Annotated in this window: 210 protein-coding genes and 4 tRNA genes (2 of these 214 running past the window's edge); 121 read left to right on the plus strand and 93 right to left on the minus strand. The window is 66.5% G+C overall.

From position 1 onward, the window contains the following. The 4 genes in view from OMW55_RS03595 to OMW55_RS03610 are tightly spaced (at most 40 nt apart) and all read right to left on the minus strand, a layout consistent with a single transcriptional unit that may run on beyond the window. Nucleotides 1–140 carry the 5' end (the start) of a TrbC/VirB2 family protein gene (locus OMW55_RS03595; protein ID WP_264880881.1) on the minus strand. 160 nt of this gene lie to the left of the window's left edge, so the window shows 140 of its 300 coding nt (coding positions 1–140); the start codon lies at nt 138–140; its stop codon lies off the left edge, out of view. Then, nucleotides 137–796, minus strand: a complete 660-nt coding sequence (locus OMW55_RS03600; protein ID WP_264880882.1) for a lytic transglycosylase domain-containing protein — start codon at nt 794–796, stop codon at nt 137–139. The genes OMW55_RS03595 and OMW55_RS03600 overlap by 4 nt, the downstream gene beginning before the upstream one ends. A 40-nt stretch (nt 797–836) precedes the next feature. Further along, on the minus strand, nt 837–1829 hold the full coding sequence (locus OMW55_RS03605) for a ferritin-like domain-containing protein (protein ID WP_264880884.1): 993 nt from the start codon (nt 1827–1829) through the stop codon (nt 837–839). Between the two features lie 24 nt (nt 1830–1853). Next, the gene (locus OMW55_RS03610; RefSeq protein WP_264880885.1) at nt 1854–2801 is read right to left on the minus strand and encodes a ferritin-like domain-containing protein; all 948 of its coding nucleotides are present in this window, start codon (nt 2799–2801) and stop codon (nt 1854–1856) included. A gap of 207 nt (nt 2802–3008) precedes the next feature. Here OMW55_RS03610 and OMW55_RS03615 point away from each other — a divergent pair, with 207 nt between their 5' ends. Further along, complete coding sequence (locus tag OMW55_RS03615; RefSeq protein WP_264880887.1) at nt 3009–3860, plus strand: Crp/Fnr family transcriptional regulator; 852 nt, start codon at nt 3009–3011, stop codon at nt 3858–3860. A 2-nt stretch (nt 3861–3862) separates the two neighbouring features. Here the strand turns inward: OMW55_RS03615 and OMW55_RS13835 are convergent, their stop codons facing one another. The 3 genes from OMW55_RS13835 to OMW55_RS03630 form a co-directional block, all read right to left on the minus strand. Then, on the minus strand, nt 3863–4879 hold the full coding sequence (locus OMW55_RS13835; protein WP_319950650.1) for an outer membrane protein: 1017 nt from the start codon (nt 4877–4879) through the stop codon (nt 3863–3865). Between the two features lie 374 nt (nt 4880–5253). Continuing rightward, nucleotides 5254–7608: a PAS domain S-box protein gene (locus OMW55_RS03625; RefSeq protein ID WP_407822095.1), complete on the minus strand. Its 2355-nt coding sequence runs from the start codon at nt 7606–7608 to the stop codon at nt 5254–5256. A gap of 77 nt (nt 7609–7685) precedes the next feature. Further along, a complete protein-coding gene (locus OMW55_RS03630; protein WP_264880890.1) occupies nt 7686–8291 on the minus strand; it encodes a response regulator transcription factor in 606 nt (201 codons plus the stop codon). Nucleotides 8292–9617: 1326 nt separating this feature from the next. Between OMW55_RS03630 and OMW55_RS03635 the strand changes: the two genes are divergently transcribed. Beyond that, on the plus strand, nt 9618–10334 hold the full coding sequence (locus tag OMW55_RS03635) for a Coq4 family protein (RefSeq protein WP_264880892.1): 717 nt from the start codon (nt 9618–9620) through the stop codon (nt 10332–10334). Nucleotides 10335–10349: 15 nt separating this feature from the next. Here the strand turns inward: OMW55_RS03635 and OMW55_RS03640 are convergent, their stop codons facing one another. Both OMW55_RS03640 and OMW55_RS03645 read right to left on the minus strand, forming a co-directional pair. Beyond that, nucleotides 10350–11717 carry an MFS transporter gene (locus tag OMW55_RS03640; protein ID WP_264880894.1) on the minus strand — a complete coding sequence of 456 codons (1368 nt, stop codon included), beginning with the start codon at nt 11715–11717 and terminating at the stop codon, nt 10350–10352. Then, nucleotides 11707–12600 (minus strand): VOC family protein, encoded by an 894-nt coding sequence (locus tag OMW55_RS03645; protein WP_264880896.1) that lies wholly within the window; start codon nt 12598–12600, stop codon nt 11707–11709. The genes OMW55_RS03640 and OMW55_RS03645 overlap by 11 nt, the downstream gene beginning before the upstream one ends. Nucleotides 12601–12709: 109 nt before the next feature. Here OMW55_RS03645 and OMW55_RS03650 point away from each other — a divergent pair, with 109 nt between their 5' ends. After that, on the plus strand, nt 12710–15136 hold the full coding sequence (locus OMW55_RS03650) for a TonB-dependent receptor (protein WP_264880897.1): 2427 nt from the start codon (nt 12710–12712) through the stop codon (nt 15134–15136). A 16-nt stretch (nt 15137–15152) separates the two neighbouring features. Next, nucleotides 15153–16595: a serine hydrolase domain-containing protein gene (locus OMW55_RS03655; RefSeq protein WP_264880898.1), complete on the plus strand. Its 1443-nt coding sequence runs from the start codon at nt 15153–15155 to the stop codon at nt 16593–16595. Here the strand turns inward: OMW55_RS03655 and OMW55_RS03660 are convergent. The 5 genes from OMW55_RS03660 to OMW55_RS03680 form a co-directional block, all read right to left on the minus strand. Further along, nucleotides 16523–17293: an SDR family NAD(P)-dependent oxidoreductase gene (locus OMW55_RS03660; RefSeq protein WP_264880900.1), complete on the minus strand. Its 771-nt coding sequence runs from the start codon at nt 17291–17293 to the stop codon at nt 16523–16525. The genes OMW55_RS03655 and OMW55_RS03660 overlap by 73 nt on opposite strands. Nucleotides 17294–17366: 73 nt before the next feature. Further along, nucleotides 17367–17987, minus strand: coding sequence for a TetR/AcrR family transcriptional regulator (locus tag OMW55_RS03665; protein WP_264880902.1), 621 nt, complete (start codon nt 17985–17987; stop codon nt 17367–17369). A 41-nt stretch (nt 17988–18028) separates the two neighbouring features. Then, nucleotides 18029–19981 carry a beta-galactosidase gene (locus tag OMW55_RS03670; RefSeq protein ID WP_264880903.1) on the minus strand — a complete coding sequence of 651 codons (1953 nt, stop codon included), beginning with the start codon at nt 19979–19981 and terminating at the stop codon, nt 18029–18031. A 109-nt stretch (nt 19982–20090) separates the two neighbouring features. Further along, nucleotides 20091–22091, minus strand: coding sequence for an alpha-galactosidase (locus OMW55_RS03675; RefSeq protein WP_407822096.1), 2001 nt, complete (start codon nt 22089–22091; stop codon nt 20091–20093). A 132-nt stretch (nt 22092–22223) separates the two neighbouring features. Then, nucleotides 22224–22991: an SDR family NAD(P)-dependent oxidoreductase gene (locus tag OMW55_RS03680; protein ID WP_264880904.1), complete on the minus strand. Its 768-nt coding sequence runs from the start codon at nt 22989–22991 to the stop codon at nt 22224–22226. A 388-nt stretch (nt 22992–23379) separates the two neighbouring features. Here OMW55_RS03680 and OMW55_RS03685 point away from each other — a divergent pair, with 388 nt between their 5' ends. From OMW55_RS03685 to OMW55_RS03700, 4 genes are all read left to right on the plus strand, one after another. Continuing rightward, complete coding sequence (locus OMW55_RS03685) at nt 23380–24447, plus strand: fatty acid desaturase (protein ID WP_264880907.1); 1068 nt, start codon at nt 23380–23382, stop codon at nt 24445–24447. 549 nt (nt 24448–24996) lie between these two features. Further along, entirely contained in the window at nt 24997–25794 is a 798-nt protein-coding gene (locus tag OMW55_RS03690) for a phenylalanine 4-monooxygenase (RefSeq protein ID WP_264880909.1), read from the plus strand. A 121-nt stretch (nt 25795–25915) separates the two neighbouring features. Then, a complete protein-coding gene (locus tag OMW55_RS03695; RefSeq protein ID WP_264880911.1) occupies nt 25916–26512 on the plus strand; it encodes an SOS response-associated peptidase in 597 nt (198 codons plus the stop codon). Nucleotides 26513–27945: 1433 nt separating this feature from the next. Further along, nucleotides 27946–28128, plus strand: a complete 183-nt coding sequence (locus OMW55_RS03700) for a hypothetical protein (protein ID WP_264880913.1) — start codon at nt 27946–27948, stop codon at nt 28126–28128. Nucleotides 28129–28251: 123 nt separating this feature from the next. Here the strand turns inward: OMW55_RS03700 and OMW55_RS03705 are convergent, their stop codons facing one another. Together OMW55_RS03705 and OMW55_RS03710 are read right to left on the minus strand one after the other, a co-directional pair. After that, a complete protein-coding gene (locus tag OMW55_RS03705) occupies nt 28252–28425 on the minus strand; it encodes a DUF4177 domain-containing protein (protein WP_264880914.1) in 174 nt (57 codons plus the stop codon). A gap of 432 nt (nt 28426–28857) precedes the next feature. Then, nucleotides 28858–29178 (minus strand): hypothetical protein, encoded by a 321-nt coding sequence (locus OMW55_RS03710; protein ID WP_264880916.1) that lies wholly within the window; start codon nt 29176–29178, stop codon nt 28858–28860. Between the two features lie 1119 nt (nt 29179–30297). On the opposite strand from OMW55_RS03710, the gene OMW55_RS03715 reads away from it, so the two are divergent. Genes OMW55_RS03715 through OMW55_RS03725 form a run of 3 tightly spaced genes read left to right on the plus strand, consistent with a single transcriptional unit; the run spans nt 30298 to nt 32362 of the window. After that, complete coding sequence (locus OMW55_RS03715) at nt 30298–31086, plus strand: MerR family transcriptional regulator (protein WP_264880918.1); 789 nt, start codon at nt 30298–30300, stop codon at nt 31084–31086. After that, the gene (locus OMW55_RS03720; RefSeq protein ID WP_264880920.1) at nt 31083–31262 is read left to right on the plus strand and encodes a hypothetical protein; all 180 of its coding nucleotides are present in this window, start codon (nt 31083–31085) and stop codon (nt 31260–31262) included. Before OMW55_RS03715 ends, OMW55_RS03720 begins: the two co-directional genes overlap by 4 nt. Further along, nucleotides 31259–32362, plus strand: coding sequence for a tyrosine-type recombinase/integrase (locus tag OMW55_RS03725; protein WP_264880921.1), 1104 nt, complete (start codon nt 31259–31261; stop codon nt 32360–32362). The genes OMW55_RS03720 and OMW55_RS03725 overlap by 4 nt, the downstream gene beginning before the upstream one ends. 10 nt (nt 32363–32372) lie before the next feature. Here the strand turns inward: OMW55_RS03725 and OMW55_RS03730 are convergent. Both OMW55_RS03730 and OMW55_RS03735 read right to left on the minus strand, forming a co-directional pair. Continuing rightward, nucleotides 32373–32449 (minus strand) — tRNA-Arg (locus OMW55_RS03730). Nucleotides 32450–32499: 50 nt separating this feature from the next. Next, the gene (locus OMW55_RS03735) at nt 32500–33522 is read right to left on the minus strand and encodes an alpha/beta hydrolase (protein WP_264880923.1); all 1023 of its coding nucleotides are present in this window, start codon (nt 33520–33522) and stop codon (nt 32500–32502) included. Between the two features lie 22 nt (nt 33523–33544). On the opposite strand from OMW55_RS03735, the gene phaR reads away from it, so the two are divergent. The 6 genes from phaR to OMW55_RS13890 all read left to right on the plus strand — a co-directional run bounded on the left by phaR (nt 33545) and on the right by OMW55_RS13890 (nt 39535). Next, nucleotides 33545–34069 (plus strand): polyhydroxyalkanoate synthesis repressor PhaR, encoded by a 525-nt coding sequence (phaR, locus tag OMW55_RS03740; RefSeq protein WP_264880924.1) that lies wholly within the window; start codon nt 33545–33547, stop codon nt 34067–34069. Continuing rightward, the gene (locus tag OMW55_RS03745; RefSeq protein ID WP_264880926.1) at nt 34069–34491 is read left to right on the plus strand and encodes a hypothetical protein; all 423 of its coding nucleotides are present in this window, start codon (nt 34069–34071) and stop codon (nt 34489–34491) included. Before phaR ends, OMW55_RS03745 begins: the two co-directional genes overlap by 1 nt. Before the next feature lie 182 nt (nt 34492–34673). Then, entirely contained in the window at nt 34674–35648 is a 975-nt protein-coding gene (locus OMW55_RS03750) for a hypothetical protein (RefSeq protein WP_264880927.1), read from the plus strand. Between the two features lie 92 nt (nt 35649–35740). Further along, complete coding sequence (gene glmU / locus OMW55_RS03755) at nt 35741–37090, plus strand: bifunctional UDP-N-acetylglucosamine diphosphorylase/glucosamine-1-phosphate N-acetyltransferase GlmU (protein ID WP_264880928.1); 1350 nt, start codon at nt 35741–35743, stop codon at nt 37088–37090. 2 nt (nt 37091–37092) lie between these two features. Further along, complete coding sequence (glmS, locus tag OMW55_RS03760) at nt 37093–38916, plus strand: glutamine--fructose-6-phosphate transaminase (isomerizing) (protein ID WP_264880929.1); 1824 nt, start codon at nt 37093–37095, stop codon at nt 38914–38916. Nucleotides 38917–39022: 106 nt separating this feature from the next. Then, nucleotides 39023–39535, plus strand: a complete 513-nt coding sequence (locus OMW55_RS13890; protein WP_407822118.1) for an FAD-dependent oxidoreductase — start codon at nt 39023–39025, stop codon at nt 39533–39535. Here OMW55_RS13890 and OMW55_RS03765 read toward each other — a convergent pair. Both OMW55_RS03765 and OMW55_RS03770 read right to left on the minus strand, forming a co-directional pair. After that, nucleotides 39420–40337, minus strand: coding sequence for a LysR family transcriptional regulator (locus OMW55_RS03765; RefSeq protein WP_264880930.1), 918 nt, complete (start codon nt 40335–40337; stop codon nt 39420–39422). The genes OMW55_RS13890 and OMW55_RS03765 overlap by 116 nt on opposite strands. Before the next feature lie 32 nt (nt 40338–40369). Further along, complete coding sequence (locus tag OMW55_RS03770) at nt 40370–40771, minus strand: hypothetical protein (RefSeq protein ID WP_264880931.1); 402 nt, start codon at nt 40769–40771, stop codon at nt 40370–40372. Nucleotides 40772–40887: 116 nt separating this feature from the next. Here OMW55_RS03770 and OMW55_RS03775 point away from each other — a divergent pair, with 116 nt between their 5' ends. Both OMW55_RS03775 and OMW55_RS03780 read left to right on the plus strand, forming a co-directional pair. Further along, entirely contained in the window at nt 40888–41508 is a 621-nt protein-coding gene (locus OMW55_RS03775) for a superoxide dismutase family protein (protein WP_264880932.1), read from the plus strand. A gap of 115 nt (nt 41509–41623) precedes the next feature. Beyond that, nucleotides 41624–41953, plus strand: coding sequence for a hypothetical protein (locus tag OMW55_RS03780; RefSeq protein ID WP_264880933.1), 330 nt, complete (start codon nt 41624–41626; stop codon nt 41951–41953). A 4-nt stretch (nt 41954–41957) separates the two neighbouring features. On the opposite strand, the gene OMW55_RS03785 is transcribed toward OMW55_RS03780, so the two are convergent. The 3 genes from OMW55_RS03785 to OMW55_RS03795 form a co-directional block, all read right to left on the minus strand. Next, nucleotides 41958–42539 (minus strand): SOS response-associated peptidase, encoded by a 582-nt coding sequence (locus OMW55_RS03785; RefSeq protein WP_264880934.1) that lies wholly within the window; start codon nt 42537–42539, stop codon nt 41958–41960. 17 nt (nt 42540–42556) lie between these two features. After that, entirely contained in the window at nt 42557–43126 is a 570-nt protein-coding gene (locus OMW55_RS03790) for a hypothetical protein (RefSeq protein WP_264880936.1), read from the minus strand. Between the two features lie 228 nt (nt 43127–43354). Then, on the minus strand, nt 43355–43618 hold the full coding sequence (locus OMW55_RS03795; RefSeq protein ID WP_264880939.1) for a hypothetical protein: 264 nt from the start codon (nt 43616–43618) through the stop codon (nt 43355–43357). Between the two features lie 349 nt (nt 43619–43967). On the opposite strand from OMW55_RS03795, the gene OMW55_RS03800 reads away from it, so the two are divergent. Next, nucleotides 43968–45800 carry an ATP-dependent nuclease gene (locus OMW55_RS03800; RefSeq protein ID WP_264880941.1) on the plus strand — a complete coding sequence of 611 codons (1833 nt, stop codon included), beginning with the start codon at nt 43968–43970 and terminating at the stop codon, nt 45798–45800. Nucleotides 45801–45842: 42 nt separating this feature from the next. On the opposite strand, the gene uvrA is transcribed toward OMW55_RS03800, so the two are convergent. Beyond that, a complete protein-coding gene (gene uvrA, locus OMW55_RS03805) occupies nt 45843–48884 on the minus strand; it encodes an excinuclease ABC subunit UvrA (RefSeq protein ID WP_264880943.1) in 3042 nt (1013 codons plus the stop codon). A gap of 148 nt (nt 48885–49032) precedes the next feature. Between uvrA and OMW55_RS03810 the strand changes: the two genes are divergently transcribed. The 4 genes from OMW55_RS03810 (at nt 49033) to OMW55_RS03825 (ending at nt 52115) form a co-directional block, all read left to right on the plus strand. Next, the gene (locus OMW55_RS03810; RefSeq protein ID WP_264880945.1) at nt 49033–50586 is read left to right on the plus strand and encodes a winged helix-turn-helix domain-containing protein; all 1554 of its coding nucleotides are present in this window, start codon (nt 49033–49035) and stop codon (nt 50584–50586) included. A 123-nt stretch (nt 50587–50709) separates the two neighbouring features. Then, complete coding sequence (locus OMW55_RS13895; RefSeq protein WP_407822097.1) at nt 50710–51309, plus strand: hypothetical protein; 600 nt, start codon at nt 50710–50712, stop codon at nt 51307–51309. Further along, nucleotides 51234–51650, plus strand: a complete 417-nt coding sequence (locus OMW55_RS03820) for a YadA-like family protein (RefSeq protein ID WP_264880947.1) — start codon at nt 51234–51236, stop codon at nt 51648–51650. The genes OMW55_RS13895 and OMW55_RS03820 overlap by 76 nt, the downstream gene beginning before the upstream one ends. A 111-nt stretch (nt 51651–51761) precedes the next feature. After that, entirely contained in the window at nt 51762–52115 is a 354-nt protein-coding gene (locus OMW55_RS03825) for a hypothetical protein (RefSeq protein ID WP_264880948.1), read from the plus strand. Here OMW55_RS03825 and thpR read toward each other — a convergent pair. Beyond that, nucleotides 52105–52641 carry an RNA 2',3'-cyclic phosphodiesterase gene (thpR, locus tag OMW55_RS03830; protein WP_264880950.1) on the minus strand — a complete coding sequence of 179 codons (537 nt, stop codon included), beginning with the start codon at nt 52639–52641 and terminating at the stop codon, nt 52105–52107. The genes OMW55_RS03825 and thpR overlap by 11 nt on opposite strands. Before the next feature lie 260 nt (nt 52642–52901). Here thpR and OMW55_RS03835 point away from each other — a divergent pair, with 260 nt between their 5' ends. From OMW55_RS03835 to OMW55_RS03850, 4 genes are all read left to right on the plus strand, one after another. Further along, a complete protein-coding gene (locus OMW55_RS03835) occupies nt 52902–53639 on the plus strand; it encodes a Bax inhibitor-1/YccA family protein (protein WP_264880952.1) in 738 nt (245 codons plus the stop codon). 81 nt (nt 53640–53720) lie between these two features. After that, nucleotides 53721–53900: a hypothetical protein gene (locus OMW55_RS03840; protein ID WP_264880953.1), complete on the plus strand. Its 180-nt coding sequence runs from the start codon at nt 53721–53723 to the stop codon at nt 53898–53900. Between the two features lie 103 nt (nt 53901–54003). After that, on the plus strand, nt 54004–55152 hold the full coding sequence (locus OMW55_RS03845) for a zinc-dependent alcohol dehydrogenase (RefSeq protein WP_264880955.1): 1149 nt from the start codon (nt 54004–54006) through the stop codon (nt 55150–55152). Nucleotides 55153–55163: 11 nt separating this feature from the next. Next, complete coding sequence (locus OMW55_RS03850; protein ID WP_264880956.1) at nt 55164–55694, plus strand: hypothetical protein; 531 nt, start codon at nt 55164–55166, stop codon at nt 55692–55694. On the opposite strand, the gene OMW55_RS03855 is transcribed toward OMW55_RS03850, so the two are convergent. From OMW55_RS03855 to OMW55_RS03875, 5 genes are all read right to left on the minus strand, one after another. Then, nucleotides 55687–56550 carry a dienelactone hydrolase family protein gene (locus OMW55_RS03855; protein WP_264880958.1) on the minus strand — a complete coding sequence of 288 codons (864 nt, stop codon included), beginning with the start codon at nt 56548–56550 and terminating at the stop codon, nt 55687–55689. The two genes, OMW55_RS03850 and OMW55_RS03855, sit on opposite strands and share 8 nt — an antisense overlap. A gap of 11 nt (nt 56551–56561) precedes the next feature. Beyond that, complete coding sequence (locus OMW55_RS03860; protein WP_319950652.1) at nt 56562–57185, minus strand: glutathione S-transferase family protein; 624 nt, start codon at nt 57183–57185, stop codon at nt 56562–56564. 34 nt (nt 57186–57219) lie between these two features. After that, the gene (locus tag OMW55_RS03865; RefSeq protein ID WP_264880959.1) at nt 57220–57732 is read right to left on the minus strand and encodes a CinA family protein; all 513 of its coding nucleotides are present in this window, start codon (nt 57730–57732) and stop codon (nt 57220–57222) included. Continuing rightward, nucleotides 57729–59444 (minus strand): M28 family metallopeptidase, encoded by a 1716-nt coding sequence (locus OMW55_RS03870; RefSeq protein ID WP_264880960.1) that lies wholly within the window; start codon nt 59442–59444, stop codon nt 57729–57731. The genes OMW55_RS03865 and OMW55_RS03870 overlap by 4 nt, the downstream gene beginning before the upstream one ends. A gap of 129 nt (nt 59445–59573) precedes the next feature. Next, nucleotides 59574–60131, minus strand: a complete 558-nt coding sequence (locus OMW55_RS03875) for a hypothetical protein (protein WP_264880962.1) — start codon at nt 60129–60131, stop codon at nt 59574–59576. A gap of 283 nt (nt 60132–60414) precedes the next feature. Between OMW55_RS03875 and OMW55_RS03880 the strand changes: the two genes are divergently transcribed. Continuing rightward, nucleotides 60415–62805, plus strand: coding sequence for a hypothetical protein (locus tag OMW55_RS03880; RefSeq protein WP_264880964.1), 2391 nt, complete (start codon nt 60415–60417; stop codon nt 62803–62805). 218 nt (nt 62806–63023) lie between these two features. Here the strand turns inward: OMW55_RS03880 and rpoD are convergent, their stop codons facing one another. The 4 genes from rpoD to OMW55_RS03900 all read right to left on the minus strand — a co-directional run bounded on the left by rpoD (nt 63024) and on the right by OMW55_RS03900 (nt 67889). Beyond that, nucleotides 63024–65066 carry an RNA polymerase sigma factor RpoD gene (rpoD, locus tag OMW55_RS03885; RefSeq protein WP_264880966.1) on the minus strand — a complete coding sequence of 681 codons (2043 nt, stop codon included), beginning with the start codon at nt 65064–65066 and terminating at the stop codon, nt 63024–63026. An 11-nt stretch (nt 65067–65077) separates the two neighbouring features. Next, entirely contained in the window at nt 65078–66934 is a 1857-nt protein-coding gene (gene dnaG, locus OMW55_RS03890) for a DNA primase (protein WP_264880967.1), read from the minus strand. Then, a complete protein-coding gene (locus OMW55_RS03895) occupies nt 66931–67344 on the minus strand; it encodes a GIY-YIG nuclease family protein (protein ID WP_264880968.1) in 414 nt (137 codons plus the stop codon). The genes dnaG and OMW55_RS03895 overlap by 4 nt, the downstream gene beginning before the upstream one ends. A 92-nt stretch (nt 67345–67436) precedes the next feature. Beyond that, nucleotides 67437–67889 (minus strand): GatB/YqeY domain-containing protein, encoded by a 453-nt coding sequence (locus tag OMW55_RS03900; RefSeq protein ID WP_264880970.1) that lies wholly within the window; start codon nt 67887–67889, stop codon nt 67437–67439. A gap of 137 nt (nt 67890–68026) precedes the next feature. Here OMW55_RS03900 and carA point away from each other — a divergent pair, with 137 nt between their 5' ends. The 5 genes from carA to OMW55_RS03925 all read left to right on the plus strand — a co-directional run bounded on the left by carA (nt 68027) and on the right by OMW55_RS03925 (nt 74174). After that, nucleotides 68027–69208, plus strand: a complete 1182-nt coding sequence (gene carA, locus OMW55_RS03905; protein WP_264880972.1) for a glutamine-hydrolyzing carbamoyl-phosphate synthase small subunit — start codon at nt 68027–68029, stop codon at nt 69206–69208. Further along, entirely contained in the window at nt 69205–69579 is a 375-nt protein-coding gene (locus OMW55_RS03910; protein WP_264880974.1) for a GIY-YIG nuclease family protein, read from the plus strand. Before carA ends, OMW55_RS03910 begins: the two co-directional genes overlap by 4 nt. Next, entirely contained in the window at nt 69572–72910 is a 3339-nt protein-coding gene (gene carB, locus OMW55_RS03915) for a carbamoyl-phosphate synthase large subunit (protein ID WP_264880976.1), read from the plus strand. Before OMW55_RS03910 ends, carB begins: the two co-directional genes overlap by 8 nt. Nucleotides 72911–73000: 90 nt before the next feature. Then, nucleotides 73001–73474 (plus strand): transcription elongation factor GreA, encoded by a 474-nt coding sequence (greA, locus tag OMW55_RS03920; protein ID WP_264880978.1) that lies wholly within the window; start codon nt 73001–73003, stop codon nt 73472–73474. 82 nt (nt 73475–73556) lie between these two features. Then, on the plus strand, nt 73557–74174 hold the full coding sequence (locus OMW55_RS03925) for a rhomboid family intramembrane serine protease (protein ID WP_264880979.1): 618 nt from the start codon (nt 73557–73559) through the stop codon (nt 74172–74174). A 12-nt stretch (nt 74175–74186) separates the two neighbouring features. Here OMW55_RS03925 and OMW55_RS03930 read toward each other — a convergent pair whose 3' ends face one another. From OMW55_RS03930 to OMW55_RS03950, 5 genes are all read right to left on the minus strand, one after another. Then, nucleotides 74187–74408 (minus strand): DUF4170 domain-containing protein, encoded by a 222-nt coding sequence (locus OMW55_RS03930; protein ID WP_264880981.1) that lies wholly within the window; start codon nt 74406–74408, stop codon nt 74187–74189. A 127-nt stretch (nt 74409–74535) separates the two neighbouring features. Next, nucleotides 74536–74925: a hypothetical protein gene (locus OMW55_RS03935; RefSeq protein ID WP_264880983.1), complete on the minus strand. Its 390-nt coding sequence runs from the start codon at nt 74923–74925 to the stop codon at nt 74536–74538. Continuing rightward, a complete protein-coding gene (locus OMW55_RS03940; RefSeq protein ID WP_264880985.1) occupies nt 74926–75273 on the minus strand; it encodes a hypothetical protein in 348 nt (115 codons plus the stop codon). After that, nucleotides 75270–75623 carry a phage holin family protein gene (locus OMW55_RS03945; RefSeq protein WP_264880986.1) on the minus strand — a complete coding sequence of 118 codons (354 nt, stop codon included), beginning with the start codon at nt 75621–75623 and terminating at the stop codon, nt 75270–75272. The genes OMW55_RS03940 and OMW55_RS03945 overlap by 4 nt, the downstream gene beginning before the upstream one ends. Before the next feature lie 5 nt (nt 75624–75628). Then, entirely contained in the window at nt 75629–76504 is an 876-nt protein-coding gene (locus tag OMW55_RS03950; RefSeq protein ID WP_264880987.1) for a hypothetical protein, read from the minus strand. Between the two features lie 153 nt (nt 76505–76657). On the opposite strand from OMW55_RS03950, the gene eno reads away from it, so the two are divergent. Beyond that, nucleotides 76658–77965: a phosphopyruvate hydratase gene (eno, locus tag OMW55_RS03955; protein ID WP_264880988.1), complete on the plus strand. Its 1308-nt coding sequence runs from the start codon at nt 76658–76660 to the stop codon at nt 77963–77965. Nucleotides 77966–77991: 26 nt separating this feature from the next. Next, on the plus strand, nt 77992–79038 hold the full coding sequence (locus OMW55_RS03960; protein WP_264880989.1) for a winged helix-turn-helix domain-containing protein: 1047 nt from the start codon (nt 77992–77994) through the stop codon (nt 79036–79038). Here OMW55_RS03960 and OMW55_RS03965 read toward each other — a convergent pair. Together OMW55_RS03965 and OMW55_RS03970 are read right to left on the minus strand one after the other, a co-directional pair. Beyond that, entirely contained in the window at nt 79019–79597 is a 579-nt protein-coding gene (locus tag OMW55_RS03965; RefSeq protein WP_264880991.1) for a DUF922 domain-containing Zn-dependent protease, read from the minus strand. The two genes, OMW55_RS03960 and OMW55_RS03965, sit on opposite strands and share 20 nt — an antisense overlap. 40 nt (nt 79598–79637) lie before the next feature. After that, complete coding sequence (locus OMW55_RS03970) at nt 79638–80942, minus strand: L,D-transpeptidase family protein (protein ID WP_264880993.1); 1305 nt, start codon at nt 80940–80942, stop codon at nt 79638–79640. 347 nt (nt 80943–81289) lie between these two features. Between OMW55_RS03970 and OMW55_RS03975 the strand changes: the two genes are divergently transcribed. Then, a complete protein-coding gene (locus OMW55_RS03975; protein ID WP_264880995.1) occupies nt 81290–81781 on the plus strand; it encodes a hypothetical protein in 492 nt (163 codons plus the stop codon). A gap of 27 nt (nt 81782–81808) precedes the next feature. On the opposite strand, the gene OMW55_RS03980 is transcribed toward OMW55_RS03975, so the two are convergent. After that, a complete protein-coding gene (locus OMW55_RS03980; RefSeq protein WP_264880997.1) occupies nt 81809–82261 on the minus strand; it encodes an Lrp/AsnC family transcriptional regulator in 453 nt (150 codons plus the stop codon). Between the two features lie 326 nt (nt 82262–82587). Between OMW55_RS03980 and OMW55_RS03985 the strand changes: the two genes are divergently transcribed. The 6 genes from OMW55_RS03985 to OMW55_RS04010 all read left to right on the plus strand — a co-directional run bounded on the left by OMW55_RS03985 (nt 82588) and on the right by OMW55_RS04010 (nt 87031). Next, on the plus strand, nt 82588–82875 hold the full coding sequence (locus tag OMW55_RS03985; protein WP_264880999.1) for an FtsB family cell division protein: 288 nt from the start codon (nt 82588–82590) through the stop codon (nt 82873–82875). A gap of 84 nt (nt 82876–82959) precedes the next feature. After that, nucleotides 82960–84012: a pyruvate dehydrogenase (acetyl-transferring) E1 component subunit alpha gene (gene pdhA, locus OMW55_RS03990; protein WP_264881000.1), complete on the plus strand. Its 1053-nt coding sequence runs from the start codon at nt 82960–82962 to the stop codon at nt 84010–84012. Next, nucleotides 84012–85457 (plus strand): pyruvate dehydrogenase complex E1 component subunit beta, encoded by a 1446-nt coding sequence (locus OMW55_RS03995; protein ID WP_264881002.1) that lies wholly within the window; start codon nt 84012–84014, stop codon nt 85455–85457. The genes pdhA and OMW55_RS03995 overlap by 1 nt, the downstream gene beginning before the upstream one ends. Nucleotides 85458–85539: 82 nt before the next feature. Then, on the plus strand, nt 85540–86052 hold the full coding sequence (locus OMW55_RS04000) for a hypothetical protein (protein WP_264881004.1): 513 nt from the start codon (nt 85540–85542) through the stop codon (nt 86050–86052). Nucleotides 86053–86111: 59 nt separating this feature from the next. Further along, nucleotides 86112–86564: an EF-hand domain-containing protein gene (locus OMW55_RS04005; RefSeq protein ID WP_264881006.1), complete on the plus strand. Its 453-nt coding sequence runs from the start codon at nt 86112–86114 to the stop codon at nt 86562–86564. Between the two features lie 47 nt (nt 86565–86611). After that, nucleotides 86612–87031, plus strand: a complete 420-nt coding sequence (locus OMW55_RS04010; RefSeq protein ID WP_264881008.1) for a BLUF domain-containing protein — start codon at nt 86612–86614, stop codon at nt 87029–87031. Here OMW55_RS04010 and trmFO read toward each other — a convergent pair. Genes trmFO through OMW55_RS04025 form a run of 3 tightly spaced genes read right to left on the minus strand, consistent with a single transcriptional unit; the run spans nt 87028 to nt 90947 of the window. Next, nucleotides 87028–88356 (minus strand): methylenetetrahydrofolate--tRNA-(uracil(54)-C(5))-methyltransferase (FADH(2)-oxidizing) TrmFO, encoded by a 1329-nt coding sequence (gene trmFO / locus OMW55_RS04015; RefSeq protein ID WP_264881009.1) that lies wholly within the window; start codon nt 88354–88356, stop codon nt 87028–87030. The two genes, OMW55_RS04010 and trmFO, sit on opposite strands and share 4 nt — an antisense overlap. Nucleotides 88357–88378: 22 nt before the next feature. Continuing rightward, a complete protein-coding gene (locus tag OMW55_RS04020) occupies nt 88379–89668 on the minus strand; it encodes a sugar transferase (protein WP_264881011.1) in 1290 nt (429 codons plus the stop codon). 13 nt (nt 89669–89681) lie between these two features. After that, on the minus strand, nt 89682–90947 hold the full coding sequence (locus tag OMW55_RS04025) for a nucleotide sugar dehydrogenase (protein ID WP_264881012.1): 1266 nt from the start codon (nt 90945–90947) through the stop codon (nt 89682–89684). A 162-nt stretch (nt 90948–91109) separates the two neighbouring features. On the opposite strand from OMW55_RS04025, the gene OMW55_RS04030 reads away from it, so the two are divergent. Continuing rightward, on the plus strand, nt 91110–91496 hold the full coding sequence (locus OMW55_RS04030; protein WP_264881013.1) for a hypothetical protein: 387 nt from the start codon (nt 91110–91112) through the stop codon (nt 91494–91496). Nucleotides 91497–91538: 42 nt separating this feature from the next. On the opposite strand, the gene OMW55_RS04035 is transcribed toward OMW55_RS04030, so the two are convergent. Continuing rightward, nucleotides 91539–91724, minus strand: coding sequence for a hypothetical protein (locus OMW55_RS04035; protein WP_264881014.1), 186 nt, complete (start codon nt 91722–91724; stop codon nt 91539–91541). Between the two features lie 120 nt (nt 91725–91844). Between OMW55_RS04035 and lon the strand changes: the two genes are divergently transcribed. The 3 genes from lon to OMW55_RS04050 all read left to right on the plus strand — a co-directional run bounded on the left by lon (nt 91845) and on the right by OMW55_RS04050 (nt 94695). After that, entirely contained in the window at nt 91845–94235 is a 2391-nt protein-coding gene (gene lon, locus OMW55_RS04040) for an endopeptidase La (protein ID WP_264881015.1), read from the plus strand. Between the two features lie 52 nt (nt 94236–94287). After that, nucleotides 94288–94560, plus strand: coding sequence for an HU family DNA-binding protein (locus tag OMW55_RS04045; protein ID WP_264881016.1), 273 nt, complete (start codon nt 94288–94290; stop codon nt 94558–94560). A 60-nt stretch (nt 94561–94620) separates the two neighbouring features. After that, nucleotides 94621–94695 (plus strand) — tRNA-Val (locus OMW55_RS04050). Here OMW55_RS04050 and OMW55_RS13900 read toward each other — a convergent pair. The 5 genes from OMW55_RS13900 to OMW55_RS04070 form a co-directional block, all read right to left on the minus strand. Then, the gene (locus OMW55_RS13900; protein WP_407822119.1) at nt 94652–95425 is read right to left on the minus strand and encodes a class I SAM-dependent methyltransferase; all 774 of its coding nucleotides are present in this window, start codon (nt 95423–95425) and stop codon (nt 94652–94654) included. The genes OMW55_RS04050 and OMW55_RS13900 overlap by 44 nt on opposite strands. 37 nt (nt 95426–95462) lie before the next feature. Then, on the minus strand, nt 95463–98516 hold the full coding sequence (locus OMW55_RS04055; protein ID WP_264881018.1) for an Ig-like domain-containing protein: 3054 nt from the start codon (nt 98514–98516) through the stop codon (nt 95463–95465). Between the two features lie 156 nt (nt 98517–98672). Beyond that, entirely contained in the window at nt 98673–99674 is a 1002-nt protein-coding gene (locus OMW55_RS04060; protein WP_264881020.1) for an NAD-dependent epimerase/dehydratase family protein, read from the minus strand. A 12-nt stretch (nt 99675–99686) separates the two neighbouring features. Next, nucleotides 99687–101054: a UDP-glucose dehydrogenase family protein gene (locus OMW55_RS04065; RefSeq protein WP_264881021.1), complete on the minus strand. Its 1368-nt coding sequence runs from the start codon at nt 101052–101054 to the stop codon at nt 99687–99689. 31 nt (nt 101055–101085) lie between these two features. Then, a complete protein-coding gene (locus OMW55_RS04070) occupies nt 101086–101838 on the minus strand; it encodes a sugar transferase (protein ID WP_264881999.1) in 753 nt (250 codons plus the stop codon). A 419-nt stretch (nt 101839–102257) separates the two neighbouring features. Between OMW55_RS04070 and OMW55_RS04075 the strand changes: the two genes are divergently transcribed. From OMW55_RS04075 to OMW55_RS04090, 4 genes are all read left to right on the plus strand, one after another. Further along, nucleotides 102258–102953 (plus strand): polysaccharide biosynthesis/export family protein, encoded by a 696-nt coding sequence (locus OMW55_RS04075; RefSeq protein ID WP_264881022.1) that lies wholly within the window; start codon nt 102258–102260, stop codon nt 102951–102953. A 414-nt stretch (nt 102954–103367) separates the two neighbouring features. After that, complete coding sequence (locus tag OMW55_RS04080; RefSeq protein WP_264881023.1) at nt 103368–104762, plus strand: calcium-binding protein; 1395 nt, start codon at nt 103368–103370, stop codon at nt 104760–104762. Between the two features lie 233 nt (nt 104763–104995). Beyond that, on the plus strand, nt 104996–106591 hold the full coding sequence (locus OMW55_RS04085; protein ID WP_264881025.1) for a nucleoside/nucleotide kinase family protein: 1596 nt from the start codon (nt 104996–104998) through the stop codon (nt 106589–106591). Between the two features lie 29 nt (nt 106592–106620). Next, nucleotides 106621–107964, plus strand: coding sequence for a lipopolysaccharide biosynthesis protein (locus OMW55_RS04090; protein ID WP_264881026.1), 1344 nt, complete (start codon nt 106621–106623; stop codon nt 107962–107964). Here the strand turns inward: OMW55_RS04090 and OMW55_RS04095 are convergent. Beyond that, complete coding sequence (locus OMW55_RS04095) at nt 107957–108889, minus strand: sulfotransferase family protein (protein ID WP_264881028.1); 933 nt, start codon at nt 108887–108889, stop codon at nt 107957–107959. The two genes, OMW55_RS04090 and OMW55_RS04095, sit on opposite strands and share 8 nt — an antisense overlap. A 216-nt stretch (nt 108890–109105) precedes the next feature. On the opposite strand from OMW55_RS04095, the gene OMW55_RS04100 reads away from it, so the two are divergent. Both OMW55_RS04100 and OMW55_RS04105 read left to right on the plus strand, forming a co-directional pair. Further along, nucleotides 109106–110233, plus strand: coding sequence for a glycosyltransferase (locus tag OMW55_RS04100; RefSeq protein ID WP_264881030.1), 1128 nt, complete (start codon nt 109106–109108; stop codon nt 110231–110233). Between the two features lie 68 nt (nt 110234–110301). Next, a complete protein-coding gene (locus OMW55_RS04105) occupies nt 110302–111525 on the plus strand; it encodes a glycosyltransferase family 4 protein (RefSeq protein WP_264881032.1) in 1224 nt (407 codons plus the stop codon). Here OMW55_RS04105 and OMW55_RS04110 read toward each other — a convergent pair. Next, nucleotides 111497–112342 carry a polysaccharide lyase gene (locus OMW55_RS04110; RefSeq protein WP_264881033.1) on the minus strand — a complete coding sequence of 282 codons (846 nt, stop codon included), beginning with the start codon at nt 112340–112342 and terminating at the stop codon, nt 111497–111499. The two genes, OMW55_RS04105 and OMW55_RS04110, sit on opposite strands and share 29 nt — an antisense overlap. A gap of 176 nt (nt 112343–112518) precedes the next feature. Here OMW55_RS04110 and OMW55_RS04115 point away from each other — a divergent pair, with 176 nt between their 5' ends. Further along, complete coding sequence (locus OMW55_RS04115) at nt 112519–113778, plus strand: shikimate kinase (protein WP_264881034.1); 1260 nt, start codon at nt 112519–112521, stop codon at nt 113776–113778. On the opposite strand, the gene OMW55_RS04120 is transcribed toward OMW55_RS04115, so the two are convergent. From OMW55_RS04120 to OMW55_RS04130, 3 genes are all read right to left on the minus strand, one after another. Next, nucleotides 113775–115145 carry an O-antigen ligase family protein gene (locus tag OMW55_RS04120; RefSeq protein ID WP_264881036.1) on the minus strand — a complete coding sequence of 457 codons (1371 nt, stop codon included), beginning with the start codon at nt 115143–115145 and terminating at the stop codon, nt 113775–113777. The two genes, OMW55_RS04115 and OMW55_RS04120, sit on opposite strands and share 4 nt — an antisense overlap. 5 nt (nt 115146–115150) lie before the next feature. Further along, nucleotides 115151–117319, minus strand: a complete 2169-nt coding sequence (locus OMW55_RS04125) for a GumC family protein (RefSeq protein ID WP_264881038.1) — start codon at nt 117317–117319, stop codon at nt 115151–115153. 312 nt (nt 117320–117631) lie between these two features. Beyond that, complete coding sequence (locus OMW55_RS04130) at nt 117632–118294, minus strand: LuxR C-terminal-related transcriptional regulator (RefSeq protein ID WP_264881039.1); 663 nt, start codon at nt 118292–118294, stop codon at nt 117632–117634. Between the two features lie 280 nt (nt 118295–118574). Between OMW55_RS04130 and OMW55_RS04135 the strand changes: the two genes are divergently transcribed. Beyond that, nucleotides 118575–119216 carry a response regulator transcription factor gene (locus OMW55_RS04135; protein WP_264881041.1) on the plus strand — a complete coding sequence of 214 codons (642 nt, stop codon included), beginning with the start codon at nt 118575–118577 and terminating at the stop codon, nt 119214–119216. Between the two features lie 35 nt (nt 119217–119251). On the opposite strand, the gene OMW55_RS04140 is transcribed toward OMW55_RS04135, so the two are convergent. Further along, a complete protein-coding gene (locus OMW55_RS04140; RefSeq protein ID WP_264881043.1) occupies nt 119252–119683 on the minus strand; it encodes an HIT family protein in 432 nt (143 codons plus the stop codon). 80 nt (nt 119684–119763) lie between these two features. On the opposite strand from OMW55_RS04140, the gene OMW55_RS04145 reads away from it, so the two are divergent. From OMW55_RS04145 to OMW55_RS04185, 9 genes are all read left to right on the plus strand, one after another. Further along, nucleotides 119764–119840 (plus strand) — tRNA-His (locus tag OMW55_RS04145). Between the two features lie 35 nt (nt 119841–119875). Continuing rightward, entirely contained in the window at nt 119876–120925 is a 1050-nt protein-coding gene (locus OMW55_RS04150; RefSeq protein WP_264881045.1) for a Glu/Leu/Phe/Val family dehydrogenase, read from the plus strand. Nucleotides 120926–120982: 57 nt separating this feature from the next. Beyond that, the gene (locus OMW55_RS04155) at nt 120983–121702 is read left to right on the plus strand and encodes a heme ABC transporter permease (RefSeq protein WP_264881047.1); all 720 of its coding nucleotides are present in this window, start codon (nt 120983–120985) and stop codon (nt 121700–121702) included. Then, complete coding sequence (locus tag OMW55_RS04160; RefSeq protein ID WP_264881048.1) at nt 121699–121830, plus strand: hypothetical protein; 132 nt, start codon at nt 121699–121701, stop codon at nt 121828–121830. Before OMW55_RS04155 ends, OMW55_RS04160 begins: the two co-directional genes overlap by 4 nt. Continuing rightward, nucleotides 121827–122276 (plus strand): cytochrome c maturation protein CcmE, encoded by a 450-nt coding sequence (gene ccmE / locus OMW55_RS04165; RefSeq protein WP_264881050.1) that lies wholly within the window; start codon nt 121827–121829, stop codon nt 122274–122276. The genes OMW55_RS04160 and ccmE overlap by 4 nt, the downstream gene beginning before the upstream one ends. Beyond that, the gene (locus tag OMW55_RS04170; RefSeq protein WP_264881052.1) at nt 122273–124180 is read left to right on the plus strand and encodes a heme lyase CcmF/NrfE family subunit; all 1908 of its coding nucleotides are present in this window, start codon (nt 122273–122275) and stop codon (nt 124178–124180) included. The genes ccmE and OMW55_RS04170 overlap by 4 nt, the downstream gene beginning before the upstream one ends. Next, nucleotides 124177–124707, plus strand: a complete 531-nt coding sequence (locus OMW55_RS04175) for a DsbE family thiol:disulfide interchange protein (protein WP_264881054.1) — start codon at nt 124177–124179, stop codon at nt 124705–124707. The genes OMW55_RS04170 and OMW55_RS04175 overlap by 4 nt, the downstream gene beginning before the upstream one ends. Continuing rightward, entirely contained in the window at nt 124689–125111 is a 423-nt protein-coding gene (locus OMW55_RS04180; protein WP_407822098.1) for a cytochrome c-type biogenesis protein, read from the plus strand. The genes OMW55_RS04175 and OMW55_RS04180 overlap by 19 nt, the downstream gene beginning before the upstream one ends. After that, nucleotides 125111–125749: a tetratricopeptide repeat protein gene (locus tag OMW55_RS04185; RefSeq protein ID WP_264881055.1), complete on the plus strand. Its 639-nt coding sequence runs from the start codon at nt 125111–125113 to the stop codon at nt 125747–125749. The genes OMW55_RS04180 and OMW55_RS04185 overlap by 1 nt, the downstream gene beginning before the upstream one ends. 36 nt (nt 125750–125785) lie before the next feature. Here the strand turns inward: OMW55_RS04185 and OMW55_RS04190 are convergent, their stop codons facing one another. Beyond that, nucleotides 125786–126010, minus strand: a complete 225-nt coding sequence (locus OMW55_RS04190) for a DUF3072 domain-containing protein (RefSeq protein ID WP_264881057.1) — start codon at nt 126008–126010, stop codon at nt 125786–125788. A gap of 64 nt (nt 126011–126074) precedes the next feature. Further along, the gene (gene ald, locus OMW55_RS04195; RefSeq protein WP_264881059.1) at nt 126075–127178 is read right to left on the minus strand and encodes an alanine dehydrogenase; all 1104 of its coding nucleotides are present in this window, start codon (nt 127176–127178) and stop codon (nt 126075–126077) included. A 126-nt stretch (nt 127179–127304) separates the two neighbouring features. Here ald and OMW55_RS04200 point away from each other — a divergent pair, with 126 nt between their 5' ends. From OMW55_RS04200 to OMW55_RS04210, 3 genes are all read left to right on the plus strand, one after another. Then, the gene (locus OMW55_RS04200; protein WP_264881061.1) at nt 127305–129260 is read left to right on the plus strand and encodes a potassium transporter Kup; all 1956 of its coding nucleotides are present in this window, start codon (nt 127305–127307) and stop codon (nt 129258–129260) included. A 113-nt stretch (nt 129261–129373) separates the two neighbouring features. Further along, complete coding sequence (locus OMW55_RS04205) at nt 129374–129940, plus strand: PRC-barrel domain containing protein (protein ID WP_264881063.1); 567 nt, start codon at nt 129374–129376, stop codon at nt 129938–129940. Further along, entirely contained in the window at nt 129937–130437 is a 501-nt protein-coding gene (locus OMW55_RS04210) for a 2'-5' RNA ligase family protein (RefSeq protein WP_264881064.1), read from the plus strand. The genes OMW55_RS04205 and OMW55_RS04210 overlap by 4 nt, the downstream gene beginning before the upstream one ends. A gap of 7 nt (nt 130438–130444) precedes the next feature. Here OMW55_RS04210 and OMW55_RS04215 read toward each other — a convergent pair whose 3' ends face one another. Next, complete coding sequence (locus OMW55_RS04215) at nt 130445–130864, minus strand: DUF3775 domain-containing protein (protein WP_264881065.1); 420 nt, start codon at nt 130862–130864, stop codon at nt 130445–130447. A gap of 131 nt (nt 130865–130995) precedes the next feature. Here OMW55_RS04215 and OMW55_RS04220 point away from each other — a divergent pair, with 131 nt between their 5' ends. The 6 genes from OMW55_RS04220 (at nt 130996) to OMW55_RS04245 (ending at nt 140071) form a co-directional block, all read left to right on the plus strand. After that, complete coding sequence (locus OMW55_RS04220; RefSeq protein WP_264881067.1) at nt 130996–131628, plus strand: methyltransferase family protein; 633 nt, start codon at nt 130996–130998, stop codon at nt 131626–131628. 89 nt (nt 131629–131717) lie between these two features. After that, nucleotides 131718–131794: transfer RNA gene (locus OMW55_RS04225), tRNA-Met, on the plus strand. A 473-nt stretch (nt 131795–132267) separates the two neighbouring features. After that, entirely contained in the window at nt 132268–134394 is a 2127-nt protein-coding gene (locus tag OMW55_RS04230) for an autotransporter assembly complex protein TamA (RefSeq protein WP_264881068.1), read from the plus strand. Further along, nucleotides 134394–138635, plus strand: a complete 4242-nt coding sequence (locus OMW55_RS04235; protein ID WP_264881070.1) for a translocation/assembly module TamB domain-containing protein — start codon at nt 134394–134396, stop codon at nt 138633–138635. The genes OMW55_RS04230 and OMW55_RS04235 overlap by 1 nt, the downstream gene beginning before the upstream one ends. After that, nucleotides 138635–138838, plus strand: coding sequence for a hypothetical protein (locus tag OMW55_RS04240; protein ID WP_264881072.1), 204 nt, complete (start codon nt 138635–138637; stop codon nt 138836–138838). Before OMW55_RS04235 ends, OMW55_RS04240 begins: the two co-directional genes overlap by 1 nt. Before the next feature lie 102 nt (nt 138839–138940). Further along, complete coding sequence (locus OMW55_RS04245) at nt 138941–140071, plus strand: hypothetical protein (RefSeq protein ID WP_264881074.1); 1131 nt, start codon at nt 138941–138943, stop codon at nt 140069–140071. A gap of 8 nt (nt 140072–140079) precedes the next feature. On the opposite strand, the gene OMW55_RS04250 is transcribed toward OMW55_RS04245, so the two are convergent. Genes OMW55_RS04250 through pspA form a run of 7 tightly spaced genes read right to left on the minus strand, consistent with a single transcriptional unit; the run spans nt 140080 to nt 142707 of the window. Continuing rightward, nucleotides 140080–140337, minus strand: coding sequence for a phage shock protein B (locus tag OMW55_RS04250; RefSeq protein ID WP_264881075.1), 258 nt, complete (start codon nt 140335–140337; stop codon nt 140080–140082). Then, entirely contained in the window at nt 140334–140615 is a 282-nt protein-coding gene (locus tag OMW55_RS04255) for a hypothetical protein (protein ID WP_264881076.1), read from the minus strand. The genes OMW55_RS04250 and OMW55_RS04255 overlap by 4 nt, the downstream gene beginning before the upstream one ends. Beyond that, on the minus strand, nt 140612–140944 hold the full coding sequence (locus tag OMW55_RS04260; RefSeq protein ID WP_264881078.1) for a hypothetical protein: 333 nt from the start codon (nt 140942–140944) through the stop codon (nt 140612–140614). The genes OMW55_RS04255 and OMW55_RS04260 overlap by 4 nt, the downstream gene beginning before the upstream one ends. A 31-nt stretch (nt 140945–140975) precedes the next feature. After that, nucleotides 140976–141299: a hypothetical protein gene (locus OMW55_RS04265; protein WP_264881081.1), complete on the minus strand. Its 324-nt coding sequence runs from the start codon at nt 141297–141299 to the stop codon at nt 140976–140978. 25 nt (nt 141300–141324) lie between these two features. Continuing rightward, complete coding sequence (pspC, locus tag OMW55_RS04270) at nt 141325–141714, minus strand: envelope stress response membrane protein PspC (protein WP_264881083.1); 390 nt, start codon at nt 141712–141714, stop codon at nt 141325–141327. Continuing rightward, nucleotides 141715–142035 carry an envelope stress response membrane protein PspB gene (gene pspB, locus OMW55_RS04275; protein WP_264881085.1) on the minus strand — a complete coding sequence of 107 codons (321 nt, stop codon included), beginning with the start codon at nt 142033–142035 and terminating at the stop codon, nt 141715–141717. Between the two features lie 3 nt (nt 142036–142038). Continuing rightward, nucleotides 142039–142707 carry a phage shock protein PspA gene (gene pspA, locus OMW55_RS04280; RefSeq protein ID WP_264881087.1) on the minus strand — a complete coding sequence of 223 codons (669 nt, stop codon included), beginning with the start codon at nt 142705–142707 and terminating at the stop codon, nt 142039–142041. Between the two features lie 163 nt (nt 142708–142870). Here pspA and pspF point away from each other — a divergent pair, with 163 nt between their 5' ends. Together pspF and OMW55_RS04290 are read left to right on the plus strand one after the other, a co-directional pair. Then, complete coding sequence (gene pspF / locus OMW55_RS04285; protein ID WP_264881088.1) at nt 142871–143917, plus strand: phage shock protein operon transcriptional activator; 1047 nt, start codon at nt 142871–142873, stop codon at nt 143915–143917. Between the two features lie 63 nt (nt 143918–143980). Then, on the plus strand, nt 143981–144589 hold the full coding sequence (locus OMW55_RS04290; RefSeq protein WP_264881089.1) for a superoxide dismutase: 609 nt from the start codon (nt 143981–143983) through the stop codon (nt 144587–144589). 36 nt (nt 144590–144625) lie between these two features. On the opposite strand, the gene OMW55_RS04295 is transcribed toward OMW55_RS04290, so the two are convergent. From OMW55_RS04295 to dapF, 6 genes are read right to left on the minus strand one after another with little or no spacing between them, the layout of a single operon-like run. Further along, entirely contained in the window at nt 144626–145387 is a 762-nt protein-coding gene (locus OMW55_RS04295; protein ID WP_264881091.1) for an ABC transporter permease, read from the minus strand. Then, complete coding sequence (locus tag OMW55_RS04300) at nt 145384–146325, minus strand: ABC transporter ATP-binding protein (RefSeq protein ID WP_264881093.1); 942 nt, start codon at nt 146323–146325, stop codon at nt 145384–145386. Before OMW55_RS04300 ends, OMW55_RS04295 begins: the two co-directional genes overlap by 4 nt. Then, nucleotides 146322–146948 (minus strand): septation protein A, encoded by a 627-nt coding sequence (locus tag OMW55_RS04305; protein WP_264881094.1) that lies wholly within the window; start codon nt 146946–146948, stop codon nt 146322–146324. The genes OMW55_RS04300 and OMW55_RS04305 overlap by 4 nt, the downstream gene beginning before the upstream one ends. Further along, a complete protein-coding gene (gene ftsY / locus OMW55_RS04310) occupies nt 146945–147859 on the minus strand; it encodes a signal recognition particle-docking protein FtsY (protein ID WP_264881096.1) in 915 nt (304 codons plus the stop codon). Before ftsY ends, OMW55_RS04305 begins: the two co-directional genes overlap by 4 nt. Further along, complete coding sequence (locus tag OMW55_RS04315) at nt 147856–148992, minus strand: MiaB/RimO family radical SAM methylthiotransferase (protein ID WP_264881098.1); 1137 nt, start codon at nt 148990–148992, stop codon at nt 147856–147858. The genes ftsY and OMW55_RS04315 overlap by 4 nt, the downstream gene beginning before the upstream one ends. Beyond that, entirely contained in the window at nt 148989–149792 is an 804-nt protein-coding gene (dapF, locus tag OMW55_RS04320; RefSeq protein ID WP_264881100.1) for a diaminopimelate epimerase, read from the minus strand. The genes OMW55_RS04315 and dapF overlap by 4 nt, the downstream gene beginning before the upstream one ends. Nucleotides 149793–149853: 61 nt before the next feature. On the opposite strand from dapF, the gene OMW55_RS04325 reads away from it, so the two are divergent. After that, nucleotides 149854–150285, plus strand: coding sequence for a hypothetical protein (locus tag OMW55_RS04325; protein WP_264881102.1), 432 nt, complete (start codon nt 149854–149856; stop codon nt 150283–150285). On the opposite strand, the gene OMW55_RS04330 is transcribed toward OMW55_RS04325, so the two are convergent. Next, nucleotides 150282–151100, minus strand: a complete 819-nt coding sequence (locus OMW55_RS04330) for a universal stress protein (RefSeq protein WP_264881103.1) — start codon at nt 151098–151100, stop codon at nt 150282–150284. The genes OMW55_RS04325 and OMW55_RS04330 overlap by 4 nt on opposite strands. Before the next feature lie 213 nt (nt 151101–151313). On the opposite strand from OMW55_RS04330, the gene ffh reads away from it, so the two are divergent. From ffh to rimM, 3 genes are read left to right on the plus strand one after another with little or no spacing between them, the layout of a single operon-like run. Beyond that, the gene (ffh, locus tag OMW55_RS04335; protein WP_264881104.1) at nt 151314–152774 is read left to right on the plus strand and encodes a signal recognition particle protein; all 1461 of its coding nucleotides are present in this window, start codon (nt 151314–151316) and stop codon (nt 152772–152774) included. A gap of 27 nt (nt 152775–152801) precedes the next feature. Beyond that, nucleotides 152802–153344: a 30S ribosomal protein S16 gene (gene rpsP / locus OMW55_RS04340; protein WP_264881105.1), complete on the plus strand. Its 543-nt coding sequence runs from the start codon at nt 152802–152804 to the stop codon at nt 153342–153344. After that, a complete protein-coding gene (gene rimM, locus OMW55_RS04345; RefSeq protein WP_264881107.1) occupies nt 153344–153823 on the plus strand; it encodes a ribosome maturation factor RimM in 480 nt (159 codons plus the stop codon). Before rpsP ends, rimM begins: the two co-directional genes overlap by 1 nt. Here rimM and OMW55_RS04350 read toward each other — a convergent pair. Continuing rightward, nucleotides 153820–154806, minus strand: coding sequence for an NAD(P)/FAD-dependent oxidoreductase (locus OMW55_RS04350; RefSeq protein WP_264881109.1), 987 nt, complete (start codon nt 154804–154806; stop codon nt 153820–153822). The two genes, rimM and OMW55_RS04350, sit on opposite strands and share 4 nt — an antisense overlap. A gap of 51 nt (nt 154807–154857) precedes the next feature. On the opposite strand from OMW55_RS04350, the gene OMW55_RS04355 reads away from it, so the two are divergent. Genes OMW55_RS04355 through rplS form a run of 3 tightly spaced genes read left to right on the plus strand, consistent with a single transcriptional unit; the run spans nt 154858 to nt 156366 of the window. Beyond that, nucleotides 154858–155208 (plus strand): hypothetical protein, encoded by a 351-nt coding sequence (locus OMW55_RS04355; RefSeq protein ID WP_264881111.1) that lies wholly within the window; start codon nt 154858–154860, stop codon nt 155206–155208. Next, complete coding sequence (trmD, locus tag OMW55_RS04360; RefSeq protein ID WP_264881112.1) at nt 155205–155927, plus strand: tRNA (guanosine(37)-N1)-methyltransferase TrmD; 723 nt, start codon at nt 155205–155207, stop codon at nt 155925–155927. Before OMW55_RS04355 ends, trmD begins: the two co-directional genes overlap by 4 nt. 13 nt (nt 155928–155940) lie before the next feature. Then, on the plus strand, nt 155941–156366 hold the full coding sequence (gene rplS, locus OMW55_RS04365; RefSeq protein ID WP_264881113.1) for a 50S ribosomal protein L19: 426 nt from the start codon (nt 155941–155943) through the stop codon (nt 156364–156366). A gap of 62 nt (nt 156367–156428) precedes the next feature. Here the strand turns inward: rplS and OMW55_RS04370 are convergent, their stop codons facing one another. Next, nucleotides 156429–158654, minus strand: coding sequence for a M20/M25/M40 family metallo-hydrolase (locus OMW55_RS04370; protein WP_264881114.1), 2226 nt, complete (start codon nt 158652–158654; stop codon nt 156429–156431). Nucleotides 158655–158733: 79 nt separating this feature from the next. Between OMW55_RS04370 and OMW55_RS04375 the strand changes: the two genes are divergently transcribed. From OMW55_RS04375 to OMW55_RS04400, 6 genes are all read left to right on the plus strand, one after another. Beyond that, a complete protein-coding gene (locus OMW55_RS04375) occupies nt 158734–159762 on the plus strand; it encodes an aspartate-semialdehyde dehydrogenase (RefSeq protein WP_264881116.1) in 1029 nt (342 codons plus the stop codon). Nucleotides 159763–159764: 2 nt separating this feature from the next. Continuing rightward, nucleotides 159765–160220, plus strand: a complete 456-nt coding sequence (locus OMW55_RS04380; protein ID WP_264881119.1) for a GFA family protein — start codon at nt 159765–159767, stop codon at nt 160218–160220. A gap of 199 nt (nt 160221–160419) precedes the next feature. Then, the gene (locus OMW55_RS04385; protein ID WP_264881121.1) at nt 160420–161574 is read left to right on the plus strand and encodes an acyltransferase family protein; all 1155 of its coding nucleotides are present in this window, start codon (nt 160420–160422) and stop codon (nt 161572–161574) included. Between the two features lie 119 nt (nt 161575–161693). Then, nucleotides 161694–162449: an alpha/beta fold hydrolase gene (locus tag OMW55_RS04390; RefSeq protein ID WP_264881123.1), complete on the plus strand. Its 756-nt coding sequence runs from the start codon at nt 161694–161696 to the stop codon at nt 162447–162449. Nucleotides 162450–162501: 52 nt separating this feature from the next. Beyond that, on the plus strand, nt 162502–164379 hold the full coding sequence (locus OMW55_RS04395; protein WP_264881125.1) for a M2 family metallopeptidase: 1878 nt from the start codon (nt 162502–162504) through the stop codon (nt 164377–164379). After that, nucleotides 164367–165197: a hypothetical protein gene (locus OMW55_RS04400; RefSeq protein ID WP_264881127.1), complete on the plus strand. Its 831-nt coding sequence runs from the start codon at nt 164367–164369 to the stop codon at nt 165195–165197. Before OMW55_RS04395 ends, OMW55_RS04400 begins: the two co-directional genes overlap by 13 nt. Before the next feature lie 5 nt (nt 165198–165202). Here the strand turns inward: OMW55_RS04400 and OMW55_RS04405 are convergent, their stop codons facing one another. The 3 genes from OMW55_RS04405 to OMW55_RS04415 all read right to left on the minus strand — a co-directional run bounded on the left by OMW55_RS04405 (nt 165203) and on the right by OMW55_RS04415 (nt 167724). Next, complete coding sequence (locus tag OMW55_RS04405; protein ID WP_264881129.1) at nt 165203–166261, minus strand: SDR family oxidoreductase; 1059 nt, start codon at nt 166259–166261, stop codon at nt 165203–165205. Between the two features lie 65 nt (nt 166262–166326). Continuing rightward, nucleotides 166327–167148: a hypothetical protein gene (locus tag OMW55_RS04410; protein WP_264881130.1), complete on the minus strand. Its 822-nt coding sequence runs from the start codon at nt 167146–167148 to the stop codon at nt 166327–166329. A gap of 96 nt (nt 167149–167244) precedes the next feature. Continuing rightward, nucleotides 167245–167724: a peroxiredoxin gene (locus OMW55_RS04415; protein ID WP_264881132.1), complete on the minus strand. Its 480-nt coding sequence runs from the start codon at nt 167722–167724 to the stop codon at nt 167245–167247. Nucleotides 167725–167838: 114 nt separating this feature from the next. Between OMW55_RS04415 and OMW55_RS04420 the strand changes: the two genes are divergently transcribed. Both OMW55_RS04420 and ahcY read left to right on the plus strand, forming a co-directional pair. Next, nucleotides 167839–168411, plus strand: a complete 573-nt coding sequence (locus tag OMW55_RS04420; RefSeq protein WP_264881134.1) for a YqgE/AlgH family protein — start codon at nt 167839–167841, stop codon at nt 168409–168411. A gap of 88 nt (nt 168412–168499) precedes the next feature. Then, nucleotides 168500–169939, plus strand: coding sequence for an adenosylhomocysteinase (ahcY, locus tag OMW55_RS04425; protein ID WP_264881135.1), 1440 nt, complete (start codon nt 168500–168502; stop codon nt 169937–169939). 22 nt (nt 169940–169961) lie between these two features. Here ahcY and OMW55_RS04430 read toward each other — a convergent pair whose 3' ends face one another. Then, nucleotides 169962–171794 (minus strand): tetratricopeptide repeat-containing sulfotransferase family protein, encoded by a 1833-nt coding sequence (locus OMW55_RS04430; protein ID WP_264881137.1) that lies wholly within the window; start codon nt 171792–171794, stop codon nt 169962–169964. A gap of 94 nt (nt 171795–171888) precedes the next feature. Then, complete coding sequence (locus OMW55_RS04435) at nt 171889–175146, minus strand: TonB-dependent receptor domain-containing protein (RefSeq protein ID WP_264881139.1); 3258 nt, start codon at nt 175144–175146, stop codon at nt 171889–171891. 335 nt (nt 175147–175481) lie between these two features. On the opposite strand from OMW55_RS04435, the gene OMW55_RS04440 reads away from it, so the two are divergent. The 5 genes from OMW55_RS04440 to addB all read left to right on the plus strand — a co-directional run bounded on the left by OMW55_RS04440 (nt 175482) and on the right by addB (nt 182925). Next, entirely contained in the window at nt 175482–177836 is a 2355-nt protein-coding gene (locus tag OMW55_RS04440) for a sensor histidine kinase (RefSeq protein WP_264881142.1), read from the plus strand. Further along, complete coding sequence (gene tsaE, locus OMW55_RS04445; RefSeq protein ID WP_264881143.1) at nt 177833–178267, plus strand: tRNA (adenosine(37)-N6)-threonylcarbamoyltransferase complex ATPase subunit type 1 TsaE; 435 nt, start codon at nt 177833–177835, stop codon at nt 178265–178267. The genes OMW55_RS04440 and tsaE overlap by 4 nt, the downstream gene beginning before the upstream one ends. Next, the gene (locus OMW55_RS04450) at nt 178252–179253 is read left to right on the plus strand and encodes an aminoglycoside phosphotransferase family protein (RefSeq protein ID WP_264881144.1); all 1002 of its coding nucleotides are present in this window, start codon (nt 178252–178254) and stop codon (nt 179251–179253) included. The genes tsaE and OMW55_RS04450 overlap by 16 nt, the downstream gene beginning before the upstream one ends. Before the next feature lie 68 nt (nt 179254–179321). Further along, nucleotides 179322–180017, plus strand: a complete 696-nt coding sequence (locus OMW55_RS04455; protein WP_264882002.1) for a nucleotidyltransferase family protein — start codon at nt 179322–179324, stop codon at nt 180015–180017. After that, nucleotides 180010–182925: a double-strand break repair protein AddB gene (addB, locus tag OMW55_RS04460; RefSeq protein WP_264881145.1), complete on the plus strand. Its 2916-nt coding sequence runs from the start codon at nt 180010–180012 to the stop codon at nt 182923–182925. The genes OMW55_RS04455 and addB overlap by 8 nt, the downstream gene beginning before the upstream one ends. A gap of 6 nt (nt 182926–182931) precedes the next feature. Here the strand turns inward: addB and OMW55_RS04465 are convergent, their stop codons facing one another. Then, a complete protein-coding gene (locus tag OMW55_RS04465) occupies nt 182932–183072 on the minus strand; it encodes a hypothetical protein (protein WP_264881147.1) in 141 nt (46 codons plus the stop codon). A gap of 73 nt (nt 183073–183145) precedes the next feature. Between OMW55_RS04465 and addA the strand changes: the two genes are divergently transcribed. The 11 genes from addA (at nt 183146) to asnB (ending at nt 200610) form a co-directional block, all read left to right on the plus strand. Further along, nucleotides 183146–186547: a double-strand break repair helicase AddA gene (gene addA, locus OMW55_RS04470; RefSeq protein ID WP_264881149.1), complete on the plus strand. Its 3402-nt coding sequence runs from the start codon at nt 183146–183148 to the stop codon at nt 186545–186547. A gap of 59 nt (nt 186548–186606) precedes the next feature. Beyond that, nucleotides 186607–186927 (plus strand): thioredoxin, encoded by a 321-nt coding sequence (trxA, locus tag OMW55_RS04475; RefSeq protein ID WP_264881150.1) that lies wholly within the window; start codon nt 186607–186609, stop codon nt 186925–186927. Nucleotides 186928–187049: 122 nt separating this feature from the next. Beyond that, complete coding sequence (gene secA / locus OMW55_RS04480; protein ID WP_264881152.1) at nt 187050–189785, plus strand: preprotein translocase subunit SecA; 2736 nt, start codon at nt 187050–187052, stop codon at nt 189783–189785. A gap of 119 nt (nt 189786–189904) precedes the next feature. Then, nucleotides 189905–193036: a bifunctional proline dehydrogenase/L-glutamate gamma-semialdehyde dehydrogenase PutA gene (putA, locus tag OMW55_RS04485; protein WP_264881154.1), complete on the plus strand. Its 3132-nt coding sequence runs from the start codon at nt 189905–189907 to the stop codon at nt 193034–193036. A gap of 10 nt (nt 193037–193046) precedes the next feature. Then, nucleotides 193047–193247: a hypothetical protein gene (locus OMW55_RS04490; protein WP_319950653.1), complete on the plus strand. Its 201-nt coding sequence runs from the start codon at nt 193047–193049 to the stop codon at nt 193245–193247. Nucleotides 193248–193547: 300 nt separating this feature from the next. Further along, nucleotides 193548–194870 carry a proline--tRNA ligase gene (proS, locus tag OMW55_RS04495; protein ID WP_264881155.1) on the plus strand — a complete coding sequence of 441 codons (1323 nt, stop codon included), beginning with the start codon at nt 193548–193550 and terminating at the stop codon, nt 194868–194870. After that, entirely contained in the window at nt 194867–196117 is a 1251-nt protein-coding gene (locus OMW55_RS04500; RefSeq protein WP_264881156.1) for a lipoprotein-releasing ABC transporter permease subunit, read from the plus strand. Before proS ends, OMW55_RS04500 begins: the two co-directional genes overlap by 4 nt. Beyond that, nucleotides 196110–196784: an ABC transporter ATP-binding protein gene (locus OMW55_RS04505; protein ID WP_264881158.1), complete on the plus strand. Its 675-nt coding sequence runs from the start codon at nt 196110–196112 to the stop codon at nt 196782–196784. Before OMW55_RS04500 ends, OMW55_RS04505 begins: the two co-directional genes overlap by 8 nt. Further along, on the plus strand, nt 196781–197260 hold the full coding sequence (locus OMW55_RS04510; protein WP_407822120.1) for a glutathione peroxidase: 480 nt from the start codon (nt 196781–196783) through the stop codon (nt 197258–197260). Before OMW55_RS04505 ends, OMW55_RS04510 begins: the two co-directional genes overlap by 4 nt. Before the next feature lie 39 nt (nt 197261–197299). Continuing rightward, nucleotides 197300–198601 (plus strand): lysozyme inhibitor LprI family protein, encoded by a 1302-nt coding sequence (locus OMW55_RS04515; RefSeq protein ID WP_264881159.1) that lies wholly within the window; start codon nt 197300–197302, stop codon nt 198599–198601. 41 nt (nt 198602–198642) lie between these two features. Then, the gene (gene asnB, locus OMW55_RS04520; protein WP_264881160.1) at nt 198643–200610 is read left to right on the plus strand and encodes an asparagine synthase (glutamine-hydrolyzing); all 1968 of its coding nucleotides are present in this window, start codon (nt 198643–198645) and stop codon (nt 200608–200610) included. On the opposite strand, the gene OMW55_RS04525 is transcribed toward asnB, so the two are convergent. From OMW55_RS04525 to OMW55_RS04535, 3 genes are all read right to left on the minus strand, one after another. After that, nucleotides 200607–202307, minus strand: coding sequence for an ABC transporter ATP-binding protein (locus OMW55_RS04525; RefSeq protein ID WP_264881161.1), 1701 nt, complete (start codon nt 202305–202307; stop codon nt 200607–200609). The two genes, asnB and OMW55_RS04525, sit on opposite strands and share 4 nt — an antisense overlap. Before the next feature lie 10 nt (nt 202308–202317). Continuing rightward, nucleotides 202318–202590, minus strand: a complete 273-nt coding sequence (locus OMW55_RS04530; RefSeq protein WP_264881162.1) for a hypothetical protein — start codon at nt 202588–202590, stop codon at nt 202318–202320. 63 nt (nt 202591–202653) lie between these two features. Then, the gene (locus tag OMW55_RS04535; RefSeq protein WP_264881163.1) at nt 202654–203076 is read right to left on the minus strand and encodes a hypothetical protein; all 423 of its coding nucleotides are present in this window, start codon (nt 203074–203076) and stop codon (nt 202654–202656) included. 152 nt (nt 203077–203228) lie between these two features. On the opposite strand from OMW55_RS04535, the gene OMW55_RS04540 reads away from it, so the two are divergent. The 7 genes from OMW55_RS04540 to OMW55_RS04570 all read left to right on the plus strand — a co-directional run bounded on the left by OMW55_RS04540 (nt 203229) and on the right by OMW55_RS04570 (nt 211705). Then, on the plus strand, nt 203229–204362 hold the full coding sequence (locus tag OMW55_RS04540) for a glycosyltransferase family 4 protein (RefSeq protein ID WP_264881164.1): 1134 nt from the start codon (nt 203229–203231) through the stop codon (nt 204360–204362). Then, nucleotides 204359–205153: a metallophosphoesterase family protein gene (locus OMW55_RS04545; RefSeq protein ID WP_264881165.1), complete on the plus strand. Its 795-nt coding sequence runs from the start codon at nt 204359–204361 to the stop codon at nt 205151–205153. Before OMW55_RS04540 ends, OMW55_RS04545 begins: the two co-directional genes overlap by 4 nt. After that, on the plus strand, nt 205150–206172 hold the full coding sequence (locus OMW55_RS04550; RefSeq protein WP_264881166.1) for an SDR family oxidoreductase: 1023 nt from the start codon (nt 205150–205152) through the stop codon (nt 206170–206172). The genes OMW55_RS04545 and OMW55_RS04550 overlap by 4 nt, the downstream gene beginning before the upstream one ends. A gap of 132 nt (nt 206173–206304) precedes the next feature. Further along, complete coding sequence (locus OMW55_RS04555) at nt 206305–206973, plus strand: polysaccharide biosynthesis/export family protein (RefSeq protein WP_264881167.1); 669 nt, start codon at nt 206305–206307, stop codon at nt 206971–206973. Nucleotides 206974–207003: 30 nt separating this feature from the next. Beyond that, nucleotides 207004–209232 carry a GumC family protein gene (locus tag OMW55_RS04560; protein ID WP_264881168.1) on the plus strand — a complete coding sequence of 743 codons (2229 nt, stop codon included), beginning with the start codon at nt 207004–207006 and terminating at the stop codon, nt 209230–209232. Continuing rightward, entirely contained in the window at nt 209229–210377 is a 1149-nt protein-coding gene (locus tag OMW55_RS04565) for a tetratricopeptide repeat protein (RefSeq protein ID WP_264881169.1), read from the plus strand. The genes OMW55_RS04560 and OMW55_RS04565 overlap by 4 nt, the downstream gene beginning before the upstream one ends. After that, nucleotides 210374–211705 carry an O-antigen ligase family protein gene (locus OMW55_RS04570; RefSeq protein ID WP_264881170.1) on the plus strand — a complete coding sequence of 444 codons (1332 nt, stop codon included), beginning with the start codon at nt 210374–210376 and terminating at the stop codon, nt 211703–211705. Before OMW55_RS04565 ends, OMW55_RS04570 begins: the two co-directional genes overlap by 4 nt. On the opposite strand, the gene OMW55_RS04575 is transcribed toward OMW55_RS04570, so the two are convergent. Beyond that, nucleotides 211692–212750, minus strand: a complete 1059-nt coding sequence (locus OMW55_RS04575; RefSeq protein WP_264881172.1) for a nucleotidyltransferase family protein — start codon at nt 212748–212750, stop codon at nt 211692–211694. The genes OMW55_RS04570 and OMW55_RS04575 overlap by 14 nt on opposite strands. 86 nt (nt 212751–212836) lie before the next feature. On the opposite strand from OMW55_RS04575, the gene OMW55_RS04580 reads away from it, so the two are divergent. Continuing rightward, the gene (locus OMW55_RS04580; protein ID WP_264881173.1) at nt 212837–213733 is read left to right on the plus strand and encodes a hypothetical protein; all 897 of its coding nucleotides are present in this window, start codon (nt 212837–212839) and stop codon (nt 213731–213733) included. On the opposite strand, the gene OMW55_RS04585 is transcribed toward OMW55_RS04580, so the two are convergent. From OMW55_RS04585 to OMW55_RS04600, 4 genes are all read right to left on the minus strand, one after another. After that, the gene (locus OMW55_RS04585) at nt 213649–215535 is read right to left on the minus strand and encodes an asparagine synthase-related protein (protein ID WP_264881175.1); all 1887 of its coding nucleotides are present in this window, start codon (nt 215533–215535) and stop codon (nt 213649–213651) included. The genes OMW55_RS04580 and OMW55_RS04585 overlap by 85 nt on opposite strands. A gap of 328 nt (nt 215536–215863) precedes the next feature. Next, a complete protein-coding gene (locus tag OMW55_RS04590) occupies nt 215864–216715 on the minus strand; it encodes a flagellin (protein ID WP_264881176.1) in 852 nt (283 codons plus the stop codon). Between the two features lie 229 nt (nt 216716–216944). Beyond that, nucleotides 216945–219332: an ATP-dependent Clp protease ATP-binding subunit ClpA gene (gene clpA / locus OMW55_RS04595; protein ID WP_264881178.1), complete on the minus strand. Its 2388-nt coding sequence runs from the start codon at nt 219330–219332 to the stop codon at nt 216945–216947. 103 nt (nt 219333–219435) lie between these two features. Beyond that, nucleotides 219436–219630 carry a DUF1192 domain-containing protein gene (locus tag OMW55_RS04600; protein WP_264881180.1) on the minus strand — a complete coding sequence of 65 codons (195 nt, stop codon included), beginning with the start codon at nt 219628–219630 and terminating at the stop codon, nt 219436–219438. A 45-nt stretch (nt 219631–219675) separates the two neighbouring features. Between OMW55_RS04600 and OMW55_RS04605 the strand changes: the two genes are divergently transcribed. The 7 genes from OMW55_RS04605 (at nt 219676) to queA (ending at nt 224993) form a co-directional block, all read left to right on the plus strand. Further along, nucleotides 219676–220674, plus strand: a complete 999-nt coding sequence (locus tag OMW55_RS04605) for an NAD(P)H-quinone oxidoreductase (protein WP_264881182.1) — start codon at nt 219676–219678, stop codon at nt 220672–220674. 103 nt (nt 220675–220777) lie between these two features. Continuing rightward, nucleotides 220778–221482, plus strand: a complete 705-nt coding sequence (locus OMW55_RS04610) for a DUF1013 domain-containing protein (protein WP_264881183.1) — start codon at nt 220778–220780, stop codon at nt 221480–221482. A 32-nt stretch (nt 221483–221514) separates the two neighbouring features. Further along, nucleotides 221515–221754 carry an exodeoxyribonuclease VII small subunit gene (locus OMW55_RS04615; protein ID WP_264881184.1) on the plus strand — a complete coding sequence of 80 codons (240 nt, stop codon included), beginning with the start codon at nt 221515–221517 and terminating at the stop codon, nt 221752–221754. Between the two features lies 1 nt (nt 221755). Beyond that, on the plus strand, nt 221756–222658 hold the full coding sequence (locus OMW55_RS04620; protein WP_264881185.1) for a polyprenyl synthetase family protein: 903 nt from the start codon (nt 221756–221758) through the stop codon (nt 222656–222658). A 2-nt stretch (nt 222659–222660) separates the two neighbouring features. After that, entirely contained in the window at nt 222661–223152 is a 492-nt protein-coding gene (coaD, locus tag OMW55_RS04625) for a pantetheine-phosphate adenylyltransferase (RefSeq protein WP_264881186.1), read from the plus strand. A 9-nt stretch (nt 223153–223161) separates the two neighbouring features. Next, nucleotides 223162–223935, plus strand: a complete 774-nt coding sequence (locus OMW55_RS04630; RefSeq protein ID WP_264881187.1) for a peptidylprolyl isomerase — start codon at nt 223162–223164, stop codon at nt 223933–223935. A 23-nt stretch (nt 223936–223958) separates the two neighbouring features. Continuing rightward, entirely contained in the window at nt 223959–224993 is a 1035-nt protein-coding gene (gene queA, locus OMW55_RS04635; RefSeq protein ID WP_264881188.1) for a tRNA preQ1(34) S-adenosylmethionine ribosyltransferase-isomerase QueA, read from the plus strand. A 2-nt stretch (nt 224994–224995) separates the two neighbouring features. Here the strand turns inward: queA and OMW55_RS04640 are convergent, their stop codons facing one another. The 3 genes in view from OMW55_RS04640 to OMW55_RS04650 are tightly spaced (at most 10 nt apart) and all read right to left on the minus strand, a layout consistent with a single transcriptional unit that may run on beyond the window. Next, entirely contained in the window at nt 224996–225583 is a 588-nt protein-coding gene (locus tag OMW55_RS04640) for a hypothetical protein (RefSeq protein WP_264881190.1), read from the minus strand. A gap of 10 nt (nt 225584–225593) precedes the next feature. Then, nucleotides 225594–226760 carry a M48 family metallopeptidase gene (locus OMW55_RS04645; RefSeq protein WP_264881191.1) on the minus strand — a complete coding sequence of 389 codons (1167 nt, stop codon included), beginning with the start codon at nt 226758–226760 and terminating at the stop codon, nt 225594–225596. Then, nucleotides 226757–227123 carry the 3' portion of a hypothetical protein gene (locus OMW55_RS04650; RefSeq protein ID WP_264881193.1) on the minus strand. It continues 371 nt past the right edge of the window, so the window shows 367 of its 738 coding nt (coding positions 372–738); its start codon lies beyond the right edge, outside the window; the stop codon is at nt 226757–226759. Before OMW55_RS04650 ends, OMW55_RS04645 begins: the two co-directional genes overlap by 4 nt.

Raw genomic sequence — 227123 nt, forward strand, 5'->3', positions numbered from 1 at the left:
GTTGCGACATTGCCGAGCAGGGTGCCCTGCAGCCAGCTGAGCGCCGCCACGATCGGTCCGGAGCCCTGCGGATCGGTCCCCTGCGCCGCCGCCGGCGAGGCGCCAGCGGCAGCGATGATGGCGAGCGGCGAGTACTTCATGGTCGCTTTCCTTGATTAACTGTGGAGCCGGAAAGGCGATCGACGACGGTCCGGACATAGTTGCGGGTCTCGGCGATCATCGGAATGCCGCCGGCGCGCTGCACTCGGCCGGGCCCGGCGTTGTAGGCGGCCAGCGCACGTTCGATGTCGCCATCGAACCGGTCGAGCTGCTGGCGAAGGTAACGTGCGCCGCCGGCGAGGTTGGAGCCGGGATCCTGCGGGTCGACGCCCAGTTCGCGCGCGGTGGCGGGCATCAGCTGCGCCAGGCCGATCGCGCCGGCGGTGGAACGCGCACCGGGACGCCAGCGGCTTTCCTGCCAGACCAGCGCTTCAAGCAGGGCGGGGCTGATTTGGTGCGCGTCCGCCACCTGTTCGACCACTTGCGCAAAGGCGGTGGGCACGAGCGACGCCGTTAGCGGCGTGATCGCCTCGGGTGGCAATTGCACGGCATCGATCAGTTCCGGGCCAGCGGCCGACACGGCGTCGAGCGGTCGATCGCTGGCGCGGATGACGATTGTTCCTTTTGCCGTCAGTTCCAGTACGTCGGCCGACGCCCGTGACGGGCAGGCAAACGCCGCCACGGCGAGCCAGGCGGCCGCGCTGAACTCGACCGACCACGCGCCGGATCGTTCCTGCTGCCTGCCTGCCTTGCTCATGGCAGTGTCCGTTCGGGATGCACCATCTGCCTGCGCCCGGTCAGCCTGCCGTGCTCTGGTTCACCGATCCGTTTACGCCGTTCGGGAAGAAGCCACCTTTCGCGACGGCGCCGGGGTTGAGATAGACGATGTTGAGGACGTCGCCCGGCGTCCGGCTGAACGCGATCCCATTGGCATCGGCCGGAACGATGTTGGATGCGCCGCCCGAACCCCGGACGCCCTGGTCGTCGTCGATCGGGTTGTCTAGGCTGTCGCGGGCGTTGGAGATTGCCTCCGTGGCATCGACCAGCGCCGGCGTGGCGATGCCTTTCGCGTAGAGCACGGTTCGGATCAGGCCGGCGTGATAGGCCTCGGCACCGAGGATGCCGGCGGCCGCCGACAGGAAGGTCGCGCTCTGCAACAGCGGCGATGCGCCCTTGTAGGCGGTCACTCCGACGTCTTCGAAGATGTACGCGCCAAGGAGGAAGTTCTCGTCGCTGGCGTAGGGATCGAACGACTGACCCTGCGCGATCAGTCCAGCCGCGACCGCCGCCTGGGAGAACGGACCGGTCGGCGTCGCGCTGATGTCGATGGCCGGCTGCGCCACCGCGGCCGAACCGAGGGCGGTGCGCAGGAAGGCGACGTGAGCCCGCTCGTCCGCGGCGATCTCGTTGGCATATTGCCGCACCACGACATCGGTGAAGTTCACGGCTCGCCCGCCCGTCACGGCGCCCTGCGTGCCGGTGCCCGTCAGGAGCGTGGACGCCAGTCCGGCGCCGGTCGCGGCGAAGCTGTAGAATTGCGCTTCGAGATATTCGAGGTTGAGCGCGAAGTTCAGGATGTCGCCATCCGACAGACCGGTCTGCGGGGGCGGGGTGTTGACGTTGTCTCCAACGCCCAGGCCGTCGCCGCTTCCGCCGCCGCCGCACGCGCTGACGGCCACGGCGCCGGCCGCCGCCGCAGACATGCCGGCAAACTTGAGAAAGGCCCTGCGGTCCGAGCGGCGCTGGGCCTGGCGCTCGAACACTTCGGTGATGAGTTCATGCTGGTTCATGGCGACCGCTTTCTTCTCTGGAGCCTAGCCGGCAGTGCTGACGGTGATGTTGCCGTTCACCCCGTTGGGGAAGAAGCCGCCCTTCGGCACCGCGCCACCGTTGAGGTAGACGATGTTGAGGACGTCACCCGTGGTTCGGCCGAAGACGAGGCCGTTGGCATCGACCGGGACGATGTTGCTGGAGTCGCCGATTGGCGCGATGCCCTGATCGTCGTCGACCGGGTTGTCGAGCGTGTCGCGGGCAGTCGAGATCTTCTCGGTCGCGTCGATCAGCGCGGGCGTTTGAAGACCCTTGCGATACAGCGTCGTGCGGACGATCGCCGCATGGTAGGCCTCGACCGCCAGGATGCCTGCAGCCGCTTCCGTGAACGTCTTGTTCGCGAGCAGCGGCGCGGCGCCCTTGTAGGCGGTCACACCGACGTCTTCGAAGATAAAGGCGCCGAGCAGGAAGTTCTCGTCGGTGGCATAGGGATCAAACGACTGTCCGGCGCTGACCAGTCCCGCCGCTCGCGCCGCGGTGGAGAAGGCGCCCGCGGGATCGGTGCCGATGTCGATGGCCGGCTGCGACACCGCCGCCGTGCCAAGTGCAGTACGCAGGAAGTTGACGTGGGCGATCTCGTCCTGGGCGATCTCCCGCGCATATTGCGCAACCACCGGATCGGTAAAGTTGACTTGCCGGCCGCCGGTAACGGCGCCCTGAGTCCCCGTTCCTGTCAGGCTTCCGTTCGGCAGGCCGACGCCGTTGACGGCGAAGCTGTAGAATTGCGCTTCGAGATATTCGAGGTTGAGCGCAAAGTTGAGGATGTCGGCATCTGACACCGTCTGGGCTGCGGCGCGCGACGCGAACGTCGAGGCGGCAAGACCGACACCGGCCACCGCGTAGGCGCCGAGGGATTGCATCATAGCGCGCCGTTCCTCCCGGCGCTTCGCTCCGGTCTCAAGTACGTCGAGCATCAACTCCTGGTCGGTCATCGCTGTCTCCGCATTTGAGGTGCCGGGTGGGTCGTCATCCGGAAAGAAGCGGACGATGCCAAGGGCCGCACCGCTCCCGGTACGGCGGCGTACGCACGGGTAAGCTGCGTGAAGTTAAGCGGAATTTTGTTCCCAACTCATAGAAATATAGCTTAAGAAGCCGCCACGAGGTGACTCACCGATGGCCTGCAGAGTGGGAGTTCGCTGTTGCTGACGCATGCCCATGCGGCGTGGCCTCGGCCGTGCTTCACCAGCGCAACGACGAATCTCCTTTATCTTGTTGCACCCGGGGTTCGGGCCGAGATCGAGACCTCGCTAGAAACCCAGACCGTCACCCGCGATACCATCCTGTTCGAGGCGTCGGATGCCGGCGAGTACATCTACTTCCCGCAAGGTCCGCTGATCTCGATCGAGCAGAACCGGGTCGAAGTGGCGCTGGTCGGAAGCGAGGGCATGGTCGGCTGGCCGGCCCTGGCGGGGTGCAGGAGTTCGCCCTATCGCGCGATCGTCCGTGGTCGGGACGGGACCGTTCTACGGATCCGAACGGAAGCATTGCTGGCGATCGCCGGCGTCGTTCCGGCGCTTGGCACTTGCCTCAACCGGTTCGTCAACGTCATCGGCGTGCAGATGGCGGAGACAATCTGCGCCTACGCCTCGCACCGGGTCGACGTCCGGCTGGTCCGGTGGCTGCTGTTGCGGCATGATCGGGTGGGCGGGGACGAGCTGCTGGTGCACCATGAGGAAATTGCCGCCAACCTCGGCACCCGCCGCGCGAGCATTACCGATTGCCTGCACATCATCGAAGGCGCCGGCCTGGTGCGCTGCCGCCGCGGGAAGATCGTCGTTCGCGATCGTGCGGGGATGCAGGCGCTGGTGGTCGATTGCTATGGCGCAGCCGAAGCCCTCTACCGCGACGAGATCGGGTCTTTCGGGAAAGGGGCCGGCACCATCGCAGGGGCCGCGGCACCGTCAGGTGACAAGAGGCAAGACGAACAAAGAGAGAGGGCCGCTCCCACTGAGCGGCCCTCTTTCTTGTTGCGGACCGAGCCGCCCGCCTAGCCTTACCCTCGCTCTGGCGCCGGAGCCGGCGGCGGCGGCGGCGGCGGCGGCGGCGGCGGGCAGGTGTCGGTCGCCAGCACCACCGAACCGTCGGGGCAGGTCTGAGTCGCGGGCGGCGCCGCTGAAACCGGCGCGGGCGGCGGCGGAGGCGGCGGAGGCAGGGGCGCGGGCGGGGCGCCGAAGTTGAAGATCACGCTGGCCAGCACAGAGTGGCTGCGGAACTTCTGCTCGTAATTGGCGAACAGGTTGGCGTTGGTGGTCTGATCCACGATCACCGGTGCGGACGGGCCGATCACCGAGCGGTTCGGATTGCCCAACAGTGCAATGCCGCTGTCGCTCGCCAGGTCGAGGTTGCCGGTCCGGAAGTAGCGATACTTGAGCCCGAAATCGATGTTGCTGCTTAGCGCGTAGCGTGCACCGGCGATCAGCTGGTAGGCCCAAGCATTGTCCTTGGTTCCGGCGAACTTGACACGTGCCCGGCCAACACCGCCGCCAGCGTAGAACGACAGGCCGTCGTCATTGCCGAAGTCGACCATGCCGTTGACCATGCCTGTAAGAATGCGTGCGCGACCATCGAGCGTGAAATCGCTTGCAACCAGCGGGGCGATTCCCGGTGCTCCGGGGTCGGGCGCGGCGGATGGACGGTTGAGCGCAAGGTTCAAGGCGCTCACAAACGCGGCGTCGATTCCAAAGTCGTCGAGCTTCGCGCGCTTCTGGCCAATCTCACCTTCCAGCCGGAAAAGGCCAAAGTCGTAGCCGACCACCGCATCCAGATCGATGCCACGGCGGTAGTCGAGCTCCAGCGCATTGCCGAAGCTCGCGTCCGCGGGGCCAGCAGCCGCCAATGGTGCGGCGGGCGTCTGCGTGGTCGTATAGTCCACCAAAATGTCCGCGTTCTGGTCCTTGGCGAAGAGCAGGCCGCCTTCAATGCCGAGATAGGGCTGTCCGTCCCGAGCGAGTGCCGGAGAAGCAACCGCTATTGCCGCGGTAGTCGCAGCGGTAAGGTAGAGCTTGCGCATGAAGTCTCCTGTTGAGATGCAACGCCCCCGCCGCCGCCATACCGCACTCCAATCAGCAGGGATATGCGAGAAAAAATAAACTGTTTCGCGGCGTTCGGCGGTTTGAAGCATATGCTTGCCGGAGCAATGTTTTAATCAGGCTTGGTACGCACGCTGAACACTTCGGGCCAGCAAAGCCTTGTCGCTTGTAGTCGACATCCCGGTTGCGGCCATTTGCGGCATACTTAAGCAGAGGGCGAGAGCGCGGCCAATAAATCTGAAGCTTCTGTTGCGTCCGCAACTGGTTCAAAGCTGCCGTAAGCGGACCGTCCGCTCACGGCCAAGTCCAGCCATTCAGTAGCAGCAGGCGCAGGTCGTTCGATGCAATCAGCTGATTACATGCAACATCCAGACGACTGCCGGGCTGATCCTTCTTTCAGCTGATGGATCGCGGCGGCGAGCGTCTCCAGCTTGTACGGCTTACGCAGGATTGGGAACTGCCGCTGATCGAGCGGGATGAACTGTTTGCTGCTGTATCCGCTGGCGAGCAGCACAGGCAGGTCGGGGTGCTGGGCACGAACCCGCTCGGCCAATTCGAGGCCGCTGATACCCGGCATGACGATATCCGAGAAGACAAGATCGAATGTCTTAGCTTCGGAGTGCGCGAGTCCATCCTCACCATTTGCAGCCTCGGTGACCTCGCATCCAAGATCCGTAAGTAGCTGGCGCGCGAAGTACCTGACGTGGTCGCTGTCCTCGACAAGGAGCACCTTCAAGCCGGAGGGTACATAGGTGTCGGTTCCGTCGGCCGTCTTCCTTTCGGGCTGCTTGTCCGTCCGGGGCAGCCAGATTTCCAAGGTGGTGCCGCGCGCGACCTCGGATCGGATTTCGGCCTCGCCGCCTGACTGAAGCGCGAAGCCGTGAATCTGCGGCAGACCGAGGCCCGTGCCTTTGCCTGTGGGCTTGGTAGTGAAGAAAGGCTCGAACACCCTCTGGAGCTTCTCGGGCGGAATGCCCTCACCGGCATCGCTCACCGTCAGGCCGACGCCTTCCTTGCCGGCTCGCTCGGCGTTCCTGGTGGAGATGCTGATCCGGCCGCCGTCCGGCATGGCGTCACGGGCATTAAGGACGGCGTTCAACAGGGCCGCTTCAAGGCCGGTCGGATCGATTTCGACCAGCCACAAGGCGGGGGCGAGGTCCAGGTGGAGTTCGTACCGGCTGCCGAGCGTCCGCTGCAGCATTTCGCTAATCGCATCCAACCGGACGCTCAGATCGAAAATCTCCGGCTCAAGCGGTTGCCTCCGCGCAAAAGCGAGGAGCTGTGACGTCAGGCTCGTTGCCCGATCGGCAGTCTCCAGCATCACGTGCAGGTACCGCTTCTGCTTTTCCGCCGGCAGATCAGGCTGGCGGAGCAGGAAGTCGGCCGAGCCCCGCATCACCGTTAGCAAGTTGTTAAAGTCGTGCGCGATGCCCCCGGCGAGCTCTCCGAGGGCCTGCAGCTTCTGCGATTGCAGCAGTTCCTCCTGGGTTTGGCGAAGTTGCTGCTCCGTCTGCTTTCTCTCGCTGATGTCGCGCGTGATCTTCGCGAAGCCGACGTGCTCGCCCGTCTCGTTGTAGATGGGGTCGATCAGGACATGGGCCCAGAAGAGAGACCCATCCTTGCGTACGCGCTGCGCCTCCGCCTCAAACTTGCCCTCCTCAAGGGCTGTCTTCAGCGCGGCCTCCGCGCGGCCACTCGCACGGTCCTCGGCAGTATAGAATAGGGAGAAGTGCTGCCCCAGCACCTCTTCCTCAGCATATCCCTTGATTGCCTCTGCCCCGGAGTTCCAGCTCGTGATCATGCCCCGCTGGTCGAGCATGTAGATGGCATAGTCGCGCACGCCCTGGACCAGGAGCTTGAGTTGCAGTGCGCTTTCGTGAGTTTCCCGCTCGAGGCGACGCCTCTCGGTGATGTCCCGGGTGATTTTGGCGAAGCCGATCAGGCTGCCGTCGTCATCGTGCACAGCGTCGACAATGACATGCGCGAGGAATTTGGCTCCGTCCTTACGCAGTCGCCATCCTTCCATCTCAAACCGCCTCTGCTCGGCGGCGGTCTTCAGGATGTGGGCGGGGAGACCAGCCCGCTGGTCCTCGGGTAGGAAGAACTTCGAGAAGTGCTGACCGATGATCTCGTCAGCCTCATAGCCCTTAAAGCGACGAGCGCCCGCATTCCAGGTGGTGATGCGCCCCTGAAGGTCGAGCATGTAGATGGCGTAGTCCTCGACCGAGTTGACGAGCAGCTGGAAGCGTCGCTCGCTTTCTCGCAATGCACGCTCGCGTTCCTTCTTGTCCGTGATGTCGCGCGTGATTTTCGCGAAACCGAGGAGCGACCCGTCGTCAGCTCTAATGGCATCGAGGATTGCGTGCGCCCAAAAGCGGCTGCCGTCCTTCCTGAGGCGCCAGCCCTCGGCTTCGAAGCGGCCTTCCCGCGCCGCCGTTGCGAGAGCGAGAGTCGGGAGGTCCGCCTTGCGATCCTCTTGCGTGAAGAAGCGGGAGAAATGCTCGCCTACGATCTCTCGCGACGAATAGCCTTTGAAGCGCTCTGCGCCGGTGTTCCACGTGACGATCCGGCCGTTCGGATCGAGCATGTAGAGCGCGTAATCCGTAACTGAGTCCACCAGCAGCTGGAACACCTCTGCAGGAGGCTGCGTCCTGACGTCGGATACTTGCAAAAGCCTGGTCCTGTGCTGAGCCCCCCGGCTCGCTACCATGGACCAAAGTCCATACTCGACAGGAACAGATCCGCAATCGGAAACCGACTCCCGAAGCGGGACGCCAAGTTCGGGTGTTAGAAGCCGGCCTCGATGGCGAGCCGCATGGCTTCGACGGCGGTGGAAACGCCCAAGCGCCTGACCAAGGCGCTGCGGTGCATCTTGATCGTTTTCTCCGTCAGGCCGAGTTCCTCTCCAATCTGCCGATTTCGAAGACCCCGGGCCATCAGGCGAAGCACCGCCTGCTGCTGTGCCGTGAGGCTCATGACCCGCTCGACCGCGTTTGTGCGAAGGCCATCAGCAGTCTGGGCTTGCACCTCCATCTGACTACCCAAGAAATAGGCAAGCTCTCCGGCATCATCGAAGACCGGCGCGATCATGACTGCGTTTAGAAACTTGCTTCCGTCCTTTCGATAGTTGGTCAGTTGCAACGCCTGCGGCGTGGCCGACGCTACGGCGCGGCCCAGGCTGGCCGACAGCGCCTGTTCCGTTTCAGGGCCAGCAAGGACGCGGCAGTTGCGACCGACAAGTTCCTCTTCTGCATAGCCGGTGAGTTGCTCGAAGGGGTCGTTGACCGCGATGATCGGATTATCGTCAAGCCTCGCATCAGTGACGATCGACGCGATCGGCGACAGGCGGACCGACCGAATGAGTTCCTCTCGTCCGTTGTCCCGCTTACTCAAGGCCGCCCTCGAAGATCACACCTGCATCCATCATAGGAACGCAAGCAACATCAGAAAACATCTATGCTGGCGGTGCAATCGTTTCCGGTGAATAGGACCGGCCGCAGCGGGCGCGAACGGTGATCCGTGTTCGTTTGGCGGGAACGGCAGCTATTCGGGCGCTTATCTGAAAAGCGGACTGGCCGCTCACGGCCAACTTGAGACGCTCAGGCCAGCTCTCCGCTCAACGCCTGTTCCTGGTGGAAAGCGGAACGGCCGCTTTGGGTTCGCAGTCGCGGATAGCAGACGTCTGCGTTTGCAGAATGAAAGCTGCTAGCGATCAGGACGGACGTGGTGGCATCTCGAGCGACCTTGCGAGCGCTAATGAGCTAAGTGGCTGCTGCCGGTCTCGACCGCCGGGAACAGGAGCAGACGGGCATGTTAATTGCGCTCAAGTCGCATGACTGGCGCTTTGCGAGAGATTGCGGGGCGCTGGCGCAACAACTGCGGCTCAGAGCGCTCAAGGCGGATTATCTGTGCCCGCCAAGGAATCGCCGTCTCAGGTTCCCAGCTGCACTGATAGGTGCCTGTGATCTCCCACCAGTCTCCGCTGATCTTCCCTATGTAGCGGCAGGAATAACCATTTGTATGGGTCCGCAGAACCGACACGTCATGACCTTTGGCCTCAATCCTCAACGTTGCGCGTACTCGTTCACCGCGCGGGTGGATCCAGTAGCCATCCCAGACATCGCTCCGACCGCGTCGGGTCCAAATGCCTCGCCAGCAAGCGGCTTCCTCCATCTCCCAAGCGTCGCCTAGCTGATCACCGTATGGGACCGCAGGACCGAACGTGCGAGTGGGCGGCGGGACCGGCGGTTCGGCGGACAGCGCGGGTGCACAGCCGGCCAAGATTGGTGCTGGGAACAGGTCTGCGACGAGAGGCGGTGTAAGCAGCACAACAGCAAGGATCATGCGATCATGCCCTTTCAGTATACAGGAATTGCCTTCTACCTGCTTCGGCTTACCGCGGGTTTATGACGCAAGCTAATGCGGGTTGCGGAACTTCAACCCCTGCTACTGGCGGGAAGCGGAACAGCGGCTTTCAGGTCCGCACCAGCAGTAAGCAGACGTTCGCCCGTGCGAAGCCGTGACAAGGGCTTAGTGCCCTCCAGGGCCACAGAGGCACAACCGGCGCTTACCCGTTAGCGAACCTCCGTTTGCACCGTCTTAGTTAGCCATTTTTTGGGGAGAGGGGAGCCGGAGCGATTAGGGGAGAGATCAATCGACTTGGCGCTTCACCTTTATTGGACTAACCGTCAGGAAGGCCTTTGAAACGGAACAGGCACCATGTCCGGAAAGATTGATGCTCGCTTCGGTGAACTCTTCTTGCGCTCTGCCGAGGACTTCTACGCATACGGGGTGCACCTGTTGTTCAACGACTGGTGGGAAGCCGCGCCATGCGACGCAATCCAAGTGTATGTCGATGCGATCGAGCAGCACCCGGAGCAGGGGCCGCTTGCTGCCGCGGGCTGGTTCGCTCCGGAGATCGGCGTTGCCGATTTGGCCCGCTATCCCGAAGGCAGTCTTGGTGCGGCCTACCGTCGGTTTATGACTGAGAACGATCTCATGGAGCACCTCGCCGAAGGTTACAGAGAGCTGCATGAAGCCTTCGAAAAGGATGGCAAACTCAACCGTCTGCCTGCCGTTTTGCGCTACAAAGTGCTGCGGGGGTATCAGACACACGATCTGCACCATGTTCTGACCGGCTATCCCGCGACGCCTTACGGGGAGCTTGCCATCCAGGCATTTGGGCTCGCCCAGACCAACTTTCCCTACGCAGCAATGTGGATTGCTGTGGTGACGGCGCACATGACCTTAGTGGATCCGGCTCTGACGGTTCCTGCCATGGATGCGATTACCAGCGGCTGGGCTCTCGGCCGCCGCGCTCGCAGCATTCAGTTCGTCAAATTCGAGCAGATGCTCGACCGACCGCTCCGCGAGCTTCGCCATGACTATGGTTTCATGGCTGATCCCTGCGCGCTCTTCCCCGCCGAGCTTGCTTAGACGGCCAGCAACAGCTCAGGCCGCAGTCGCCGTCCCAAGCTCAGTCGTCAGCACGGCCGTCCGACGACGATCAAGGTAGGCGCGGATGGCGTCGTGACGGCGCGCATTGAGCGGATACCGCAGGCACAGCAGAATGCAGCCGACGAGCAGGATACCAGGCATGAGCGCATAGAAGGCGCGCAGCCACAGCAGCTCCGTTGTGCCTGTCTCGCCCGCGGCATTGTAGCCGACTAGCGAAAGCATGTTGAGGGACAGGAACTGGCCCGCAGCCTGACCGATATTCACCGCGATGCCCATGGCGGCGAAGAACATGCCCTGCCGTTCTTCCTTGCTGATGACAGTATCCACGTCGGCCGTGTCGGCCACCATGGCGGCAGGCAGCAGCTCTAACGCGCCGAAACTAAGGCCCTTTATAATGAAGATGGCGGTGAACAGCATGGTTTGGCCATGCGACAGGAAGAACAGCGCGGCGTTGGTGAGCAGCACGATGGTGAAGGCAATGGCGAGCGCTCGGTGCTTGCCGACCCGGCGCCCGAACCAGCGCCAGAAGGGCACGGCGATCAATCCGGCGATAAAGTAGATGACGTACACCGAACCGATATTAGGTACGCCAATTACGTCACGCGCGAAGAACACGGTGATCGTCTGGCGAAAGGTTTCCGCAATGTAGCCCAGTAGCAAGATTAGGAGGATGCGTTTGAACGGGCCGTTGCGCCACATTGCCTTGATCCCGGCTCGCAACGCTACCCTGCGCTCGTCGGGCATGGGCGCGGGCTCTGGTACCAGGAAGAAGAGCAGTCCGGCCGCCAGTGGCAGGAGGATCAGCAGCGTCCAGCTGAGTGCGCTCAACACATCGCCGCCTTTCGCTCCGGGGCGTGAAAGGATCACGGCCGGGACCAGCGTCGAGACTACCAGGCCTGCAATCGAGAAGGTCTGGCGAGTGGCCGCGATGCGGGTTCGCTGGTGATACTCGCTGCTGAGTTCGCCGCCCCAGGCGAAATAGGGCAGACGAGTCATGGTGAAGCCCACGTACATGACCGCGAGCCACAGCAGGAAGAAGCCGAGTCCCACCCCCTTGGGCGGGTTGAACAATTGCATCATGCCCATCAGCAGGACCGGAACGCCGATCAGCAGCCATACTCGGCGGCGTCCCATCCGTGGCCGCCAACGATCCGACAGCGTGCCGATGATCGGGTCGGTGATGATATCGGCGAGCCGCGCCAGCAGCATGGCGGTCCCGAGCGCTGCAAGGGGCAGGCCGATCTCCCCGGCATAGAAAGGCGCCAAATAGATTGTGAGCGGAAGTCCGATGGTGGCGAGCGGAAGGGCCAGCCCACCGTAGGCCAAGACGCTGAGGCGGCTGGTGGCAGTGTTATGCGGCACGGACGGCATCCGCTTCGGCAAGGATGGTGGGGTAAGGCAGACTCGACACTCGGTGGTGATCGCCGTGCAGCTGTAGAAGCTGGATGCGATTCCCGTCAGGATCACGCGCCCACGCAGCTGATCCGTCCTTTCCCTGCATGATCCCACCCTCCTGACATCCGCCAAGTTCCCGGATAATAGTGATGGCCGCAGCGATCTCCGCCACCTCCAGCCCGAGGTGCGCGTAGCTCGCATTGCCGAGGCCGCGATCGCCTGAAGCGGGCGCATGGTAGCGAAAGAATTCGAGACCGATCGGCGCGGATTTGACCCACCAAATTTCTACATCGATGCCCTCCAGCCCTGCCATCCTATCCATATTGGCATTCTGGCTGAAGCGGCCGCCGCTGATCAGCTTGACGCCGAGTAGGCTGGCATAGAACGCTGCAAGTTCGTCCGCTCGCTGGGACACGTAGGCGAGATGTGCGACCCAGGCGGGCGGTCGCGGCGGCATGCCCGGCGCCGACTCAAGCTCGAGCAACCGTCCGTCGGCTGCCCGCGCATAGGCATATTCGTAACCAGTTCCGAGCCGGATGGGCGGCGAGAAGAAGTTGGTTCCTGCTTGCTCCATTGTCCTGCGAAGCAAGGCTCCATCTCGTCCCTGGAGGCACAAGTGAGCAAGACCGGGCGCGTTGATGTCGCGGCGGCGGCGCCCTGCAAATGATACGCGGTCCTCCGCAGGTTCCCAAGCGACATAGAGGTTGGGCATGCGCAAAACCTCGATGACGTGGTCGCCGACGTCCCACTTGTCGCCGATCCGGGTCGCGCCAGTGGCCGCTAGGTCGGACAGCAGGTCGTAGGCGGCGGGAGGGGCGCTGACGCCGACGTGATGGATCCGAGGGTACATGACCCGAAGATGCACTTATTGACGAACCTTGCAATAGCCCTTGACGCGCGTGCTTTTTGGTCCTCACTTGTTGACGCTTCGCCTAGTAGGCTCTTGCGGGGAGGAATCGATGGCAGGTTTTGGTCGCTACGGGATGCTTGCAGCGCTGATGGCGACTGCGGCCACAGGTGCTTACGCGCAAACGGCAGCGCCGATGCCGCCGGAAGGAAGCGCGGACACGGCAGATGCCGACCGCGCAGAAGCGACCGTGCCATCCGCCGCCGGCTCGGAGCAGGAGATCGTCGTTACTGCGCAGAAGCGCAGCGAGCGAATCCAGGACGTGCCAATCGCAGTTAGCGCCTTCACCTCCGAAACGCTGGAGCGGCGCAATCTCGATAGTGCCCTCGACCTGCAGCTGCAGGTGCCCAACCTGCTGGTGGTTGGCAATGATCGCCCGACCATCCGCGGCGTCGGCAACAATGCGATCTCGCCCACGGCCGACAATGGTACGGGTGTGTTATATAACTTCGCCCCTATTGGTGTCCGCCCGCAGGATGAATTCTACGACGTTGAGCGGATCGAAGTGCTCCGGGGACCGCAGGGAACGCTGTACGGCCGCAACACCACGGGCGGCACAATCAACCTCATCACCCGCAAGGCCGGGAACAAGTTCGAAGGCTATGGTACGGCCGAAGCGGGCAATTATGGCACCGTCAGGCTCCAGGGTGCAGTCAACGTGCCGTTCGGTAACCTCGGCGGACTTCGCCTTGCAGGGTTCGCACTCAAGCGCGATGGCTACACCAAGAACATCGGACTTGGCGGTGACGTCGACGGCCGAGATCAATACTCGCTGCGAGGCTCGCTGCGGGTGAACGTCGGGCCGGACACGCGCGCCGACGTGGTGTTCCAGCACAGCAAGGAAGACAGCACCCGCTCGCGCGAGAACAAGCGCTTGTGCAAGGCGACGCCCGTACTCGGCTGCTCGCCTGTCGAGCTCGGCTTCGATTCGCCGGATGTTAGCGGCGTGCTGTTCCAGACTCTGCTTCGGGTCGGTGCTGGCCCTGCCTTCCCGACCGGCGGCAACATCTACGCTGGGGCGCTCAACCCCACCGACCTCCGCACCGTTGCCAACGATATCAGTCCGTCGTTCAAGGGCTATCAAGACACGCTCAGCGTCGAGCTGTCGCACAGCGTAGGGCCGGTCAGCCTGATTGCGCTGTCGGGGTATACCAAGGGCAAGTCGACAGCGAACACAGACTACGACAACGCGGTTCTTGCGTTCCGTTTCAGCCAGCCGGTCACCTACAATTATGCGGCCGGCAAGACGATTACTACCACCGAGCTGATCACCAGCGACAGCTTCATTGCGACGGGCCGGACATATTATCAGGAGTTCCGCGCGGTCTCCGACTTCAAGGGCAATCTCGATTTCACGGTAGGTGCCAACTACTTCGATACCAAGGGCAGCGCCAATTTCATCATCTACCATCCGGGCATCGAGCTGTTCGCTCGCAACGTCCTTGGACTGCCCGCCGAAGCTCGAATATTCAACAGCGACACGCCCGAAGCGCGGACCAAGTCCGTTGCGGCGTTCGGTGAGCTTTATTACCGCTTCGCAGACACGACGAAGCTGACAGTGGGCCTGCGTTACACCAAGGACAAAAAATCGATCCGCACGCGCACGATCTTCCTTTCTGCGCCGCCGCCGTACACGACGGCGGACGGCAGTTACGACGCCGTGACTGGCCGGGTCGTGCTCGACCATAAGCTGACTCCGCGCAACCTCGTCTACGCATCCTACGCGCGTGGCTTCAAAGGCGGCGGCTTGAACGTCGGGAACACCGGTACGCCGACGTTCGATCCCGAGTTCATCAACGCTTATGAGCTGGGCTCGAAGAACAGCGTTGCAGGGCTCAACCTACAAGCCAACTTCTCGGCCTTCTACTATGACTATAAGGGGCTGCAGTTGGGGCAGCGGCTCGGCACGTCGGTGCTGACCGTGAACTCCGACGCCAAGGTCTACGGCCTGGAAAGCGAGTTCGTGTGGGAGCCGGTCAAGGCGCTGATCTTCAACGCCAATGCCTCTTACCTCCACACCAAGATCGGCGACTTGTCGACGATCGATCCGGCCAACCCGGCGCAATATCAGGGCACCGGAACGCCGACCAGGACGCCTGCCGTTCCGGTCAGCCTCCGCGGCAACCGGCTGCCTTACTCGCCCAAGTACAAGCTTACTTTTGGTGGTGAATATTCGCTTCCGCTCGGCAGCAGCGGCTGGAAGACAACCCTCCGCGGCGACTACAGCTGGCAGAGCACGTACTTCGCCCGTGAGTTCAACACGTCCAATGACCGGATTAAAGCGTGGGGCGTTGCGAACGCGCTGCTGCGACTGACGGACTCAACAGACCGCTTGAGCTTCGAAGCCTATGTCAAAAACATCGGCAACAAGGACAATATCAGCAACTCGATCATCGAGAGTGATCTCGTCGGCAGCTACCGCAATGCGCGCATCCTCGATCCGCGTACCTACGGCATCGTCGGCACCGTCCGTTTCTAGGCGCAGGAGCATGTCGATGAACTCGCTTCGCCTCTCGCTGGTGTTGCTCCTGTCCGCGTCGCCACAGCTCGCTGCTGCCAAGGCGCCGGTCTGCGAGACGGCAGCGTCGCGCCCGATCAGTTCGCAGCGAATTGCCAAGGCGGAAGCAATGCTGGCTGATGCGATCAGGCGGGGGTTCGCGCCTGGTGCCATCCTTGTGGTCAATCAGCGCGGCCGCCCTCTTATCGACCAGGTCATCGGCCTAGCGGATCGGGAACGAAATGTCGCGATGCGGCGCGATGCCCTGTTCCGGCTCTACTCGATGACCAAGCCGGTCACGTCTGTCGCGGCGATGCAGCTTGTGGAGCAGGGCAAGGTTGGCCTCGACGATCCGGTGTCGAAGTTCATTCCCGCCTTCGCCGCCACCCAAGTCTATCAGAGCGGCGCCAGTGTGACGGACATAAAGACCGAGAAACCGGTTCGACCGCTCACGGTCCGCGACCTGCTGCGCCACACGGCTGGCATGCCGTACAAGGCCGACGGTCCGACCTCCGTCGAGCGCCTTTATGCCTTGCGCGGCATCGACATGGGTAGCGGCGCCGACATTCCGCCGATGGACGGCAGCCCGCGGGTAGGATCGACGGCAGAACTGGCGGAGCGCATCGCGGGCATCCCGCTGCGCGACCAGCCGGGTGCCCGCTTCCGCTACGGCAACGCGGTCGACGTGCTGGGCCGCGTGGTCGAGGTCGCCTCCGGCGAGCGGCTGCGGGACTATGTCGCGAAGCACGTGGCAGGACCGCTGGGGATGACGGACTCGTCCTTCCTGATCCCGGTTGAGGCTCGCCCGCGTCTGACCGCCGCGTACACCGCCAAGTCTAAGGTGCCGGCCGAGACGTCGGTGCTGGCGCGCATCGATCCGGCCACAACCACGCCGGAGCCGCTCGCGCTGATCGATGATCCGACGAAGAGCCCCTATCTGCTGGACCGGCCGATCGACTACGGTGGCGCGGGGATGGTCGGCACGGCTGGCGACTATTTGCGCTTGGCGGAGGCACTCCGGCAGGGCGGCCGGCTTGGGCAGTCCCGCATCCTCAACAAAGCGACGGTTGACCAGATGCGCGTCAACCAGCTTCCAAAAGGTGCACGCTCGCCGGAGCTTGCGAAGGTGGGGCTGGGTTTTGGCTACGGTTTTGCGGTGCACGATGCTGCGCCGACGAAGGATCTGTCCTTCCCTCGATGTGGCTTCTTCTGGTCGGGTGCGGCCTCTACCTATTTTTGGATTGATCCGGCCAACCAGGTCTCAGGCGTGCTGATGACGCAGGTCTTCGGCGGCGATGTGCGATCCGTGTGGCTGTCTGTCCTTGACGCGCTCTATAAGGAAGAGCCGGCCAAGCCGCGTCGCGGAGCTCAGGCGGTCAGGCCGCCGTCGATTGGAATGGCGGTGCCGGTCACGAACTCAGCCGCGTCTGAGGCGAGATAAGCCACGAGTCCGGCGACCTCTTCCGGCCGCGCATAGCGGCCCAGCGGAATGCTGCTGGCGAAAGCGCGCTTGCCTGCTGCAGGGTCGCCCGGCGCGACATGCTCCTCGGCCAGCCGCATCATCTCGGTCTCGGTTGGGCAAGGGCAGACGGCGTTGACGCGGATCTTGTCAGGAGCGAGCTCATGCGCCGCGACGCGAGTCAGGCCGACGACTCCATGCTTGCTGGCGCTGTAGGCAATGAGATTGCGCCCGCCACCAAGTCCCGACACCGACGAGGTGTTGACGATCGATCCGCCGCGCCCAGCAGCACGCATGGCGCGGCCAGCATATTTGATGCCAAGGAACACACCGCGAAGATTAACGGCGATCACCTGATCAAACGCGTCCTCGTCATATTCGAGTAGCGGCGCGATGGGGCCCGAGACTCCCGCATTGTTGAACAACAGGTCCAGTCCGCCGAACTCTTGAACCGCCATTTCGACTGCACGCTGCCAGTCGTGGGCTGACGTGGCATCGCCTCGACTGGCGCGAACCCTTTTACCGATCGAGAGCACCTCCTCGAAAGGTGCGTCAGGCAGATCGAAGGCGATGATGGACATGCCGCGATCGGCAAGCAGCCGAGCAGCCGCCAAGCCTATTCCGCGCGCCGCGCCCGAAATCAGGCCTACCTTGCCGCGCAATGATGCCGGATCGCTCAAGACCTTCACCTCCCACCCGCTCGCTCGAGCAGAGTCGGACTTCAGGGCTTATTCAACCATGTGTCAATAGCGACTAGACTTCGGCGAGCGTGCCTGCCTTCTCGGCATTGAGCTCCTTCATTCCGCCCATGATCAAGGTGACGACTAGATTCTCCATGAACGCCGGGTTCCGAACGCCTCGTGTCAGCATCTCGCCCGCCGCGCCGGTCAGGCCCATCATCACCTCCGTCACTGTCGCGGCGAGCTCCGGCGCGAGGCCGAACTCGTTGACCATGGCGCCGATGAAAATGTGCACCGTGCGCTGCCGTCCCTCTGCGTCGGCCGAGCGCATGACATGAGCAAGCTCCGGCTCGCTCATCAGCCGCTGGATGAGCACCCCGCACTCGTCGACATATTCGAAGTAAGCGCGGGTGGTAGCGCGGACGAGCTCCTCAAAATCAGTGGCTTGCTGTGCCGCCTCTCGTCCGTGCGCTGCGAAGCGGTTGTATTCGCGCAAGAGTAGCTCAGTCAGAAGAGACTGCTTGCTGGGGAAATAGTTGTAAACGAGCGCCTTGGAGATGCCAGCCTGGCGGCCGATCCGCTCCATGTTAACAGCCGAAATGCCTTCCTCCGCGACCAGTCGTGCCGCCTCGTCGAGTATCAGCTCGCGCCGCACTGCTGGGTCAAGGCGCCGGCGCACGGGCTTGTCGGTCATCTCAGCTCCGTTCCGCTGGGCGGCGTTAGTCTCCACGCGGCTCATCCCTGCTGATTACCTGCCTCCCGCCAGATCGCAACGTCTCCGGGCGGCAACAGCCAGTCACCAAGCAACAACTCGGCGCCGGCGCTCACATCCTCTGGCAGTCGGAGCGGCTCAGGCGCGTAATTAACGGCTACGCCGATCACCCCGCGGCGCGAGATCCGCAGGCCGTCGGGAAGGTTTTTGGTAGAAAGACCGCTTTCCTCTGCAATCGATAGCAATACGTTGCGCATGAGCGTCTGATCGGGCCATCCAGCGAGGTAGTGGAAGCGCTGATGGCTGAACCAGATACCGCGGCCTCCCTCAAGCGAGAGCCGTACCGGGCAATCGGCGTGAACATGCTCCAGCCAGTTGACGATGCCGCCGCCACCCTCGGCTTTCTCGACGTGACCGGCTGGCAAACTCTCGACCGCGCTGACCCGCAGCGGAATGAGCTTTTGCAGCGGCCCCGGCGGAAGGTCAGCTGGGATCTGGTAGTTGATTGTCTTCGAGCCTGAGCGACAGCCGATAAGGACTTGCGCTTCGCTGGCTGCCAGGCGCGCTATGAGATCATCACTGGCATGCGCCACCGCGGGGACAACGACCAGCGCGTAGCCTGTGACGGCTGCGTTGGGCCCCAGGATGTCGACATCTAAACCCAGTCCACGAAGCACCGAATAATAGGCGAACACATGGCGGAGCGGTTCAAAGGCAGCGCCCTGCGGCTGGATACGCAAGAACCATTGTGCTTCGTAGGAGAAGAGCAGGGCTACTCGCGCGTTCTCCTTGCCCAAGGCCGGCAGCCTTCCGATCTCCTCGGCCACTTGCCGCACTTCTGGCATCGCCGGTGCCTCTACATCGTCGGGCCGGAGCAGCCCGGCGTGCATCTGTTCCTGCGCGAAGGGCGCCTGTCGCCAGCGGAAATAGGATACCAGTTCGGCGCCGTGCGCAAAGGCCTCCCAAGTCCAGAGCCGCACCATTCCAGGCAGCGGCGCAGGATTGTTCGGCGCCCAGTTCACTGGCCCCGGCTGTTGCTCAAGCACCCACATTCGCCCACCGCCGCACCCGCGGTAAAGGTCGTGATGAAAGCCCGCGAAGTCCGGGTGGCCTTGGCGCATGTACCGCCGCTTGATCTCCGGCCGATCGTCTCCCTGATCTAGGAAGCCGAGCGGGTAGGAGTCCCACGCAGCCGCATCAAGGTCGGCTCCTACCGCGTGGTGGTCGAATTCGGCGAAGAACCCCATGAAGTTGTGAACGATGTCGCGTCCTGGAGAAGCGCGCCGAAGGATCGCCGCCTGCTCCCTGTTGAATGCGACCACTTCTTCAGACGCAAAGCGCATGTGGTCGAGCCGGTGCGCCGGATTCGCCTCCGTGACGGTTTGGTTGGGAAGATCAATCTCGTTAAACGAGCGATATTCCTGGCTCCAGAAGACCGTGCCCCAGGCGCTATTCAATGCCGAGATGTCGCCGTATTGTTTTTGCAGCCAGCGCCGGAAGCCGACTGTTGCCGCGGGCGAATAGCTGAGGATGGTGTGGTGACAGCCATATTCGTTGTCAGTCTGCCAAGCGGTAACCGCTGAATGCTGTCCGTAGCGCTCGCCGACCAAGGTCGTGATACGCTGGGATTCAGCACGGTAGATCGGGCTTGAGAAGCAATAATGCCGTCTGGATCCGAAGGTCCGAGGCCGGCTTCCGGCATCCCAGGCGAGGATCTCAGGATGTTCGTCGATCAGCCACTTGGGCGGAGTAGCCGTCGGGGTGCCGAGGATCAGTTCCAAGCCGGCGTCAGCCAGTGTGTCGATCGCGCGGTCGTACCAATCCCACGCAAATCTGTCGCGCTGAGGCTCTATTCGGCTCCACGCGAACTCGCCGATCCGAACGCGACTAAGGCCAAGGTCCCGCATGCGCCGCGCATCGTTGGCCCACATGCGCTCGGGCCATTGTTCGGGATAATAGCAGACACCAAGCTTCATCTGCTGACTCTAGCGCTGTCGCGGAAAATTATATACACCGTCAATAAGCAGGAAGGATCCGGGCACGGTCTGGGCATCGTTCGCCAGCGACCGCACGTCGTCGCTACGCTCATTCGGCGGTTTGTGGAACGGCAGCCAAGTGGATGAGCCAGGCGGTCTCCGGCCGAACCACGTGCAACTGGACGCCAATGTCCCCAAGTGTTGCGCCGTCGATGACCGGCTGTCTTTCCCAGAAAGCTGGATCCGTGAAACGCTTGCGGGCAGCCTCCGGCCAGGGTTCGAGCAAGCTCACGCGATATCGCCAGGTAGGATTGAGGCCCGGAATGTGGATGGCGGGAGCGATTGCAGCTCCTGATTGGGTCGCACGGGCTACCAGGGTCAGGGCTTGCGACCGATCGGGAGCTGACACGGTCATGATCGTGATGTCAGGGTCTGCGCAGCTCCCGTAGAACGTGTCGCCGCTGTGAAGCAGGCCCCGCCATTTCTTGTACAGGGCCGCATGGGCCTTCAGCGTTGCTCGATCGTGGTCGCTCAGTTCCTCAGGGTCCGCTTCGACGCCAAAGTGCGCGAACATGGCGACCCGCGCGCGAAAGGCCATGTCGAGCGAGCGTCCGGTGGTCGGATTCGGCGCTGCGCCGACATGCGAACCAATCATCTGAAGCGGGTAGAACAAGCTCATCGCGCGCTGGATGCGGAGCCGCTCGACCGCATCGGTGTTGTCGCTCGCCCAAAAGCGTGCCGCGCGCGTCATCATGCCGAAATCCACCCGGCCCCCGCCGCTGGCACAGCTCTCGATTTCCACCCTCGGGTGGAGTGCACGCAAGCGGTCGACCACTTCGTAAAAACCGAGCGTCTGACGATGTGCCGCTGATTCGCCACCGCTGATCGCCGGAAAGAGGTCGCGGTTGTGATCCCACTTTAAGTAGGCGATCCCATGATTGCGCAGGAGGGTGTCGAGTAGCTGCCAGAGGTGCTCTCGAACGTCGGCGCGGGTAAGGTCGAGCACCAGCTGATGGCGCTGTGTCGGCCGGTACGCACCCGCGTGCAGGCACCAGTCGGGGTGCGAGCGGTAAAGGTCGCTGTCGGCGCTGACCATCTCGGGCTCTACCCACAGACCGAAGTCCATGCCCAGGGAAGCAACGTGCTCGATGAGCGGGGTGAGGCCGCGCGGAAAGCGCTCAAGGTCCACAAACCAGTCGCCGAGCGAGCTGTGGTCGTCGCGACGGCCTTTGAACCAGCCATCGTCTAGGACGAAGCGCTCGGCACCGATCGCTGCTGAAGCCTGGGCAAGCGCGAAGAGCCGCTTCTCATCGAGATCGAAGTAGACCGCTTCCCACGAGTTGAAGTGGACCTTGCGCGGCCCTGTCCCGATCTCGGAGGCACGCTGCCGCGTTCTAGCTTCGGCGTGGAAGGCACTGCGTACGCCGTTGAAGCCTGCTTCCGAGCACACCAGCAGTGCCTCAGGTGAGCTGTACCGCTCACCAGGCCGCAGGATGATCTCGCCTGGAGCAAGCCACTCACCCATTTGAAGCTGGCGCTCGCCCGTCGGCAGAGTCTCGATGAAGGACCGGCAGTTCCCGCTCCAAGCCAGGTGAGCGGCGACGACCTTGCCGACCGTCTCGTTAGCCCAGCCCTCGTGCGCGATGGCGTAGTGAGCACCGTCGAAGCCGCTGCGGCCGGTCCGGTTGACCTTTTCGACCTTGCGGGTCTGCAGCCTCGTCCCAGCAAGCTGAAATTCGGCTCCCCAGTGGCCGTGCACCTGAAGGGCTTCGCCAGCCCAGTCGGGTAGGGGAAGGCTGAGCGCCGCCAGCCATTCCAGCGGTATAGCAATTCTCCCTGCGTTCTCGATCTCGGCCGCGCTCGACAGCAGGCCGGACGGCAGCATCTCCCACCTGGTGCGAAGAAGGAGATGGCGGCCCTCGTCGCGGTACGTCACGACGAGCCGATCCGGGCGGGTCTCCACATCCACTGGTTCGAAGTTCGAGAAACCGGGTAGGGCGATCGCGGGTTCACCGCTAAAGCCGTGGCCCGCCTGCGGGAGAAGGGTCAGACCGGGATCGAAGTCCGGCTGCGACTCCCGAAGTCCCTGCATTGTCGCCCCGGCGATCACGGACAGGTCGGTGTCCCGCGCCAGCCGCCTACCGAAGCTGACCAGCGTGACATGTCGCTCCAAGTGGAAAACCGCTGTCGTGGAGGGCCCATCGATGCGGAACACACGGGGGGCGAGCGCCACCACGGCGGATCAGAAGTTGGCAGTCCGAAGCAGGCCGCCATCGATCCGCAGGTTGGCGCCGGTGATATAACTCGCCGCGGGGCTTGCAAGGAACACGGCCGCGTTTGCTACCTCGTGCGGGCGTCCCATGCGGCCAAGCGCCGACAGAGACGCGGCGCGGTCGAAAATGGCCGGCTGCGCCTGCTTGACATCGTCCCAGAAGCCGCCTTCGAAATCGATTGGGCCAGGTGCCACGAGGTTGACCCTGATTCCGTGCTTGCCATGCACCACGGCCATTTGTCCGGCGAAGCTGGTCAGCGCCGCCTTCATCGCTCCATACGCCACTTCGTAAGGCGGCAGTTGCGTCAGCGTGGAAGCGATCGAGGACACGAACACCACGGCTGGGCTCGCACTCTGCTTCAATTGAGGCACGGCAAGTTCAAATGCGCGGACATGCTGCTGCAGGTCGGCCTCGAACGTATCGCGCCACCACTGATCGCCGCTCCCCTCGACTCTGGTCGAAACATTGCTGATCAGCACGTCGAGGCCGCCTAGCTGCTCCACAGCCCGGCCGAACCATCCAGCGAATTTTTTACTATCACGAACGTCAGTTGCTTCGCCATAGGCCTTGGCTCCAGCAGCTTGGAAGGCACTCACGGCCTCATCGATGCCGGCCTGACCCCTAGCGCATATCGCGATCGAGGCGCCTTCTCTCGCCAGAGCGTCTCCGATCGCGCGCCCGATGCCTCGACTAGCGCCGGTAACAATCGCGCGTTTGCCCTTTAGTTGGAGATCCATGTTGCGGTCCTGCCTTCACGTGCTCGAACCCTTAAAGCGTACTATTGGACAATCCGTCAACAAACCTAATGAGGCGGTCCGAGCTTAGGACGTGTAGTACGCTTACGATTTTGGTGGGTGGGTCTTCATAGAGCTGCTTCCGACCCGTCCCAAGCTGTCGCCCACTGTGATGAATGGTGCTGCAGGGGTTCGACCGGCTGGTGCGTGCTTTGGGCGTGATGCCGCAGTCCATTCTCGGCCCTCTAGTTAATCGCGCTCTGCCGGCACTTCTTCTCACCAGTGTCTCGTCGCTGCGTGGCGATCTGACTCAGCAGCGATCGGGCGGTCCAGCACGGAACAGGCGCCCACAGTCGGCGATTGTCATACAAGGCCATGAGGTAACGGGACTTTGCTTGACAAGGTGCGGGCGCAGGAACGCGCCGCTTTTAGGGAGCCCACGATTGAAGGGACGCTGGGCCAAGTGCTCGCGCGTCGCTTCAAGGCATTCAAGACAGACAAGAAGGTGGCCACTCGTCAGCTCGTCACGACTGCTGTCCCCTTAGCTGCGCTAATCGTCACGATGGCGATCGTATCCTACGGCTATTATTGGCTGACGCTGCTCCTAGCTGTCCCTGCGGCGGGACTTCTCATCCGCCTGTTCATCATTCAGCACGACTGTGGGCACGGGTCCTTCTTTCCGTCACGAATGGCCAACGACGTGCTGGGGCGGGTTCTTTCTGTGCTGACCCTCACTCCCTATGCAAGTTGGGCACGCGGCCACGCGGCGCATCATGCCTCTGCAGGCAACCTCGACCGCCGCGGGAGGGGAGACGTGGATACCTGGACCGTGTCGGAATATCTTGAAGCGGGGCCTGCGAAGAAGCTGCTTTATCGCCTCCTGCGCAATCCGTTCTTCTTAGTCGGCGTCGGTGCGCCGCTCAACTTCATCGTGCTGCAACGAGTGCCGCGAGGTGGTACCTTCCGGGACGGGGTATCGCGCCGCAGCGTGCTTACCCTCAACGTCGCCCTACTCGTAGTCTACGGCTCAGCGATCATTGCCTTTGGCGCTTTCGCGGTCCTCGGAACCTATCTCCCCGTCATCATCGTGGCTTCTTGGATCGGTAACTGGCTGTTCTTCGTACAACACCAATTTGAAGGAACTCACTGGGAGAGAGACGGTGCCTGGAACTTCCATGAGGCCGCGCTGAAAGGAAGCTCATACTTCAAGCTTCCGCCGATCCTGCAGTGGTTCTCCGGAAGCATCGGGCTTCACCACGTGCATCACTTGAGTAGCCGAGTGCCCAACTATCATCTCCAGTCGTGCCTCGAAGCCGCTCCTGAGTTAGACGGAGTCTCCAAGGTAATCACGTTGCGTGAGAGTCTCGGCTGCTGGCGACTGGCGCTCTGGGACGAACAGCGGGGCACCTTGGTCAGCTTTCGTGACCTTAAGCCTTTCGCTGCTGAGGTCATCACCTGATCGATTTGTGAGCACTCACCTGATGTCTGGTTCTGCTCCGCCTTTCCGGCTTGAGGCGCAGGCTCTGAACGTCCGCTTGTGAACCATTCGAGCCGTAAGCGCGATCTCGAACGGTGCCCGCTTGCCCGCACCACTAACCCGCTAGCTGCCGTTCCTTCTCGGTGGGTAACGGATCGTTTGCTTCCGGGTGAGCACCGGCGAATAGCTGACGCTCGTTCATGTGGAGCGTATGTCAGCCTCGCGGCTCTTTCGTTGCTTCAGGGCGGCCTCGTACATGGCTGCAAGCGCCATTATGCCGCTATCGAGACCTCACCATCACCGGCAATGAAGGCTTGTGGACCGGCGGGTCGCAACAACAGCCATCATGACCGGCGATCATCTGGCATTCAGATGTGCATCGCGATAAGCCCATCCCATGAGCCGTTCTATTGCAGCCGCGAGCTACTACTATCCCTACCAGGTGGGGATCGGCTGACGCGCGTCTGACAGACAAGCAAACACCTGCCCCGCTCGACACCGTCAGGCGGGGTTTTTTGTGCCTGGAGATCCATGATGTTCGTTGAACCGGAGAGCATGACCGCCTCGACCAGAGGAGGAAAGCCCTGGCAGGCTCACCTGATTGATCAGGGCTGGTGCAACTTCACGCCGGAGGATCATGCCGTCTGGGACATTCTGTTCAAGCGGCAGGTGCAGCTATTGAGGGGCCGGGTCGTCAGCAGTTTTCTGGATGGGCTCGACCTCTTAGAGCTAAATGCCCCCGGCGTGCCGGAGCTTACGCGTTTGAACCAGCGGTTGCTTGCACGCACCGGTTGGCGCTGCGTTTCGGTGGCCGGACTTGTGCCGGACGAGGCATTCTTTGCAATGCTTGCTGACCGCCTCTTTCCGATCGGAAATTTCGTCCGGACCCGTGTGCAATTGGACTATCTGGAAGAGCCTGACTGTTTCCACGACATCTTCGGCCACGTGCCCATGCTTGCGCACACCGGGATGGCGAACGCCATGCAATCGATTGGGGATCTCGGACTAAGGGCGATTGCGGCCGGCTTGGGACACCATGTAGCCCGGCTCTATTGGCACACCATCGAGTTTGGCTTGTGCAGGGAAGCGGATCATGTCCGCATCCTGGGCGCAGGGCTGGCGTCCAGCTTCGGTGAAGCTCGCGCTAGCCTTGAAGATGAGAGTATCGAGCGACGACGCTTCACCGTGGAAGAAGCGATTGCAGCATCTTACCGCCACGATGCTATGCAGCCGTTGTATTTCGTATCTGATAGCCTGGAGGCCGTGGTCAGTGCTCTTGAAGGCGCCACTGTGTCTCACCTGACCGTTCCTGAGCCGACGTCCGCTTGAGTGCCAGTAGATCCGACAAGCGGCATTTCTGATGGAGGCCATAAGGGGCCGTAAGGGACACCTGCTGGTGTCTGGAAAACAGCCATGGCCGATATCCGTGGGGCCAGAATAAGTGTCTGCCATGTGCAATCTTTACACCATGAACGCGTCCGTCGATGAACTGCGTCGTGCCTTCGGGCCATTCCGTGGTGACACTGCCAATCTGCCGAGCTTCGGTGACATCTACCCGAACCGCGCAGCGCCGGTACTCCGTGCGGAGGGCGACGAGCTGGTGCTTGACGTCATGCAGTGGGGCTTTCCTGGGCCAACAGCTGCCGGCAGGCGGCCGGTAACTAATGTTCGCAACCTGGCAAGCCCATTCTGGCGATCGGCCCTCAAGAGCCCGGAGCGGCGGTGCATTGTTCCGGTGACCAGATTCTGTGAGTGGACGGCTGAGCCGGACCCGGAGACCAAGCGTAAGCGCAAGATGTGGTTTGGCCTGCATGAGGCCGAGCACCCTGTGTTCGCATTCGCGGGGATCTGGCGGCCGGTAGAGGAGGGTCGCGCCATGGCGTTCCTGACCTGCGAACCCAACGAGCTGGTTGGTGCGATCCACCCCAAAGCTATGCCGGTGATCCTAAACCCGGCCGACGTGCGCCGCTGGCTGTCAGACGAGATGGCGAGCGCCTGCGCCTTGGCAGTCCCATACGCATCCGAGCGGATGCGGCAGTTCGCCTGATAGGGCCGAGTCGGTCACTGGCGTTCTTATTATGTTCCGGTGCATGCGTGGCTCATGGTAGGCCATCCCAAGCATCTCTCCGATCTCAACACGATAGAAGCTGACGTACGCTTCACGTGTCGCCGCTGCGGGTTCGAGGACGACTGGGCTCCGGACGACCTGGCTAAGCATCTCCTGTAGATTGGCGGCAGTCAGGTCTGGTCCGAGATCACGCGCTACTTGCACTGCCGGCGCGTGGGCTGTGGCTCACCGGACTTGCGCATCCTCCCTGTTCCTTATGCTCGCCGCCCGGCTAATCTGCCGAGGCGAGTGGGTAAGCTCGACAGTCAGCTTCTCGGAACTGCCCTCCAGATACTGGAGGCTGCTGTCGCCCGTTCTCCGGGCCGATCAGTCGCCGGGGTGGAGGTGAGGCTCGCGCTGCTAGTGGTGCATCGGTACGCCCGTGATCGTCAGCTGGTGCGAGCTTATTGGGAGTGCGCAGGCGATGCCGCTCGGAACGTCAGCGAAGGGCTGTCTGAACCGTACAGCAGGCTGCGGAAGCGACTTGAGCAGCTCGGGTGGGTGGCACCTCCGGTGAACTTGGATCGTGTGCCGACTTGGCCTTGGAACTCGCCTGCACCGCCTGGCTGGCTCGCGCAGCCCAGTTACCAGCGGCGAGGTAACGAATAAGCGATCTGTCTTGGTTCGCTTCCCATCCCCTTTGCGGGCTCACACGAGCAGCGCAGAACGTCACCTGCGGCAACCCTCCGCTGCAGGTGCTCTTGAGTATGCGTTAAGCACTAAGCGCTAGTGCAGAGCACGACTAACTTCGTGTCATGGAGCTCTGCCGTGCCAACCGTCCCGATCGCTCTGCGGCGGCTCGCTTCCGACCTCCGGCTTTGTGTGCAAAGCCTAGCCCTCGACGCTCAAGCCACGCTCTTGAAAACGGCCGCTAAGTTGGAAGCAGAGGCCGAGCAGATAGAGCGTCAATGGCAAGCCTCTCAGCTCGGCCCACCCCATCAGCATAGCTACCCAGCCTCTCGCTGAGCCTATCCACCACCGTATCAGGCGGCCTTAGTTCTCGGCAGAAGCCGGCGACGCAAGGGCGTGAGGCGAGGCCGGCCAGCGCTGTAAAACTGTATACCCGCGCCAGAGTTCCGCCTGACGGCCCTGTCGCCGCCTCTCCGCGATGCTCGCGGCCACCGTCTCGTTAGTGGCTTCGAAATGCTCAACTGGGTCGTTCACGCGCGTTCCGGGGTTTACGCAGATTAGGCGATACTTCGGGATAACAGGCCTCATACGCAGCTCAGCCCGGCTTCATACCTACTCTGGGTCATGTAGCAAAAGAGACCCGCCGGTTCGCTCACGTGAACACGGGCACGGGATTTGACACCGGGCAAGGCTCGCTTCACGGGGCGTCGGCAACACGACGTTCCTACTCGGAGCCTGCGTTGGTGAACGACGATCCACTAGATCATATGCGTCAACGGATTGAGCGCTGCCGCTGGCTCGCCACGTATGTGAACGATGAACGCACCACCCGCGCGCTATTGCAGATGGCAGAGGAGGGAGAAGCGGATCTGTTGCGTCTGGTGGCCGAGCGTGAGCGAACTCAGGGCAAGCTCTCCACCCGATAGCGCAAGGGCAGCCGGTTAGGATTCACCGAACAGTCGCCAGCAGTAGAGCTAGCGCGACGTTAAGAGCTAGGAAGATCACGCCCTCCCACAGAACTCGCCGCTCAGTCATATGGGCCGTTTTCATCAGACTTGCTCGCGTTCAAGGATCAGCACGACTAAGGCAGGGATTGCTGCCGGCATCTGCACATGCACCTGCACTAGGCGCCATCCGTTAGCCGCGTGGCTAGCAATCGCCGCTTGGTAAGCTTGCGGATCGGTGCGCACATCCACGTTATCGAAGTGATACTCGTAGGCCATCGGGCATTCCGCTTGATCTCGAAGCAGGGCATGCCGTCAATTTGCTGCTCTTTGATGACGCAAGCGCCCGTTTCGGCGGAGCAAGGACGTAGAGGCAATCCTGCATTCTGTAGAAATTTAATCGCGCAGAAATATTGGCCGGCTAGCAGTGCAACTGTGTTCTGGCTCCTTATCGCTCTCGCTGCATGGATCGCTCCAGCCGTCGTGCTTGGAGTCGTACTAGCGTGGGTAGTCTGGCGAGAGCCCGGTGGTCCTGAAGAAACTGGCACCCAACAGAGGGAAACGATTGATCTCGTGCCAGGGGAGTAGCTTGCGACAGCCGGTAAGAGGCCCGGCCGAGTTTCCTCGACCGGGCTCACGCAACGCTTACTGATACTCTGGGAGGTGACATCCATAGCCAGTCTCCCGCTACGCTCTCGCATCGGGCGAGAGCTATTGAACGCTTGTGATGACAGACGTCTTCTTCGCTCGCGTCGGCTGTCCCACTTTGGAACGGCCCGCAACCGGAAATTGACCAGCCCAGAAGTCGTGCACCGTCTCGGGCGTCGTGCAAGGCCGGTGATCACCTGGTTCGATGGACCAGAAACCGTCTCGCCGTTCGGCTACAATATGGCTGGTTGTCGACAGCTCGAGGTCGTGCCTGAGGGTGTAGCCGATTGCCCGTTCGATCGCTTTACAATCGTTCGCAGCACTGAAGATTTCGGACCCGATCACCTCATCATCGAGCAGCATTCGCAGCGTGTAGCTTGGCATACCGACTCACCTCATGCGATCGTTATAACACCGTTACGATCAGGCGAATAACTCCCATCACTAAGACTGCTGTAGGTATTGTTCGGCAACTCTTCCCGCCCCGAAACGCTTGGAGCCTCAATAGCTTAGGCGCGTTAGCCTCCTCGCTCCCAAACATACATTGAGGTGACCAGGTGACTTCCACCGGCATTGTCGCTGTTGGACTGCTGACGGCTGACGACCTTACCCGATTGGGGCCGACTTTCGCACGTGCTTGGCGCGTTGAGGAGACGCCGTGTTTTTCGGGGCTGCTCCAGGCCATCGACGAAGCCGACAGACACTTCAGACGCGATAGGGAGCAAGAGGGACCTCGCAGCTAGCTTTTAAGCAGTCGCTTTGGCCGGGTTTGGATGGGCAGCGCCAGCCAGGTGTTCATTGGAAGGCCTCGCCAGGAGGGCTGGCGCCGCGAGCCCTTTTCTCGCACCTCAAGAACATTCCTGAGAGAAATGAAAGCCGAGCGAATAAGGAGCGAACTGAGGGCTCCTCGTTATGTCCTTTCCGAATCAAACGAACCTTCCAGGCGGCCGAACGACGCCGACAAAACATCAATCGTCGTTGGCTGGTCCGTCCACCACTGACTTGATGTTCGCGCGCAGATCATATTCGTAAGCCAGCTTCAGGTGCGCCTCGCGCGCCGCTGGACCGGTCGCAGCCTCTGCGCGCCTCCGTTCTTCCTCAGCACGGCATGCAAAGTAACAAGGATCAGCGTCGCTCATCATAGCCTCCGTTGCAGGAGAAAGCACACTTAGCGGGACAGCTCTGAGTCGCGCTTCTGGCAGCTTGCCAGCCGATTGGATGCCTAAACTACGTATCTTCGTCCGTATGGTTCTGATCCCAGATGTCCGGCGCCCGCTTGGCGAGCAGGCCCACACGCAGCCGGCGCGCCTCTTTGATAATCAGCGAGATAAGTGCCCTAATAGGTGCTTGATCGATGAGCCCGCCGAGGACGAGGAGCAGGGTCGACAGGAGATCTGCTGGGTAAGCAATGATCTCGCGAGTTCAACGGTTCATTGGTCTCCGTAAAGGACCAATGGTCCCTTATTGTTGACTGAAGACCGTTGGTCCTTTACCTTGTAGAACATGAAGCCTTGGATCGATCCCGCCAGCCGCTTTACGCGGCAAGAATTTGTTGAACGCACGAGGCTGAGCGATGATGTGCTGAGCTTTTGGAGCCGGCGCGGCCTCATCGTTCCGGAGCAGGGTGAAACAGGGCGGGGCGTCCATAAACGTTATCACTTCTCGCAGCTAAACATCGCGGCGGTGCTCAAGGTCTACAGGGACCATTTCGGCGCGAGCATCGCTGTGCTGAGTTCCCTCGCGGACCTCCTGCAGCGCTCTGTCGCTTCCTTCGCGAACACGTCCCAGCCCGTCGAAAACTGGGACTCTGCGGCAGCACTTGCAGACGCCCTTGAGAAATTTCGCGCAGGTCGAGATGTTCCGGTGCGCGCCTACCACGGTGACGAGCCCGACTTCCTCAGCCTCAGCATCGATGAGCGGTATCGGGATCGGCCCGCCGTAAGCGAAAGCGAGATCATTGCGGATCGCGTGGACATCAATGTTGAGGGAAGTTCGCGCGAGTTTCTGAGGTTCACCGAGAAACTGGGAGCCGGGCGTTATCAGGAAGCTCGTATAGCGCAGATCCTTCTCGGCAAGGTGCTCAAGCCCAGCACCTTTGGAAAGGTCACTTGGCTGATGGGGCAGACGGATGATGGATGGGATATCCGTGAAGGTCATGACGATGGCTTCGGTGACCTAGATGGGCTCGGACCCGCCGTCTTCATGCCGGTCGGGTCACTCATTGATCAGGTATGGGGCATCCCGAGTGACGGTGAGCTGCGAGCCATGAAAGAAAGGGGCGAGCTGGAATGAGCCGGCGTGCTTCGTTCAAGCAGGCAGATGCTGCTCGTGCCTTGCGCGCGGCAGTTGCTGCGGGCCTCAAGCCGCACGGCTATTCGATTGCTCCTGATGGCTCGATCCGAGTTGAATTCGGTGAGACGGCCCAAACTGGCAACAGCTTTGATGCGATCATCGGTGGCCGCAGGTGAAGCGCTCTGGCCGGCCTAAATGGGCTACCAGGTTTTACGATCGCTTTGGACAGGAGAGGTGGCGTTTCCGGCGCAAAGGTTATGCGCAGTACCTGTTCAAACATAAGCTTGGAGAGCCCGGCTTCTGGCAGGAGTACGAAGCTTGCGTAGCAGGCCTTGCGGCAGAGCCGATCGCACCGGGCGCCGAGAAGGCAAAGGCCGGCAGCTTCGACGACCTCATCAGTCGCTACTACCGATCCCCAGACTTCCTTGATCCGGGTGAGCGTACCCAAGTCGTTTATCGCGGCGTTCTGGAGCGCTGGCGGGCCACTGTAGGCGGCAACGGGCGCCGTTACGGCGAAGGCATGGTGCGGGACCTGGCGGCGCATCATGTCGAAGCAATGATGGCCAAGATGCTGCCGCACAGGACGGCCGCGAACATGCTTCGCAAGCGGCTGGGCGCCCTATTGAAGTTCGCTATTCGGCAGGGCCTCGTGCGCGACAACCCGGTCACTCCCACCCGACCTTTTAAGGTTGAGGGCGGCGGGTTTCACACTTGGACAGAGGCCGAGATTGCTGCCTACGAGGCCCGCCATCCGGTCGGGTCTAAGGCTCGGTTGGCGCTGGACCTCATGCTCTGGACAGGCCAGCGCGGCGGCGATGCTCGTCTCATGGGTCCGCAGCACGTCCGCGGGAAGCGTCTAGTCGTCACGCAAGAGAAGACGGGCGCTACCGTGTCGCTGCCCGTCCTGGCACCGTTAGCGGCGTCAATCCTTGCCGCGCCATCCGGGAGCCTAGTCTTCCTTGTCAGCGAGCACGGCAAGCCCTTCAGCCGTAAGGGCTTCGGCAACATTGTCCGTCAATGGTGCGACGAAGCGGGGCTGCCGAACTGCTCGGCTCACGGACTCAGGAAGGCGGCGGCTCGCCGGTTTGCGGAAGCCGGGTGTTCGAACCAAGAGATCAAGGCCTGGACGGGCCACGTTACTGACAGCGAGGTCGCACGGTACACGGCTGCGGCTGATCAGACCCTGCTCTCCGACGCGGCTGCCGAACGCCTAATTGCTAACCTTCGCAACCGGTTAGCCAACGGCGAAGCTAAGCCTTTGCAAGGAAAAAACTAAATGGACGGGATGGCGCACCCAAGAGGATTCGAACCTCTGGCCTTTGCCTTCGGAGGGCAACGCTCTATCCAGCTGAGCTATGGGTGCGTGCGGAGCCGATTAGCCGGGTGGCGCCGCGGGAGCAAGGCTCCCGTGACCTAGAGCTGGCCTAGCCAGTGCTTCAGCGGATCGTGGAGGTGAGCAGGCGCCGCGCGGCCAACGACCATGCCCACGTGGCCGGCGGGAACCGCGACGCATGGCCCCGGTGCGGCGGTGCCAGCCGGCACAATGCGGTCGTTGGCGGCGGTGAAGTGCAAGGTGGGCACATCCGTCAGGCTGGACGAATCGCTGCGACCCGTGCGGTTGCTGCTGAAAAGTTCGTCAATCAGCTCGGCGGCTGCCAGGAGCGGGAGCGGGTCGCCGGTGTTGGCCCAGTCCTCCAGCGCGACAAACCGGCGCGCTCCGGCGCTGAACGGGTCGAGGCTGGCGAAATGGGCGAATTTGGCGACGACGCGGTCTGGGTCAAGCGACCAGAAGGCGGCCTGCAGGACCTCGGGGGGAAGGGCGCCGAAGACCGCCGCGGTGGGTGCGGCACCCCTCCACAGGCGTTCCAGCGCGGCTCGGGCGGAGGGAGGATACGCACCGAAATCCCATGGCGAGGCGAGGGTGGCGACGGCCCGGACTGCGATCTCCCGTGCGGCGAGGAGGGCCATCGTGCCACCGAGGCAATAGCCCACTAGAGTGGCAGGCTGATCCAAGCCTGCAAGTAGCGGGAGCAACCGCTCCCTGACGTGGCCAACCAGCGACAGCGGCCGATGCGCGGATGGCCCCCAATCGACGAGCAGGACGTGGCCGTGCGAGGCCAGGGCGTTCGCAAGGGAGCAGGCAGGATCGAGATCGAGGATCGTGGGCGGGTTGATCAGCGATGGGATGAGCACGATGGGCCGGCCGCTGCCGCCGCAATCGCGCAGGCTGCTGTCCGCGACCTGATGCATGATCGGACGGGCCGGCCTTGGCTGATCGCGCGGCGCGAGTTGGTACAGGCGGAGACCTTCGAGCGCTTGCGCGGCCAACGCGGGGTCGCGCTCGCCGGTCCGGCGCACCAAATCCAGAAACAGCGGCAGCGGCCGGGGGCCGGGCTCATGTTGCGGTGCGTCAACGGGCGGTGCTAGGTCTGTCATCGGAGAGTTTCAGGAGCGTAGCATGGACCAGTCGGGATCGCCCAAGGTGACGATCAAGAAATATGCCAACCGGCGGCTCTACGATACGGAGAGCTCGGCCTATGTGACACTGGACCGGCTGGCGCAGATGATCCGCGAAGGCCGCGACTTCGAGGTGCTCGACGCCAAATCGGGGGAGGACATCACTCGGCAGGTGCTGACCCAGATCATCGTGGAGGAAGAGGCGCGCGGAAGCACCATGCTGCCGGTGAACTTTCTGCGCCAGCTGATCGGCATGTACGGCAATTCGATGCAGGGGCTAGTGCCCGACTATCTGGAACAGGCGATGGCGAGTTTCGAGAAGAACAACGCCGCCTTTCGGGATGCGTTCGGGACCAATATTTTCGCCGACCTGACGAAGCGCAACATGGAGCTGTTCCAGCAGTTCACCCGTGGAACGGGCGCCGCCACCAGGGAAGAGCCGCCGGTCAAGCCGGGCACCGACGTGGATGCGCTGCGAGCCGAGCTGGATGCGTTGAAGGCCAAGGTGGACAAGCTGGGGCACTGATGGTTTCGATAGGATTGATCGCCGCGGCGCTGCAGTTGGCGCAACCGCAGCTGGCTGCGGCGCAGCATTGGCGGGTCGCGCCCGTCGAGGCGGGCAACTGGAGCTGGCGTGCCGTGCCGGGCGGAAGCGAAGCCGCCTTCGCCAACGCGGCCGGGGTGCAATTCATGCTGCGCTGCAATCTGGCGAGCCGGACGGTGACGCTGCTCCGCAGCGGTGCGCCCGTGGGAACGCCGGTTGTCGTACGTACGACAAGCCTGGAGCGAACCCTGCCGGCGACCGGCATGCTTGGCGCGCAGGACCGCTTGCTGGACGCGATCGCGTTCAGTCGGGGCCGCTTCTCGGTCGAGGTTGCGGGAGTGCCGCGCCTGATCGTGCCAAGCTGGCCCGAACCGGCGCGAGCCATCGAGGATTGCCGAAAGTAGAGATCATTACAAGACTTGAACGAATTCTGCGGACGGGCATTCTGATGTTGGCTTCAACGCAGCGAAAGGAGGTGATCCGATGTCTCATGGTTCAGCAGGAGGCACGGTGAAGTTCGTCTGGGAGACGCGGTTCTAAACAGACCGCCCATGGTCTCCCGGGCCGATACTTCCGGCCGCTGACCATGTTCGAGGCGACCGTCACAGCAAAGTGGCGGTCGCCTTTGACTTGTCTGGCAGGGGGCGAACGGAACCGTTTCGCGCCTGCATCGTCTCTGTTCCCGACGAACAACAGGAGGTCAACCGTGGCCAAAGGCAGCAGCAGGGGCAGGTCGAACAACAACGGCGGCAGCGCCAGCTTCACCAACCAGGATAGCAGTCTGGGCACCGGCGGGACAGCCGGCAGCAATCCCCAGGGTGACTCGCAGTCGCAGCAGCAGCAGCAGCAGCAGCAACAGTCGGGCAGCAGCGAAGGCTTCGCCGGGATCGACGCGGGCGAAGCGATGGACAAGCTCGCCAAGGCCGCGATGAGCAAGGAAATGCTCGCCGCCGGTCTGGCCGCGGCGGCGGCGGCGATCAGTGCCTCCCCCAGCGTGCGCAAGAAGATACGCGACGCCGGTTCGGACGCGGCGGACACCGCCAGCAAGGCTGGTAGCTCGGTTGCGCGCCTGGGCTCGCTCATCGCGGACGCGGTCGCCGATGCGGCGCAGCGCGTGCTGTCGGGCGACATCTTCGGCGGCGGTAACAAGAGCAGCGGCAACAGCGGCTCGTCGTCGCGCTCCGGCGGCAACGGCTCGTCGGGCAAGGCCTCAACTCGCAGCAGCGGCGCCAGAAGCGGCGGCACCTCCTCACGCAGCACCGCGGGCAAGAGCGGCGGTGAAGCCAAGCCGACCCGCAGCGCGGCGTCTCGCTCGTCGTCGGGAAGCACCCGGGCCAAGAAGAGCGACACGGGCGAGAGGAGTGGCGGCAAGTCCGGCTCGACCGGCACCCGCGGCCGCGCCGCGAGCTCCGGGACGCGCTCGCGCTCCTCGTCCGGCACCGGCCGCTCCTCGACGGCTGCCACACGGCGCGGCAGCAGTGGTGGGACACGCGGGCGCCCCAAGAAAGACGGTGGTGATAACAGCGGTGGCGGCGGCGGCGAAGGCGGCCGCAATTCCTAAGCTTCGCCCATTGAGATAACCCGAAGAGGCAAGCCGGCCACCGTGCCGACTTGCCTCTTCTCACATCTGCACGCCCATGCCATGGCGCGGGTATGACTCCATTTTCCGTCGTCATCCTCGCGGCCGGCCAGGGCACGCGCATGCGGTCCGATACGCATAAGGTGCTGCACCCGGTCGCTGGCCGGCCGATGCTGGAACATCTGCTCGACACGGTCGACCGGCTCGGCGCGGAGCGGCGGGTGGTGGTGGTCGGGAAGGGCCGCGAGCAGGTCGAGGCGGCAGTGGCCGGGCACGATGTGCTGCTGGCCGTGCAGGCCGAGCAGAAGGGCACTGGCCATGCCGTGCAACAGGCTGCCGCGGCGCTGGAAGGATTCGAGGGCACGGTGATCGTGCTCTACGGCGACACCCCGTTCGTAGCGGCCGACACGCTGGACGCGATGCGGGAGCGGCTGGACGGACCCGACCGGCCGGGCGTGGTCGTGCTGGCCTCGTCGCCCGCCAACCCCGGCGCCTATGGCCGCGTGATCCTGGGCGACAAGGACGTCATCGCCCGGATGGTCGAGTACAAGGACGCCAACCCGGCCGAGCGCGCGGTGCGCTTGTGCAACTCGGGCATGATGGCGGTGCGCAAGGGCGACCTGTTCCGCTGGCTCGGCCAGGTCGGCAACCAGAATGCCGCGGGCGAGTACTACCTGCCCGACGTGGTGATGGTCGCCGCGCTCGAAAGGCGCCACTCGGTCGCGATCGAATGCGATCCGTGGCAGACCGCGGGCGTCAATAGCCGGGCCGAACTGGCAGCGCTGGAGCGCGACTGGCAGTCGCGCCGGCGGCACCAAGCGCTCGACGAAGGCGCCACCCTGATCGATCCGGACAGCGTCTGGTTCAGCTACGATACCCAGCTCGGCCGCGACGTGACGGTCGAACCGCACGTGGTGTTCGGGCCGGGCGTCAGCGTCGCCGACGACGCCGTGATCCGCGCGTTCAGCCACATCGAGGGCGCCAGCATCGGCGAGGCCTGCGAAATCGGCCCGTTCGCACGGCTGCGCCCCGGCGCGGTGCTGGAGCGCAATGCCAAGGTCGGCAACTTCGTCGAGATGAAGAAGGCGCGGCTGGGCGAAGGCGCCAAGGCCAGCCACCTGACCTACCTGGGCGACGCGGACGTCGGCGCGAAGGCCAACATTGGCGCGGGCACGATCACCTGCAACTACGATGGCTTCTTTAAATACCGGACGCTGATCGGCGAGGGCGCGTTCATCGGCTCCAACTCCTCGCTGGTGGCGCCGGTCAGGGTCGGGGCTGGTGCCATCGTCGGCGCGGGATCTGTCGTCACCCACGACGTGGACGCCGATGCGCTCGGCGTGACCCGCGCGGAGCAGAAGGGACTGTCGGGCTGGGCCGCTCGCTTCCGGGAACGTCAACTGGCCAAGAAGGGTAAGGCGTAAGCATGTGTGGCATCGTCGCCATCGCCGGCAAGGAAGCGGTTGCGCAGCGGCTGTTCGGTGGGCTGAAGCGGCTTGAATATCGGGGCTATGACTCAGCCGGCATTTGCACGGTTGTGGACGGCCGGTTCGAGCGCCAGCGGGCCGAGGGCAAGCTCGACAATTTGGCCGCCAAGCTGGCCGAAGATCGCCCCGAGGGCACAATCGGCATCGCCCACACGCGCTGGGCGACGCACGGCGCGCCAACGGAAGGCAACGCCCACCCGCACATCGTTGGGCCGGTCGCGCTGGTCCACAACGGCATCATCGAGAACTTCAAGCCGCTGCGCGACGAGCTGATCGCGGACGGGCGCACCTTCCAGTCGGAGACCGACAGCGAGGTTGTTGCCCACCTCGTCGCGCGCGAGCTCGAGCGCGGCGCGGAGCCGCAGGCGGCGGTGGCGACGGTGCTCCCGCGGCTGCACGGCGCCTTTGCCATGGCCTTCCTCTTTCGCGACGATCCCGACCTGATCGTTGGCGCGCGCATGGGAGCGCCGCTCACAGTCGGCTTCGGCGAGGGTGAGAACTACCTTGGGTCAGACGCAATCGCGCTGGCGCCATGGACTAGGCGCATTGCCTACCTGGACGAGGGCGACTGGATTGCGGTTCGGCGCGGGTCCGTGCAGATCTTCGATCGCTTCAACCAGCCCGTCGAACGCCCGCAGGTGGACAGCGGTGCGTCGGCCGAAGCGATCAGCAAGGGTAACCATGCGCATTTCATGCGCAAGGAGATCTTCGAGCAGCCGATCGTGGTTGCGCAGACCATGCAGAGCTACGTCCGCGCGTTCGAGGGCGAAGTCGCAATCCCGTCGTTCGAGTTCGACTTGTCGGCGGTCGAGCGGGTCACGGTGGTCGCGTGCGGCACCAGCTTCTACGCCGGCATGGTCGGCAAATACTGGATTGAGCGGTTCGCCCGCGTGCCGGTCGACATCGATGTGGCAAGCGAGTTTCGCTACCGCGATCCGGTGCTGGAACCCGGCGGGCTGGCGCTGTTTATCTCGCAGAGTGGCGAAACGGCGGACACGCTGGCGGCGCTCCGCCACGCGCGCGAGAAGGAGCAGCGAATCGCAGTCGTGGTCAACGTGCCGACCAGCTCAATGGCGCGCGAGGCTGACCTGCTGCTGCCGACTCGGGCCGGACCGGAGATCGGGGTCGCATCGACCAAGGCATTCACCTGCCAGCTGGCTGTACTGGCGGCGCTGGCCACCAACCTAGCCCGTGCCAAGGGGCGGCTGACCGGGGAGGAAGAGCGCGAGATCGTCGCGCATCTTCAGGAAGCGCCGGAGGCGATGAGCCATGCGCTGAACCACGACGCGGACATAGCCGCCATTGCGCCGCTGATCGCGCCGGCCCGCGACGTGCTCTACCTAGGGCGGGGGCCGGATTATCCGATGGCGCTGGAAGGCGCGCTCAAGCTCAAGGAGATCAGCTACATCCACGCCGAAGGCTATGCCGCGGGCGAGATGAAGCATGGGCCGATCGCGCTGATCGACGATCAAGTGCCGGTGATCGTGTTGGCGCCGTCCGGACCGCTGTTCGAGAAGACGGTGAGCAACATGGCGGAGGTCAGGGCGCGGGGCGGCCGGATCGTGCTGATCAGCGATGCGGCCGGCATCGCGGCGGCCGGCGAAGGCTGCATGGCGACGATCGAGATGCCGGAGGTCCACCCATTGATCGCGCCGCTGGTCTATGCCGTGCCGGTGCAACTGCTGGCCTATCATGTCGCCGTGCTGAAGGGCACGGACGTAGACCAGCCGCGCAACCTGGCGAAGAGCGTGACGGTAGAGTGATCGACCTGCTGGTCGTCGGCGGTGGCGCGGCCGGGATCGGGCCGGCGACCGCGGCGATACGGCGCGCCTGGACGCGGCCGAGGAGCTTACGGTCGACACGCACCTGCTGGCCGATCCGCATCGGGCGGACAGCGGCAGTTATATGCTGCGGCCGATGGGAATGCTGGTGGTCGGAGGATTTCTCGGCGGGTGCGGTGCGGAAGCGATTGAGAAGGCGTTTTTGGAGGAGGCAGCCGAGCTAGCTCGCGACGAGCTGCCAGGCTTGCTCGGTAGCGCCATCTGGCGGCGGCTGCAGCCGATCGCCTTGTCACGCTGGGCGTCCGAACCGCTGATCGGTGGCAGCTACAGCCACGCCCGGCCGACCCGGAGCGGTGCCGACCGAGAGCTGCGGAAAGCGGGCGACGAGCGGATCGCCTTCCCCGGCGAGGCCGCGTCAGGAGACGACTTCTCCATGGCTCATGGCGCCCATGCCAGCCGGTGGCAACGGTGGAGCGGCTGTTCGCCTAAGCGGCTTCCTGGCGCTGCGCTTGAAGCATACGAACGTGCGTCATCAGTTTGTCGTAGAAGAAATCGATCACCGCCCGTACCGCAGGATTGTGGCGAACGCGTTCATGGGTGAGCAGCCACAATCGCCGCTTCTCGCGCGGTGGCGGAGCGCATTGGATGAAGTCCGGTTCGGCATCCGCGAGGATGGCGGGGAGGGCTGCGATACCAAGGCCGCTGCGCACGGCGGCGAGCAACCCCGTTGCCGAACCCTGTTCCATGGTCACCCGGTCGGTAAGACCCGCCGCCGCGATCCAGTCCCCATATTCCTCCGCCAAATTGCCGCCACCTCCACCGATGATGGCATGCTGGTGAAGGTCCTCGATCGAGTGAGGCACGCCGTGCCGGGCGGCGTAGTCGCGGCTGCAGTACAGGGTCCAGTCGTCGCGGCAGATGGGCCGGCCAACGACTCCAGCCGGCTGCTCCTTGGAACTGCTGCGCAGCGCGACGTCTGCCTCGCCGGCGCCAAGGTCGCGAACTCCGGGTGACGAGTCGAAGCCGAGACGGACGGCGGGGAAGCGCTCATGGAACTCGGCCAGGTGCGGTGCCAGCAAGCCGATGACGAAGATGTCTTCCGAGGTGAACCGGACGCTGCCAATGGCTTCGCGACCTTGCGCGAAGGCGCGCTGTTCGGCCGCGTTCGCAGCCTGCTCGATTGCCTCGGCATGCGGCACCAGGGCCTGGGCGGCAGCTGTCAGCGCGTAACCAGCGGGCCGACGCTCAAATAAAGGCAGGCCGAGCCCTTCCTCCAGCGCGGCGATGCGCCGGGCGACGGTGGTCTGGCTGACCCGCAATTCGCGCGCGGCCGTAAGCGTGCTGCCGGCGCGGGCCACCGCCAGAAAGTGCCGCCAGTCGTTCCAGTCCGCCTCGCGTCGCATGGATGCATTATGCGCCTCGCGGAAGCGGAGGGCTAGAGTTGCTCGTTGGGCTTGGTGACCGGGAAGGTCCGGCCGGTCTGCCGGTCGAGGCTGCGGGCCGTGTACCAGTCGAGCGCGGCGGCGCCACCAACAAAGGCGAGCGCGCCGGCCATCGCGCCCTTTTTACGCGAGGGCCCGAACGCCAGCAGCAGCGCGCCGGTGTCCATCGCGTCGCCGATCACGCGATTCCAGACGTTGGTGGAGACAGCCGGCCCGCGCAGCAACATGCCGCCAGCAAGGATTTCACGCAGGCCGAAGGCGAAGATGGTCCTGCGCGCCGTGCCCTCCTCATCAAGCCCGAGGAAGCGGGCGAGCCGCCGGGGCGCGCCGACCTCAACCGCTCCGAGCGCGATGCTGAACACTCCCAGGCCGAGGCCAAGCTTCTTGTAATCCATGCCGGATCTCCTCGTTCGGCAGATGAACGGAGCGAGCGGGAGCGCGTTCCTCCCGCGCGCTTACCTGAACCAAGCGGCGTGCCGGACCGTTGACCGGGCTGGGATAGGAGGACGTCATGCGATCGATCACCATCACCGCGCTGCTTGGGGGCGCCGCCATGCTCGGAGCGTGCCAGGGGCAGAACCGCTCCGACGCGCAGGACGTGCTCAACATGCAGAATGATGCACAGGCAGTTCCGAACGACGGCGGGTTGAATGCCGTTGGTACATCCACGACGGGCGCAGGTGCGGTGCTCGATTCAACGCTGCGAACCGCAGACGGCAAGGACGTCGGCGTTGTTGCGGTGCGGGAGGAAGACGGCGGCGTGGTGCTGCAGGTTTCGGCCCGCAACATGCCGCCGGGCACTTATGGCATGCACATCCACTCGGTCGGGAAGTGCGAAGGGCCGAAGTTCGAGAGCGCCGGCGCGCACTGGAACCCAGACAATAAACAGCATGGGACGAAGAACCCGAAGGGGCCGCACGCCGGCGACCTGCCGAACCTCCAAATCGGGCCGGGGGGCAATGGCGGCGCCAACTTCACGCTGCAAGCGGCGCTGCGCACCGGGCTTGCGCCAATGCTGGACACGGACGGCGCGGCGCTGATGATCCACGCCAAGGCCGACGACATGAAGACGGATCCCAGCGGCAACAGCGGTGACCGGATCGCTTGCGCGGTGATCGGGGGCGGCAGCTGAGTTCGTTGCGGCGGCAGGCTGGCCAAATGGGTTGGCAAAGCGGCGAAGCGAAGCGGACTGAAGCCGTGCTCAGGCGTTGATGCGACGAGCAGGCTTTTCAGTGAGGAGTAGGGTTATGCCGCAGCGGTTTACGGCGACGGAGAACGCGTTCGAGAAGGGAATCGAGAAGACCAGTCCGAAGCAGGGTGCGAAGCTGGCGGGCGAGTGGGTCGAGGAGCTGCGCAAGGCGGAGTTCTCCGGCGCCAAGGGCCTGGCAAGCGAGCTGGAGCGGCTGGAGAAGCTGCTGAACGAGGACGAGCCGGACGGCGACAAGCTGCGGACGCTGCTCGACAAGATCGGACAGGACACGGCCAAGGCGGCCGACCGGGCCGAGGACGAGCGGATCGCGGAGAAGGTCCGCAAGCTGGCCGAGGCGATGGGCGCCAAGTCCCCCGCGAAGGCGTAACCGATTACCGCTCGGCGGCCTGCACGGTCAGGCTGCCGGGCGGCAACGGACCAATGAGGTTCTGGGCCGACGCGGAGCCGTCGAGCCAGGGCCGCCAGCTCGCCGCCGGCAGCACCGCCACCTGGCGGCTGTGATAGGGCGCGACGTCCTCGCCAGGCGGGCAGGTGAGCATGGTGAACGCCTCGCCGTGCCCCGGAGCATCGCGGACCAGGCCGGCAATGCCGAGCAGGCCGCCGTCCGGCGCGCTGAACCGCCAGCGATCCTTGCGCTTCGCCTTGGGGTCCGAGGGCGCCGTGAACTCGTAGAAACCGTCAGCGAGGATCAGGCAGCGGCCGGATCCGAACTCACGATTGTCGGAGCGGAAGTTGTAGACCGGCTTGCCGCCCGGGCCGGGCCAGCTCCAGCGGCGGACCACCAGTTCGACGCCGCGCGCTCCGGCCCGGACGATCGGGGCGGAGTCGGTGATGGCGATGTTGCGCGGCGCCAGGTTGGGGATGCCGTCCGGCATGACCAGCGGCATCCCCTCGTCGCGGAACAGCCGCGCGATCTCATCGGCGGAGCGGGTCTGGGAGTACAGGTTGCACATCAGACCCGCATTGCCGGTTAGTAGCGGCCCGGCGCAAGCTGGCGCAGGCGGACGTCGCGGACCTGGCCGTTGTAATCGACGTCGCAGCGGAAGCTGATGTCGCCCTGCGCCGCCGCATACGGCTGGTTGTAGCCGTTGTTGTATGGCTGGTTGTAGCCGTTGGTGCGCACGCCGCTGTCGATCAGGCCGTTGACGCGCAGGCCGCGGTTACGCTGCTGGACGTCGGTGATGGCGGTCACGCGGGTGTTGGTGCCGTAACCCGGCTGATACTGGCCGTAGCGCCGATTGCCGTAGCCCTGGCTGTACTGGCGGGCGACCTGGGCCTGGGCGGCGTTGGCGCACTGCTGGATCGCCGCGCGATTGTTGGCCGGGTAGCGGCCGAGCAGCTGGTCGAGAAGGCTGCGCTGCTGACCGTAGCCGTAGCCGGGCTGCGGATAGCCGGGCTGCGGATAGGCCTGGCCGGGGTAGGGGGCGGGCTGCGGGTAGGTCTGCTGGGGATAAGGCTGCTGCGGATAATATTGCGCGGCGGCGGGCGCGGCGAGCGCGCCCAGCGTCGCGGCGGCGGCGAGCAGGGTGATGGTTCGCATCGGTTCTTCCTCATTCTCCGCCGGAAAACGCCGGGGGAGTTCACGGGAGGGGAACGGCTGGACCCGAAACGGGATGCATGAACAGGAGATAACGCCCGAAGCGCCGAGACCAAGGGAGCGGTTGCGCAGCAACCGCGAGCTTGGCCGAGAGCCGCGAAAGGCCGGCCGACAGGTGCGCGAAGCGCAGCCTGATCGACGTCACGGATTTACTCCGTGCCGGCCTACCCCTCACTCGGCCCGCACGCCCTCGTCATACTTGCGCTTCATGCAGCGCAGGGTTTCCAGCTTGCCCGCGTCCGAGGCGAAGGAGCCGACCGTGGCGCATTCGCGGACGAGCAGGCGGGCGGTGTCGGGATCGTCGGCCTTGATCTGGCGGACCGCCTGCTGGAGCTGCTCCAGCTCAGGCGACGCGGGGCCGGACTGTTCGGCGCTGCTGGCCTGGCAGGAGGCGAGCGCGACGATGGCGAAGATGACGGGGTTGAACCTGACCATGGCCCGGCGTGTAGGCCCCGACTGCGAAGAGTAAGTTAATGCCGCCTGCAGCGCCGAGGCCAAGTGAGCGATTGCGCAGCAACCGGGAGCTTGGCCGAGAGACGCGGAAGGCCGGCCAGCCTGCGGGCGAGCCGCGCAAGCGGCGAGGGCGGCAGGACTGACGTCAATACTGGTTCCTGTGACGGCCTCACGACAGAGGCCGTAGGTCAGGCCGAACGCCGCAAATCCATTCCCAGCACGGTAAACAGATGCTGCAGCCAACCTACAGTTCTGCGGAAAGAACCATTGTCGACAATGTATAATTAAGCGTTAGTAAGTAGCATAGAACGCTGGTCGGAGTGCTGGGATCATGTTGATCGAAAGTGTTAGGATTAAGAGCTTTCAGTCTTTCGACGACAGCGGCATGATCCACTTCCAGCCGGGCATGAATTTGATCGTAGGGCAGAATAATGTGGGCAAAAGCGCACTACTTAGATCGATGCTTCCCGCGCTGGCAGACGATCGACACAGGACTGCCGACCGGTGGCAAGAACACCACCTACGTCGACCGGAGATAGCGCTTGATCTCGTTTTGAGTGGTAGAGAATTATACGAAGAGATTCTTGTCAAGGGAGAAAGCCAAACTACCTACATCCCCATATCGCCGGAGAAACTTCCCCAATCCTCAGACTTCGTCTTTGAGTTGCTGAATAGTCCGGGCATAAAGTTTCAATTGACTAGGCGCCCAGGAGCCGGATTTGAAAGTCCCTATCCATCTCATCAGCTTTTCACATATGACCAGCGGATCGGCCAGCAAGTTAGTGCGGCGCTTTCCGTAAGAGATCTAGAATTAACAATAAATAACCAATACACCACATCTGACTCTCTTCCAGAACTAGCTAATTCGATCTGGGGGAAAGGCATGTTCTACTTCGCCGCGGAACGGATGAATGTCGGCGAGGCAAACCCTGGATATGATGCTAGGCTTGCATCGAACGCAAGTAATCTGCCAAACGTTCTTAATACGCTTAACAGTGAGCGGGGAACGGTATTCCAGAAACTAGTCTATCATTTGCGTGAAATTTTTCCTACGGTGGGAAATATCAGTGTTCGAACGAGGCCTAGTGACAACCGGCTAGAAATTCGAGTGTGGCCAACTGAGCAGATGGACCACATCAATCTCAGTTTTCCGCTAAGCTCCTCTGGGACAGGAGTTTCGCAAGTTCTCTCGCTTCTTACGGCGATAATGACTGTCGAGGGTCAGGCCGTGGTGATGATCGACGAGATAAACAGTTTTCTTCATCCGGCAGCAGTCAAGGCCCTACTGCGCATCATCAACAGTGATTACTCGAGACACCAGTACATCATTTCTTCCCATGCACCCGAGGTGATAAGCCACGGCAAGTCAAGTAGCGTCCACCTTGTACGACGCCATGCTTATGAGACAAAAGTCGAGAGGATAGACATCGAAAAAGTGGAGGAAGCTCGCTCGGTGGCCGAGCACTTAGGCGTGTCAATGTCGGACGTGTTTGCAGCCGAGCGAGTAATTTGGGTAGAGGGCCAGACAGAAGAGATTTGCTTTCCCACTCTGTACAAAGCTCTAGTCGCGGAGATCCCGCGCGGAGTGGTGTTTATCAGCGTTCTCGCGACTGGTGACTTCAACCGAACCAAGGATGCAGATAGAGTATTCGAAGTCTATAAGAGACTTACATCCGCCACCTCCACAATTCTGGTTGGGGTTGTGTTTAGTTTCGATGCAGAAGGTTTGTCGGAAACTCAGAAGAATGACTTGCAGCGAAAAGCGCAAGGATCCGTGATGTTTTTGCCGCGCCGAAACCTAGAAAGCTTTTGCATCGACGCGGAGGCTCTTGGTGACTTCATAAACTCAAAAGCCGAGAAAGTGATCGTCAATAGTGCCCTTGTAGAAGCGAAGCTGAAGGAACTTGCCGGAAGTGAGGGCAACCGGACTCAGGCTTGGGATGGTGACTTGAATGACCGAGAATGGTTGGGGGAAGTCGACGGAGCTAAGATAGTTCAGCAGGCCTGTCGGGCGCTATCGGACGAGACGGTCACGTTTTCTAAGAAGGACGACTCCCTCTCCGTTCTTATGTCGATTGCGAAGCGGAAGCCGCAACAATTGGCGGAGTTGACGGCCTATCTCAGAAGCCTCGTTGGCAAAGCTGTCCAAAGCGACGAGGGCTAGGGCGCTCGTCTAGCCAAGGCATAAGTTGCCGCGGCACCACCCTCACTCGGCCGCAGCAGCCACCGCCTCGCTCTTCCGCCGCCGCACACGCTTCGTCACCGCCGCACCCTCGTCCCCCTCTGAACGCCCTTCGACGGCGCTCGGGACGAGCGGGGCGGAAGCGGCCCGCTCCAACAACGGCGCCAGGTACCGCCCGGTGAAGCTCCGCGGCTCCTGCACCACCTGCTCGGGCGTGCCCTGGGCCACGATCTCGCCGCCGTTGACGCCGCCATCGGGCCCCAGGTCCAGGACCCAGTCCGCGGTCTTGATGACGTCGAGGTTGTGTTCGATCACGACCACGGTGTTGCCCTGCTCGACTAGGGCGTGGAGGACTTCGAGGAGCTTGCGGACGTCTTCGAAGTGCAAGCCCGTGGTGGGCTCGTCGAGGATGTAGAGGGTGTTGCCGGTGGCGCGGCGGCTGAGCTCCTTGGCGAGCTTGACCCGCTGGGCCTCGCCGCCGGACAGGGTGGTCGCCTGCTGCCCGACCTTGACGTAGCCCAGGCCGACCTCGGCCAGCATCGCCATCTTTTCCCGGATGCCGGGAACGGCGCGGAAGAACTCCACCGCGTCCTCCACCGTCATGTCGAGCACGTCGGCGATGCTCTTGCCCTTGTGCAGGACCTCCAGCGTTTCGCGGTTGTAGCGCTTGCCCTGACAAACGTCGCAGGTGACGTAGACGTCGGGGAGGAAGTGCATCTCGATCTTCAGCACGCCGTCGCCGCAGCAGGCCTCGCAGCGGCCGCCCTTGACGTTGAAGGAAAAGCGGCCGGGCTTGTAGCCGCGTTCCTGGCTTTCGGGGAGGCCGGCGAACCAGTCGCGGATCTGGGTGAAGGCGCCGGTGTAGGTGGCCGGGTTGGAGCGCGGGGTGCGGCCGATCGGCGACTGGTCGATGTCGATGACCTTGTCGAGCTGATCGAGGCCGGTGACCTTGTCATGCTTGCCGGCGAGGATGCGGGCGCCGTTCAGGTGGCGGGCGGCGGCGGCGTAGAGGGTGTCGATCGTGAAGCTCGACTTGCCCGAGCCGGAGACGCCGGTGACGCAGGTGAAGGTGCCGAGGGGGATGGAGGCGGTGACTCCGCGCAGGTTGTTCTCGCGCGCGTTGTGGACGGTGATCTTCTTGCCCGAGCCGCGGCGGCGCTTGGCGGGCAGCGGGATGGCGCGGCGGCCGGAGAGATAGTCGGCGGTGAGGCTGCCGTCCGTGGCGAGGAGGCCGTCGAGGGTGCCGGAGAAGATCACGTCGCCGCCGTGGACGCCGGCGCCGGGGCCCATGTCGATGACGTGGTCGGCGGTGCGGATGGCGTCCTCGTCATGTTCGACCACCAGCACGGTGTTGCCGAGGGACTTCAGGCGGCGGAGGGTCTCCAGCAGGCGGTCGTTGTCCTTCTGGTGAAGGCCGATGGAGGGCTCGTCGAGGACGTAGAGGACGCCGGACAGGCCCGAGCCGATCTGGGAAGCGAGACGAATGCGCTGGCTTTCGCCGCCGGACAGGGTGCCGGAAGTGCGGTCGAGGTGGAGGTAGTCGAGGCCGACGTTGTGGAGGAAGCCCAGGCGCTCGTTGATCTCCTTGAGGATGGCGCGGGCAATCTCCTGCTGCTGCGCGGTGAGGCGCGGTTCGAGGCTGCCGAACCAGGCGTGGGCGTCGGCGACGGAGCGACGGACGGCGACCGAGATGTCCTCGCCGGCAATCTTGACGCTGAGCGCCTCGGGCTTGAGGCGGGCGCCGCGGCAAACCTCGCACGGGTGGGCGGCCTGGTAGCGGGACAGTTCCTCCTTCATCCAGGCGGATTCGGTCTGGAGGAGACGGCGGTTGAGGTTGCCGATCACGCCTTCGAACGGCTTCTTAACCTCGTAGCTCTTCTTGCCGTCGATGAAGCGGAGGACGACCGGCTGGCCGCCGGTGCCGTGGAGGATGGCGCGCTGGTGCTCGGGCGCGAGGCCGGCCCAAGGGGTCTGCAGGTCAAAACCGTAGTGGCGCGCGAGGCTGCTCAGCACCTGCATGTAGTATGGTGAGGGCGGCTGGCTCTTCGCCCAGGGGACGACGGCGCCCTTGGCGAGGCTGAGGTCGTGGTTGGGGACGACCAGGTCCTCGTCAAACTCCATCTTCTCGCCAAGCCCGTCGCAACCGGGGCAGGCGCCCTGGGGCGCGTTGAAGGAGAACAGGCGGGGCTCGATCTCGGGGATGGTGAAGCCGCTGACCGGGCAGGCGAACTTCTCGGAGAAGCAGATGCGGCCGAGCGGCGCGTTGGTGGCGAGAACGGCGCGGTCCTTGGCCTTTTCCAGCGCCTCGGCGACGCCGGTGCGCTCGGTGCCAGCCGGCTCGGCCGGCGGGTCGGCGGGGTCAAGGTAGGCGAGGCCCTCGGCGAGCTTCAGCGCGGTCTCGAAGCTGTCGGCCAGGCGGGTCTGGATGCCGTCGCGCACGACGATGCGGTCGACCACTACCTCGATGTCATGCTTGTACTTCTTGTCGAGCGCAGGGGCTTCGTCGATCTCGTAGAATTGGCCGTCGATGCGGACGCGGGTGAAGCCGGCCTTCTGCCACTCCAGCAGCTCTTTCCGATATTCGCCCTTGCGGCCGCGGACCACGGGGGCGAGCAGGTAGTGACGGGTGCCTTCGGGTAGCGCCATGACGCGGTCGACCATCTGGCTGACCTGCTGCGCCTCTATCGGCAGGCCGGTGGCGGGCGAGTAGGGGACGCCGACGCGCGCCCAGAGCAGGCGCATGTAGTCGTAGATCTCGGTCACGGTGGCGACCGTCGAGCGCGGGTTGCGCGAGGTCGTCTTCTGCTCGATCGAGATAGCGGGGGAGAGGCCATCGATATGCTCGACGTCCGGCTTCTGCATCATCTCGAGGAACTGGCGGGCGTAGGCCGAAAGGGACTCGACGTAGCGGCGCTGCCCTTCGGCGTAGATGGTGTCGAACGCGAGGGACGACTTGCCCGAGCCGGACAGACCGGTGATCACCGTCAGCGCATCGCGCGGGATGTCGACGGAGACGTTCTTGAGGTTGTGCTCCTTGGCGCCCCGAACCGAGATATGAGTCAGCATGAGGTGAGTTTGTTCCCAATTCGTTCCGGAGGCAAGCGCGCGTGCGCGAGCGAACGGGCGAGATGGGTCCGGGAGGGGTGAAAGGCAAGCAGGACAGCGGTTTGCCTGCCCGCTTCTCCGGAGCCGGGGAACGGTTTATGCTGCCCGCATGGGGGAGCAGGTCGCCACTGGCGCGGTGCGGAACGGGCGGGTGGTGCTGGCTCGGGAGGAGCCGTTCCAGCTGGGCCGGCTGACGGTCGAGCCGGGAACCCGCCAAGTCCATGCCAGCCAGCGGAGCGAGACGGTCGAGCCCCGGGTGATGCAGGTGCTGGTGGCGCTGGCGCGGGCCGAGGGCGCGGTGGTCAGCCGCGACGACCTGATCGAGCGCTGCTGGGACGGGCGGATCGTCACGGACGATGCGATCAACCGCGTGCTGTCGCGCATCCGCCAGCTGGCGGGCGGCATCGGCGAAGGCAGTTTCTCAATCGAGACGATCGCGCGGGTCGGCTACCGGCTGCGGGAGGATGGGGCGGACGAGCGGCGCGTGGTGCCCTTCCCGGGCGCCCCGGCCGGAGCGGCTTCCACGGGCGGCATCGATCGACGCACGTTCATCGGCGCGGCGGCGGGAATGGCGGCGCTGGGAGCGGCCGGCGGATTGTGGTGGGCGAAGCCGTGGGCGCATCGGCCGGCGCCCGAAGCCAGTGCGCTGTTCGACCGTGGCACCCTGCTGCTGCGGGAGGGCCTGCCGGGACAGGTCAGGCAGGCGGTGTCCTATTTCGAGCAGGCGGTCAGGGTCGACCCCGACTATGCCGAGGCGTGGGGCGCGCTGGCGCTGACCTACTCGCACCAGCTGGAGGGCTTCGACGCGGGTGAGGCGGGCGGCTTGGCGGTGCGGATCCGCGCGGCGGCGCGGCGGGCGCTGGAGCTCGACGCGGGCAATGCGGACGCGCGGCTCGCGCTGGTGTTCATCACGCCCTATTTCCGCCACTGGGCTGCCAAGGAAGCCGAGCTGCGCGCGGTGCTGCGCGACCATCCGCGGCACTGGCTGGCGCACGGCCGGCTTGGCGTGCTGCTGTACCAAGTGGGGCGCACCGAGGACGGGTTGGCGCAGCACCGCAAGGCGGTCGCGATCGAGCCGATGCTGCCGGTCGCTTATGGCTACATGATCGGCGCGCTTGATACGCTCGGGCGGGTCCAGGAGGCTGACGAGCTGGTGGCCACCGCGCGGAGCCGCTGGCCGGCGCACCCGCTGATCGGGTTCGCCACCTTCGAGCATCTGCTGTCCAGCGGCCGGCCGGAAGCGGCGGCCGCCTACCTGCTCGATCCCGACGCCCGGCCCGCGGGGATGCCGGCGGAAGCGTTCGCGCCGCAATTGCGGCTGGCGCAGGCGCTGGCCGGCGGACGGGAGCCGGCGCGGGCGGCGAGTGTCGCCGAGCTGGCGACGATCGGGGCGGACGACATCACGTCGGTGGACTTCATCACGCCGGCCTTCGCGCTGCTCGGCCGCGGCGACCTCGCGCTGGCCAGCCTGGAGCGGTACCTGCTGAATCGCGGCAGCTTCGGCCGGCCGACGCCGATCGGGCCCTACACCCGGCGGTACACGGCGACGCTGTTCACCCCGCCAGTCCGCAGCCTGCGCGAGGAGCCAACCTATGCGGCGTTGCTGCGGCTTAGCGGGCTCGACAGCTACTGGCGCCAGACCGGCACGCGGCCGGACGTGTAAGGGTCGCAAAGTCGGTCAACGGTCGGCATTTCATCAGGCCGACGTCGGCGCGACCGCCGGCCGGCAACGCCACTCTCCTCCACCGCCGCCAAGCGACGCGGCGTTCAAGCGAGGAGACCATCCATGAACCGAGTTTTCATCCGTGCGGCTCTGGCCTGCGCCCTGTCCTTCCCCTTGGCCAATCCGGCCTCCGCCCAAGTCTGCACCAGCGGAACGGGGACCGACAGCGTGGCATGCGGCACGGGCGCGACCGCCGACGGCGCCAATGCGATCGCGGCTGGAACGAACGCGGCGGCGGCGGGCGACAGCGCGATCGCGCTCGGCCGGGCTGCCAGGGGCAGCGGAGAAACGTCAGTGTCGGTCGGGCCGGAGTCGGTGGCGAGCGCCTTGTCCGCCACCGCGCTGGGCTTCCAGACGGTGGCGAGCGGGATCGCCTCCACGGCGCTGGGGCATAACAGCGATGCGACGGCGCTGGGTGCAACGGCGGTCGGGGTCAGCGCGCAGGCGACCAGCAACTTCACCACGGCGGTTGGGCGGATCGCCAATGCATCGGGAATCGGGGCGACTGCGCTGGGCAACAATGCGCAGGCGAGCGCGGCAAACAGCGTGGCGTTGGGCCAGAATCGGTCGCCAACCAGGCCAACACGGTGTCAGTCGGTGCGGTCGGTGCGGAGCGGCGGATCGTCAACGTGGCGGCGGGCACGGCGGCGAACGACGCCGTGAACCTGTCGCAGCTGAACGCCGTCAGCGCCGGCTTCAGCAGCAGCATCGCGTCCTTGCAGGGCGATACGGCGCTGCTGTTCGACCTCGCCGACCGCAACCGGCGCGACATCCGCGAGGCCAATGAAGGCGTGGCCATGGCGCTGGCGCTGGACACGCCATCGGTGCCGGACGGCGCCAAGATCGCGATGTCGGGCGGGATCGGCTATTTCAAGAACCGGACGGCGCTGGCCACCGCCATCTCCCTGGCGGTCAGCGACAAGGGGCTCGTGTCGGCCGGCCTTGGCTACGGCTTCCGCAGCAAGGAAGTGGGCGCCCGGGCCGGGTTCCAGTTCGCCTGGTGACGGGCGAGGGCGGCGGCCGCCTCCTCGCGCGGCCGCCGCTTCCATCTGGCGGGGAGCTTTGCACGCCGGCGGTCGATGCGGCAGGATGCCGGCCAATCGTGGCGAGGTGTCATGCGTGCAGGATTGTTGGCGGTGGCGGGAGTGGTCGCGAGTGCCGGGGCATGCGCGGTGACCGCTCCCGCCGCACCGCGGTGCGTGGTGATTGGCGGCGCGGCGCTGCCGGCCGCGGTCGGCGGCTCGACCGGCGTGTGCGCGGCGATCGAGGCGGCGGTGGCGCGGGCGGCTCCCGGGGCGGACTGGCGGGTCGAGGTGCGATTGCCGCGGCCGTACATCCTGAGCGCCGCCGTGGTGCTTGGCGACGGGCGGCGGCTGCCGGAGCAGCGGCTGACGGTCAGCGACGCGCCACTGTCGCAAGCCATGGTGGAGCGGTTCGCGGAGCGGATCGCGGCGGCGGTCAGGGGCTGACGGCCGGATAGTCGGCGATCGCGTCATAGTGGGCGCCGGCGCGGCCGAGCGTGCTTTCGAACAGGGTGAAGCAGGTGACCGGCCAAGGGTCGCTGGCAAGGGCGGCGTGCTGCTGGAGCCAGGGCTGCAGGCTGGGTTCGCGGCCGGACCAGCGGGCGAGCGTCAGGTGCGGGTGGTAGGCGCGGCGCTCCGGCGCGAGCCCGACCGACTGGCAGACGCGGTCGATCTTGCCGGCGAGGACGGCGAGGGGATCCTTCGGGGCAAGCCCGGCCCACAGGGCGCCGCCGCTCCGGCGGGCGAAACGACCGACACCGCACAGGCGGAGCTCGAACGGGTCGAAGCGGAGGTGCTGGAGTGCCTGGGCGAGGTCTTCGGCGCAGGGACGCTCGACCTCGCCGACAAAGCGGAGGGTGCAGTGGAGCTGCTCGTCGGATTGCCAGCGCAGAGGGTCGGGACCCTCGGTGAGATCCAGGAGAGCGTCGCGGACGGGCTCGGGTGGACGGAGGGCGAGGAAGAGGCGGGGCATGGGGGCTGCTTACTGCGGGAGCGGTCGAGGCGGGAGCCGTCACGGGAGTTAACCCCGTGACGTCGATCGGGTTCGGCGGTGCCGACCCGTCGGCCGGCTGTTGGTGGCTCTTCGCGCTGCTTCGCTGCGCTCGGCACCTTCAGCTTCTACTCACATGTAAGTAGGTCGTTTCGCTGGCGAAAATTCTTGAAACCGGAAGGCCGCCGAACGATATATGTCCGGTGGACGGGCCCCCTGGTCCGCCGACAATGGAGTTAGAGATGCAGAACTGGTCTGACCCGCGCACGACGACCGCCGCGCCACCCGCCGCCTCGGTGGGCGTGCCGCGTGCCGCCCGCGATGCGGGCCTGCGGTCCTACATGCTGAGTGTTTACAACTATATGGCGTCGGGCGTGCTGCTCACCGGCATCGTCGCCTACGCGCTGGCCGCGACGGGAGTCGCCCAGGCGATCTTCTTCAATGGCGGCATCCTCAAGTGGGTGTTCCTGTTTGCGCCACTGATCATGGTCATGGTGATGGGCTTCAAGGCCCAGCGCATGAGCACGGGCGCGATGCAGGCGTTCTTCTGGGCGTTCGCCGCCGTGATGGGCGTGTCGATGTCGGTCATTCCGCTGATCTACAGCGGCACCAGCATCGCGCAGACCTTCTTCGCGACGGCCGCCGCCTTCCTGTCGCTGAGCCTGTGGGGCTACACGACCAAGAAGGACCTGTCGGGCTTCGGCACGTTCCTGATCATGGGCGTTGTTGGCCTGCTGGTGGTGATGCTCGCCAACATCTTCATCCGCTCGGACGCGCTCAGCATGATGATCAGCGTGGTCGGCGTGTTCCTGTTCGCAGGGCTCACCGCCTTCGACACGCAGAAGATCAAGAGCATGTACGCCCACGTTGCGGGCAGCGACATGATCGGCAAGACGGCGATCATGGGTGCGCTGACCCTCTACCTGGACTTCATCAACATGTTCCAGTTCCTGCTGAGCATCATGGGCGACCGCCGCTAAGCTTGGCTGGAGAAGCAATGGAGGGCCCGGTGGAGCGATCCGCCGGGCCTTTCCTTTTTCCGCGCAACAGGGAGTGACGAAATGGCGGAGCGGTTCGAGCGGCACAAGCAGCCGTGGACCCCGGACGAGCTGGCGAAGCTGCGGACGCTGGCGGCGAAGGGCATGGCGCTGAAGGCCCTAGCCAAGGCGCTGACCCGCAGCGAGGAGTCGATCAAGCAGCGGGCCAAGGAAGACGGGCTGAAGATCGCCAAGCTGCGGTAGGGCGCTCCGGAAGGCTGCCCGCACAAGCGAGCAGGAGAAACCTTGGCGGGTGTGGAGGCGTTCGCAAGTGATTGGACCAACCAGTCACAGGCAGGATCGCCCGATGCGTGCCATGAATTACCGCGGACCCTACCGGGTGCGCGTCGACCAGAAGCCAGACCCCCGGATCGAGCATCCGCGCGACGCCATCGTCAAGGTGACGCGCAGCTGCATCTGCGGGTCCGACCTGCACCTTTACCATGGCATGGTGCCGGACACCCGCGTCGGCCAGACGTTCGGACACGAGTTCTGCGGGATCGTCGAGGAGGTTGGGCCGGAGGTCCAGAACCTCAAGGCCGGCGACCATGTGCTGGTGCCGTTCAACATCGCCTGCGGCCAGTGCCACTTCTGCAAGCAGGGCCTCTTCGGAAACTGCCATGAGTCCAACCCATCGGCGACGGCGGTGGGCGGCATCTTCGGCTATTCGCACACGGCCGGCGGGTTCGACGGCGGGCAGGCGGAATATGCTCGCGTGCCCTATGCCGACTTCGGTCCAACGATCATCCCCGACTGGATGGACCCGGACGATGCCGTGCTGCTGACGGACGTGGTGCCGACAGGCTACCAGGCGGCCGAGATGGCGGGCATCCAGAAGGGCGACACGGTGGTCGTGTTCGGCGCCGGCCCGGTCGGCATGCTGGCGGCCCGTTCGGCCTGGCTGTTCGGGGCGGGCCGGGTGATCGTCCTCGATCACATCGACTACCGGTTGGAGTTCGTGAAGAAGTTCGCACCCGCCGAGGTGTACAACTTCAAGGAGCTGGATGACGTGGTCGTCTTCATGAAGAAGACCACGGACGGCCTCGGCGCCGACGTGTGCATCGACGCGGTCGGCGCGGAAGCGACCGGCAGCATGCTGCAGACCATCCTGGGCAAGCGGCTGAAGCTAGAAGCGGGCTCGGCCATCGCGCTCCACTGGGCGATCAACTCGGTGAAGAAAGGCGGGGTCGTGTCGATCGTCGGGGTCTATGGCCCGACCGGCAACATGGTCCCGATCGGCAACGTGGTGAACAAGGGCCTGACGATCAGGGCCAACCAGGCGAGCGTCAAACGGCTACTGCCGCGGCTGATCGAGCATGTCCGGGCCGGCAACATCGATCCCAAGGCGATCATCACCCACCGGGTGCCGCTGGACGACATCGCCGACGCCTATCACATCTTCTCCGACAAGCTGGACAACTGCATCAAGCCGCTCCTCCTGCCGGCGGGCGCATGAGGAGCCAAGTCATGAACGAGCAAGCCCTCGCTCGGCCGAGCAACCCCGCCATGGCCGTCGACACCAGCAGCATCGTCGGCTGGGGCGTCGACGCCAATCCGCAGAACGACCCGACCTATCCCTATCGCGACCGGTCGGGCGACAACCACAGCGGCGAGTGGGAACGGCCGACCCAGCAGGAGCCCAGCGTCGAGTTGCTGAAGTCGGTCGAGCACAAGTGGCTGCCGGCCGTGTTCGGCACGTCCAGCCCGCCGAGCGGGATCAGCGGCTCGATGCGCCGGCTGGCCTTCCGCTGGAGCGAGTCCAACTGGGCGCACTGGCTGCTGCTGATCGGTGCCGACCGGGTGAACATGGTCGAGGGACTGGTGTCAGACCTGGCGCACGGCCGGATCCCGAACGTGCCCAAGGAGATGGGCGTGCCGGCCGAGTGGCGGCACAACAAGACTGGGCTGGTGAAAAAGCTGACGGTCGCGAGTGCGATCGTGGGTGGCGGCGTCGCACTGGTCGCAGCCCGCCGTCGCAAGCGCGACCGGACTAGCTGAGGTAGCGCTTGAAGAACGCCAGGGTGCGCTGCCAGGCAAGGTCGGCGGCGGCCTTGTTGTAGCGCTCGGCCGAGGTGTCGTTGTTGAAGGCATGGTCGGCGCCTTCGTACGTGAAGCTGTCGACCGGCTTGCCAGCAGCCTTGAGGGCGGCGACCCACGGCTTGCCGGTGGCGTTCACCCGGTCGTCGCGGCCGGCGTAGTGGAGCAGCAATGGCGCCTGGACCTTGGGCGCTTCGGCCGGGTTCGGGGCGGGGCCGTAGTAAGCGACTCCGGCATCGAGCTTCGTGCCGGCGGCGACTGCCAGCCGGTTCACGAACCCGCCGCCCCAGCAGAAGCCGACAACGCCGACCTTGCCGTTGCCGCCGCTGTTGCGGTGCAGCCGGTCGAGCATGGCCGTGGCGTCACGGACCGACCTGGCGAGGTCGAGCTTGTTGATCAGCTCGCGGGCCCGGTCCTCGTTGGTCGGCGTACCGCCCGCGGGCGCCAGCAGGTCGGGAGCGACGGCGAAGTAGCCGGCCAGCGCCAGCCGGCGAGTAACGTCGCGGATGTGGGCGTTCAGCCCGCGGTTCTCGTGGATGACCAGCACGGCGGGAAGCTTGCCCGAGCGCTTGCGCGGCATGGCGCCGTAGACCGGATAGTTGGCGAGGCTGAGCCCGCCGGTGCGCAGGCGGGTGTCGCCTTCGGGAACGATGGCGGCCGCGGCCGGACTGGCCGCGATTGCGCCAATCAGTGCCTCGGCGGCGGCGACGCTGCCGGCCAGCGCAACCATGCGTGACATGAACTCGCGCCTGGGCAGGCCCTCGTGGGTGAAGCGGTCGTAGAGGGCGATCGCCTGCCGTTTGATGCCGTCGTCCACGGTTGGTCTCCTCAAGCCTGCGCCTTCAACTCCTCGGCCGCCTGTTCGTCCAACTGCTTCGCGCGGCGGTAAGCGTCGCGGTCGGTGCAGCGGGCGACATAGGCGCTGAACGAAGGGCGCGGCTCCAACATGCCGAACATCAGCATGAAGCCGAGCTGCGAGCTGACGTAGAGATCGGCGGCGCTGAACCGGCCGGTGATGAATTCGCGGTCGCCGAGCATCCGTTCGATACCGCCAATTGCGTCTTCCCAGCAACCATGGCCGAACATGGCCCGGCGCTCCGGCGGTGGGGTGAAGTCGACCGCCTTCAGGGAGAAGGCCTGCTCCAGCGGCCCGGCGGCGAAGAACAGGAACCGGTAATAGTCGGCCCGGTCCGCGGGCGGGGGAGCGAGCCCGGCCTCCGGGAAGGCGTCGGCAAGATAGGTGCAGATAGCCGCGACCTCCGTCACCACCTTGCCGCTGTGGCGGATCGCGGGAACCTTGCCCATCGGATTGATCGACAGGTAGGGCTCGGCCTTCATGGTCCCGCCGTATCCGAGATATTCGGTGTCGTACGGCGCGCCGACTTCCTCCAGCATCCAGCGGACGATCTGCCCGCGCGACTGCGGGTTGGTGTAGAAGGTAAGGTCGGCCACGATCGTTCTCCCTGTCAGAACAAACAGTGAACTTCTACGCCTCGTCGAGCGCCTGTTCAAGCATCTCCAGCAGCACGCCGAGCGCCTTGATGCGGATGGGGCCGCGCCCGAGCGGGCCGAAATGCTCCTCACGGAGCAGCGTGGCCCGGCCGTGGCGCGCGCAGCCGAAGTGAACCAGCCCTTCCTCCTTGCCGGGCGCAGCGGGTCCCGCGAAGCCGGTCACGGACAGGGCGATGTCGGACTGGCTGTTCTGCAACGCGCCCTCGGCCATGGCGCGGGCCACGGCCGAGGTGACCGCATCGTTGCGGCCGGTCAGGTCCGCAGGAAGACCGAGCATCTGCTGCTTGGCCGTCTCCTCATAGGTGACGAAGCCGCGGTCGAAGCCGTGGCCGGCGCCTTCGACGTCCGTCAGCAGGGAGGCGAGCAGGCCGCCCGTGCAGCTTTCGGCCGTGGCGACCTTGAGCTCCGCCGCGCAGACCCGCTTCATCAGCCGCTCCGCCCTGTCGTCGAGTTCGTCCGGCAGGGCGGGCTGCAGCGTTTCGCTCATCCGCGCTCGCCGGGTGTGGCGGCAGGTGCAGGAGCTGGAACGGGAGCGGCGGTCGGAGCCGCTCCACCGCGTTCGGCCGCGCTGGCGTCGCGGGCCGCGCGGAACTCGCTGTCCGCGCTCCAGTTCGGCCATTGGTTGCCGTTGGCGAGCTGAAGCCCGACCGCGTGGAGCAAGGTGGCATCGGCCGCCATGCCCGAGAAGTCCCAGCTGGGCGAATATTCGTCGTCGGGCTGGTGGTAGCGCTTGTCGACATATTCGCGGCTGATCTGCTCGCCGCGCGCCACGCCGCCATTCTCGAGGTCGAGGCCGGCTTCGAAGCTGACGGCGGGAACGCCCACCTTGGCGAAGGAGAAGTGGTCGGAGCGGTAGAAGCCGCCGGTTTCCGGATGCGGGTCAGGCTTGAAGGTGCGGCCCTCGCGCTGGCCTTCCGCCACGAGCAGGTCGAGCAGGTCGAGGCGGGCGGTGCCGGAGATGGAGAAGTCGCGGGCGCGGCCGAACACGCCCATGGAGTCGGTGTTGAGCACGCCGACCGTCTTCGCCACCGGATAAAGCGGGTTGCGGGCATAATATTCGGAGCCGAGCAGGCCCTTTTCCTCGGCGGTGACGGCGAGGAAGACGATCGAGCGCTCCGGGCGCGGACCGCGGCCGAAGGCGCGCGCCTGCTCGAGGATGTGGCTGATGCCGGTCGCGTTATCGAGGGCGCCGTTATAGATCCGGTCGCCGTTGGCGTCGGGCAGGCCGATGCCAAGGTGATCCCAATGGGCCGAGTAGATCACCGTCTCGTCCGGGCGGGTGCGGCCGGGCAGCACGCCGACCACGTTCTGGGAGGTGATCACCTGCGTCTTCGCGGTGCCGGTGGCGCTGACCGTCGCGCCGAGATCGACCGGGCGGAAGTCGGCGCGGCGGGCGGCGGCCTTGAGCGTGTCGAAGTTCTGGCCGGAGGCGGCGAACAGCTTGCGGGCCGTGTCGAGCGTGATCCAGGTCTCGAACGGCGTATGAGCCGCGGCCGGGTTCTGACGGACGATGTCGAACATTGTGTTGGTGTTCGAATTCTTAACCGTGTTCCAGCCGTAGGAGGCAGGCGCGGTTTCGTGAACGATCATGACGCCGGCGGCGCCGCGCTTGGCGGCTTCCTCGTACTTGTAGGTCCAGCGGCCGTAGTAGGTCATGGCCTTGCCGCCGAACTGGCCGTCGCCGCCCTCGAAGTCGGGGTCGTTGACGAGCACCACGATGACCTTGCCGCGGACGTCCTGGCCCTTGAAGTCGTCCCAGTTGCGCTCCGGGGCGGCGACGCCGTAGCCGGCGAAGACGATGGGGGTGTTGGCGAGGTTGAGGGTGGTCGAGCCGTTTTCGGGCGAGCGGACGGCAATGTCGGTGCCTTGCACCAGGCGGGTCGAGCCGGCGCGGGTGGTGAGGGTGACGGCAGGCTGCGAGACCCAGTCGGACTTGAGCAACGGGACGGGTTGGGTCCAGGTCCGCTTGCCGTTGACGACGGCGCCGCCGGGCTGGACGCCGGCCGCCTTGAACTGGCTGATGAGGTAGTTGACCGTCCTGGTCTCGGCCGGAGTGGCGACGCCGCGGCCTTCGTAGGCGTCGGAGCCGAGCGTCTGGACGTGCTGGCGCAGGCGCTGCGGGCTGAACTGCGTGGTCTGGGCGGCTGCCGGGGCAGCGAGGGCGGTGGCGGCGAGCAGCAGGAAAGCGGGACGAATCACGGGCCGAGCTCCATCACTTATGTGGCGATGGAAGCTCCATGCGACGGGCAGGGCGGCGTGGGAAGGGGGTGGAGGATCTCGGCTAGTGGTGGACCGGCGCGGAAGGCGACAAAGGCGACACCTAGAAGCCTACAGGTCGGGGCCCGGCAGGCGGCGCACCTCGTCGGCCCGGCCGCCTTCCTCGGCCATGACCGACGCACCGAACTCGGCCAGGCGCTGGGACAAGGCCTCGACGATCTCGGCATCGGTGGCGATCGGCTGCAGCTGGGCCAACTGCCGGGCCTGGTGGTCGCCGTAGCGGCCGGGCAGGCCGTGTTCGAGCAGGAACATGGTCAGCCGCTCGCTGAAGTGGCGGCGCTCGCCGACCTGTTCGCCCTGGTAGTAGACGGGCTTGGCGACGCCTTCCACCGCGCGGAGGATGGCGCTGTCCTCGACCTGCTCCAGCCCGGAAACGCGGGCGCGGTCCCAGGCGCGCAGGAAAGCAGCGCCATCCCCTCCCGCCGCCTCCGCCCGCCGCCGCAACCGATAAACCGATTGCCGCCCCATCCCGACCGCCTTGGCCGCGTAGGAGACCACGCCGCACTCCTCCAGCGCCTGGAGAAAAGTGACCTGCTTGTCAGGGGTCCACCCGTCATCGCGCAAGCGGCAGGTGAAGGTGGGATATGGTTCGTCGTCCGAATAGTTCATGAACCGGAGCGGTACAGGATGAAGAAGGTGTAGGAAAGCTTTTTCGCCCAAGCGCAGTGAGGACGCCGCAATGCGGCGCCCGCAACAGCGCGAAGAGAGCGAAAAAGCCGGCCAGCCTGCGCGCGAGCCGTGCAAGCGGCGAGGGCGACAGGACTGACGTCACGGGATTTACTCCCGTGTCGGCTTTTGAACGACAGCAGACTGTCCGCTTTAGCATCGCCAACCACCTAAATAGCCCTATACCAATTAGTCCTGATTTGATTGGATGGGACCGACACAGTTCATGACTCTGGCACAGGCGCTCGCCAAGGCCCGCACCGAGGAAGACGTCAAGGACGCCTATATTTCTGCCCTAGGGCTCAAGGGCGTTTCCAAGAACCTCGTCGACATCCAAACGCAGGAGGTCTGGTTCGAGGCAAAGGCGGTCTCGACGCCGCCGATCGTCATGTTCGCCCAGCTGATGTTCTACATCCGCGCGGCCAAGAAGCGGGGCGAGGCGATCCCGGCTTTCCTTGCCGTCATCGACCGCGACAAGGCGGCGATCATGCCGACCGAAAAGGCGCTTCCGATGCTCGACGACAAGAGCATCGTCTGGCCCAAATCGGGGTCTGGCGCGGGCAAGGAATTGGCGTCGCAGATCGCACCCTACGTCCAGACGCACATCGTCGAATATGAGATTGCGCACGACGAGGCCGCCTTCATCAAGGCGGTGAAGGACGCGATCAAGCAACGCCGCATCATCCGCACGCCGATCACACCCGATAATCTGCGGCAGGTGTTCGACCGCTGGGTGGCGATGGTCGGGGAAGAACTGGGTGTGAAGGCGCAGGCGGATTATGCCGTGCTGTTCTTTGCCGACATCATGCACGACGGCAAGGCGGAGGCAATGAACAACCTGCCGGCGCGGCTGCTGATGACCGCGGCGGGCCCGACCTTCCTCCTCAACGGCGAGACCTATGACCTTGCCAACGACCATGGCTATCGCAATTTCTGGGCGATCTACCACCGCCCGCCCGAACAAAGGCACCGCCATTACCTGCTGGAACGGCGCGACAGCCTGCTCCCCGTCGACGAGCAGAAGTTCAAGGGCGCCTATTACACGCCGCTGCACATCGTCGACAAAGCCTACGACCAGCTGCGCGCCACCTTGGGCGACAACTGGCAGGACCGCTATCTGGTTTGGGACATGTGCGCGGGCGTCGGCAATCTCGAAGCCAAGCACAGCAACCTGCGCAACGTGTTCATGTCGACGCTCGACCAGGCCGACGTGACGATCATGAAGTCGAACCCGGCCTTCGCTGGCGCGGAGATTTTTCAGTACGATTATCTGAACGATGACGTCACGGACTTCGGCGAGATCGACTACAGCTTGTCGGGGAAGGTGCCGATGGCGCTACGTCAGGCCATTGTTGATGCACGCGAAGGCGCGAAGGGCGCGAAGCCACTCCTGGTGCTGATCAATCCTCCGTATGCGGAGAGCGGTTCGGGTATTGGTAAAGGCGACGAGAACAAGATCGGTGTTGAGAAAACGCGCATCAATGGTTGGATGCGCGAGATGAATGTCGGTTATGCGAGTAAGGAATTATTTACCCAATTTCTGGTCCGCATTCGTCATGAGCTACCGACCGCCAAGTTGGCGATGTTCAGCACGCTCAAATACGTGAATGCGCCGAACTTCGAACCGTTTCGACGTGTATGGCAAGCAACCTACCTCGACGGCTTCGTTGTCCACAGTCGCGCTTTCGACGGACTCAAGGGGAACTTCCCCATCGGCTTTCTCGTATGGGACCAAGGGAAACGAGCGCAGCTCGCCGATGTAGCGACCATTGCCTTAAACCGCTCGGGAACGCTTGTTGGTGAGAAGGTCTATGCCGTTCGGCCAGCGTCCTCGTTTTTGAATGTTTGGCTTGCAAAGACTGTTGCTAAAGGCGCTCCAGCCCTGCCGCTTTCCAATGCTCTCACCGTGGCCCGCAATCCTAGAAAGAAGAAGTGGTATGACGGAGCTTTAGGCTATCTCTACGCCAGCAATAATGACATGCAACATGCCGGTCAGGAGACGGTCATCACGTCGTCTATATTCACGGGCGGCAACGGTGGCGGTGCCTATCTTACTAGCGTCAATTTATGGCAGTCTGCCATTGTTTTTAGCGTGCGCCTCCTCGCAAATCACACTTGGCAAAACCACAACGATCAGTTCTTGCAACCTTCTGAGCCTCTGACTGATGAGTTCAAGTCGGACTGCCTTGTTTGGATGTTGTTCGCGGGCAAGAACCTGACCGCTGGGGCCGACGGGCTGCGCTGGAACGATCGCGACTGGTCCCTGGTGAATCACTTCATTCCCTTCACCGAAAACGAGGTCGGCGCGAAGGGCCGGTTCGAGAGCGACTTCATGGTCCGCTACATGGCGGGCATGACCTTCTCGCCGGAAGCGCAGGCGGTACTAGACGAGGGCCGCAAGCTGTGGACGCGCTTCCATGCCACCAGCTTCCCGCGCAAGATCCGTGACGAATACAAGCTTGGGAGACCCGACGCGGGCTGGTACCAAATCCGCCGCGCACTCGAAGCCTATGGCGACACCGAACTGACCGACTTCGACCCATTCAAGACGGCCTATTCTGCACTGACCGCGAAGCTGCGCCCGCAAGTTTACGAGTTTGGCTTCTTGCCCAAGTAGCCCGCCACCGGAATGAACCGCGGGATGCCAGCCCGAACGCCCTTCGACTACGCGCTGCGCGCTCCGCTCAGGACGAGCGCCCCTCGACTGCGCTCGGGACGAACGGGAAGAAGGAACAGCCCACCCCTCGGTCCCCTCCCGCAAGCGGAAGGGGAGGGCCCCTCCACCACTCAGCTGCGCTGAGCGGTCCCCCTCCCCGAGCGAGCTCGGGGAGGAGCTTACTGATCCAAGAACGACCGCATCTTCCGGCTCCGCGACGGATGCTTGAGCTTCCGCAGCGCCTTAGCCTCGATCTGCCGGATACGCTCGCGAGTCACCGAGAACTGCTGCCCGACTTCCTCAAGCGTGTGGTCGGTGTTCATGCCGATGCCGAAGCGCATGCGCAGCACGCGCTCTTCGCGCGGGGTCAGTGACGCCAGGACGCGGGTGACGGTTTCCTTGAGGTTCGCCTGGATCGCGGCGTCGACCGGGATCACCGCGTTCTTGTCCTCGATGAAGTCGCCCAGGTGGCTGTCTTCCTCGTCGCCGATGGGGGTTTCGAGGCTGATCGGCTCCTTGGCGATCTTGAGGACCTTGCGGACCTTTTCGAGCGGCATGGAGACGCGCTCGGCGAGTTCTTCCGGCGTCGCCTCGCGGCCGGTTTCGTGGAGGAACTGGCGGCTGGTGCGGACGAGCTTGTTGATCGTCTCGATCATGTGGACCGGGATGCGGATGGTCCGCGCCTGGTCGGCGATCGAGCGGGTGATCGCCTGCCGGATCCACCAGGTGGCGTAGGTCGAGAACTTGTAGCCGCGGCGGTACTCGAACTTGTCCACCGCCTTCATCAGGCCGATGTTGCCTTCCTGGATGAGGTCCAGGAACTGCAGGCCGCGATTGGTGTATTTCTTGGCGATGGAAATGACGAGGCGCAGGTTGGCCTCGACCATTTCCTTTTTCGCGATGCGGGCTTCGCGCTCGGCCTTCTGGACCTGGTTCACGATCTTGCGGAACTCGGCCAGGTTCATGCCGGTGGCCTGGGCGATCTCGCCGATCTCCACGCGGATGCGGTCGACGCTGTCGCTCTCGGCGGCGACAAAGGCGGCCCATTTCTTGTCGAGCTTGGCGACGCGCGGCAGCCAGCTGTCGTCGAGCTCGTTGCCCATATATTCCTCGAGGAAGCTCTTGCGCGGCACGCGGTGGCGCTCGGCCAGGCGCAGCATCTGCCCGCCGAGCGCGGTCAGGCGCCGGTTGTAGGCGTAGAGCTGCTCCACGAGATACTCGATCTTGGAGCCGTGGAACTGGACGCTCTCGACCTCGGCGGTGAGCTGTTCGGAGAGCTTCTGGTACTTCTTCTCCTCGGCCGGCGGGAAGGCCTGGCCGGACGCCATCGCGTTAAGGCGCTGGTCCTGGAGCTTGGCAAACTTCTTGTAGTGGGCGGTGATGGTGGCGAACTTCTCCAGCGCCTGCGGCTTGAGCTGTTCCTCCATCTGGGCGAGGCTGAGGGTGTTGTCGTCCTCTTCTTCTTCGCCGGACGCGCCTTCGGGCCGGGCGCGGCGCTCGGTGAACTCGTCCTCCTCGTCGGCGGACTGCTCCTCGGCCGGCTCTTCCTCTTCCTTGATGGTCGGGCCGGCGGCGGCGGCGCTGATTTCGCCGTCGCCGTCGCCTTCGGTCTCGGCGGCGTTGATCTGCTCGGCGGTCGGGCCCTTGGACAGCATGGCCTCGAGATCGAGGATCTCGCGCAGCTGCATGCGGCCCTCGTCGAGGGCGGTCGACCATTCGATGATGGCGTTGAAGGTGATCGGGCTTTCGCACAGGCCCCAGATCATCGTGTCGCGACCGGCCTCGATGCGCTTGGCGATGGCGATCTCGCCCTCGCGGCTGAGAAGCTCCACCGCGCCCATCTCGCGCAGGTACATGCGCACGGGGTCGTCCGTGCGGTCGGTCGGCTCCTTCTTGACGGCCGCGGCCGGGCGGGCGCCGCCGTCGTCGAGCGGGTCGACTTCCTCGGTTTCGGGCTCGTCCTCGCGCTCTTCCTCGTCCTCGCCGCCCTCGGCCTGCTCGACGATCTGGACGCCCATGTCGTTGAGCGCGGCCATGACGTCCTCGATCTGCTCGGAGGACATCTGGTCCTGGGGCAGGGCCTCATTGAGCTCGTCATAGGTGATGACACCGCGCTTCTTGGCGCGAGCGATCAGCTTCTTGATCGAGGATTCGTTGAGGTCGAGCAGGGGCGCATCGCCGCCGTCCGGAGTCTCGGTTTCTTGAACTTCTGCCTTAGCCATTATGCCGCCACTTAGTCGCCCGCGGCCAATTCCGCTAGCCGCTTGGTAGTCTCGCCTTGCGCGGCGTGCAGCCGGAGCTGCTCGTCCCACGCTGTTTCGTCGCCGCCCTTCAGCCGTTCGGTCGCATCCGCCAGCGCCTGGGCGATGTCCGCCTGGGCGCCGAGCGTCTCGATGGCCACGCCGAGATCACGCAAGGCGCGCTCGGGATCGCTGTCCGGACGGGTGAAAGTGAAGCTCATGCCGGAACCGCGCCGCCCGTCTCCGAGATAGGTGTAAGCTCCTGCAGCGCGTAATATGGTGGCGATGCCTTCCCGATCAAGCGCTTGGCCGGACAGGGCGGCGTCGAGCAGGCGGTGGCGCACTTGGTCGGCGCTGCGGTCCGCAAACGCGAGGTGCGCGAGCGCCTCGGCATGATCGGCGATGGCGGCGGGGTAGAGGGCGAGCCCGGTAAGGACGGCGCGGGCGGTGGGCTGGTCGATGCCGGCTTCGCCGATCGCGCGGGCAACCGGGCCGGTCGGGGACTCGGGCGGCACGAAGCCGCGGCCCGGCTGCCAGCGACCGCGGCGGTCGGGGCGAGTGGCGGCAGGCGCATGGCGCGGGCGCGGACGAACGGTGAGCTCGGCGAAACGGCCGAGCCATTCCTCGCGGTAGAGCTGGGCAAGCGAGCGGTCGCCGATGGCGCTGGCGTGCTCGACCAGGCGCTGGCGGAGGCCGGCGCGCTCCTCGGGAGTGGATAGGGGCGTGGCGTCGCGCTCGTGGCGCCACAGGCGGTCGACCAGCGGCTCAGGGCTGTCGAGGAGGGCGTCGATTGCGCCGCGGCCGCCGGCCCGGACCAAGTCGTCGGGGTCCTGGCCGGCGGGCAGGGCGACGAAGCGCAGGGTGCGCTCGGGCGCGAGGTGGGGGAGGGCGCGGATCGCGGCGCGGATCGCGGCCTTCTGCCCGGCCGCGTCGCCGTCGAAGCAGAGGATCGGGGCGGGATCGAGCCGCCACAGGAGACCGAGCTGGGCTTCGGTGAGGGCGGTGCCGTTCGGGGCGACCGTCTCGGCGATGCCGGCGCCGTCGAGGCCGATCACGTCCATATAGCCTTCGACCACGATCACGCGGTTGGCCTTGCGGCTGGCCGGGCCGGCGCGGTCGATGTTGTAGAGAGTGCGGCCCTTGTCGAACAGGACGGTCTCGGGGGAGTTCAGGTACTTGGGTTCGCCCGGGCCGAGGATGCGGCCGCCGAAGCCGATCACCCGCCCGCGCTGGTCCCGGATCGGGATCATGACCCGGCCGCGGAAACGGTCGTAGGTTTCCTTCTTCGGTTCGTCGGGGCGGATCAGGAGGCCGCAGTCGACGAGCTTGTCTTGGCCCTGGTCGTTGAGGGCGGCCTTGAGCCGGGCGCGGCCCTCGGGCGCGAAGCCGATACCGAAGCGCTGGATGGTGAGCGGCGAGATGCCGCGGTTCTTCAGGTAGTCGCGGGCGGCAGCGCCTTCGGCGGTCTCAAGCTGCTGCGCGAACCACTGCTGCGCCGCGGCCATGACGTCGTGGAGGGTCGAAGCGCGGTCGGCACGCTCGCGGGCGCGAGGGTCGGGAGCAGGGACCTCCATCCCAGCCTTGGCCGCAAGCTCTTTCACCGCGTCCATGAACGGCAGGCCGCGGCTGTCGGTCAGGAAGCGGATCGCGTCGCCATGCGCCTGGCAGCCGAAGCAATGGTAGAAGCCCTTCTCATCGTTGATGTAGAAGGACGGGGTCTTCTCGTCATGGAACGGGCAGCACGCCTTGTACTCGCGGCCGGCCTTGGTGAGCTTCACGTGCGGGGCGATGACGGACGAGAGCAGCGTGCGGGCGCGCAGTTCATCGAGGAAAGCAGGGGAGAGGCTCACGGAGTGCCGCCTCCTTGCTCGTCCTGAGCGGAGCGTAGCGTAGTCGAAGGGCGTTCTTCGTACGTCAGCGTGGAGCGCCCTTCGACTGCGCGCTTCGCGCTCCGCTCAGGACGAGCGAGCGTGGCGAGCTTCTCGGTGCTGCGGGCGAGTTCGTGTACCCTATCCCAGTCTCTTTCGATCAGCGCTTCCTTCTTGGCTCGAGTCCAACCCTTCAGGCGGCGCTCGAAGGCGAAAGCTTCGTCGCGGCTCGGCAAATACTCGCACCACGCGAGTGTGACCGGTCGGCGCCGCATGGTCCAGTCTGCACCTAAGCCGGCCTGGTGCTCGGCCAGTCGCCTGCCGAGATCGTCGGTATGCCCCGCATAGTAGGACTGGTCAGCGCAGCGGAGGAGATAAACCCAGAAATGCATCTGCCGCGTGGACGCCCTTCGACTGCGCGCTTCGCGCTCCGCTCAGGGCGAGCGAAGCTGCGGCGCAGTTTTCCCGGTCTGTTTGCCCGAGTCTAGCTCAACGCGGCTTTCACCAGCGCGCTGGCGCGGGCGGGTTCGATGTCACTGGGGTGGCGTTCCTTCACGAGGGCCATGACCCGGCCCATGTCCTTCATGCTGGACGCGCCGGTTTCCGCCACGATCGCCGCCACGGCCGCGCGGGCCTCGTCGTCGCTGAGCTGCCTGGGCAGGAAGCGCTCGATGACGGCGATCTCGGCTTCCTCGGTCGCCGCCAGCTCCTCCCGGTTGCCCTTGCGGTAGAGCTCGACCGATTCGCGGCGCTGCTTGATCATCTTCTGGAGCACTTCGGTGACCAGCTGGTCGTCGTCGGCCGGGGCCTTGCCGGTACGCGCCTCGATGTCGCGGTTCTTGAGCGCGCTCTGGATCAGGCGGATGGTGCCGGTGGCGGCCTTGTCGCCGCCCTTCATGGCGGTCACCAGCGCGGCCTTGATGTCGTCTCGGATCATCGCTTCGTCTCGTGAGGGAAAGCGGCCAGCCGTAGCGGCGGTTTTCCGGCCTGACCAGCCGTTGACCGGGTCGCCCGCACTCTCTAGCGGTGGCGACTTAGCGACATCGCCGAACCCCTGTCAGGAGCCTCCACCCGATGGCCAGTCCTTCCCCCTTGTCCGCGCCCCAGCCAAAGGGTGCGACGGGAGTCCTGGTGTTCGCGGACGGGCGGGTGGCCTGGGGACAGGGCTTCGGCGCCGAGGGCGAGGCGGTCGGCGAGCTGTGCTTCAACACCGCCATGACCGGCTATCAGGAGGTGATGACCGATCCTTCCTATGCGCGGCAGGTGGTGGCGTTCACCTTTCCGCACATCGGCAATGTCGGCGCCAATGACCAGGACGTGGAGGCGGACGACCCGCATGCGCTCGGCTGCATCGTGCGGGAGGCGGTGACGTCACCGTCGAACTTCCGGTCCCAGGTGGACTTTCCCGAGTGGATGAAGCGGCACGGCCGGATCGGCCTGGCCGGGCTGGACACGCGGGCGCTGACGCGGCTGGTGCGGCGCGAGGGGCCGCCGACGGTAGTGATGGCACACCGGGCGGACGGGAAGTTCGATGTTGCGGCGTTGCGCCGACAAGCGGCGGAATGGCCGGGGCTGGAGGGCATGGACCTGGCCAAGGAGGTCAGCCGCGAGCAGCTGGAGCATTGGTCGGGGGGCGCGTGGGACATCGAGCTTGGCTATGGCGACTCGCCCCTGCCGCACGCCGGCGGTGAGCCGGCGCGGCCGCACGTGGTGGCGATCGACTATGGCTCCAAGCGCAACATCTTCCGCTCGCTGGTCGAGGCCGGGGCACGGGTGACGATCCTGCCGGCGACCGCCACCTTCGAGGAGGTGATGGCGCACCAGCCGGACGGCTTCTTCCTGAGCAACGGCCCAGGCGATCCGGCCGCGACAGGGGAATATGCCATTCCAGTCATCAAGCAGATGCTGAAGACGGGCAAGCCGCTGTTCGGCATCTGCCTGGGGCATCAGCTGTTGGCGCTGGCGGTCGGCGGCCAGACAGCTAAGATGTTCCAAGGGCATCGCGGGGCCAATCATCCGGTGAAAAGGCTTGCGGACGGCGCGGTCGAGATCACGAGCATGAACCACGGCTTCGCGGTGTCGCGCGAGCTGCCCGCGGGGGTGCGCGAGACGCACGTGTCGCTGTTCGACGGCAGCAATTGCGGCATTGAGCTGGAGGGTCGGCCGGCGTTCAGCGTGCAGTATCATCCGGAGGCGAGCCCGGGGCCGCAGGATAGCTTCTACCTGTTCGAGCGGTTCGTGGGGATGATGCGGTGATTTCAGACAATCTGGTGATGGAAGGCACGGGAGTTCGGCCGGCAGGCTTCATCTACGTTGCATGGCACCCGCTTCAGACGGAGCTTTATACTAAGATTGGATACACGCTGTGGCATCCAAGACGAGCTTGCTGGAAGTACAAGAACGGCAAGAAGCGCTTGCACGACGTTGAGAAGTATCTGGAGGCTTTCGGCTTCGGACCGCTGCAGGATTGGTGCTCAGACTTCCATTCTGATGCCGAGAGGGTTGAGCAGAAGGTCCGGGCACGCATTGCAAATCTGCAACGACGAAACGTCGGCCGAAACCAGGAGGTCTACGAGATTGATCCTAACCAGCTCCGTAACCTGATTGAGAAAGAGATGAATGCCTAAACGCACAGACATTTCGTCCATCCTCATCATCGGCGCTGGGCCGATCGTCATCGGGCAGGCCGCGGAGTTCGATTATTCGGGCTCCCAGGCAGTCAAGGCGCTGAAGGCCGAGGGGTACCGCGTGATCGTGGTCAACTCGAACCCGGCGACGATCATGACCGATCCGGAAGGCGCGGACGCGACCTATATCGAACCGGTCACGCCGGAGATCGTCGCCAGGATCATCGAGGCGGAGCGACCGGATGCGCTGCTGCCGACGATGGGCGGGCAGACGGCGCTGAACACGGCGCTGGCGCTCTACAAGGACGGGACGCTGGACCGGCTCGGCGTCGAGCTGATCGGGGCCAACGCGGCGGCGATCGAGAAGGCGGAGGACCGGCAGAAGTTCCGGGACGCGATGGACCGGATCGGGCTGGAGTCGCCTAAGTCCGCCATCGTCCACTCGGTCGAGGAGGCCGTGGCGGCGCTCGACGAGGTCGGGCTGCCGGCGGTGATCCGGCCGAGCTTCACGCTGGGCGGGACCGGCGGCGGCATCGCCTACAATCGCGAGGAATATCTCGCCATCGTGAAGTCGGGGCTGGAGGCCTCGCCGACGACCGAGGTGCTGATCGACGAGAGCGTGGTCGGGTGGAAGGAATATGAGATGGAGGTGGTCCGCGACCGTGCGGACAACGCCATCATCATCTGCTCGATCGAGAACGTCGACCCGATGGGCGTGCACACGGGGGATTCGATCACCGTCGCGCCGGCTCTGACGCTGACCGACAAGGAATATCAGCGGATGCGGTCGGCGAGCATCGCCGTGCTGCGCGAGATCGGGGTGGAGACGGGCGGGTCCAACGTCCAGTTCGCGGTCGATCCGAAGACTGGCCGCATGCTGGTGATCGAGATGAACCCGCGCGTGTCGCGGAGCTCGGCGCTGGCGAGCAAGGCGACCGGCTTTCCGATCGCGAAGGTCGCGGCGCGGTTGGCGGTCGGCTATACGCTGGACGAGATCGCCAACGACATCACGGGCGGAGCGACGCCGGCGAGCTTCGAGCCGACGATCGACTATGTCGTGACGAAGATCCCGCGCTTCACGTTCGAGAAGTTCAAGGGCGCGTCGAACAACCTGTCCACCGCGATGAAGTCGGTCGGCGAGGTGATGGCGATCGGGCGGAGCTTCGCGGAGAGCCTGCAGAAGGCGCTGCGTGGACTGGAGATCGGGCTGACCGGGCTCGATCGGGTGCGCAATCTAGAGAATGCGTCGCCGGACGAGATTGCGGCGGCGCTGGCCAATCCGACGCCGGATCGCTTGCTTGTCGCCGCCGAGGCGCTGCGCCACGGCTTTACGATCGAGAAGATCAACGAGATCGCGGGCTTCGATCCGTGGTTCCTGGAGCGGCTTGCGGAGATCGTGCGGGCCGAGGGGCAGGTGCGGGCGTTCGGGCTGCCCAACGATGCGGCCGGCGTACGGCGGCTGAAGGGCATGGGCTTCAGCGACGCACGGCTGGCGCAACTGTCGCTGCGCTCGACCGGCATGGACCGGGAGATGGGCGAGCTGCAGGCGCGCGGGCGCGGGATCGTCCATGCGGCGATGCGGGCGATGACCGGCGGCGTAACCGAGTGGGAGGTGCGGCAGCACCGGTTGAAGCTGGGCGTCAGGCCGGTGTTCAAGCGCATCGACAGCTGCGCGGCCGAGTTCGATGCGTCGACGCCGTATCTTTATTCGACCTACGAGGCGCCGCTGTTCGGCGAGCCCGAGGACGAGACGGAGGTGACCGACGCGCGCAAGGTGGTGATCCTGGGCGGAGGACCGAACCGGATCGGGCAGGGCATCGAGTTCGATTATTGCTGCTGCCACGCGGCCTTCGCGCTGCGCGACGCGGGGCTGCAAACGGTGATGATCAACTGCAATCCGGAGACGGTCTCGACCGACCCCGACACGTCCGACCGGCTCTATTTCGAGCCGCTTACGGGCGAGGACGTGCTGGAGATCGTCACTCGGGAGCAGGAGAAGGGGCAACTGCTGGGCGTGATCGTGCAGCTGGGCGGGCAGACGCCGCTGAAGCTCGCGGCGGGGCTGCAGGATGCGGGCGTGCCGATCCTGGGCACTAGCCCGGACAGCATCGACCTGGCCGAGGATCGCGAGCGGTTCGCGGCCCTGGTTTCGCGGCTGCGGCTGATGCAGCCGGAGAACGGCATCGCGCGCAGCCGGGACGAGGCGATCACGGTCGCGGAGCGGATCGGCTATCCGGTGCTGCTGCGGCCGAGCTACGTGCTTGGCGGCCGGGCGATGGAGGTGGTCGACGGGCCGGCGCAGCTGGACAATTACATCGCCACGGCGGTGGAGGTGTCGGGATCGTCGCCGGTGCTGATCGACCGGTACCTGCGCGACGCGGTTGAAGTCGATGTCGACGCCATTTGTGACGGGACCGACGTGGTGGTCGCGGGCGTGCTCGAGCATATCGAAGAGGCCGGCGTCCATTCGGGCGACAGCGCCTGCTCCATACCGCCGCACAGCTTGCCAGCCGAGATCGTGGCCGAGATCGAGCGGCAGACGCGCGCACTAGCGTTGGAGCTGAAGGTCCGCGGGCTGATGAACGTGCAGTTCGCGGTCAAGGGCGGCCAGGTGTACCTGATCGAGGTTAACCCGCGCGCCAGCCGCACGGTGCCGTTCACCGCCAAGGCGATCGGCGTGCCCGTTGCAAAGATCGCGGCTCGGGTGATGGCAGGCGAGAAGCTGGCCGACCTGCCCAAGCTCAGGCGGCCGCAGGGCTATGTCGCGGTCAAGGAAAGCGTGTTCCCGTTCGCCCGCTTTCCCGGCACCGACCCGGTGCTTGGGCCGGAGATGAAGTCCACCGGCGAAGTGATGGGCATCGACCGCGAGTTCGACATTGCGTTTGCCAAGAGCCAGATCGGAGCGGGCGTGAAGCTGCCGGACGGTGGCACCCTGTTCGTGTCCGTCAAGAACAGCGACAAGGAACTGGTGGTGCCGGCGGTCGAGCAGATGGTGGCGCTCGGCTTCGAGGTGATCGCCACGTCGCGCACGGCCGACTACCTGCGCGGGCGCGGGCTGCCGGTCACAACGGTGAACAAGGTGGCGCAGGGGCGGCCGCATATCGTCGACCGGATCGTCGACGGCGATGTGACCCTGGTGTTCAATACGACAGAGGGCTGGCAGAGCCTGAAGGACAGCGAGTCCATCCGCGCGACAGCGCTCAATCGCAAGGTGCCCTATTTCACCACCGTGTCCGCCAGCGTCGCGGTCGCGCGGGCGATCGGGGCCGTGCGGGGGCGTTCGCTTGAAGTCCGGTCGTTGCAGTCCTATTATTCCGGCCTCGAAAGTTAAACCTCCCATGAACCCGCTCGCATGGGCGCTACCGGTGACGGTCGGCGCGGCGGGCGGATTTGATTGAGAACAGAAGGACGGAAAAGCGCGATGGCGAGCGACAAGGTGCCGATGCTGGCCGAAGGCTACCGGCAGCTCGAAGAGGAGCTGAAGCGCCTCAAGACCGAGCGGCCGGAGGTGGTCGACGCCATCGAGGAGGCGCGGGCGCACGGCGACCTCAGCGAGAACGCCGAATATCACGCGGCCAAGGAACGGCAGGGCCAGATCGAGGCGCATATCGCCGACATCGAGGACCGGCTGGCGCGTGCGCTGGTGATCGACCCGACCACGCTATCCGGCGACAAGGTCGTGTTCGGCGCCACCGTCAGCCTGAAGGACGAGGATGACAAGCCGGTCCGCTATCAGCTGGTCGGCCAGCAGGAGGCGGACGCCAAGGTCGGGCGGATCAGCTACAACTCGCCGCTGGGCCGCGCGCTGATCGGGCGGCAGGTCGGCGAGGAGGTGGAGGTGACCACCCCGTCGGGCGATCGCTATTACGAGATCGAGCGGATCGAGTTCGTTTGAGGGTGAGCCTCCTCAAGGGCGTACCGTGCGGTCCGCCCCTCGACTTCGCTGCGTTTAGTGCGGGACGAGCGGTGGTCGGGCGATGACCTCGTACCTGCGTTCGCCGACCGTCGCCATTGCGGCGATAACGGTGCTGGTCTCGCTGATCATTACGGTTGGTGGGCTGGAAGGCCTCGCGGCGGGGCAGATGGGGTTCATTCCCGCGCGGCTGTCGGCCGACTGGAGCCCCGCGGCGCTGCTGACGATGTTCAGCTGTACTTTGGTGCACGGCGGCATGCTGCACCTGTTCCTCAACATAGTCATGCTGCTGCTGACCGGCGTTGCCGTGGAGCGGGTGCTGGGACCGGCGGGGCTGGTCGTCATCTACTTGGTGAGTGCGGTCACGTCGGCGTTGGCGCAGTGGAGCGTGGATCCGGCCAGCATCGTGCCGGTGATCGGGGCCAGCGGAGCGATCAGCGGCGTGGTCGGCGCCTATGCCCTGAGTTTCGGCAGGGTGAAACGGATCAGCTCAAGCCCACGGCTCAACCGGTTCGTGCACATCCTGTGGCTGGCGGCGGCGTGGACCGTGCTGCAGATCGCGGTCGGGTTCACGGCCGGAACCAATGGCATGCTGCTGGCGACGCCGGCGCATGTCGGGGGCTTCGTCACCGGGCTGCTGTTGCAACGGCCGTTGCTGTTGTGGCGGTACCGGCGGGCATGACGCCCTGACGGGCTAGGCCTGCTGGACGTCCGGTTCGAGCAGGCGGTGCAGGTGCACCACGACATACTTCATCTCGGCATCGTCGACCGTACGCTGGGCGCTGGCGCGCCAGGCGTCCTCAGCATCGGCATAGTTTTCATAGATGCCGACGATGTCGATTGCCTTGAGATCGGTAAAGTCGAGGCCCTGCGGATCCTTCACGCGGCCGCCGAATACGAGGTGGAGCTTGCTCATGATGGCGGCGCCGATAGCAGGAGGGCCGGGGAAAGGGAACGCTCGTTCCGAGCCGGCTGAAGTCGAAGGGCCTGGAAACATGCCCTTCGACTTCGCTTTGGTCCGCTCAGAACAAGCGGGCGTTCAGTCAGCTGTTGGAGCTGCCCGACGACGAGCTGCTGCTGCCGCTGGCGCCGAAGAACTCGCGAACCTTGTCGCCGGCCATTTCGTCGAAGCGCTGCTTGGCCATCTCACGGCCGCGCTCGATCGCGCCGCTGCTGGCGGTGTTGAGCTTGCTGCCGAGCGGCTGGAGCAATTCGCGCTCCTTGCTGCTGGTTGGGAGCACGGCGCCGAGCACCGCACCAAGCGCCGCGCCGGCGCCAAGGGCGATCAGCGGCGAGTTGTCGATCTGGCCCGAAGCGGACGAGCCGAGGTTGGCGAAGCGGCCGCTGCTGCTGCTGCTGCTGCTGCTGCTGTAGTCGGTGGCCTTGTAGTCGGTCTTCGAGTCGAAGTTCTCGGTCTGGTTACGCTTGGCCATTTACCTGTCCTCCTCGGCGTAGGCGCGGGTGCGCCGGCCATTGGTTTCGTATGTGTCCTCGTTACCCCGCCACCACCGCGCCAGGCCGCGGAACAGCGGCTTGCGGGCGATCAGCAGGGCGGTGGCGCCGGCAATTCCGGCGACCATCGCGGGCTTTTCCTTGACGGCGGTGACGGTGTCGTCCGCCACCACGATGCTCTTGTCCTTGGCGGCCTGGACGGCGTGGCCGGCGAGGGTCTTGGGCGCGAGCCGCGCCTTGGCTTCCTCGACGGTGCCCATCAGCCGGGCCTTGGCCGCATCGGCCTCGCCCCGGGCCTGGGCGATCCGAACCTGGTGTGCGTCGGTCACTTGCCGCTCTCCTTCATCTTGGCGATGCCGGAGTAGGCGAGGTAGCCGAGCACGCCGGCGACGGCGCCCAGGATCACCACGGTCAAGAGGCCCGCAAGCGCGTCGTTCATCACCTGCGCCAAAGCGACCCAGATGAGCGCACAGACGGCGAGAAAAGCCGCATGGGCGAAGAGCAGGGCCGCGACGCCGTAGATGACCGGCATCTTCAGCTGCGCGGCCTTTTCCGTGCCGAGCGTCTTCACATAGGCGACCTCGGCCTGGGCGTAGGCCTTGCCGTCGTTCACCAGCCGGTGAACCAGGTCGCCGATGCTTTCCTCACCGCCGTTCGGCGGCGTTGCGGGCTTGAGCATGGCCGCTACGCCTTCGGCTGGGTTCTGCCGGCAAGCGAGCCGCCAGTACCGCCCGTGGTGCCGGTCGACGCGCCGCCGCTGGTGGCGCCGGTCAACGAGCTGGCGCCCGTGCTAACGCTGGTCGAGCTGCCACCGGTGCTGCCTGCCGACGAGCTGCCGCCGGTGCTGCGCATGGACGAGCTGTCGCTCGACGTGCCGGTGCTGCCCGAGGCGCTTTCCGAGATGCCGGCGCGCAGCAGGCGGGCGAGGCCGAAGCCGATGATCGCCGCCGCACCAAGAGCCACGCTCGGGCTCTTGCGGACGATGCCGCGGACGTCGTCGACCAGCTCGTCCGGATCCTTGTTCTCGAGCGTGGTGGCATAACGCTGGATGGTCTGGCTCGCGGTGCGGGCGTAGTCGGCGTACTGCGGCCCGAGCCGCTCGCCGATCTGCTCCACCGTGTCCTCGATGATTCCGGCGACATTGCCGAGGGTCGCCGAGCTGCTGGTCAGGCCCTGGCCGACGAAGCCGCGCGCGCGGCTGGTCGCCTCGTCCTTGGCCTTGGTGCCAGCAGTCGAGATAATGCCGCGGATGCCGGACTTGTTGCTGCCGTCGCTGCCGCCGCCGCTGCCGGTCGTGTCTCCGCCACCGGAGCCCGAGCCGCCGGAGCCGCCGCCCAGGCTGCGGCCCTGATCTGTGGTCTGGCCGGTGATCAGGCTGTCGGTGCCCGTGTCGCCTGCGGTCATGCTGGTCCGGCCGCCGGTTGAGTTGGTAGCGGTGGACGGGCTGCCGCCCTGGTTGACGGTGCCGCTGCGGCCGGCGGTGCCGCCGCTGCCGCCCGTTCCGCCGCCTTCGATCACGGCGTCGGTGCCTTCCGGCAACCCATTGTTCGTGCTGGCCATGTGGCTCTCCCTGCTACGAGTTGTTGGTTTCAGCCCAAAGAACCCGGGAGCGAGACGCCCGTTCCGATACGGGCGGCGAATGTTGCCGCCGCCGCGACGCACCGATACAGGCGCGCACATCTACTCCATTCCTCCAGCGGAGAAAATCGTTCCATGACCGCAATCATCGACGTCCATGCTCGCCAGATCCTCGACAGCCGCGGCAACCCGACGGTGGAGGTCGACGTCACGCTGGAGGACGGCAGCCTGGGCCGGGCAGCGGTGCCGTCGGGCGCGTCGACTGGCGCGCATGAAGCGGTGGAGCTGCGTGACGGCGACAAGAGCCGCTGGGGCGGCAAGGGCGTGAGCAAGGCGGTGGAAGCGGTGAATGGCGACATCGCGGAGGCGATCGTCGGCATGGAAGCGGAAGACCAGGAGGAGGTCGACGCCGAACTGCTCCACCTCGATGGGACGGACAACAAGAGCCAGTTGGGCGCCAACGCGATCCTGGGCGTCAGCCTGGCGGTGGCCAAGGCGGCGGCGGATGCGCGCGGCCTGCCGCTGTACCGCTACGTCGGCGGGGTGTCGGCCAGCCTGCTGCCGGTGCCGATGATGAATATCCTCAATGGCGGCGCCCATGCCGACAACCCGATCGACTTTCAGGAATTCATGATCATGCCGGTCGGCGCGGACAGCTTTGCCGAAGGGCTGCGTTGCGGGGCGGAGATCTTCCACGCGTTGAAGAGCAAGCTGCACGGCGCCGGTCTGTCGACCGCGGTCGGTGACGAGGGCGGGTTTGCCCCGGCGATCGAGTCGCCTCGCCAGGCGCTGGACTTCATCGGCGAGGCGACCGCTGCGGCCGGCTATTCCCTTGGCAGCGACGTGCTGATCGCGCTCGACTGCGCGGCGACCGAGTTCTTCAGCGACGGCCAGTATCGGCTCGGGCAGAAGGAAGGCCGCTCGGGCGGCGATGCGCGCAACCTGTCGTCGGACGAGATGGCGGCGTTCCTGGCCGAGCTGTGCCGCGATTACCCGATCGCCTCCATCGAGGACGGCATGGGCGAGGACGACATGGCCGGGTGGAAGGCGCTGACCGATCAGGTCGGCGACCGCGTCCAGCTGGTCGGCGACGACCTGTTCGTGACCAACGTCAAGCGGCTGGGCCAGGGGATCGCTGACGGCATCGCCAATTCGATCCTGATCAAGGTCAACCAGATCGGCTCGCTGACCGAGACCATCGCGGCCGTGCGCATGGCGCAGCAGAGCGGCTATACGGCGGTGATGAGCCACCGGTCGGGCGAGACGGAAGACTCGACCATCGCCGACCTCGCCGTTGCGCTCGACTGCGGGCAGATCAAGACGGGCAGCCTGGCCCGCTCGGACCGGACGGCCAAGTACAACCAGCTGCTGCGGATCGAGGAAGAGCTGGGCATGACCGCGCGCTACGCCGGCTGCGCGGCACTCAAGGCCTATCGCGGCTGAGCCAATTGGGCGCTAGCTTCGCGCCCATGTACCGCTTCGACTGTTTCCAGCTGAGTCCCGCTGAGCGCCAGTTGCGCCGCGACGGGGCGCCGGTCGAACTGAGCGGGCGCTACCTCGATGCGCTTAGCCTGCTGGTGAGCGAGCCGGGCAAGCTGGTCACCAAGGATCGGTTCATGGCCGAGGTGTGGCGCGGCGTGCCGGTGACGGACGAAGCGCTGACCCAGTGCGTCCGGACGCTTCGGCGGGTGCTGGGCGACGAGGCGGCGCGGCCGCGGTTCATCGAGACGGTGCCCAAGCACGGCTATCGGTTCATCGCGGCGGTCGAGCAGGGCGGCGAAGCCGGTGCGCCCGCGTCGGAGCGGTGGTCGGCATTCGGCCGGACGGCGCTGGCGGGAACGCTGGGCGGGACGGCGGCGGGCGCGATCGGCGGGCTGGTTTACGGGTTGGCCGCGGCAGGCGAGCCGCGCGAGGCGGGCATGGGCACCTTGTCGGTGCTGCTGGTCATCTCGGTGGTGACCGCCGTTGTGGCGCTGGTCGGCGCGGCGGGCGTCAGTCTGGGCTTGGCGCTTGGCGAGCGCCGGCTGGGCGGGCGCGGCGCGGGTACGGTGGTCGGCGCCGCGCTCGGCGGCCTGGTGGTTGGGGCGGTGGTGAAACTGCTGGGCCTGGACGCCTTCACCCTGCTGGTTGGCCGCTCGCCCGGCGCGATCACCGGGGCGTTCGAAGGCGCGCTGCTGGGGTGCGGCGTGGGTCTGGGTGTCTATCTGGCGAGAGCCGCAAGCATCCGCCGCTCGGCGGCACTGGGCGCGTTGACGGGCGGCGGGGCCGGGCTGGCGGTCGGCCTCCTTGGTGGGCGGCTGATGGGGGGCAGCCTGGCATTGCTCGGCACGCAGATGCCCGGTTCACGCCTGTCGCTCGACGGGTTCGGCCGGATGATGGGCGAGCAGGGCTTCGGATCGACGGCGACAACCGTCACCGGCACCTTGGAAGGCATGCTGTTCGGCGCGTGTATCGCCGGCGCCCTTGCCTTGGCGGAGCGCCGGCTGGACCGAGCGCCTACTTCTTGGGTGGCGTGACCACGACGTCGCGCAGCTGGGGCTGCGCCGCGGGATCGGTGCTGCGGGCGGCGCTGGCCTGCTGGCGCAGCCGGTCGATCGCGGCGTTCGCAGCAGGCTGCCAGTTGTCGCAGCTGCTGGCGCGCACGGCCTGCTCGACCTCGGCGCGATGGTCGTAGGCGTAGCGCAGCTGCTCGGCATGGCGAGCGTCGAGCTGCGCCAGGTAGCTGTTCCAGTTGGCCAGCACCGCCGGCGGCGTGGCCGGGTCGGGGACCAAGTGCGGCAGCGTCGCTTCACCCGTGAAATTGGTGGTGACAGCGGTGATGGCGCACTTGGATCCGGTGCGAGTGACCTGCGTGCCGACCTTGATCGACCAGCCGGAGGTCGCCGGGACCGGGCGGCCGGTTGACTGATTCATCGGCGCAGCGGCGGTCAGCGACTGAAGAATCTCGCGGATGGTCTTGCCGCGCACGTCGTAGGTGCGGATGGTCACGCCCGGAATGGACGCGAGGCCGGACCCGGCGACGGAGGGCGCGGGCTGGGCCTGGGCGAAAGCGGCGAGCGCAAGCAGGGTCATCATGGGGACGGCAATCCTTGTCGTGTGCGCAGGGCTAATGACCTCAGCCGCGGCGAGGTTCCCCGGCATCGTTAGCAGCGATGCTGGCCGGGCCGAACATCTGCGGCATGGCCAGCGCGTCGAAGCCGTACGGATCGGGCCGGAACACGACTCCGTTCGCGTCCGCCTGAACGGTCAGGTAGGTCATGTAGATCGGCACCGCGCGCGGCAGCGGCAGGACCTGTTCGGGCTGGCCGGTGACCGGCGGCGGCGCGCCGAACACCCACGAGGCGAAGCGCTGATAGTCTTCCAACCGGACGCAGCCGTTCGATAGGTGACGCTCGTCAGCCGCGAACAGCTCCTTGTGCGGGCTGTCGTGGAGGTAGATGCCGAAGTCGTTCGGCATCTCGAACTTCATGGCACCCATCGAATTCCACGGTCCGGGCTTCTGCCGGACCATGACGTTCGTGCCCTTGGTCGCGACCGCGCGCCAGTTGATCGTCTTGGGATCCACCGGCTGCGGGTTAGGACCCCAATCGGACAGCACCTCGTAGTGGAAGTCGCGGAAATAGGTCAGGCCCTGTTCCTTGACCTTCTTGGCGGTCAGGCTGCGGATCAGCTCGGGCGGCACGTGCCAATAGGGATTGGCCTTGGCGTTGCGCATCAGCACGGCCATCATCGGCGTCTTGGTCTTGGTCGAACCAACCACCGCGCGCATGCCGTCGACCGGGCGGTCGCGGTCGAACAGGGTCAGCTGCGCGGCGCCGCTGTCGACTACCACGTAACGGTTGAAGGTGCCGGTGGTCGGCAGGCGGTACGCCCGCTCCATGTTGATGGCGATGCGGCGCGCATAATAGCTGGAGCCGCGGTTGAGCGCCGCGATCGTCGCCTTGCCGGCAACGCCGTCAGGGTTGCCGAGGCCGTGCACCCGCTGGAAGGTCGCGACCGCCTGGCTGACGCCCGCGTCATAGCTGCCGATCGGGGTTAGGCCGAGGCGGGTGCGGAGCAGGCGCACGCGGTTGCCGGTGGCGCCGGGCTTCAGTGCTGCGCCCGACGGGATGGAGACCTGCGGCAGGCGGCCCCAGGTCGCCTGATACTGCTGCAAGCCGCGGGCCAGGTCGAAGAAGACCGGGTTGGGCGCGTTGCGGCGGGCGCTCGCGGGATTGAAGATGCGCGACAGCCAGTTCTGCGGCCGCTGCTTGCGGCGCGCCACCGTGCTCATCTGCGGATCGACATAGACGAAGTCGATGCCCTGCTTGATCGCGCGGGGCACCGCGACCGGCTCGTCGCCCCGCGGTTCGGCCGCTACGAGCGGAGTGGTGGCCAGCAGCGCCGCGACGCCGAACGCATAAGTGATCTTAGCCTGCACGCATCATCGCGCCGCCCGAGCCGCGCGCTCCCGTTGTGAACAGATATGGTGAACCTATTGGCAAATCGGCCATGTCGCGAGCCTGAACGCGCGGATCGCGGTTCGGTTCGCTGCCGCATCGATCTTCAAGAAGCTAAGTGGCTTGTGTCCGCTTACGACCCATTGCGGACATTAGGGACTTCAGCGACCTTCGGTGCCATGAAACAGAAGAGCGAAGCGGAAGCAGTAGCTGAGGCTGCTCGCCACTCTACCGGCAACCGGCAGGAAGTTGAGGGAAGCAAATACGCAGGCTGCCTGTCCTGCTGCGCGAAGTTCGACACTAAGGAGATCGCCAACTGGCGAGACGAATGGAACTCGCCGGAGAAGCAAAACAGGGTGAAGCGGTGGACGGCTATCTGCCCGCGATGCGGCAAGCCGACGGTGATTGGCAGTTCCACGGGGCTGCTCGACGATCAAGCTTACCTACTCATCCTGAATCACTTTCTTACAAAGCAACCCACGAAGCGCCGCTGAAATCCGCTTTCCACCCATTGCGGACATCAGGAGGCGCAGCCAAACTCCCCTCCATGTCTGTCATCGATGGAAATCTGCTCGCCCAGCTTCCGCTTAGCGAAATCGCCAAGGTGACCTTCTACAAGCGGGACGAACTCACTACGGACCTAATCTGCGTTGACGTGCTGGTCGGTGAGCAGGTGTGGACGTTCCATGAGGAACTCGGCGGATGGGATGCCCTCATCGGCCACCTAGAGAGGCTCCCGACCTTTGATGACGGTTGGTTTGCAGCCGTGTCCCAACCGGCTTTCGTGGCCAACGTGACGGTCGCTTTCAGCCGTCGCTGAATGTCCGGAACCCACCCAGTGCGGTCGTTAGCCGCTTGGATAGGCCGTGGTGAACTTCACCCGCTCCATGGCGAAGTTGCTGGTGACGTTCTTCAACGGCACGGCGGCGATCAGGCGGCGGTAGAAGTCGTCGAAGTGCGCCATGTCGCGGACCGCGACGCGGAGAAGGTAGTCCATCTCGCCAGCCATGCGGAAAATCTCCATGACTTCGGGCATGGGCGAAACCGTGTCGGTGAACTGCGCCAGCCAGTCCGGGCTGTGGTCCCGCGCCTCGATCCCGACGAACACGTGGAGGCCGAAGCCGACCGACTGCGGGTCGACCAGCGCAACCGTGCGCTCGATCACGCCGGCGGCCTTGAGCTTCTGGATGCGGCGCCAGCACGGAGTTGGCGAAAGGCCGACCTCCGACGCGATCTCTGCCACCGGCCGGTCGGCGTCCGCCTGGAGCAGGGCCAGGATGCGCGAGTCGGTCCGGTCCATGCTTCGCTTGTTCCTCGAATTGGAAGAAAGTTGCACATTGGCGTGCGGTGCGGGCTGGATCAATGCTATTTGCGTCACCCCTCTTTGCTGCATCGCAAAGGCTGAGTAGATGAGCCGCGTTCACCGGCGACGCGAGATCCTGGCGGAGCACGCAAGAATTTTCCAATTCTCGTCGATGAACACCCTTTGGAACTGACCCCGGCAGGGCAACTTGCCGGGGTCTTTTTTTGCATCCGTTGTTGCGCAGCCGGAGCGAAGGCCTTGCCAAGACTCCAAGCATCTGATTCTGTATCAATATGGGTGGGGCGGCACAAAAAGCTGGGACGATGGTGCGGCGCGCGGCGTTGCCGGCCTTGGCGCTCGTCATCATTGGCACCTTCGCCGGACACGCGGTGGCGGGTCCGAACGGCCTGCTGGCGCTCGGCGGCTATGCCCGTGACCTGAAGACCCGGCAGGGCGAGCTCGGCCAGCTCGAAGCGCAGCGTGAAGAGCTGCGGCACCGCTCGGCGCTGCTCGACCCGCGGAAGGCCGATCCGGACATGGCCGACGAGCTGGTCCGCTCGCAGCTGGGGCTGGTGCGGCCGGACGAGGTAATCGTTCCACTCGAGGACTAGGCCGCTCCCGCGATTAGAGATTTGCGGGGCAGCGGCGGCGCTCCTATAGGTCGCGCCCGATCCTGACCAACCCGAGGTTTTCAAGTGGCGCGTTCCGCGAAGCAGGCCGCTCAGCCGGCCGTCCCCCTGACGCCCAATCGCGAGCGTCCGCAAGAACCCAAGCGCTATGAGGCGAGCAAGGAGGAGTTGCTCGACTTCTACAAGCAGATGCTGCTGATCCGCCGCTTCGAGGAGCGGGCCGGCCAGCTGTACGGACTGGGGCTGATCGGCGGCTTCTGCCACCTGTACATCGGCCAGGAAGCAGTGGCCGTGGGGCTGCAGAGCGCGATGACGGTCGGCAAGGACAGCGTCATCACCGGCTATCGCGACCATGGCCACATGCTGGCCTACGGCATCGACCCCGAGGTGATCATGGCCGAGCTGACGGGCCGGGCGGCCGGCATCAGCAAGGGCAAGGGCGGGTCCATGCACATGTTCAGCGTGGAGCATGGCTTCTACGGCGGACACGGCATCGTCGGCGCGCAGGTCAGCCTGGGCACGGGCTTGGCGTTCAAGCACCAATACAGCGAGGACGGGGGCGTGTGCCTGACCTACTTCGGCGATGGCGCGGCCAACCAGGGCCAGGTGTACGAGAGCTTCAACATGGCCGAGCTGTGGAAGCTGCCGATCGTCTACGCGATCGAGAACAACCATTATGCGATGGGCACTAGCGTGGATCGGTCGGCGTCGGAGCCGGACTTCTACAAGCGCGGCGAGAGCTTCCGTATCCCAGGCATCCAGGTCGACGGGATGGACGTGCTGGCCGTGCGCGGCGCGGCGCAGGAGGCGCTGGAATGGACCAGGAGCGGCAAGGGCCCGATCATCCTTGAGCTCAAGACCTATCGCTATCGCGGCCACTCGATGAGCGATCCGGCCAAGTACCGGACGCGCGAGGAAGTGCAGAGCTACCGCGAGAACCAGGACCCGATCGACCGCGCCGGCAAGGAGCTGCAGGCGATGGGGGTTGCGGAGGACGAGCTGAAAGCCATCGACAAGGAGATCAAGGACATCGTGGTGCAGGCAGCCAAGTTCGCCGAGGACGCGCCGGAGCCCGAAGCGGCCGAGCTGGCGACCGACGTGCTGGTGGAGCGCTACTGATGGCTGTCGAACTGAAGATGCCGGCGCTGTCCCCGACCATGGAGGAAGGGACGCTGGCCAAGTGGCTGGTCAAGGAAGGCGACGCCGTGAAATCGGGCGACATCCTGGCCGAGATCGAGACCGACAAGGCCACCATGGAATATGAGGCGGTGGACGAGGGGACGATTTCCAAGATCCTGGTCGCCGAGGGCACGGACGGAGTGAAGGTCGGCACCGCCATCGCGCTGATGAACGGTGAGGGCGAGAGCGCTGCTCCCGGTGCGGCGCCGGCGGATACGACGGAAGCCGCGAGCCCGGCCGGTGCGCCGGGCGAGGCCGCTCCGCCGACCCCGTCCGACCAGCAGACGCAGGTCACGGGCGTGGAACTGCCGAAGCAGCAGCAACAGCCGGAGAGCGGGGCGCAGCAGCTGACCGCGGCCGCCGCGCAGACGCGGACCGATCCGCAGGTGCCGGCCGGGACGGCAACGCAGAACGTCACCGTGCGCGAGGCGCTGCGCGACGCCATGGCCGAGGAAATGCGCCGCGACGAGCGCGTGTTCGTGATGGGCGAGGAGGTCGCGCAGTACCAGGGCGCCTACAAGGTGACGCAGGGCCTGCTCGACGAGTTCGGACCCAAGCGGGTCGTCGACACGCCGATCACCGAATACGGTTTCGCGGGCCTGGGCTCGGGCGCGGCGATGGGCGGCCTGCGTCCGATCATCGAGTTCATGACGTTCAACTTCGCCATGCAGGCGATCGACCACATCATCAACTCGGCGGCCAAGACCAACTACATGTCGGGCGGCCAGATGCGCTGCCCGATCGTGTTTCGCGGCCCCAACGGCGCGGCCAGCCGCGTGGCCGCACAGCACAGCCAGAACTACGGGCCGTGGTATGCCAGCGTGCCGGGGCTGGTGGTGATCGCGCCTTATGACGCTGCCGACGCCAAGGGGCTCCTCAAGGCCGCGATCCGGTCGGAGGACCCGGTCGTTTTCCTGGAGAACGAGCTGCTCTACGGCCATCACTTCGACGTGCCGCAGGTGGACGACTGGGTGCTGCCGATCGGCAAGGCCCGGGTCATGCGCGAAGGCAAGGACGTGACGATCGTCAGCTACTCGATCGGGGTCGGCGTGGCGCTGGAAGCGGCCGAGACACTGGCCGGGCAGGGCATCGACGCCGAGGTGATCGACCTGCGCACGCTGCGCCCGCTCGACCGGCAGGCCGTGCTGACTTCGCTGGCCAAGACCAACCGGATGGTGGTGGTCGAAGAAGGCTGGCCGACCTGCTCCATCTCGTCCGAGATCATGGCGATCTGCATGGAGGAAGGGTTCGACGACCTCGATGCGCCAGTGATGCGGGTAACGGACGCGGACGTGCCGCTGCCTTATGCCGCCAACCTGGAGAAGCTGGCACTGATCAAGGCCGACGACGTGGTGCAGGCGACTAAGGCGGTCTGCTATCGCTGACACTGATCGCGAGCTCGTTCGGCTGCACTGGCCGCCCGAGCTGCGGCCGGCGTTCGACGCCCTGTTCGCGATCGACGATGCGATGGCCGAGGTGGTCGGCACCGCGCGCGAGCCGATGCTGGCGGCGATCAAGCTCGCCTGGTGGCGCGACAGCCTGGAGAAGCTCGACCATGAAGCCGCACCGGCCGAACCGCGCTTGCGGGCCGCAGCGAGGGAGCTGTTGCCGCGCGGGGTGAGCGGGTCCGCGTTGGCCGCGTTGGAAGATTGTTGGGCGGCGTTGCTGGAAGAGGCTCCGGACGAGGGCCGCCTACAGGCCCGCGGCGTGCTCCTGTTCAGTCTGGCGGCGCGGCTGCTGGGCGACAAAGGGGCGGGGCTTGGCCCGGCCGGACGGCTGTGGGCGGCCGCCGATCTCGCGCGCAAGTTCGGGCGGCCAATGCCGGCTGCGGCGGAGCTTTCGATCTCCGCAAGGCGGCTGCGCCCGCTCACCGCGCTGGCAGTACTGGCGAACCGCGATGCACGAGCCGGTGAGCCGGAGCCGGAGGCGACGCCGGCACGCGCGTGGGTGTTGCTGAAACACCGCATGACTGGGCGTTGACAACACACCAGCGCCAAGCCATTCGTTTCGCCGCCGAATCCGTAGCTTGAAAGAAGTCCATGGGACGTTTTTTCGCCGGAGTAGCGGCTTGTTTCCTGATGATGACCGGTGCCTTCCTGCTGTGGCAGGGGAGGGCCGCCGAACCAAAGGCCGCGGTCGATGCGCCATCCCCCGACACTGCGGTGCCCGTATCGCCGTTGCTAGCCAGCGCGCCGCTGCTGCGAGCACCGGAGGCCAGCCCGAAGTCGCGTGAGCAGCGCCGGTTCAGCCGCGCGGACAAGAACAGGGATGGGCGGATCGAGGCCGAGGAGATCTTCGCACCGCGCCGCAAGGCCTTCGCCAAGCTCGACAAGAACGGCAACGGCACGCTGAGCTTCGACGAATGGGCGGTGAAGACGCTGGACAAGTTCAACGGCGCCGATGGCGATCATTCGGGCTGGCTGACGGCGGCCGAGTACGCCACCACCGCGCCGCCGCCGCCCAAGCGCCGGAACACTTGCGCCTGCGGATGATTATTCGTCGGGGGCCCGCCCACGGGTGCGTTCCCGAAGGATAAGAATTGAGCCTTAGAAGCCTGACCTATACCAGCCTAGCCGGGCTGGACCTTGACAGCGACGACCTGCTTGCCATTCATACCGCCGCGCGGCAGCTGAATGCGCTTGATGGGATCACTGGGCTGCTGATTCATAATGGCACGCACTTCCTGCAAATCATCGAGGGACCGGACGACGCGATCGGGGATCTGGTCGAGCGGCTGCGCCGTGACCCGCGTCACACCGGGTTCGAGGTGCGCGACGATCGTGAGGTGGAGGAGCGCTCCTTCGCGGGCTGGACCATGGAGCTGGCGCGGGTTCGCTCCCGCTACTTCGAAGCGCGCGAGGACCTGATGGAGGTGCTTCCGCCCGACTTGCCGGCGCCCGTACATGACCGGGTGCTGCGGATGACCGAGTTGATCTCCGGAACGGTCGACCTGGGCTAGGCCGCCGCCGCTGCCACCGGTGCGAGCCAGCGATCGAAGGCGGCGCGGGCACGGTCGGTGTAGGCCTTCTTGCGGTCGGCCTTGCGGAAGCGTTCGCCCAATGGCGGCATCAGGCCGAAGTTGACGTTCATCGGCTGGAAGGTCTCGGCCACCGCCCCGCCGGTGATGTGCCCGAGCAGAGCGCCGAGCGCGGTCTCGGGTGGGGGCGGCGCCAGCGCCTCGCCGCGCAGTTCGGCGGCTGCGAAGCGGGCGGCGACAAGTCCGATGGCTGCGCTTTCGACATAGCCTTCGCAGCCGGTAATCTGGCCGGCGAAGCGGATGTTGGGCCGGCTCTTGAGGCGCAGCTCGCCGTCGAGCAGTTCCGGCGAGCGGATGAAGCTGTTGCGGTGGATGCCGCCCAGCCGCGCGAACTCCGCTTTTTCCAGGCCCGGGATGGTGCGGAAGATGCGGACCTGTTCGGCGTGCTTAAGCTTGGTCTGGAAGCCGACGATGTTCCACAAGGTGCCGTGGGCATTGTCCTGGCGCAGCTGGACGCAGGCATAGGGCCAGCGGCCCGTGCGTGGGTTGTCGAGGCCGACGCCTTTCATCGGACCGTAGCGGAGCGTTTCAAGTCCCCGGTCCGCCATGACCTCGATCGGCATGCAGCCTTCAAAATAGGGCGTGTCGCGCTCCCAGTCCTTGAACGCGGTCTTCTCGCCTGAGCGGAGCGCCTCGACAAAGGCGTTGTACTGGTCCTTGTCGAGTGGGCAGTTGATGTAGTCTGCGCCGCCCTTGTCCCACCGTGCTGCTTTCCAGCAGACGTCCATGTCGATGCTGTCGCCGTGGACGATCGGCGCGATGGCGTCGAAAAAGGCGAGGGCGTCCCGGCCGGTTTCGACGGCGATTGCCTCGGCGAGGGCGGAGCCGGTCAGCGGGCCGGTGGCGATGATGGCCGGACCGTCGGGCAGGGCGTCGACGGACTCGCGAACCACCGTGACGTTCGGATGCGCCGCGATCGCCTCGGTCACCGCTCCCGCGAACAGGTCGCGATCGACCGCCAGGGCCGAGCCGGCAGGGACGCGGTGCGCATCGGCGGTGCGCATGATCAACGAGCCAAGTCGGCGCATCTCCTGGTGAAGCAGGCCGACCGCGTTGTTGTCCGCGTCGTCGGAGCGGAAGCTATTCGAGCAGACCATTTCGGCCAGCCGGTCGGTCTCGTGCGCCGGCGTGCCGCCGCCACCGCCGCGCATCTCGCTGAGGCGCACCGTTAGACCGGCCTCGGCCAGCTGCCACGCGGCTTCGGAGCCGGCGAGGCCGCCGCCGACAATGTGGATGTCGTGGGTCATGGTGCAGGCCACTAGCCCAAGTTCAGCGTGCGCCGAAACCCGAGAAGATGGTCTTCACCGTCTTGAACAGGATCAGCACGTCCAGCCAAGGCGAGAAATACTTAATGTAGTAGAAGTCGTAATGGAGCTTGCGGTGGACCTCCGCCACCTGAGCGACATGGCCCTGGCTGACCTGCGCCCAGCCGGTGATGCCGGGCTTCACCACATGGCGGTAACGGTAGAAGGGCAGCTCGCCGACGTACCAGAGCGACAGGACCTCCGCCTCTGGGCGCGGCCCGATCCAGCTCATCTGCCCGGCGAGGATGTTGAACACCTGTGGCAGTTCGTCGAGGCGGGTCTGGCGCAGGAAGGCACCGACGCGGGTGATGCGCGGGTCAAGGTCGCCGGTCATCGCCGCACGGCGCGCATCGAGCGCATGATTGGCCCCGACCCGCATGGTGCGGAACTTGTTGACCATGAAACGCTGGCCGCGATGGCCGATCCGGTGCTGGCGAAACAGGACGGGCCCGCCGTCGTCAGCCAGGATGGCGAGGGCCGCCAGCGCCATCAATGGCAGCAGCAGCGGCAATGAAAGCAGGGCCGCCAGCCAGTCGAGCACGGTCTTCAGGTGAAAGTAGCCGCGCGCCGGGACCAGGCTGCCGAAGCTGTTCTCCGACAGATGATCGATCCGGACCCGGCCGGTGAGCGATTCCTCCAGCGGCTTGACCTGGTAGACGATGGTCCCGGCCAGCGCAGCGTCGGCCAGGAACGACTCCCATTCGGCCGGCAGGTCGGCGCTGAAATCAGCGACCAGGGCATCGCATCCGGGCAGCAGCTCGGTCCGTGGTCGGGCGAGCGGCAACCAGTCGACGCTGTCGATTGCGGTCAAGGTCTCCGTTGATCCGATCGGGACTACCCCGATGCGCAGTCGGGTACGACGCTGGGCCAGGAAGTAGACGACATAGAACCACAAGACGTGGAGCAGGAAGCCTGCAAGGAAGCCGAACCGGTCGTAAGGCAGGCGGGAAAAGAAGAAGAAGGCCAGGACGACGCCATGGGCGGCGGCGGCAGTGGGGAGGATGACGTAGCTGGAGCGGATGCCGGGATAGGGCTCAAACGAAAGGCGGAGCCAGAAGGCCACGAGCACCGCCACCGTGTTGGCGACGGCGGCGTTGTAGGTGGCGGCGTCAATCGCGTGCGGCGTGAAGGTGATCCGCCAGAGAAAGGGCAGCAGGGCGGCGACGACCAGCGCGCCGGCAAGCTGCACGCGGCGCCGAACCAGCCAGCTGCCGCGGCCACGACCCTCGCTCCGGCGTTGGCTGAGCTGAAGCACGGGGGCGCGGCGCTCAGAGCGTCCAGACCGCGAACGGTCCGCCGTCACGCGGCAGGTTCCAGACGCGCTTGATATCGGCGACGCAGCCGCCGGGCTCGAGCAGGCCCGCCAGCCGGCCGGCGTCCCACTCGCGGTAGGCGGCGTGGGGCACGGCGCCGACCACCATGGCATAGCGCGCACCGTCCGGTTCGACGAGGTCGAGCGCATATTCGCGGCGGGCTTCGGCCGGGTCGGCGAGCGGGTCGGCGACCTCGACCAGGTGCCCATGGGCCTGCAAACGGCGGATGATGTCGATCACCCGGCTGTTGCGCAGGTCAGGGACGTTCTCCTTGAAGGTGAGGCCGAGGACCAGCACGCGCGAGGTCGAGCCGAGGCGCTCGTGCAGCCGGTCGGCGATCCATGCGCCCATGCCATCGTTGGTCTCGCGGCCGGCGAGGACGATTTGCGGGTGGTGACCGAGCTGCTGCGCCCGGTGAGACAGATAGTAAGGGTCGACCCCGATGCAGTGGCCGCCGACCAGGCCGGGTTCGAAGGGGAGGAAGTTCCACTTGGTTCGGGCGGCGTCAAGCACGTCCCAGATGCTGAGGTCCATTCGCCCGAAGATCTGCGCAAGTTCGTTCATGAAGGCGATGTTGATGTCGCGCTGGGCGTTCTCGATCACCTTGGCCGCCTCGGCGGCGCGGATGGAGGCGGCCCGAAAGATGTCACCGCCGTTCACGGCGCCGTAGACATGCGCGAGGAGGTCTAGCGTGGCGGCGTCCTCGGCGGCGACCACCTTGGTGATCTTGTCCACCGTATGGACCGTGTCGCCCGGGTTGATCCGCTCCGGGCTATAGCCGAGGCGGAAGTGGGTGCCCCGGGTGAGACCCGAGAGGCGCTCCAGCTCCGGTCCGCAGATTTCTTCCGTGACGCCGGGATAGACGGTGCTTTCGTAGACGATCGTCGCCGGCACGGCCGGATCAAGCAGCCCGGCGACCGTCCCGGTAGCGCCGAGCAGCGGGCCTAGGTCAGGCTGGTTGGCCAAGTCCACGGGGGTCGGCACGGTGACGATGTAGAGGTCGAGCCCGCGGACGTCCGCCGGCGTGCTGGTGAGAGCCAGTGAGGTGGGGGCGAGCCGGTCGGCCGCGACTTCGCGGGTTCGGTCGTGCCCCTGCTTCAGTTCCGCGATGCGCCGGGGATCGCTGTCGAGACCGATGACCTCGAACCGCCCGGCCAACGCCACCGCGAGCGGCAGGCCGACATAGCCCAGCCCGATCACGGCTATCCGAGGGTCTTGCACTAACGCGAACTCCGGCCTTGTCAGCAGGCGCCGGCTATGGTGGGTTGCAGGCGGACCGGCAAGTCCGCCGTGGGCCGCGGCTACAACTGCGCGGTCGCCGGCGGCGTTGGACAGGTCTTGAGTGGGTGCGACGATCGCGCCGGAACAGGGGAGTGACTGGTGATGAGGTGTGCAAGGATCGCGTTCGGCCTGGCCGCCCTGGCATCGGGCGGCGTGGCCGCGGCCCAGACCTGGACCCCCGGATCCGAGATCGTCGGCCAGTCGGTCCAGGTTGAGACCAACGGCGTCGTGAACACCATTACCTTCAACGGCGACGGCACCGCCGCGATCCAGACCCCGTCCGGCCGCTCGGTCCCGGCGACCTGGACGGCCAATGGCGGCCGCCTGTGCCTAACCGCCGGCGGCGGATCCGAATGCTTCCCGTATGCTCGCGCGTTCCAGGCCGGGCAGCCGGTGCAGGCGACCAGCAGCTGCGGCGCGACGTCGCGCTGGTTGGCGAATGGGGTGAACCAGCCCGCGCAGTCGCGGGTCGCCGGCGAGCGCGGCTGAGGGCAAGGCGACCCCTCCCGCGAGCGGGAGGGGACGAAGGTATCAGTCCTGCGGAATGGGCGCGCCGAGCTTCTCGGCGATGCGCTTCACTTCTTCGTCCGTGGGCGGATCGGGCAGGTTCTCGCCCGGGGCCACGGCATCGTCCGGAATGCCCGGACCGGTGCCTGCGATGTTTTCGTTGATTGCCCGCTCGTTCGGGCCGGTGCTGATCTTCTCGCGATCGTCCACTGCTCTTCTCCCTAATAGCGTGAGAGTAGGAAAGCCTCGGCGCACACGCCCGTTCCCGTGGAGGCTTCGGCTCGTCCCCTCTTTGTTGCGCGCCGCCGTGCCCGCGCCCATATGGCCCTCATGACTGAACGTCTTCCCATCCTCCCGCTGCGCGACATCGTCGTATTCCCCCAGCGGATCGTGCCCCTGTTCGTCGGGCGCGAGAAGTCGGTTGCCGCGCTGGAAGCGGCGATGGCGGCCGACAAGCACATCTTCCTGGTGGCGCAGCTGGACCCGGCCGAGGACGAGCCGGACCGGGATGCGCTCTATGACCTGGGCGTAGTGGCCACCGCCATGCAGCTGCTCAAGCTGCCGGACGGCACCGTGCGCGTGCTGGTCGAGGGCGTGCGCCGCGCCCGGCTGCTCTCGCTGGAGCAGGCCGATGGCCACATGGTCGCCGAGGTCGAGGACGTGGCCGATGAAGAGGCCGAGGGCGCCGAGGTTCAGGCCTTGATGCGCTCGGTCGTCGACCAGTTCGACAATTATGCCAAACTGAACAAGCGGCTGCCGGCCGAGACCAGCATCCAGCTGGGTGAGATCGAGAGCGCGTCGGTGCTGGCCGATGCGGTCGCGTCCAACCTGTCGATCAAGGTCGCCGACAAGCAGGCGGTGCTGTCCGAGCTCAGCCCGCGGCGCCGGCTGGAGTTGGTGTTCGCCTTCATGGAGGGCGAACTTGGCGTACTGCAGGTCGAGAAGAAGATCCGCTCGCGCGTGAAGCGTCAAATGGAGAAGACGCAGCGCGAATATTACCTCAACGAGCAGCTCAAGGCGATCCAGCGCGAGCTGGGGAACGACGACGGCGAGGGCGGCGACGAACTGGCCGAGCTGGCTACCAAGATCCGCAAGACCCGCCTCAGCAAGGAAGCGGCGCAGCGGGCCACGGCCGAGCTCAAGAAGCTGAAGGCCATGGCGCCGATGAGCGCGGAGGCGACCGTCGCGCGCAACTACCTCGACGTTCTGCTCGGCCTGCCGTGGGGCAAGAAGAGCAAGCTCAAGAAGGACATCGGCGAGGCACAACGGATCCTCGACGAGGACCATTACGGGCTGGAAAAGGTCAAGGACCGGATCGTTGAGTATCTGGCTGTGCAGGCCCGGACCAACAAGTTGAAGGGTCCGATCCTGTGCCTGTTGGGACCGCCGGGCGTCGGCAAGACCTCGCTCGGCCGCTCGATCGCGAAGGCGACGGGGCGCGAGTTCGTCCGCCAGAGCCTTGGCGGCGTGCGCGACGAGGCCGAGATCCGCGGGCATCGGCGGACCTACATCGGCTCGCTGCCGGGCAAGATCGTATCGAACCTCAAGAAGGCCGGGACCAGCAATCCGCTGTTCCTGCTCGATGAGATCGACAAGCTCGGGCAGGATTTTCGCGGCGATCCGGCGTCGGCCCTGCTGGAGGTGCTCGACCCCGAGCAGAATGCCAAGTTCCAGGACCACTACCTGGAGCTCGACTACGACCTCAGCGACATCATGTTCGTGACGACGGCCAACAGTCTCGACATGCCGCAGCCGCTGCTCGACCGGATGGAGATCATCCGGCTGGAAGGCTATACCGAGGACGAGAAGGTGGAGATCGCCAAGCGCCACCTGATCCCCAAGCAGCTGGAAGCGCATGGGCTGAAAGGCGCTGAGCTCCAGTTTGCCGATGACGGCCTGCGTGCCGTGATGCGCTACTACACGCGTGAGGCCGGAGTCCGCACGCTGGAGCGCGAGCTGGCCAAGGTCGCCCGCAAGGCGCTGCGCAAGATCCTGGAAGGCGCCTACACGTCCGTGACCGTCACGGAAGCGAACCTCGGTGACTTCCTGGGCGTGCGCCGGTTCCGCTTCGGCATGGGCGAGGAGGAGGACCAGATCGGTGCGGTCACGGGCCTGGCCTGGACCGAGGTCGGTGGCGAACTGCTGACGATTGAGGCCGTGACGGTGCCCGGCAAGGGCCAGATCAAGACCACCGGGAAGCTCGGCGACGTGATGCAGGAAAGCGTGCAGGCGGCGTGGAGCTTCGTCCGCGCCCGCGCGCCGGCCTATGGCGTCAAGCCGTCCGTGTTCGGCAAGAAGGACGTCCACGTCCACTTGCCCGAAGGCGCGGTGCCAAAGGACGGGCCGAGCGCCGGCATCGGCATGGTCACCACCATCATCTCCACCCTGACCGGAACGCCGGTGCGGCGCGACGTAGCGATGACGGGCGAAGTGACCCTGCGCGGCCGGGTGCTGCCAATCGGCGGCCTCAAGGAAAAGCTCCTCGCGGCCCTGCGCGGCGGCATTTCTACGGTGATCATCCCGCAGGAGAATGAGAAGGACCTTGCGGAACTGCCCGCGAATGTGAAGGAGGGCCTCCGGATTGTCCCGGTCTCCCATGTCGACGAGGTGCTGAGCGAGGCGCTGGCCGCCAAGCTGGAAGCTATCGAGTGGACGGAGACGGACGAGCATGCCGCCGAACCGCCGTTGGCGGCCGGAGGTCATGCCGTGGTCCGGCACTAGTAAGCGTAACCGGCCGCGTCCTTGGCGTGGCCGCCAAGGAGCAGAGTAGGGGATGAACAAGCAGGAACTCATCACCCAGGTCGCCGACCGGGCTGGCCTGAACCGGAACGACGCGTCCCGCGCCGTTGAGACCATGCTGGAAGTCGTGACCTCGGCGCTGAAGCGCGGCGACGAGGTGCGGCTGGTCGGTTTCGGGGCCTTCTCGGTGACCCGCCGCAAGGCCTCCACCGGGCGCAATCCGCGCACCGGTGAACCGCTCGATATTCCGTCGAGCGCGACGCCCAAGTTCAGAGCGGGCAAGGTCCTGAAGGACGCGGTGCAGTAAGCCAAGGGAGAGGCTGGACAGCCCTGTCCAGCTTCTCTATCGGCTCCCCACCGCCGGCATGGGCGCGTAGCTCAGTGGTAGAGCACACCCTTCACACGGGTGGGGTCGTAGGTTCAATCCCTACCGCGCCCACCATGCTGGAGCCCCGGAACGCCGACCGCATTGGCGGGGGTTCCTGCGGCACGGTGCCCACCGGCTCCTTTAGCAGCAGGAAAAAGGCGTAGTCGGTGCCGTCCCAGCGTCGCTCCACCGTCAGCTGCACATAGATCTTGAGCCCGAGCTCGGCGAAAGCCTCTTCCACCTGCTGGTGCGGATGATTGACCAGGCCCTTGCGGCTGGCCCGCCAGCGGGCGATGCCCGCCAACAGCATTAGGCGCCGGAACACGCCCGTCACGCCGGCCCCGGCATTTGCGGCGGGCGGCAGGTAGCGGATCCCGACCAGCAGCTTGTCGCGGCTCACCCGGGCCAGTTCTGCCAGCACCTGGCGCAGGCCGCCCTGGTCGATCCAGTTCAGGAACCGGACGCAGATCGCCACGTCGAAATGGTTGTCGGGAAAAGGCAGGGCGCGAATGTCCGCCTGGGTCAACGAGATGGAGGCGCCGAGCTGGCGCGCCGTTGCCGCAGCTTCTGCCAGCATGTCGGGTGAGATGTCCACGCCATGCGCGTCGAAGTCACGCTCGCAGCAGAAGGAGATTGAGCGGCCGGTCCCGACCGGAGCGTCGAGCGAGCGCGAGCCGCGCGGCACATAGGTCAGCAAGCGGCCGAGCGCCGCATTTTCCGCGTTCCACTTGCCGCCCGTGCGCCGCCGGACGTAGGTGCCGGCGACGGGGCCGAGATACGCATTTGAGAGATCGTCGAAGTCCATGTGCGCGACCGCCTATCCTGTTTGTGGTCAGCGGTGCTCAGACGAACCAGTCGCTTCCCAGGTGGAGCTCAAACAGCCGGCCATCGTTCCTTTGGTCGGAGCCGTAATCGGCGACGTACAGGCTTAGGGTGTCGCCATCGTTCGGATTGCTACTGGGGGCCAGTTCGAAGCCCTTGAGCTTGGGCCGGGTGCTGAGCCCGCCGAACGGGGTCAGCGTCTGCAGGATGGCACCCTGGTGATCGAGCACCCAGATGTTCGCCGACATGCCCGACCCGACGAAGAAGACGTCATGACGCGAGTCGTAGGCCAGCGCCTCGGCGTCCGTCATCACGGACGGCAGCTTGATCGAGTCCACGAACCTGCCGTCGACCGTCAGCTCAATAATCTGCTTCATCGATCCGTCGAGAATGTAGATGTGCCCGGTCAGCGGGTCGAACTTAAGGTCCTCCGTGTCGAGGAACCCCAGAGTTTCCGTGTCGAATGAACCGAGTGGCACAGACGGCTTGGTCGGCGAGGTCCAGAATACTTCCGACTTGTCGTCGTCGGCGATGTACAGCAGGCCGTTCGCCGAATTGTAGGCAAGGCCGGTCGGCTCCTTGGTGTAGCTGCCGAGCCCGAAGTTGCCGACGTAGTCGCCATTCGGCTTGATGGTGAACAGGTTGTTGGGGCTGTTGTACGGCGATTCGTCATGCTCGGAGTCGCCGATGAACAAGAGGCCGAGGTTGGGCACGTAGGCGACCGCCGAGGGATCGCCAATGCCGTAGGTGCCGTTGCTCCCATCCTGATACTTGGTCCCGTCAGACAGGTTATGGGTGGCGACGATGCTGGCGGTGATGGGCGTGAACGGCGCCACGGTCGTGTCGTTGTCGGCAATTGTACCGAACGCCACCGGCGCGGCGATGGTCGCGTTGGTTGCCGACAGGATCTGCACCACGAAGCTCTCCGGGCGCTCCGACTGGGCATCGTTGGACAGCGTCACGGTGAACGTCTTGGTTGTTTCGCCCGGCGCGAAGGTGATGGCCTGGTTGGCGGCGAGGTAATCGCTACCGGCCAGGGCGGTATGATCAACGGTAGCCAAGGTCACGTTCACCGCCTGCGTCGATGCCTGGCTGAGCGTCACCTTAAAGCTGATGGTGCCCGCATCCTCCCGCGCCGTCGCCGCGGCGATCGACACGGCCGGTAGCGACGAGGCGGTTGTTCCCGCGGTCGTGTAGGTCACCGTCAGGACCGGTTTGACCTTGCCCTCGGCCGAGGTGAAGTCCCACCAGTCCAGCCCGCCGCCCTTGAACAGCCAGCCGTCGTTGGCGGCGTTCTGGCCGCTTGCCGTCGAGGCCGCCGCATTCCACGCCGCCAGGCTGGTGGTGACGTCGAAGGCGCGGCTGCCGAGGCCCACCGCGCCAACGCTGATCGCGCCGTTCGCCGTCGCTTCCACCCCATCGATTTGGACGCCGTTGCCCATGCCCGTCCAAGTGGAGTTGTTGCTCCAGTTGGCCAGCATGCGGTTGATCGTACCGCCGTTCGCAGAGGCCTCCGTCACCTCGAGCGTCAGGGTGGCGGAAACGATCGTGGCGCCGAGCGGGATCTGCCCCTGGCCCGTCCCGAAGAGATTGTCGAAGCGCAGCAGCGGCTGGAACTCCTTGCCCGTTTCCACAACGGAGTGGAGCTTGATCGCGTCGGGATAAGCGGTGCCGGCTTTGCTCTGCCGAAGCACGGTGTCGACCGTTCCCGTGTAGCCGTTGGTGCCTTGGCGGAAGCTAAGGCTGACGGCCGTGGGCCCTGTGCTTGCACCGCCGACCGTGACGCCGACGCTTGCCTGCGCCGTTCCGCCGTTGCCGTCGGACACCGTGTAGATGAAGGAATCCTGTCCGCCGAATCCAGCCTCGGGGGTGTAGAGCACCTGCCCGTTCTGGACCGATACGGTGCCGTGGGCCGCGCTGCCGAGGGCGGAGATGGTCAGCGCATCGTTGTTCGGGTCCGAGTCATTGGCCAGCACGTCGATCAAAACGGATTTGCCCTGCGTCGTGCTGGCGGTATCGGCCTGCGCGATCGGCAGGTCGTTTGCGCCGGCAACCGTGATCGTAACGGTGGTCGGGTTAGAGCTGAGGCTGCCATCGCTGGCCCGGAACTGGAAGGAACCGGTTCCGCTGAAGCCGACCGTCGGAGTATAGCTGTAGGTTCCGTTCGAGTTGATCGTCACCGATCCGCCGACTGCGCTGTTCTGAACTAGGGAATAGGTCAGCGTGGTGCTGTCCACGTCAGTTGCTTGAAGCTGGCCGGTGACCGGCGGGCCATTCTTGGTGCCCGAAGCACTGGACGCGATCGCGACCGGCGCATCGTTGATAGAGGCGACGTTGATGGTGGCGGTCGCCGAAGTGTTCGAGAAGGCGCTCTCTTCGCCCGTCGTGCCCGCGTCGACCTTCAGCCCGGTCGTGCCGCTCGTCTGGTCCCACGCGCGATAGGTAAAGGTCGCCGTAGTGCCCGTGATTCCGTTTGGTACGAACCTCACGAGATCGCTTCCGCGCAGCAGGAGCGCGCTGGCGTTCGACACCGCTCCGACGGCGGTCCAGTTCGCCCCGGCGTTGGTCGAGAACTGCCATTCGCCATTACCTGATGCGAGACCCGTGACGGCGATGCCGCGCAATGCGCCATTGTCGGGGTCGCTCGAGGCGAGGAACGTCGACACTGCCTGGCCGCCGTTCTGGAGGTCATCCTCGGTGATCCCCTTGAGCGTTGCGCTGGCCGAAGTGAGGGCGGGCGCGTCGTTGACCCCGGTGATGGTGAACCGCAGGTCGTTGGACGCCGTTCCGCCGCTGCCCGATGCGGAATAGGTGAAGGTGTCGACGTTGATGGCGCCTGCCGCGAGGCGGTCCGCGAGCGTGGCCGTGTAGGTGTAGCTGCCATCCGGGCTGATCGTCAGGTATCCATAGCTTCCCTGCACCGTGCTTCCGCCGGTGACGACGTTCTCCACCGGCCCGGTCCCGAACCGGATTGTCGCGACCTGTGAAACCCCCAGGTCGTTGGTGAGGGCGTTGCCCGCGGTGCTGCCGTCTTCCAGCAGCGCGGCGGTGTCGCGGCGGACCTTGAGCGGCATAACGTGGCCTTTCTCAACCATGGTCCGCGCCGGCAGGAAACGTGCCCGAGCGGTCCGGAAAGCATTGGGAGCGAACGAAAATCCGCCGCTAGGGTCAGCGGATCAAGTAAGCCGGGTGTCTAGACCATCTTGGTTAGGCAGCCGCCCGGCGCTCCTTCAGGCGACATGGTGGTAGGTCTTGAACCAGTCCACGAAGCGCGGGACTCCTTCGGCGATCCCGATCCGCGGCTCGAACCCGAGGTCGCGCCGGCTGGCCGTGAGGTCGGCGCAAGTCTCGGGGACGTCGCCGGGCTGCATTGGACGCAAGCTGATCTTCGCTTCGCGGCCGACCGTCTTCTCGATCAGGTGGACCACGTCCAGCAGGTTCTCAGACCCATAATTGCCCAGATTGTAGATGGCGTGGGGCGAGTTGCTGCCGCCCGATTTCTCCCGGCCATTGTCGGCCGGCGGGTGGTCGAGGCTGGTCAGGACGCCGCGCACGATGTCATCGACGTAGGTGAAGTCGCGCCGCATGGCGCCGGCATTGAACAACTGCATCGGCCGCCCGCGCATGATCGCGTCGGTGAACAGCCACATGGCCATGTCCGGCCGGCCCCATGGTCCATAAACGGTGAAGAAGCGCAGGCCGGTCATCGGAATCCGGAACAGGCTGGCGTAACTTTCGCTCATTAACTCGTCGGCTCGCTTGGTCGCGGCGTAGAGCGACTTGGGCCGGTCGGTGCGGTCGTCGACCCGCGACGGCGTGGTCTCGGTTGCGCCATAGACCGACGAGGACGAGGCATAGACCAGGTGGCGCACTTCGCGCGCGCGGGCGAGTTCCAGGATGTTGATGTGCCCGACGACGTTCGCCCGGACGTAGGCCGAAGGGTTCTTGATGCTGTAGCGCACGCCGGCCTGCGCGCCCAGGTGGACGATGCGGTCGATGTTCGTTCCGCACAGCGTGCGCGAGAGCGCGCCGGCGTTGGAAAAGTCGAGCCGGCGGAACTGGAAGGCGTCGCGGTGGCTGGCAGTGAGGGTCTCGATCCGCGCCTGTTTGAGCCGAACGTCATAATAGGGGTTGAGGTTGTCGATCCCGATCACTTCCTCGCCGCGCGCCAGCAGCGCGTCCGCCGTATGGAAGCCGATGAACCCCGCCGCTCCGGTTACCAGGATGGCCATTCTACTATCTCCTCAGGCAAGCCGGCGGGTCATGGCGGGTCCGGCTTTTCGATGCTGGCGGGGCAGGGCGATGATCGGCTTTCGGCCGACCGCGAAGTAGGACAGGCCGGCGGCCAGCGCGTCTTCCGCATTGGTGATGTTGCGGAAGTCGACCAGCACGTTGCCGTTCATCGTCTCGGCGACGCGCCGGAGGTCCAGCGCGCGGAATTCGTCCCATTCGGTGACCAGCACCAGCGCATCGGCGCCGTCGACGACCGAGTAGCTGTCGTCGGCGAACTCGACTCCCGGAAGCAGCGATCGGGCGTGGTCGATGCCGACCGGATCGAATGCCGCAACCCTGGCGCCCTGCTGCTGCAGGCCGGCGATCAGCGCCAGGCTGGGCGCATCGCGCATGTCGTCGGTGTTGGGCTTGAACGTCAGGCCGAGCACGGCGACCTTCTTGCCCTGGAGACTGCCGCCGAGCGCCTCGCGGACCCGCTCCGCCATGCGCACCTTGCGCTCGTCGTTGACCGCCACCACGCTGCCGACGATCCGCATCGGCACGTCGGCCGCTTCCGCCGTCTGCAGCAGGGCCAGCGTGTCCTTGGGAAAGCAGCTGCCGCCATAGCCCGGGCCGGCGTGGAGGAACTTGGGCCCGATCCGGTTGTCGAGCCCGATCCCGCGGGCAACCTCCTGCACATCGGCGCCGACCGCTTCGCACAGGTCGGCGACCTCGTTGATGAAGCTGATCTTGGTCGCGAGGAACGCGTTGGCGGCGTACTTGATGAGCTCGGCCGTGCGCCGGCCGGTGAACAGGATCGGCGCCTTGTTGAGGAACAGCGGCCGGTAGACCTCGTGCAGCACCTCGCGGGCGCGGTCGTCTTCCGCGCCGACCACGATCCGGTCCGGGATCTTGAAGTCGCGGATGGCGGCGCCCTCGCGCAGGAACTCGGGGTTGGAGGCGACGCTGGTCCCGTCGGGCGCATTGTTGGCGCGGAGGATGCGCGCGATCTCGTCGCCGGTGCCGACCGGAACGGTGGACTTGGTGACGATCACCGCCGGCCGGGTCAGCGCCCGCGCGATCTCCTCCGCGGCCGCGTAGACATAGCTCAGGTCCGCATGGCCATCGCCGCGCCGGGCCGGGGTGCCGACCGCGATGAACACTGCGTCGGCATTCTCGATGGCTGCCGCGAGATCGGTCGTGAAGGCCAGCCGTTCCGCCGCGACGTTGGCGGCCACCAGGCTGTCCAGCCCGGGTTCCCAGATCGGCATCTGTCCGGCGTTCAGCGCCGCGATCTTGTTCCACTCCTTGTCGACGCAGATCACGTTGTGACCGAAGTCGGCCAGGCAGGCCCCCGAAACCAGGCCGACATAGCCGGTGCCGATCATCGCGATGCGCATGAAGTGGACTCCCTGTTGAATGCTGCGGCGCTCAATATCCGGTCCCGCCCATGATCGCGGGGATGGTCCGCAGCAGGATCAGCAGATCGATACGGAGGCAGTGAGTCCGCACGTACTGGCAATCGAGCTCGACGCGTTGGCGGTAGCTGACGTCATTGCGGCCGCTGACCTGCCACAGGCCGGTGATGCCCGGCTTCACCATGCAATAGAGCGGGAAGGAGTTCGCGTAATATCCGGCCTCGTCGGTGGCCAGGGGCCGGGGGCCGATGAGGCTCATGTCGCCGCGCAGCACGTTGAAGAGCTGCGGCAGTTCATCGAGGCTGTAGCGGCGCAGCACGCCGCCGACCGGCAGGATGCGCGGGTCGTTGCGCAGTTTGCGCCGGGCCTTCCATTCTTCCATCAGTTCCGGCGAGGAGCTCAGGACTTCTTGGAGCACCCGATCGGCGTCTTGCCGCATGGTGCGGAACTTCAGGCAGGGAAACACCTTGCCACCGTGGCCAAGCCGCTGGTGACTGAAGACGATCGGTCCCGGGCCGCTCAACCGGATGATCAGGGCCGTCGCCACCATCACCGGCCACAGCAGCAACAGGGCAACGGACGCGATCACGATGTCGAGCGCCCGTTTGACCAGCAGCGGGTAGAGGCCGTTCGCTGCGACGGGCAGGAGCTGTGCAGGCAGTTCGACGAGCGGTTCCTCGCGCACCAGCCTGAACAGGCCCGCGCTGCCGATGTCGGAACGACGAGCCTCCGGTTCGCGCGCGACCGGAGGGGAGGGCGGCAGCATCAACCGGTCGGTTCGAGTAGCCATGGGCAAACCTCCGCGACATGCACGCGGTCGACCGATCGCCGACGGCGGCATGGGGGTGCCGCCGCCGCCTGTTGTTTCAGGTTGCGGAAGGTGACCGGAAACGAACGCACGCGGTTTGGACCCAGCAACAAGCCGCAGCGACAAGCTCGCCAGGGTTGTTTGCTGCTAAGCGGATCAAACCAGAAAGGAGGATGCGCACCGCCTCGAGGGGTTTGGAACTCGGACGTCGGGGCTAGTCCGTTGGTCCTACAACTCCGCTTCGATTGTCGGGCGCATCAGGCGCGCGCACAGTGAAACCTCGACCAGGAGCGCGTCCGTGCGCTTCCGGCCCGCATGGCTTTTCGCGGACGTGACCTGTCCGGCACGCCGCGGGCCGCGACCCGAGGAGTATCGGAATGAGGAAGCCTCTCCTTGTAGCCCTGCCGCTGATGATCAGCGCGGTCACCGGCTGCGCCAGCAACCACGTTGGAGCCAACCTGCCGAGCGGCAGCATGGCGTATGCCGTGGTGCCTCCGGCGGCAGCGACGATCACCGTCGAGGATTACCGGATCGGGCCGCTCGATGCACTCGACATTACGGTGCTGCAGGAGCCCGACCTGTCGATCAAGGCCGCACCGGTGGATGCCGCGGGCAACGTCAACCTGGCGATGATCGGGGACGTGAAGGCCGGCGGGAAGACCGCCAACGAGTTCGCGCGGGAAGTCGCGCAGAGATACTCCCAGCGCTACCTCAGAAACCCGCAGGTATCAGTGGTGGTCGCCAAGCCCGTCGCCCAGAAGGTCGCCGTACAAGGGGAAGTGGTACAGCCGGGCGTCTACCCGATCGAGGGTCCCACCACCCTGCTCGGCGCGCTGTCACTGGCCAAGGGAGAAACGCAATACGCCGCCTTGAACGACGTCGCGGTGTTCCGCACCGTCGGTGGCAGGCGGGCGGGAGCGGTCTTCAACGTGGCCCAGATCCGCAGCGGCCAGCTGCCCGATCCGCAGATCCAGTCCAACGACATGATCATCGTGGGCTACTCCGGAAGCCGGCGGGCCTGGCGGGACATCGTGAACTCGATGCCGCTACTGAACATCCTCCGGCCGTTCTGAGCTGCGCGCCGGCGCGCCCGGCAGGCGTGCCGTGCCGTGGCGGGCAAGCGAGCATTTACGAAGCGAATCGGCCATTCCTGCCGGCCTGGTAGGGGTGGCCGACGCACCTTTTTACCTCATTTCCTGGGCCCCCAACGGGCTATTAACCCGTGCTTCGCGGGCTGTTATCGCCCAGTCGATGAGCCGTGCGCGCCCGGAAGCGGCGGTCAGCCTAGTTCTCCCCGGCGATCACGGTAGACCAATCATCGTCTTTCTTTGACCGATCTCTAGGGGGGGATCTCAAAAGAATAGGCTCACCAGTGCAGCGGCAGTACGCCGCCTGCGCCGGGGAAGCGCGTCCTTGTTGCCTATCGGACGAGGGTGAGACCGAAATCTTGGCTCGCCCAGGGGAAACAGCATTCGGAGCAGCTTTAGATGCCCACTTATACGCTCGATGGCGATTACGGTTATAACGAATATTGGATCAGGTCAGTATCAGGAAACACCTACAAGGCAGGGACGGCGGACTTCCACGTTGCTGCGAGGGAAAATGTACCGGCCATCAACATCTTCGACTCCAAGTACGTAACCATCGATGGTGGTGAAATCTGGGGAGAAGTTTCGCAGACCGGCGATTGGACGTCGATCTACAGTCACATGTCGACCGGTTTTCGGATCAGCAACAGCCCGAATACGACGATCCGCAACGTGCACATCGACGGCACGTGGGACGGCATCCGCTTCATTCCGGATGACTCGCTGAGTGTTGCCAATGGCAATTCCAATGGCTGGCTGGTCGAGGATGTGCACCTTAGCAACATCCGCGACGATGCGATCGAGAATGACTTCGCAGCGACGGGAACGTTGCGCGACAGCTTCCTCGACGGCGTGTTCAGCGCCTTCGGGACCGTGAACGACCAGTCGGCTCACGGCACCCTGACGGTGGACGACAGCATCATCGTCATGAAGAACTACAACAAGGACGGCGAGATGACCCACGGGTCGCCGTTCAAGTTCAACACGGCAAATCCGGGGAACAATCCGGACCTGCATATCGTCAACACCGTGATCGCGATCGAGGACCCGACCCACAACGGGTTCGCGCGGCTGAAGGAGGCTTGGAGCCACCTCAGCGAGTCGTCCGGCAACTACTATCTGAACTTGTCGGACACGCCGTTTCCGTCGAACTATCCGTTGCCGCCGAAGGGCTTCACCGTTCTTCAGGGGCAGGCTGCCCGCGACTTCCTGAAGACGCAGGAAGCGACCTGGCTCGCAGAGCACGCGCAGCCGCAAAGCGGGTCCACAACGCCCTTGCCGACGACGCCAACGACCACGCCAACCACGCCAACCACGCCGACGACGACAGACGGCAACCCGATCGAGGGCACTTCCGGCAGCGACGTTCTCAAGGGCACGACCGGCAATGACGTCATCTACGGTCACGGGGGTGCCGACTTCATCTACGGCAAGGGCGGAAGCGACACGCTGATCGGCGGTCCGGGAGCCGACAAGTTCGTGTTCGACACGGCGCTCGGCAGCGTGGACCAGGTCGTGGACTTCAATCCGGCGGAAGATGTCTTCTACCTGGACAATGCGATCTTCACGAAGTTGCGCGCTGGTTCTCTGAGCAGCCCGACGAAGATCTACGGCACCAATCTTGAAGCCCATGCCGGCGCCCATGCGGACGATGCCAACGACTTCCTGATCTACGACCGGAGCACGGGCCACCTGTCGTACGACGCGGACGGCAGCGGACCGGGCGGTGAGGTGGACTTTGCCCACCTCCAGCCAGGCCTCGACCTCGCGCCGGCCAATTTCTTCGTGATCTAGGCTTTGGCCCTTGTTGCCGCCGCGCCTCCGGGTGAGGCTCGGCAGCGGGCTAGGGAAGGGGGCTCAGCGAACAGCTGGGCCCCCTTTTTTCGAGACCTGCGCAGCAGTGTTCGGGGGCGCGGTCGGCCGTGCGCCTCAGCCGAATTGCCTAGACCAGAAGTTTCATTGTCGCGGGCCGTCGCTTGAGGGAGGATCGGGCGAAAGCGGGGTCTGCGTCGATGCTAAAATTGCCGGTGGATTTACCTGCGTCAGAGGAGCGGGAGCTGCGGCGAGAGGCTCGGTCTTCGTCCGACCTGGCGATGCGCGCGAGCGGCGATAGCGTATGCACCACGACCGAGTTCCGGTGCCCGCTGAACCCTGCCGAGAAGTTCGTCCCCAGTCCCGTCGCCCTCGCGCTGTTCGCGGCGCTCGAGAGGAACGGCATTCGTTATTGCCACTGGAAGAGCAATGTCCGGCTGGACGAGACACTGACCGGTCGCGGGGACATCGACCTGCTGGTCCATCCCGCGGACGCCGGACACTTCCAATGCGTCATCGCCGAATGTGGCTTCAAGCTGACCGTGTCACGCGCCGGCCTTGGCCATCCCGGGGTGTTCCATGCCGTTGCGCTCGACCCGGACAGCGGCCGCGTGCTCGACCTCCACGCCTACCACCAGATGGTCAGCGGCGACAGCTACGTGAAATCCTATCGGTTCGGCATCGACGAGGAGTTCCTCGCCGAGACGTCGACCCTGATGGGCGTGCGCGTGCCCGATCCCTCGGCGGAGCTGGTGCTGTTCCTGCTCCGAATCCTGCTGAAGCACACCAGCCTGCTCGAGATCCGCAAGGTCAACGCGCACTACGGCGAGTGCACTAGTGAGCTCGCATGGTTGCTGGAGCGGAGCGATCTCGACCGGGCCGCCATCCTTCTCGCCGACTGGTTCCCGACGGTGCCCATGCGCCTTGAGGAGCTGATCAATCGCGTTGGCGGCCGGTCGGTCGCGCCGCGGGTGGCGGCGGGGATGCGCCTTGCCTGGGCCCTCAGGCGCACGCGCCGTATCGGCCATCTCGCCGCGGCCTGTTCGAGAGTTTGGCGGCTGGCGGGCAAATACATCGGCCGCAAGCGCGCACGGCGCCCGCTGTCCTTGCTGGCCGGCGGCGGCTTCATTGCGCTGGTAGGGCCCAAAGGCACCGGCAAATCGACGTTGACGAAGCTGCTCGCCAAACAACTCGGTTCCAAGCTTGCCGTGGAGCAGATCCACTTCGGCAAGCCGCCGGCGAACTGGGCGACCTTCGTTCTGCGGCTGCTGACCATTGGTGCTCGCAGGCTGCTGCTTAGGAAAACGGCCGACGCGTCCCTCCCAGTCGGTCAACCATCAAGCCGCGATCATTCGACCTGGTTCGTGATCAACAAGGTTCTTCTCGCCCTCGATCGCCGCCGGCTCCTGACCCGCAGCATGCGCCAGGTTGCCTCAGGGACGATCGTGATCTCGGACCGCTGCCATGTGACGAACGGGACCGGGATGGATGGCAGCGCCTTCGATGATCGAGCGATTGCGGGCGCACGATCGTCCCTGCAACGCCGGCTCATGGAATGGGAGCGGGCGATCTACCACAGCCTTCCGCGGCCCAGGCTCGTCCTGCAGCTGCATGTTCCGCTGGCGACAGCGTTGGAGCGCGACCGGGCGCGCAACAAGGCGGGCGGTCCCGACCCCGAGGCGATCAAGCGTCGGTGGGCACTCGAGAGCCGGTCCGAATTCGCGAACTCGACCATCTGCTCGATCAACACCGAGGGCGACCTGGACAGCACGTTGCGGGAAGTCACGACCTGCGTGTGGCAAGCGGTTTGAAAGCGCCCGGCCGAAAGCTGAAGCAGACAATGCAGCGCGACTCGGCGCTTGCCCGGATGTCCCGGAACATCGCCTGGGGCCTTGGTTCACGCGGGTTCAATTCGGTTGCCGGGATCGCCTATCTGGCGCTTGCCGCGCGCACTCTTGGCCCCAAGTCGTTCGGCGAGTTCGTGCTGATCCTGACCTATGGACAGCTGATCGCCAACTTCGTCCAGTTCCAGTCCTGGAAGGGGGTGATCCGCTACGGCTCCCTCCACCTTGCCGACAAGCAACCCGACCGGCTCCACCGCTTGTTCGGTTACACCGCGACACTTGATGTCGGCAGCGCGCTGTTCGGAGCGCTGATCGCGGCGGTCGGTGCACCCATCGTTGCGCCATTGTTTCACTGGACGCCGCATCAGCAGATGTCCGCAGCGCTGTTCGGAACGGTCCTGCTCCTGACGACGGGCGCGACCGCGACGGGCATGCTGCGGTTGTTCAATCGTTTCGACCTGGTCGCCTATGCCGAAGCGGTAGGCCCCCTGGTGCGGCTCGGCGGGTGCGTGATCGCCTGGTTAGCCGGCGGGCACATCGACGCCTTCCTGGTCATCTGGGGGGCGGCCGGAGTTGCGCAGGCGGCAGTCCAGTGGGTTGCCGCCCTGCTTGCCGGCAAGGCCCGTCTGGCAGTCGGTCCGACGCACTTCAGGCGCGGCGCGGAAGAGAATGAAGGCATCTGGCGCTTCATGGTCCAGACCAACATCTCGAATTCGATCAGCACCTTCTGGCTGCAGCTCGGGACCATGGCGGTCGGTGCCGTCGCCGGAGCGGCGGACGCGGGCGCATTCCGGCTGGCGCAGCGGTTGGCCAAGGGCATTGTCCGACCGGTTCGGCCCATCACCATCGCGCTCTATCCAGAGCTCGCCCGCATGGTCGCCAACAAGAATCATTCGGAACTGCGCAAGATGGTCCTTCACGCAACGGTCGCGGCCTCTGGCATCGCGGTGCTGGTGGTGCTCGTCACCAGCGTCGCCGGGCGCGAGATCCTCAGCCTTCTCGCGGGCAAGAACTTCGAGTTCGCCTACGTCTATCTGCTCCTGTTGTCGGTCGCGACGGCGCTTGATCTTGCCGGCATAGCATTTGAACCGTTGCAGGACGCCAATGGCCGGGCCGGAACGGTGCTGCGCGCAAGGTCGGTTGCAGCCGTCGCCTATGCGATCCTGCTGGCGACCCTGCTGCCGTGGTTGGGAGGTCAGGGCGCGGCGATCGCGGCGATCGTCTGTTCCGCCTTGATCTTCGTCCAGCTTGCGCGGGCCTCGGCCACCATCCTCAAGGACGTGCCAGGTCCGGCAGCCGTCCCGGCACGTGGTCAGGCGGAGCGGACTTCGGTCACCTGAGCACCGGTTCCGCGGAACGCGGGAACGCCGCACTGCGCGCGCTGTCCGCAAGCGCGGCGACGTCGGGCACCTCATATCCGTTACGGAGCATCTCCGTGCGCAGTTCGGGCAGGATGCTGGCGAGCTGGCCCGGATCGAACCGCTGCCACTTGGCCTGCCGATCGGTCTTCACGGTCGTCCGGACATAGTCGGCCAACTCGGGCGTCATCTCCAGCTGGCAATGGCGGCAGATGCGCCCGAGGTACTCGACGGGATTTGCGACGAAGTCTTCGTACCGCAGCCTGAAGACCTGGCCATCGTCGAACTGTGCCAGATCACGCTCGGCCTTGCTGGTCGCCTTCGCCCATTGCCGCGCGATAACGGTCAGCATGTCCTCATGCTCGACGTCATGCTGGATCCCTTTGTAGCGAGGACCCCAGACCGAGAGGTACTTCTGTTTCCGGATGCGTTTGGTCCACAGCTGGTCGAGGAAAGTGCCGATATAATACGGGATCTGGGTGACCGGAGTCGTCTTGAGCCGGGTCAAGATCCGCTTGGCTCCCGCAGGCTTCTGCCACTTCAATTCGACCGAGCTTACGAAAGATAGCGGGTTGCGGACGATGTACAGGAAATGCGCATCGGGGAAGATCCGGCGGACATAGCCGATCCGGAGGATGTTGTGCGGCGTCTTCTCGATAATCGTCCGGTTGCCGTGCTCGACCTGGTATTTCAGGAACTGACCGCGGACATAGTCCCGCACTCGCGCGGTTGCGTCGCTTTCGTCGAACTCGTCATGTTCGCGCGTCGGGTCCGCGTAGCGCCACATTCCGACCGGTTCGTACATCTCCACGACATCGGGGTGAGTGGCCAGGATGCGCTGCAGCATGGTCGTGCCGGAGCGGAAGTTACCAAGGAGGATGATGGGACGCTTGAGCTCGCTCGACATGATCGGCTTGTCTCCCTTGTCGCCACGACAAAGTACTGTTTGGCAGCACCGCGGCCATCGTCTGAGCGGAAGACTATACCCTCGCCGGCAAGCGCGCAAATCGGTGCTTTTCACCGTGCAGCTCATTGGTTCGAACGCGCGTACCAAGCCCCCGAGCACGTTGACCGCCGCCGGGGCTTGTGAGACCTTTCAGGCTGCTCATTCGCGAGGGTGGCAATGATGGTGACCGCTGTTCTGGCCGGGCTTTCCGCGACCTTTCTGGCGCTCTTCATCTACCCTTACGTAATCTACCCGATGATCCTCCAAGTGCTCGGCCGGCAAGCCGTCCATTTGCGGCCCGTGCAGGCCAGAGTCTCGATCCTGTTCTGCGTTCATAACGAGATCGAATGCCTGCCCGGCAAGCTCGACAATTTGCGGCAGCTGAAGCGGGCACATCCCGATCTCGAGATCCTTGTTTACGACGATGCGTCGACAGACGGCAGCTACGAATTACTGGCCGGATCAGGAGACCTGTTGCGGCTGGTTCGCGGCGGCGGCCGGACCGGCAAGGCTGTCGGGATGAGGCAGCTGGCGGCCATCGCCACCGGGAATATCCTGGTCTTCACGGATGCGAACGTCCTGCTCGCCACGGACCTGGTCGACCGGCTGCTGCCTTACTATGGCGATCCTGACGTCGGCGGTGTGTCCGGCACGATCAAGGGACTGGCGCAGCAAGGCACGGTCACCAGCGGCGTCGGCGCCGCATACCTCTCGCTGGATGAGCGGCTGCAGGTACTGGAGTCCCGCACCGGCAACGTGATGGGTGCGTCGGGCGGTTTGTTCAGCGTGCGGCGGGAACTCTACCCTGATTTCCCGGACACCGTCCAAGACGACTTCACCGTGTCCATGAGTGTCATCTTCCAGGGAAAGAGATTGGTGAAGGCGCTCGACGTGATCGCTTATGAAAAGAGCGTCGCTCGGCGGCAGGAGGAATTGGCGCGCAAGGTCAGGATCGGCGCGCGCGCGTTCCACACGCACCTGTTCCTCCGCCCGCAGGTCATGCGCATGTCGCCGCGCGACCGCATGAAGTATGTCTCGCGAAAGATGCTTCGCTGGTTCGGCGGCGTGTTCCTGGCGCTCGGCGCCTTGTTCGGACTTGCCGCCGTCGCGATGCTGTCACTACCGACGGCCGTAGCGCTGGTCGCGGTGGCAACACTCGCAATCGCGGTGTCGCTGTGGTCGAGTGGGGGATATCTCGCGAGCTTGGGTGAAATGGGTCTCGCCATTTTCGCGACCCTGTTCGGCGTGCTGCAAGGGATGCGCGGTAGAACGGTGACCACCTGGTCGCCGGCCAAGTCGCGGTGAACGCCGAGGGTCCGCGCCCGGAGGGTTCGCGTCCCCTGCACATCAGCTACCTGTTTCAGCAATTCCCAGTGCGCACCGAGACCTTCGCCGTCTCGGACATCGCCGCCCTGATCGCGCAGGGCCAAGAAGTGACGGTTTATACGCTCAAGCCTCCGCCACGAGCCGACGCCGTCCTGCTTGGGACCTGTCGGGTCCCGCCGCAACTCGCCATCCGCCGGCCCAGCCGCGCGGCGCTCTGGTCCTGGCCGGCGCTAGTCTGGGAGCGCCGCAGCCAGGCGATGTGGCTCATCCGCCAGACCATCCGTCACGGGTGGAGGGCGCCGCTACTCTGCCTGCAGGTCCTGCTGTGCGTTCCCCGGCTGCTCGAGATCGCAGAACAGGTGCGCAAGGACGGAAGCGACGTCGTGCATGCCTTCTGGTCGCGGCACGTGGCCCTGGTGCTGCCACTGTTGCAGCGCGACGGAGCGCCGTGCCTGCGCACCGCCTTTGTCGGCGCGTATGATCTGGTCGCCGACGACTTCATCCTGAACATCACGGCGCCGGCGAGCGAGATCCTGTTTTCGCACGCGGAAGTGAACCGGCCCGAGCTGGAGCGGCTGGCCGGTCCGGGCACCTCCGTCGAGATCGTCCACCGGGGCATTCCGCTAATGGAGGCGGTTGCGGACGGGGCGCGCGATCCGTTTCAGCTGATCACGGCGTCGGCCCTCGTGCCGGCGAAGAATGTCGAGGCCGTGATTTGCAGCTTTGCGCAGGTGCGGTCCAGTGACCCACGTCTGAGCCTGGCGATCTACGGCGAAGGTCCGGATCGATCGCGGCTGGAGGAGCTGGCGCGCGAACTCGGGTGCCGAGATGCCGTGACGTTCGCGGGGCACGTGGCGCGCGACGATCTGTTCCTGGCGATGCAGCGCGCAGGGCTGTTCATCCTGCTGTCGAAGAAACCGTCCGAGCGGTTGCCCAACGTCCTCAAGGAAGCGCTATGGGCGGGCTGCGCAGTGATCTCGTCCAACTCGGAAGGGATCGAGGAGCTGCTGCCCCAACCGGAACTCGGGCTAGTCGTGGACCCCGACCATGCGGACGATGTCGCAGGTGCGATCGATGCCCTGCTGCGGCTCGGCCCGGACGAACGTCAACGACGAAGTGAACTTGCGCGGCGCTTCATAGCCGAGCGCTTCTCGTGCGCCGCTAGCATGCGAGAATATGAGCGCGCATGGCGGGCCAGCATCCGGTTACACGGGCGGCCCGATGTGCCGCCGCTCCCAGACGTCACGCTGCCGGGCGCCAGGCGGGCTTGAACCGGACACGGCTGCTCAGGTCCACCGGGCTGGGATAGAAATGGTCGCCGATCTCGGCGACGATCGGGCAGGTGACGCCGCCCGCATAGTAGCAGCCGATACTCCAGTAACAGCCCGCGTCGCTACTGCCGATCGAGACCCTCCTGAGATCGAGCAGGTTGTCGCCGTTCAGCCAGACCTGGAGGGCCCCGTCGGTCGGGCTCAGCACCACCCGGTACACCAGGCTGTGCACGACGCCGAACGACAGCGGACCTTCAAAGCGGCGGGTGCCGTCGGCGTCCTGCTCGCCGCGCGTGGTGATCGCGAAGCTGCCCCGTCCGGTGCGGCGAAAGGCGAGGGCCGGCGAGCCGCCGAACTCGGAGCCGATGTGCACCTGGCCATGCACGCCGCCCCATTGCCGGGCCATGCCGGCGGGGTCGTCCCAAGGGTGGTGAACGAAGGACATGGCGCCCCACAACGGCGTATCGTTCGGCAGCCTGGGTCGTTGCGGGCAGCGGATCTCGCTCCGGCGCTTGGTCGGGGGATCGCCCGGGCCGCGGTCGCCCTCATCCGGTCTGATCTCGAAGCGGGCACGATGGGCGGCGAGGCGCAGCGAATGGTCCATGCCGGGATGCCAGACCGATCCCATCGCACAACGCCACTGGCGCCCGTTCCAGATGATCTCGCGTGGCGTCAGGCCGTTGACCAGCGTCGAGTGGTAGGGGGTCGCACCTTGCCCCATGCGGGTCGGCTGCAAGGCGGTGGACCGTGCGGCCCAGTAGCCTACCGACCCGGTGGCAGCCGCGCCGACCGCAAGACAGCAGGAACGCCTGGTCAATAACACCCAACCTCTCCTTCCGCTTTTGAATCTGCAGCGCGTCGGGCCCGCTCTACCCATAGCATGGCTGCGCTTGCTGGACGACAAGCCTAGCGCAACCGCCGTTTCCTAGGAGGTTGCGTCAGGGCGCTGGAAGGTCCCTAATGGCGCCACCATCAACGTTGCCGGAGGCTTGCTTGGGCGCTCCACCACCGCAAGTGCATGGCGAGCCACTCACGTTGGTGGAGCTGTTCGCTTTGCCGGGAGCGGGCAAGTCGACGGTGTCCGACGCCGTGGCCGCAAAGGTTCAGGTCAAGACTCGCCACGAACTGTCGGCCGAGTGGGCCGCAACCCCGCGCTCCGCACGAGCGGCGCAGATCGGCCGTTCCCTGGCCAGCCGCAAGCGCCTGGCCGCCGCGGTCCGCTTCGCGATCCGGGCGCGGCTCAATACGCGGGAAAGCCTGTTCCGATTGGGACGGCTCGTCGCCAAGACCGAATGGCTCAAGTCGCGCTCCGGCCTGGTCCTGCTTGATCAGGGATTGCTGCAGGACATCTGGTCGATCGTGGTTTCGCGACGCGCCCCCGCGATTGCGGACCAGGCGCTCCTGCGCGACCTGATCCGGGCGATGTACGACGGCATCAACGCGACCATCGTGCAAGTGGAGGTGGACTCGCAGACGGCTTCCGCGAGGATCGCCGCCCGGACCTACGGCAGCAGCCGGTTCGACCGGTTGCCCCAGTCGCAGCTGCGCGGCTCCATCGAGAAGACCAGCGCAATCGAGCGGGATGTAGTGGAAGCAGCCCGGCTCGCGGGCATGCCTGTCCATGTGGTCGACGGCTCCGCTCCGGTCCCGGTGGTGGCGGACAGGCTGCTGTCTTTCCTGCCGGTGGGCTTGGGCGAAGGCTCCTCCGCGACGCCGCTGGCTCAGCGACGCATCTCCATCGTCGGGGCGAGCGGCAGCGGCAAGACGACGTTGGGCAGGCAAGTGGCAGAGCGGCTGGGCCTGCCATTCTGGGAACTCGACGAGGAGCGCCGAGCCGTCGAATACCATGCTGCCAGGGAGTGCTTCCGCGACCGGATTGCAGATCTCGCGCGCGGCAATTCATGGGTGATCGACGGGCATTACCGGGATGTGCGCGACCTGATTTGGAGCCGCGCCGACGTTGTCGTGTGGCTGAACTTGCCCCTGCATGTCGTCGCAAAGCGGCTGATCGGGCGATACCGTCGCAAGCGCATGGCCCTTTCATCCCAGCCGCGGCCGGGGGAACCGCCATTGTCGGCGGCCACCCAGTTGAGCTCTGCCTCGTGGCGCCGGCGGCTCGCCCGTCTCATCAAGACCCTGCGCGAGCGCAATCTCTACAGACGTCTCCTGCGCTCCGATCACCCCGAGCTGCGGGTTGTCGAGCTGCGATCACCAGAAGCCGCCCGCTGGTGGCTGGAGAAGCTTGGAGCTTAGCGGATCGGGCGCATCGGACGGGCGAAGGCTGCCGTGCGGCTGGCCCGTTGTGCGATCCCGCCCTCGTCGTGTGGACTCGCCGCCGCTGCGATGGCCGCGATAACGAACCAGATGACGTTGTCGTTGTAGAACGGACCGTAATTATGGAAGAAGATGTGCACCAGGTAGGGGATGAAGAAGATCAGCGTGGCCCTCGACCGCCAGAGCAGCCGGGCCATCACGGGCGCGAACAGCAGCAGCCCGATCCCATAGATATTGACCATGTTCACAAGGTAGTTGTGCAGGTCGTTCTCGCGCGTGCCTTGCGGCGCCTGCATCATGTACAGGTCCGCCCAATAAGGCTGCCACATGGTCATCGGTGCGAAGGTCAGGCCGTAGCCGAGCGGATTATCAGCGAACAACCGCAGTCCGTAATAGACCAGGGTTGAGCGGGCTTCCGCGGAATTGTCGTCCGTGCGCAGCACTCGCGGGGCCGCGGTCTCGATAAACCCCACCAGCAGCGGCCAGGCGAGGTACACCACCGCCGCCCCGACGATCAGGAACAATATGAGCCAGGAGGCGCGCCGCTGGATCGTATACGCCGCAAGGAAGATGAACCCGCCCAGGATTGGCGAACGGGTGGCACAGGCGATGCAGGCCGCGCAAAAGGCCAGGAACGCGGGAACGACCAGCGGATCGGCACTGCTCGACAGGCCGCGCAGCTTGCTTCGCACGGCAAGAAAGGTCGCCAGCGCAAGGCACAGGTGAGTCGCAAGCGAGATCGGCGAGAAGGACAGGCCGACCGGGCGGCGATCGAGGAAGTTCAAGCCTTCGATCGCTTCGGTCGGCAGCGGCCCAAGTGCCCGCCGGAACCTCCAGGCGGCCGCGATATCCATCGCCTGAGCCACGGCCACCAAAGCGCTGACCCCGATCACTCCGACGATGATCATTGCGCTTGCTCGGGCGCCTGCCACCCGGGCCAGGATCGCCGCAACCATGATGGTCGCCGCAGCCTGGATGTGCACTTCGACCACTGCGCGGAGGACATCTAACAGCGGAGCGCCATTGACCAGGCTAACGAAGATGCCGAGCGTGGCGAGACCGGCAGCCAAACCGAGCAGCAGGAGGTTCTCCTCGAGCACGCGCTTTGCGACATCGAGGTAGGCGAGGGTGGCGATGCCCAGCACGGCGATGACGGCGAGGCCGCGGATCGGGACACCGCCGACCCTGTAGGCATTCAGTGCGATGGTCGCGGTCAGCAAGGCGGCGAAGGCGGCCGCAGCAAAGCCTCGGCCGGCCGCCCCTGCCGAGCTTCCGCCGCCTCGGGGGGCGAGAGTCAGGTGACGTGGCTGGCCGTACGGGAAAGCCGGGCTCGCCAGGTCCGCCATGCCGATCAGCTCGCCTGGCCGTAGGTGTAGTAATTGTACCCGCCGTAACGGACACCGGCTGACTTCGCGTCGAACTTGGTGATCACCGCACCGATGATGTTGCTCTGCGGCAGGCGGGAGATCGCAACGTCGATCTCGGTGGTCAGCGTCCGGTTGGCCTCCACCACCACCAGCACCGCTTCGACGTTGCGGGCCAGGAGGACGGCGTCGGCAAGGCCCATGATTGGCGGCCCATCGACGATGACGATGTCACAGTCCTGCAGCAGTTCTTCGAACGCCTGCTGCATGTGGTCGGCCGACAGCAGGTGAACCGGACTGGTCGTGACCTCTCCGGCCGGAACGATGCTGACCCCGGCCTGATCGGCCGCCTGCACCGCGTCGCGGGCCGTCGTCCATCCCGCCAGCAAGTCGGAGAACCCGGGAGGGGCGTCTTCGTCGTTGGCGCTGCGCATACCGCGGGCGCGGCGCAGGTCCGCGTCGACAACGATCACGCGCTTGCCCATGGCGGCGAGGCTTCTCGCGATCCCCAGGGCCGACGTGGACTTGCCCTCCGACGACGTGCTGCTGGTGATCAACAGAGTTTTCGGAAGTCCGGCCGGTGTTGCCTGCTGCAGAGACACGGCGATCGAGTGGTAAGCTTCCGCCGGCGCGCTGTCCGGGTTCTGGAGAGCCGCCGCTGTTGGTCCATTACGCGGAATGCGCGGCACGCAGCCAAGCGAAGCGAGGTGGACACTCTGCTCCAGGTCGTCGGTCGTGCGCACGACATTGTGCATCCGCTCGCGAGCACCGCCGACAACCAGTGCGATCAGCAGCCCGCTGACGCCGGCCAGCGCCAGATCCCGACCCAGCGTCGAATCGGCGGCGATCGGCGGCCAGGCGGGATCGACCAGGGAGATGTTGGCCGCCGCCGCTCCGGCCGCAGCGGCCACTTCCTTGTAGCGCTGCAGGAGCCCGTCGTAGAATGCCTTGTTGGTCTCCACCTCGCGCGCCAGCGAGTTGAACCCGACTCCGCGCTCGCGTTCGGACATGGTGGCGCCGCGTAGCCCGGCGACCGTTCCGGCAATCTGCCGTTCCTGCTGCGCCGCGGCGATATATTCGCCCCGGAACGACGCCTTGATCCGAGAAGCGAAGCCGCCGATCTGGCCATTGAGTTCGGCGATCTTGGCGACGGCGCCCTGGACGCCTGGATGTTCGTCGGTATGCCGCTGCCGCTCCTCCTGCAGCGCCGCCTGCAGCTGGGCACGCTGCGCAACCAGGTCCTGGACGGCCTTGTTGCCCTGCACTTCGGGAAGGGTCAGCGGGTCAGTGCGGCTTACCTGGGCCCACTGCTGCTGGGCGTCGATGCGCCGCGCCGTGGCCTGCGCGAGCGATGCCGTCATGAGGCCAAGCTGCTGCGCCCGCATTGAGCCCGGCGTGGCGCTGCCGCCCGCGCCGTCCACAAGTCCGGTGGTGAGATCGGCCGACCGCGCGTAGGCGAGCATCTTGCGCTCGGAGCCTTCCAGCCGCTTCTTCGCCTCTCCAAGCTGTTGCTGGAGGTACTGCTTGGCGCGGGCCGACGTCTGGTTCTTGCGCTGCAGGTTCGCGGCGATCAGCGAATTCGCGAAGGCGTTGGCGATCCGCGCCGAAACGTCGCGGTCGCTGCTCGTGAATGAAATGCGGGCTACCCGGGTGTTGAGACCAATGGCGACCTGGATCCCGTCCTGAAGCTTGGCGATTACCTGGCGTTCGACGGTGTCCGGGTCCGCGGCGGGGTCCACGCCAAGCGCCTTCAGCGAGTCCGGCGATCTGGCGAGCTGGGTGTTGGCGGCGACCGCCTCGGCGATCGTGCGGCTCTGCGCAAGATCGATTTGGGTCTGCAGGAATCGCTCCGCGTTTTTCGGATCGGCGGCTGGCTCAAGACTGTTCTGGGCGAAGACTTGCGGGGTCTGCTCGTCGACCTGGACCGACGCCACCGCGGTATAGCGCGGCGTGGCGGTGAGGGCCAGGAACGCTCCGACCGCAAGTGCAAAGGCCAGGGCGGCAAGAATGACGAACCGCTGCCGGTAGGCGGCGGCGAGCATTTCCTCCAGGCCGGTGCGCAAGGGTGCTCCCCGCCCCGTGGAGAGGAGCTCCAGGTCCGCAAAGGGCCTGCTCGGAACGATCGCCTGGTTGGAAGTCGTGATCAGCCGGTTCATGTTTCTGGCCTTTGTTGAGTTCGCCGAGTGCTCTCCAGATCGCGGGCAATCACGTGGGCGCCGGCAGGCCGAGCAGGAGCCTCGCTTGGTGCTGGACGGAAGCGGCGCTGCCGTCGCCTGATGGTGCACGCCAGTGGATCATGACAAATACCCCATCAGGTCAGAATGACCGGAGGGCGGGCGATTCCAAATCCGCCAGACGGGCTAGTACCTGAGTTGTAGGAGCCGGCTCGAACGGCATGCCGCAGTGCGAGCGCCGGCCGAACGGCCGGCGGCTGCTAGAAGGCGGCGTGCCGACAACAGATGAGCGGATCAGGCCTCGGTGACGGCCCGGGCGGAAGCCCGCAGCGCTGCCATCGCGGCCAGCCGGCTGTGCACGCCCAGCGCGCGAAAGGCCGCATGGACGTGGACCTTGACCGTGCTCGGCGAGATGCCGAGTTCGCGGGCGATGACCTTGTTCGGGTGACCCTCATAAAGGAGGCTGATCACCTGTTGCTGCCGGCTGGTCAGCCCGGCAAACGCCTCTGGGTTGAAGTCGTCTTCCGGTTGGTTCCACTTGGCCGGTTCGATCAGACTGGCCGGGATGAAGATGCTGGACTGGTCCACGGTGCGCAACGCCTGCTGCAACTCCGCGCAACTGGTGATCTGCTTGGGAATGACGCCATGCGCGCCGGCGGCCAGGATTGCGAGGCCGTCGCGGCTGTTCATCTGCTCGCAAAGCACCGCGATCCGCATACCGGGCTGCGCTTCATGCAGTTCCTGGAGGGTGGTCAGCCCAGAGGCTCCCGGCAGCTCGAAGTCGATCACGAGCAAATCAACTTTCAGGTTGTCCGCCAATAGGGCCATTAGCCCTTTGTAGTTCGACGTTCTCAGTACTTTAGAAAAACCGATCTCGTTTTGCAGCATCGCCGCCAACCCAGCATTGAAGAACCCCTGCTCCTCTGCGACGATTGCAACCGATCGGCGTGCGCTCATAAAGTGCCAGGCGGGCGGCCCCCTTTTCGTTGGTTTGGTGTCCTGCTTTTTCCCGGAAATTAACAGAATATTACACTTTGTCTACAACGCTGGGGGTAGGGCACCCTCCGCCAAAATGGTCTAGGTAAAAAGTAATACGTGCACGAGCGCGCCGGAAACGGTAGAGTGCGCGGCCCGATTTGACGGTGTTGTGGCCGATGCCGGTCGCATCCGCGCTTGTGGGGCGTGTTCGCGTGTGGGTCCCCAGGAGAGGGCCGTCGACGTGGACGCCGGACAGTTATTGATCGCACACAAGGATCCGCTGGCCAGGAGTTATCTCCGGCTGATCCTGAAGCGCGACCTTGAACTGGCCGACTGCGCCGAAGCCGACAACCTCGACGCGCTGCTTGCACGGCTCCGCCAGGGCGGCTCAACTAAGCTGGCGGTGGTCGATCTCGAGCTTCCCGGATTGTCGTGCGAAGTCGGTCTTCGCTATTTGACCTCGCACTATCCCACGACCAGGGTCGCGGTGCTGTTCGGCAAGCTGACGCGCGACTTGCTGCAGCGCCTGTCCGTGACGGGCGTCGCCGCGCTCATTCCCAAGGGAGCATCGGCAGCGACGCTCGCGGACATGTTGCGGCGGGTGATGGACGCCCAAGGGTTCGTGTCGTTTGCTGCAGTGGATGGAGGTGTCGAGGAGCAAGTCGTCCAGTCCTCCTTGCTCCACCAGGAACTCACCGCCCGGCAGCGCGAGGTGCTGCGGCTGTTGAGCCGGGGCTATTCGAACCGGGAGATCGGCCACATGCTCGGCGTCGCGGAGGGAACCGTGAAGGTTCACGTCAACGCAGCCTTCAAGGCGCTCGGCGTGCATAACCGGGTCAGCGCGGCCGTCGCGCTGCGGTCCCTGTTTGAAAGCGGTCCTACGGAGGGACCCGACCTCTGAGCTTGGGCGCATGGCTGCGCCCGGCGGCATGATCGTCACGACGGCAGCTGTGCGATCCGCCGGCGCAGCTCATCCCCCAGTCCGGCGGGGGCCGGACGCGACTCGGCCAACGCTGGCGGGCCCGGCCAGCCGGCATCGGGGAAGTCCTCGCCGGCGAAGCTTCGCAGCCCTTCGTAGCGCGGGATCACGTGAAAGTGCACGTGGGGATCGACCATCATCAGCATGAGGTAGTTGATCCGCTCGTAGCCAACGAAGTCGCTCAGCAGGCGCTCAGCGAGGGTGACGAACTCGCCCTGCTCGGTAAAGGCCTCCGCCGGCAGTTCGCCATAGGCGCGGGCGTCGGAAGTGGCGCACAGCACCAGGCTGCCGATCGTCGGTTGCGCGGGTCGCAGCAGCAGCGCCCAGTGGCGGCCTTCCCTGAGCAACGTGCCGGGATAGCCAAACTTCAGCAGCGTCTCGTGCGCCATGCCATTCTCCTGTTCTCGCCCTTCTTGCCATCGCGGCTCCCCGACCGTAAGGGACCGGCGCGCCCAAACTCGGGCCTATGGCGATCGTAGCTCAGTTGGTTAGAGCACCGGTTTGTGGTACCGGGGGTCGCGGGTTCAAGTCCCGTCGATCGCCCCATCTTCCCTCCCTCATCGATGGATGAACAAGCGATCATGACGGCCATCTGGGCGCTGCCCGACTTTGACGCTCACGAGGACGTGCACTTCGTCACCGATCCCGCCAGCGGCCTCAAGGCCGTCATCGCCATCCATTCCACTCATCTGGGCCCGGCCGGCGGCGGCTGCCGCTTCTGGCATTATGCCGAGGACGAGGCGGCGGTGACCGACGCGCTGCGCCTGTCGCGCGGCATGAGCTACAAGAACGCGATGGCCGGTTTGCCGATGGGCGGCGGCAAGGCCGTCATCCTGGCGCCGGCCGACCGCTCCAAGACGCCGCAGATGATGGCCGCCTTCGGCCGCGCGGTGAACGGCCTCGGAGGCCGCTACGTGACTGCCGAGGACGTCGGCATTGGCGTTGCCGACATGCTTGAGGTCAGCCGCCAGACCAAGTTCGTCGCCGGCCTGCCAGTCGAGCAGGGCGCGGTCGGCGGCGACCCGGGGCCGCACACCTCGCTTGGCGTATTCCTGGGCATCAAGGCCGCGGTCCGCCGCGCGCTCGGCAAGGACAGCCTTAAGGGCCTGCACATCGCCATGCAGGGCGCCGGCAGCGTCGCCAGCGGCGTCGCCAACCACGCCGCTGCGGAAGGCGCGAAGCTGTCGATCGCCGACGTCGACACCGGCCGCGTGCAGAAGCTGGCCGACGCGACGGGCGCGACCATCGTCGACCCGGCCGAGATCATGACGCTGGAGGCCGACGTGCTCAGCCCCAATGCGCTGGGAGCCATTCTGACCGAGGAGTCGATCGCGGCGCTGCGCGTGCCGATCGTCGCCGGCGGCGCCAACAACCAGCTTGCCACCCGCCAGGACGGCGAGCGGCTGATGGGGCGCGGCATCCTTTACGCGCCCGACTACGTGATCAACGCCGGCGGCATCATCAACGTGTCGACCGAGTATGTGAAGGACGGCGACGCCAGCCTGGTGCGGCAGCGGATCGAGGCCATTCCGGAGCGGCTGGAGCGGATCTGGGCCGAAAGCGCGGAGACCGGCCGCGATCCGGCCGCGGTGGCGGACGCCATGGCGCAGCAGCTGATCGGGCGTCGCTAAGGCATTGTCCCTAGTGGCTTCGCGCGGTTGCAGCCGCTAGAACGCCGCGGACCGACCATGCACCGCTTCGCCAATCCCGCCCGCTTCCTGAAGATCGCGCGTCCGGCCACCGGCTGGCTGCTGGCGCTCGGGCTGGTGTTGAGCCTGACCGGCATGGCGGGCGCGCTCTTCCTGATACCGCCCGACTATCTGCAGGGTGAGACGGCCCGCATCCTCCACATTCACGTGCCCGCCGCCTGGCTGGGCATGGGCGGGTGGACCGGTATCGCCGTGTCGAGCATCGCGACGATCGTCTGGCGCCATCCGCTGGCCGGAGTTGCCGCGCGCGCGATCGCGCCGGTCGGCGCCACCTTTGCGTTTCTGTGCCTGGTTACCGGCTCCATCTGGGGTCGCCCGACCTGGGGTACCTGGTGGGAATGGGACGGGCGGCTGACCAGCATGCTGGTGCTCCTCTTCCTCTATCTCGGCTACATGGCCCTGGCCGCGGCCGAGAAGGAGCGCGGACCGGACGGCCGGGCGGCGGCGATCTTCGGCATCGTCGGCATCGTCAACCTGCCAATCATCCACTTCTCAGTGCAATGGTGGCGCACGCTCCACCAGGGCGAGAGCATCGGGGTCGCCGGGTCGTCGATCGCGCCGTCCATGCTGTGGCCGCTGCCGCTGACGACATTGGGCTTCTCCGCTCTGTTCGGGGCGATTGTGCTGATGCGTATGCGGACCGAGCTGGCGGAGACCAAGGTCGAAATGCGGCTGCGGCGGATGGCGACAGCGGCATGAACCAATGGGCATTCGTCCTCGCCGCGTTCGGGGTGATGGCTGGCGGCACCGGCGGGCTGCTGGCCTGGAGCTGGCCGGCGATGCGCTCGGCGGAGGCCAAGGCGGAGGCTTTGGGCAAGCGCCGATGAAGCCCGCGCCCAAGCACCAGCGATTGGTGCTCGTCATTCTAGCGGTCGCCGCACTGATCGGCGCGGCCCTGCTCGCCATGTGGGGCCTGAGCGACCGCGCGGCGTATTTCCGCACGCCGCAGGATATCGCCGCGGGCCGCGCACAGGTCGGGGAGCCGATCCGCCTCGGCGGCATGGTCAAGCAGGGCTCGATCGTCCGCCAGCCCGACGGCGTGAGCATTGCTTTTGTCGTGACCGACGGTCCCGCCGACGTGCCGGTCCGCTACCGGGGCATAGTGCCCGACCTGTTTAAGGAAGGCGGGGGCGTGGTCGCGGAAGGGCGGCTGGAGCGCGGCAACACCTTTGTCGCCGACACCATCCTGGCGAAGCACGACGAACGCTACATGCCGCCGCAGATGGGCAATATACAGGCCGAGCGGCAGACCCGGAAGACGGTCGCCCAATGATCGCCGAGGCCGGTTTGGCTGCGCTGTGGCTGGCGGCGGCGTTGGCGCTGCTGCAGCTGGGCGCTGCGATCGCCGGACCGCGCGTCGGTGACGTGCGCGCAGTCGCCGTGCCGACGGCAGTGGCGCAAGGCGTGCTGACCCTCTTCGCCTTCGCCATGCTGATCTGGCTGTTCGTGCGCACCGACCTCAGCGTCGAGCTGGTCGCCGCCAACAGCCATTCGATGAAGCCGTTCATCTATCGCTTCTCGGGTGCGTGGGGGAACCATGAAGGCTCCATGCTGCTGTGGGTGACCGTGCTCGCGGTGGCCGGCGCGGGGCTGGCTCTCGTCGAGCGGCGGCTGCCCCCGGAGACCATGCGGGCGACATTGGGCGCGCAGGCGGCGCTGGCGCTGGGCTTCTTCGGCTTTCTGCTGATCGCGTCCAACCCGTTTGCGCGGCTCTATCCGGCGCCGGCGGAGGGGCAGGGGCTCAACCCGCTGCTCCAAGACCCCGGCCTCGCCTTCCATCCGCCGACGCTCTACCTCGGCTACGTCGGCCTTTCTGTCGCGTTCAGCCTGGCCGTGGGCGCCCTGATTACCCGGGAGGTCGGACCAGCGCTGGCCCGCGCCATGCGGCCGTGGGTGCTGGGCGCCTGGGTGCTGCTGACGCTGGGCATCACGGCGGGCAGCTATTGGGCCTACTACGAACTCGGCTGGGGCGGCTGGTGGTTCTGGGATCCGGTCGAAAATGCGTCGCTGATGCCGTGGCTGGCGGCAACCGCCCTGCTGCATAGCGTCAACGTGCTGGCGGCCCGCGGGGGTCTTCGTTCCTGGACGATCATGCTGGCGGTGGTCGCCTTTTCCATGTCGATGGTCGGCACCTTCCTGGTCCGCTCGGGTATCCTGACCAGCGTCCACAGCTTCGCCGTCGATCCCGAGCGCGGCAGCTTCATCCTCGGCCTGCTGGTGCTGTACGTCGGCGGCGCGCTCGCGCTGTTCGCGGCGCGAGTCGGCACGGTTCGGGAGGGAGCGCGGTTCGAGCTGGTCAGCCGCGAAGGCGCGCTGGTCGCGAACAACCTGCTGCTAACCGTGCTGCTCGGCGTGGTGTTCGTCGGCACGCTTTACCCGATCTTCGTAGAGGCGGCGACCGGTGACAAGATCTCGGTCGGGCCGCCCTATTTCAACGCGGTGAGCGGCCCCATAACGCTGGTACTGGCGCTGCTGCTGTTCATCGGGCCACTGTTGAACTGGCGTCGGGACCGGCGGCCCAACCTGCGCCGCATCGCGTTGCCGCTGGTTGTGACTGTGCTCGCGTTGGCCGCCACTTTCCTGGCGGACATGAGCCTGCTTGCGCGGCTCGGATTGGCGTTCGCGGCGGGACTGGCGGTCGCATCGCTGCTGCCGCTGGCTGGCCGCAACCTTCGTCGCACGCCGCTGGCCACCTGGGGCATGGTGATCAGCCATCTGGGCGTAGCCGTGGCGCTGGCCGGCGCGGCGTCAGACACGGCGTTTACCAGGGAAACGCTTGCCGCTGCACGCCCCGGCGAAGTGCTGAGCGTCGGACCCTGGTCGGTCCGCCTGGCGGGAGTCGATCCGGTGGCTGGCCCGAACTGGACCGCGGTCGAGGGGCATCTGGTCGCTACCCGCGGCGGCACGACCATTCGGCTCGACCCGCAAAGCCGGACCTTCTCCGACCCGCCGACGGAAACCAGCGAGGCGGCGATCCGAACGTTGTTCGACGGGCAGCTCTACACCGTGCTCGGCCACCGCGAGGGCGAGCGCTGGCAGCTGCGCCTATGGTGGAAGCCATTTGTGACGCTGATCTGGCTAGGTGGCGCCCTGATTGCCCTCGGCGGCGCGTTGGCGCTGGTCGGCCGGTGGTGGCGTGGGCGGCGGCAGCGACGTTCCGAGGAAGCGTTCGCATGACGCGCAAGCTGTTGCTCGCTCTGCCTTTGCTCGTCTTCGTCCTGTTCGTGGGCGCGGCGCTGTGGCGGCTCGCCGATCCCCCCAGCTCTACGGTGGCGTCCAAGCTGGTCGGCAAGCCGGTGCCGCCCTTCGCGCTCAAGCCCGCGCTGCCCACCAAACCAGGTTTCGGCGCGGCCGACCTCGCCGGCGGCCAACCGCGGCTGGTGAACCTGTTCGCCAGCTGGTGCGTGCCATGCATCGCCGAGGCGCCAGTGCTGGCCGAGCTGAAGGCGCGAGGGGTGGCGATCGACGGCATCGCGATCCGCGACACGGCGCCGGACATCACGCGTTTTCTCAGCGAACAGGGTGACGGCTACGCCCGGATCGGCGCCGATCCGAACGGTCAGGCGCAGATCGCGCTTGGCGCCTCGGGTGTGCCGGAAAGCTTCATCGTCGATGGCCGTGGCATCATCCGCTACCACCATATCGGCGCAGTCATGCCGCAAGACGTGCCGGAGGTGATGGCCGAATGGGAGAAGGTGCGGTGAGGCGCGCAATGGTCCTCGCCTGCGCGCTGCTGACCGCCGGCCCCTTGGCGGCGGACAGCAACCAGCCGCCGTCGCCTTACGCGTACAAGCAGCTGGAGGACCCGCGCCAGGAGGCCCGCGCCAAGGCGCTGATGGGTGAGCTGCGCTGCCTGGTTTGCCAGGGGCAGTCGATCGCGGACAGCGACGCCGAACTGGCCGGCGACATGCGCAGCCTGGTGCGGGAACGGATCAAGGCGGGGGAGAGTCCGGACCAGATCCGCGCCTGGCTGATCGAGCGCTATGGCAGCTGGGTCAGCTACGCGCCCGTGTTCGGGCCGGAGACGCTGTTCCTCTATGCCGCCCCGCTGCTGCTGCTGCTGGTCGGCGGGCTGCTCGCCGCCCGGCGGCTGAAGCGGAGCCGCTGATGGGCTACGCCTGGCTACTGCTGCTGGTGGTGCTGACAGCCGGCGGGCTGTGGTGGCTGGGCAAGCTGCGCGGCGCCGCGCTGCAGCTGGTGCTGGCGGCATTGATGCTTGGTAGTGCGGGCTATGCGTTGCAGGGCCGTCCATCGCTGCCTGGCGTCGCCAAGGGAGCCGGCCGGCGGGCACCGCCGCTGCCGTTAACCGAACCGCGCCAGGCGATGCTGGGGCGCTTCACGGCCGCTGAGCCGTGGCTGATCATGGCCGATGCGTTCGAGCGCCGGGGCAACACGGAAGGTGCGGTAAAGATCATCCGTTCCGCCTTGCGAAAGCACCCGCGCGACGCCGCGCTCTATATCGGCCTTGGGAACGCGCTGGTCGATCACGCGGGCATGATCACGCCCGCTTCGACCATCGCATTTGAGCGGGCACGCCAGCTGGCGCCGAAACACCCGGCTCCGCTGTTCTTCCAGGGCTTGGCGCTGGCGCGGTCGGGTGAGCCGGCGCAGGCGCTGGCGTTGTGGCGGCAGGCGCTGGCGTTGACCCCACCCGGGGCTGACTACCGGCCGATCATCATCGGAGGCGTCCAGGCGCTGAGCGTCTCCGCCAGCGCCGGAAGTCCGCAAGCAGCGGGTCAGCGGTAGGGTCGTGAATGGACCCCGGCGGGCGCCGGGGTGCGCTTACTCGCCGCGGCCGGTTTCGTGCTGCAGCTCGTCGATCTTCTTGGACGCGTCGGCCTTGTTGAGTTCCGGATCGAACTCCTCGCCGGCCTCCTCGGACAAGGTCTGCAAGTAGCTTGCCTGCGCCCCCGTCATCGGCTGGTCGCCGGTGGTCCAGGTGTCCGGGTCCTTGACCGCGTTGCCGGTCGGGTGAGCCTTGGGGTTGGTGTCGGGCTTGTCGGTCATTGTCCTGCCTTCTCAGATAGTTGAGTTTGGCAGGACAACGCCGGCGTTCCTGTCTTGTTCCCGCCTAGGCGACCGGTTCGAACGGGAGATCGAGCGCCTCGGCCACGGCCTCGTGCCGGATCTTGCCGCCCGACACGTTGAGCCCCATGGCCAGGTGCGGATCCTGGCGCATCGCTTCCTCAGCGCCGAGACCGGCAAGCTTCAGCGCGAAGGGCAGGGTGACGTTGTTGAGCGCGAAGGCGCTGGTGCGCGACACGGCGCCGGGCATGTTGGCGACACAGTAATGGATCACGCCGTCCACCTCGAAAACAGGGTCGTCGTGGGTAGTCGCATGGCTGGTCTCGAAGCAGCCGCCCTGGTCGATCGCGATGTCCACCAGCACGCTGCCGCGCTTCATGGTCCCCAGCATGTCGCGGGTGACCAGCTTGGGCGCCGCCGCGCCCGGCACCAGCACCGCGCCGATGACCAGCTCCGCCTCCTCGACGGCGCGGGCGATCGCGTCACGCGACGCGTAGGCCGTCTTGATCTGTGAGGAGAAGAACATGTCCAGCTCGGCCAGCCGCTCCATGTTGATGTCGTAGATGGTGACGTCGGCGCGCATGCCGACGGCCATCTGCGCCGCGTTGACGCCGCTGACGCCGCCGCCGAGGATCGCGACCTTGGCCGGGGCAACGCCCGGTACGCCGCCCAACAGCACGCCCCGACCGCCCTGTTCCTTCTCGAGGTAATGGGCGCCGACCTGGACCGACATCCGGCCAGCGACCTCGCTCATCGGCTTCAGAAGGGGCAGCTGGCCGGAGCGGCTGGTGACCGTCTCATAGGCGATGCAGGTCGCGCCCGACTTCATCAGGCCTTCGGCCTGCGCCTTGTCGGCCGCGAGGTGGAGGTAGGTGAACAGGAGGTGCCGCGGCTGCAGCAGCGCGATTTCGCTTGGCTGCGGCTCCTTCACCTTGACGATCATGTCGGCGGCTTCGAACACCGCCTCCGGCGTCGGCAGGATCGTTGCGCCGGCTTTCTGGTAGCCGCTGTCGGGGCAATCGATGCCGCTGCCAGCCTTGGTTTCGACGAACAGCTCATGCCCGGCCGAGACGAGCTCCTTGACGGACGCCGGGGTCAGGCCGACGCGGTATTCGTGGTTCTTGATTTCCTTGGGCACGCCGATGCGCATGGAACGCTCGCTTTCCGGTAGCTGTTGATTGGGTGTGATCGCGCGCGCCTATAGACCGGCTTGTCCGCCAAAGGCCAGCCGATTGCCGTCTGGGTGCGCTCCTGCTAGGGCGCGCCACCGCTTCCCATGAACATCACCGCCACAGGAGCCGCCGTACCTTCTTCCAACCAGGAGGTGACGGATACCCAGCACGCCCACGGCCATGCGCCGCAGGGCTCGCTGGCCAAGCTGGCGGTCGGCGCGGTCGGCATCGTGTTCGGCGACATCGGCACCTCGCCGATCTACGCCTTTCGGGAAACGTTCGCCGGGCACCACCGGCTGGTCCCCGACCAGCTGCACATCTTTGGCGTGCTGAGCCTGATCTTCTGGTCGATGATGATCATCGTGACGCTGAAATACGTCACCATCATCATGCGGGCCGACAACAAGGGCGAGGGCGGCAGCCTGGCGCTTCTCGCTCTGATCAACCGCTCCACCAGCGACAAGCGGCGCTGGACCGCGGGGATTGTCATGCTGGGCGTGTTCGCCACCGCTCTGTTCTACGGCGACAGCATGATCACGCCGGCCATGTCCGTGCTGTCGGCGGTGGAGGGTCTGGAAACGGTCAGCCCGGCGTTCGAACCGCTGGTGCTGCCGCTGGCGGTTGGCATCCTGGTCGGCCTATTCGCCATCCAGTCGCGCGGGACGGGCCTCGTCGGCAACCTGTTCGGCCCGATCATGGTGCTCTATTTCCTGGTGCTGGCGGGCCTCGGCATCTTCCACATCGTCGACTATCCCCGGATCATCCTGGGCATGGTCAACCCGCTCAACGCGGCGTTGTTCTTTGTCGCGGAGCCGCTGCCGGCGTTCATCGCGATGGGCTCCGTGGTGCTGGCGGTGACCGGCGCCGAGGCGCTCTACGCCGACATGGGCCATTTCGGCCGCCGTCCGATCCGCAGCGCCTGGTTGTACTTCGTCCTGCCGTGCCTGCTGATCAATTATCTGGGGCAGGGCGCGATGCTGCTGAACGTGCCCGAGCAGGCAACGGAGCTGGTGAAGAATCCGTTCTTCTTCCTGGCTGGTGAGACCTTCCGGCTGCCGCTGGTGCTGCTCGCCACCGCCGCCACCATTATTGCCAGCCAGGCGGTGATCAGCGGCGCTTTTTCAGTCACCCAGCAGGCGATACAGCTGGGCTTCATCCCACGCCTCCGGATCGAGCACACCAGCGAAACTGCCGCCGGGCAAATCTACATCCCGGCGATCAACTGGGCGCTGATGGTCATGGTGCTGCTGCTGGTGGTCACCTTCCAGAGCTCGTCGAACCTGGCCGCCGCCTACGGCATCGCGGTCACCGGCGCGGTGTTCATCGATACGCTGCTGCTGTCCGTGGTGTTCTTCTCGCTGTGGCAATGGCCGGCGTGGAAGTCGGTGCCGCTGCTCGCGCTGTTCCTGATTGTCGACATCGCCTACTTCAGCGCGAACCTGTTGAAGGTGCCCGACGGCGGCTGGTTCCCGCTGCTGATCGGCGCCATCGCCTTCACCCTGCTGACCACCTGGGCCAAGGGCCGCCAGCTGATGCTGAACCGAATGGCCGAGGCCAGCCTGCCGATGGAGGTGTTCATCAAGTCGGCCGCGTCTAGCGCCACGCGGGTGCCGGGCACGGCCGTGTTCATGACCAGCTCGGCCAAGGGCGTGCCGCACGCGCTGCTCCACAACCTCAAGCACAACAAGGTGCTGCACGAGCGGGTGATCCTGCTCACCGTCCGGATCGAGGACGTGCCGTACGTCATTACCGAAAAGCGCCTGGCGACCGAGGATTATGGCTGCGGCTTCTTCCGCGTGCTGCTGCGCTACGGCTTCATGGAGGAGATGGACGTTCCGGCCGAGCTCCAGAAGCTGGAGAATTGCGGACCGCGCGCCAAGATGATGGACACCAGCTTCTTCCTGGCGCGGCAGACCCTGATTGCGTCGTCGCGCCCCGGCATGGCGATCTGGCGCGAAAAGCTGTTCAGCTGGATGCTGCGCAACGCGGAAAGCGCGATGGAATTCTTCAAGCTGCCGACCAACCGGGTCGTGGAGTTGGGCAGCCAGGTCGAGATCTGACGCGAAGTGCTCCTGCGCTCGCAGGAGCCCATTACCCTTGCGACGCCGCCAAAGATAACCGTTCTCCTGCCTTCGCAGGGATACGGCCGGGCAGATCGGGCATTCTCTTGGCCATGGATCAACTCGCCTCGTGGGTCGCCACCGCCACCACCATCCTCGCCGCCTGCCTCACCGCCTCCAACCTCGGTAGCCGGATCACCGGCTACGGCTTCGTCGTCTTCACGGTCGGCTCGATCGCCTGGTTCGCCACCGGCCTGCTGACCGGCCAGCCGGCGCTGGTGTGGACCAATGCCGTCATGACGCTGCTCAACCTGTTCGGCGTCTACCGCTGGCTCGGCCGCCAGGCGAAGGTCGAGGACGGCGCGCAGAAGGCGGCGGAAAAGAGCCGCGATCTGCCGGGCGAGACGCTGTTTCCGGCGTCCACCCTGGCGTCGGCCAAGCTCAAGGGGCAGGGCGGGGTGGACCTCGGCACCTGCGTCGACGCGATGGTCGGTTGCGGTTCAGGACGGCTGAGCTACCTGGTGGTCGCGCAGGGCGGCGTCGCCGGGGTTGGGGAGACCTTCCGTCGGGTCGAGTGGCAGAATGCGCACGTCCATGAAGGCGCGGTGACGACCGAACTCCAGCCCGAAGCCTTTGCCGGCTTGCCGGAGCTCGCCAAGGACGACTGGCCCGGCCGATGAGCGCACTCATTGTCACTGCCGAGCTGGCGTCCGAGGACTTCGCCTGGCTCGACGGCCAGCGCCGTCGCTACTTCCCGCCCGAGCGCAACCAGCTTTCCGCGCACCTCACCATGTTCCATGCCCTTCCGCCCTCGGCCGAGGAGGAAGCCCGCTGCGAACTGAAGCGGCAGGCTGCCCGGCCCGCGCCGCGCGCCCAGGTCGCGGGCCTGATGAACCTCGGCCGCGGCGTCGCCTATCGGATCGTGTCGGACGAGCTCGAGGAGGTGCGTCGCGCGATCGCCGATCACTTCCACGGCAGCCTCACGGCGCAGGACGGGCAGGGGTGGAGGCCACACGTGACAATCATGAACAAGGCCGAGCCGCGCGCCGCGCGCGAGCTGCTGGGCGAACTCCAGGCCAGCTTCCACCCGCGCCCGCTCAAGATCAGCGGCCTGGCGCTGCACCGCTACCTAGGGGGACCCTGGGAGAAGCTCGGCGCCTGGACGTTCCGCTGCTGACGAGACCTCAGCTGAGGTCTCCGACCCCTTCGCAGGTGAGGTCAAACGCGGCCATGCCTGCTTCCAGCACGCTGGCTAGCATGGGCATGTCCATCAGCGTTTCGATGGCACTGCGGGCGCGAACCTCGGTCATGGCCTCGTCCATGGCCTCGTCCCAGTCGCTCACGTCATAGGTGCCCTGGCCGACCCAGCAGAAGGCCAGCACCTCGGCCAGCTGGTCCTCGCCCAGGTCGTCGAACGAGGCTTGCAGCTCCTCCTCGACGCCGTCGTTGAGGTCGTCCTCCAGGACGGACAGCGCGCCCTCGTCCTCGTCATCGACGTTGTCGGCGCCTTCGCCCTCGTCATATTCGCCGGGCGTCTGCGCCTCATACTCGCGCGCCCGCAGGATGATGCGGCACAGCGTGTCGACGGGCGTAAGCGGGTCCATGATCGGTATTCTCCTGTTTCGCCGTCTAACGAGAGCCGGACTGCGCGGTTCCGGGCGAAGGGCCGCGCTCCGCAACGCGCTGGTAACCATTTCCGTGTGACAGCGGCACTTGAAGCAGGAGGGCTCGCAAGGTGGCGGAAATCGGCGTGGCAAGACGGAACGGCGAGCAGGCCGTGCGGGTGGCGCTGGACCTTACCGAGCGCTTCCTGCTGATCATTGTTGCGCTGCCCTTCGTGCTGCGCTTCACCCACGCCCTCGACCGCGACCCCTACCTCCTCGGCCTGATCCTGGCTGAGATGCTGACGGTGGTCCTGCTGCTGATTCGGCGACCGGGCCCCATCGCTGGCACCCCATGGGCCTTCTTCGTCGCGCTGGTCGGCACCTTCGCGCCCCTGTTCGTGACGGCGCCTGACGGGCCACCAGTGATTCCCGCTGGAGCCGCGCTGATGTGGGTGGGCCTGGCGATCAGTGTGGCGGCCAAGCTCAGCCTGGCGCGCAGCTTCGGCATGATCGCCGCCAACCGCGGGGTAAAGAGCCGCGGCATCTACGCTTTCATCCGGCACCCGATGTATCTCGGCTATGCCGTCACCCACCTAGGATTCCTGCTGGTGTTCCCCAACCTGTTCAACTTGGCGGTCTACCTGACAACCTGGACCTTTCAGCTGCTTCGCATCCGGGAGGAAGAGCGCTGGCTGTGCCAGGACGAGGCCTACCGCGAATATGCGGACCGGGTGCGCTACCGCCTGATCTATGGCGTATATTGAAGGCCACGCGAAGGCGCGTTGACCGGCTCACGGCGCCCGCTTATATGCCCGCCCGCGCCGCCATTCGTGCGGCTGCCTCAATGCATCGGGGCGGAGTAGCTCAGCTGGTTAGAGCAGCGGAATCATAATCCGCGTGTCGGGGGTTCAAGTCCCTCCTCCGCTACCACTCAGAAGTCCAAGCCTGAGAAGCAATTAGCTGCTATCCTTGCCTTGCTGTCGCAGCCCTTCCTTTGGCGCACGCTGTCGCGCGTACTTACGACCAGCGCGAAAGTCGGACGTGAATTCCCGTAAGCAGGCGCTCGTTCAGGTCAGCCCGTTGTCAGCCTAGGGTGGTAAGCGGAACGGCTGCTTCCGTGTCCGCACTGGCAAAAAGCAGACGTTTGCCTTCGTGCGGCGGCTTGGCGCCTTTTGTTGTCGATCAGGCAGTGCCGCGATGGGTGGCAAAGCGGACCTTCGTTCAATCACCCAGCCTGACAAGACGAGGCGAAAGTTCGCCGGGTCTCGCGACATGCCCGAGCAGCGTTGGGAGTGACTTCCAGGCAGAGGTGGGGCAAGGCGCGCCCATGCGATGCGAAGAGCCAGCCGTTGCGAATAGCCCTGTCGCCTGAACGACTTGGCGTTCTTGCCAGCTGCAGCATCGTGGTTTCCGCGACGGTCGCAGAAGCCGCCGTCGCTCAGGTCACGCCACCACCGGCCGAGCGGCCGGTATGTCCGCCCGAAGCGCCCAACGCTGCCCCGCCGCCGCCGCCCGGCGCGAACTTGCCCGTGGTGGAGCCCATTGTCTGCCAAGAGGAAGTGGCCCGCGAAGTGCCGCCGCTTGGCGCGGACGATCCCGCCCTGGCGACGCCACTGGAAAGCGTGGCCGAGTTCGAGGCCCGGCTGCGCGCGGGCGAGGGGGCCGCTGGCATTGCGGCGCCCACTGCCGAAACCGAGCTCGCCCAACCGTTGCCGTCGTTGGGCCAGTTCGATGTGCGCGAGGTGGAGCTGGCGCAATCCGAACCGTCCGCAGCCGGGGCGGAGCTCCGCTATGCGGTCCGGATAGAAGGGCTGGACGGTGCCGACGCGGAGACGGAAACGGCGCTGCGCGGACAGTTCGACGCCCTGTCCGCGCTGGCGGATGGCAAGGGCAAGGTCGCCAACGAAGCCATGCTGTCCGCCCGGCTCGGCGAGGACAGCAAGCTCGTTCAGCGCATCCTGCAGGCAGAAGGCTGGTACGACGCGGCCGTGCAGACCCGGATCGAGCGCTCGCCCGCCGCCGACGGGCAGCCGGTCACGGCCGTCCTGCTGGTCGCGCCGGGCAACCGCTACCGGATCGGCAGCATTACGGTCCGGGCCGACCCGACCACGCCGCCCGACCTGATCGGCCGGAACCTCGCCCTGCAGGCCGGCGAACCGATCGTCGCGCAGCGTATCCAGGGCGCGGAGGCCAATGTGGCGGTGGTGCTGCCGCAGCAAGGCTATCCGTTCGCCACCGTCGGGCAGCGCGACGTGCTGCTCGATCCCGACACGCACCTGGGCGACTATACGCTGCCGGTGATCGTTGGTCCGCGCGCGCGCTTCGGCGGGTTCCGGACGACTGGCGACCTGGCGTTTGACGCCCGCCATGTCCAGGTGCTGGCGCGATTCAAGCGGGGTGAGCTGTACGACAGCCGCGATGTGGACGACCTGCGGCAGGCGCTGGTCGCCACTGGCCTGCTTACCACCGTCGCGGTCGCGCCGGATCGTACCGGACAGGTCAATGTGGACGGGACCGAGAACGTCACAGTGCTGGTGACCCAGAACGCCGGACCGCCTCGCACGCTGGCGGCGAGCGCCGGCTACGGCACCGGGCAGGGCTTCCGGCTGGAAGGCAGCTGGACCCACCGCAACCTGTTTCCTCCGGAAGGCGCGCTGGTCGCCAGCGCGGTTGCGGGCACACAGGAGCAAGGCGCCAGTGTGATCTTCCGTCGCTCCAATGCCAGCAAGCGCGACCGGACGTTGCAATTCGGGCTTGAAGCATTGCGCAGCCGCTTCGAAGCGTTCGACGCGCTGACCGGCCGGCTGTTCGCGCGGCTGAGCTATGACAGTACGCCAATCTGGCGCAAGACGCTGACCTGGGGCCTAGGGGCCGAATTGCTCGGCACCGTCGAGGAGGACTATAGTTTCGCCCTGGGCAAGCGCGACAAGCGCCGATTTCTGATCGGCGGGGTCAGCGGCCAGTTAGGGTTCGACCGGACCGACAGCCTGCTCGATCCGACCCGCGGGTTGCGGGCGCAGATCCTCGTCCAGCCCGAAGGCGCACTGAGCGACGGCTTCCGCCCCTACCTGCGCAGCCAGCTGGACGGCAGCGCCTACTATCCGGTCGGCAACAGCCTGGTGGTGGCCGGACGCGCCCGTATCGGCACCACGCTGGGGATCGACCGCTTCAATCTGGCGCCGTCGCGTCGCTTCTATGGCGGCGGCGGCGGGTCGGTGCGCGGCTTCGCTTACCAGCAGCTCGGCCCCAAGGACCCCGCCGACCGGCCGCTGGGCGGCTTGAGCTTGACCGAAGCGGCGGCGGAAGTGCGGTATCGCTTCGGCGACTTCGGCGTGGTCGGCTTCATCGACATGGGCCAAGTCTATGAGGATCGCGTGCCCAGCTTTCGCGGCCTGCGCACCGGCGTCGGGATCGGCGGACGTTATTACACCAGCTTTGGCCCATTGCGCTTCGACGTGGCGACGCCGCTCGGCCGCAAGCCAGGCGAGAGCCGGTTCAACATCTATATCTCGATCGGGCAGGCCTTCTGATGAGCGACGTCGCCGCTCAGCCCGGTGCCGTGCCCACGTACGGAAACGAGACGGTCGTCGTCCGTCACCGGGTGAGCTGGCCGGCCCGGATCGCCAAGTGGCTGCTCGGCCTGGTGGTCGGGCTGGTGCTGCTGGCGGGACTGCTAGTGGTCGGGATCGACACCGACCCGGGCCGCCGCTTTGTCGCCGAGCGGCTGGAGCGGCTCGAGTTCGCCAATGGCATGAAGATCGGCGTCGGCCGGATCGACGGCTCGCTGTACGGCGCAATGACGATCCAGCGCTTGACCCTGTCCGATCCCACCGGCGTATTCTTCTCGGCGCCGGTGGTCCGCGTCGACTGGCGGCCGTTCGACTATCTCGACAACCACCTGAACCTCCGCAGTTTGCTTGCGCCTACCGCCACTCTGGCCCGCCTGCCCGAGTTCCGCGCGACCCCGCCGAGCGACGGCCCGCTGCTGCCCGACCTCGATATCGACATCGGGCGACTACGGATCGACCGGCTGGTGATTGAGCGGCCGGTCACCGGTGAACGGCGGGTCGGCTTCATCGAAGGGCGCGCGCGTATCGCCGACCGCCGTGCGCAGGTGGCGCTGGAAGCGGCGGCGATCGGTGGCGCGGGCCGGGCCGGCGGCGACCGGCTGGTGCTTCGGCTCGACGCCGTGCCGGACGACAATCGGCTATCGTTGGACGGTTTTCTCAGCGCCCCGGCGAACGGGGTGGTAGCCCGGCTCACCGGCCTCGCCGCTCCCGTGCGGGCTCGGCTTGCGGGCAGCGGCGATTGGCAGAGCTGGGACGGGCGGCTGCTGGCTGACCTCGATAATGCGCCGTTCGCGCGGCTTGCGCTCAGGGCCCGCAACGGCACGTTTGGCGTGCGCGGGCCGACCCGCGTCGCCCGGCTCGTCGAAGGCCCGTCCGCGGCGCTGCTGGGGCCGATCACCAATCTCGCGCTGCAGTCCACCTGGGAGAACCGCCGGGCCGACCTGAACGGCCGGATCTGGAGCGACGCCTTCACCCTGGTCGGAAACGGCGCCGCTGACCTTGGCCGCAACAGCTTCGACGATCTCCGACTGAACTTCGCTTTGTTGAAGCCGCAGACGCTGGCGCCCAACCTCGCCGGGCGGGACCTGCGTGCGCTGGTCACGCTCAATGGCGCGCTTCGCCGCCCAACGGTGGACTATCGCCTCACCGCCACCACCCTGGCGTTCAACGACCTGGGCCTGCAAGGGCTCGAAGCCAGCGGCGTGGCGCGATTCGACCGCGATCACCTGACGGTGCCGGTCGCCGCGCGAGCACGGGCGATCACCGGGCTGGACACAGCCGCGGGCGGGACGATCACCAACGTCCGGCTGAACGGCGACCTGGCGGTCAGCTGGCCGCGGATCGTGTCGGACAATATCCGCATCCGTTCCGATCGGATCGACGCCAAGGCGATCATCCTCGCCGACGTCGGCTCCGGCCTCTACACCGGCGCGCTGGAAGGCCGGGTGAACGATTACCGGATCGACAGCCTCGGCATCTTCAACATCGACACGAACGCCGATGTGAAGACGCTGCCCAACGGCGGCTATAGCCTGATCGGGCGCGTCCGGGCGCAATCGACTCGATTGTTCAACGACGGGGTTCGCAGCTTCCTTGGCGGCAACCTGGTCGCCTCCAGCGATGTCGCTTATGGTACCGACGGCGTGATCCGCTTTTCCAGGCTGCGCCTCAACGCACCGCAGCTGCGGGTCACGGACGGCCGGGGCAGCTACTCGCCCGATGGGCGCATCGACCTTCGCGCCGCCGGCGTATCGCGGCAATATGGCCGGATCGGGGTGCAGGTCGCCGGCACCGTCAGCAGCCCGCGCGCGATCGTCACGGCGGCCCGGCCGGGGTTTGGCCTGGGCATTGCCGGACTCAGGGCCGAGATCCGCAGCGTTGGCGATGCTTACGCGGTCCTCGCCCGCGGGCGGAGCGGCTATGGAGACTTCACCGCTGAGGTGGCGGTGCAGACGGCGACTGGTCCGCTGACGTTGGACATCCGCCGCGCGACCCTGGCCGGGATCACCGTCGACGGCCGGGTCCGGCAGACCGCCGCCGGGCCGTTCGCGGGGCAGCTAAACGCGCGCGGGCAGGGGCTTGGCGGGGTGGTCCGGCTGGCCGCCGCCGGGCGCTTCCAGCAGGCGCTGATCAACCTGCGCGCGCACGACGCCACCTTGCCGCCACCCGCCAGCATCGCCGTCGGCGCCGCCATCGCCGACGCGCGCGTGACCCTGTACGACCAGCCCGAGATCATCGCCGATGCGCAGCTCGCCCGCGCCCGCTTCGGCAGCACGGAGATTGCGGCGCTGCGCACCGTCATCAACTATCGCGGCGGCCGCGGCTTCGCCCGCGGGCTTGCCGAGGGTACGTCGGGCGTGCCGTTCCGGGTGGCGTTCAACAGCGAGCTCCAGCCGGACCTGTGGCGGGCGGCGCTGCGCGGACGCATCAACGGCGTGGACGTGCGAACGGAGAGCCCGGCCAGGATCGTTCCCCGGAACGACACTTACGAATTGTTGCCGACGCGGCTCGTGTTCGATCGCGGCAGCATGCGGCTGGCCGGCAGCTATGGCCGCGAGTTGCGGTTGCAGAGCCGTATCGACGGCGTCGACATGACGCTCCTCAACCTGTTCGCGCCCGGGCTCGGCATCGGCGGCCGGGCGACGGGCAGCATCGACTTCGTCCAGGCCGGCGGCGCCTTTCCGCGCCTCGACGCGAGCCTTGCCGTGCGGAACTTTAGCCGCACCACCGCCGCGTCGGTGAGCCGACCGCTGGACGTCAACCTGGTGGCCAGCCTTGCGCCCGGCACGGGGACCCTAAACGCCGTGATGCGCACGCGCGGAACGGTGGTCGGCCGCGTGCAGGCGGCGGTTCAGCCGCTTGGCTCGGGCAGCTGGACGGCCCGGATCGCCGGCGCACCCCTACGCGGCGGCATCCGCTACATCGGGCCGGCGGACGCGCTGTTCTCGCTTGCCGGGCTGGCGGATCAGAGCCTCGCTGGCCCGCTGGGGGTGGCGGCCGACTTTGGTGGCCGGGTTGAGCGGCCGACGTTGCAGGGCGTCGTGCGCGGCCGCAGCCTGACTTACGCCAACGCCACCTACGGCACGCGTCTCACAAACCTGGCGGTGCAGGGCCGCTTCACCGGCGAACGGCTCCAAATCGACCGGCTCACCGCCCAGGCCGGCAGCGGCACGGTGAACGGCAGCGGCCACGTCAGCCTGGCGGCCGCCAATGGCTACCCCGCCAACTTCGACCTGGTGCTGAACAATGCCCGGCTCGCCGACAGCGATGCCCTGCGTGTCACCGCCACCGGAAACGTGCGGCTGATCAAGGCGGCCAACCAGTCGCCGGTCCTGACCGGCACCGTGCGCCTACCGGTCACCCGCTACCGCGTAATCCGCCAAGGATCCGCGGAAGTGCCGGAACTGACCGGCGTGCGGTTCAAGCCGCCACGCGGTCGGCCGACGGTCAGCGGCGATGCCCCGGCACAGTCGGCTGCCGGGTTCGGCAATGTGCGGCTCGACCTCACCATTCTGGCGCCGGGGCAGCTGTTCGTGTCCGGCATGGGTCTGGAATCCGAGTGGCGCGCGGACCTGCGCGTCACCGGCACCAGCCAGGCCCCGCGGATCGCCGGCAACATCGACCTCGTCCGCGGCACCCTGGGGTTCGCCGGCCGTTCGTTCGAGCTGCAAGAAGGGCGGATTCGCTTCGCCGGGGGCGGCACGGGCGACGCCACGATCGCCCTGGCCGCCGCCGAGACGATCGAGGATGTCGAGGTCACGGTGAACGTGGCGGGCGCCGCGCTTGATCCGCGGGTCACCTTCTCCAGCTCGCCCGGCCTGCCGCAGGACGAGATCGTGTCGCGTATCCTGTTCGGCAATTCGGTCGGCCAGCTGTCCGCGCTCCAGGCGGTCCAGCTCGCCGCGTCGCTCAACACACTGCGCGGCTCAGGCGGCGGGCTCAATCCGCTCGGCAAGCTGCGGCAGGTGGCCGGCTTCGACCGGCTCCGCATCCTTGGCCCTGACGAAACCAGCGGCCGAGGCACGGCGCTGGCCGCCGGCAAGTACATCGGCGACGACATCTACCTGGAGGTAGTCACCGACGCACGGGGCTTCACCGCCACCCAGCTGGAAGTGACCCTTAGCCGCAGCCTGTCGATCCTCAGCCAGGCGGGCGGGTCGAACAGCACCAACGTCAACGTGCGCTATCGCAAGACCTACTGATGGGACGTCCCACGATCGCCTTCATGCTTTTGGCGCTGGCCGGCTGCGGCGAGGACCGGCGCAGCTTCAACGACAAGTATCAGAACACCGAAGAACAGCTTGAAGTGAAGGCTCGCACGTTGGAGGCGAACCTGACGTCTGACTTGCCCAGATCAGATCGAGCCGGAGACGTCGGCGGAACGCAGCGGCCTGCGCCAAGGTGATCGGGGGGCTCAAGTCCCTCCTCTGCTACCACCCACCGACCGCTTGCTGCCGGTTTGTTAACCAACTTGGCCTAGCGCTCACTCCTTGGATGGGGAGAGGGCATGGCTAGCCACGCGGACGGGCAGGAATGGGCAACGGCGCGCGCCGGCAACAACGGTCAGGTAAGGCCGACCGCGCCTTCTGCCGAGCGCCACCTCTACGGCCCCGTGGCGGATTGGCTGCTGCTCGGCGGTAGCTCGCTTTTCATCCTGCCGCTGCTCACGCTGCTGCCCAGCCAGCGCTGGCAGGCGACGGTCGCACTGACGATGATGGTGCTCGCCAACTTCATCAACCACCCGCATTTCGCCCACAGCTACCAGATCTTCTATCGGGATTTCCGGGCCAAGCTGACCGGCGGCGAGCGGATGATGCGGTGGCGCTATGCCGGCGCGGGTATCCTGGCGCCGCTGCTGCTGCTTGTTTATTTCACCATCGGCCTGTGGCGGGCGGATCTGCGCATGGTGGGCCTCGGCTTCAACATCATGGGGCTGTTCGTCGGCTGGCACTACGTCAAGCAGGGCTATGGCATGCTGATGGTCGACGCGGCCCTGAAGCGTCGCTTCTTCAGCGAGGAGGACAAGAGGCTGCTGCTGATCAACGCCTATGCGGTATGGGTGTTCGCCTGGATCAAGCTCAACGGGGCAGCGCAGGGCAGCGAATATTGGGGCGTGCGCACGATCAGTCTGGCGGTGCCGCATTGGCTGACGCTCACGTCAGCCCTCGTCGCGGGAGCGAGCGGCCTGACGGTGCTGACCATGCTGGCGAAGCGGCTGCGCAGCGGCGCCAAGCTGCCCGTCGCGGGCCTCACCGCTTACGGCGTCACGCTGTACGTGTGGACGGCGTTCGGTACGGCCAACCCGCTCGTGTTTCTCGTCATTCCGGCACTGCACAGCATCCAGTACCTGGCGGTGGTCTACCGCTTCCAGTCCAGCGTCGCCCATGCCGCCGAGCCAGTCAGGCCTGGCCGTGCCCTGGCTCGTTTCGGGCTGACCGGCGTGTTGCTGGGGGCGATGCTGTTCTGGGTGCTTCCGATCGCGCTTAGTGCGCGCTTCGCCTACCGGCCCGAGCTGTTCGGCGCCACGCTGTTCGTGTTCGTCGGCTGGATCAGCATCAACGTCCACCATTATTTCATGGACAGCGTCATGTGGCGGCGGGGCAACCCGGAGACGTCGCGCCACCTGTTCGGTCGCTAGCGGCGGGCTCAGGGCCGGTCGCGCAGCTCCTCGATCTGCCGCGCCAGGCTGTTCTCCTTGTCCACCGTGATCCGCTCCAGCACTTGAATGCGCTCCTTGAGCTGCCGCACCTCGTCTAAAAGCTGCTTCTTCTCGGCGTCCTCGACCTGGCTCTCATGCTCGGCGTTCAGCCCGCGCGACCGACGCCTGCCGTCGGCCCGGTTCTTGAGGAGCGAGAACAGGAAGATCATGGCCATCAGGACCAGTACGAATTCAAACGGATTCATCGCACCTTCTCGGGGGTAGGACTGGAGGCGGGCAGGTCGCGCAGCGCCTCGATCTGCGCGGCGGTGTGGATGCCGCCATCGGTCATGATCCGCTCCAGCACACGGACCCGCTGCTCCAGCTCCGCCACGCGGGTGACGTGCTGGGCAGCTTTCTCGGCCGTGAGCTCACTGGTGCGGTCGAGCTGCTTTTCCTTGACCCGCAGCCACATCTTGAACGGCGCGATGCCGATGGCCGCGAGCGGGATGAGCACCCAGATCCAGCTGGCGACGTCGTTCATCGCACCTGCTCGTACGCCAGGCGCTCGCCTGGAGAGCGCAGCGCGTCGATCTGAGCCGCAGTCTGCAATCCGCCGTCAGTGATGATCCGCTCCAGCACGGCAACGCGCTGCTGCACCCGCGCGAACTCAGCGACGTCCGTCTGCGGAACGGGCGCGGTCTGCTGTGCCTGTGACGGTTCCGCGGTACGGCTCAGCCGCTCATCAACCAAGCGGTCCACCCGCTTGCGCAGCCGGCGCACGGTGAACAGGCGAAGCCAGGCGGCGTAGATCGTGACGACGCACATGAAGGTCATGAGCATCACGAACGCTTCTTCGTCGATAACGGTCATCGGTAGAGCCTTTCGGTAAGCGGCGGTGCGCTTAGTTGCGGGTGATCTGGAGGTTGTCGATCTCGCGGGCGAGCCGGCTGCTGTCATCGGTGACGATGCGCTCGACATTGGCCAGCCGGTCCTTGATCGAGCCGATCTCGGCCCGCAGCTGGGCATTCTCCTGGGTGAGCAGCTTGACGCGCTCCACCGCTTCCTTCGACCCACTCGGGTGCAGTGCCTGCCCCCAGGCGCCGTCCAGCGGATAGCCATGCTTGATCCGCAGCCACGTTGTGATCACCCACCCGCCGATGGCGATGGCGACGATGGTGGCGATGAACGGAAACAGCACGCTGATGATCTGGATCTTGTCTTCCATGGCGAACCCCTGATTGGCAGGTTGATCAGCGCAGCTCGTCGATCTCTCGGGCCAGGCTGCGGTTGCTATTGAGGACGTAGCTTTCCACGTCGATCAGCCGGCGGTCGATCTCCCGAAAGCGGGCGCGGATGTCGCGGGTGGTACGGGCCGGCGACTGGCGGACGCCCTGCCAGAAGCGGCGGTCCTCCGGGTCCTGCGCGCTGAATTCGCGCGGCTTGTCCTGCGCGATCCAGCCGGTCAGCAGGTAGACGGGGATGAGCGCACCGCCACCCATCACGATCGCCAGGATCAGGAGGATGCGGACCAGCGTAACGTCGAAGCCTGTATAGTCGGCGATGCCGGCGCACACGCCCATGAACTTGCCGTTCCGCTTGTCCTTGTAGAACTTGGTCCGGCTTGGCGGTTGCGTGCTCATCTAGCGGGCCTCCCGGGCGCGGGTGCGGGCAGTCATGCGGGCCAGCTCGTCGTCCAGGTCCTGCTCGGACGTGCTAAGACGCGGCTGCTCGGGCAAGCACTGCTGCCGCCAGTTGGGGTCCTCGGCCGTCATGATCCGCTCGATCGAGCACATCCGGTCGTCCAACCGGCGAGCCATCTCGTGCAGCTCGTCGAGCAGCTTCTCGTCCGAGCCCGACAGTGTCGGCGCAGTCTTCCAGCGGGTAATATAATGAAGGATCAGCCACGGCAGGCCGATAAACAGGATGGCGACCACGATCGCCGGCACGAGAACCTCTTCCACCGCTTAATTCCCCTTAGCTGCGAGCCGCGCCTTGAGCGCCTCGAGCTCGGCGTCGACCGCCTCCTCGGACTTCAGCTCGGCAATCTCTTCTTCCAGGCTCTTCGGCCCGGTCATCCCCAGCGCGTCGGCGCGGCCTTCCGCGAAGTCGGCGCGGCGCTCCAGTAGCTCGAAGCGGCTGAACGCGTCCTCGGTCCGGCTGCCGTTCAGCAGCTCGCGGGCCCGGGCACGAGTATCGGCGCTCTCGATCCGCATGGAGATGGCGTTCTGCCGCGAGCGTGCCTCGCGCAGCTTGCCCTGCAGCTTGGCGATGTCGCCCTCGTAGGTCTTGAGCGTGCCGTCGATGACCGCGATTTCGTCCTCGAGGCCCTTGGCCATGTCCGCCGCCTTCTGACGCTCCACCAGTGCCGCCTTGGCCAGATCCTCACGACCCTTGCTCAGCGCCAGCTCCGCCTTCTCGGTCCAGCTGTCCCTAAGGCCGTCGAGCCGGACCATCGCCCGGCGCATCTCCTTGGCATCGGCGATGCAGCGCGCGGCCGACGCGCGGACCTCGACCAGCGTTTCCTCCATCTCCAGGATGATCATGCGGATCATCCGGCTGGGGTCTTCCGCCCGGTCGAGCAACTCGGTGAAATTCGCCGCCATGATGTCCCGCGTGCGGGAAAAGATGCTCATTGCTTGCCCTCGTGAACCATTGATAGGCCCTGTCTGCATTCATCTATGCACAGGCCGTGCCAGAAAGGTAGAAAGGCCGCAAAGCCGGTTTTTCCTTGCAGCGGCGACCTTGCCGAAGTTGAAATAGCTTGCCAAGCTTGCGTGGAATCCACCAACTGATGGGGTGGAGCGGACGCAGAATTTCATCGGCTCGAGCCTCGCTTTCCTCGATGCGGTCGAGCGGGCCAGCCGCGCCGCGCCGCTCAACCGTCCAGTCCTTGTGATCGGCGAACGCGGCACGGGCAAGGAGTTGATTGCCGAGCGCCTCCACCACCTGTCGTCGCGCTGGTCCGGGCCGCTGGTGACCATGAACTGCGCGGCGCTGCCGGAAAACCTGATCGAGGCCGAACTGTTCGGCCACGAGGCGGGCAGCTTTACCGGCGCGGCGAAAACCCGGCATGGCCGGTTCGAGGAGGCGGACGGCGGCACCCTGTTCCTGGACGAGCTGGCCACCTTGAGCTCGCCGGCGCAAGACCGGCTGCTGCGGGCGGTCGAGTATGGCGAGGTGACCCGCATCGGCGCCTCCAAGCCGACCAAGGTCGACGTCCGTATCGTCGCGGCCACCAACGAGAACCTGCCCAAGATGGTGGAGGAGGGCCGTTTCCGTGCCGACCTGTTGGACCGCCTGTGCTTCGAAGTGGTGAACCTGCCACCGCTGCGGCTGCGAACCGGCGACGTCCCACTCTTGGCCGAGCATTTCGGTCGACGCATGGCCGTGGAGCTCGACTGGCCGGGTTGGCCTAGCTTCTCGCGCGAAGCGATGGCCGAGCTAGAGGCCTATCCATGGCCGGGGAACGTGCGGGAGCTGCGCAACGTGGTGGAGCGAGCCGTATACCGCTGGGAGGACCCGGAACGGCCGATCGGCGCCATCCAGTTCGATCCTTTCGCCTCGCCTTGGGCTCCGGGCAAAACCATCGCCCCCGCCGCCGGGCCGCAGCCGGTCGCGGCCGAGGCGCCTGCGCCGGCCAACCCGGGCGTCCCCGCCATGCCATCCACCGCGACCTCAGACTTCCGCGCCGCGGTGCACGGTTACGAACGCGCACTGCTCGAGGAGGCGCTCAGGGCCAACCGCTTCAACCAGCGTGCCACCGCCGCCGCCCTGTCGCTGAGCTACGACCAGCTGCGCCATGCGCTGAAGCGCCACAAGTTGCTCGAAGGCGAGGCGGCCTGACCGCGCGTTGACACTCCGGGGGTGCCGGACCACATGGCCCGCACACCAACAGGAGTTGACGCCATGGCCTTCGAAGTCGCCCCGCTGCCTTACGCCTATGAAGCGCTGGAGCCGTACATCGACGCGCAGACCATGCGCCTTCACCACGATAAGCATCACCAAGCCTACGTCGATAACCTGAACAAGGCGGTCGATGCTGACGCGAACCTGCAGGGCAAGAGCCTGGAGGACTTGGTCCGCAGCGCCGGCTCCGCCCCAGCCGCGGTTCGCAACAATGGTGGCGGCCACTGGAACCATAGCTTCTTCTGGGAGATCATGGGCCCCGGCAACGGCTCGGGTCCGCAGGGCGAACTGGCCGACGCCATCAACTCCAAGTATGGGTCGATGGACGCGCTGCGGGAGCAGTTCAACACTGCCGGCCTCGGTCGGTTCGGCTCGGGCTGGGTATGGCTGATCGCGGTGCCCGGCGAGGGTGTCGACATCGTCTCCACGCCAAACCAGGACAACCCGTTGATGGACGTGGCCGAGCGCAAGGGCACCCCGATCCTCGGCAACGACGTGTGGGAGCACGCCTACTATCTCACCTACCAGAACCGCCGCGCGGACTACCTCAAGGCATGGTGGAACGTGGTGAACTGGGACAAGGTGCAGCAGCGCTTCGCCGCTATCTAGTCTTCTACGAAGGGACGTGGCCTCCGTACTTGGAGGTCACGCCTTCAGCCGGTAACCCGTCCGGAAGATCCACCAGATGCCGAGCAGGCACACGCCTGCGAACCCCACGGTCGCGGCCAGCGCTGTCCCGAACGCCACGTCGGCCGTTCCGAAGAAGGTCCAGCGAAAGCCGTTAATCAGGTAGACGACGGGATTGAACAGCGTGATCTGGCGCCAGGCGGGCGGCAGCATGTCGATCGAGTAGAAGGCGCCGCCCAGGAACGTCAGCGGCGTGACTACCAGCAGCGGGATCACCTGCAGCTGCTCGAAACCCTTGGCCCAGATGCCAATAATGAATCCGAACATGCAGAAGGTCAGCGCGACCAACGCCAGATAAGCGAAAGCCAGGAAGGGGTGCAGGACCGTCAGCGGCACGAACAGGTGGGCCGTGATGAAGATCACCAGTGCCACCGTCATCGCCTTGGTCGCCGCAGCGCCAACGTAGCCGAGCACCGTCTCGAACGCCGACAGCGGCGCCGACAATATCTCGTAGATGGTCCCGGTGAAGCGCGGCATGTGAATGCCGAAGCTGGCGTTGAAGATGCTCTCGGTGAACAGGCTGAGCATCATCAGGCCGGGCACGATGAACGCGCCGTAGGGCACGCCACCTATCTCAGTCATGCGGCTGCCGATCGCGGAGCCGAATACGATGAAGTACAGGCTGGTGGTGATCACCGGCACCGCCAGCCCTGTCCACAGCGTGCGGCGGAAGCGATGCATCTCGAACTTGTAGATTGCCCAGGCGCCACGCAGGTTCATTTGCTTGCTCCGTTACCGGCGTGGATCAGCCCGACGAAGATGTCCTCCAGACTGGAGCTCTTGGTATCGAGGTCCTTGAAAGAGATACCTTGATCGCGCAGGGCGGAGAGCAGGGTGGGAATGCCGGTCCGCTCGGCCGTGCCGTCGAAGACGTAGGTCAGCTGACTGCCGTCGCCGTCTAGCTTCAAGCCCCAGTCGGCCAGCCCCGGGGGCACTTGCGCCATCGGCTCCGTGAGCTGCAGGTGAAGCTCCTTTCGGCCGAGCTTCTTCATCAGCGTGGTCTTGTTTTCAACGAGGATCAGCTCGCCACGGTTGATCACTCCCACCCGGTCGGCCATCTCCTCGGCCTCCTCGATGTAGTGGGTGGTGAGGATGATGGTGACGCCGCGCTCGCGCAAAGTTCGGACCAGCGCCCACATCTCCTTGCGCAGTTCGACGTCTACACCGGCGGTCGGTTCGTCGAGAAACAGGATGTCGGGCTCGTGGGCGAGCGCCTTGGCGATCATGACCCGCCGCTTCATGCCCCCGGACAGGTCCTTGATGATGTTCTTGCGCTTGTCCCACAGGGTCAGCGAGCGAAGGATCTCCTCGACCCGCGCATCGTCCTTCGGCTTGCCGAACAGCTCGCGGCTGAAGGCGACCGTATTCCACACCGGCTCGAACTGATCGGTGTTGAGCTCCTGCGGAACCAGGCCGATGCGGGTGCGGGCATGGCGGTAGTCGTCGCGCCAGTGCTTGCCGTCGACCAGCACGGTGCCCTCGGTGGCGGTGACCAACCCGCACACGATGGAGATGAGCGTCGTCTTGCCGGCGCCGTTGGGTCCGAGCAGGGCGAAGATCTCGCCGTGCCGAATGTCGAGGTCGACCGCTTTCAGCGCCTCGGTCCCGCTAGCGTAGGCCTTGCGGAGGCCACGGATGGAGAGGGCAAGGTCGCTCATTCGACCGGGCCCGGTTCGGCCGGCTCGGCATCCGCCCGTCTGAGGCCATGCTTGAGCAGCATCGGGATGTTCAGCGCCGCGAACAGGAAGGTGAGGGGGATGGCGCCCCACAATTTGAACCCAACCCAGAAATCGGTTGAGCTATTGCGCCAAACCGCCTCGTTCAATCCGGCCATGAACAGGAAGAACAGCGCCCAGTTGCGGGTCAGCTTGCGCCAGCCATCCTCGTCGAGGCCAGGGTAAGCGGAGCCGAGCACTGTCTTCAGCAACGGCCGTCCTGACCACAGGCCGAAGCCGAGGAGCCCCGATACCAGCAGGTAATAGATCGTCGGCTTCAGCTTGATGAAGGTCTCGTTGTGCAGCCACAAGGTCAGGCCGCCCAGCACCACGACCATCACGCCAGAAAACCACAGCAGTGGCGAGATGTGGCGGAAGCGGATCGCCGAGTAGATCATCGCCGCCACCATCGCGACCATGAAGGCGCCCGTGGCGACGAAGATCTTGAGCAGCGGATCGACCGGCGCGAGATAGTTGGCGACGAAGAAGACCAGCAGCGGTCCAAGGTCGATCAGCAGCTTGGACGCGCCGGCCGGCTCCTGCCGGGGAGTAGGAGCGGTGCTCATTCGTACAATCCCGCGATGGCGCGTGCGACCGCGCGCGGGTCGAAGGGCCTGAGGTCGTCCACGCCCTCGCCGACGCCAATGGCATGGATCGGCAAGCCGAACTTCTCCGCCGCCGCGACCAGCACGCCGCCGCGCGCGGTGCCATCCAGCTTGGTCATCACCAATCCCGTCACTCCCGCCAGGTCCCGGAATACCTCGATCTGGTTGAGGGCATTCTGGCCGGTCGTGGCGTCCAGCACCAGCACCACGTCGTGCGGCGCCTCCGGGTTCAAGCGTCCGAGCACCCGGCGGACCTTCGACAATTCCTCCATCAGGTGCGTCTTGTTCTGCAGTCGCCCGGCCGTGTCGACGATCAGGCAGTCGATGCCGGTTGCGGTGGCCTGCTTGACCCCGTCATAGACGATCCCGGCCGCATCACCGCCTTCCTTGCCGCTGATGACGGGCGCGCCGATCCGCTCGCCCCAGATCCGCAGCTGCTCGATCGCGGCCGCGCGGAAGGTGTCGCCGGCCGCCAGCATCACGCCATAATCCTGCTCCTGCAGCAGGTGGCCCAGTTTGCCGATGGTGGTGGTCTTGCCCGACCCGTTGACGCCGATCACCAGGATGACGTGCGGCCGGGGAAAACCCCACACGTCCAGCGGCTTGGCCACCGGCGTCAGGATCTTTTCAATCTCCTCGGCCAGGATCGTCCGCAGCCCGCGTTCGTCGAGCTGCTCGTAGCGGCGCGCGGCGATGGCGTCGCGGATGCGCTTGGACGCCTCGGGCCCAAGGTCGGAGGCGATCAGCGCCTCCTCAATGTCGTCCAGCGTGGACGTATCCAGCGCCGCGCGGCTGGTCAGGCCGGACAGGTTGTCGCCGAGCCGGTCGGCGGTCTTCTTGAATCCGCCGGTCAGGCGGTCGAGCCAACTCATTCCTTGAAACTTCCAGTCAGATGGTCGGCCGTCCGGCCGGTGATACGCGCATGACCCGCCTGTCCGCGGACGGAGCCCGCAACGAACACGGGCGCGAAATTGTCCGTATGGCCCTTCTCGCGATTCTCGATCAGCACCGGCTGGATGGTCCCGACCAGTCCGTTCAGCCAGGCCGAGCGCCGCTCGGCCGCGGCCTGGCGGAGGCGGCCGGCGCGGGCCTTGACCAGCTCCGGCGCCAGCTGCGGCATGCGCGCCGCGGGCGTGTTGGGCCGAGGCGAGAAGGGGAAGACGTGCGCGGCGACGATCCGGCAGTCGTCGAGCAATCGGATGGTGTTGGTGGCCGCTTCCTCGCTCTCGGTAGGAAAGCCGGCGATCAGGTCGGCCCCGACCGTCAGCTCGGGCCTAGCCGCCTTCAGCCGCTCCACGAGCCGGATCGCGTCGCCGCGCAGGTGCCGCCGTTTCATCCGCTTCAGGATCAGATCGTCGCCATGCTGCAGCGACAGATGCACGTGCGGCAGCAGCCGCGGCTCGCCGGCGAACAGCGCCAGCAGCGCGTCGTCGACCTCCATGCTGTCGAGGCTGGACAGGCGCAGGCGCGCGAGGTTCGGCAAGTCGCGGAGCAGCCGCTCGCACAGTTGCCCGAGCCCGCCACCGACCGCGGTGATATCAACGCCCGTCAGCACGATCTCCGCCGCACCCGCGTCGAGCTCCCGCGCAATCGCGTCGCGCACGGCCGGGTAGGGGAGGGTCACGCTCGGCCCACGCGCCTGCCAGATCGTGCAAAAGGTGCAGCGATGGTCGCACCCGGTCTGCACCGCGACGAAACTCCGCACCCGCTGGCGGAACCCGGCCGCAACCGCGGGCCGGGAGAAGTCGCGGGTGAGGACTTCATCCACCTCAGGCATCGCGCGGAACGCTTGCGGGTCGAGCTGCACGGCGCAACCAGTCGCCACGATGCGTGCGTCCGGCCGCTCGCGTCGCGCCCGTCGGATCGTCTGCCGCGTCTGCCGCACGGCCTCGTTGGTCACCGCACAAGAGTTGACGATCAGCGTGCCGTCCGGAGCCCGCGCCTTCAGCGCCTCGCTCTCCGCGAAGTTCAGGCGGCAACCGAGCGTGATCGTCTCCACGCTCACGCGCCCAAGCGCTCCAGCTCGATCTCGCCCCGGAATACGTAGGTCGCGCTTCCGATCATCCGCACCGGCTCGCCCGGCACCCAGGCGATCTCCAGGGATCCGCCCTGCATGGTCACCTTGACGGGAGAGGTCACCCGCTTCGACTTGATCGCCGCCACCGCCGTCGCGCAGGCACCGGTACCGCAGGCCAGCGTAAGCCCGGCGCCGCGCTCCCACGTGCGCAGACGGATGGCGCCGTCTTTAACCTGCGCCACATTCACGTTGATCCGCTCAGGAAATGCCGGGTCGTGCTCGATGCTCGGCCCCAGCCGCACCAGGTCGATCGCGTCCACATCATCCACGAAGAACACCAGATGCGGATTGCCGACGTTCACCGCCATCGGCTTCTCGAGCGGTCCCCAGCCCATCGGCACCGCGTCCGTGTCCATCGGGTAGGTGATCGGCACCTGATCCCAAGCAAAACGGGGCTCAATCAGGCTGACCTCGATACGCCCGCCGTCTTCGCTTCCCGCGATCACCCCGCCGCCGGTTTCGATCGTGCGGGCGCCGGTCAGCGCCACCACGCAGCGGCTGGCGTTGCCGCAGCTCTGCACCTCCCCGCCGTCATGGTTGTAGATTCGCATGCGGACGTTGGCCCGGCTGCTCGGCTCCAGCACGATCAGCTGGTCGCAGCCAATGCCGGTGCGGCGATCGGCCACCGCGCGCGCCAGCGGCTCCGTCATGGCCAGCGGCTCCTCGCGCCCGTCGAAGATGACGAAGTCGTTGCCGAGGCCGTGCATCTTGTGGAAGGGGCGTGCCATTGCTCAGCGCGATCTAGGGTCGCGCGGAACCATAGTCCACCTGCCAGGAGTTGAAGGGCGCATGCCGAGAGCCGCGACCGACGTGATGCAGTCCATCCTCTTCTCCGCGGTGCTGGACGCCATCGCCGCGCTGAAGACCGCCAGCGGCAACCTGCCCAACAACCTGCTGCGGCAGGTGCAGGCGATCCATAACAATGTCACTTTCGCCGACCTGCCCGAGGAGCTGCAGGCCGCGATCTCGGCCAGCACCCGCACGGCGTTCACCCAGCTGCTCAAGGAAGGCTATTCCGTCGCCCCGCGCGATGCGGTGGCCGCGCCCACCCGCACCCAACCGCGCCACGGCGAGGTGGTCGATCGCGGCGCTCGCGGACCGCGGGGTCCGCGCCCGACGGGCGGCGCTCGTCCAGGCGGTTCCGGTGGTCCGCCGCGCGGACCTCGGCCGGCCGGCGGCGGCCCTGGCGGCGGCAAACCGCGTGGACCCCGCAAGCCCTAACGGGCGAGCAGCAACGACGTAGGGCAGTCTGCCAACAGGCTGCGCGTCACCCCGCCCAACCAGTATTCGCCGATCCGGCTGTGGTGGTAGGCGCCGCCGACGATCAGTGGCGCGCCGACCTCCGTGGCCACGCGCAGGAGATTGTCGGCCGCTTGCCTGCGGCTCCCCTGCACCTCATGCAGCTCGGCGTGGACGTCGTGGCGCGACAGAAACTCCAGCACGGCTGTGCCCGGAAAGGCGCCGTCCTCCTCGGCCGCGTCGCTGATCGTCGCGACATGCACGGCCGAAGCCATGCGTAGCAGCGGAAGGGCGCCCTTGATCGCGGCTGCCGCTTCGAAGCTGCGATCCCAGGCCACTAGCGCCGGCGCCGTCGGATTGACGATGCTGTTGTCGCACGGCGGGACCAGCACCGGCGTCCGGCTGCGCTGGACCACGTCGGGCAGGGTGCCTTCGCTGACCGCTTCGGGGGAGCCCTTGGAGGCGCGGCCGCTCACCACCAGGTCGGCCAGCGCGGCATAGCTCGCCACCGTATGGGCGATGGCGCCGGTCTCTCGCCGCAGGTCCCAGCTGACGTCCTCGCGGGCGAGCTGGCGCTCGACCTTGTCGCGGACGCTGTTCTCCTGCTCTTCCACCGCTTTGATGAGGTCGCTCATAACGAAGATGCCGCCTAGTCCGTCCATGGCGACGAAGGCATCGTAGGGCGTCACCTGCAGGCAGCGGAGGTGCGCGCCGAAGCAGCGGGCCACCGCCAACGCGCTTTCCAGCCGCTGCTCGAGCGAATGTTCGTCCGCGACGTGGCATATGATGGTCTTCATGGTCGGCGCCCTTCTATCAAGTCGCACCCTCCGCCAGTCGCGGCAATGTAGCATTGAGCGGGATCAAACCGCAGCTTTCTTGACCGCAGATGCGCCTTCGACTAAGTCGCGCCGGTCTTCGTGACACATAGTTTTGAGCGCCTCTCGGGGCACGCTGGCCGGCGAGGTTTCGCCCGCCGGCGTTTTCCGCTTGGCGTTCCGGGAGTTTGCCTGATGTTCGACACGCTCAGCGACCGCCTGTCCGGCGTCTTCGACCGCCTCCGCGGCCGCGGCGCGTTGACTGAGGACGACGTGCGCGCGGCGATGCGCGAGGTCCGGGTCGCGCTGCTCGAAGCCGACGTCGCTCTCCCGGTCGCGCGCGAGTTCGTCGACGCGGCCACCGAGAAGGCGGTCGGGCAGGAAGTGCTGCGCTCGGTTACGCCGGGCCAGCAGGTCGTCAAGATCGTCCACGACGCTTTGGTCGAGATGCTTGGGCCGGACACGGCCGAGCTCAACACCAACGTCGCGCCCCCGGCCGTGATCATGATGGTCGGCCTTCAGGGCTCGGGCAAGACGACCACCACTGCCAAGCTGGCCAAGCGCCTGTCGGAAAAGGACCGCAAGAAGGTCCTGATGGCGTCGCTGGACGTCGCCCGCCCCGCGGCGCAGGAGCAGCTGGCCGTGCTCGGCCGCCAGGTGAACGTCGACACGCTGCCGATCGTCGCTGGCCAGAACCCGGTCGAGATCGCCGGGCGGGCGATGAACTCGGCCCGTCTGCAGGGTTATGACGTCCTGCTGCTCGACACCGCTGGCCGCCTTCACGTGGACGACGCGCTGATGGCCGAGATGAAGGCCGTTGCCGCCGCCTCGCGTCCGACCGAGACGCTGCTGGTGGTCGACAGCCTGACCGGTCAGGACGCGGTCAACGTCGCCAAGGGCTTTGCTGGCGAAGTCGAGCTGTCGGGCGTGGTCCTGACCCGCATGGATGGTGATGCCCGTGGCGGCGCGGCGCTGTCGATGCGCTCCGTCACCGGCAAGCCGATCAAGTTCGCCGGCACCGGCGAGGCGATGGACGCGCTTGAGGCGTTCCACCCCCAGCGCGTCGCCGGCCGGATTCTCGGCATGGGCGACGTGGTCAGCCTGGTCGAGCGCGCGGCCGAAACCATTCAGGTCGAGGATGCCGAGAAGCTCGCGGCCAAGATGGCCAAGGGCAAGTTCGACCTCGACGACCTCCGGATGCAGCTGCAGCAGATGCAGCGCATGGGCGGCCTCGGTGCGCTGGCCGGTATGCTGCCGGGCCTCAAGGGCATGAAGGGCGCGATGGACAAGGCGGCGGACGGCAAGGCGCTGGTCCACCTGGAGGCCATGCTGTCGTCCATGACCGCCAAGGAGCGCGCGGCGCCCAACGTCATCAACGCCAAGCGCAAGATCCGCATCGCCAAGGGCAGCGGTCGCACCGTTCAGGAAGTGAACAAGCTCCTGAAGATGCACCAGGAAATGGAAGGCGCGATGAAGCGCCTCAAGAAGATGGGCGGCCTCGGCAAGCTCGCCGCGATGTTCGGCAAAGGCGGCCTGGAAGGCGCGATGGGCGGCCTGCTGCCCGGTGCCATGCCCGGCGCGGGCGGCGGCATGGGCGGGCTTCCCGGGCTGCCGGGCGGCCTCCCGCCCGGCGCTCACAAGTTCGGCAAGAAATAACAACCAATCACAAGAAGGACTTAGAACATGGCTCTCAGCATTCGTCTCGCCCGTGGCGGCGCCAAGAAGCGCCCCTACTACCGCATCGTCGTTGCCGACGCCCGCGCCCCGCGCGACGGCCGCTTCATTGAGAAGATCGGCACCTACAACCCGCTGCTCGCCAAGGACTCGCCCGAGCGCGTCAAGCTCGACGCCGAGCGCGCGTCGCACTGGCTGAAGGCCGGCGCCCAGCCGTCCGACCGAGTTGCCCGCTTCCTCGACGTCCTCGGCGTCAAGGAGCGTTCGGCCCGCAACAACCCGAACAAGGGCAAGCCGGGCGAGAAGGCAACCGAGCGCGCCGAGGCCCGTGCGACCCGTGAGGCCGAGCTGGCCGAAGCCGCCGCGGCTGCTGCCGCTGCGCCGGAGCCGGAAGCGCCCGCCGCCGCCGAAGAGTCCGCTCCGACCCAGCCCGAGCCGGCCGAAGGCCCGTCGGCGGGTGAGGCCGAAGGTTCGGGCGCCCCGACCCAGCCCGAGCCGGCCGAGGGCGGCGACGACGCTGCTCCCGCCGAAGGCGCCGAAAAGGCAGAATAATGAGCAAGGTGGCCCTCGCCGCGATCGCCGGTGCCCACGGCATCCGCGGCGAGGTCCGCCTTAAGCTGTTCACCGACTCCGCCGACAACCTCGCGCATCACTCGGCGGTGACCGTCGGTGGGCGTGAGTTGCGGCTGGAGAAGGTGGGTGGGGCCGGCAAGGCGGTGGTCGCGCGTTTCGCTGGCGTCACCAGCCGCGAAGCCGCCGAGGCCATGCGCGGCCAGTTGATTGAAGTTGACCGCGCCGCCCTCCCGGCGCTGGACGAGGGCGAATACTACCACGCCGACCTGATCGGCTTGCCTTGCTTCGACCAGGACGGAGCGCCGCTCGGCACCGTCGTCGCTGTCGAGAATTTCGGCGCCGGCGACCTGCTGGAGATCGAAGGCGAGGGCGGCAAGCGAGCCCTTGTCCCGTTCACGCCCGGTGTGGCCGACCTGACCGACGGCCGCGTGGTTCTCGACCCCGACTTCCTCGCCTAGCCGTCGCCGACCTCAACCGTCTCACGCCGGGTCTCGCCTGCTTCCTCCAGCACCACCGGCTGCCGCATCAGCGGACTCTTGGCCGCCAGGTCGTTGCGGATAGTGGTGGCCGCCTGGCCTCCTTCGCCCATCGCGTGGCTGATCTGGTCCAGCCCGTGCACCACGTCTCCGGCGGCGTAGAAGCCTTCCACCGTGCTGCGCATCTTCTCGTCGCACAGCACGCATCCGTCCTCCGCCAGCTCCGCGCCCAGCATCTCGGCCAGCTGCGTGTGCGTGTCGGACCCGAGCGCGGGATAGATGCTGTCGAACGTCAGCAGACCGTCGGCCGAGTCGACCGTGATGCACGCGCCGGTCACTCCGATCGCTTCGGCCGGCCCGTCAACCAGCGTCACGCCAGCCTGCTCCAGCTTCGTCCGGTCCTCAGGCGCCAGCTCCAGCGCCTTGTCTGGCGCGATCAGCGTCACGTCGGCGGTGTAGCTGCGCAGGAACACCGCCTCACCGACGCCATTCTTGCCGGACCCGATCACCCCGACTTTCTTGTCGGTGACCTCGAACCCGTCGCAGATCGGGCAATAGCGGATCAGCCCGCGCGCCATGGCGTCGTCGTGGAGCTCCGGGTCCATCGGCGGCCGGCGGTTGGTCAGCCCGGTCGCCAGCAGGACGGAGCGCGTCCGTTGGGAGCCCTGACCCCATTCGGCGGTGAACAGCCCGTCCTCGTCCTTGTCGAGGCGCTGCACTCGCCCGGTCTCGATCTTGGTCCCGTACTTCTGCGCCTGCTCGCGCATGAGCCGCAGCAGCTCCTTGCCGTTGATGCCGTCAGGATAGCCGGCGTGGTTGTGGGAGCAGGGGATCCACCCGGCCCGGCTCTTGCCCTCGTCCACCACCAGGATGTCGAGGTGAAAGCGGGACAGGTAGATGGCGGCGGTCAGCCCAGCCGGGCCACCACCGATGATCAGACAATCATAAGGTGCATCGGAAGCCATGCGCGGCCAATGGCTTGGCGTCACCGTTGTTCCGGACTAGCGACCAGGATCATGCTGTGGTTGCTCCTTGCGGTGGTCGCTCACCTCGTTTTCTCGATGATGCTGGTCGGAAAGCTGCACCGCGCCTTCCCTGCGTGGGGCAAGGGCCGACTGGTGTCAGTTGCGGCGCTGCCGATGCCGCTGCTGATCTGGGGAGCGTGCTCGCTCCTGCTTTTGAAGGTGCTCACCAGCACCGCCGAAGAGTGCCGCGCCGACGCGTGCGGCACGTCACTGCTCGCCGTGGCTTATGCGTCGGCGTGCGGGCTGGTTCTCTTCCTGCTTGGCGCGGCTTGCGCGGCGTTTGTGTCACGCCGGTTTGCCGCCTCGCCAGCGGCCAGCGAACCGAGAGCCGAGGCGAAATGAGCTTTCGCGCGTCCGTCCTCACCCTCTACCCGGACATGTTTCCCGGTCCGCTGGGGCTTAGCCTCGCCGGGCGCGCGCTGGGGGAAGGCACCTGGACCCTCGACGCCACCAACATTCGCGACTTCGCGACCGACAAGCACCGCAGCGTCGATGACACGCCGGCCGGGGGCGGCGCCGGCATGGTGCTCAAACCCGACGTGCTCGCCGCCGCGCTGGACAGCGTCGCGGACGGCCGCCCCATGCTGGCGATGACCCCGCGCGGCGCTCCGCTGACCCAGGGGCGCGTGCGGGAGCTGGCGGCTGGGGAGGGCGCCATCATCCTATGCGGCCGGTTCGAGGGCTTCGACGAGCGCATCTTCGAGGCCCGCGCGCTCGAACCGGTGTCGGTCGGCGACTACATCCTGTCGGGCGGCGAGCTTCCCGCCATGATCCTGCTTGATGCTTGCGTTCGCCTGCTGCCCGGAGTAATGGGCGCGGCCTCCAGCGGAGAGGACGAGAGCTTCGAAACGGGGCTGCTCGAATATCCGCATTATACCCGACCAGTCGACTGGGAAGGGCGCACGATCCCCGAAGTGCTGCGATCGGGGGATCATGCGAAGATCGCTGCCTGGCGTCATGCCCGGGCGATGGAGGATACACGGCTACGGCGGCCGGACCTGATCGAGCGCCATGGGGGCGCATCGCAGGCACCGCCCTCTGGCGCGCGGCGGAAGAGATAGGGACGAGACCGAAGTGAACCTGATCCAGACTATCGAGCGCGAGCAGATCGCTGAACTGACCCAGGCCCGCGCCATTCCGGAATTCCGCGCCGGCGACACGCTGCGCGTCGGCGTGCGCGTGGTCGAAGGCGACCGCACCCGCGTCCAGAACTACGAGGGCGTGTGCATCGCCCGCTCGAACAAGGGCATCGGGTCTAATTTCACCGTCCGCAAGATCAGCTTCGGCGAGGGCGTCGAGCGCGTCTTCCCGCTTTATTCGCCGACCATCGAGACCATCGAAGTCGTCCGCCGCGGCGCCGTCCGCCGTGCCAAGCTCTATTACCTGCGCGGCCGCACCGGTAAGTCGGCCCGCATCGCCGAGCGCCGTGATCCGCGCCGCGAGGCCGGCAAGCAGGCGGCGGCCACCGCCACCCCGCAGACCGACACCGCCGAGGGCTGAGCAGCTCACTAATAACGCGATTCTGGAAGAGGGCTCGGCCGCTGGCCGGGCCCTTTTTCGTGTCAGAGCCGCAGCCGGCTGATCAGCACCGTCGCATCCGGCAGATATTGTGCCCGCGCGAACCGCGGTTGCGCAGCCTTGAGCGGCGCCGCGGCCGCCGGCAGCGCCCAGCGGGTGCCGACCACTGTCAACTGGACCGGCTCCGGCCCGATCAGCAGTTCAACGATCTGGCCGTCGCAACTGCGCCCGGTGCAGGTTAACGAATAAACGCCGCTACCTTCCTTTGCGGCCACTGCCCGCACTTGGCCGGGGACTCCCAGCGCTCGCACGTTCGCGTTGGCCGGCGCAGTGATGGAAACACTGTCAGCGCCGTTCGCCTGTATGCGCAGCTGCACCCGGCGGCCACCGGGCGCTGACGTCGCCTCCACGGCAAGCGCGCGAGCCGGCATTAGGCCGCCAACGGGCGGCGCAGGCGCGATCCAGCGCTGCCGCCGGCCGAGCGCCTCAACCGTCCCGAGCCGCCAGTCCCCGAAACGCCGCCACGCTGCCGGTAAAGCCTTGCGATCGTTGACTACCGACCAGACCGGCTGCCGCTGCGCCGGGTCGACGACATACTGCAGCGTCCATTGCTGCTGCCGGTCCGCCGAGTAGGCGGGGGCCAGCGCCGCGGGCACCCAGGCCAGCGCCGCGAAGCCGGCCAGCGCCGCGAGCAGTCGCCCGCGCCGGGCGCCCTCCAGCAACGGCTTGGCCTCGATCAGCCACGGCAGCAGCACCAGCGCGCCGAAGATCGCGAACAGCCATAGCGGCCCACTGTTCAGCAGGTCCTCCAACAGCCCCAGCATGCCGCCGAGCGTCAGGTACAGGACGATCGCCGCCAGCACTGCCGCGACGGTCTCCGCCGGCTTCCACCAGCGCGCGGCCAGCAGCCCCAGGGCGAACACGGCAGGCGGCAGGATGAAGTAGATCAGCGCCCCGCTGGCCAGCGCCGTCAGCCCCGCGCCGAGTGCCACGAACAGCAGCCAGAACCCGGCCCGCAGCCGCCCGATGTCCGTCCGCCGCATGAGTCCGACCAGCGCCAGCCCGACTGCGATCACCCCGGCATAGACCGCCAGCTCGCTTGCAGCCGGCTGCGCGCGCCAGAACTGACCTTCGCGCAAGGCGCCGACGATGCTCAGCCCCAGCCACGCCACCGCCGCGCCACCGACCACCGCTACCAGCAGCGCCGGAACGGCCAGCCACGCCCGCCGCCGCACGACTGCTATCAGCAGCACGATCCCGAGCCCCGCCGCCGCGACCACGCCGACCCACATCGGCATCGTCACCAACCCGAACGGCGCCATCGTCATGAACAGGATCTCCGATCCGCTGCCACTCGCCACTGGCGCCGGCCGGCTCGCTAGCCGGCTCGCCACGCTCAGCACCTGATCACCCATGTGCTGCAGCGTCGCCGGGTCCATGCCGGCCAGGTCGTCGCCGGGCGAGTGGTAGCGCGTCTCGTTACCGATCGGCGCGAAGTTCAGCGTCAGCCAGCGTCGGTCCTCGAACGTGTTGACGTCCGTGTAGTTGGGGATCTGCTTGTAAGCGCTGACCGCCAGGCTGCTCGCCACTGGCGCGCGCACCGTCTCCGCGAACACTCGGACAGCGGCGGCGTTCGGGACCGACGTTTCGAACATGTTGACCGGCCCGGTCGTGCCCCGCGCCTCCAGGTTGATCAGGCTGTCCACCTGGCGGTTGAGCGGATCGCCCTCCAGGAACGCTCGCGCGCCGACCAGGCCCAGCTCTTCACCCTCGTTGAACAGGAAGGTGACTGGTCGCCCCAACGGCCGATCTCTGAGCAGGCTCGCCACCTCCAGCATGGTCGCCACGCCCATGCCCGCGTCCGACGCACCCGGCCCGACCGGCACACTGTCGTAATGCGAGTTGATGAGGAGGTGCCGCCCGTTCGCAGGCCCGACCGTCACCAGCACGTTGCGTACCCGCGCGCAGCTGACGCCCCGCTGCTTGAACAGCCGGTTGCAGGCGAAGCGGTCGTCCACCCGCGGCTGCAGCCCCATGCTGCGCAGTTCCGCCACCAGCCGGTCGCGGACTTCATCGCTGGCAACGGTGTCCGCCGGATGCGGCCGCTGCTCGCCGAGCACACGCGCCAGTCGGTCCTTTGCCCGCAGTGCGTCGAACTCTCCCGCCGCGCTCAATGTCCGCACCGCAGGCGGTGCGCTCAGCCAAGGCGTCGCCGCCATCAGCGCCAGCAGCCCCGCCACCACCAGCACCAGCCACAGGCTCTTGCGCATCCCTTGTCTCCCCCGTTGCCTAAGCCATATCGCCACCGCCGCCCGGTTGCGATAGGGCGCGCGCACAAGGAGAATCTGGATGGGTTACCGGGTCGCCGTCGTCGGAGCGACGGGCAATGTCGGACGCGAGATGCTGCAGATCCTGGCCGAGCGGCAGTTCCCGCTCGACGAGGTGGCGGCGGTCGCTTCGTCCCGCTCGACCGGCGACGTCATCGATTTCGGCGACTCAGGCGAAACGCTCAAGGTGAAGAACCTCGAGCATTTCGATTTCGCGGGCTACGACATGGCCCTGTTCGCCATCGGTTCCGAAGGCAGCAAGCTGCACGCGCCCCGCGCCGCGGCGGCGGGCTGCACCGTGATCGACAACTCTTCGCTGTTCCGCATGGACCCCGACGTGCCGCTGATCGTGCCGGAGGTGAATGCAGAGGCGATCGCCGGCTATCGCGCCCGCAACATCATCGCCAACCCGAACTGCTCCACCGCGCAGCTGGTGGTGGCGCTGAAGCCCCTCCACGACGTCGCTCGCATCAAGCGGGTGGTGGTCGCGACCTACCAGTCCGTCTCCGGCGCCGGTAAGTCCGGCATGGACGAGCTGTTCAACCAGTCGCGCAACATCTTCGTCGGCGATGCTACCGAGCCGCACCACTTCACCAAGCAGATCGCCTTCAACGTCATTCCGCACATCGACAGCTTCCTCGACGACGGCTCGACCAAGGAGGAGTGGAAGATGGTGGTCGAGACCAAGAAGATCCTCGATCCGAAGATCAAGGTCACCGCCACCTGCGTCCGGGTGCCCGTGTTCGTCGGCCACTCCGAAGCCGTGAACGTCGAGTTCGAAGACGAGATCAGCGCGGCTCAGGCGCAAGAAATCCTGCGCGAGGCGCCCGGCATCATGCTGGTCGATAAGCGCGAGAACGGCGGCTACGTCACGCCCGTTGAATGCGTCGGCGACTATGCCACCTTCGTTTCCCGCGTCCGCGAGGACCCGACGGTCGACAACGGGCTCAGCTTGTGGGTGGTCAGCGACAACCTCCGCAAGGGCGCAGCGCTGAACGCCGTGCAGATCGCCGAACTGCTCGGCCGCAGGCATCTGCAGAAGGCGGCCTGAGCATGGCGGCGGCGCGAACCCTCACCGGCGGCTGCGCTTGCGGCCGCATCCGCTTCACCGCAGACGTGCCCGACGACGCGCACGCCTACCTCTGCCACTGCCGGATGTGCCAGCGAGCGAGCGGGAACGTCAGCCTGGCCATGGTCGGCCTGCGGCAGGCCGACGTTCGCTGGAGCCAGGAGCCCGACTGGTACGACAGCTCGCCAATCGCCCAGCGCCCGTTCTGCGCTACCTGCGGCACCTCGCTCGGCTTCCGCTACCGCGAGGGCACGGACAAGATGGACCTGACCGTCGCCGCGTTCGACGACCCGTCCGGCTTCAAGCCCAGCAGCCACTTTGGCGCCGAAAGCATCCATCGCGCCTGGCTCAACACCGAAGGCCTGCCGGAGACCCGCAGCGACGAGTACCAAGCGCTGAACGAGCGGTGGTCCGCGGCCGGGGCCAAGCCGCCGGCCTAGTTACCGGCACGCCACTGCGCTCACAAGGTTGTGCTTTGCAACCCTTTGCCAAGCGAACGGTTGGGCTACGTAACGTTCTCGACTAGGTAGCGTGGGGTGCACCGTTTCGCCTTGCTCGTTTCCGTCTGGGGACCAGTAGAGTTAGCCGGGCAGGCCTGTGGCGAGAGTAGTCGAGTACCAAGCGGTTTACCGCTCTACCGTGGAGCGGCGCGAGATCAGCCGCATTTCCAGCTTCGATGCGCTGCGTGGCATCATGTGCATCGGGATTGCGCTGCTGCACCTAATACCTTGCTTTTTCGACGCCGGCGCCCCTGAGTATCGTGCGTCGCTCTACCTTGCTTATTTCACCGACATCTTCTTCGTCATGGGTGGCTTCTTTCTTGGGCGGCGCTGGATTGGCGGCCGCCTCGAAGGAACGACAGCACGTGACTTCCTGGTTCACCGGTTAAGCCGCCTTTACCCACTCCACCTGGCCACCCTCGCATTCTACCTCTTGATGGGTTCTCTCGTATGGCTCGGCGTCGTGCAATCGGACGATCCGGAGCGCTACGATACTACCAGCATTCTACCGAACCTCACGCTGACGCACAGCTTTGGCCTGGGGCACCGGTTTGCGTTCAATGGGGCCAGTTGGGCCGTCAGTGCGGTGTTCTTCTGCGATCTGCTGGCAGCTGCGCTGCTTTCCGCCCAGCTGATCGGGCGAAGATCGCTGGTTATCATTTTCGTGTTAAGCACCATCGTAGCGATGGCGGGCGCGATGCTGTTGGGAGAAGATATTACCCGCCTTCAGTATGCCGAATTTGGGGTGCTGCGGGCCATGCCATCGTTCCTGTTCGGCCTGCTGCTCGCCATATCGGGTTTGTACGTTCGTTCGCGAGCGCTCGCTGGCGGGCTTTTGATGACCGCACTGTTTCTGGCGTTTGCCATCGGTGGGCCGTTGACGGGTTTAGCCCGTCTGGCGCTTGTCTACTTCTTCGTGACTGCAGTGCTTGCGGCCGAGACAGCGCAACTTTGGACACCCTTGAGCTGGCGTCCACTGCAACGCTTGGGGAGCTTCTCCTACGGTGTATACCTGATGCACGGGGTGGTGATCACGCTGGTTGTCAGCTTGCTGCTCAAGCGCATTCTCGGCGTTGACCCGCTTGCGCTCGGCGCAGATCGCCCACTGCTTGCTCACCTGCTGGTCGCGGCTTGCGTGCTGTGCTCGTTCCTGGCGGCTTGGATCAGCCTCCGCACCGTCGAACGGTTCGGCGGACAATGGATCCGTGCGGCGCTGCTGTCCCGGCCCTCCGCGCCCCGATTGCAGAACAACCGAGCGCCTGAGCCCGCCATTGCACAATCGGATTTCGCCTGACATGTCTGGTCTCGTGCCCGCCCAGCTCGCCCGCTTCAGCCTTCATTTGCTCTCGTCGGCTGCGGGGGGATGGGTCAACATCGCGCGGCGTCGAGTCCAAGTTGTCTAATTGAGCGAACGTGAGCGCCACTGAACATCGCTGGACCGCGTCGGACGGCGTCGACCTCGCCTACTACGAGGTCGGGCAGGGCCGGCCCGTGATCCTGCTCCACGGCCTGTTCTCCGACGCGCACATGAACTGGATCAAGTTCGGCCACGCCGAGCGGATCGCTCGTGAGGGCTTCCGCGTGATCACCCCCGACCACCGCGCCCATGGCCGCTCGGGCAAGCCGCACGACCCTGGCGCCTATGGCCCCGGTGTGCTCGCCCGCGACGTCCGCGAGCTTGTGGGCCACCTCGGCCTCACCGACTTCGATCTTGGCGGGTTTTCGCTCGGCGCACGGACAACCGTGCAAGCAATCGGCGAGGGGCTGCGGCCGCGCCGCGCCATCCTCGGCGGCATGGGCCTCCAGGGCCTGGCCAACTGGAGGCGGCGGAAGACCTTCTTCCTGGAGGTGATCGACCGCTTCGACACCCTCCAGCGTGGCGACCCGCACTGGCTCGCTGCGCAGTTCATGAAGAGCCAGAAGGTCGACCGCCAGGCCGCGCGACTGCTGCTCGACAGCTTCGAGGACGTGTTCATGGACTGGCTCGGTGCGCTGACCATGGCGGTGCTGGTGGTGTGCGGCTTGCAGGACGAGGATAATGGCTCGGCCCGCGAGCTTGCCGACAAGCTGCCCGACGCCACCCTGGCGATCGTCCCCGGCACCCACATGAGCTCGGTGACGGAACCGGAGCTCGGCGACGCCATCGCAAACTTCTTGACGGCTCCCTGAGGACCCCGCACCCAAGCTACATCCATTCACAACTGCTCAGAGGCGTCGTCCGATGAAATTGGCCGTTTCCACCTCCATCATCGCTTTGACCTTGGCCGGCTGCATGACGGGCCCGAGCGCCGGATCGCGGATGGTGCGTCCTCAGAATGACGTCATCATTGAGAACGGGCCGGCATCGGCCGAAGGGCAGGCGCAACCGCGTACCCCGGAAGGTGCGCGCGCCTTCATCGCCGCGGTTGAGAAGGACCTCTACGACCTCAGCGTGATCGGCGGTCGCGCGGCGTGGGTGAACGCCACCTACATCAACGACGACACCGACGCGCTCGCCGCCTACTTCGGCACCATCGGCACGGAGAAGGGCGTTCAGTACGCCAAGGAAGCGGCCGAATGGTCGCGCGTGCCAGGCCTCGATCCGGATACGGCGCGCAAGCTCAACATTCTCCGCGGCGCGCTGGTGCTGGCTGCGCCGAACGGCCAGGCCGCCGAGCTCAACACCATCTCGACGCGCCTCCAGTCGACCTACGGCAAGGGCCGCGCGACGCTCGGCGGCAAGGAGATCACCGGCGACGACGCCGAGGAGAAGATGGGCACGCTGCGCAATCCGGCGCAGCTCAAGGAAATCTGGACCAGCTGGCACACCAACGTCGGCCGGCCGATGCGGGAAGATTACACCCGCATGGTCTCCATCGCCAACCAGGGGGCCAAGGAACTCGGCTACGACGACACGGGCGCCATGTGGCGCAGCCAGTATGACATGAGCCCACAGGAATTCTCGGCCATGTACGACCGGCTGTGGGCGGAGGTACAGCCGCTCTACAACCAGCTTCATTGCTACACGCGCACCAAGCTGAACCAGAAGTACGGCAATGCGGTGCAGCCTGCGTCCGGCCCGATCCGCGCCGACCTGCTCGGCAACATGTGGGCGCAGGAATGGGGCAATATCTACGACGTGGTCGCGCCCAAGGGTGCCGGCGACATCGGCTATGATCTGACGGATCTGCTCGCCGAAAAGAAGTATACGCCCGAGCAGATGGTCCGCACGGGCGAGCGCTTCTACACTTCGCTCGGCTTCCCAGCGCTACCCGCAAGCTTCTGGCAACGCAGCCAGATCACCCGTCCGCGCGACCGCGAGGTGATCTGCCACGCCTCGGCCTGGGACGTGAACAACGTTGACGACCTGCGCATCAAGATGTGCACCAAGGTCAATGCCGACGACTTCGTGACCATTCACCACGAACTCGGCCACAACTTCTACCAGCGGGCGTACAACCAGCAGCCCTACCTGTACCTCAATGGCGCTAACGACGGCTTCCATGAGGCGATCGGCGACTTCATCGCCCTGTCGGTGACGCCGGAGTATCTCGTCCAGATTGGCCTGCTCGACCGTAACAAGGTGCCGAGCGCCGACAAGGACACTGGCCTGCTGCTCCGCCAGGCCATGGACAAGGTCGCATTCCTGCCGTTCGGCCTGATGGTCGACAAATGGCGCTGGGGCGTGTTCGACGGCTCGATCCCGGCCAGCGGCTATGAGGCCGGCTGGAACCAGCTGCGCCAGCAGTACCAGGGCATCACCCCGCCGGTGCAGCGGACCGAAGCGGACTTCGACCCCGGCGCCAAGTATCACATCCCGGCCAACACGCCCTACGCCCGTTATTTCCTCGCCCGCATCCTGCAGTTCCAGTTCTATAAGGCGGCCTGCGACATGAGCGGCTGGAAGGGCCCGCTTCACCGCTGCTCCTTCTACGGCAACAAGGAGGTCGGCCAGCGCCTCAATCAGATGCTGACCATGGGCGCGTCCAAACCGTGGCCCGACGCGCTGCAGGCTTTCACCGGAAGCCGCGAAATGTCGGGCAAGCCAATGCTCGAGTATTTCGCGCCCCTGCAGCGCTGGTTGGAACAGCAGAACGCCGGGAAGCAGTGCGGCTGGTAATCGCCGCCGTTCTATCGCTGACTTGGGGCGGAGCAGCCATTGCCGCTCCGCCGCCTCCGGCCATCTACCCGGCCGACCGCCCGCAGACGCTCGATGGCTATGACGTCGCCGCACTATACCGGTCTTACTGGTCGTGGGCCTTGCGCGGCCGCGGCGATGCACTGAAGCGTTCGCTGCGGATCGACGATCAATGGCTCGGCAAGCGTTGGTGGGGCGCTCCCGCCCGCAGCACACTAGCTCATTATGATTTCGGTGCGATCCGCGAGGATCGCCTTGACCTTTATTGCAACGGCGATCCCGTCAAGGATGAGGCGGCGGGCTCCTGCGCCTACCGCTACCAGTATGCGTTCGTTCCCGACCTACTAGCCACCAGCAAGCCGCTCCACGACGCCATCGACGCAAGCTTTCGACCCCAGGAGCTGGTCGCGCTGCTGAAACAACAAGGCTACCGGCGTGACGAACCGGACCGGTCGAATGAGAAGCTGTTCGCCCTGTTCGCAAGGCACACCAGCCAGACCAAGCTCTACCTGCCGTTCGTCGAGCGGCACGACACCGGCAGCTCGACCTGCCCGCAGCTGGCCAAGGCCGTCGCCGGGCTGGGCAAGATCAATCTCGACCTCGCGCCGGCGCCCGCGAACTTCGCGGCCGGCTCCAGCCCGCATGGCGCCCTGACGGAAGTCGAAATGGACGCTCGCACAGAGGCAGGCAGGCCCATTACCATCCGAGGTAACACAGCCCTGCATGCCCAGATGCAGCCGCTGTGGGACGCGGCGGAGGCCTGCTCACCGCCAAGCTACGCAGCCAAGGTGCCTCGGTAGGCCGGTCAGCTCATCCCTGCCGCGCGGATGCGGCGCTGCGCTTCCTTGGTGCCAAGGTCCTCGTCCCGCTTGCGGCTGAGCAGGAACGCGCCCGCAGCGGCGACCCCGCCGACCACTGCCGCTGCCGCGAGCGGATGCATCTGCGCCTCCAGGAACAGCGACGTCTGGCGGGTGAACGGGTTCTGGTTGCTCTCAGTCCGGCCATCGGCCCGTGCTTCGAACAGGTTGTCACTCGTGCCAGGGGCAGGGGGCACGTCGGTGGTCTGCGCCAGCTCGCCGCCGACCAGCTCCATCGCCTTGTCGGCCAGCTTGGGCAACGCCGGAGCGAAGGTGTTGATGGCTAGCCCACCGCCGCCGACGATCAGCACCCGGCGCCGGTTCTGGGCGGCAAAGCAGATCGCCTTGCCGACCAGCTCGACGTCGTAGATCGGCTGTGGCAGCCGCGCCGGCGCGTCCAGCTTGTTGCGGGCATGCTCCGGATAGGGCGTGTCGATGGCGGCCGGCTTGATCAGCGTGACCGACACTGGTGCGCCCTCCTGCTCCAACTCCATCCGCAGCGTGTCGGTAAACTGCATCACTGCCGCCTTCATGGCGCAATATGGCCCTTGCAGCGGGATGGCTCGGCTACTCAGCACGGACCCGACGTTGATGAGTGCGCCGCCACGTTCCTTGAGATGGCGGACGGCTTCCATGCTGCCCTGTACCAGCCCGAAGTATCCAACGTCGAACACTCGCCGGTGCTCGTCCAGACTGACCTGGTCCAGCCGGGCATAAATCGCCGCGGCCGCATCATTCACCCAGGTGTCGATGCGCCCAAACGCCTCAACTGCCGTGGCGGCCAGCTCGCCCGCGGCACCCGGATCGGCGACGTCGAGGTCGATCGCGGTCGCCTCACCGCCCTTGTTACGGATGGTCACAACTGCCTCGTCCAGCGCCTCCGCGTTACGCGCCGCCAGCACGACCTTGGCGCCCGCCGCCGCCGCGCGCCGGGCCGTCGCCAGTCCGATCCCGCTCGACGCACCCGTGATCACCACCACCTGTTCCTTGAGCGGCCTCAGCCCCATTCTTCCTGCTCCCATGCGAAGAGGGGCGCCGAAGCGCCCCTCCCGTTCAACCGTTCAAGCGAGCCTTAGGCTCCGTATGCTACCGAACCGACCTTGGTCTGGTCGTCGTCGGTGTCGTCCAGGCCGGTGTTGCCGGTGCTCGAAGCGGTCTGGCTGCCCGTGTTCGACGACTTCGACTTGCCGCTCTTGCCCGATCCACTCGCACCACTGCTCGATGCGGAGGTGCTGGGGGAGCCGCTCGACTTGGTCGAACCGGTGCTGCTCGAGTCCGTGGTGCTGGTCGACGTGCCGCTTGCGCCGCCGCCCGACACGGTGCTGCCCGTCGAGCCGCCGCCCATGCCGCTGGGCGTGCCGCCAGTCGACGCCGAGCTGGTCCCGAAGGCCGGCTGAGTCGAGCCACTGCTCGAGCCCGAGCCACTGCTGCTGCTGCCGCTGGTGCTGCTGCTGCTGCCACTGACGCTGCTTTGGACATCGCTCGGGGAGCTGCCGCCGGTACCCGCGCCGATGCCGGCCGTGCTGCTGGGCGTGCTGCTGTTAGTTTCCAGCAGGCTGTCCTGGCTGGTCGAACCCTGACTCTTGTAGGCGCCCGCGCCGGCCTTGCGGTCACCGTCGGCCTGCCCGTACTTCATGGACTCGCTTGAGCCCGAGCTGCTGCTCCGGCGCGAGAAGAAGAAGGCGCCGGCTGCCGCGGCCGCCGTGGCCACTGCCGCCGCCGCTACCGGCCGGTTGCGGACCTGCTGCCCGATGTTGCCGAAGCGGTCGCCAAGGCTGCTGCCGCCGCTGCGGTTCCGCTCGCTGCTGCTGCTGCTGCTGCTGCTGCTGCTGCGATCAGTCGTGTGGGACTGGTGCTCGCGACCATGTTCCCGAGTGTCTTCGTTGCGCGCCATGCATGCTCTCCTTTGTACGCAAGGGGTTGCATGGCCGAACGTTCGATGGTGGCGGTCGTTGCGCGGCCTCGCCAGAGGGAGGCCGCGCCGCGCCAGTCAGAGTTGGGTGAGCAGGGTCTCGGCGCTGGACGCCTGGTACTCGCCCGGCGCCTCGACGTTCAGCTGCTCGACCACGCCGTCGTTCACGATCATCGAATAACGCTGGGAGCGGGTGCCCATGCCGAATTTGGCGCCGTCCATGGTTAGTCCAAGCGCGTCCGCCAGCTGGCCGTTGCCGTCGGCCAGCATGGTGATGTTCTCGCTGCCCTGGTCGCGGTTCCAGGCGCTCATCACGAACGCATCGTTGACGCTGGTGCAGGCGATCTCGTCCACGCCCTTGCCCTTCAGCTCACTCGCCTTCTCGACATAGGAGGGCAGGTGCTTGGCCGAGCAGGTCGGCGTGTACGCCCCAGGAACGGCGAACAGGGCGACCCTCTTGCCGCCGAAATATTCGGTCGTCGTGGTCGGTCGCGGTCCCTCGCTGGTGGCGATGGTAAGCGGCACGTCGGGCAGGCGATCGCCGACTTGGATGGTCATGGAATGCATCTCCTCTGCTGTTGGGATGGCGATATAAGCGACCGGTGTTCGGAACAAGGCTGCTCGCCGCGACAGGGCTTGTGCGACGGCAACCGGGGAGGGCATTGCATCAGCATGGATGACGCGCCTTTTCTCTCCGGCCGACTACTTCTTGCCATGCCGGGCCTTGCCGATCCCCGGTTCGACCGAGCGGTGATCGCCATCTGCGTGCATGACGAGAATGGCGCGGTGGGGGTCGGCATCGGTCACAAGCGTGCCGGCCTGCGGTTCCGCGGGCTGCTCAAGCAGCTGGACCTCGATCCGGGCATCGCGCCCGACTGCGCGATTCACCACGGCGGCCCGGTCGAACCAGGGCGCGGGTTCGTGCTGCATTCGACTGATTGGGGCGGGGAAGATACGTTGCACGTGGTCGGCAGCGGCGGGCAGCAATGGGCCATGACCGGAACGATCGATGTCCTGCGCGCCATTGCCGAGGGGCGCGGCCCCGCCAAGTGGCTGATCGCGCTCGGCTATGCTGGTTGGGCGGCGGGTCAGCTGGATGAGGAAATGACTCATCACGGCTGGTTTGCGGCTGGCGGAAATCCAGCGCTGATCTTTGACACGCCGGCCGACGAGCGCTGGGCGGCGGCGTTCCAAGGCGAGGGCATCGACCCGCGCCTTCTGTCCAGCGAAGCCGGCGCCGCCTGACCGGCAGCGACATATAAAGCTTCCTTTATATCCCGTTTGCCGCTATCGGCGCCCGCAACCGGCCGCGCTCTTCAGGCGCGGTCTTTCCATGTTGGAGAAGAAGTTCGTGGCTACCCAGACGCTCGAGCGCGCCAAGAACGCGAATGACCACCTCGTCAAGGATATCTCCCTGGCCGACTTCGGCCGCAAGGAGATCGAAATCGCCGAGACCGAGATGCCCGGCTTGATGGCGCTGCGCGATGAATATGGTGCGGCCAAGCCGCTCAAAGGCGCGCGGATCACCGGCTCGCTGCACATGACCATCCAGACGGCGGTGCTGATTGAGACCCTCACCGCGCTCGGCGCGGACGTGCGCTGGGCCAGCTGCAACATCTTCTCGACCCAGGACCATGCCGCCGCCGCCATCGCCGCGACCGGCGTCCCGGTGTTCGCCGTCAAGGGCGAGACGCTTGAGGAATATTGGGACTACGTGGTCCGGATCTTCGACTGGGGGCAGGACCAGACCTGCAACATGATCCTCGACGACGGCGGCGACGCTACCATGTTCGCACTGTGGGGCGCGCGGGTCGAGGCTGGCGAGGAGCTGTTCACCCCATCCAACGAGGAAGAAGAGATCTTCGCCGCGACCCTGAACCGCTTCCTCAAGGAGCGGCCGGGCTATCTCACCAAGACGGTGCAGACGATCAAGGGCGTCTCCGAAGAGACCACCACGGGCGTCCACCGGCTGTATGAGCTCGCCAAGCAGGGCAAGCTTCCCTTTCCGGCGATCAACGTCAACGACAGTGTCACCAAGTCGAAGTTCGACAATCTCTATGGCTGCAAGGAGAGCCTGGTCGACGCCATCCGCCGCGGCACGGACGTGATGCTGGCCGGCAAGGTCGCCGTGGTCGCCGGCTTCGGCGACGTCGGCAAGGGCTCGGCCGCCTCGCTCCGCAATGGCGGGGCGCGCGTGCTGGTGACCGAGGTCGACCCGATCTGCGCGCTGCAGGCCGCGATGGAAGGCTATGAGGTCGTGACCATGGAGGAGGCCGCGCCGCGGGCCGACATCTTCGTCACCGCGACCGGCAACATGGACATCATCACCCTCGACCACATGCGGGCGATGAAGAACATGGCGATCGTCTGCAATATCGGCCACTTCGACAGCGAGATCCAGATCGGCGCGCTCAGCAACATGAAGTGGACCGAGATCAAGCCGCAGGTCGATGAGGTCGAGTTCCCGGACGGCAAGAAGATCATCGTTCTGTCCAAGGGGCGCCTGGTGAACCTCGGCAACGCGACGGGCCACCCGAGCTTCGTGATGAGCGCCAGCTTCACCAACCAGACGCTCGCGCAGATCGAGCTATGGACCAAGAGCGAGCAGTACAAGAACGACGTATACGTTCTGCCCAAGCACCTCGACGAGAAGGTCGCCGCGCTTCATCTCGACAAGCTGGGCGTAAAGCTCACCAAGCTGAACGAGAAGCAGGCATCTTACATCGGCGTCACGCCGCAGGGCCCGTTCAAGCCCGAGCACTACCGCTACTAGGACCGAGTGCCGGCGAAGTTGACTAAGCCGACTTCGCCGGCACTGCCGGATAACAGTCCAGCACGTTGCCAAGGGCGTCCACCAGCGGGCCGAGCCACGCTTCGAACGGCCGCCAGCGTTCCATGCCGCTCGTGTTGAGCGGACGGCGCACCTGCTCTGCGCTTGGCGTGCGCACAGCCCGATCATTCTCATAGAAGCGCAGGGTGGCTTCCTCGAATGGAACCCCAATCGCCTGGAGCATGCCCCGTACCTGCGTTTCGCTGTCGTCGAGCAATGCCTCATGGATCAGGCGGTGCACGGCGCCCGGCATGATCGCGTCCAGGTGCCCCATGAGCCGGACGTACTCGCAATAGTAGAGGCCGAGGTCGCGCAGGTCGTAACTGAATTGCTGGCCGCGCGCGAAGTTCTGCTTGAACACGGAAAAGCAGCAATCGAGCGGGTTGCGGCGCGCGTCGATGATGGTTGCATTCGGAAGCGCCAGCTTGATTAGGCCGGCGTGCAGCCAATTGTTTGGCAACTTGTCCGTGAAGAACGGTCGATCGGTCTTCCGGTAAATGCGGGTGGCTTCAAGATAGTCGCGACCCAGCTGCGCCAGTCGCGCGGGTGCGATGTCGGCCAGCAGGTCGGGGTAGGGGGCGCCCGTTTCCTCCTCCAGGGCCCGCACGAGGGCTGGCATGACCGGCAGCTCCGCCGTGCCTTCGATCTTCGAATGTGACGCAAGGATCTGCTCGACGAGGGTCGAACCCGCGCGGGGCATGCCAACGATGAAGACCGGATCGCGCTCAGGTGCACCGGCATCCGCCATCCGCTGCACGAGGACCGGCGTCAGCACCTCGGTCATGCGATCGACTGACGACCGAATGATCTCCGGGCGGTAACCGGATTGACCATGCCGGATGGCGTTACCGGCCTGGTAGTTACGGAAGCTCAGTTCTGGATCCCGGGCGTCTTCATACGCCTTGCCGAGCGCGAAGTGCAGGTGAAGGCGCCGCTCCTCGTCCAGCGCAGGGCTGGCGTTCAGCTGCGCTTCCATGACCCGCCGGTCCTCGTCGGAGAAGCGGAAGGTTTTGAGGTTCGCCAGGCTCCACCAGACCATGCCATTTCCGGGCTCAAGGACGGCAGCCTTCCGGTAGGCTTCGATGCTTCCGGCCGTGTCCCCCATGGTGTTGCGGACGTGACCAAGGTTCAGCCAGAAACCCGCATGGTCCGGCTCACGGGCAAGTAGCTTCTCGTAAATCTGGGCGGCATGGCGGAACTCGCCGAGCCGACCGAGGCTGGCCGCGGTCTGCCCGATGCCGGCGACATCCGCCCCGTTCATCGACAACAGAATGTCGAGCACGTCCGCAGCTTGCTTCATGTCGCCTTGTTCAATCAGCAGGGTGGCGAGGCGAAGCCGCGCCGAGCTGTAGGTTGGCGCGACCCGAAGCGCATCCTGCAGCAGCGCGATGGCCTGCGGGCGGGCACCCGCTTGCGCGCCGATCTCCGCCAGCATGCGCAAGGCGGCGGCGTCGTCGGGGTGCTCCTGCAGCCAGGGACGGAGCAGGTGTTCGGCCTCGTTCAGCCGGCCTTCCCGGATCGCGACGGCGGATCGCACCAGCGTGGGCTGATGCGCCGCGGCGGCGATCGCGGCCTGGTCCACCGACTGAGCCTCCGCGGTGTCGCCCAAGGCCCGCAACGCGGCGGACAGCAGCCGCAGGGCATCGCCGTCGTGCGGGTCGATGGCGAGCATCTCACGCGCCTGCGCGGCGGCGGCGCGCGGCTGCGTCTCTAGGAGCCTGCGGCCGGCGGCCAGTGCATCAGCGCGGCTGCCGCTGCCGGCGAAGATCACGTCATCGGTCGGAGGTTGCGTGTTCATCGGTCTGCGGATGTTCCGTTGATCCGAGCGGGTCAAACAAAAAGGCCGGCACCTTGCGGTACCGGCCTCCTTGCCAGTTCGATGCGGAGCAGCCTTAGAACTTGGCCACGGCGCCCGCGTAGAAGAAGCGACCACGGTTGGTGTAGATCGCGCTTCCGTCGCCGATGCCGGACAGGCCGAGCGGCGGGTTGGTGTTGAAGATGTTGTCGACGCCCAGGTAGAAATTGAACTGCTTGGTCGCGTCAATCGCGAGCCGCGCGTCGTGGTAGAACGTGCGCGGGTAGTAGCGACGCTCGAACGCGTCCTCATTCTGCGGCGGCCGGCCCTGGTACGAGAAGTAGTTCTCGTAGGAACCGATCGTCATCCGATCGAGGAAGCGCATCTCGTAACCCAGGGTGATCGCCTTGCGCTGAAGGCTCAGCTTCAGGTTGAAGGCATTCTTCGGGTTGCCGAGTTCACCGTTCAACGTGTTGCCGAAGTCCGGGTCGATCGGGTTGAGGAACGACGAGTTCTCCAGTGCGCGGGTGTAAATGAACCGCCCGTTGAAGCGACCGAGCGCGCCGAAGTCGCGGCGGTAGGCCGCTTCCACGTCGATGCCGCGGACCTTCAGCTTCGCGAAGTTCAGCGGAACCACCTGCAGGCTGTTCTCGATGATGCGGCCCGGAATCTCGCCGTTGGGACCGGTGCCGGTGCCCGTGTACCGCTGGAACTGACCGCAGAACTGGTTGTCGATGCTCGTCTGGTCGTAGCAGGCGTTCAGGATCGACTGCGCCGACAGCGACGTGATCACGTTGTTGACCGTGATGTCGTAGTAATCGACGGACAGCGAGAAGCCGCGCATGAAGCGGGGCTGCAGGACACCGCCAACCGTGAAGCTGTCGGACGTTTCCTCACGCAGGTTCGGATTGCCACCCGATTGGAAGCCCAGCGAGCTCCTGTAGACGTAATCAAACGCCGTCGGCACACCCGCAGCGGCGCAGTTGGCGGCGCGATTCGAGTTGAGGTTGCGGAAACGCGCGGCGCACGGATCGTCCACCAGCGAGAAGTTCTGCGACAGTGGGAACGATAGATCGCTCAGGTTCGGAGCGCGAACTGCGCGCGAGTAGTTGCCGCGGAACCGGATGTCCTTGATCGGAGCCCAGTCGAGACCGGCATTGTAGGCGTACACGGTGCCGGTACGGCCCCGGTAGTCCGACGCACGGCCGGCGACGCTCAGGGTCAGCTCGTCAAGGAACGGCTTATTCTTGAAGAACGGGAACCGCAGCTCCGCAAATGCTTCCTTCACGACGAACGCCGGCGAATCCCACTTCGGGATGGCGTTGTAGAAGGACAGTCCCGACTGCGTGAACTCGTCCTGGTCGTAGTAGGCCGTCTCCCGGCGATACTCGCCACCCACGGCGAACCCGATCGGGCCACCTTGGAAGTTGAAGAAGCTTTCGGTGTTACCCGCCAGGAAGCCGGTCAGGTCGAACTGGGTGAGGCGCGACTTGGCCTTGCTGTTCGTCAGCAGGTAATCACGTGCTGCCGCCGTGATGTTGCCGTTGCCGAACAGGTTGATCGGAACGCAGTTCGCGATGTCGCTCGCCAGCTGTGCCTGAGCGAAGGACACGTCAACCGCATCGGCGTAGATCTGGCCAGCAGTCGGGTCGATCTGCGCGCGGCAGACGATCTGGTTGTTGGCCGGGTTCCGAACGGCGTCGATCGCCAGCAGGTAGCGCTGCAGGTTGACGTTGCCATTGATCTGCGTGCGTTCACGGTGCTGGCCGTAGTTGGCCGAGATTTCATAGTTCAGGTTCGAACCAAGGTCACCACGGACACCGGCGACCACGCGATACGTGTCGCGGGTGCCCTTCTCCTCACGGTTCCCCAGTTCCACGGCGTTCTTGTAGAACAGGAAGCCGAAGTCCTGTTCACGGGCGTCGAGGACGCCGTTCGCGCCGGGGTTGCCCTGCGCGTCATAGTAATCGCCGTAGATGTAGTAGTAGGAACCGATGATGTCGCGCGCCTGGTCGGTCAGGTACGGGTTGCGCGAGCTGAACTGCTCACCCGTCGTTGCACCGGTGAAGAACGGACCGCTTGCGTTGCCCAGCGACTTGGTCCGGCTGAACTTCGCTTCGACGAACGGCTTGAACGCATCGCTGATGTCGTAGTGGCCGATCAGGTTGAAGCTGTAGCGGTTGAGCGCTGGCGACAGGCCGGTCTGCGTACCGTCGTTGAAGTTGTCGCCATTGCCGCCGATGAAGGACGCGCTGAACGGCAGGCCGACCTGCGTTCCAGTCTGGCGAGCCAGCGTTCCATCCGGCTGGAAGATGTAGTTGGTGTACTGATCGCCGCCTTCGTAGTTCAGGAAGGTGCCGGCGTTAGTGTAGAAGCCGTTCCGGATGTCGCGGAAGAACACCGCGTCCGGATTGCCGTCGCTGCCGTTGACGGCGCAACCGGCGGGCAGGCCCTGAGCGTCACAGGCCGCATCGTCAGTATCAACGGTAACGAAGCCGCTCACGGTGCGCAGGTTGGGACGGCCGGACGCATAATAATCGTTCTGGCGTGCGAATTCGACGTTGACCGCCACGTTGCCGCGGCCGTCGGCGAAGTTCTGGCCAGCCAGGATGCTCGCATAGTAGGAGCCCGCGTCGCCGTACTTGCTGACGCCGCTTTGGCCGCGGACTTGGACGCCTTCGTAATCCTGCTTGAGGATGAAGTTCACCACGCCGGCAATCGCGTCCGATCCGTAGATGGCCGAGTTGCCGCCGGTCACCGTGTCCACGCGCTCGATCAGGTCGGTCGGGATGGTGTTGGTGTCGGGCGAGTTGGCGTTGTTCAGGATGTCGCCGGGAACGTGGCGACGACCGTTGACCAGCACCAGAGTGCGCTGCGTGCCAAGGCCACGAAGGTCGAGCAGGTTCAGGCCGGCCGTGCCAAGGAATTGGGTGGAGTTCGACTGGCCAAGCGTGCTGCGGAGAGCCGGCAGGTCGTTCAGCGTGTCACCGACCGACACGTTACCAGTCTCAAAGAATTCCTCACCGCCGATCGACGTGATCGGAACGGTGCTTTCCAGGTTCGGACGGCGGATGCGCGACCCGGTGACGACCACGTCCTGCGCAGCGGCGGGCGTCGGCGCCGCGGCCGGATCAGCCGTGGTGACGGCGGTCGTGCCATCGGAGTTCGACACGACGGTGCCCGCCGGCTCATTGCCGTCCGGCTTGGGCGGCGGCACGTCCTGCGCGGTATCGGGCGCTTCGGTCGGGTTGGCGGGGGTTTGCTGGGCGGCGGCAGGCACGGCCAGGCCGGCCACTGCGCCGATAAAGAGCGCGGAACGGAGTGCCGTCGCACTCAGCAGAACATGTTTACCCATAGGAGCTCCACTCGAACGAAATAAGACGCAGTCCAGCCCCCTCGGACCGTAAGCACGCTGAAGGAAGCACTTTTGGCATGCTGATCTCATTTATTGCGCAAGTGTCACCACCCGAACACAGTCAGCCCTAGACGCACCGCGGGCGTGCCACGCCGCCGGTGACCCGACTGGTGCCGCTCCGCGTGGCGAGCCCGCCGCGGCGACAATCTGCCAAGCTGCCGCAGGTTTGCCCCGTGCCCACTCCAGGCGAACCCACCCGCTCACTCGGCATCCCGGGCATTTTGCGCTTTCAACCAACTGCATCCGGGCCCTATGCTCCCGAGCATGGGGCGTTGGTGACGGGGGTAGTCGAGACGAGCTGGGCGGGGTTGCTGCCGCTGGCGCTGGCTGCGGTGTGGTTGCCGCTTGCGGCTTGCCTGTCAGTGATTGCAGCCCGGCGCATGCGGCGAGCACGGTCGGTACTGCAGTCCGCGCGTTCGATGGCTGCGCTGCTCGCAGCAGCGCCGGCGCGCCCCCTGCTCGTTATGCGCGATGGTGCGATCGACGCCGACGCGGCATTCCTGCGTGAGGTCGGCCTGGAGGATGGGGTTGGTCACCTCCAGCAACTCGCGGCAGGGGGGCGCGGGCTCGACGGCGAGGACCTTGCAGCATTGGCGGAGGAACTCAGGTCGGCGGTGCTGACCGGTGCGCGGGTCAGCCGTTCGGTGCGGATCGCGAACTCGGACCGGGTCATGGAGGTGCGCGGTGGTCCTGCGCCACCCCCATCACCGGCCGGCGCCGTGCTTTTGTGGTTCTTCGATACCAGTTCGGCGGAACAGGAGAAGGTCGAGCTCGCCCGGCGACTGAAAGACACGGGCGCGGCCCTCGACGCCCTGACCCACCTCATCGAGGCCGCGCCCTTTCCGATGTGGTATCGGGGCGCGGACCTGAACCTTGGCCTGGTCAACAACGCGTTCGTCACGGCGGTTGAGGCGCCCTCCGCCGCCGCGGTCATCAAGGACGGCATCGAGCTGATCGACGGTCCAGGCAGCAAGGGTGCGAAGGCAGCGGCGCAACGCGCTCTTGCCGACGACCGGCCGTTCTCGCGCAACCAGCCGGCCACAATCGGGGGCGAGCGGCGGATGCTGCGGCTGGTCGATGTTCCGCTGGGCGGCGGTGCGGTGGCGGGGTTCGCCATCGACATCCAGGACCTGGAGGATGCGCGATTCGAGCTGGGCCGCTACATCGAAGGGCAACGCGAGCTGGCGGACCGAATGACGGCCGGAGCAGTCCAGTTCGACCCGGATCGTACCCTCAGCTTCTTCAACCGGCCGTTCGCGATCATGGCTCAGCTCGATCCCGAGTGGCTCGGCGAGAAGCCCGAGTTCGATCGCGTGCTCGAACGTATGCGGGAACAGGGCCGTTTGCCGGAGACCCGCGATTTTCCGCAATGGAAAGCGGAGCGGCGGGGCTGGTTCACCTCGCCAGCGGAGGCGCTGGAGGAGGAGTGGATCCTCACGAACGGCGACCACCTGCGGGTCGTCGGTCAGCCGCTGCCCGACGGTGGCCTGCGCCTGTTCTTCGAGGACCGGACGGAGCAGGTGCGCCTGGCCAGCGCCCGCGACACTCTGCTGCGCGTCCGCACCGCCACCTTCGACAACCTCTTCGAGGGCATCGGCGTGTTCGCCGCGGACGGCCGGCTGTACCTGTGGAACCGCCGGTTCTGCAGCTTCTGGGACCTCGACGAAAGCTGGCTCGGCGAACATCCGCGGGTCGACGAACTGGTACCCGCCATGGCCCAGCGGCTGGTCAATCCAACCGCCGCTGCGCAGCTACGCGAGCTGGTACGGTCGGCGACCAACGAGCGCCGGCAGGGCAGCGGCCGCTTGTCGATGGTCGACGGCAGTCATTTCGAGTTCGCGTCCGTGCCGCTGCCGGACGGCAACGCCCTGTTCACCATGGTAGACGTGACCGACTCCACCCGCATCGAATATGCGCTGCGGGAGCGAACCACGGCGCTGGAGGAGGCCGACCGGGTGCGAACCGACTTCGTTGCCAACATGAGCTACGAGTTGCGCACCCCGCTGACCTCCATCGGCGGCTTCGCGCAGATGCTGGCGGGCGGCTACGCCGGCAAGCTCGCCCCTGCGGCCGCCGATTACGTCGGCGCCATTCTCGAGTCGGTGGCGCGCCTGTCCAAGCTGATCGACGACGTGCTGGACCTGACTCAGGGCGAGCAGCGCGCCGTTACCATCGAGCATGAGCGGATTGATCTGGCCGGTCTCGTCCGCAACACCGTGGAACGAATGGAAGCGGCCGCTCGCGAAAAGGGTCTTGCGCTGAATGCCACCATCGATCCCTCCACCGGCGTGGTGATCGGCGATGCCCGGCGGTTGCGCGAAAGCATCGAGCATGTCCTGCGCAACGCCATCGCCTACACGGACGAGGGCACGGTTACGTTGCACGCCACGGGCGACGACCAGCAGGTGCAGATCAGGCTCAGCGATACGGGCGAGGGCATCGACGGCGACGACCAGCGCCGCGTCTTCGAACGCTTCACCCGGATCGGTGGCACGCACGGCGAAGCAGCGCTTGGACTTGGGCTTCCGCTCACCCGCCAGTTCGTGGAGGCGCACGGCGGGACGGTCGATCTCCAGTCGCGCAAGGGGGAAGGGACGGTGGTGACCATCACGCTCCCGCGCCGGTCGTGATCCTGGTCGATGAGCAAGCGACGGAAGCGGTCGGCCGCCAGCTTGCGCAAGCCTTGCGGCCCGGCGACGTCATCGCCCTGTCCGGCGCCCTTGGGGTCGGCAAGACTGCATTGTCGCGGGCCATCCTCCATGCTGCCGGTCACGACGGTGAGGTGCCGAGCCCGACCTTCGCCATCGTCCAGCCGTACGATGACCTGCCGGTGCCGATCTGGCATTGCGATCTCTACCGGCTGGAGGACCCGTCCGAACTCGACGAGCTCGGACTGGACGGTGGGCTGGACGGCATCCTGCTGGTGGAGTGGCCCGAGAAGGCCGGTGCGGCAGCTTGGCCACAGGCGCTCCGCCTATCGCTCGAGTTCGCGGCTGACGGGCAGCGTCGCTTGACTTGGGAGGTGCCGGCGGCATGGGAAGGGCGATGGCCGCCAGCATGATCCCGCCGCCCGAAACTGACGAGTTCCTCCGCTCGGCGGGGTGGGAGGGCGCCGCCGTGGTGCCGCTTGCCGGGGACGCCAGCTTCCGTCGTTACTTCCGCGTTCACCATGAGGGCCGCCAGGCGGTGCTGATGGACGCGCCGCCGCCGCACGAGGACCCGCGCCCGTTCATCACCGTCGCCGAGTGGCTTTCCCGCGCCGGTCTGTCCGCGCCCGAGATACTGGCGCGCGACCTGGATCGCGGGTTGCTGCTGCTCAGCGACCTCGGTTCCGACCGGCTGCGCGAGCGGCTGGACGAAGCGCCGCATCGCGAGCGCGAGCTGTACGAATTGGCTACCGACGTATTGGTCCACCTCCATCGCCATCCGCCGATGCAAGGATTGTCGCCGCATGGGCTCCGCGAATGGCTGGCAGAACTCGACCTGTTCACCGAATGGTACTGCCCGGCGATCGGTCTAACGGTCGACCGCGCCGGCTACCGCACCGCTTGGGAAGAGGTGCTTGGCCCGGTCGGGGTGGACGGGCTCGGCCCCGTGACGGTGCTGCGCGACTACCATGCCGAGAACATCATGCTGGTAGACGGCCAGGCGGGCGTCAGCCACCTTGGCCTGCTCGACTTCCAGGACGCGCTCGCCGGTCACCCCGCTTACGATCTCTGCTCGGTGCTGGAGGACGCCCGCCGCGACGTGTCGCCTGAGATCGAGCGCGAGATGATCGCCCGCTATGTCGCCGCTACCGGTGCCAGCGCGGCGTTCGAGCGCGCCTACTGGTGCCTCGCAGCGCAGCGCAACACCCGCATCCTCGGCGTCTTCACCCGCCTGTGGAAGCGCGACGGCAAGCCCGGTTATCGCCGCTTTCAGCCACGCATGTGGGGACTGCTGGAGCGCGACCTGACGCAACCCTGGCTGGCGCCGGTGCGCGACTGGTTCGACGCCAATGTGCCGACCGAGGCGCGGGTCGCGCCCTGGCTGGAGGAGGTCGCTTGACCGCCGCAACCGTGACCCGTGCCTTGAAGCTCCGGCCGGAGATCGAGGCATCGGTGCCGCGCACCGCGATGGTCATGGCCGCCGGCTTGGGCAAGCGGATGCGGCCGTTGACCGCCACCCGGCCCAAGCCATTGGTCGAGGTCGCCGGCAGGGCGATGCTCGACCACGTGCTCGACCGGCTGCGCGCCGCCGGCGTCCAGCGTCTGGTCGTCAACGTCCACTATCTGGCGGACTCGCTGGAGGCGCACCTCAAGGCTCATGCCAAGGACCTGGAGGTTGTCATCTCCGACGAGCGCCCTCTGCTGCTGGAGACCGGCGGGGGCTTGAAGAAGGCGCTGCCGCTGATCGACTGCGACCCGTTCCTGGCGGTCAACAGCGACAATTTTTGGGTCGACGGGCCGTCCGACACGCTGAAGCTGCTGGCTTCGCACTGGGACGACCGAAAGATGGACGCGCTGCTGCTGTTGGTGCCCCAGGCGCGCGCCGGCAACCACGGCGGCATGGGCGATTTCCATATGGACGCGGCCGGCCGTTTGAAGCGGCGCACGGCGGCCAAGGTCGCACCATTCGTATATACCGGCATCCAGATGCTGTCGAAGCGCATGCTGGACGACACGCCAGATGGGGTCTTCTCGACGAACATCCTTTGGGACCGGGCGATCGCGCAGGGCCGCTGCTTCGGGGTTGTGCACCAGGGATTGTGGTTCGACGTCGGCACCCCGGCCGCGATCAAGGCGACGGAACAGGCGCTGCGCCTTGGCTGAGACGGGCCGGCCGGCCGTCTTCACCATTGGCGCGCATCGCAGCTTCGCCGATGCGCTGGCGGCGGGACTGATCGCCGAGCACGGCCGCGACCCGCTCGGCCTGGCGCGTGGCCGAATCCTCCTTCCGAACAACCGCGCAGTCCGCACGATGACGGAAGCGTTCGTCCGCGCGAGCGGCGGCGGCCTGCTGCTGCCCCGGCTGATCGCCGTTGGCGACCCGGAACTGGATGAGCGGCTGGGCGGCGCGTTCGAGCCGGCCGACGCCGCGCCGGTGCCGCCGGCCGTGGACCCGCTCACCCGACTGGTCGCACTGGCCAGGCTGGTGCGCGAGCAGCGCGGACCGGAGGCGAGCGCCGCCGAAAGCTTCCGCCTAGCGGCCGACCTCGCCCGCACTCGCGACGCCCTGCTGGTCGAGGAGGTCGCGCCCGAGCGGCTGGCCGAAGCCGTTCCGGAGGAGCTGGCGCTGCACTGGCAGCGCTCCCTTCAGCAACTGCGTGCGCTGCTCGACGCCTGGCCGCGCGAGCTCGCGCGCATGGGCCGGATCGACCTTGCCGAGCGCCGCAACCACCTGCTCCGCGCCACGGCCCGGCGCTGGGCGGAGCGGCCGCCGGAGGGCTTCACGGTCGCCGCCGGGATTACCACCAGCGCTCCAGCCGTCGTGGCGCTGCTGCGGACGGTCGCACAGATGCCGGGTGGAGCCGTGGTTCTGCCGGCGCTGTTCGGCGAGCGGCTGCTGGGCGCCGACGAATGGGACTGGCTCGGCCCCGATCCGGACAGCGGCCGGGCGGACGAGTCTCATCCACAATACCACCTCAAGCGCCTGCTAGACCGGATGGGCGTGCACCGGGACGAGGTGCAGCAATGGCGGCGGGGCGGCCGGGCGGCCTCGCCGGCGGTGCGCGGCCGAGCGATCGCCAACACGCTCAAGAGCGCGCGCTTCACCCACCGCTGGGCCGCCCTCCCGCCCCGCGACCGGCGAATGACGGGCGTAAGGCTGGCCGAGTTGCCCGATCCAGCAAGCGAGGCGCAGGCGATCGCCGTCGCCCTGCGCGAGGCGCTGGAGACACCGGGGCAGACTGCAGCGCTGGTAACCCCGGACCGGGCGCTCGCCGCCCGCGTGTCCGCCTTGCTTGCCCGCTGGGGCATCACCGCGGACGACAGCGCCGGCAAGCCGCTCAGCCAAGCCGCGGCAGGAACCTTGCTGCTCGGCATCGCCGCGGCCGCGGCCGAACGCCTCGCCCCAGTGCCGACCTTGGCGCTGGTCAAGCATCCGCTGGCGGGTGCCGGCAGCGACCGGCAGAAGTGGCTGGAAGCGGCCCGCCTGCTCGACCTCGCGCTGCGCGGACCGCGCCCTCCGGAAGGGCTCGCCGGCCTCGACGCGCTCTGTGCGGAAAAGGATCGCGAGCGAAAGACCCGGGGTTGCGGCCAGGCGTGGGCCGCCATCCGGCCGTGCCTGGAACGCGTTGGGTCCGTGCTCGCCCAGCCGGTCCCGCTGCGACGGCTCGCGGCCGACCTGCGCGAACTCGCGACCGGCATCGCCGGGAACGCCGCCTGGAGTGGTCCGGACGGACGCGCCGCGGCCGAGCTGCTGGCTAGCCTGGAGGAATCCGACGGCGCCGCCGCCATCGAAGTTCGAGCCGACGACGCGGTGCCGCTGCTCCGCCAGCTGCTGGATGCCCAAGCCGTGCGGCCGCCCTACGGCGGGCACCCGCGCATTCAGATTCTCGGCTTGCTGGAGGCACGACTAGTCCAGGCCGACCTGATGATCCTCGGCGGGCTCAATGAAGGCGTCTGGCCCGCCCTGCCGCAGCCCGACCCGTGGCTCGCGCCCGCCATCCGGCGCACGCTCGGCCTTGCGGGGCTGGAGTTCCGGGTCGGCCTAGCCGCGCACGATTTCGCCGGCTTCCTTGGTGCACCGCGCGTGCTGATCACCCGTGCCCGACGGGACGGACGCTCGCCGACGGTCGCCTCGCGCCTGCTGCTCCGGCTGCAAGCAATGACCGGCGGGCTGGCGCGAGACGGACGGCTGGAGCGGCTGGCGGCGGCGATCGACGAGGCCGGTGAGCCCCGGCCCGCGAACCGTCCAGCGCCGTGCCCGCCTGTCGACGATCGACCCCGCCAGATCTACGTCACCGACGTCGATCGGCTGAACGCGGACCCGTTTGCCTTCTACGCCAAGGCCATGCTCAAGCTGAAGTCGCTCGACCCGGTCGACGCCGACGCCACCGCCGCGTGGAAGGGCAGCGCGGTGCACGACGTGCTGCAGCAATGGCTCCAGCAGGACGACTGCAACCCCGCGCTGCTGCTCGACCGCACCCGGGCGCTGCTGGAGCAGGATGAGATCCACCCCATGCTGCGCGCCCTATGGGGTCCGCGGCTGTACGAGGCCATCGAATGGATTGCCGGGCAGCAAGCCGCCAACCAGGCCGAGGGCCGGCGACCGCTGCGGGCCGAGATCGAGGGCCAGGCGCAGCTTGGTCCCGTGCTGCTCAAGGGCAAGGCCGACCGGATCGACCGGCTGGCGGACGGCAGCCTCGCGATCCTCGACTACAAGACCGGCCAGCCGCCGTCGAGAAAGGCGGTGGCGGAAGGCTTCGCGCTGCAGCTTGGACTGCTGGGCCTGATCGCCCGGGCCGGCGGTTTTCCAGAGCTCACCGGGCAGCCGAGAGCGCACGAATACTGGTCACTCGCGAAAAAATCGGGTCGCAAGACCCCCGGCTTCGTCGACGCCGCCGACGGCGGCCAGCCCGACACCTTCCTTCACGCGGCGCAGGAGGCCTTCGCCCGCGCTGCCGCCAGGTGGCTGACCGGCGACGAGCCATTCACCGCCAAGCTCCACCCGGCCTACGCACCTTATGGCGACTACGACCAGCTAATGCGGCTGGAGGAATGGTACGGGCGCGAGTAGCGTCGCTTACTTCTTCCGGGGCTTGCCCGAGCGCGCGTAGAGCAGCGCGGCAACGATCGCCGCGGAGCCTATGCCGACCGCCACCCCGGCCTTGAACTGGCGGCCTTCGCCCTCCGGCTTTTCGGTCTTCTTTGGCTGTTCGGTCATGTCCTTACCCCTGGTCGGTTCGCCGCCGTCTTAAGCGCATGGCGTGGCCGGAGGGAAGCGCTATGGTCGCCTCATGGCCACCCGCTTGAAGCCGCTTCACCAGCTCCGCGACGACCAGGCGCGCGCCGCCGATCCGGCGATCCACGCCTCGCTGTCGGCCAGCGCCGGAACCGGCAAGACGCAGGTGCTGACCGCCCGCGTGCTGCGCCTGCTGCTCGGCGGCGCGGCGCCCGAACACATCCTCTGCCTGACCTTCACCAAGGCCGGCGCGGCCGAGATGGCCAACCGCATCGGCGAGCGGCTCGCCCGCTGGGTCCGGATGAAGGATGCGGACCTCCGCAAGGAGCTGTTCGCGATTGGCGCGCCGAACGACGATCCGCGTGTCGAGCAGGCCCGCCGCCTGTTCGCCGAGGTGCTGGACGCGCCCGGCGGGCTGCGCATCCAGACCATCCACAGCTTCGCGCAGACCCTACTTGCTGCTTTCCCGGCCGAGGCGGGGATCACACCCGGCTTCCGGCCGATTGAAGGGCGCGAAGAGCAGCAGCTCGCCCGCCGCACGCTGGCTGGGCTGGTGGCCGACGCGGAGGCGGGCAGGGCGGGCTACGCCGGGCTCCTGACGGACATTCAGGCCTTGAGCCGCCGCCTCGGTGAGCGTGAGGCTGAGCGCTACCTCCTGTCCTGCGCGCGCGAGCCCGAGGCCATGCGCGCCTTCGCCTTTCCCGATTACGTTGAACAGGCGCTCCGCAGCCAGTTGGGCCTGCCCGAGGGCGACATCCGCGCGACCGTAGCCGCCGCCTGCCACGACGACAGCTTTGATTGCGAGGTCCTGCGGGCCGTAGCCGAGGGTTATCGAGCCTGGGGTACGACCGCCACCGGGCTGCCGACTGCGGCGAAGATCGACGAGTGGCTGGCGCTGTCGTCCGACGCCCGCTGCGAGCAGCTGGATACCTTGATGAAGGTGCTATTCACCGCCACCGGCCGTCGCAAGGTGCCGGCCGGCGTCCTCAAGCACCTGCCCACCGCCGGTGACCATTGCGAGCAGCTGGCCGACGAGGTCGAGCGCCTCGTCACCCTGCTGCGCCAGAGCGAGCTGGTTGCCGTGCAGGCGGCCGGCCTGCGCGCCGGCGCGGCCTTTGCCGACGCCTACACGCGGGCCAAGCGCGCCGCCGGCGTCGCCGACTTCGACGACCTGATCCGCTGGACCCGCGACCTGCTGGCGACGCCCGGCATGGGCGAGTGGGTGCGCTATAAGCTCGACCGGCGGACCGACCACATCCTGGTCGACGAAGCGCAGGACACCAACGCCGCGCAGTGGAGCATCGTCACGGCCTTGACGGAGGAGTTCTTCGCCGGCGAGGGCGCCAGCCGCCACCACCGCACCCTGTTCATGGTCGGCGACTTCAAGCAGGCGATCTACGGTTTCCAGGGCACCGATCCGCGCGAGTTCGATGCCGCCCGCGAGCGCTTCCGCATTCAGGCGGAGACCCTGCGCGAGGCGGCCAACGACAGCGACACGCCCGTGCGTCCTTGGCGCGACCTGTCGATCGACCGCAGCTTCCGCTCGGCCCAGGCGGTGCTGGACGTCGTCGACGCGGTGATCACCGAAGTCGGAGCGGCCGAGATGGGCCTGCCCGACCAGCCCAACCCGCATCGCGCGAACGCCGCCACCCGGCCCGGCCTGGTCGAGCTGTGGACGCCCTTCGCCGCGGACGAAGGTGAAGACGAGGAAGCGGGCGAGGAGGGCTGGCTGCCCGAACCGGCGCGGCTCTATGCCGGCGAACTCGCCCGCACGGTCAGGCGCTGGCTCGGCGAAGCTCCGGTGCTCGCCACGACCGGCAAGCCGATCACGCCCGGCGACGTGTTGATCCTCGTGCGCAGTCGCGGCGAGTTGGCGTCGCTGATCGTCGCCCGGCTGTTCAAGGAAGGGGTGCCGGTCGCCGGCATCGACCGGCTCCACTTGTCCTCGCCACTCGCCGTCAAGGACCTGATGGCGGCTGTGGCCTTCTCGGTGCAACCCTTGGACGACCTCAATCTCGCCGGCCTGCTGGTCTCGCCCTTGTTCGGGTGGACGCAGGACCAGCTCTACGACCTCGCGTTCGGCCGCAATGGATTTCTATGGGAGGAGCTCAGGAAGCGAGCAGGAGAGGGCGATCACATCGCCGAAGCACATGCGACGTTGCTCGACCTGCTGCGCCAGGCCGACTTCGTCCCGCCGGCCCGCTATCTCGAGAATATCCTGTCCGGCCCGATGCAGGGCCGCCGCCGGCTGCTTGGGCGCCTCGGCCCTGCAGCGCGCGACCCGATCGACGAGCTGGTCGCCGCGGCGCTGGAGTTCGAACGCGCGGAAACCCCGTCGCTCGACCGCTTTCTTGCCTGGTTCGGCAGCGGCGACGTGGAGATCAAGCGCGATCCTTCCGCGCCGGCCAATGCCGTGCGGGTGATGACGGTGCACGGCGCCAAGGGCCTGGAGGCGCCCGTCGTCATCCTCGCCGACGCAACGGCCGACCCGGCCAAGCTCGGCGAGCGCAACGGCCCGATCGCGCTCGACTTCGGCGAGGCCGGCAATGCTCCGGTGATCCGTCCGCGTAAGGAGGAGCTCGGCGAACCCTACGCCACCATTATAGCCGAGCAGAAGCGCCGCGACCTGGAGGAGCATTGGCGGCTGCTCTACGTCGCCCTGACCCGCGCCGCCGAACGGCTGGTCGTGGCGGGGCTTGCCCCGGCCCGCGGCGCCTTGCCGGAGAACAGCTGGCACGCCAAAGTGCGAGCTGGGATGGAGCGGCTGGGCGCCGAGCAGGACGGCAGCGTGCTGCGCTATACGGGCGACGTGCCGGCGCTGCCTGCCAAGGCCAAGACGCGGCGCTTGCCCTTGCCGCCGCCTGCTCTCCCCGAATTTCTGCATCGCCAGGCTCCCGCCGAGGCGCGCCCGCCGCGTCCGCTCGCTCCGTCTCAGCTGGTCGAGGACCGCGAGGCCGCGCCACCGCCATCGCCGGAGCTGCGCGCGGCCGCTCGCCGCGGCGTGCTGCTCCATTCGCTGTTCGAGCGCCTGCCAGGTGTCGCGCCAGCCGAGCGCCACGCGGCGGCGCTCGGCTGGTTGGAGCGCTCGGCCGGAGTGGACGACCCCCGCGCCCGGATCGAGCTGGCCGACGCCGTCTGCGCGATCATCGGCGATGCCCGCTTCGCCGACCTGTTCGCGCCCGGCTCGCTGGCCGAAGCGCCGATCGCTGCCACCCTACCGGACGGCCGGGTGGTTGCCGGCACCGTCGACCGGCTGGTGGTGGATGACGAGCGGGTGCGGGTGGTCGACTTCAAGACAGGGCGGCAGGTGCCGGCGAGCGTGGCCGAGGTACCAGCGGCTCACCGGCTGCAGATGGAGGCCTACGGCGAGGCCCTGTCGGTGATCTTCCCCGGCCGGCGTATCGAAACGGCACTGCTCTACACGGCCGCTCCTCGCCTGATCGCATTGACCGGTTGAGCCACCCGGCAGCCGACCCCATATGCGTCGGCAAGCCGACTCGAAGAGGAATCACCGACATGCCGACCAAGACCGTCACCGATGACAGCTTCGCCACCGATGTGCTGGGCGCGGACAAGCCGGTGCTGGTCGATTTCTGGGCGGAATGGTGCGGTCCGTGCCGGATGATCGCTCCCGCGCTGGAGGAGATCAGCAACTCGCACGGCGAGCAGGTCACCATCGTCAAGCTCAATATCGACGAGAACCCCGAAACCCCGGGCCGCTACGGCGTGCGCGGCATTCCGGCCATGCTGCTGTTCAAGGATGGCCAGCCCGTGGCGCAGAAGGTCGGCGCCGCGCCGCGCAGCCAGATTCAGAGCTGGCTGGAAGGCTCGCTCTAGGTCGGCGTTCAGCCACTCTCAATTGACTGGTAACTAAGCCAACCCTACATCGCCGGGCACTCTTGAAACGCTCGCGCGCGAGCGCCTTTCCGCATGTCCTCGCGCGCCCATAAGGAAGTTCCATGCTCGCCAACGTGGCCAAGTCGATCTTCGGCTCCAGCAACGACCGTTACGTTGCCAAGCTCCGCCGCATCGTGGACACGATCAACGGGTTCGAGCCGACCATCTCGGCCCTGACCGACGACGAGCTGCGGAACCAGACCGCGATCTTTCGCCAGCGCCTGGAGAATGGCGCCACGCTGGACGACCTGCTGCCCGAGGCCTTCGCCACCGTGCGCGAAGCGGCCAAGCGGACGCTTGCCCAGCGCCATTACGACGTGCAGATGATCGGCGGCATCGCGCTGCACCGGGGCGAGATCGCCGAGATGCGCACGGGCGAGGGCAAGACGCTGGTCTCGACCCTTGCGGCCTACCTGAACGCGCTGCCCGGCAAGGGCGTCCACGTGGTCACCGTCAACGATTACCTCGCCCGCCGCGATTCCGAATGGATGGGCCGGGTCCATGGTTTCCTCGGCCTGACGGTCGGCGTGGTCGTGCCGAACCTGGGCGAGGACGAGCGCCGCGCCGCCTACGAGAGCGACATCACCTACGCCACCAACAACGAGCTCGGCTTCGACTATCTGCGCGACAACATGAAATACACGCGCGAGCAGATGGTCCAGCGGCCGTTCGCCTACGCCATCGTCGACGAGGTGGACTCGATCCTGATCGACGAGGCGCGCACCCCGCTGATCATCTCCGGGCCGACCGACGACAAGTCCGACCTCTACATCGCGGTCGACAAGATCGTCCGCACCTTCGGCGAGGGCGATTTCGAAAAGGACGAGAAGCTCAAGACCGTGGTGCTGACCGAAGGCGGCACGGAAAAGGCCGAGCGGATGCTGGAGGAGGCGGGCCTGATCGAGGGCGCGAACCTCTACGACGTCGCCAACACGCAGGTGGTCCACCACCTCAACCAGGCGCTCAAGGCCAACACGATGTTCCGCCGGGACATTGACTACATCGTGAAGGACGGGAAGGTCGTCATCATTGACGAGTTCACCGGCCGGATGATGGACGGCCGGCGCTGGTCGGACGGCCTGCACCAGGCGGTCGAGGCCAAGGAAGGCGTGGCAATCGAGCCCGAAAACCAGACGCTCGCCTCCATCACGTTCCAGAACTACTTCCGCATGTACCCGAAGCTGTCGGGCATGACCGGCACCGCACTGACCGAGGCGCCCGAGTTCTTCGACATCTACAAAATGAACGTGGTGTCGATCCCGACCCACGTCGCCGTCCAGCGCAAGGACGACGAAGACGAGTTCTACAAGAACATCGGCGACAAGTTCGCGGCCATCGCCAAGGAGATCAAGGGACGGCAGGAGATCGGCCAGCCGGTCCTCGTCGGCACCGTGTCGATCGAGAAGTCGGAGCTCCTGAGCGAGTATCTCACTGCCGAGAACATCACCCATTCGGTCCTGAACGCCCGGTTCCACGAGAGCGAGGCGCATATCGTGGCCCAGGCCGGCCGTCTCGGCGCGGTGACCATCGCCACTAACATGGCGGGGCGGGGCACCGACATCCAGCTGGGCGGTAATATCGACTTCCGTTTCGAGGACGAACTCAAGGACATGCCCGAAGGGCCGGAGCGCGACGCGGCCGAAGCCCGCATCCGCGAGGAGGTGCTGGCGGAGCGCGAAAAGGTGCGCGAGGCCGGCGGCCTGTTTGTGCTCGGCACCGAGCGGCACGAGAGCCGCCGCATCGACAACCAGCTGCGCGGTCGATCGGGTCGTCAGGGCGACCCTGGTTTCTCGCGCTTCTACCTCAGCCTCGACGACGACCTGCTGCGCATTTTCGGGCCGCAGACCGCCTTCGCTCGCCTGATGAACAAGGAACTGGAGGACGGCGAGGCGATCCGCCACCCCTGGCTCAGCAAGGCGATCGAAACCGCGCAGAAGAAGGTCGAGGCGCGTAACTACGACATCCGCAAGCAGGTCGTCGAGTTCGACGACGTGATGAACGACCAGCGCAAGGTTATCTACGAGCAGCGCGCCGAGATCATGGATTCCGAGTCCATCTCCGACGTGATCGAGGAGTTCCGCGCCGACACCATCGCCGGCTTGGTGATGATCTATTGCCCCGAGGGGACCTACCCCGAGCAGTGGGACACCGCCGGCGTGACCCAGGCGGTGGACGAGGTGCTCGGCCTCCAGCCGCCGGTCGCCGACTGGCTCAAGGAGGACGAGGTCGAGCAGTCGATCATCATCGACCGGCTGCAGGCGCTGTCGGACGAGGCAATGGCCGCCAAGATCGCCGAGATCGAGCCCGACCAGTGGCGCAACATCGAGAAGAGCTTCCTGCTCCAGACGCTCGACCATCACTGGAAGGAGCATTTGGCCACGCTCGACGCCCTCCGCCAGGTCATCCACCTGCGCAGCTACGCCCAGAAGAAGCCGATTGACGAGTATAAGCAGGAGGCCTTCCTGCTGTTCGAGCGGCTGCTGGTCGCGATCCGCGAGGACGTCACCAAGATGCTTAGCAACGCGCAGCTGCAGCTCGAGCCGCCGCCGCTGCCGGAGCTGCCGGCCTTCCTGACCCAGCACCTTGATCCTTTCTCGGGCGACGACGACACGTTCGACCTCGACGCGGCGGCCCGCGGCCTGATCCGCGGTCCGCATCCGGACGATGCCACCAACATCCCGCGCCCCGACCTGCCGCCGCTGCCGGAAGGCGCCATGGCCGAGCCGGTCAGCCGCAACGCGCCGTGCCCGTGCGGTTCGGGCAAAAAGTTCAAGCATTGCCATGGGCAGCTTGCCTGATGGCGCGGTGACGGCCCCGGCCGTCATCGCGAGGAACGTAGCGACGAAGCGATCCAGTTCTTGCTGATCTCAGCGTAGACTGGGTTGCTTCGTTTCGCTCGCAATGACGAAGTGGGTTCATGAACGTTCAGCCAGCCAAGATTACCGCAGCGCCGCTCGACCGCTCCGCCGTCCGCCACGACTACCGGCGGGACGAAGAACAGGTCGTCGCCGACCGCCTGGCCCAGGCTCGCCTCCCCGCTGGGAAGCACGCCGAAGCGCAGGCCATTGCCCGCAGCCTGGTCGGTCATGTGCGCGGATCAAAGCCCGCTGGCCTCGACGCCTTTCTCCACGCCTACGACCTTGGTTCCGACGAGGGCGTGGCGCTGATGTGCCTCGCCGAGGCGCTGCTTCGCATCCCCGATGCGCGCACCGCCGACGAGCTGATCCGCGACAAATTGTCCGGCCCCGACTGGTCGGAGAAAATGGGCGAAAGCCATTCGCCCTTCGTCAACGCCGCCACCTTCTCCCTGCTGCTGACCGGCAAGGTGCTGGACGGGGCCAACAACCGCTCCGCCAATTGGAAAGCCGCCCTGGGCCGCGCCGTTGGCCGCCTGGGCGAGCCGGTCATCCGCACCGCCGTCGGCCAGGCGATGAAGATCCTCGGGGGCCAGTTCGTGTTCGGCCGCACCATCGACGAGGCGCTGGAACGCGCCGCCCCCGAACGCAAGCGGGGCCTCAGCCACAGCTTCGACATGCTCGGCGAAGCTGCCCGGACCATGGCCGACGCGGAGCGCTATGCCGAGGCTTACCGCGGCGCCCTCCGCCGGATCGCCCGCGAGGCGAAAGGCGGGGTGGTCGGCTCGCCCGGCATCTCCGTTAAGCTGTCCGCGCTCCACCCGCGCTACGATCACCTCCGCGCCGACGAGGCCAAGGCGCACATCCTGCCGATCCTGCGCGATCTGTGTGAGATCGCCAGCGCCGCCGACATCCACCTCACCATCGACGCCGAGGAAGCAGATCGCCTCGAACTGCAGATGGACGTGCTGGAGGAACTGGTCCGCGAGGACCGCTTCTTCACCAACGGTTGGACCGGGCTCGGCATGGCGCTCCAGGCCTATGCCAAGCGCGCCGTGCCGGTGGCCGAATGGGTCGTCGACCTCGCCCGCGCGCACGGCCGCACCCTGATGATCCGCCTCGTCAAGGGCGCCTATTGGGACAGCGAGGTGAAGCTGGCTCAGGTCGGCGGCTACGACGACTATCCGGTGTTCACCCGCAAGGTGGCGACCGACGTTTCCTATCTCGCCTGCGCCCGCGTCCTGCTCGGTGCGCCTGACTGCATCTACGCCGCCTTTGCCACCCACAACGCCACCAGCATCGGCGCGATCAAGGCGCTGGCCGGCACGACGCGGTTCGAGTTCCAGCGCCTCCATGGCATGGGCGAGGGGTTGTACGAGGGCCTGGCCAAGCTGGAGGCCGACCTCGACCAGCCGCAGACTCCGGTGCGCATCTACGCCCCCGTGGGCAGCCACAAGGAACTGCTCGCCTACCTCGTCCGCCGCTTGCTGGAAAACGGCGCCAACTCCAGCTTCGTCAACCGCATCGCGGACGAAGAGGTCGGGCTCGACGAACTGACCCGCGACCCGGTGGCACAGCTCGAAGCACTGTACCCCCGGCGTAACCCGAAGATCCCGCTGCCGGGCGAGATGTTCGGCACCAACCGTCGCAACAGCTCAGGCTGCGACCTCAGCGACCCGGGCGTGCGCCAGCCGCTGCTCGGCCGCCTTGAACGGCTCGAAGGCAGGCGCTGGACGGCAGGTGAGGGGACCGGCCCCCGTTGCGAGGTCCGGGCCCCCTACGACACCCGGCTAATCGTCGGCGAAGCGGTAGAGGCCACGCCCGAGCGCATCGACACCATGCTCCAGGCCGCCGCTGCTGCCCAGCCGTCCTGGGACGCGCTCGGCGGGGAGGAGCGCGCGCGCCTGCTCGACCGCGTCGCCGAGCTGTTCGAACAGCACCGTGAGGACTTCTACTCGCTGTGCATTCGCGAGGCCGGCAAGACGCTGCCCGACGCCACCCTGGAGGTTCGGGAAGCCGTCGACTTCCTGCGCTACTACGCCGGCGAGGCCCGCCGGCTGTTCACCCGCCCTGAGCAGCTGCCAGGTCCGACCGGCGAACTCAACGAACTGCGCCTGCACGGGCGCGGCGTGTGGACCTGCATCAGCCCGTGGAACTTCCCGTTGGCGATCTTCACCGGTCCGGTCGCCGCAGCGCTCGCCGCCGGGAATGCCGCGATCGCGAAGCCGGCCGAGCAGACCCCGCTCATCGCCGCCCTCGCCATCGAGCTGTTCCACCGCGCCGGCGTGCCCCGCGACCTCGTTCGGCTCGCGGTCGGCGACGGCAAGGTCGGGGCCGCGCTGGTCGCCCATCCGCTGACCGCCGGCGTCGCCTTCACCGGTTCCACCGCCGTCGCCAAGGCGATCAACCGCACATTGGCCGAGCGCGATGGCCCGATCGTCCCCCTGATCGCCGAGACCGGCGGCCAGAACGCAATGATCGTCGACAGCTCGGCCCTACCAGAGCAGGTTACCCGGGACGTCGTCGCTTCAGCCTTCCAGTCGGCCGGCCAGCGCTGCTCGGCCCTGCGCGTCCTGTTCGTCCAGGAAGACGTCGCCGACACCATGCTGACAATGATCGCCGGCGCCATGCACACCCTGCGCATCGGCAATCCCGGCGAACTGGAGACCGACGTGGGTCCGGTGATCGACGCCGAGGCGAAGGCCGCGCTCGACCGCCACATCGACCACCTCCGCTCCCATGCGAAGATCCTGTGCGAGCTTCCGCTGCCGCCGGGCACGGAGCACGGCAGCTTCGTCACCCCCGTCATGGCGGAGATCGGCAGCCTCGCCGACCTCGACACCGAGCATTTCGGCCCGGTTCTCCACGTCATTCGCTTCCGATCGGGCGAACTCGACGCCGTCATAGACCAGATCAACCGCACCGGCTTCGGCCTGACCCTCGGCCTGCAGAGCCGCATCGACACCGTCCGCGACCATGTCCAGCGTCGCGCCCGCGTCGGCAACCTGTACGTCAATCGCAACCAGATCGGCGCCGTGGTTGAAAGCCAGCCGTTCGGCGGCGAAGGCCTTTCCGGCACCGGGCCCAAGGCCGGCGGGCCGCACTATGTCGCCCGTTTCGCCACGGAGCGGGTCAGCTGCATCGACACCACCGCCGCGGGCGGCAACGCCACGCTGATGGCCGCGATCGACTAGGGAGTAGATAATGAAAACCGTGAAGCTCGCCCTGACCGAGGACGAACTGGAGATCCTGGCCGACGCGCTGGAGAACGATCTTGAGGGCTATGTCGAGAGCGCCAAGGACGCTCGCGCCAACCGCGCCCGCGAAGACGTGCAGACTTTCGAGGAAGCCGCCGCCCGCATCCGCTCAGTGCTGGAAAAGGTCCGGGCCGAGATTCCGGCCTGAGCGATAAATGCAAACGCCCGGGTCTGGCTGAGACCCGGGCGCCCGCGTGACGATTGCTCGTCAGCCCCCTTTGGAGTGTTGCCTGCCCACCAGACGGCCCCTGCGCCGTCCCGGCAGCCCTCCCGGATGAGGCGGCGATTGGCCGCTCCACCCGCTTGGCAGGCATATGAGTGCGCTCGGGAACGGCCCTTGTCACGCGACAACGGGCGCATTTACCACAAATGCCCAGCTCATGTGGCGATCACGCCACAGCGCGCTTCACATTGCCAGTTCATCTCAGCGTGACTAGGACGCCGCTCCATGCGCTGTTCCCAAGCATTTCTGCCGGTCCTCAAGGAAAGTCCCACCGACGCCCAGATCGTCAGCCACAAGCTGATGCTGCGCGCCGGCCTCGTTCGGCAGACAGCCGCCGGCATCTACGCCTGGCTGCCGATTGGCCTCAAGGTGCTGCGCAAGATTGAGCAGATCGTCCGCGAGGAGCAGAACCGAGCCGGCGCAATCGAACTGCTGATGCCAACGCTCCAGTCGGCCGACCTGTGGCGGCAGAGCGGCCGTTATGACGCTTACGGCCCGGAAATGCTGCGCATCCGCGACCGGCACGAGCGCGAGATGCTCTACGGCCCCACCAACGAAGAGATGATCACCGCCCTCTTCCGTGATGAGGCCAACAGCTATCGCGACCTGCCGCGAACGCTTTACCACATCCAGTGGAAGTTCCGGGACGAGGTCCGCCCGCGGTTTGGCGTGATGCGCGGGCGCGAATTCCTGATGAAGGACGCTTACAGCTTCGACCTGGACGAGGCCGGCGCCCGGCAGAGCTACTACACGCAGCTGCTCGCCTACCTGCGCACCTTTCAGCGCCTCGGCATCAGGGCGGTGCCGATGAAGGCCGCGTCCGGCCCGATTGGCGGCGATCTCAGCCATGAGTTCATCGTGCTCGCCCCAACTGGCGAGAGCGAGGTGTTCTACGATGCCGAGTATGAGGCGGTGGACTGGGGCCGCGGCGACCTGCAGCACGGCGACGCCGCGGGCCTGCAGAGCATGTTCGACCAGATCTCCCGCACCTACGCGGCGACAGACGAGACCCACGACGAGGCGCGCTGGGCCGACGTGCCGGCGACACGCCAGCGCACCGGCCGCGGGATCGAGGTCGGGCACATCTTCTACTTCGGGACCAAGTACAGCGCGGCGATGAACTTCCGTGTGCCCGGGCCCGACGGCCAGATGATCACCCCGCATATGGGCAGCTACGGCGTCGGCGTCTCGCGCCTGGTCGGTGCGATCATCGAGGCCAGCCACGACGACGCCGGCATCGTCTGGCCGGACAGCGTCGCGCCCTGGGCCGTCGGGCTGGTCACCATGCGCGGCGACGACACGGCGTCTGCCGCCGCTGCCGACGACCTGTACGCCAAGCTCACTGCGGCGGGGGTGGAGACCCTCTACGACGATCGAGATGGCCGGGGCGGGGCTAAGCTCGCGTCCATGGACCTGATCGGCCTGCCGCAGCAGCTGATCATCGGCCCGCGCGGCCTCGCCCAGGGCGTGGTCGAGCTCAAGGACCGTCGTACCGGCGAGAAGCAGGAACTCAGCATCGAGAGCGCACTGGCGCGGCTCACCGCATGATCCTCAATCGCTACGAACGGACCATTGCCAAGCGTTACCTCCTGCCCGGCAAGGGCGAGGGGTTCATCTTCCTGGTCGCCTCGATCAGCCTTGGCGCCGTGGCGCTGGGTGTCGCCGCGCTGATCATCGTGATGAGCGTCATGAACGGCTTCCGCGCGGAGCTGTTCGACAAGATCGTCGGCCTGAACGGCCATGCCATCGTCCAGGGCTATGAGGGCCGCCTGACGGACTGGCAGCGCATTGCCGACCAGGCACGCAAGGTGCCGGGCGTCACCTCCGCCCTGCCGCTGATTGCGCAGCCGCTGATGGCGAGCGCCAACGGCCGGGTCGAAGGCGTGCTGGTCCGCGGCGTGCGGCGACAGGATCTGCTGGCGAACCGCACCATCACGTCGAACATCAAGTCGGGCGATATCCGCAGCCTGGAGCCGGGTAGCGGTCGGGTGGCGATCGGCACCCGCCTGGCCGAGCAGCTCGGCGCCTATCCCGGCAGCGAGATCAGCCTCATCAGCCCGGAAGGTCGCGCGACCCCGGTCGGCACGGTGCCGCGGATCGCCAGCTACACGGTCGCCGCCACCTTCGAAGTCGGCGTCTACGACTATGACAATAGCTTCATCATCATGCCGATGGAGGACGCGCAGAACCTCCTCATGATGGGTGACCAGGTCGGCATGATCGAGGTCATGGTGACAGATCCAGACAAGATCCAGCCGCAGGTCGCCGCGCTGCAGAACATCGTCGCGGGCAAGGGCGCCGTAGTCGACTGGCGCAGCATGAACGCCGCCCTGTTCGAGGCGCTGGAGGTCGAGCGGGTGGCGATGTTCGTCGTCCTCTCGCTGATCATCCTCGTGGCGGTGTTCAACATCCTGTCGTCGCTGATCATGCTGGTCCGCGCCAAGACCCGCGACATCGCCATCCTGCGCACCATGGGCGCCAGCCGCCACGGCATGATGAAGGTATTCGTCACCGTTGGCACCATCATCGGCTCGCTCGGCATCGTCCTGGGCCTGATTATCGGCGCGATCTTTCTGTTCTTCCGGCAGTCGGTGGTGAATGGCATCCAGTTCCTAACCGGGCAGAACCTGTGGGATCCGTCGGTGCGCTTCCTGTCCGAACTGCCAAGCAAGACCGATCCGTTCGAGGTAACGGCGATCGTCGTCCTCGCCCTCCTGCTGAGCTTCCTGTCGACCCTTTACCCAGCATGGAAGGCGGCGAGCACCGACCCGGTGCAGGTGCTCCGCTATGAGTGAGCCGGTCCTCTCCACCCGTGACCTCAAGCGCTCGTTCACGCAGGGCGACGTCACGATCGAGGTGCTGCGCGGCGTCGACCTCGCCATCCAGCCGGGCGAGATCGTCGCCTTGCTTGGACCATCAGGCTCGGGCAAGTCCACACTTCTGCAAGCCGTCGGCCTGCTCGAAGGCGGTTTCCAAGGCTCCATCCGCATCGCCGGCCGCGAAGCGAGCGACCTGGAAGAGAGCGGCCGTACCGACCTGCGCCGCGACGCGCTGGGCTTCGTCTACCAGTTCCACCACCTGCTGCCGGACTTCACGGCGCTGGAGAACGTGGTCCTGCCGCAGCTCATCCATGGCGCCGAACCTGACGCGGCGCGGCAGCGGGCCACCGAGCTGCTGACCACCCTGCGTTTGGGCGCCCGTCTCGACCATCGCCCGGCCAAGCTGTCGGGCGGCGAACAGCAGCGCGTGGCGGTGGCTCGCGCTCTGGCCAACCGGCCTCCCATGGTGCTCGCCGATGAGCCCACCGGCAACCTCGACGAAGCCACTGCCGACGTGGTCTTCGCCGAGTTCCTGAACCTGGTTCGCGGCGAAGGCAGCGCGGCGCTCGTCGCAACCCACAACGAGCGGCTGGCGGCGCGCATGGATCGGGTCGTCCGGCTGCACGAAGGACGCTTGGCCTGACCGACTTCTACGCCATTCCGGTCGAAACGGCGGATGGCGCAACGGCCAGCCTGCAGCCTTACGCCGGCAAGGTCTTGCTGGTAGTCAACGTGGCGTCGAAATGCGGCTTCACACCGCAATATGGCGGATTGCAGGCGTTGCAGGATCGCTTTGGCCCACAGGGGTTCTCCGTCCTTGGCTTTCCCTGCAACCAGTTCGGTGGGCAGGAACCCGGCGACGCGCAGGAGATCGCCAGCTTCTGCAGCCTGACCTACGAGGTCGACTTCCCTGTATTCGCCAAGATCGACGTTAACGGACCGACGGCTGCTCCGCTGTATCGCCACCTGAAGGCCGCGGCGCCGGGCCTGCTGGGCAGCGAGGGCGTCAAGTGGAACTTCACCAAGTTCCTGATCGACCGGTCCGGCAAGGTCGTGAAGCGCTATGCGCCGCAGGCCAAGCCGCAGGATCTCGCCGCCGACATCGAGCAACTGCTCTGATCCTTTGCGACCGTTTGGGCGGTCGGGCGTTCCGCGCTCATGTCGACCAATCCGCCAGAGCCGCCATTCGACCCTTACGACCCCCGAATGGACCCGCGTGACCCGGGCTACGATCCCCGCCTCGATCCGCGCAATGACCCCCGGTACGATTCGCGCATGGATCCGCGGTTCAGTCGCGGCAGCGGCACCGGACCGGCCAATCGGGCTGGTTACGACGCCCGGCAGGATGACCCGCGCTACGCCAGGGGGCCGGCCGGCGACCCCCGTTATGCGCCGGACGCGGAGCCCTTTGCGAGGCAGTCACGCGGCCGAGGCGGGCCTCCTCCGACCGGCACCACCACCGGGCGCCGGCGTGTTCCCTGGTGGGCGATCCTCGCCGGGCTGATCGCCCTTATCGCCGTGGTCCTGTTCGCCTTCAGCCTGACGCGCAGCAATCCGGATCAGGACCGATTAGGCGACGGAGCGGGCAACGCCGCCGCCGCCGATCCCGCGGAAGCCGCGGCGGAACGCTGCGGAAGCCAGCAGACCTACGATCTCGTGAAGCGCGAGCTGTTCCGGCGCGCCGGCCAGGTCCGCGGCAGCGACGCCGGCGTATTCGACCGCCTGGGCGCGTACGCCACCATTCGCGTCCAGAACCCGGTCGTGAAGCGGCAGGACGAGGACGTCGGCACCCTGGTCTGCTCGGGCCAAGTCGCGCTTGACCTGCCGCCGGGGCTGGCCGTCGTCGGCGGCCGACGGACGCTGAGCGCCGAAGTCGACTATTCGGTTCTCAAAGCCGCGGACGGCAGCGGCAACGTCGTCACCCTCGAGGGCGTCGACCCGATTGTCGTGCCTTTGGCGACGCTCGCCCGCACAGATGCCGCTGCCACGCCGCAAGGTGCCGCCCCCACCGACTCGTCCGGCGTGGAGGGCGATGCCACGGCTTCAGGCGCCGCCCCGGTCGCCGTGCCGTCGCCGCCGGCCGCGCCGCAGCAACCGGCCGCTCCGCAGCAACCAGCCGCGCGTCCTGCGCCCGAGCCCCGGCAGGTTCCCGATCAGCCGGCCCCGGCCCGCTCCACCGCAAGTGACCGGCCCAGCTTCAACTGTGCCTATGCGCGCACCCGAGGCGAGGTCGCGGTATGCGGCGATGCCGGGCTGGCCTCGCTCGACCGGCAAATGGCGGGCACCTACGTCTCAGCTCTGCGTGATGCTTCGCCGCAGCAGCGCGCGCTGCTGCAGCGGACCCGCGACCGCTTCCTCGGCTTCCGCGACCGCTGTAGTTCGGACGCGTGCATCGCCGGTGCCTATCGCGACCGCATCCGGGAGATCCGCGACATCGCCAACGATCGCTGGAACCCCTGACCGCTTGCGCCGGCGCGGTGGCTTGGCCACACGGCTGAGCCATGTGCGGCATTGCGGGCATCCTCAGCAGCGGCGAGCCTGCGTCCCGGCTGCTTGAGGCGATGGGCGGGGCCCTGCGTCACCGCGGGCCTGACGAAGGTGCCACCTGGCATGATCCCGAGGCGGGCATCGGCCTCTCGCATCGGCGCCTGTCGATCGTCGACCTGTCGCCGCACGGGCACCAGCCGATGCGCTCGGCCGACGGTCGCTGGGTCCTCTGCTACAACGGCGAGATCTATAATCACGCGGCGATCCGGCGCGAACTGGAGGGCGAGGGCAGAGGTCCGCCGGGCGGCTGGCGCGGCCATAGCGATACGGAGACCCTGCTGCAGGCGATCGCCGCATGGGGCCTCGAAGGAGCACTTGATCGGGCGGCCGGCATGTTCGCCTTCGCGCTCTGGGATGCGCGGGAGCGCCGCCTGCACCTGGTGCGGGATCGCTTCGGCGAGAAGCCGCTCTACTATGGCTGGTGCGGCCGTGACTTCGTGTTCGCCTCCGAGCTGAAGGCCATCCGGGCTCATCCGGATTTCCGCGCCGAGATCGACCGGCAGAGCCTGGCCCTGTTCGCGCAGCGCAACGTCGTGCCCGCGCCGCATTCGATTTATCGCGGGCTGTTCAAGCTGTCGCCCGGCTGCGTTCTGACCATCGACCGCACCGCGGCCGGGCACTCGCGTGTCGAGCCGCCGCACGAGGGGGTGACCGACCGCGGGCTGCACCTCACGCGCTACTGGGATTACCGCTCCGTGATCCGGCGGGGCATCGCCAATCCGATCGAGGATTCGGGCGGCGCCTTACGCGAACTCGACCGCGTGCTGGGGCAGGCCGTCGCCGACCAGGCGGTGGCCGACGTGCCGGTCGGCGCCTTCCTGTCGGGCGGGATCGACAGTTCGGCGATCGTCGCCCTGCTGCGGCAGCATTCGACGCAGCCGGTCCGAACCTTCACCATCGGCTTTTCCGAGCCGGGCTACGACGAGTCTCCCCACGCGCGGGCGGTCGCCGAACATCTCGGCACGGTTCACCACCAGCAGATCGTCGCCCCGGCCGACGCTCGGGAGGTGATCCCGCTGCTGCCCACCATCTACGACGAGCCATTCGCCGACAGCTCTCAGATTCCGACGTTCCTGGTCAGCCGCTTCGCGCGTGGGGCGGTAACCGTCGCGCTGACCGGGGATGGCGGGGACGAGTTGTTCGGCGGTTACAACCGCCATGTCCAGGCGCCGCGCTTGTGGGCTCAGTTTCGCCGGATACCACTGTCGCTGCGTGCGGCCGCGGCTGCGGCGCTCGGGCAAGTTCCGTCCGCCTGGTGGACCTCGGCCGGCGCCCTGCTGCCCGGCACGCGCCAGCCGCACTTCGGCGCGAAGCTGCAGAAGCTGCTGCAGGTCGCAGGTCGGGCGCACTCGCTTGACGACGTCTACCGCGACTATCTGGACGAATGGCCATGCGGTCCGCCGGTGCGCGGCGAAACGGCTACCTTGGACAAGCAGGTCGATCTCGACGATCTGGCGCCGGACGCAGCCCGCCTGATGGCTCGCGACGCGCTCGGTTATCTGCCCGACGACATCCTCTGCAAGGTTGACCGGGCCTCCATGGCGGTGAGCCTGGAAACGCGGGTCCCATTCCTCGATCATCGCGTGGCCGAGCTCGCCGCGCGCATTCCGCTGTCGCTCAAGATCGAAAATGGCCGGGGCAAGCTCGTGCTTCGGCAACTGTTGGCGCGGCACGTCCCGACGGCCCTGGTAGACCGGCCCAAGACAGGCTTCGGCATCCCAATCGGTGAATGGTTGAAAGGGCCGTTGCGCGACTGGGCGGAGGACCTGCTCGATCCCGCGACGCTGCGGACGCAGGGCTGGTTCGACCATCACCGGGTGGAGCGGCGCTGGCGCGACCACCTCTCCGGCACCCGCGACAGCACGCCGGCCATCTGGAGCATCCTGATGTTCCAGGCGTGGCTGCGCTCCCGCGACGCTTAGGCGGCGATCCGCTCCTCGATCCGGGCGATGCGGCCGCGGTCGAGGTGGATCAGGCGATCGCATCCGGACAGCGCGCTGTCCCGATGGGCGATGGCCAGGATCGTGACGCCTTCGGCCTGCAACTCGTCCAGTGCCCGGACCACCGCGGCCTCCGTCACCTGGTCCAGTGCACTGGTCGCTTCGTCAAGCACCAGCACCCGCGTCTCCCGGTAGATCGCCCGAGCCAGGCCAACCCGCTGGCGCTGCCCGCCTGACAGCCGCGCTCCCCGCTCACCGACCATGGTCTCCAAGCCTTGCGGCAGTTCGGCGACGAGCTCCTCCAGTTGCGCCAATCGCAGAGCGCGCTCGAGACGGCCTGGGTCGCGCTCGGTAGGCGAAAGCCCGAAGGCGATATTTGCCGCGATGCTGTCGTCAGCCAGGAACACCGCCTGCGGGACATGGGCGATCAACCGTCGCCAGCGAGCCTGATCCTGCGTGCCGACCTCGCGACCGTCCACCAGCAGGCGCCCGGCCTGCGGCGGCAACAGGCCCATCAGCACGTCGGCCAGCGTGCTCTTGCCGCTGCCGGTCGGCCCGACCAGGGCGACGCGTTCGCCCCGGCGGATGGTAAGGTCGATCGCGTGAACGGCGTTCCGGTCGCGTTCGGGGTAGGAGAAGCTGACCTCCTCCAGGCGGATTTCCTCCAGGAAGGGGAGGGGCTCCGGTCCCGGCTCCTTCAGCACCGGCAGCGGGAGGGTCAGCAGCCGTTCGACTTCGCCGACGATCGCGCTGTTGGCGGCCAGCGACGCCCAGCTCTGATAGAGCTGCTGGAGGAGGGGCAGCAAGCGCTGGCAGCCGAGGGCCAGTGCGCCAACCTGCGGCAGGGCGGCGATCAGCCCACCATTTCGGGCACTCAGCCACAAGGCGGCGCAGGCCAGGGCGGTGATGCCGATGCCCTCGACCAGAAAGCGGGGTGCGGCCGCGAACAGGCCATAGCGGGCGTACGCGCGGCTGAGCGCCCGGTCGCTACGGCTGAACTCGGCGACGTGTACCCCGGCCGAGCCATCGAGGATGATGTCGCGGATCGCCCCATGGCTTTCGCCGACCAGCCGCAGACGACGGTCGGCGCCATCGTTGAGGTGATCCGAAATGCGGCCCAGCCGTGGGCGCAACAGCCCAGCGATGAGAGCGTAAAGGATGCCGAGCACAATCAGTGCAAGGCCCGCGGCGAAGGGTTCCAACCACAGCAACACGGCCATGATTGCCAAGGAGATCAGGCCAGCCGCGAGCCCCTGAAGCAACGGCAGCAGGACCCGCCAGACCAGCTCCTGAACCTTGCCGAGGGCGGCGAGGACGGTGCTCGAATGCTGCTGAAGATGGTAGGCGTAGGGTTGCAGGAGCAGGCGGCGATGGATCTCCACTGCCCAGCCGTGCCCAACCCGGCCGGCAAAGTCCTGCGACCAGCTGCTCAGCGCCAGGCGCAGCAGGCTGGCGCCGAGGGCTGCACCGACAAACAGCGTCATTGCCGCCCGTAGCGACAATCCGGGCAGGATCGCAGGTCCTGCGCCTGCGAGATGCGCCAGGAACGGCACCAGTGCTCCGATGGTGAGCAGGTCCGCCGCCGCCCCGGCCATCATCAGGACGAACAGCAGCACGGCTTCCCGCCGCTGATCGGCGGGGATCAGGCGAACAAGGGTGCGGAAGGGGTGAGCTGGCATTCGGCGAGGATCAGCGCCGGGCGAGCGCAAGGATGCCAGAACAGCGGCGGGAGAGGAGCAGGAGCAGGGTTGGCAGCAGCATGGTCAGCAGCACGTCCTTGGCACCTTCGCCCCACTGCATGCCGGGGTCGGGCCATCGCTCCACGACCAGGTCGTTCGCTTCGTTGGCGAGCTCCAGGCCGAAGGCCAGCAACCACGGACGCCGGTCTGCGACGTCCGTCCGCAGGATGGCTGCAACGACCAGTTGCAGGAGCACCCCGGCGATGACGTGGAGGCTGTCCATGCTCGCGCCGCTCAGGTGGGCGACGAACAGCTTGACCTGGTACCAGATGGGCAGGCCGGCGACTTAGGCCGGCGACACCGGCGGCGGCTTGATCGCATTGTCCTTGCCGCTGCCCGCGAGCAGGGCGATACCCGCCGCGAGCGTGGCGAGGCCGAGCAGGATGGGCAGGAAGCCAAGCCCGCGCATGGTTGCGCCGGTCGCCACGGGGGCAAGGGGCGCCGCTTGTTCAGCCACCGGCACCGGGGCCGCATCGACCTGCGGCAGGACGCAGCCGGGCACTCCTGCCTGCGCCGTTGCAGCAGTCGTCGCCGCCGCAGCGCCGCAGAGGGCCGCGCCCGAATTGGTGGAGCCGAGCGCACTCAGCGCAACCCACGGGCTGACGAGTGAGGCCTGAATAGCTTCGGTCCGAGCGGCTGCCACTGCCGGCGTGCTGGCCAGCATGGACAGGGCCACAGTTCCCGCAGCGATCTTGACAGTCAGCCCCACAACTTGCTCCTCGGCACACGAAACCGCCTTGGCGTAGCACACCCCGCTCTCATGTGAACCCCTCAAGTAAGCGGGACCGATTAAGAGATAACAAACGAAGCGACTGGGCGTCACTGGCGTCGGCAAGGCATCTCGCGCATAGCCCCTTGTGGATGTCCGATCACGAACAGAAGCCGCGGCTGGTGGTCGCCGCCAACTCCTTCTGGAACTTGCGGAATTTTCGAGGTGGGCTGATCCGTGGCCTAGCGGGTGCGGGTTTCGCCCTGACGCTGGTCGCACCCGACGCTGAGAACCAAGCCGGGCTGCCGGGCCGGGGGATCGCTCTGCCCATGCGTAGTGACGGCCTCAATCCGCTGGCGGATACGCGCTTGCTCTCTGCCTTCGTGGCGCTGCTCAAGCGGGAGCGGCCCGTCGCACTGCTCAGCTGGACCGCAAAGCCCAACATCTACGGCGCCCTCGCGGCGCGGCTTGCCGGAATTCCGGCCCTGCCCAACGTCAGCGGTCTCGGGACCGCGTTCATCCGGGGCGGCCTGCTCCAGCAGCTGCTGTCATCGCTGTATCGGGCGGCCTTCGCGCGCTGCCCAGCCGTGTTCTTCCAGAATGGCGAGGATCTCGACCTTTTCGTTGCCAAGCGGCTGGTGCGCCGCGAACAGGCGCGCTTACTGCCGGGCTCAGGGGTCGACCTGGCGCGGTTCGCCACCCACCCCATGCCCGCCGACGGGGGTCTGTTGCGGCTGCTGTTCGTCGGCCGACTGCTGGGCGACAAGGGGGTGCGGGAGCTCGTCGCGGCCGCGCGGATCCTCAAGCGCGAGCAGGCGCCCGTGTCGGTGCAATTGCTCGGCTTCGCGGGAGTAGCGAACCGGACGGCGATCACCGGCGCCGAGCTGGAGGGCTGGGTGCGGGACGGGCTGGTCGACTATCTGGGACATGCCGATGATGTTCGGCCAGCCTTGGCTCAGGCGCATGGGGTCGTGCTGCCATCCTACCGGGAAGGGCTGCCGCGCTCGCTGCTCGAAGCAGCCGCGGTTGGCCGGCCATTATTGGCGAGTGACGTGCCGGGCTGCCGGGATGTCGTTGCGGATGAGGTGAACGGGTACCTGTTTCCCGTCCGCTCGCCGGAGGGGCTGGCGGACGCCATCCGCCGCTGGCTGCGCCTCAGCCCGGCCGAGCGTGCCGCCATGGGCGAGGCCGCTCGGCGTACCGTCGAACAGCGGTTCAGCGAGGAGCAGGTGGTCACCGCTTACCTGCGCGAGCTCGACGCCTTGGTCGGACAGGCGCGGACATGAGCGGGATGCTTCGTCGCTGGCGGCGCTCACGCCAGGCCGAACGTCGAGGGGTCGAGGGGTACCGGGCCTATGGGATCGGAGACGTCCATGGCCGGCTCGATCTGCTCGTGGAATTGCTGGACCGCATCCGGGAGGATCACGCGGCGCGTGGCGACACCGCCGAGCTGCTGCTGGTGTTCCTCGGCGACCTGATCGACCGCGGCCCGGACAGCAGCGGCGTCGTCGAACTGGTACGCACCGGACCGATCCCGGGCGCCCGCACGGTTGCACTGGCTGGCAATCACGAAGAGGTGCTGCTGCGCCTCCTCGGCGGCGAGCGAGGGCTGCTGGCCCAATGGCTCAGTTTCGGCGGTGACGCCTGCCTTGCGAGCTACGGCGCCGATCCGCGCTTGTTCGAAGGTCTGCCGGAAAGCGAAGGCCTGGCCGAGCTGCAGCGCTTGATCCCGCCGGAGCACCGGGATTTTCTCGCCAGCCTGGCGGACACGTTCCGCTTCGGCGATTACCTGTTCGTCCATGCGGGTCTACGCCCGGGCACCGCGCTTCACAACCAGAGCCCGCGGGACCTGCGCTGGATTCGCCAGCCATTTCTGGATGATCCGCGCGACCATGGGATGACCGTGGTGCACGGCCACACCATCACGGAGGAAGTCGACATTCGAACGCATCGCATCGGCATCGACACTGGCGCTTACCGCAGTGGCGTACTGACAGCGCTGGCGATCGAGGGTGATCAGCATTGGCTCATCCAGCAACGAGCGTCATCAGAGCAAGGCGGAAAGGAGGTCCGATGACGATGGTCGAATGGCTGCCGCACGACCTCCAGCAGGCGGTCGCGGCCGAGCGGCGCCGCTGGCTGGTGACCGGGGCGGCGGGCTTCATCGGCTCAAACCTGGTTGAGGCATTGCTGGCGCTCGGCCAGGAGGTTGTCGGCCTCGACAATTTCGCAACCGGGCACCGGCGCAACCTGGACGAGGTGCTGGCCACGACGCAGGGCGGCAGCTTCCGGATGGTCGAAGGCGACATCCGCGATCGCGCCGCCTGCGCGGAGGCGGCCGCCGGGGTCGGTGTCGTGCTGCACCAGGCGGCATTGGGCTCGGTCCCGCGCTCGATCGCCGACCCGCTGACCAGCCACGACGTCAACGTCACCGGCTTCGCCAACATGCTCGAAGCGGCACGCTCCGCTGGCGTGCCCCGGTTCGTCTACGCGGCGTCCAGCTCCACCTACGGCGACGAGCCCCACCTCCCCAAGCGGGAAGAACGGATCGGCAACCCGCTGTCGCCCTATGCAGCGACCAAGCTTGCCAACGAGATCTACGCCGGCGTCTGGGCCCGCAGCTATGGCTATCGGGCGACCGGCCTGCGCTACTTCAACGTGTTCGGGCCTCGCCAGGACCCCGATGGCCCGTACGCTGCGGTCATCCCCAAGTGGGTGGCGGCGATGATCGCGGACGAGGAGATCGTCATCAACGGCGACGGCGAGACCAGCCGCGATTTCTGTTTCGTCGCCAACGCCGTGCAGGCGAACCTGCGCGCCGCCCTTGCGCCGGACGCGGCACAGGGCGAGGTCTACAATGTAGCGGTCGGAGAACGGACCTCGCTCAAGCGGCTGTTCGGCCTTTTGCGGGACGGCCTGGCCGAGCACGGCATGGTCTATGCGCGCGAACCGCGGTTCGGACCGGCGCGAGCAGGCGACGTGCGCCATTCGGAGGCCGACATCGGCAAGGCGGGCAGCCTGCTCAACTATCGTCCAACCCACAGCCTCGGCGCCGGCCTGGCGGCCGCACTGCCCTGGTACGTTCGAAATCGCTAAACTGCTTGTTAGCGAAGGAAACTTTGGTAGCGAGTAGCGGGGGGCACCGGGCAGCGACCAGGTATCGAGCGATGGTCGCGAGTCGCGGCAGGCGGGGAAGGGATTCAAGTCGTGGTACGGCAAGCGTCATTATTGTTGGTCGCACTGAGCGGGATGGCGCTTGCCGGGTGCGCCGACCGCCGTGGGGGTCCGATTCCCTATGACGTTGCGCTGGCCGCGCCCGACTTGCCCAAACCCGTCGCACTGGAGCAGAACTACCGGATAGCGCCGCTTGATACGCTGACCGTGAAGGTGTTCAAGATGCCGGACCTGTCGGGCGACTATGAAGTCGACCTGACCGGGAACCTGTCCATGCCGCTGATCGGCTCGATCCCGGCCGCCGAGCTGACCACCGCTGAACTGGATCAGCGGCTGACGGATCGGTACGGCGCGAAATATCTCGAGCACCCCGACATCACGGTTGGCGTCAAGGCTTCAACTCGTCGGAGCGTGACGGTGGATGGAGCGGTGAAGCAGAGCGGATCCTTCGCGATTGCTGGCCCGACCACCTTGATTCAGGCCGTCGCGCAGGCGGGCGGGACTGCCGAAGACGCCAACCCGCGCCGCGTTGCCATCTTCCGGACGGTCGCCGGCAAGCGGCAGGCAGCGGCCTTCGATCTCACTGACATCCGGCGCGGGAAGGCCGAGGATCCGGCGATCTATCCCGGTGACATCGTGGTGGTCGACGGCTCGTCCGTGAAGGCGGCCCAGAAGGCGCTGCTGCAGAACATTCCGCTTCTGTCCATCTTCCGTCCGTTCTAGCACCGGCCGACCCATGGGAAACAGCAACTCGTGAACCGCGACCTCGCCATTGGCGGCCCCGGCAACCGGGCATTGTCCGACCGGGTGGTTCCGCCGAACCGCACCATCGGCATCCACGAGCGACATCAGGGCCCGCGTCTCGATCTCCCGACCTTGCTGAGGATCGTGCGCGAGTGGCGCTGGCTGGTGCTTGGCGCCGCCGCGTTCGGACTGGCGCTTGGCGTGGTTACCACCCTGCTCAAGACGCCGCTCTACAAGGCCTGGGTCACGTTGGAGGTCAATCCGCCGCGGGTCGAGATCACCGACGAGCAGCAGCGCGAGCGGTCCAGTTCGGGCGACGACACCTGGGATTTCCTGCAGACCCAGGTCGGACTGCTCGGCAGCCGCAGCCTGGCCGAGCGGGTCGCACAGGACCTCAACCTCGTCAGCAACCCGGCCGTCGCCGGAAACGGCGATGCGACGGCACGGCTGAAGACGGCGGCGTCGACGGTCGCTGGCGGACTGCAGGTTACGGCGCCTGAGGAGGGACGGCTGATCCGCTTCAACTACACCAGTGCCGACCCGGCGCTGGCGGCGCAGATTGCCAACGGGGTCGCGGACGGATTCATCAATTCCAACCTGCAACGCCGCTTCGAAGCGTCCAACTACGCGCGCCGCTTCCTTGAGCGGCAGATCGGCAGGACCCGCAACGACCTGGAACGGTCGGAGAAGCAGCTGGTCAGCTATGCCCAGAGCCAGGGCATCATCAATCTTGGCGAGGCGGGCGACGGCAAAAGCGGATCGAGCGATGGCGGTTCGCTGCAGGCCGAGTCGCTTTCCGCGCTCAACAGCGCGCTGGCGGAAGCGACCGCCAAGCGCGTAGCGGCCGAGGGCGCCTACCGCGCCGCCCTGTCGAGCGGTCCAACCACGGAAGTGAACACCAGCACGCAGGCGCTGCGCCAGAGCAGGGCTGCGCTGGAAGCGGAATACCAGGACAAGCGCACGCTCCTGAAACCCGACCATCCTGACATGCTGAGCCTGCGGTCCCGCATTGACGAACTCGACCGACAGATCGCGCGCGAAACGGCGCGGGTCAGCGGCGGTCGCTCCAACTCGCTTGCGCAGGAGTATCGCGCGGCCCTGGCGGCGGAGCGGGCTCTGCAGGGGCGGGTCTCCGGGCTGAAGGGCTCCGTGCTCGACCTGCGCGGGCGCAGCGTGCGGTACAACATCCTCCAGCGCGAGGTGGACACCAACCGGGCGCTCTATGATGCCCTGCTGCAGCGCTACAAGGAGATCGGGGTTGCCGGCGGGATCGGCGCTGCGCCGATCTCGATCGTCGACCGGGCCGACGTGCCGGGTGCGCCGTTCACCCCCAACATGCCCCTCAATCTGATGATCGGCTTGGGGCTGGGCGTGCTCGCCGGCGTCGGTGCGGCGGTCGGATTCGAGTTCCTGAGCGACACCGTCAGGACCCGGGAAGATGTCCGATCCAAGCTCCAGGTCGCCTGCCTGGGCTCGGTACCGAAGCATGGCGGCCGGGGCGCGGGCGGGCCGCTGGTCGACGAGTTGCGCAACCCCTCGTCACCGGTCTCGGAGGCGTACACGGCGGTCACCGCGGCGCTGCGGTTCACGACGGAAGAAGGCGTGCCGCGCACGCTGCTGGTCACCTCCACGCGGGAAAGCGAAGGCAAGTCGTCCACCGCGCTGGCCGTGTCGCAAAGCTTCGCCCGGCAGGGCCGGTCCGTCCTGCTGATCGACGCCGACCTGCGCAAGCCGTCGTTCCAGACCGGCCGCGACGAGCAGGGCCTGACCGGGCTGCTCACCAACCATGACCAGCTGGCCGAACAGGTCGTCCCGACTCAGTTCGAGAACATGTGGCTGCTGCCGTGCGGGCCGCTGCCCCCCAACCCCGCCGACCTGCTGTCCACTCGCCGCTTCGGCGCTATCCTGGAGGAAGCAGCCCAGCAGTTCGACGTGGTGGTCGTCGACGGGCCGCCCATCCTCGGCCTCGCCGACGCCCCGCTGCTGTCCGCCAGTGTCCACGGCGTGCTGTTCGTCGTGGAAAGCGGCAAGACCCGCACCCGCGCGGCGGTGGAATCGCTCAACCGGGTGGAAGCGTCGGGCGCCCACGTGCTCGGCGCGGTGCTGACCAAGTCGACCGAGCGTGACGGCGGTGCCGGATATTACAGCTATCGCTACGGGCAGGTCGAGGACCGGCGGCCGAACAAGCTGGTCATGATCGCGCACCAGCCCGCGGGCGAGGAGCAGTCCCCGCGTTGATCCGGCGCGCAGGGCTCGTCGTCGCGACTCTTGCAGCGGCCGTGCTGGCTATTCGGGAGGCGACGGTGGACGCCTTTTCCGAGCAACGGCCGGAGCTTGCCGCGAAGCTGTGGGCGAACCACCCGAAGGTCGTCGCCGCGCGCGGCATGGCGGCGATCGGCGCCGCCGCGGCAGTGGGCAAGCCGCCACCACCCGCGGTCACCACGGCGATCAGGTCCATTATCCGGCGCGATCCGCTGAACGCCGCCCCCTTGCTGGTCGCCGGAACGGAGGCCTTTGCGACGGGTCAGGTCGGGCGAGCCGAGCGCCTGCTGCTCGCGAGTGGCGAGCGCGACCCCTTCGCTCCAGCGCCGCGCTTCCTGCTGACGGACCTCTATCTGCGGCAGGGCAGGGCTAGCGAAGGAATGCGCCAGCTCGACTATCTGCTCCGCCGGGTGGGTCCGAACGCCACCGCGCTGCTGCCGTCGCTCGTCCGGTTCGCCCACTTGCCGGGCGGCGCCGATCAGTTGCGGCCGCTGGTGGCCGGCCAGCCGGAGTTGCGCGAACCGCTGCTGGAGCTGCTGGCGGCCGATCCTGTCAATCTGCCAGCGATCCTTGCGCTGGCGGGGCCGCGCAAGCGCGGCGCGGCTCCGCAATGGCAGGCGACACTGCTGGCCTCCATGGTCGAGCGGCAGGACTATCAGAGTGCGCACCGGCTGTGGCTGCGGCTCGGCGGGACCGAGGCAGGTGGCGAAAGCCGGCTGTTCAACCCGCATTTCCTGCCCGGAGGTCCGCCGCCACCATTTAACTGGCGCCTCGGCAGTGGCAGCGGCGGCGTCGCGGAAGCGCAGCCGGGGGGCGGGCTCCATCTGCTCTACTACGGCCGCGAGAACATGGTCTTGGCTGAGCAGCTGCTGTTGCTTGCACCGGGCAAGTATCGTCTGCGACAGGAATGGGCGGGGGAAGTCGCCAACCTGTCATGGGCGCTGGTCTGCCTGCCCGCTGGTACAACCCAACAAGGCGCTGCGGAAGCGGAGCCGCGCTTCACGGTCACGGCGGGCTGCGCAGCGCAGCGGCTGGAGCTGCGCGGAACGGTCGCGGACTCGAGCTCGACGACCGATGCCATCATCCGGCAGGTCCGTCTGGTGCGCGAGAACGGCCGATGAACCAGCGGGTCCGCCATGCGGTTGTGCCGTGCTACCTCCTGCTCTGCCTGTTCCTGGGCGGAAGTGCCCAAGGAGTGTGGGGCAACCTGGTCCTGCAATTGGTCGGGGTCGGCATCCTTGCGTGGGCCCTGTGGGCTGATGACCCCGTGAGCCCGAGCCGCTCCGCTCGCCAACTTGGATGGACCGCAGCGGGCAGCATCCTGTTGATATTGCTCCAGCTGATCCCGCTGCCGCCCGCCGTGTGGACGCTGCTGCCGGGCCGTGCCCCGGCGGTCACGGGCTTCCGGCTGCTCGGTGAGCCGCTGCCCTGGCTGCCCCTGTCGCTCACTCCTTACGACAGTCTGTCCTGCCTGCCGCCGCTGATCCCGCCGCTGGCGATCCTCGCGGCGATGCTGCGTGGAGGCGTTTACCGAAGCTCATGGCTGGCCGCGGCCATCGTACTGGGCGCGCTGGCCTCAATCCTGCTTGGTGCAATGCAGGCGACCACCGGATATTATTACCTCTACCCTTATTCGAGCCTCGGTTCGGCGACCGGTTTCTTCGCGAACGGCAATTTCCTGGGCACCTTGCTGCTGACCGCGGTCGCCTATCTCGCCGCCCTCACCTCGCGCGGGCGCGGGGATGATCGCCGGGGCGGGCCGCTGCTGGCAATCGGCCCGCTCCTCGTCCTGCTGGTCGGCCTGGCGCTGAGCCGGTCGCTCGCCGCCCTGCTGCTCACCTTGCCGGTCGTGCTGGCCAGCGTCCTGCTGTTCGGCACGGCACTGGTTCGCAGCAGCAAGTGGGTCGCCTGGGTGGCGGCGGGCGCCGCAGTGCTTGCATTGGCCGGCTACACCCGGCTCCCGGCACTGACCGACCCGAACAACGCCGTGTCCAGCGCAAGCCGCGCCACCATCTACCGCACCACGGGTGAAGCCATCGCCGAAGTCTTTCCGGCCGGCTCCGGCGCCGGGTCATTCGCACGCGTCTATGCGCTGCACGAGCAGCCGGCGGCGTTCCAGGGCGCGTACGTCAACCACGCCCACAACGACTACCTCGAGATCGCGCTGGAATTCGGACTGCCCGGCCTCGCCCTGCTCGCCTGGTTCCTCTGGTGGTGGGTAGGGCGCGCGATCGCCATCTGGCGGTCCCCGGCAAGCAGTGCCTACGCCCGAGCGGCAAGCATCGCTTCGGCGGCGATCCTGGCCCACAGCTTGGTCGACTTCCCGGCCCGTAACGCCGCCCTGGCCAGTGTCTTGGCCGCCTCGGTCGCACTAATGGCCGAACCGCGCCGATGGAGCGCCCGGGTGGTGTCGGACGAGCGGCCGGCGCGGCACCTTACCCTGTCATGAGTCGCCGTCCGACCAGTTCGGCGACGCGCCGCCAGCTCTCCCGCAGCGGAAAGGCCAGGCCGTTCCCGATCAGGAGCTGCGACAGGTGAATGCCGGCGGTGCCCAGCCGGCGGTCGGTCGGCTCCATGAGCAACTCCATCTGCCTGATCGCTTCCGCCGAAAGGCGACGGGTCGCCCAGTCGGCCTCCAGCCCGGTTGCGAGCGGCAGATCGAACAGCTCCGAGGCAAGAAGCAGGGCCACGCTGCCGGCCCGCCCGCACCCGAGCGCCAGCATGCGCGCATGGACACCCGCAAGCTCGACAGAGCCCCGTCCAAGCAGCAGATTGGCGAAATCCGCCAACCACTTGAGGCGGAACCAGGCGCTGGATGCGCCATGAACGGCGAGGTAGGCGAGCAACTCCGGCTCGGGCAGGGTCGGGAGCTGGAGCCCGGGCGCGACCTCGACCAGCCGCGCCGGAGTGGCGGCGGTCACTCCCGCCATCACCCGCGGATTGTCGTTCAGCCGGCTGTGCAGTTCGAGCAGCAGGTTGCCGGGGCCACGCCAGACCGACTCCTTGGATCGGCGGTGCCAGGCCGTGATCAGTCGCGGGTCCGCAGGAAGCTCCGGCCGGTAACCGAGCGCCAGCAGCAGCGGCGCTGCACGGCCAACATCGTGGGGCAGCACCAAGAGGTCGATGTCCCGGCTCATCTTCACCAGCGCGTCGCCATAGGCGAGCCGCGACAGGGTCAGGCCCTTGACGAACAGCAGCGGCAATCGCTCCTTGCCAAAGGCGATTGCGAGGCGCCGGCATTCCGCCGCCGAGTGGAGGTTGGTAGCCGCCGTCGCCTGCGCTTCCCGTTTCAGGGCGGCACCGATCGCCGGCGGCAGTTCTCGGCGCTGTTGCGCAAGGCGTCGCCACAGCAACCCGCCAATCCGGTGGCGCTCGGCGAGGCGGGGGAGGCGATCCCATCCGCCAGGGGGCGCGGCAAGCCGGTCCGTTCCCGGCAGGCAGGCGGCTGCGAGCCAGCGCAGCTGCTCGGACGGGACAGGCTTCCGGATCGTCACTTGCCGCCCGCTACCATGACGCGGCGCGATGATGGAGCCCCGCGCTGACCGGCACGCCGCGTTCCTATCGCCTGTACGGCCTGACCATGGTCAGCGACCTGACGCTGCCGGAACTCCAGTGCACGGGCGCATCACCGCTCGAGTATGACGTCATCCTGCGTGTAGGCGGCCTGCCGTCCGGGTTGCCGACGAAAGCCGGCCTGCATCAGGCAGGTGGCGGCACCTTGCTCAACATAGCGGGGGTCGGCCGCTACTATTGCGCAAGCGGTCGGGAGCTGCGCGTCGAGCCGCTGCCGGAGGCACCCGCGCGCAACGTCCGCCTGTTTCTGCTCGGGTCCGGGCTGGCGATGCTGCTGCATCGACGGGGACTGCTGCCACTCCATGGCAATTCCGTCGTCATCGACGGTCGGGCCTATGTGTTCCTGGGCCCATCCGGGTCGGGCAAGTCGAGCCTTGCAGCCTGGCTGCACGACCGCGGGCATCGGCTGATGGCCGACGACGTCTCCGTCGTTGCGATCGGCTCGGACGATCGGGCGGAAGTGCGCCCGGGCCTGCCACGCCTGCGCCTCTGGCAGGACGCGGTCGAGCGGAGCGGGCGCACTGTCGCGGGCCTGCGGCGTTCGTTCGACGAGCCCGAGCCGCTCGACAAGTTCGACCTTCCCGTGAACCGCGTCGCGACGGACGCGGTGCCGCTCGGGGGAGTGCTGCTGCTGGCGCGTGGCGGCGAGCCCACGCTCGCACCAATCCGCGGAATGGCATCGGTGCAAGCCTTGTTCGCCAACATCTATCGCGGGGAGTATCTGCGCGGGGCCGAACACCAGGCGCAATGGCAGGCCTGCGTGCGCATCGCGCGAACCTGTCCGGTCTGGTCGTGGAAACGGCGCTGGGATGCCGCCTGCTATGACGAGGACGCCGAGCTGCTGGTCGGTGCGTTGCGCAATGGTGGGGAGATGGGTGCCGCCGGTACGCCCGCGTCAGCATAAGCCTTCAGGAACAGGCCCGCCGCGAGCGCGTCGGCAAGGCCGACCCGATACCGGCCGTAGACGGGGCCGGAATTCCACCCGCCGGTCGGCCAATGGCGGGCGGCAGCCGCCATTGCCTCGAGATCGAGCAACTCGCGCGCCAGCGGCACAGCGCCCACCTCGTCCAGCAGCGCGCGCGCTCTGGCCTGGCTGAAGTGGAGAAACCAGTCGGCGCCCTGCAGCCCACGCAACGGATTGGACAAGATCTCCGGCGGTACCCGGTCGGCCAACGCGGCCCGGGCGAGCGGCCGCATGACGCCGCCTTTCAGGCATAGATCCGGGGGCAGGGTGAGGGCGAACTCGATCAAGCGCCGGTCGGCCATGACATCGCATTCCATCGGCTCGCCTGCGGCAACCGCGCCCTTGCGGAACGCGCCCTCGTCCTCGCAGCGGATTGCGTCCAGCCGGTCGGTCGCGGGCGAGCCGGTCGACCTTCGATCCGGGACGGGCTGTCGCCACTCGGCGCGGACAAAGGCGCTGCCGGCCGGCTCCACGGTGTTCTGGAAGGCTCGGGTGACCATCCCGAACAGTGGAGCGGGAAGCCGGTGGCCGAAGCTGTTGATGAGGATGCCGCGCCAGCGCACCTGGCCGGTCTGCGCGGCGGCTCGGGCCTCGCCCCACCACGCGCGCCACTGCCCGGCGTCTAGGTAACCGGCGATGCTGCCGAGGCCGCCGGCGTTGAGAGTCAGATTGCCGAGCTCGCCGGTCAGGAGGGTGGTGGCGCCGAGCACGGCCGCGTGACGGCGAATCTCCGCCCACCACGACCAGTTGAACGGCGCAAGCACCATCGTCTGGGACAGCGCGATCTGCCGGCGGATCGTTTCGAACGGATCATCCGTCTCCCGGACGACCTCATGCCGAATGCCGTAGTGGTTGGCCGCAAGCGCTGCCAGGGCGGTCTCGTCGGCGCGTCGGCCGCGGGGAAGCCCTTCTTCCACGTCGGCGGTCGGCCCGGAGGTGAAGGCGGTCAGTCGATCCGGCGCGACCAGCCGGGCGGCGGTGGCAGTCACCGCGTTGCTGTCCCACCCGGAACTGAGGTGCGTCGCGACCGGGCCATCCCTCAGCCGGCTGCGGACCGCCTCTTCGATCAGCGCGCGATACCGTTCGACATGATGGGCGCCCCGACTGTCAGTTAGGGTGGACGGGTTCCAGTAAATCCGCGAGCGAAGTTCCCGGTCGTGCACGGTGACGAGCTCGCCCGGCCGGACGCGGGCCACGCTATCGAACACCGTCGCGGCATCGGCCAGGGGCACCTGCGCCAGCCGCCGAGCCATTGTGCGCAGGCACGGCCGAAGCGACGCTCCGAAGCGCGCCAGGCAGTTCGGCATCGACGCGAACGCCAGTCCGCCGTTGACCTTGGCATAAAAGAGCGGCAGCTGCCCGGTGACGTCGCGCGCGAGGGTGAGGCGCCGGGTTCGTCGATCGTGGACGGCGAACGCGAAGTCGCCGGCCAGCCGGTCGAGCACATGCTCGCCCCATTCCAGCCATGCGGTGGACAGCACGGCGGCGTCGCTTGCCCGGTGGGACAATCCAAGCGCGCTCGTCAGTTCGTGCCGGTTGTCGAGCCGGAGGTCGGCCGCGACGAGTAGCGGGCCGTGCTCCAGGATGGCGTCGGCCGGTCGGGCCGCCAGCCAGATGCCCGGAGCCGAGATCAGCGCGGCCTGGCCGCTCCCGTAGGGCTGGAGGTCATCGGCAGCGAGCAAGCACTGGCCGGCGCGCGCCGACGGCTCGCCTTTACCTAACAGCCCTGCGAACGCTGCCACGACACGGGCCTGAGGGAGCGCCTGTTACGAACGCTGACCCGTGTTGGCCTTGCCGTCCTGAACATTGTTGGTGGTGCTGCTTTCGGCATCGCCAGCGCGGATCGTCTTCACTTCCGGCGTGCGCCACTGCTTTTTCGCCATGCTCTGCTCCCTGTGCCCGGCTGGTGCTGGCGAAGGCCGGCTTCGCTGCCACGGTCTGCTGGTTATCTATCCGCAGACCAGGTGATCGACAAGCCGAGCCAAATCTTTCCAAGTCGGCAACGGGCCGGAGCGCTCACGCACCCCGACCCGCGCCACAACAGCTGTCCGTCCCGTTTGGTCTTGGGGATTAACGGAACAGCGACATGATCGCCTGGGGAGCCTGGTTGGCGATCGACAGCGCCTGGATGCCCAGCTGCTGCTTGACCTGCAGGGCCTGAAGCCGCGCGGACTCCTTGGCCAGGTCGGCGTCGACGAGGTTGCCGACGCTGCCCTCGATGACGTCGCTCAGCTTGCTCGTGAACGAGAGCTGGGCGTCGATCTTGCGCGACGCGGAACCGAGCGTCGACAAGGAGGTCTTGAGGTTCGACTGGCTGGTGGTCAGCGTGTCGACCATTGCCTGCGCCGCAGCCTGCGTGTTGACCTGGCCGGTGGTCGCGACCGTGATCACCGAACCGCCGAGGTCCAGGCCCTGGTTGGCCACGCTCAGGGAGTCCGGATCCCAGGTGCCGCCGGACACGCCATCCTGCAGGGATTGCAGCGCGGAAACGCTGCCGCCACCGCCCTTGAGGATGTTGGTGCCGTTGAAGTCGGCCGAGTTCACCACCGTGGTGATGCGGTCGCGCAAGGCAACGAAGTCCTGGTTGATCGCATTGCGGCTGGCCTGGTCGATGCCCGAGTCCGAGGCCTCGTAGGCCTTCTTCTTCATGTCGATCAGGATGTCCGAAATCTGTTCGGCACCGGCAACGGCGACGTCCGTCACGCTCTTGGCCCGGTTCAGCGACGAGCTGACGGACTGCAGGCCGCCCATGTCGCTGCGCAGGGTCTGCGCAATGGCGTAGGCTGCGCTGTCGTCCTTGGTGGAGGCGACGTTGTAGCCGCTATTGATGCGGCTCTGGGTCTGCGCCATCGCCTTGTTGGTCGAGCCGAGGCTCTGCAGGGCGGCCATCGCGCCGACGTTGGTGTTTACCGAGAAACCCATGGTCATTCTCCCATTCTGGGGTTGGAGAGGACCGCCTTCTGCGATCCTGCCGCGGCCCGGCCGCTGCACTTCGCTTCATGGGAAGGATTTCCACGGCGCGGTCCGGGTCCTCGGAAATTTTCGTGGTGAACTGGTCGTTAGGGACCCACGCGCCCGCGTCGCGCACAAGAAAACGGCCCCGTGTCGGATGACACGGAGCCGTTCCCTGTAACCAAACTGCTGGAGCAGCTTACTCGGCGGCGGGTGCCTCCGGAGCCTCGTCCGTCTCTGATTGCTCGGGCACGGCAGGCGCGTCGTTCGGGGCACCGCCAATCGCGCGCCGGCCCTTGCCCTTCGGCTTGGTCGCCTTGGGCGCGGCTGGCGTGATCTCGAACACCGGGTTGTTGTCCTTGATCCGGATCTTGACCTCGCCGCCGTTGACCAGCTTGCCGAACAGCAATTCCTCCGCCAGCGGCTGCTTGATCTTCTCCTGCACCAGGCGACCCATCGGACGCGCGCCGTAGAGCTTGTCGTAGCCGCGCGCCGTCAGCCACTCCCGGGCCTCGTCGTCGAGGTCGATGTGGACTCCGCGATCCGCCAGCTGAAGCTCCAGCTGGAGGATGAACTTGTCCACCACCCTGCTGACCACGGCCGGCGGCAGGTAGCCGAACGGCACCACCGCATCGAGGCGGTTGCGGAATTCGGGCGTGAACATCTTCTTGATCGCGTCTTCCTGCACGTCCTCGCGGCTCATCGCCCCGAAGCCGATGCTCTCGCGCGCCATGTCCGACGCACCGGCGTTGGTGGTCATGATCAGGATGGTGTTGCGGAAGTCGACCGTCTTGCCGTGGTGATCGGTCAGCTTGCCGTTGTCCATCACCTGCAGCAGGATGTTGAACAGGTCCGGGTGCGCCTTTTCGATCTCGTCGAGCAGGAGGACGCTATGCGGCTGCTGATCCACCGCGTCGGTCAGCAGACCGCCCTGATCGTAGCCGACATAGCCCGGAGGAGCGCCGATCAGCCGGCTGACCGAGTGCCGCTCCATATACTCCGACATGTCGAAGCGCTGCAGCGGAATGCCCATGATCGACGCGAGCTGACGAGCGACCTCCGTCTTGCCGACGCCGGTGGGCCCCGAGAACAGGTAGTTGCCGATCGGCTTGTCGGGATCGCGGAGACCCGCCCGGCTGAGCTTGATCGCCGAGGCGAGCTTCTCGATCGCCAGGTCCTGCCCGAACACAACCCGCTTGAGGTCGCCCTCGAGGTTGGCGAGCGTCTTCTTGTCGTCGGTGCTGACGCTCTTGGGTGGGATGCGCGCCATGGTCGCAACGACCTGCTCGATCTCCTTGGCGGTGATCACCTTCTTCCGCTTGTTCGGCGGCACCAGCATCTGCATCGCGCCGACCTCGTCGATCACGTCGATCGCCTTGTCAGGCAGCTTGCGGTCGTGGATGTAGCGGGCGCTCAGCTCCACTGCCGACTTGATGCTGTCGGGGGTGTAGCGCACCCCGTGGTGCTGCTCGAACGAGGAGCGCAGGCCGGCGATGATCTTGATCGTGTCCTCGATCGTCGGCTCGTTCACGTCGATCTTCTGGAAGCGCCGGAGCAGCGCCCGGTCCTTCTCGAAGTGGTTGCGGAACTCCTTGTAAGTGGTCGAGCCGATGCAGCGGATGGCGCCGCTCGACAGGGCCGGCTTGAGGAGGTTGGACGCGTCCATGGCACCGCCGCTGGTTGCGCCGGCGCCGATCACCGTGTGAATCTCGTCAATGAACAGGATGGCGTGCGGCATCTTCTCCAGTTCGGAGACGACACTCTTGAGGCGCTCCTCAAAATCGCCGCGGTAGCGCGTGCCGGCCAGCAGCGCGCCCATGTCGAGCGAGTAGATGACGGCTTCCTTGAGCACCTCGGGCACGTCGCCCTCGACGATCTTGCGGGCGAGGCCTTCCGCGATGGCGGTCTTGCCGACGCCGGGATCACCCACATAGAGCGGGTTGTTCTTGGACCGGCGGCAGAGGATCTGCACCGTCCGGTCGACCTCGGCCATGCGGCCGATCAGAGGATCAACCTTGCCGACCTTGGCCTTCTCGTTGAGGTCGACGGTGAACTGCTTCAACGCCGATTCCTTCTTGTCCGACTTGGTCTCGGTCGGCTGGTCCGGGTTGCCCGGGGTCGCGCCGGCGGTCGGGGCCTCGCCCGTCTCGCCCTTGCCCACGCCGTGGCTGATGTAGGTCACTGCATCGAGCCGGCTCATGTCCTGCTGCTGCAGGAAGTAAACGGCATAGCTCTCGCGCTCGGAGAACAGGGCGACCAGCACGTTGGCACCGGTCACTTCGTCGCGCCCGGACGACTGGACGTGCAGGATGGCGCGCTGGACCACGCGCTGGAACCCGCTGGTCGGGGTCGGGTCGGTGCCGCTGTCGGCGACCAGGGCGCCAAGCTCCCCGTCAAGGTACTGCTTGACGGTGGCCTTCAGTTCATCGCGGTTGACGCCGCAGGCGGTCATCACCTTGGACGCATGGCCGTCGTCGATGAGCGCCATGAGCAGGTGTTCGAGGGTGGCATATTCGTGACGCCGGCGGCTCGCCTCGCCGAGGGCGTTGTGGAGGGTCTGTTCAAGGTCACGGGCGAAACTGGGCATTGGTTACTCCTTGCCGAACGCGAGAACGCCCTCGGACTTGCTCCATATGTCGTAAGCGGTTCGACCCTCATCAAGGGTCCAGGAACAAGCGCCGGGGCGGACCTTATCGCTTGAACAATGCATCGGCTGCCGACCGGTGCCGGGACGCGGCCGCCATGTGGGCCTGCACTCGGGCGATTTCCGCCTGAAGCGCGGCGATCCGCTCCTCCAGCTCGTCCACGCTCAGGGGTTCGAGGTCCTGGCGGGCGAGGAGGACCAGCGGGTCGTCCGGCTTGGACGAGAAGAAATCGTCATCCATCACGGCAACGTTGACCCGGGGCCTGCCCAAGTCAATGAGTTCCGGATGAACCCCGACAATGCGGCCACGATGGTGGCGATCGAGATACAGCAACCCGGCGGGCCTGACGCGCTGATCCCTGCCGAGCGGCCGGTTCCCTCTCCCGGCAAGGGTGAGGTCCTGGTCGAAGTGGCGGCGGCCGGCGTGAACCGTCCCGACGTGCTGCAGCGCCGTGGCTTCTATCCGCCGCCGCCCGGCGCCAGCGATCTGCCGGGCCTCGAGGTCGCGGGCGAGGTGGTCGCGGCGGGCGAGGGCGCGACGCACCTCATTGGCGAACGCGTCTGCGCGCTGGTGGCGGGCGGCGGCTACGCCCAATATGCGGTGGCGCCGGCCGGCACTTGCCTGCCCGTGCCCGAGAGCCTGAGCATGGCGGAAGCGGCGGCATTGCCCGAGACCGTGTTCACCGTCTGGCACAACCTGTTCGAACGCGGCGCGGCGGTGGAGGGGGAGTGGGCGCTGATCCATGGCGGCACCAGCGGGATCGGCACCACCGCCATCGCGCTTTGCCGGCTTTTCGGGGTCAAGGCGGCCGTCACCTGCGGGTCGGACGACAAGTGCGCCGCGGCGCTGGCCCAGGGCGCGGCGGCCGCCATCAACTATCGGACGCAGGACTTCGTCGCGGAGGTGCAGCGGCTCACCGGCGGGCGCGGCGTTGAAGTGGTGCTGGACATGGTCGGCGGCGACTACCTCCCGCGCAACGTCCAATGTCTGGCCGAGGACGGCCGCCACGTGTCGATCGCCACGCAGCGCGGGGTGACTGCCGAGCTCAATATCATGGACGTGATGCGCCGCCGGTTGCACCTCACCGGCTCGACGCTGCGCCCGCGGTCCACGGCTTTCAAGACCGCGCTGGCCGAGGAAATCCGGCGCGAGGTCTGGCCGTTCGTCGAATCGGGCCAGCTCCGCCCGGTAATGGACCGGACCTTCCCACTGCGCGAAGCAGCGGCTGCCCACGCCCGGATGGAGGCCGGGGACCATGTCGGCAAGATCGTGCTCACCGTATGAGCGTCGTGTCGGTCTTGCCCTGACCCGCCGAGCGGCGTAGACGCAATTTCATGTTCGGCCGCTCCGTGAGGGGCGGCCCTTTTCATGTCTGGAGACTAACGGGATGGCCCAGCCGCTCATGCCCCATGCGACCGCCGCCTGGCTGGTCGACAACACCTCGCTCAGCTTCGAGCAGATCGCGGATTTCTGCGGGCTGCACATTCTGGAAGTGCAGGCGATCGCCGATGACACGGCTGCCACCAAGCTGACCGGGCGCGACCCGATCCGCTCGGGCGAGCTGACCCACGAAGAGATCGAGAAGGGCCAGGCGGACGAGAACTACCGGCTGCAGATGCACAAGGCCCCGGATCCCGTCACCCGCACCAAGGGGCCGCGCTATACGCCGGTCAGCAAGCGGCAGGACAAGCCGGACGGCATCGCCTGGATTATCCGCAACCATCCGGAAGTGACGGACGGCGCCATCGGCAAGCTGATCGGCACCACCCGCACGACCATCGCCGCCATCCGCGACCGGTCGCACTGGAACATCGCCAACATCCAGCCCAAGGACCCGGTCACCCTGGGCCTGACCAGCCAGCGAGAGCTGGATGCGGCGGTGGCCAAGGCGCAGAAGGCGGCGGGCACCCAGCAGGTCGACGACGGGCGGCTCGACACCGACCGCGCGGCGCTGATCGAGCAGCTGCGGGCCGAGCGCGAGCGTCACGCCCGCGAGGCCGACGCGGCCCTGCTCGACGCGCAGCGCGACGAGCACGGCCTGGCGCCGGGCGAGATCGTGCCGGGCATCGCTGACCCGTTCCGCCGCGCTTGATTCCGATCCGGCCTTAGGCCACGCCAGCGCCGATGAACGGCTCCCCTGAGCAACTGAGCTTCGAGGCTGCGCTGGCGCGTCTCGAAGATATCGTCCGCGTCCTGGAGCGCGGGGAAGCGCCGCTGGACCAGTCGATCGACCTCTACCAGGAGGGCGACCGATTGAAGCGGCTGTGCGAGGAACGGTTGAAGTCGGCGCAAGCCCGGATCGAGGCCATCGCCTTTGGCCCGGACGGAACGCCCAAGGGCACGGTGCCCTTTGACGGCAGCTGACATGGAGCTGGTGGTTGGGGCCGACCTGCTGGGCGAGGCGCAGCGGGTCTCGGCTGCCGTCGACCGCTTGTTCGAGGACGCGCTCGCCGACCGCTGCGACGGCCGCGATCGGCTGTGCCGGGCGATGCGGCATGCGGCGATCGGGGGCGGCAAGCGCCTGCGCCCGCTGCTGACCGTCGCGGCCGGGCGGCTGTTCGCCATGGACGAGGACCGCAGCGTCCGGGCGGGCGCGGCGGTCGAGGCGATCCACGTTTACAGCCTGATCCATGACGACTTGCCCTGCATGGACGACGACGACCTGCGCCGCGGCAAGCCGACGGTGCACAAGGCGTTCGACGAAGCCACGGCGGTGCTCGCCGGCGACTGCCTGCACGCGCTCGCGTTCGAGATCCTGGCCGATGTGGACACGCACGAGGACCCGTTCGTCCGCGCCGAGCTGGTACTCGAGCTGAGCCGCGCCTCGGGCATCGACGGCATGGCCGGCGGGCAGATGATGGACCTGACGGCCGAAGGAGCGGCGCTGGACCTTGGCGCCATCACCCGCCTGCAGAGTCTCAAGACCGGCGCGCTGATCGAGTTCGCCGTAGAGGCGGCGGCGATCATGGCGCGCCTGCCCGCCGAGGCGCGCCTGCCGCTCAAGGGCTATGCCCGCAATGTCGGCCTGGCGTTCCAGATCGCCGACGACCTGCTCGACCTTGGCGGGGACGAAGGCAAGGCCGGCAAGCGGCTGCACAAGGACGAGAAGGCCGGCAAGGCGACATTCGTGTCGCTGATGGGCGAGCAACGGGCCCGGGCGCAGGCCAACCTCCTGGTGGAGCAGGCCATCGAACACCTGCACGACCATGGCCGTGAAGCCGACCTGCTGCGCGCCATCGCGCGCTATTCGGTCGAACGGGACCGCTAGGGATGGCCGAGCGCACCGCCGTCTACCCGGGGACCTTCGACCCGATCACGCTTGGCCACCTGGACATCATTCGGCGGGGAAGCCGGCTGGTCGACCGGCTGGTGATCGGCGTCACCACCAACCCGGCCAAGTCGCCGATGTTCTCGCTGGCCGAGCGGATGGCGATGGTTCGCCGCGAGATCCGTGACATGGCAAACGTCAGCGTGGTCGAGTTCGACAGCCTGCTGATGGACTTCGCCGAGCGGGAGGGCGCGGCGATGATCGTGCGCGGCCTCCGGGCGGTCGCCGATTTCGAGTACGAATATCAGATGGCCGGCATGAACCAGCAGCTCAACGACCGGATCGAGACCGTCTTCCTGATGGCCGACGTGTCGTTGCAGCCGATCGCGTCAAGGCTGGTGAAAGAAATCGCCCGCTACGGCGGCGCCATCGACAAGTTCGTGACGCCCGCGGTTGCTGCCGATGTTGCGGCCAAGCTTGGGCACGAGGGGTAGTACAAGACCATGATTTCGCGCGCCTTCCTGCTTCCGTTCGCCTCCCTGGCGCTGGCCGCCGCACCGGCCACCGCCCAGGAGCAACCGGCTTCCACGCCGGCACCGACGGAGGCACCCGCACCGGCTCCGGCCGACGCTGCTCCGCCGCAGGCGGAAGCGCCTTCACCGGCCCCGGCGCCCGCACCCAGGATCGTGCTGCCGCCCCGCCGGACGGTTGCGATCAACGCGCCGGCCGAGGTGGTCGCCGACCCCTCGAACCAGCTCAACCTCGAACTGTCGAACGGCGGCCGCGTGGTGGTGCAGCTTCGCCCCGACGCCGCACCGCAGATGGTGGCGCGGGTGAAGACGCTCGCGGCGCAGGGCTTCTATAATGGCCTGACCTTTCACCGGGTGATCCCCGGGTTCATGGCGCAGGGCGGCGATCCCAAGGGCGACGGCACTGGCGGCTCTCCGCTGCCGGACGTACCAGCCGAGTTCAACTCCATCCCGCACCTGCGCGGCTCGGTCGCCGCTGCCCGCGCTGACGATCCCAACAGCGCCAACAGCCAGTTCTACATCATGTTCGGCCCGCGCGCGTCGCTCGACGGCAAGTACACTGTGTTCGGCCGGGTCATCCAGGGCATGAGCTTCGTCGACCAGATCGCTCCGGGCGAGCCGCCGGAGACCCCGACCCGCATCGTCCGGGCCAGCATCGGTGCGTCCGTGTCGCCAGAAGCGCCGGCGCCGAGCCGTCCAGGTACGGACGACCAGGTGCAGCCCGCGCCGACGCCGCCCGGACGCTAAGTCCCGCCGCCGGGAGCGGGTCCATGAAGGTCGACCTGTTCGATTTCGAGCTGCCGGAGGAGCGGATTGCGCTGCGGCCCGCCCGGCCACGCGACAGCGCACGCCTGCTGCAGGTCACCGGTGAGGCGCTGAGCGATCATGCCGTCCGCGACCTGCCACGATTGCTGCGCACGGGTGACGTGCTGGTGTTCAACGATACCAGGGTGATCCCGGCGCAACTGGAAGGCCGGCGCGGCGACGCGAGCATCGGCGCGACCCTGCACAAGCGGGCGGACCTGCGCCGCTGGTGGGCCTTCGTGCGCAACGCCCGCCGGGTACGGGTGGGCGACACCATCACTTTTGGCGGCGGCGTGGAAGCCCTGGCGGAAGACAAGGGCGCAGATGGGGCGGTGCTGCTTCGCTTCCTCGGGGAGGAGCCGGTCGAGGTGCTGCTGCACCGCGCCGGAACCATGCCGCTGCCGCCCTATATCGCGTCCAAGCGCTCGATCGACGACGCGGACGCGGCCGATTACCAGACCATGTTCGCGGCGCAGGACGGAGCGGTGGCGGCGCCCACCGCCTCCTTGCATTTCACGCCCGGGCTGATCACCGCCATCGATGCGGCCGGGATTGCGCGCGAGACGCTGACCCTGCATGTGGGCGCGGGGACCTTCCTGCCGGTCAAGGCCGACGACACGGACGAGCACCGGATGCATTCCGAATGGGGCCGAATCGACGCCGCTACCGCGGACCGGCTCAACGCGGCCCGGGCGCGGGGCGGCCGGCTGATCGCGGTCGGAACCACGTCGCTTCGCCTGCTGGAAAGCGCGGCCGGCGACGACGGCGTCATCCGTCCGTTCGAGGGCGATACCGCCATCTTCATCACGCCCGGCTACCGCTTCAAGGCTGTCGACGGGCTGCTGACCAACTTTCACCTGCCGCGCAGCACCCTGTTCATGCTGGTCAGCGCGCTGATGGGCCTCGACACCATGCAGCGCGCCTATGCCCACGCGATCGCCAGCGGGTACCGCTTCTACAGTTACGGCGACGGCAGCCTGCTACTGCCGTCGCCGTCCTAACCCTAGAACTTCAGGGTGGTGGCGAGCTGGCGGAAGCTGGCGACGTCCTTGTCAAAGAAGTGGATGGCCGGCGCCTCGTAGCTCACGAGGTACAGCCGGTCGCCCACGAAGGCGCCGACCGCTTCGCCCTTGCGCTGCAGTTCGTCGTCCTGCCGCACGAAGCTGTAGGTGAACTTGATGCCCTTATGGCCGGCAACCAGCGTGGGTTCCTGGCTGTCGATGCTCATCTGGGTCGTGTTGTACTGGCTGCGGTAGCTGCTTTCGAGCAGCGCCGGAATGTCGGTGATTAGCATGTTCGGCGTCACCTTGGGCAACGGCGCGTTCTTGCGGTCGGCCGCGCGGAACAGCGTGTCGCCGACGAGCACGCCGCCGTAGAAGGTCACCTTGTTGAGCTCGTCGCCATCGAGCGTCCAGATCTCGACATTCTTGCCCCCGCGCGCGCTCAGCCGGTTCCACTCGGTACCGGGCACGGCGGACAGGGTGGAACGGGCGATCCTCGGCACGGGGCCGGGCGCCACCAGCGAGTTGGCGAGAGCCGGGCCGGCCAGGGTGGCGGCGAGGGCGGCGGTGATCAGCAGGCGCTTGGTCATGGTCGGTTTCCTAGTTGGCGAGCAGGGCCTGGATCGCCTTGGCGTCCGCGGCATCCGGCTTGAGCTGGAGATATTCGGCAAGGGCGGTCCTGCCGTCGCTGGCCAGGCCGCTGCGCATCAGCGACAGGCCAAGTCCGCGGCGAGCCTCCGGCGCGGTGCAGCCGGCGCGGATCGCGTCGCCATAGAAGCCGGCGGCGGTAACGAGGTCCCGCGGATTACCGCGCGCGCGGTAGAGCTCGGCGCGGGCGAACAGCAGGTCGGAGGTCCAGCCGGAGCTCTGCGCCAGCTGACCCAGGATATAGTCGGTCCCGCCAAAGTCGTTGAGCTTGATCTGGTCGGCCAGCAGCATCGGCAGCACCGGCGTCACGCCGGTGCGGTGCCCGGCGAACGCGGCATCACCGGAATCGCCATATTTGGCCGCGAGCTTGGTTAGCGTCACCGCCCGATCGAGGTCGGTCGGATGGGTGTCGAAGAAGCCGGCGGAGTAATGCTGCCGCGGCTTGCGGCCGCGTGCGACCTTTGTGGCGTCATCCTCCGCCATCACGTGCGTCCACAGCTCTGGCATGGCGCCGGCAGGGTAGGGCGAGGCGGCCAGGTACTTGAGGCCGAGCTCGTCGGCCTGGCGCTCCTGGTCGCGATTGAACCGGTAGAAGGAGCCGATCAGGGCCCACTGCAGGCCGAAGGTGTTCACTCCGGACAAGCCGCCCGCGACCCCGATCCAGCTCAGCGCGTCCGAGATGTTGCGCGCCCGCTTGAACGCCGCCAGCCCGTGGCGAAGCTCGAAGTGCGCGAACTCATGGCCGAGCACGGCGCCGAGTTCGGCCTCGCTGCGGGCCCGCAGCAGCAGGCCCGACCAGACCACCATCATGCCGTTCGGCGCCATCATCGCGTTGAAGCGCGGCACCTCCACGACGTAGATGCGAACGGGCTTGCAGCGGTCCTGGCCGACCGTGGTGCAGAACACCCGGCGGACGTAGGCATTGACGGTCTCGTCCCGCACCACCAGCGGCGAATCGCGCAGCTTGCGCTCCTCTTCGTCCGCCTCGCCCCACAGCCCGCGTTCATCCACGGTGCTCGGCTCATAGGCCGGCGTGTAGGTGGGGAGGGGGGGCGGCGACTTGGCTGCCGCCGGGCCGGCCGCGGCGGCCAGCAGCAGGGCCAGGCGAGCGAACCTCACCGGGCGCTCGCGACCGCCGTGCTGGCGGCGGGAAAGCCTTCGAGAAGCTGGTTCACCCGCTTGGTCGCACCGACCGCGTCGCGGACATCGCCGCCCATTTGCTGGTCGGCGTTGAGCCATACGAGCTCGCCGGTCTTGAGGTCGATCAGGCCGGCATAGCCGATGTGAAGTCCCGACTTGATGCCGACGCCGGCCATCGCGCCGAAGATCTGCAGCGCCTTGCGACCGGCAGAGCCATAATGGTCCTCCGTGTTGATGAACAGGGCGTAGTCGGCTCCCGCCAGGCCCGGCAGCCGGGTCACCTCCTGGCCGATGCTCCAGTTGAACTTGCCCTTGCGGACCTTGGTCGGCAGACGGTTGCCC

The sequence above is a fragment of the Sphingomonas arvum genome, assembly GCF_026013565.1.
Taxonomy (GTDB): Bacteria; Pseudomonadota; Alphaproteobacteria; order Sphingomonadales; family Sphingomonadaceae; genus Sphingomicrobium; species Sphingomicrobium arvum.

Coding starts and splice junctions, on each gene's coding strand:
- OMW55_RS03600 (WP_264880882.1), bottom strand. CDS start 796: ATGAGCAAGGCAGGCAGGCAGCAGGAACGATCCGGCGCGTGGTCGGTC.
- OMW55_RS03605 (WP_264880884.1), bottom strand. CDS start 1,829: ATGAACCAGCATGAACTCATCACCGAAGTGTTCGAGCGCCAGGCCCAG.
- OMW55_RS03610 (WP_264880885.1), bottom strand. CDS start 2,801: ATGACCGACCAGGAGTTGATGCTCGACGTACTTGAGACCGGAGCGAAG.
- OMW55_RS13835 (WP_319950650.1), bottom strand. CDS start 4,879: ATGCGCAAGCTCTACCTTACCGCTGCGACTACCGCGGCAATAGCGGTT.
- OMW55_RS03625 (WP_407822095.1), bottom strand. CDS start 7,608: ATGGTAGCGAGCCGGGGGGCTCAGCACAGGACCAGGCTTTTGCAAGTA.
- OMW55_RS03635 (WP_264880892.1), top strand. CDS start 9,618: ATGTCCGGAAAGATTGATGCTCGCTTCGGTGAACTCTTCTTGCGCTCT.
- OMW55_RS03645 (WP_264880896.1), bottom strand. CDS start 12,600: ATGTACCCTCGGATCCATCACGTCGGCGTCAGCGCCCCTCCCGCCGCC.
- OMW55_RS03650 (WP_264880897.1), top strand. CDS start 12,710: ATGGCAGGTTTTGGTCGCTACGGGATGCTTGCAGCGCTGATGGCGACT.
- OMW55_RS03655 (WP_264880898.1), top strand. CDS start 15,153: ATGAACTCGCTTCGCCTCTCGCTGGTGTTGCTCCTGTCCGCGTCGCCA.
- OMW55_RS03665 (WP_264880902.1), bottom strand. CDS start 17,987: ATGACCGACAAGCCCGTGCGCCGGCGCCTTGACCCAGCAGTGCGGCGC.
- OMW55_RS03670 (WP_264880903.1), bottom strand. CDS start 19,981: ATGAAGCTTGGTGTCTGCTATTATCCCGAACAATGGCCCGAGCGCATG.
- OMW55_RS03680 (WP_264880904.1), bottom strand. CDS start 22,991: ATGGATCTCCAACTAAAGGGCAAACGCGCGATTGTTACCGGCGCTAGT.
- OMW55_RS03690 (WP_264880909.1), top strand. CDS start 24,997: ATGATGTTCGTTGAACCGGAGAGCATGACCGCCTCGACCAGAGGAGGA.
- OMW55_RS03695 (WP_264880911.1), top strand. CDS start 25,916: ATGTGCAATCTTTACACCATGAACGCGTCCGTCGATGAACTGCGTCGT.
- OMW55_RS03705 (WP_264880914.1), bottom strand. CDS start 28,425: ATGGCCTACGAGTATCACTTCGATAACGTGGATGTGCGCACCGATCCG.
- OMW55_RS03710 (WP_264880916.1), bottom strand. CDS start 29,178: ATGCCAAGCTACACGCTGCGAATGCTGCTCGATGATGAGGTGATCGGG.
- OMW55_RS03715 (WP_264880918.1), top strand. CDS start 30,298: ATGAAGCCTTGGATCGATCCCGCCAGCCGCTTTACGCGGCAAGAATTT.
- OMW55_RS03720 (WP_264880920.1), top strand. CDS start 31,083: ATGAGCCGGCGTGCTTCGTTCAAGCAGGCAGATGCTGCTCGTGCCTTG.
- OMW55_RS03735 (WP_264880923.1), bottom strand. CDS start 33,522: ATGACAGACCTAGCACCGCCCGTTGACGCACCGCAACATGAGCCCGGC.
- phaR (WP_264880924.1), top strand. CDS start 33,545: ATGGACCAGTCGGGATCGCCCAAGGTGACGATCAAGAAATATGCCAAC.
- OMW55_RS03745 (WP_264880926.1), top strand. CDS start 34,069: ATGGTTTCGATAGGATTGATCGCCGCGGCGCTGCAGTTGGCGCAACCG.
- OMW55_RS03750 (WP_264880927.1), top strand. CDS start 34,674: ATGTTCGAGGCGACCGTCACAGCAAAGTGGCGGTCGCCTTTGACTTGT.
- glmU (WP_264880928.1), top strand. CDS start 35,741: ATGACTCCATTTTCCGTCGTCATCCTCGCGGCCGGCCAGGGCACGCGC.
- glmS (WP_264880929.1), top strand. CDS start 37,093: ATGTGTGGCATCGTCGCCATCGCCGGCAAGGAAGCGGTTGCGCAGCGG.
- OMW55_RS03765 (WP_264880930.1), bottom strand. CDS start 40,337: ATGCGACGCGAGGCGGACTGGAACGACTGGCGGCACTTTCTGGCGGTG.
- OMW55_RS03770 (WP_264880931.1), bottom strand. CDS start 40,771: ATGGATTACAAGAAGCTTGGCCTCGGCCTGGGAGTGTTCAGCATCGCG.
- OMW55_RS03775 (WP_264880932.1), top strand. CDS start 40,888: ATGCGATCGATCACCATCACCGCGCTGCTTGGGGGCGCCGCCATGCTC.
- OMW55_RS03780 (WP_264880933.1), top strand. CDS start 41,624: ATGCCGCAGCGGTTTACGGCGACGGAGAACGCGTTCGAGAAGGGAATC.
- OMW55_RS03785 (WP_264880934.1), bottom strand. CDS start 42,539: ATGTGCAACCTGTACTCCCAGACCCGCTCCGCCGATGAGATCGCGCGG.
- OMW55_RS03790 (WP_264880936.1), bottom strand. CDS start 43,126: ATGCGAACCATCACCCTGCTCGCCGCCGCCGCGACGCTGGGCGCGCTC.
- OMW55_RS03795 (WP_264880939.1), bottom strand. CDS start 43,618: ATGGTCAGGTTCAACCCCGTCATCTTCGCCATCGTCGCGCTCGCCTCC.
- OMW55_RS03800 (WP_264880941.1), top strand. CDS start 43,968: ATGTTGATCGAAAGTGTTAGGATTAAGAGCTTTCAGTCTTTCGACGAC.
- uvrA (WP_264880943.1), bottom strand. CDS start 48,884: ATGCTGACTCATATCTCGGTTCGGGGCGCCAAGGAGCACAACCTCAAG.
- OMW55_RS03810 (WP_264880945.1), top strand. CDS start 49,033: ATGGGGGAGCAGGTCGCCACTGGCGCGGTGCGGAACGGGCGGGTGGTG.
- OMW55_RS13895 (WP_407822097.1), top strand. CDS start 50,710: ATGAACCGAGTTTTCATCCGTGCGGCTCTGGCCTGCGCCCTGTCCTTC.
- OMW55_RS03825 (WP_264880948.1), top strand. CDS start 51,762: ATGCGTGCAGGATTGTTGGCGGTGGCGGGAGTGGTCGCGAGTGCCGGG.
- thpR (WP_264880950.1), bottom strand. CDS start 52,641: ATGCCCCGCCTCTTCCTCGCCCTCCGTCCACCCGAGCCCGTCCGCGAC.
- OMW55_RS03835 (WP_264880952.1), top strand. CDS start 52,902: ATGCAGAACTGGTCTGACCCGCGCACGACGACCGCCGCGCCACCCGCC.
- OMW55_RS03840 (WP_264880953.1), top strand. CDS start 53,721: ATGGCGGAGCGGTTCGAGCGGCACAAGCAGCCGTGGACCCCGGACGAG.
- OMW55_RS03845 (WP_264880955.1), top strand. CDS start 54,004: ATGCGTGCCATGAATTACCGCGGACCCTACCGGGTGCGCGTCGACCAG.
- OMW55_RS03850 (WP_264880956.1), top strand. CDS start 55,164: ATGAACGAGCAAGCCCTCGCTCGGCCGAGCAACCCCGCCATGGCCGTC.
- OMW55_RS03865 (WP_264880959.1), bottom strand. CDS start 57,732: ATGAGCGAAACGCTGCAGCCCGCCCTGCCGGACGAACTCGACGACAGG.
- OMW55_RS03875 (WP_264880962.1), bottom strand. CDS start 60,131: ATGAACTATTCGGACGACGAACCATATCCCACCTTCACCTGCCGCTTG.
- OMW55_RS03880 (WP_264880964.1), top strand. CDS start 60,415: ATGACTCTGGCACAGGCGCTCGCCAAGGCCCGCACCGAGGAAGACGTC.
- rpoD (WP_264880966.1), bottom strand. CDS start 65,066: ATGGCTAAGGCAGAAGTTCAAGAAACCGAGACTCCGGACGGCGGCGAT.
- OMW55_RS03895 (WP_264880968.1), bottom strand. CDS start 67,344: ATGCATTTCTGGGTTTATCTCCTCCGCTGCGCTGACCAGTCCTACTAT.
- OMW55_RS03900 (WP_264880970.1), bottom strand. CDS start 67,889: ATGATCCGAGACGACATCAAGGCCGCGCTGGTGACCGCCATGAAGGGC.
- carA (WP_264880972.1), top strand. CDS start 68,027: ATGGCCAGTCCTTCCCCCTTGTCCGCGCCCCAGCCAAAGGGTGCGACG.
- carB (WP_264880976.1), top strand. CDS start 69,572: ATGCCTAAACGCACAGACATTTCGTCCATCCTCATCATCGGCGCTGGG.
- greA (WP_264880978.1), top strand. CDS start 73,001: ATGGCGAGCGACAAGGTGCCGATGCTGGCCGAAGGCTACCGGCAGCTC.
- OMW55_RS03925 (WP_264880979.1), top strand. CDS start 73,557: ATGACCTCGTACCTGCGTTCGCCGACCGTCGCCATTGCGGCGATAACG.
- OMW55_RS03930 (WP_264880981.1), bottom strand. CDS start 74,408: ATGAGCAAGCTCCACCTCGTATTCGGCGGCCGCGTGAAGGATCCGCAG.
- OMW55_RS03935 (WP_264880983.1), bottom strand. CDS start 74,925: ATGGCCAAGCGTAACCAGACCGAGAACTTCGACTCGAAGACCGACTAC.
- OMW55_RS03945 (WP_264880986.1), bottom strand. CDS start 75,623: ATGCTCAAGCCCGCAACGCCGCCGAACGGCGGTGAGGAAAGCATCGGC.
- OMW55_RS03950 (WP_264880987.1), bottom strand. CDS start 76,504: ATGGCCAGCACGAACAATGGGTTGCCGGAAGGCACCGACGCCGTGATC.
- eno (WP_264880988.1), top strand. CDS start 76,658: ATGACCGCAATCATCGACGTCCATGCTCGCCAGATCCTCGACAGCCGC.
- OMW55_RS03960 (WP_264880989.1), top strand. CDS start 77,992: ATGTACCGCTTCGACTGTTTCCAGCTGAGTCCCGCTGAGCGCCAGTTG.
- OMW55_RS03965 (WP_264880991.1), bottom strand. CDS start 79,597: ATGATGACCCTGCTTGCGCTCGCCGCTTTCGCCCAGGCCCAGCCCGCG.
- OMW55_RS03975 (WP_264880995.1), top strand. CDS start 81,290: ATGGAACTCGCCGGAGAAGCAAAACAGGGTGAAGCGGTGGACGGCTAT.
- OMW55_RS03980 (WP_264880997.1), bottom strand. CDS start 82,261: ATGGACCGGACCGACTCGCGCATCCTGGCCCTGCTCCAGGCGGACGCC.
- OMW55_RS03985 (WP_264880999.1), top strand. CDS start 82,588: ATGGTGCGGCGCGCGGCGTTGCCGGCCTTGGCGCTCGTCATCATTGGC.
- OMW55_RS03995 (WP_264881002.1), top strand. CDS start 84,012: ATGGCTGTCGAACTGAAGATGCCGGCGCTGTCCCCGACCATGGAGGAA.
- OMW55_RS04000 (WP_264881004.1), top strand. CDS start 85,540: ATGGCCGAGGTGGTCGGCACCGCGCGCGAGCCGATGCTGGCGGCGATC.
- OMW55_RS04005 (WP_264881006.1), top strand. CDS start 86,112: ATGGGACGTTTTTTCGCCGGAGTAGCGGCTTGTTTCCTGATGATGACC.
- trmFO (WP_264881009.1), bottom strand. CDS start 88,356: ATGACCCACGACATCCACATTGTCGGCGGCGGCCTCGCCGGCTCCGAA.
- OMW55_RS04030 (WP_264881013.1), top strand. CDS start 91,110: ATGAGGTGTGCAAGGATCGCGTTCGGCCTGGCCGCCCTGGCATCGGGC.
- lon (WP_264881015.1), top strand. CDS start 91,845: ATGACTGAACGTCTTCCCATCCTCCCGCTGCGCGACATCGTCGTATTC.
- OMW55_RS04045 (WP_264881016.1), top strand. CDS start 94,288: ATGAACAAGCAGGAACTCATCACCCAGGTCGCCGACCGGGCTGGCCTG.
- OMW55_RS13900 (WP_407822119.1), bottom strand. CDS start 95,425: ATGGACTTCGACGATCTCTCAAATGCGTATCTCGGCCCCGTCGCCGGC.
- OMW55_RS04055 (WP_264881018.1), bottom strand. CDS start 98,516: ATGCCGCTCAAGGTCCGCCGCGACACCGCCGCGCTGCTGGAAGACGGC.
- OMW55_RS04060 (WP_264881020.1), bottom strand. CDS start 99,674: ATGGCCATCCTGGTAACCGGAGCGGCGGGGTTCATCGGCTTCCATACG.
- OMW55_RS04065 (WP_264881021.1), bottom strand. CDS start 101,054: ATGCGCATCGCGATGATCGGCACCGGCTATGTCGGCCTGGTTTCGGGG.
- OMW55_RS04070 (WP_264881999.1), bottom strand. CDS start 101,838: ATGCTGCCGCCCTCCCCTCCGGTCGCGCGCGAACCGGAGGCTCGTCGT.
- OMW55_RS04075 (WP_264881022.1), top strand. CDS start 102,258: ATGAGGAAGCCTCTCCTTGTAGCCCTGCCGCTGATGATCAGCGCGGTC.
- OMW55_RS04080 (WP_264881023.1), top strand. CDS start 103,368: ATGCCCACTTATACGCTCGATGGCGATTACGGTTATAACGAATATTGG.
- OMW55_RS04090 (WP_264881026.1), top strand. CDS start 106,621: ATGCAGCGCGACTCGGCGCTTGCCCGGATGTCCCGGAACATCGCCTGG.
- OMW55_RS04095 (WP_264881028.1), bottom strand. CDS start 108,889: ATGTCGAGCGAGCTCAAGCGTCCCATCATCCTCCTTGGTAACTTCCGC.
- OMW55_RS04100 (WP_264881030.1), top strand. CDS start 109,106: ATGATGGTGACCGCTGTTCTGGCCGGGCTTTCCGCGACCTTTCTGGCG.
- OMW55_RS04120 (WP_264881036.1), bottom strand. CDS start 115,145: ATGGCGGACCTGGCGAGCCCGGCTTTCCCGTACGGCCAGCCACGTCAC.
- OMW55_RS04125 (WP_264881038.1), bottom strand. CDS start 117,319: ATGAACCGGCTGATCACGACTTCCAACCAGGCGATCGTTCCGAGCAGG.
- OMW55_RS04130 (WP_264881039.1), bottom strand. CDS start 118,294: ATGAGCGCACGCCGATCGGTTGCAATCGTCGCAGAGGAGCAGGGGTTC.
- OMW55_RS04140 (WP_264881043.1), bottom strand. CDS start 119,683: ATGGCGCACGAGACGCTGCTGAAGTTTGGCTATCCCGGCACGTTGCTC.
- OMW55_RS04150 (WP_264881045.1), top strand. CDS start 119,876: ATGACGGCCATCTGGGCGCTGCCCGACTTTGACGCTCACGAGGACGTG.
- OMW55_RS04155 (WP_264881047.1), top strand. CDS start 120,983: ATGCACCGCTTCGCCAATCCCGCCCGCTTCCTGAAGATCGCGCGTCCG.
- OMW55_RS04160 (WP_264881048.1), top strand. CDS start 121,699: ATGAACCAATGGGCATTCGTCCTCGCCGCGTTCGGGGTGATGGCTGGC.
- ccmE (WP_264881050.1), top strand. CDS start 121,827: ATGAAGCCCGCGCCCAAGCACCAGCGATTGGTGCTCGTCATTCTAGCG.
- OMW55_RS04170 (WP_264881052.1), top strand. CDS start 122,273: ATGATCGCCGAGGCCGGTTTGGCTGCGCTGTGGCTGGCGGCGGCGTTG.
- OMW55_RS04175 (WP_264881054.1), top strand. CDS start 124,177: ATGACGCGCAAGCTGTTGCTCGCTCTGCCTTTGCTCGTCTTCGTCCTG.
- OMW55_RS04180 (WP_407822098.1), top strand. CDS start 124,689: ATGGGAGAAGGTGCGGTGAGGCGCGCAATGGTCCTCGCCTGCGCGCTG.
- OMW55_RS04185 (WP_264881055.1), top strand. CDS start 125,111: ATGGGCTACGCCTGGCTACTGCTGCTGGTGGTGCTGACAGCCGGCGGG.
- OMW55_RS04190 (WP_264881057.1), bottom strand. CDS start 126,010: ATGACCGACAAGCCCGACACCAACCCCAAGGCTCACCCGACCGGCAAC.
- ald (WP_264881059.1), bottom strand. CDS start 127,178: ATGCGCATCGGCGTGCCCAAGGAAATCAAGAACCACGAATACCGCGTC.
- OMW55_RS04200 (WP_264881061.1), top strand. CDS start 127,305: ATGAACATCACCGCCACAGGAGCCGCCGTACCTTCTTCCAACCAGGAG.
- OMW55_RS04205 (WP_264881063.1), top strand. CDS start 129,374: ATGGATCAACTCGCCTCGTGGGTCGCCACCGCCACCACCATCCTCGCC.
- OMW55_RS04210 (WP_264881064.1), top strand. CDS start 129,937: ATGAGCGCACTCATTGTCACTGCCGAGCTGGCGTCCGAGGACTTCGCC.
- OMW55_RS04215 (WP_264881065.1), bottom strand. CDS start 130,864: ATGGACCCGCTTACGCCCGTCGACACGCTGTGCCGCATCATCCTGCGG.
- OMW55_RS04235 (WP_264881070.1), top strand. CDS start 134,394: ATGAGCGACGTCGCCGCTCAGCCCGGTGCCGTGCCCACGTACGGAAAC.
- OMW55_RS04240 (WP_264881072.1), top strand. CDS start 138,635: ATGGGACGTCCCACGATCGCCTTCATGCTTTTGGCGCTGGCCGGCTGC.
- OMW55_RS04245 (WP_264881074.1), top strand. CDS start 138,941: ATGGCTAGCCACGCGGACGGGCAGGAATGGGCAACGGCGCGCGCCGGC.
- OMW55_RS04250 (WP_264881075.1), bottom strand. CDS start 140,337: ATGAATCCGTTTGAATTCGTACTGGTCCTGATGGCCATGATCTTCCTG.
- OMW55_RS04255 (WP_264881076.1), bottom strand. CDS start 140,615: ATGAACGACGTCGCCAGCTGGATCTGGGTGCTCATCCCGCTCGCGGCC.
- OMW55_RS04260 (WP_264881078.1), bottom strand. CDS start 140,944: ATGACCGTTATCGACGAAGAAGCGTTCGTGATGCTCATGACCTTCATG.
- OMW55_RS04265 (WP_264881081.1), bottom strand. CDS start 141,299: ATGGAAGACAAGATCCAGATCATCAGCGTGCTGTTTCCGTTCATCGCC.
- pspC (WP_264881083.1), bottom strand. CDS start 141,714: ATGAGCACGCAACCGCCAAGCCGGACCAAGTTCTACAAGGACAAGCGG.
- pspA (WP_264881087.1), bottom strand. CDS start 142,707: ATGAGCATCTTTTCCCGCACGCGGGACATCATGGCGGCGAATTTCACC.
- OMW55_RS04290 (WP_264881089.1), top strand. CDS start 143,981: ATGGCCTTCGAAGTCGCCCCGCTGCCTTACGCCTATGAAGCGCTGGAG.
- OMW55_RS04295 (WP_264881091.1), bottom strand. CDS start 145,387: ATGAACCTGCGTGGCGCCTGGGCAATCTACAAGTTCGAGATGCATCGC.
- OMW55_RS04300 (WP_264881093.1), bottom strand. CDS start 146,325: ATGAGCGACCTTGCCCTCTCCATCCGTGGCCTCCGCAAGGCCTACGCT.
- OMW55_RS04305 (WP_264881094.1), bottom strand. CDS start 146,948: ATGAGCACCGCTCCTACTCCCCGGCAGGAGCCGGCCGGCGCGTCCAAG.
- ftsY (WP_264881096.1), bottom strand. CDS start 147,859: ATGAGTTGGCTCGACCGCCTGACCGGCGGATTCAAGAAGACCGCCGAC.
- dapF (WP_264881100.1), bottom strand. CDS start 149,792: ATGGCACGCCCCTTCCACAAGATGCACGGCCTCGGCAACGACTTCGTC.
- OMW55_RS04325 (WP_264881102.1), top strand. CDS start 149,854: ATGCCGAGAGCCGCGACCGACGTGATGCAGTCCATCCTCTTCTCCGCG.
- OMW55_RS04330 (WP_264881103.1), bottom strand. CDS start 151,100: ATGAAGACCATCATATGCCACGTCGCGGACGAACATTCGCTCGAGCAG.
- ffh (WP_264881104.1), top strand. CDS start 151,314: ATGTTCGACACGCTCAGCGACCGCCTGTCCGGCGTCTTCGACCGCCTC.
- rpsP (WP_264881105.1), top strand. CDS start 152,802: ATGGCTCTCAGCATTCGTCTCGCCCGTGGCGGCGCCAAGAAGCGCCCC.
- rimM (WP_264881107.1), top strand. CDS start 153,344: ATGAGCAAGGTGGCCCTCGCCGCGATCGCCGGTGCCCACGGCATCCGC.
- OMW55_RS04350 (WP_264881109.1), bottom strand. CDS start 154,806: ATGGCTTCCGATGCACCTTATGATTGTCTGATCATCGGTGGTGGCCCG.
- OMW55_RS04355 (WP_264881111.1), top strand. CDS start 154,858: ATGCTGTGGTTGCTCCTTGCGGTGGTCGCTCACCTCGTTTTCTCGATG.
- trmD (WP_264881112.1), top strand. CDS start 155,205: ATGAGCTTTCGCGCGTCCGTCCTCACCCTCTACCCGGACATGTTTCCC.
- OMW55_RS04370 (WP_264881114.1), bottom strand. CDS start 158,654: ATGCGCAAGAGCCTGTGGCTGGTGCTGGTGGTGGCGGGGCTGCTGGCG.
- OMW55_RS04375 (WP_264881116.1), top strand. CDS start 158,734: ATGGGTTACCGGGTCGCCGTCGTCGGAGCGACGGGCAATGTCGGACGC.
- OMW55_RS04380 (WP_264881119.1), top strand. CDS start 159,765: ATGGCGGCGGCGCGAACCCTCACCGGCGGCTGCGCTTGCGGCCGCATC.
- OMW55_RS04395 (WP_264881125.1), top strand. CDS start 162,502: ATGAAATTGGCCGTTTCCACCTCCATCATCGCTTTGACCTTGGCCGGC.
- OMW55_RS04405 (WP_264881129.1), bottom strand. CDS start 166,261: ATGGGGCTGAGGCCGCTCAAGGAACAGGTGGTGGTGATCACGGGTGCG.
- OMW55_RS04410 (WP_264881130.1), bottom strand. CDS start 167,148: ATGGCGCGCAACGAAGACACTCGGGAACATGGTCGCGAGCACCAGTCC.
- OMW55_RS04415 (WP_264881132.1), bottom strand. CDS start 167,724: ATGACCATCCAAGTCGGCGATCGCCTGCCCGACGTGCCGCTTACCATC.
- OMW55_RS04420 (WP_264881134.1), top strand. CDS start 167,839: ATGGATGACGCGCCTTTTCTCTCCGGCCGACTACTTCTTGCCATGCCG.
- ahcY (WP_264881135.1), top strand. CDS start 168,500: ATGTTGGAGAAGAAGTTCGTGGCTACCCAGACGCTCGAGCGCGCCAAG.
- OMW55_RS04430 (WP_264881137.1), bottom strand. CDS start 171,794: ATGAACACGCAACCTCCGACCGATGACGTGATCTTCGCCGGCAGCGGC.
- OMW55_RS04435 (WP_264881139.1), bottom strand. CDS start 175,146: ATGGGTAAACATGTTCTGCTGAGTGCGACGGCACTCCGTTCCGCGCTC.
- OMW55_RS04450 (WP_264881144.1), top strand. CDS start 178,252: ATGGCCGCCAGCATGATCCCGCCGCCCGAAACTGACGAGTTCCTCCGC.
- OMW55_RS04455 (WP_264882002.1), top strand. CDS start 179,322: ATGGTCATGGCCGCCGGCTTGGGCAAGCGGATGCGGCCGTTGACCGCC.
- OMW55_RS04465 (WP_264881147.1), bottom strand. CDS start 183,072: ATGACCGAACAGCCAAAGAAGACCGAAAAGCCGGAGGGCGAAGGCCGC.
- addA (WP_264881149.1), top strand. CDS start 183,146: ATGGCCACCCGCTTGAAGCCGCTTCACCAGCTCCGCGACGACCAGGCG.
- trxA (WP_264881150.1), top strand. CDS start 186,607: ATGCCGACCAAGACCGTCACCGATGACAGCTTCGCCACCGATGTGCTG.
- secA (WP_264881152.1), top strand. CDS start 187,050: ATGCTCGCCAACGTGGCCAAGTCGATCTTCGGCTCCAGCAACGACCGT.
- putA (WP_264881154.1), top strand. CDS start 189,905: ATGAACGTTCAGCCAGCCAAGATTACCGCAGCGCCGCTCGACCGCTCC.
- OMW55_RS04490 (WP_319950653.1), top strand. CDS start 193,047: ATGAAAACCGTGAAGCTCGCCCTGACCGAGGACGAACTGGAGATCCTG.
- proS (WP_264881155.1), top strand. CDS start 193,548: ATGCGCTGTTCCCAAGCATTTCTGCCGGTCCTCAAGGAAAGTCCCACC.
- OMW55_RS04500 (WP_264881156.1), top strand. CDS start 194,867: ATGATCCTCAATCGCTACGAACGGACCATTGCCAAGCGTTACCTCCTG.
- OMW55_RS04505 (WP_264881158.1), top strand. CDS start 196,110: ATGAGTGAGCCGGTCCTCTCCACCCGTGACCTCAAGCGCTCGTTCACG.
- OMW55_RS04515 (WP_264881159.1), top strand. CDS start 197,300: ATGTCGACCAATCCGCCAGAGCCGCCATTCGACCCTTACGACCCCCGA.
- asnB (WP_264881160.1), top strand. CDS start 198,643: ATGTGCGGCATTGCGGGCATCCTCAGCAGCGGCGAGCCTGCGTCCCGG.
- OMW55_RS04525 (WP_264881161.1), bottom strand. CDS start 202,307: ATGCCAGCTCACCCCTTCCGCACCCTTGTTCGCCTGATCCCCGCCGAT.
- OMW55_RS04530 (WP_264881162.1), bottom strand. CDS start 202,590: ATGGACAGCCTCCACGTCATCGCCGGGGTGCTCCTGCAACTGGTCGTT.
- OMW55_RS04540 (WP_264881164.1), top strand. CDS start 203,229: ATGTCCGATCACGAACAGAAGCCGCGGCTGGTGGTCGCCGCCAACTCC.
- OMW55_RS04545 (WP_264881165.1), top strand. CDS start 204,359: ATGAGCGGGATGCTTCGTCGCTGGCGGCGCTCACGCCAGGCCGAACGT.
- OMW55_RS04550 (WP_264881166.1), top strand. CDS start 205,150: ATGACGATGGTCGAATGGCTGCCGCACGACCTCCAGCAGGCGGTCGCG.
- OMW55_RS04570 (WP_264881170.1), top strand. CDS start 210,374: ATGAACCAGCGGGTCCGCCATGCGGTTGTGCCGTGCTACCTCCTGCTC.
- OMW55_RS04580 (WP_264881173.1), top strand. CDS start 212,837: ATGGTCAGCGACCTGACGCTGCCGGAACTCCAGTGCACGGGCGCATCA.
- OMW55_RS04590 (WP_264881176.1), bottom strand. CDS start 216,715: ATGGGTTTCTCGGTAAACACCAACGTCGGCGCGATGGCCGCCCTGCAG.
- clpA (WP_264881178.1), bottom strand. CDS start 219,332: ATGCCCAGTTTCGCCCGTGACCTTGAACAGACCCTCCACAACGCCCTC.
- OMW55_RS04600 (WP_264881180.1), bottom strand. CDS start 219,630: ATGGATGACGATTTCTTCTCGTCCAAGCCGGACGACCCGCTGGTCCTC.
- OMW55_RS04605 (WP_264881182.1), top strand. CDS start 219,676: ATGAACCCCGACAATGCGGCCACGATGGTGGCGATCGAGATACAGCAA.
- OMW55_RS04610 (WP_264881183.1), top strand. CDS start 220,778: ATGGCCCAGCCGCTCATGCCCCATGCGACCGCCGCCTGGCTGGTCGAC.
- OMW55_RS04615 (WP_264881184.1), top strand. CDS start 221,515: ATGAACGGCTCCCCTGAGCAACTGAGCTTCGAGGCTGCGCTGGCGCGT.
- OMW55_RS04620 (WP_264881185.1), top strand. CDS start 221,756: ATGGAGCTGGTGGTTGGGGCCGACCTGCTGGGCGAGGCGCAGCGGGTC.
- coaD (WP_264881186.1), top strand. CDS start 222,661: ATGGCCGAGCGCACCGCCGTCTACCCGGGGACCTTCGACCCGATCACG.
- OMW55_RS04630 (WP_264881187.1), top strand. CDS start 223,162: ATGATTTCGCGCGCCTTCCTGCTTCCGTTCGCCTCCCTGGCGCTGGCC.
- queA (WP_264881188.1), top strand. CDS start 223,959: ATGAAGGTCGACCTGTTCGATTTCGAGCTGCCGGAGGAGCGGATTGCG.
- OMW55_RS04640 (WP_264881190.1), bottom strand. CDS start 225,583: ATGACCAAGCGCCTGCTGATCACCGCCGCCCTCGCCGCCACCCTGGCC.